Annotated in this window: 215 protein-coding genes, 4 tRNA genes and 4 pseudogenes (2 of these 223 running past the window's edge); 96 read left to right on the top strand and 127 right to left on the bottom strand. The window is 65.0% G+C overall.

The annotated features are described in order from the left end of the window. On the bottom strand, positions 1-442 hold the 5' end (the start) of the coding sequence (locus OK015_RS02465; protein WP_268128993.1) for a hypothetical protein. It extends 1,937 nt beyond the left edge of the window; 442 of the gene's 2,379 nt are visible here — the first part of the coding sequence; its start codon is at positions 440-442; its stop codon lies off the left edge, out of view. 77 nt (positions 443-519) lie between these two features. On the opposite strand from OK015_RS02465, the gene OK015_RS02460 reads away from it, so the two are divergent. Then, entirely contained in the window at positions 520-1,431 is a 912-nt protein-coding gene (locus tag OK015_RS02460; RefSeq protein ID WP_268128992.1) for a LysR family transcriptional regulator, read from the top strand. A gap of 56 nt (positions 1,432-1,487) precedes the next feature. Here the strand turns inward: OK015_RS02460 and OK015_RS02455 are convergent, their stop codons facing one another. The 7 genes from OK015_RS02455 to OK015_RS02425 form a co-directional block, all read right to left on the bottom strand. Next, positions 1,488-2,075, bottom strand: a complete 588-nt coding sequence (locus tag OK015_RS02455) for a class I SAM-dependent methyltransferase (RefSeq protein ID WP_326498539.1) — start codon at positions 2,073-2,075, stop codon at positions 1,488-1,490. A gap of 69 nt (positions 2,076-2,144) precedes the next feature. Further along, positions 2,145-3,695, bottom strand: a complete 1,551-nt coding sequence (locus OK015_RS02450) for a SulP family inorganic anion transporter (protein ID WP_268128989.1) — start codon at positions 3,693-3,695, stop codon at positions 2,145-2,147. 284 nt (positions 3,696-3,979) lie between these two features. Next, the gene (locus tag OK015_RS02445) at positions 3,980-5,308 is read right to left on the bottom strand and encodes a sensor histidine kinase (protein WP_268128987.1); all 1,329 of its coding nucleotides are present in this window, start codon (positions 5,306-5,308) and stop codon (positions 3,980-3,982) included. A gap of 170 nt (positions 5,309-5,478) precedes the next feature. Beyond that, positions 5,479-6,426: an NAD(P)/FAD-dependent oxidoreductase gene (locus tag OK015_RS02440; RefSeq protein ID WP_268128985.1), complete on the bottom strand. Its 948-nt coding sequence runs from the start codon at positions 6,424-6,426 to the stop codon at positions 5,479-5,481. 37 nt (positions 6,427-6,463) lie between these two features. Then, on the bottom strand, positions 6,464-8,260 hold the full coding sequence (gene selB / locus OK015_RS02435; RefSeq protein ID WP_268132381.1) for a selenocysteine-specific translation elongation factor: 1,797 nt from the start codon (positions 8,258-8,260) through the stop codon (positions 6,464-6,466). Further along, positions 8,257-9,576, bottom strand: coding sequence for an L-seryl-tRNA(Sec) selenium transferase (gene selA, locus OK015_RS02430; RefSeq protein WP_268128983.1), 1,320 nt, complete (start codon positions 9,574-9,576; stop codon positions 8,257-8,259). Before selA ends, selB begins: the two co-directional genes overlap by 4 nt. 29 nt (positions 9,577-9,605) lie before the next feature. Next, positions 9,606-9,701, bottom strand: a tRNA-Sec gene (locus OK015_RS02425). Between the two features lie 131 nt (positions 9,702-9,832). On the opposite strand from OK015_RS02425, the gene selD reads away from it, so the two are divergent. Beyond that, positions 9,833-10,816 carry a selenide, water dikinase SelD gene (gene selD / locus OK015_RS02420; protein WP_268128982.1) on the top strand — a complete coding sequence of 328 codons (984 nt, stop codon included), beginning with the start codon at positions 9,833-9,835 and terminating at the stop codon, positions 10,814-10,816. Here the strand turns inward: selD and nrfD are convergent. From nrfD to OK015_RS02400, 4 genes are read right to left on the bottom strand one after another with little or no spacing between them, the layout of a single operon-like run. Beyond that, positions 10,813-11,907, bottom strand: a complete 1,095-nt coding sequence (gene nrfD, locus OK015_RS02415) for an NrfD/PsrC family molybdoenzyme membrane anchor subunit (protein WP_268128981.1) — start codon at positions 11,905-11,907, stop codon at positions 10,813-10,815. The two genes, selD and nrfD, sit on opposite strands and share 4 nt — an antisense overlap. Beyond that, positions 11,904-12,875 (bottom strand): 4Fe-4S dicluster domain-containing protein, encoded by a 972-nt coding sequence (locus OK015_RS02410; RefSeq protein WP_268128979.1) that lies wholly within the window; start codon positions 12,873-12,875, stop codon positions 11,904-11,906. The genes nrfD and OK015_RS02410 overlap by 4 nt, the downstream gene beginning before the upstream one ends. Next, positions 12,850-16,170 carry a formate dehydrogenase gene (fdh, locus tag OK015_RS02405; RefSeq protein ID WP_268128978.1) on the bottom strand — a complete coding sequence of 1,107 codons (3,321 nt, stop codon included), beginning with the start codon at positions 16,168-16,170 and terminating at the stop codon, positions 12,850-12,852. Before fdh ends, OK015_RS02410 begins: the two co-directional genes overlap by 26 nt. Positions 16,171-16,208: 38 nt before the next feature. Further along, positions 16,209-17,072 carry a fructose bisphosphate aldolase gene (locus tag OK015_RS02400; RefSeq protein WP_268132380.1) on the bottom strand — a complete coding sequence of 288 codons (864 nt, stop codon included), beginning with the start codon at positions 17,070-17,072 and terminating at the stop codon, positions 16,209-16,211. 249 nt (positions 17,073-17,321) lie between these two features. Here OK015_RS02400 and OK015_RS02395 point away from each other — a divergent pair, with 249 nt between their 5' ends. The 4 genes from OK015_RS02395 to OK015_RS02380 all read left to right on the top strand — a co-directional run bounded on the left by OK015_RS02395 (position 17,322) and on the right by OK015_RS02380 (position 20,896). Then, entirely contained in the window at positions 17,322-18,512 is a 1,191-nt protein-coding gene (locus OK015_RS02395) for a cytochrome P450 (RefSeq protein WP_268128976.1), read from the top strand. A 113-nt stretch (positions 18,513-18,625) separates the two neighbouring features. Further along, complete coding sequence (locus OK015_RS02390; protein ID WP_268128974.1) at positions 18,626-19,237, top strand: TetR/AcrR family transcriptional regulator; 612 nt, start codon at positions 18,626-18,628, stop codon at positions 19,235-19,237. A 23-nt stretch (positions 19,238-19,260) separates the two neighbouring features. Continuing rightward, the gene (locus OK015_RS02385; RefSeq protein ID WP_268128973.1) at positions 19,261-20,472 is read left to right on the top strand and encodes an acyl-CoA dehydrogenase family protein; all 1,212 of its coding nucleotides are present in this window, start codon (positions 19,261-19,263) and stop codon (positions 20,470-20,472) included. Between the two features lie 10 nt (positions 20,473-20,482). Further along, positions 20,483-20,896, top strand: coding sequence for a hypothetical protein (locus tag OK015_RS02380; protein ID WP_268128971.1), 414 nt, complete (start codon positions 20,483-20,485; stop codon positions 20,894-20,896). A gap of 24 nt (positions 20,897-20,920) precedes the next feature. On the opposite strand, the gene OK015_RS02375 is transcribed toward OK015_RS02380, so the two are convergent. Continuing rightward, the gene (locus tag OK015_RS02375; RefSeq protein WP_268128970.1) at positions 20,921-21,316 is read right to left on the bottom strand and encodes a VOC family protein; all 396 of its coding nucleotides are present in this window, start codon (positions 21,314-21,316) and stop codon (positions 20,921-20,923) included. Positions 21,317-21,431: 115 nt separating this feature from the next. Here OK015_RS02375 and OK015_RS02370 point away from each other — a divergent pair, with 115 nt between their 5' ends. Next, a complete protein-coding gene (locus tag OK015_RS02370) occupies positions 21,432-22,643 on the top strand; it encodes an MFS transporter (protein WP_268128969.1) in 1,212 nt (403 codons plus the stop codon). Here OK015_RS02370 and OK015_RS02365 read toward each other — a convergent pair. The 4 genes from OK015_RS02365 to OK015_RS02350 form a co-directional block, all read right to left on the bottom strand. Next, positions 22,576-23,691 (bottom strand): LLM class flavin-dependent oxidoreductase, encoded by a 1,116-nt coding sequence (locus OK015_RS02365; RefSeq protein ID WP_268128968.1) that lies wholly within the window; start codon positions 23,689-23,691, stop codon positions 22,576-22,578. The genes OK015_RS02370 and OK015_RS02365 overlap by 68 nt on opposite strands. A gap of 16 nt (positions 23,692-23,707) precedes the next feature. Next, positions 23,708-25,102 carry an NtaA/DmoA family FMN-dependent monooxygenase gene (locus OK015_RS02360; RefSeq protein ID WP_268128966.1) on the bottom strand — a complete coding sequence of 465 codons (1,395 nt, stop codon included), beginning with the start codon at positions 25,100-25,102 and terminating at the stop codon, positions 23,708-23,710. Positions 25,103-25,117: 15 nt separating this feature from the next. Then, on the bottom strand, positions 25,118-26,329 hold the full coding sequence (locus tag OK015_RS02355; RefSeq protein ID WP_268128965.1) for an LLM class flavin-dependent oxidoreductase: 1,212 nt from the start codon (positions 26,327-26,329) through the stop codon (positions 25,118-25,120). A 289-nt stretch (positions 26,330-26,618) separates the two neighbouring features. Beyond that, a complete protein-coding gene (locus OK015_RS02350; RefSeq protein WP_268128964.1) occupies positions 26,619-27,716 on the bottom strand; it encodes an LLM class flavin-dependent oxidoreductase in 1,098 nt (365 codons plus the stop codon). Positions 27,717-27,815: 99 nt separating this feature from the next. Here OK015_RS02350 and OK015_RS02345 point away from each other — a divergent pair, with 99 nt between their 5' ends. The 3 genes from OK015_RS02345 to OK015_RS02335 are packed head-to-tail and all read left to right on the top strand — an operon-like array spanning position 27,816 to position 31,623. Then, complete coding sequence (locus tag OK015_RS02345; protein ID WP_268128962.1) at positions 27,816-29,123, top strand: NtaA/DmoA family FMN-dependent monooxygenase; 1,308 nt, start codon at positions 27,816-27,818, stop codon at positions 29,121-29,123. Continuing rightward, positions 29,123-30,364 carry an acyl-CoA dehydrogenase family protein gene (locus OK015_RS02340; protein WP_268128961.1) on the top strand — a complete coding sequence of 414 codons (1,242 nt, stop codon included), beginning with the start codon at positions 29,123-29,125 and terminating at the stop codon, positions 30,362-30,364. Before OK015_RS02345 ends, OK015_RS02340 begins: the two co-directional genes overlap by 1 nt. 41 nt (positions 30,365-30,405) lie before the next feature. Continuing rightward, complete coding sequence (locus tag OK015_RS02335; protein WP_268128959.1) at positions 30,406-31,623, top strand: GNAT family N-acetyltransferase; 1,218 nt, start codon at positions 30,406-30,408, stop codon at positions 31,621-31,623. A 7-nt stretch (positions 31,624-31,630) separates the two neighbouring features. Here the strand turns inward: OK015_RS02335 and OK015_RS02330 are convergent, their stop codons facing one another. Beyond that, positions 31,631-32,488, bottom strand: a complete 858-nt coding sequence (locus tag OK015_RS02330) for an alpha/beta fold hydrolase (protein WP_268128957.1) — start codon at positions 32,486-32,488, stop codon at positions 31,631-31,633. A 59-nt stretch (positions 32,489-32,547) separates the two neighbouring features. Here OK015_RS02330 and OK015_RS02325 point away from each other — a divergent pair, with 59 nt between their 5' ends. Continuing rightward, on the top strand, positions 32,548-33,516 hold the full coding sequence (locus OK015_RS02325) for a 2-hydroxyacid dehydrogenase (protein ID WP_268128955.1): 969 nt from the start codon (positions 32,548-32,550) through the stop codon (positions 33,514-33,516). A 218-nt stretch (positions 33,517-33,734) separates the two neighbouring features. Here OK015_RS02325 and OK015_RS02320 read toward each other — a convergent pair whose 3' ends face one another. Then, a complete protein-coding gene (locus OK015_RS02320) occupies positions 33,735-34,667 on the bottom strand; it encodes an alpha/beta fold hydrolase (RefSeq protein ID WP_268128953.1) in 933 nt (310 codons plus the stop codon). Between the two features lie 126 nt (positions 34,668-34,793). Here OK015_RS02320 and OK015_RS02315 point away from each other — a divergent pair, with 126 nt between their 5' ends. Next, positions 34,794-35,426 (top strand): DUF998 domain-containing protein, encoded by a 633-nt coding sequence (locus OK015_RS02315; RefSeq protein WP_268128951.1) that lies wholly within the window; start codon positions 34,794-34,796, stop codon positions 35,424-35,426. Here the strand turns inward: OK015_RS02315 and OK015_RS02310 are convergent. The 3 genes from OK015_RS02310 to OK015_RS02300 are packed head-to-tail and all read right to left on the bottom strand — an operon-like array spanning position 35,371 to position 37,876. Then, entirely contained in the window at positions 35,371-36,102 is a 732-nt protein-coding gene (locus OK015_RS02310) for an ABC transporter permease (protein ID WP_268128949.1), read from the bottom strand. The genes OK015_RS02315 and OK015_RS02310 overlap by 56 nt on opposite strands. A gap of 41 nt (positions 36,103-36,143) precedes the next feature. Continuing rightward, positions 36,144-37,109 (bottom strand): aliphatic sulfonate ABC transporter substrate-binding protein, encoded by a 966-nt coding sequence (locus OK015_RS02305; protein WP_268132378.1) that lies wholly within the window; start codon positions 37,107-37,109, stop codon positions 36,144-36,146. Beyond that, complete coding sequence (locus OK015_RS02300) at positions 37,106-37,876, bottom strand: ABC transporter ATP-binding protein (RefSeq protein WP_268132377.1); 771 nt, start codon at positions 37,874-37,876, stop codon at positions 37,106-37,108. The genes OK015_RS02305 and OK015_RS02300 overlap by 4 nt, the downstream gene beginning before the upstream one ends. Before the next feature lie 349 nt (positions 37,877-38,225). Here OK015_RS02300 and OK015_RS02295 point away from each other — a divergent pair, with 349 nt between their 5' ends. After that, positions 38,226-39,437, top strand: a complete 1,212-nt coding sequence (locus OK015_RS02295; RefSeq protein WP_268128948.1) for an MFS transporter — start codon at positions 38,226-38,228, stop codon at positions 39,435-39,437. 11 nt (positions 39,438-39,448) lie between these two features. On the opposite strand, the gene OK015_RS02290 is transcribed toward OK015_RS02295, so the two are convergent. Continuing rightward, entirely contained in the window at positions 39,449-39,838 is a 390-nt protein-coding gene (locus tag OK015_RS02290; RefSeq protein WP_268128947.1) for an alpha/beta hydrolase fold domain-containing protein, read from the bottom strand. On the opposite strand from OK015_RS02290, the gene OK015_RS02285 reads away from it, so the two are divergent. Next, complete coding sequence (locus OK015_RS02285; protein WP_268133184.1) at positions 39,789-40,133, top strand: hypothetical protein; 345 nt, start codon at positions 39,789-39,791, stop codon at positions 40,131-40,133. The genes OK015_RS02290 and OK015_RS02285 overlap by 50 nt on opposite strands. Here OK015_RS02285 and OK015_RS02280 read toward each other — a convergent pair. Beyond that, the gene (locus tag OK015_RS02280) at positions 40,111-41,001 is read right to left on the bottom strand and encodes an SAM-dependent methyltransferase (RefSeq protein ID WP_268128945.1); all 891 of its coding nucleotides are present in this window, start codon (positions 40,999-41,001) and stop codon (positions 40,111-40,113) included. The two genes, OK015_RS02285 and OK015_RS02280, sit on opposite strands and share 23 nt — an antisense overlap. 101 nt (positions 41,002-41,102) lie before the next feature. Beyond that, on the bottom strand, positions 41,103-41,891 hold the full coding sequence (locus tag OK015_RS02275; RefSeq protein WP_268128943.1) for a TauD/TfdA dioxygenase family protein: 789 nt from the start codon (positions 41,889-41,891) through the stop codon (positions 41,103-41,105). 251 nt (positions 41,892-42,142) lie between these two features. On the opposite strand from OK015_RS02275, the gene OK015_RS02270 reads away from it, so the two are divergent. The 5 genes from OK015_RS02270 (at position 42,143) to OK015_RS02250 (ending at position 47,132) form a co-directional block, all read left to right on the top strand. Then, complete coding sequence (locus OK015_RS02270; protein ID WP_268128942.1) at positions 42,143-43,084, top strand: catalase family peroxidase; 942 nt, start codon at positions 42,143-42,145, stop codon at positions 43,082-43,084. 129 nt (positions 43,085-43,213) lie between these two features. After that, positions 43,214-43,729, top strand: coding sequence for a GNAT family N-acetyltransferase (locus tag OK015_RS02265; protein ID WP_268128941.1), 516 nt, complete (start codon positions 43,214-43,216; stop codon positions 43,727-43,729). After that, complete coding sequence (locus tag OK015_RS02260) at positions 43,726-44,811, top strand: LLM class flavin-dependent oxidoreductase (RefSeq protein ID WP_268128940.1); 1,086 nt, start codon at positions 43,726-43,728, stop codon at positions 44,809-44,811. The genes OK015_RS02265 and OK015_RS02260 overlap by 4 nt, the downstream gene beginning before the upstream one ends. A gap of 13 nt (positions 44,812-44,824) precedes the next feature. After that, entirely contained in the window at positions 44,825-45,592 is a 768-nt protein-coding gene (locus OK015_RS02255; protein WP_268128939.1) for a DUF1684 domain-containing protein, read from the top strand. Between the two features lie 115 nt (positions 45,593-45,707). Then, a complete protein-coding gene (locus OK015_RS02250) occupies positions 45,708-47,132 on the top strand; it encodes an MFS transporter (protein ID WP_268128937.1) in 1,425 nt (474 codons plus the stop codon). 12 nt (positions 47,133-47,144) lie between these two features. Here the strand turns inward: OK015_RS02250 and OK015_RS02245 are convergent, their stop codons facing one another. Beyond that, the gene (locus tag OK015_RS02245) at positions 47,145-47,861 is read right to left on the bottom strand and encodes an NUDIX hydrolase (protein WP_268128936.1); all 717 of its coding nucleotides are present in this window, start codon (positions 47,859-47,861) and stop codon (positions 47,145-47,147) included. A 132-nt stretch (positions 47,862-47,993) separates the two neighbouring features. Between OK015_RS02245 and OK015_RS02240 the strand changes: the two genes are divergently transcribed. Further along, on the top strand, positions 47,994-48,563 hold the full coding sequence (locus OK015_RS02240) for a hemerythrin domain-containing protein (protein WP_268128934.1): 570 nt from the start codon (positions 47,994-47,996) through the stop codon (positions 48,561-48,563). Positions 48,564-48,573: 10 nt separating this feature from the next. Here OK015_RS02240 and OK015_RS02235 read toward each other — a convergent pair whose 3' ends face one another. Next, positions 48,574-49,455, bottom strand: a complete 882-nt coding sequence (locus OK015_RS02235; RefSeq protein ID WP_268128933.1) for a TIGR03854 family LLM class F420-dependent oxidoreductase — start codon at positions 49,453-49,455, stop codon at positions 48,574-48,576. A 98-nt stretch (positions 49,456-49,553) separates the two neighbouring features. On the opposite strand from OK015_RS02235, the gene OK015_RS02230 reads away from it, so the two are divergent. Next, the gene (locus OK015_RS02230; protein WP_268128932.1) at positions 49,554-49,805 is read left to right on the top strand and encodes a nuclear transport factor 2 family protein; all 252 of its coding nucleotides are present in this window, start codon (positions 49,554-49,556) and stop codon (positions 49,803-49,805) included. 88 nt (positions 49,806-49,893) lie between these two features. Here the strand turns inward: OK015_RS02230 and OK015_RS02225 are convergent, their stop codons facing one another. Next, on the bottom strand, positions 49,894-50,316 hold the full coding sequence (locus OK015_RS02225) for a nuclear transport factor 2 family protein (RefSeq protein ID WP_268128931.1): 423 nt from the start codon (positions 50,314-50,316) through the stop codon (positions 49,894-49,896). Between the two features lie 4 nt (positions 50,317-50,320). Further along, positions 50,321-50,878 carry a TetR/AcrR family transcriptional regulator gene (locus tag OK015_RS02220; RefSeq protein ID WP_268128929.1) on the bottom strand — a complete coding sequence of 186 codons (558 nt, stop codon included), beginning with the start codon at positions 50,876-50,878 and terminating at the stop codon, positions 50,321-50,323. A 93-nt stretch (positions 50,879-50,971) separates the two neighbouring features. Between OK015_RS02220 and OK015_RS02215 the strand changes: the two genes are divergently transcribed. Continuing rightward, positions 50,972-51,379 carry a hypothetical protein gene (locus OK015_RS02215; protein WP_268128928.1) on the top strand — a complete coding sequence of 136 codons (408 nt, stop codon included), beginning with the start codon at positions 50,972-50,974 and terminating at the stop codon, positions 51,377-51,379. Further along, positions 51,376-52,863: an FAD-dependent oxidoreductase gene (locus OK015_RS02210; protein WP_268128926.1), complete on the top strand. Its 1,488-nt coding sequence runs from the start codon at positions 51,376-51,378 to the stop codon at positions 52,861-52,863. Before OK015_RS02215 ends, OK015_RS02210 begins: the two co-directional genes overlap by 4 nt. On the opposite strand, the gene OK015_RS02205 is transcribed toward OK015_RS02210, so the two are convergent. Beyond that, entirely contained in the window at positions 52,844-53,899 is a 1,056-nt protein-coding gene (locus OK015_RS02205) for a ketopantoate reductase family protein (protein ID WP_268132376.1), read from the bottom strand. The two genes, OK015_RS02210 and OK015_RS02205, sit on opposite strands and share 20 nt — an antisense overlap. A 140-nt stretch (positions 53,900-54,039) precedes the next feature. Between OK015_RS02205 and OK015_RS02200 the strand changes: the two genes are divergently transcribed. Continuing rightward, positions 54,040-54,615, top strand: a complete 576-nt coding sequence (locus OK015_RS02200) for a TetR/AcrR family transcriptional regulator (RefSeq protein ID WP_268128924.1) — start codon at positions 54,040-54,042, stop codon at positions 54,613-54,615. A 108-nt stretch (positions 54,616-54,723) separates the two neighbouring features. Then, entirely contained in the window at positions 54,724-56,055 is a 1,332-nt protein-coding gene (locus OK015_RS02195) for a cytochrome P450 (protein WP_268128923.1), read from the top strand. 5 nt (positions 56,056-56,060) lie between these two features. Here OK015_RS02195 and OK015_RS02190 read toward each other — a convergent pair whose 3' ends face one another. Both OK015_RS02190 and OK015_RS02185 read right to left on the bottom strand, forming a co-directional pair. Then, on the bottom strand, positions 56,061-56,648 hold the full coding sequence (locus OK015_RS02190) for a hypothetical protein (protein WP_268128922.1): 588 nt from the start codon (positions 56,646-56,648) through the stop codon (positions 56,061-56,063). A gap of 175 nt (positions 56,649-56,823) precedes the next feature. Further along, complete coding sequence (locus OK015_RS02185; RefSeq protein ID WP_268128921.1) at positions 56,824-57,249, bottom strand: nitroreductase family deazaflavin-dependent oxidoreductase; 426 nt, start codon at positions 57,247-57,249, stop codon at positions 56,824-56,826. A gap of 717 nt (positions 57,250-57,966) precedes the next feature. Here OK015_RS02185 and OK015_RS02180 point away from each other — a divergent pair. Both OK015_RS02180 and OK015_RS02175 read left to right on the top strand, forming a co-directional pair. Next, on the top strand, positions 57,967-58,794 hold the full coding sequence (locus tag OK015_RS02180; RefSeq protein WP_268128919.1) for a mycofactocin-coupled SDR family oxidoreductase: 828 nt from the start codon (positions 57,967-57,969) through the stop codon (positions 58,792-58,794). 23 nt (positions 58,795-58,817) lie between these two features. Beyond that, positions 58,818-59,186, top strand: a complete 369-nt coding sequence (locus OK015_RS02175; protein WP_268128917.1) for a protease inhibitor I42 family protein — start codon at positions 58,818-58,820, stop codon at positions 59,184-59,186. A gap of 15 nt (positions 59,187-59,201) precedes the next feature. Here the strand turns inward: OK015_RS02175 and OK015_RS02170 are convergent, their stop codons facing one another. Further along, positions 59,202-59,522 carry a DUF1330 domain-containing protein gene (locus tag OK015_RS02170; RefSeq protein ID WP_268128915.1) on the bottom strand — a complete coding sequence of 107 codons (321 nt, stop codon included), beginning with the start codon at positions 59,520-59,522 and terminating at the stop codon, positions 59,202-59,204. Positions 59,523-59,558: 36 nt separating this feature from the next. Next, positions 59,559-60,638 (bottom strand): calcium/proton exchanger, encoded by a 1,080-nt coding sequence (cax, locus tag OK015_RS02165; protein WP_268128914.1) that lies wholly within the window; start codon positions 60,636-60,638, stop codon positions 59,559-59,561. Positions 60,639-60,766: 128 nt separating this feature from the next. On the opposite strand from cax, the gene OK015_RS02160 reads away from it, so the two are divergent. Next, the gene (locus OK015_RS02160; protein ID WP_268128913.1) at positions 60,767-61,798 is read left to right on the top strand and encodes a fused (3R)-hydroxyacyl-ACP dehydratase subunits HadA/HadB; all 1,032 of its coding nucleotides are present in this window, start codon (positions 60,767-60,769) and stop codon (positions 61,796-61,798) included. Between the two features lie 123 nt (positions 61,799-61,921). Here OK015_RS02160 and OK015_RS02155 read toward each other — a convergent pair whose 3' ends face one another. Both OK015_RS02155 and OK015_RS02150 read right to left on the bottom strand, forming a co-directional pair. Then, positions 61,922-63,058 (bottom strand): LLM class flavin-dependent oxidoreductase, encoded by a 1,137-nt coding sequence (locus tag OK015_RS02155; protein ID WP_268128911.1) that lies wholly within the window; start codon positions 63,056-63,058, stop codon positions 61,922-61,924. Between the two features lie 106 nt (positions 63,059-63,164). Further along, positions 63,165-63,770 (bottom strand): TetR/AcrR family transcriptional regulator, encoded by a 606-nt coding sequence (locus tag OK015_RS02150; RefSeq protein ID WP_268128910.1) that lies wholly within the window; start codon positions 63,768-63,770, stop codon positions 63,165-63,167. 96 nt (positions 63,771-63,866) lie between these two features. On the opposite strand from OK015_RS02150, the gene OK015_RS02145 reads away from it, so the two are divergent. Then, a complete protein-coding gene (locus OK015_RS02145; protein WP_268128909.1) occupies positions 63,867-65,018 on the top strand; it encodes an LLM class flavin-dependent oxidoreductase in 1,152 nt (383 codons plus the stop codon). After that, positions 65,015-65,221: an SDR family NAD(P)-dependent oxidoreductase gene (locus OK015_RS29015; RefSeq protein ID WP_326498512.1), complete on the top strand. Its 207-nt coding sequence runs from the start codon at positions 65,015-65,017 to the stop codon at positions 65,219-65,221. The genes OK015_RS02145 and OK015_RS29015 overlap by 4 nt, the downstream gene beginning before the upstream one ends. Here the strand turns inward: OK015_RS29015 and OK015_RS02135 are convergent. From OK015_RS02135 to OK015_RS29190, 3 genes and pseudogenes are all read right to left on the bottom strand, one after another. Continuing rightward, positions 65,143-66,219 (bottom strand): PEP/pyruvate-binding domain-containing protein, encoded by a 1,077-nt coding sequence (locus OK015_RS02135; protein WP_268128907.1) that lies wholly within the window; start codon positions 66,217-66,219, stop codon positions 65,143-65,145. The two genes, OK015_RS29015 and OK015_RS02135, sit on opposite strands and share 79 nt — an antisense overlap. A 293-nt stretch (positions 66,220-66,512) precedes the next feature. Further along, a complete protein-coding gene (locus OK015_RS02130) occupies positions 66,513-66,935 on the bottom strand; it encodes a hypothetical protein (protein ID WP_268128905.1) in 423 nt (140 codons plus the stop codon). Positions 66,936-66,983: 48 nt separating this feature from the next. After that, positions 66,984-67,061: pseudogene (locus OK015_RS29190) on the bottom strand (TetR family transcriptional regulator); the annotation flags it as partial. A gap of 754 nt (positions 67,062-67,815) precedes the next feature. Between OK015_RS29190 and OK015_RS02125 the strand changes: the two are divergent. The 6 genes and pseudogenes from OK015_RS02125 (at position 67,816) to OK015_RS02105 (ending at position 72,040) form a co-directional block, all read left to right on the top strand. Further along, positions 67,816-68,736, top strand: a complete 921-nt coding sequence (locus OK015_RS02125) for a phosphotransferase (protein WP_268128903.1) — start codon at positions 67,816-67,818, stop codon at positions 68,734-68,736. A 296-nt stretch (positions 68,737-69,032) separates the two neighbouring features. Further along, positions 69,033-69,446 carry a nuclear transport factor 2 family protein gene (locus tag OK015_RS02120; RefSeq protein ID WP_268128901.1) on the top strand — a complete coding sequence of 138 codons (414 nt, stop codon included), beginning with the start codon at positions 69,033-69,035 and terminating at the stop codon, positions 69,444-69,446. Positions 69,447-69,467: 21 nt separating this feature from the next. Beyond that, positions 69,468-69,851, top strand: a pseudogene (locus OK015_RS29185) (SDR family NAD(P)-dependent oxidoreductase); the annotation flags it as partial. 55 nt (positions 69,852-69,906) lie between these two features. Continuing rightward, complete coding sequence (locus OK015_RS02115) at positions 69,907-70,338, top strand: SDR family oxidoreductase (protein WP_268128899.1); 432 nt, start codon at positions 69,907-69,909, stop codon at positions 70,336-70,338. A 249-nt stretch (positions 70,339-70,587) separates the two neighbouring features. After that, positions 70,588-71,469: an enoyl-CoA hydratase/isomerase family protein gene (locus tag OK015_RS02110; protein ID WP_268128897.1), complete on the top strand. Its 882-nt coding sequence runs from the start codon at positions 70,588-70,590 to the stop codon at positions 71,467-71,469. Further along, positions 71,462-72,040: an enoyl-CoA hydratase-related protein gene (locus OK015_RS02105; RefSeq protein WP_268128895.1), complete on the top strand. Its 579-nt coding sequence runs from the start codon at positions 71,462-71,464 to the stop codon at positions 72,038-72,040. Before OK015_RS02110 ends, OK015_RS02105 begins: the two co-directional genes overlap by 8 nt. On the opposite strand, the gene OK015_RS02100 is transcribed toward OK015_RS02105, so the two are convergent. From OK015_RS02100 to OK015_RS02060, 9 genes are all read right to left on the bottom strand, one after another. Beyond that, on the bottom strand, positions 72,030-73,625 hold the full coding sequence (locus OK015_RS02100) for an AMP-binding protein (RefSeq protein WP_268128894.1): 1,596 nt from the start codon (positions 73,623-73,625) through the stop codon (positions 72,030-72,032). The two genes, OK015_RS02105 and OK015_RS02100, sit on opposite strands and share 11 nt — an antisense overlap. Positions 73,626-73,639: 14 nt before the next feature. Continuing rightward, positions 73,640-74,494: an acyl-CoA thioesterase gene (locus OK015_RS02095; RefSeq protein ID WP_268128893.1), complete on the bottom strand. Its 855-nt coding sequence runs from the start codon at positions 74,492-74,494 to the stop codon at positions 73,640-73,642. Positions 74,495-74,567: 73 nt separating this feature from the next. Then, on the bottom strand, positions 74,568-75,524 hold the full coding sequence (locus OK015_RS02090) for an acyl-CoA dehydrogenase family protein (RefSeq protein WP_268128891.1): 957 nt from the start codon (positions 75,522-75,524) through the stop codon (positions 74,568-74,570). After that, positions 75,521-76,672, bottom strand: coding sequence for an acyl-CoA dehydrogenase family protein (locus OK015_RS02085; RefSeq protein ID WP_268128889.1), 1,152 nt, complete (start codon positions 76,670-76,672; stop codon positions 75,521-75,523). The genes OK015_RS02090 and OK015_RS02085 overlap by 4 nt, the downstream gene beginning before the upstream one ends. A 174-nt stretch (positions 76,673-76,846) precedes the next feature. After that, positions 76,847-77,038 carry a ferredoxin gene (locus tag OK015_RS02080; protein WP_268128888.1) on the bottom strand — a complete coding sequence of 64 codons (192 nt, stop codon included), beginning with the start codon at positions 77,036-77,038 and terminating at the stop codon, positions 76,847-76,849. Positions 77,039-77,051: 13 nt separating this feature from the next. Beyond that, positions 77,052-77,813, bottom strand: coding sequence for an enoyl-CoA hydratase-related protein (locus tag OK015_RS02075; protein WP_268128886.1), 762 nt, complete (start codon positions 77,811-77,813; stop codon positions 77,052-77,054). Between the two features lie 47 nt (positions 77,814-77,860). Further along, a complete protein-coding gene (locus OK015_RS02070; RefSeq protein WP_268128885.1) occupies positions 77,861-78,976 on the bottom strand; it encodes an NDMA-dependent alcohol dehydrogenase in 1,116 nt (371 codons plus the stop codon). 35 nt (positions 78,977-79,011) lie between these two features. Further along, a complete protein-coding gene (locus tag OK015_RS02065; protein WP_268128884.1) occupies positions 79,012-80,112 on the bottom strand; it encodes a Rieske 2Fe-2S domain-containing protein in 1,101 nt (366 codons plus the stop codon). A gap of 136 nt (positions 80,113-80,248) precedes the next feature. Then, entirely contained in the window at positions 80,249-81,820 is a 1,572-nt protein-coding gene (locus tag OK015_RS02060) for an aldehyde dehydrogenase family protein (protein ID WP_268128882.1), read from the bottom strand. A gap of 450 nt (positions 81,821-82,270) precedes the next feature. Here OK015_RS02060 and OK015_RS02055 point away from each other — a divergent pair, with 450 nt between their 5' ends. The 4 genes from OK015_RS02055 (at position 82,271) to OK015_RS02040 (ending at position 86,745) form a co-directional block, all read left to right on the top strand. Then, positions 82,271-83,341 (top strand): hypothetical protein, encoded by a 1,071-nt coding sequence (locus tag OK015_RS02055; RefSeq protein WP_268128880.1) that lies wholly within the window; start codon positions 82,271-82,273, stop codon positions 83,339-83,341. A gap of 127 nt (positions 83,342-83,468) precedes the next feature. Next, on the top strand, positions 83,469-84,206 hold the full coding sequence (locus OK015_RS02050) for a hypothetical protein (protein ID WP_268128878.1): 738 nt from the start codon (positions 83,469-83,471) through the stop codon (positions 84,204-84,206). A gap of 601 nt (positions 84,207-84,807) precedes the next feature. Continuing rightward, entirely contained in the window at positions 84,808-85,146 is a 339-nt protein-coding gene (locus tag OK015_RS02045; protein WP_268128877.1) for a hypothetical protein, read from the top strand. 354 nt (positions 85,147-85,500) lie between these two features. Continuing rightward, positions 85,501-86,745 (top strand): cytochrome P450, encoded by a 1,245-nt coding sequence (locus OK015_RS02040; RefSeq protein WP_268128875.1) that lies wholly within the window; start codon positions 85,501-85,503, stop codon positions 86,743-86,745. 193 nt (positions 86,746-86,938) lie between these two features. On the opposite strand, the gene OK015_RS02035 is transcribed toward OK015_RS02040, so the two are convergent. Then, on the bottom strand, positions 86,939-88,612 hold the full coding sequence (locus OK015_RS02035; protein ID WP_268128873.1) for an AMP-binding protein: 1,674 nt from the start codon (positions 88,610-88,612) through the stop codon (positions 86,939-86,941). Positions 88,613-89,089: 477 nt separating this feature from the next. Between OK015_RS02035 and OK015_RS02030 the strand changes: the two genes are divergently transcribed. The 3 genes from OK015_RS02030 (at position 89,090) to OK015_RS02020 (ending at position 92,095) form a co-directional block, all read left to right on the top strand. Continuing rightward, on the top strand, positions 89,090-90,184 hold the full coding sequence (locus OK015_RS02030; RefSeq protein WP_268128871.1) for a CaiB/BaiF CoA transferase family protein: 1,095 nt from the start codon (positions 89,090-89,092) through the stop codon (positions 90,182-90,184). A 67-nt stretch (positions 90,185-90,251) separates the two neighbouring features. Next, complete coding sequence (locus tag OK015_RS02025; RefSeq protein ID WP_268128869.1) at positions 90,252-91,145, top strand: NAD(P)H-dependent flavin oxidoreductase; 894 nt, start codon at positions 90,252-90,254, stop codon at positions 91,143-91,145. Further along, positions 91,127-92,095: a zinc-binding dehydrogenase gene (locus OK015_RS02020; protein WP_442791190.1), complete on the top strand. Its 969-nt coding sequence runs from the start codon at positions 91,127-91,129 to the stop codon at positions 92,093-92,095. Before OK015_RS02025 ends, OK015_RS02020 begins: the two co-directional genes overlap by 19 nt. Before the next feature lie 69 nt (positions 92,096-92,164). Here OK015_RS02020 and OK015_RS02015 read toward each other — a convergent pair whose 3' ends face one another. From OK015_RS02015 to OK015_RS01995, 5 genes are all read right to left on the bottom strand, one after another. Beyond that, positions 92,165-92,932, bottom strand: a complete 768-nt coding sequence (locus OK015_RS02015) for a crotonase/enoyl-CoA hydratase family protein (RefSeq protein ID WP_268128867.1) — start codon at positions 92,930-92,932, stop codon at positions 92,165-92,167. Continuing rightward, positions 92,929-93,699 (bottom strand): SDR family NAD(P)-dependent oxidoreductase, encoded by a 771-nt coding sequence (locus tag OK015_RS02010; protein WP_268128866.1) that lies wholly within the window; start codon positions 93,697-93,699, stop codon positions 92,929-92,931. Before OK015_RS02010 ends, OK015_RS02015 begins: the two co-directional genes overlap by 4 nt. Positions 93,700-93,825: 126 nt before the next feature. After that, on the bottom strand, positions 93,826-95,004 hold the full coding sequence (locus OK015_RS02005; protein WP_268128865.1) for an acetyl-CoA C-acyltransferase: 1,179 nt from the start codon (positions 95,002-95,004) through the stop codon (positions 93,826-93,828). A gap of 262 nt (positions 95,005-95,266) precedes the next feature. Beyond that, complete coding sequence (locus OK015_RS02000) at positions 95,267-96,454, bottom strand: acyl-CoA dehydrogenase family protein (protein WP_326498538.1); 1,188 nt, start codon at positions 96,452-96,454, stop codon at positions 95,267-95,269. Positions 96,455-96,777: 323 nt separating this feature from the next. Beyond that, the gene (locus OK015_RS01995) at positions 96,778-97,389 is read right to left on the bottom strand and encodes a TetR/AcrR family transcriptional regulator (protein WP_268128862.1); all 612 of its coding nucleotides are present in this window, start codon (positions 97,387-97,389) and stop codon (positions 96,778-96,780) included. Positions 97,390-98,046: 657 nt separating this feature from the next. Here OK015_RS01995 and OK015_RS01990 point away from each other — a divergent pair. After that, positions 98,047-99,567 carry an AMP-binding protein gene (locus tag OK015_RS01990; protein WP_268128860.1) on the top strand — a complete coding sequence of 507 codons (1,521 nt, stop codon included), beginning with the start codon at positions 98,047-98,049 and terminating at the stop codon, positions 99,565-99,567. Between the two features lie 91 nt (positions 99,568-99,658). Here the strand turns inward: OK015_RS01990 and OK015_RS01985 are convergent, their stop codons facing one another. Next, entirely contained in the window at positions 99,659-100,120 is a 462-nt protein-coding gene (locus OK015_RS01985) for a MarR family winged helix-turn-helix transcriptional regulator (protein ID WP_268128859.1), read from the bottom strand. A 584-nt stretch (positions 100,121-100,704) separates the two neighbouring features. Between OK015_RS01985 and OK015_RS01980 the strand changes: the two genes are divergently transcribed. Next, positions 100,705-101,829, top strand: a complete 1,125-nt coding sequence (locus OK015_RS01980; RefSeq protein ID WP_268128857.1) for an acyl-CoA dehydrogenase family protein — start codon at positions 100,705-100,707, stop codon at positions 101,827-101,829. Between the two features lie 99 nt (positions 101,830-101,928). Here OK015_RS01980 and OK015_RS01975 read toward each other — a convergent pair whose 3' ends face one another. Next, positions 101,929-102,696, bottom strand: coding sequence for an enoyl-CoA hydratase (locus tag OK015_RS01975; protein ID WP_268128855.1), 768 nt, complete (start codon positions 102,694-102,696; stop codon positions 101,929-101,931). Positions 102,697-103,005: 309 nt separating this feature from the next. Next, positions 103,006-104,622, bottom strand: a complete 1,617-nt coding sequence (locus tag OK015_RS01970; RefSeq protein ID WP_268128853.1) for an AMP-binding protein — start codon at positions 104,620-104,622, stop codon at positions 103,006-103,008. A 200-nt stretch (positions 104,623-104,822) separates the two neighbouring features. On the opposite strand from OK015_RS01970, the gene OK015_RS01965 reads away from it, so the two are divergent. Together OK015_RS01965 and OK015_RS01960 are read left to right on the top strand one after the other, a co-directional pair. After that, positions 104,823-105,890 carry a hypothetical protein gene (locus OK015_RS01965; protein ID WP_268128852.1) on the top strand — a complete coding sequence of 356 codons (1,068 nt, stop codon included), beginning with the start codon at positions 104,823-104,825 and terminating at the stop codon, positions 105,888-105,890. 110 nt (positions 105,891-106,000) lie between these two features. Next, positions 106,001-107,548 carry a PEP-utilizing enzyme gene (locus OK015_RS01960; RefSeq protein ID WP_268128850.1) on the top strand — a complete coding sequence of 516 codons (1,548 nt, stop codon included), beginning with the start codon at positions 106,001-106,003 and terminating at the stop codon, positions 107,546-107,548. A 461-nt stretch (positions 107,549-108,009) separates the two neighbouring features. Here OK015_RS01960 and OK015_RS01955 read toward each other — a convergent pair whose 3' ends face one another. Continuing rightward, on the bottom strand, positions 108,010-108,738 hold the full coding sequence (locus tag OK015_RS01955) for an alpha/beta hydrolase (protein ID WP_268128848.1): 729 nt from the start codon (positions 108,736-108,738) through the stop codon (positions 108,010-108,012). Positions 108,739-108,921: 183 nt separating this feature from the next. On the opposite strand from OK015_RS01955, the gene OK015_RS01950 reads away from it, so the two are divergent. Then, the gene (locus OK015_RS01950) at positions 108,922-109,554 is read left to right on the top strand and encodes a TetR/AcrR family transcriptional regulator (RefSeq protein WP_268128846.1); all 633 of its coding nucleotides are present in this window, start codon (positions 108,922-108,924) and stop codon (positions 109,552-109,554) included. 252 nt (positions 109,555-109,806) lie between these two features. Here the strand turns inward: OK015_RS01950 and OK015_RS01945 are convergent, their stop codons facing one another. After that, on the bottom strand, positions 109,807-110,406 hold the full coding sequence (locus OK015_RS01945; protein ID WP_268128845.1) for a TetR/AcrR family transcriptional regulator: 600 nt from the start codon (positions 110,404-110,406) through the stop codon (positions 109,807-109,809). A 94-nt stretch (positions 110,407-110,500) separates the two neighbouring features. Between OK015_RS01945 and OK015_RS01940 the strand changes: the two genes are divergently transcribed. The 5 genes from OK015_RS01940 to OK015_RS01920 all read left to right on the top strand — a co-directional run bounded on the left by OK015_RS01940 (position 110,501) and on the right by OK015_RS01920 (position 115,100). Beyond that, entirely contained in the window at positions 110,501-111,760 is a 1,260-nt protein-coding gene (locus OK015_RS01940) for an alpha/beta hydrolase family protein (protein WP_268128843.1), read from the top strand. After that, entirely contained in the window at positions 111,760-112,287 is a 528-nt protein-coding gene (locus OK015_RS01935) for a PPOX class F420-dependent oxidoreductase (RefSeq protein ID WP_268128841.1), read from the top strand. Before OK015_RS01940 ends, OK015_RS01935 begins: the two co-directional genes overlap by 1 nt. Beyond that, the gene (locus OK015_RS01930; RefSeq protein WP_268128840.1) at positions 112,284-113,474 is read left to right on the top strand and encodes an FAD binding domain-containing protein; all 1,191 of its coding nucleotides are present in this window, start codon (positions 112,284-112,286) and stop codon (positions 113,472-113,474) included. Before OK015_RS01935 ends, OK015_RS01930 begins: the two co-directional genes overlap by 4 nt. A 25-nt stretch (positions 113,475-113,499) precedes the next feature. Further along, positions 113,500-113,943 (top strand): hypothetical protein, encoded by a 444-nt coding sequence (locus OK015_RS01925; protein WP_268128838.1) that lies wholly within the window; start codon positions 113,500-113,502, stop codon positions 113,941-113,943. A 113-nt stretch (positions 113,944-114,056) separates the two neighbouring features. After that, positions 114,057-115,100: an MDR family NADP-dependent oxidoreductase gene (locus OK015_RS01920; RefSeq protein WP_268128837.1), complete on the top strand. Its 1,044-nt coding sequence runs from the start codon at positions 114,057-114,059 to the stop codon at positions 115,098-115,100. 635 nt (positions 115,101-115,735) lie between these two features. Here OK015_RS01920 and OK015_RS01915 read toward each other — a convergent pair. The 10 genes from OK015_RS01915 to OK015_RS01870 form a co-directional block, all read right to left on the bottom strand. After that, the gene (locus OK015_RS01915) at positions 115,736-116,197 is read right to left on the bottom strand and encodes a nitroreductase/quinone reductase family protein (RefSeq protein WP_268128836.1); all 462 of its coding nucleotides are present in this window, start codon (positions 116,195-116,197) and stop codon (positions 115,736-115,738) included. Positions 116,198-116,496: 299 nt separating this feature from the next. Further along, positions 116,497-117,408: an SDR family NAD(P)-dependent oxidoreductase gene (locus OK015_RS01910; protein ID WP_268128834.1), complete on the bottom strand. Its 912-nt coding sequence runs from the start codon at positions 117,406-117,408 to the stop codon at positions 116,497-116,499. A 216-nt stretch (positions 117,409-117,624) separates the two neighbouring features. Continuing rightward, positions 117,625-119,115 carry a dihydrolipoyl dehydrogenase family protein gene (locus OK015_RS01905; RefSeq protein WP_268128832.1) on the bottom strand — a complete coding sequence of 497 codons (1,491 nt, stop codon included), beginning with the start codon at positions 119,113-119,115 and terminating at the stop codon, positions 117,625-117,627. A 243-nt stretch (positions 119,116-119,358) separates the two neighbouring features. Then, positions 119,359-119,754 (bottom strand): glycine cleavage system protein GcvH, encoded by a 396-nt coding sequence (gcvH, locus tag OK015_RS01900; protein WP_268128830.1) that lies wholly within the window; start codon positions 119,752-119,754, stop codon positions 119,359-119,361. Positions 119,755-119,965: 211 nt separating this feature from the next. After that, positions 119,966-120,550: a redoxin domain-containing protein gene (locus OK015_RS01895; RefSeq protein WP_268128829.1), complete on the bottom strand. Its 585-nt coding sequence runs from the start codon at positions 120,548-120,550 to the stop codon at positions 119,966-119,968. A gap of 72 nt (positions 120,551-120,622) precedes the next feature. Continuing rightward, positions 120,623-121,747, bottom strand: a complete 1,125-nt coding sequence (locus tag OK015_RS01890; protein ID WP_442791189.1) for an NADH:flavin oxidoreductase — start codon at positions 121,745-121,747, stop codon at positions 120,623-120,625. A gap of 305 nt (positions 121,748-122,052) precedes the next feature. Beyond that, positions 122,053-122,472 (bottom strand): peroxiredoxin family protein, encoded by a 420-nt coding sequence (locus tag OK015_RS01885; RefSeq protein WP_268128826.1) that lies wholly within the window; start codon positions 122,470-122,472, stop codon positions 122,053-122,055. Between the two features lie 1,623 nt (positions 122,473-124,095). Further along, the gene (locus tag OK015_RS01880; protein WP_268128824.1) at positions 124,096-124,518 is read right to left on the bottom strand and encodes a PPOX class F420-dependent oxidoreductase; all 423 of its coding nucleotides are present in this window, start codon (positions 124,516-124,518) and stop codon (positions 124,096-124,098) included. A gap of 1 nt (position 124,519) precedes the next feature. After that, positions 124,520-125,545, bottom strand: coding sequence for a nuclear transport factor 2 family protein (locus OK015_RS01875; protein ID WP_268128822.1), 1,026 nt, complete (start codon positions 125,543-125,545; stop codon positions 124,520-124,522). Then, positions 125,542-126,705, bottom strand: a complete 1,164-nt coding sequence (locus tag OK015_RS01870; protein ID WP_268128821.1) for an alpha/beta hydrolase family protein — start codon at positions 126,703-126,705, stop codon at positions 125,542-125,544. The genes OK015_RS01875 and OK015_RS01870 overlap by 4 nt, the downstream gene beginning before the upstream one ends. Before the next feature lie 77 nt (positions 126,706-126,782). Here OK015_RS01870 and OK015_RS01865 point away from each other — a divergent pair, with 77 nt between their 5' ends. Both OK015_RS01865 and OK015_RS01860 read left to right on the top strand, forming a co-directional pair. Continuing rightward, entirely contained in the window at positions 126,783-127,595 is an 813-nt protein-coding gene (locus tag OK015_RS01865; protein WP_268128819.1) for an IclR family transcriptional regulator, read from the top strand. Continuing rightward, a complete protein-coding gene (locus OK015_RS01860) occupies positions 127,592-128,569 on the top strand; it encodes a cyclase family protein (protein ID WP_268128817.1) in 978 nt (325 codons plus the stop codon). Before OK015_RS01865 ends, OK015_RS01860 begins: the two co-directional genes overlap by 4 nt. Before the next feature lie 474 nt (positions 128,570-129,043). Here OK015_RS01860 and OK015_RS01855 read toward each other — a convergent pair whose 3' ends face one another. The 21 genes from OK015_RS01855 to OK015_RS01755 form a co-directional block, all read right to left on the bottom strand. Next, positions 129,044-129,640, bottom strand: a complete 597-nt coding sequence (locus OK015_RS01855; RefSeq protein WP_268128816.1) for an SDR family NAD(P)-dependent oxidoreductase — start codon at positions 129,638-129,640, stop codon at positions 129,044-129,046. Positions 129,641-129,973: 333 nt separating this feature from the next. After that, positions 129,974-131,350, bottom strand: a complete 1,377-nt coding sequence (gene dnaB / locus OK015_RS01850) for a replicative DNA helicase (protein ID WP_268128814.1) — start codon at positions 131,348-131,350, stop codon at positions 129,974-129,976. 534 nt (positions 131,351-131,884) lie between these two features. Further along, positions 131,885-132,343 carry a 50S ribosomal protein L9 gene (gene rplI / locus OK015_RS01845; protein ID WP_268128813.1) on the bottom strand — a complete coding sequence of 153 codons (459 nt, stop codon included), beginning with the start codon at positions 132,341-132,343 and terminating at the stop codon, positions 131,885-131,887. Between the two features lie 32 nt (positions 132,344-132,375). Beyond that, the gene (gene rpsR, locus OK015_RS01840) at positions 132,376-132,630 is read right to left on the bottom strand and encodes a 30S ribosomal protein S18 (protein WP_066819628.1); all 255 of its coding nucleotides are present in this window, start codon (positions 132,628-132,630) and stop codon (positions 132,376-132,378) included. 55 nt (positions 132,631-132,685) lie between these two features. Then, positions 132,686-133,201 carry a single-stranded DNA-binding protein gene (locus OK015_RS01835; protein ID WP_268128804.1) on the bottom strand — a complete coding sequence of 172 codons (516 nt, stop codon included), beginning with the start codon at positions 133,199-133,201 and terminating at the stop codon, positions 132,686-132,688. Positions 133,202-133,316: 115 nt separating this feature from the next. Then, positions 133,317-133,607 carry a 30S ribosomal protein S6 gene (rpsF, locus tag OK015_RS01830; RefSeq protein WP_085222192.1) on the bottom strand — a complete coding sequence of 97 codons (291 nt, stop codon included), beginning with the start codon at positions 133,605-133,607 and terminating at the stop codon, positions 133,317-133,319. Positions 133,608-133,768: 161 nt separating this feature from the next. Further along, entirely contained in the window at positions 133,769-134,299 is a 531-nt protein-coding gene (locus OK015_RS01825; RefSeq protein ID WP_268128800.1) for an HD domain-containing protein, read from the bottom strand. Beyond that, positions 134,296-135,546, bottom strand: coding sequence for an alpha-D-ribose 1-methylphosphonate 5-triphosphate diphosphatase (locus tag OK015_RS01820; protein ID WP_268128799.1), 1,251 nt, complete (start codon positions 135,544-135,546; stop codon positions 134,296-134,298). The genes OK015_RS01825 and OK015_RS01820 overlap by 4 nt, the downstream gene beginning before the upstream one ends. Continuing rightward, positions 135,543-136,283, bottom strand: coding sequence for an ATP-binding cassette domain-containing protein (locus OK015_RS01815; protein ID WP_268128798.1), 741 nt, complete (start codon positions 136,281-136,283; stop codon positions 135,543-135,545). Before OK015_RS01815 ends, OK015_RS01820 begins: the two co-directional genes overlap by 4 nt. 2 nt (positions 136,284-136,285) lie before the next feature. Further along, on the bottom strand, positions 136,286-138,115 hold the full coding sequence (locus tag OK015_RS01810) for an alpha-D-ribose 1-methylphosphonate 5-phosphate C-P-lyase PhnJ (RefSeq protein WP_268128797.1): 1,830 nt from the start codon (positions 138,113-138,115) through the stop codon (positions 136,286-136,288). Beyond that, a complete protein-coding gene (locus OK015_RS01805) occupies positions 138,112-139,221 on the bottom strand; it encodes a carbon-phosphorus lyase complex subunit PhnI (protein WP_268128796.1) in 1,110 nt (369 codons plus the stop codon). The genes OK015_RS01810 and OK015_RS01805 overlap by 4 nt, the downstream gene beginning before the upstream one ends. Next, positions 139,221-139,802 (bottom strand): phosphonate C-P lyase system protein PhnH, encoded by a 582-nt coding sequence (gene phnH / locus OK015_RS01800; protein ID WP_268128794.1) that lies wholly within the window; start codon positions 139,800-139,802, stop codon positions 139,221-139,223. Before phnH ends, OK015_RS01805 begins: the two co-directional genes overlap by 1 nt. Further along, positions 139,799-140,233, bottom strand: coding sequence for a phosphonate C-P lyase system protein PhnG (locus tag OK015_RS01795; RefSeq protein ID WP_268128792.1), 435 nt, complete (start codon positions 140,231-140,233; stop codon positions 139,799-139,801). The genes phnH and OK015_RS01795 overlap by 4 nt, the downstream gene beginning before the upstream one ends. Continuing rightward, a complete protein-coding gene (locus tag OK015_RS01790; protein ID WP_268128790.1) occupies positions 140,226-140,975 on the bottom strand; it encodes a GntR family transcriptional regulator in 750 nt (249 codons plus the stop codon). Before OK015_RS01790 ends, OK015_RS01795 begins: the two co-directional genes overlap by 8 nt. 97 nt (positions 140,976-141,072) lie before the next feature. Continuing rightward, positions 141,073-142,707: a phosphonate ABC transporter, permease protein PhnE gene (gene phnE / locus OK015_RS01785; protein ID WP_268128789.1), complete on the bottom strand. Its 1,635-nt coding sequence runs from the start codon at positions 142,705-142,707 to the stop codon at positions 141,073-141,075. A 7-nt stretch (positions 142,708-142,714) separates the two neighbouring features. Beyond that, positions 142,715-143,506: a phosphonate ABC transporter ATP-binding protein gene (gene phnC / locus OK015_RS01780; protein ID WP_268128787.1), complete on the bottom strand. Its 792-nt coding sequence runs from the start codon at positions 143,504-143,506 to the stop codon at positions 142,715-142,717. After that, positions 143,503-144,471: a phosphate/phosphite/phosphonate ABC transporter substrate-binding protein gene (locus OK015_RS01775; RefSeq protein ID WP_268128786.1), complete on the bottom strand. Its 969-nt coding sequence runs from the start codon at positions 144,469-144,471 to the stop codon at positions 143,503-143,505. Before OK015_RS01775 ends, phnC begins: the two co-directional genes overlap by 4 nt. A 156-nt stretch (positions 144,472-144,627) precedes the next feature. After that, positions 144,628-145,269 (bottom strand): DJ-1/PfpI family protein, encoded by a 642-nt coding sequence (locus tag OK015_RS01770; RefSeq protein ID WP_268128785.1) that lies wholly within the window; start codon positions 145,267-145,269, stop codon positions 144,628-144,630. Next, the gene (locus OK015_RS01765) at positions 145,266-146,918 is read right to left on the bottom strand and encodes a glycosyltransferase family 87 protein (RefSeq protein WP_268128784.1); all 1,653 of its coding nucleotides are present in this window, start codon (positions 146,916-146,918) and stop codon (positions 145,266-145,268) included. The genes OK015_RS01770 and OK015_RS01765 overlap by 4 nt, the downstream gene beginning before the upstream one ends. After that, positions 146,915-149,485 (bottom strand): transglycosylase domain-containing protein, encoded by a 2,571-nt coding sequence (locus OK015_RS01760; RefSeq protein WP_442791188.1) that lies wholly within the window; start codon positions 149,483-149,485, stop codon positions 146,915-146,917. Before OK015_RS01760 ends, OK015_RS01765 begins: the two co-directional genes overlap by 4 nt. After that, the gene (locus tag OK015_RS01755) at positions 149,478-149,912 is read right to left on the bottom strand and encodes a DUF5318 domain-containing protein (RefSeq protein ID WP_268128780.1); all 435 of its coding nucleotides are present in this window, start codon (positions 149,910-149,912) and stop codon (positions 149,478-149,480) included. Before OK015_RS01755 ends, OK015_RS01760 begins: the two co-directional genes overlap by 8 nt. 345 nt (positions 149,913-150,257) lie before the next feature. Between OK015_RS01755 and OK015_RS01750 the strand changes: the two genes are divergently transcribed. From OK015_RS01750 to OK015_RS01705, 10 genes and pseudogenes are all read left to right on the top strand, one after another. After that, positions 150,258-150,800, top strand: coding sequence for a PadR family transcriptional regulator (locus tag OK015_RS01750; protein WP_268128778.1), 543 nt, complete (start codon positions 150,258-150,260; stop codon positions 150,798-150,800). A gap of 63 nt (positions 150,801-150,863) precedes the next feature. Continuing rightward, on the top strand, positions 150,864-151,961 hold the full coding sequence (locus tag OK015_RS01745; protein ID WP_268128776.1) for an inositol-3-phosphate synthase: 1,098 nt from the start codon (positions 150,864-150,866) through the stop codon (positions 151,959-151,961). Between the two features lie 178 nt (positions 151,962-152,139). Beyond that, positions 152,140-152,405: pseudogene (locus tag OK015_RS29180) on the top strand (DUF1214 domain-containing protein); the annotation flags it as partial. A gap of 11 nt (positions 152,406-152,416) precedes the next feature. Then, positions 152,417-153,331, top strand: coding sequence for an alpha/beta fold hydrolase (locus OK015_RS01735; RefSeq protein WP_268128773.1), 915 nt, complete (start codon positions 152,417-152,419; stop codon positions 153,329-153,331). Positions 153,332-153,358: 27 nt separating this feature from the next. After that, positions 153,359-154,162 (top strand): LLM class F420-dependent oxidoreductase, encoded by an 804-nt coding sequence (locus OK015_RS01730; protein ID WP_268128772.1) that lies wholly within the window; start codon positions 153,359-153,361, stop codon positions 154,160-154,162. Positions 154,163-154,283: 121 nt separating this feature from the next. Continuing rightward, on the top strand, positions 154,284-155,024 hold the full coding sequence (locus tag OK015_RS01725; RefSeq protein WP_268128771.1) for a GntR family transcriptional regulator: 741 nt from the start codon (positions 154,284-154,286) through the stop codon (positions 155,022-155,024). 50 nt (positions 155,025-155,074) lie between these two features. After that, complete coding sequence (locus OK015_RS01720; RefSeq protein ID WP_268128769.1) at positions 155,075-156,883, top strand: ABC transporter substrate-binding protein/permease; 1,809 nt, start codon at positions 155,075-155,077, stop codon at positions 156,881-156,883. After that, a complete protein-coding gene (locus tag OK015_RS01715; RefSeq protein WP_268128768.1) occupies positions 156,880-157,629 on the top strand; it encodes an amino acid ABC transporter ATP-binding protein in 750 nt (249 codons plus the stop codon). The genes OK015_RS01720 and OK015_RS01715 overlap by 4 nt, the downstream gene beginning before the upstream one ends. 64 nt (positions 157,630-157,693) lie before the next feature. Next, on the top strand, positions 157,694-158,200 hold the full coding sequence (locus OK015_RS01710) for a MarR family winged helix-turn-helix transcriptional regulator (protein ID WP_268128766.1): 507 nt from the start codon (positions 157,694-157,696) through the stop codon (positions 158,198-158,200). A gap of 48 nt (positions 158,201-158,248) precedes the next feature. Further along, positions 158,249-158,920 (top strand): SDR family oxidoreductase, encoded by a 672-nt coding sequence (locus OK015_RS01705; protein ID WP_268128764.1) that lies wholly within the window; start codon positions 158,249-158,251, stop codon positions 158,918-158,920. A gap of 6 nt (positions 158,921-158,926) precedes the next feature. Here the strand turns inward: OK015_RS01705 and leuS are convergent, their stop codons facing one another. Next, positions 158,927-161,842: a leucine--tRNA ligase gene (gene leuS, locus OK015_RS01700; RefSeq protein WP_268128762.1), complete on the bottom strand. Its 2,916-nt coding sequence runs from the start codon at positions 161,840-161,842 to the stop codon at positions 158,927-158,929. Positions 161,843-162,030: 188 nt separating this feature from the next. Between leuS and OK015_RS01695 the strand changes: the two genes are divergently transcribed. The 3 genes from OK015_RS01695 to OK015_RS01685 all read left to right on the top strand — a co-directional run bounded on the left by OK015_RS01695 (position 162,031) and on the right by OK015_RS01685 (position 164,707). Further along, positions 162,031-163,245, top strand: a complete 1,215-nt coding sequence (locus tag OK015_RS01695) for an LpqN/LpqT family lipoprotein (RefSeq protein WP_268128760.1) — start codon at positions 162,031-162,033, stop codon at positions 163,243-163,245. Positions 163,246-163,313: 68 nt separating this feature from the next. Continuing rightward, positions 163,314-163,655 (top strand): hypothetical protein, encoded by a 342-nt coding sequence (locus OK015_RS01690; protein ID WP_268128758.1) that lies wholly within the window; start codon positions 163,314-163,316, stop codon positions 163,653-163,655. A 38-nt stretch (positions 163,656-163,693) separates the two neighbouring features. Continuing rightward, a complete protein-coding gene (locus OK015_RS01685; protein WP_442791187.1) occupies positions 163,694-164,707 on the top strand; it encodes a bile acid:sodium symporter family protein in 1,014 nt (337 codons plus the stop codon). On the opposite strand, the gene OK015_RS01680 is transcribed toward OK015_RS01685, so the two are convergent. Beyond that, positions 164,704-165,309, bottom strand: a complete 606-nt coding sequence (locus OK015_RS01680) for a YqgE/AlgH family protein (protein ID WP_268128756.1) — start codon at positions 165,307-165,309, stop codon at positions 164,704-164,706. The two genes, OK015_RS01685 and OK015_RS01680, sit on opposite strands and share 4 nt — an antisense overlap. Positions 165,310-165,453: 144 nt before the next feature. Here OK015_RS01680 and OK015_RS01675 point away from each other — a divergent pair, with 144 nt between their 5' ends. Both OK015_RS01675 and OK015_RS01670 read left to right on the top strand, forming a co-directional pair. Further along, a complete protein-coding gene (locus OK015_RS01675) occupies positions 165,454-166,740 on the top strand; it encodes an MFS transporter (RefSeq protein ID WP_268128754.1) in 1,287 nt (428 codons plus the stop codon). Between the two features lie 10 nt (positions 166,741-166,750). After that, positions 166,751-167,524 carry a TIGR03084 family metal-binding protein gene (locus tag OK015_RS01670; protein ID WP_268128752.1) on the top strand — a complete coding sequence of 258 codons (774 nt, stop codon included), beginning with the start codon at positions 166,751-166,753 and terminating at the stop codon, positions 167,522-167,524. A 171-nt stretch (positions 167,525-167,695) separates the two neighbouring features. Here the strand turns inward: OK015_RS01670 and OK015_RS01665 are convergent, their stop codons facing one another. The 7 genes and pseudogenes from OK015_RS01665 to OK015_RS29010 form a co-directional block, all read right to left on the bottom strand. Beyond that, a complete protein-coding gene (locus tag OK015_RS01665) occupies positions 167,696-168,904 on the bottom strand; it encodes a PPE domain-containing protein (protein ID WP_268128750.1) in 1,209 nt (402 codons plus the stop codon). A gap of 6 nt (positions 168,905-168,910) precedes the next feature. Next, the gene (locus OK015_RS01660) at positions 168,911-169,216 is read right to left on the bottom strand and encodes a PE family protein (RefSeq protein ID WP_268128748.1); all 306 of its coding nucleotides are present in this window, start codon (positions 169,214-169,216) and stop codon (positions 168,911-168,913) included. A gap of 180 nt (positions 169,217-169,396) precedes the next feature. Continuing rightward, entirely contained in the window at positions 169,397-173,476 is a 4,080-nt protein-coding gene (eccCa, locus tag OK015_RS01655) for a type VII secretion protein EccCa (protein ID WP_268128746.1), read from the bottom strand. Positions 173,477-173,482: 6 nt separating this feature from the next. Further along, complete coding sequence (gene eccB / locus OK015_RS01650; RefSeq protein ID WP_268128744.1) at positions 173,483-174,979, bottom strand: type VII secretion protein EccB; 1,497 nt, start codon at positions 174,977-174,979, stop codon at positions 173,483-173,485. Between the two features lie 51 nt (positions 174,980-175,030). Further along, positions 175,031-175,357, bottom strand: a complete 327-nt coding sequence (locus tag OK015_RS01645; RefSeq protein ID WP_268128743.1) for a DUF2710 family protein — start codon at positions 175,355-175,357, stop codon at positions 175,031-175,033. Positions 175,358-175,716: 359 nt separating this feature from the next. Beyond that, entirely contained in the window at positions 175,717-176,976 is a 1,260-nt protein-coding gene (locus OK015_RS01640; RefSeq protein WP_326498537.1) for a DUF5631 domain-containing protein, read from the bottom strand. A gap of 17 nt (positions 176,977-176,993) precedes the next feature. After that, positions 176,994-177,333, bottom strand: a pseudogene (locus tag OK015_RS29010) (hypothetical protein); the annotation flags it as partial. Between the two features lie 82 nt (positions 177,334-177,415). Between OK015_RS29010 and OK015_RS01635 the strand changes: the two are divergent. Next, positions 177,416-177,559 (top strand): hypothetical protein, encoded by a 144-nt coding sequence (locus OK015_RS01635; protein ID WP_268128740.1) that lies wholly within the window; start codon positions 177,416-177,418, stop codon positions 177,557-177,559. Between the two features lie 10 nt (positions 177,560-177,569). Here OK015_RS01635 and OK015_RS01630 read toward each other — a convergent pair whose 3' ends face one another. The 6 genes from OK015_RS01630 to OK015_RS01605 form a co-directional block, all read right to left on the bottom strand. After that, on the bottom strand, positions 177,570-177,881 hold the full coding sequence (locus tag OK015_RS01630; RefSeq protein ID WP_268128739.1) for a DUF2694 family protein: 312 nt from the start codon (positions 177,879-177,881) through the stop codon (positions 177,570-177,572). After that, positions 177,878-178,195 carry an ESX-1 secretion-associated protein gene (locus OK015_RS01625; RefSeq protein WP_268128738.1) on the bottom strand — a complete coding sequence of 106 codons (318 nt, stop codon included), beginning with the start codon at positions 178,193-178,195 and terminating at the stop codon, positions 177,878-177,880. Before OK015_RS01625 ends, OK015_RS01630 begins: the two co-directional genes overlap by 4 nt. Before the next feature lie 45 nt (positions 178,196-178,240). Then, a complete protein-coding gene (locus OK015_RS01620) occupies positions 178,241-179,656 on the bottom strand; it encodes a DUF4226 domain-containing protein (protein WP_268128737.1) in 1,416 nt (471 codons plus the stop codon). A 135-nt stretch (positions 179,657-179,791) separates the two neighbouring features. Then, a complete protein-coding gene (locus OK015_RS01615) occupies positions 179,792-180,154 on the bottom strand; it encodes a DUF4226 domain-containing protein (protein WP_268128735.1) in 363 nt (120 codons plus the stop codon). A gap of 4 nt (positions 180,155-180,158) precedes the next feature. Continuing rightward, entirely contained in the window at positions 180,159-180,989 is an 831-nt protein-coding gene (locus OK015_RS01610; protein WP_268128733.1) for a C40 family peptidase, read from the bottom strand. Then, positions 180,986-181,774, bottom strand: a complete 789-nt coding sequence (locus OK015_RS01605; RefSeq protein ID WP_268128732.1) for a helix-turn-helix domain-containing protein — start codon at positions 181,772-181,774, stop codon at positions 180,986-180,988. The genes OK015_RS01610 and OK015_RS01605 overlap by 4 nt, the downstream gene beginning before the upstream one ends. A gap of 143 nt (positions 181,775-181,917) precedes the next feature. Here OK015_RS01605 and OK015_RS01600 point away from each other — a divergent pair, with 143 nt between their 5' ends. The 5 genes from OK015_RS01600 to OK015_RS01580 all read left to right on the top strand — a co-directional run bounded on the left by OK015_RS01600 (position 181,918) and on the right by OK015_RS01580 (position 186,885). Further along, positions 181,918-182,334: a WhiB family transcriptional regulator gene (locus OK015_RS01600; RefSeq protein WP_268128730.1), complete on the top strand. Its 417-nt coding sequence runs from the start codon at positions 181,918-181,920 to the stop codon at positions 182,332-182,334. Between the two features lie 94 nt (positions 182,335-182,428). Further along, entirely contained in the window at positions 182,429-183,811 is a 1,383-nt protein-coding gene (locus OK015_RS01595; RefSeq protein WP_268128729.1) for an acyl-CoA dehydrogenase family protein, read from the top strand. Positions 183,812-183,863: 52 nt separating this feature from the next. Then, positions 183,864-184,844 carry a pirin family protein gene (locus OK015_RS01590; protein ID WP_268128727.1) on the top strand — a complete coding sequence of 327 codons (981 nt, stop codon included), beginning with the start codon at positions 183,864-183,866 and terminating at the stop codon, positions 184,842-184,844. Beyond that, positions 184,841-185,182 (top strand): GNAT family N-acetyltransferase, encoded by a 342-nt coding sequence (locus OK015_RS01585; RefSeq protein ID WP_268128725.1) that lies wholly within the window; start codon positions 184,841-184,843, stop codon positions 185,180-185,182. The genes OK015_RS01590 and OK015_RS01585 overlap by 4 nt, the downstream gene beginning before the upstream one ends. Positions 185,183-185,526: 344 nt before the next feature. After that, positions 185,527-186,885, top strand: a complete 1,359-nt coding sequence (locus tag OK015_RS01580) for a PPE family protein, SVP subgroup (protein WP_268128723.1) — start codon at positions 185,527-185,529, stop codon at positions 186,883-186,885. 11 nt (positions 186,886-186,896) lie between these two features. Here OK015_RS01580 and OK015_RS01575 read toward each other — a convergent pair whose 3' ends face one another. Further along, positions 186,897-187,790, bottom strand: a complete 894-nt coding sequence (locus tag OK015_RS01575; RefSeq protein WP_268128721.1) for an SCO6745 family protein — start codon at positions 187,788-187,790, stop codon at positions 186,897-186,899. Positions 187,791-187,912: 122 nt separating this feature from the next. Continuing rightward, positions 187,913-187,998, bottom strand: a tRNA-Leu gene (locus OK015_RS01570). A gap of 256 nt (positions 187,999-188,254) precedes the next feature. Between OK015_RS01570 and OK015_RS01565 the strand changes: the two genes are divergently transcribed. From OK015_RS01565 to pknB, 7 genes are all read left to right on the top strand, one after another. Next, positions 188,255-189,892, top strand: coding sequence for an FhaA domain-containing protein (locus OK015_RS01565; RefSeq protein WP_268128719.1), 1,638 nt, complete (start codon positions 188,255-188,257; stop codon positions 189,890-189,892). A 108-nt stretch (positions 189,893-190,000) separates the two neighbouring features. Then, the gene (locus OK015_RS01560) at positions 190,001-190,468 is read left to right on the top strand and encodes an FHA domain-containing protein FhaB/FipA (RefSeq protein ID WP_268128717.1); all 468 of its coding nucleotides are present in this window, start codon (positions 190,001-190,003) and stop codon (positions 190,466-190,468) included. Further along, a complete protein-coding gene (locus OK015_RS01555) occupies positions 190,465-191,982 on the top strand; it encodes a PP2C family protein-serine/threonine phosphatase (RefSeq protein WP_268128715.1) in 1,518 nt (505 codons plus the stop codon). Before OK015_RS01560 ends, OK015_RS01555 begins: the two co-directional genes overlap by 4 nt. After that, positions 191,979-193,388, top strand: coding sequence for an FtsW/RodA/SpoVE family cell cycle protein (locus tag OK015_RS01550; protein WP_268128713.1), 1,410 nt, complete (start codon positions 191,979-191,981; stop codon positions 193,386-193,388). Before OK015_RS01555 ends, OK015_RS01550 begins: the two co-directional genes overlap by 4 nt. Further along, entirely contained in the window at positions 193,385-194,860 is a 1,476-nt protein-coding gene (pbpA, locus tag OK015_RS01545) for a D,D-transpeptidase PbpA (RefSeq protein WP_268128711.1), read from the top strand. The genes OK015_RS01550 and pbpA overlap by 4 nt, the downstream gene beginning before the upstream one ends. Beyond that, positions 194,857-196,191 carry a serine/threonine-protein kinase gene (locus OK015_RS01540; RefSeq protein WP_268128709.1) on the top strand — a complete coding sequence of 445 codons (1,335 nt, stop codon included), beginning with the start codon at positions 194,857-194,859 and terminating at the stop codon, positions 196,189-196,191. The genes pbpA and OK015_RS01540 overlap by 4 nt, the downstream gene beginning before the upstream one ends. Continuing rightward, a complete protein-coding gene (gene pknB / locus OK015_RS01535) occupies positions 196,188-198,068 on the top strand; it encodes a Stk1 family PASTA domain-containing Ser/Thr kinase (RefSeq protein WP_268128707.1) in 1,881 nt (626 codons plus the stop codon). The genes OK015_RS01540 and pknB overlap by 4 nt, the downstream gene beginning before the upstream one ends. Here the strand turns inward: pknB and OK015_RS01530 are convergent. Both OK015_RS01530 and OK015_RS01525 read right to left on the bottom strand, forming a co-directional pair. Continuing rightward, positions 198,046-198,729, bottom strand: a complete 684-nt coding sequence (locus OK015_RS01530) for an aminodeoxychorismate/anthranilate synthase component II (protein ID WP_268128706.1) — start codon at positions 198,727-198,729, stop codon at positions 198,046-198,048. The genes pknB and OK015_RS01530 overlap by 23 nt on opposite strands. 48 nt (positions 198,730-198,777) lie before the next feature. Then, on the bottom strand, positions 198,778-199,521 hold the full coding sequence (locus OK015_RS01525) for a DUF881 domain-containing protein (protein WP_268128705.1): 744 nt from the start codon (positions 199,519-199,521) through the stop codon (positions 198,778-198,780). A 118-nt stretch (positions 199,522-199,639) separates the two neighbouring features. Between OK015_RS01525 and crgA the strand changes: the two genes are divergently transcribed. Further along, entirely contained in the window at positions 199,640-199,921 is a 282-nt protein-coding gene (gene crgA, locus OK015_RS01520) for a cell division protein CrgA (protein WP_268128704.1), read from the top strand. Between the two features lie 155 nt (positions 199,922-200,076). Beyond that, positions 200,077-200,511 (top strand): PH domain-containing protein, encoded by a 435-nt coding sequence (locus OK015_RS01515; protein ID WP_268128702.1) that lies wholly within the window; start codon positions 200,077-200,079, stop codon positions 200,509-200,511. Positions 200,512-200,523: 12 nt separating this feature from the next. Here OK015_RS01515 and OK015_RS01510 read toward each other — a convergent pair whose 3' ends face one another. Next, on the bottom strand, positions 200,524-201,072 hold the full coding sequence (locus tag OK015_RS01510) for a peptidylprolyl isomerase (protein ID WP_268128701.1): 549 nt from the start codon (positions 201,070-201,072) through the stop codon (positions 200,524-200,526). Positions 201,073-201,199: 127 nt separating this feature from the next. Here OK015_RS01510 and cwsA point away from each other — a divergent pair, with 127 nt between their 5' ends. After that, entirely contained in the window at positions 201,200-201,637 is a 438-nt protein-coding gene (gene cwsA / locus OK015_RS01505) for a cell wall synthesis protein CwsA (protein ID WP_268128700.1), read from the top strand. Positions 201,638-201,909: 272 nt separating this feature from the next. Further along, a complete protein-coding gene (locus tag OK015_RS29175; protein WP_442791258.1) occupies positions 201,910-202,131 on the top strand; it encodes an excalibur calcium-binding domain-containing protein in 222 nt (73 codons plus the stop codon). Here OK015_RS29175 and OK015_RS01495 read toward each other — a convergent pair. The 10 genes from OK015_RS01495 to dnaA all read right to left on the bottom strand — a co-directional run bounded on the left by OK015_RS01495 (position 202,049) and on the right by dnaA (position 213,697). Then, positions 202,049-202,363, bottom strand: coding sequence for a CDGP domain-containing protein (locus OK015_RS01495; protein WP_268128699.1), 315 nt, complete (start codon positions 202,361-202,363; stop codon positions 202,049-202,051). The genes OK015_RS29175 and OK015_RS01495 overlap by 83 nt on opposite strands. Positions 202,364-202,515: 152 nt before the next feature. Then, a tRNA-Ala gene (locus OK015_RS01490) sits at positions 202,516-202,588 on the bottom strand. 145 nt (positions 202,589-202,733) lie between these two features. Beyond that, positions 202,734-202,807 (bottom strand) — tRNA-Ile (locus OK015_RS01485). Between the two features lie 61 nt (positions 202,808-202,868). Then, positions 202,869-203,738, bottom strand: a complete 870-nt coding sequence (locus OK015_RS01480) for a DUF3566 domain-containing protein (protein WP_268128697.1) — start codon at positions 203,736-203,738, stop codon at positions 202,869-202,871. A gap of 124 nt (positions 203,739-203,862) precedes the next feature. Then, a complete protein-coding gene (gene gyrA, locus OK015_RS01475) occupies positions 203,863-206,382 on the bottom strand; it encodes a DNA gyrase subunit A (RefSeq protein ID WP_268128695.1) in 2,520 nt (839 codons plus the stop codon). Positions 206,383-206,420: 38 nt separating this feature from the next. Next, a complete protein-coding gene (gene gyrB, locus OK015_RS01470) occupies positions 206,421-208,454 on the bottom strand; it encodes a DNA topoisomerase (ATP-hydrolyzing) subunit B (RefSeq protein ID WP_268128693.1) in 2,034 nt (677 codons plus the stop codon). Positions 208,455-208,721: 267 nt separating this feature from the next. Then, positions 208,722-209,285, bottom strand: a complete 564-nt coding sequence (locus tag OK015_RS01465; RefSeq protein WP_268128691.1) for a DUF721 family protein — start codon at positions 209,283-209,285, stop codon at positions 208,722-208,724. Then, positions 209,282-210,445, bottom strand: coding sequence for a DNA replication/repair protein RecF (recF, locus tag OK015_RS01460; protein WP_268128689.1), 1,164 nt, complete (start codon positions 210,443-210,445; stop codon positions 209,282-209,284). The genes OK015_RS01465 and recF overlap by 4 nt, the downstream gene beginning before the upstream one ends. Further along, entirely contained in the window at positions 210,446-211,645 is a 1,200-nt protein-coding gene (gene dnaN / locus OK015_RS01455) for a DNA polymerase III subunit beta (protein ID WP_268128687.1), read from the bottom strand. A gap of 528 nt (positions 211,646-212,173) precedes the next feature. After that, a complete protein-coding gene (gene dnaA, locus OK015_RS01450) occupies positions 212,174-213,697 on the bottom strand; it encodes a chromosomal replication initiator protein DnaA (RefSeq protein ID WP_268128685.1) in 1,524 nt (507 codons plus the stop codon). Positions 213,698-214,301: 604 nt separating this feature from the next. Here dnaA and rpmH point away from each other — a divergent pair. The 9 genes from rpmH to OK015_RS01405 all read left to right on the top strand — a co-directional run bounded on the left by rpmH (position 214,302) and on the right by OK015_RS01405 (position 220,825). Continuing rightward, complete coding sequence (gene rpmH, locus OK015_RS01445) at positions 214,302-214,445, top strand: 50S ribosomal protein L34 (RefSeq protein WP_003874369.1); 144 nt, start codon at positions 214,302-214,304, stop codon at positions 214,443-214,445. A gap of 23 nt (positions 214,446-214,468) precedes the next feature. After that, positions 214,469-214,831, top strand: a complete 363-nt coding sequence (gene rnpA / locus OK015_RS01440; RefSeq protein ID WP_268132373.1) for a ribonuclease P protein component — start codon at positions 214,469-214,471, stop codon at positions 214,829-214,831. Next, positions 214,828-215,187: a membrane protein insertion efficiency factor YidD gene (gene yidD, locus OK015_RS01435; protein ID WP_268128683.1), complete on the top strand. Its 360-nt coding sequence runs from the start codon at positions 214,828-214,830 to the stop codon at positions 215,185-215,187. The genes rnpA and yidD overlap by 4 nt, the downstream gene beginning before the upstream one ends. Then, positions 215,171-216,283: a membrane protein insertase YidC gene (gene yidC, locus OK015_RS01430; protein WP_268128681.1), complete on the top strand. Its 1,113-nt coding sequence runs from the start codon at positions 215,171-215,173 to the stop codon at positions 216,281-216,283. The genes yidD and yidC overlap by 17 nt, the downstream gene beginning before the upstream one ends. Positions 216,284-216,366: 83 nt before the next feature. Then, the gene (locus OK015_RS01425; protein ID WP_268128680.1) at positions 216,367-216,939 is read left to right on the top strand and encodes a Jag family protein; all 573 of its coding nucleotides are present in this window, start codon (positions 216,367-216,369) and stop codon (positions 216,937-216,939) included. A gap of 68 nt (positions 216,940-217,007) precedes the next feature. Then, entirely contained in the window at positions 217,008-217,754 is a 747-nt protein-coding gene (rsmG, locus tag OK015_RS01420; protein ID WP_268128679.1) for a 16S rRNA (guanine(527)-N(7))-methyltransferase RsmG, read from the top strand. Continuing rightward, positions 217,751-218,767, top strand: a complete 1,017-nt coding sequence (locus tag OK015_RS01415; protein ID WP_442791186.1) for a ParA family protein — start codon at positions 217,751-217,753, stop codon at positions 218,765-218,767. Before rsmG ends, OK015_RS01415 begins: the two co-directional genes overlap by 4 nt. Positions 218,768-218,790: 23 nt before the next feature. Further along, a complete protein-coding gene (locus OK015_RS01410) occupies positions 218,791-219,774 on the top strand; it encodes a ParB/RepB/Spo0J family partition protein (protein ID WP_268128677.1) in 984 nt (327 codons plus the stop codon). A gap of 286 nt (positions 219,775-220,060) precedes the next feature. Beyond that, on the top strand, positions 220,061-220,825 hold the full coding sequence (locus OK015_RS01405; RefSeq protein WP_268128676.1) for an acetyltransferase: 765 nt from the start codon (positions 220,061-220,063) through the stop codon (positions 220,823-220,825). Here OK015_RS01405 and OK015_RS01400 read toward each other — a convergent pair. The 7 genes from OK015_RS01400 to OK015_RS01370 all read right to left on the bottom strand — a co-directional run. Further along, positions 220,822-222,042: an N-acetylmuramoyl-L-alanine amidase gene (locus OK015_RS01400; RefSeq protein ID WP_268128675.1), complete on the bottom strand. Its 1,221-nt coding sequence runs from the start codon at positions 222,040-222,042 to the stop codon at positions 220,822-220,824. The two genes, OK015_RS01405 and OK015_RS01400, sit on opposite strands and share 4 nt — an antisense overlap. Positions 222,043-222,173: 131 nt before the next feature. Further along, on the bottom strand, positions 222,174-222,527 hold the full coding sequence (gene trxA, locus OK015_RS01395; protein ID WP_268128674.1) for a thioredoxin: 354 nt from the start codon (positions 222,525-222,527) through the stop codon (positions 222,174-222,176). Continuing rightward, entirely contained in the window at positions 222,524-223,540 is a 1,017-nt protein-coding gene (gene trxB, locus OK015_RS01390) for a thioredoxin-disulfide reductase (RefSeq protein WP_268128672.1), read from the bottom strand. The genes trxA and trxB overlap by 4 nt, the downstream gene beginning before the upstream one ends. 93 nt (positions 223,541-223,633) lie before the next feature. After that, positions 223,634-224,410: a hypothetical protein gene (locus OK015_RS01385; RefSeq protein WP_268128671.1), complete on the bottom strand. Its 777-nt coding sequence runs from the start codon at positions 224,408-224,410 to the stop codon at positions 223,634-223,636. Positions 224,411-224,456: 46 nt separating this feature from the next. After that, positions 224,457-225,044, bottom strand: a complete 588-nt coding sequence (sigM, locus tag OK015_RS01380) for an RNA polymerase sigma factor SigM (protein ID WP_268128669.1) — start codon at positions 225,042-225,044, stop codon at positions 224,457-224,459. 61 nt (positions 225,045-225,105) lie between these two features. Beyond that, positions 225,106-228,750, bottom strand: a complete 3,645-nt coding sequence (locus tag OK015_RS01375; RefSeq protein ID WP_268128668.1) for a lipid II flippase MurJ — start codon at positions 228,748-228,750, stop codon at positions 225,106-225,108. Next, a protein-coding gene (locus OK015_RS01370) for a DUF6049 family protein (protein ID WP_268128667.1) crosses the window boundary here: on the bottom strand, positions 228,747-230,686 show its 3' portion. 460 nt of this gene lie beyond the right edge of the window; the window shows 1,940 of its 2,400 coding nt (coding positions 461-2,400); its start codon lies off the right edge, out of view; its stop codon occupies positions 228,747-228,749. Before OK015_RS01370 ends, OK015_RS01375 begins: the two co-directional genes overlap by 4 nt.

Genomic DNA, 230,686 nt, shown 5'->3' with positions numbered 1-230,686 from the left:
TCTGGAACGGCCGCTCGCCCCCCTTCACGTCGTAGCGGAGAGTGAGGCGTTGGGCGGTGGCGACGCCTTCTTGCGACGCTCCGCCGATCAGCGATCGTTTGACCAGTGTTGCGGTCGCGAAATCACGACCGGCGGGCTCGGTGGTTTGTAAATCCCAGTCCGAGTAGTAGCGGAAGCACAACTTCAGCCATCCGCTGTCGGCTATGCCGGATCGCCCGACCGTGTAGGTGAAGCTGAGTTCCTCGACGGCGCCGGCCGTGGCCGTCGGCGTCTGACACGTCAACGATCCGAGGAAGGGCAGCGCCTCGAATTCCGCGTTGACACGCTTGCGTACCTGCACGGACGAGCAGTCATTGGTGCGCAACCCGGCTTGGGCACGCAGGGTCGCGACGGGGGCAACGGCCGCGGCCGGCCGTTCGTCGTGCCAGGCGCCTGCAGGCATGCGCCAATTCTCGGGTTCTCGCACTTAGACGTCCAGCGCATAGATATGATTCGATAAATCACTGAGAGTGATCAATAGTGAATCTCCAACAACTCCGCTACGTGCTGGCCGTCGCCGAAACGCGCAGTTTCACTCGCGCGGCGGCCAGCCTCTATGTCGTCCAATCCGCGTTGAGTCAGCAGGTGCGCAAACTCGAGGACGAATTGGGCGTCCAGATCTTCAACCGCACCACGCGGACGGTGTCGCTTACGCACGCGGGTGACGCCTTGATGCCGTTGTTCCGGCAGGTCATCGCCGGGGTCGACCAGATCACCGTCGACGCGCAAGCGTTGCGCGGCGCGGTGACCGGCCGGCTCACCGTCGGGATGATGGAGATTCCTTCGGAGAGCCTGGATGTCGCCGCGCTCATGGCGACCTTCCACACGCGTTACCCGGATGTCACGGTGACGCTGCGCAGCGGGGGTAGCGACCTTCTCGTCCAAGCAACGCGTGATCGCAAACTCGACGTGGCGATCGTGGGCTCCAACGTCGCGCGGTCGGGCGACCGACTTTCGTTCGAGCACTTATTCGCCGAGTCGCTCGTCGCCGTGCTACCGATCCAGAACGGGCTTGCCGCCAGTCCGGCCGTCGCCCTGAGCGATTTGGCCGAGTTTCCGTTCATCGACTTCCCGCCGGGGTACGGCTTGCGCCACGAGACCGACCGCGGATTCGCCGGCGTCCAGCGTCGCGTCGCCTTCGAAGTCACCCGCGTCGACGAGGTCATTCATTTCGTGTGCGAGGGCCTGGGTGTGGCACTGCTACCCGAATCGGTGGCGCGCAACCGCGCCGAAGCCAATCCCGAGCTCGTACTGCGCCCCGTGCGGGGAGCGTTGTTGCAACGGGAAGTTCACCTCGTCGCGCCACACGCCGAGCTGCGCTCCGCCGCGACACACGCCTTCATCCGCTGCGTACACGAACACATCGCCCAACGGGCGCACTCCACGGCCTAGTTGGTCCGGGATCACTCACCAACACGAAACTGCATGAGAACAACCATGTTTGGCAATCACCAACCGGCCCTGCGAAAGCGCACGATGTCGTGCCATCGATTTCCGCTCGCTTCGACGAAGTCGAAATCCTCGGGCTCGGCGAGATCGCGCAATTCCCGGACGCTCATCCGGTCCGGGTCGGGGAACGCCTCAGCGAAGACGAGTTGGCCCCCCGGCTTCAGCACCTGCCCCAGCGAACGGATGCATGCTGGTTTGTCGGGGACCTCGCCGATCACCGCCGCGAGGAAGGCGACGTCGAAAGTGTCTTCGGGGTAGGGAAACCCGTCACTTGCCTCGCCTGACGTAAACCCGACATCGTGGAAACCGGCCAGCTCGAGTCGTCGCCGCGCCTTGTCCAGCATCTCGGGCTGAAGGTCGAATAAGTCGAGTCGCCCGTAGGTGAGCCGGCGAGCGATCTGCACGCTGTAGAAGCCCGGGCCAGGCCCGACTTCCAGCACGTGTTCAGATCCGGTGAGGCCTACGCTGTCGATCTTGCGCGCCGGATTCGACAACACCCGGCGAACCGGGTTGTTCAGCAGGAACGCCGCCTGATGCGGGTAAGGCGCGGCGCCTTTGTGGCGCCTCTTGTGCAGCAGGGCATCCATCCAGGTCGTCGACATTGTGTCTCCTAACTCATCGTCTGAGTTAGGGTAGCCTAAGTAAACCGGGTTGCGCTAGGGCTGCTCAGGAGCAGCCTGGCCCGGCATCGAGTGGCCCACCGCCACCGCACCACGGATCACGACCGTTCCACCCGTCGCGTGATGCTGCCGCTGCCAGTCGCTAATCGCCTGGTGCGCAGCGTGATCCAAATAGCTGGTCAGCAGATGGACGGTGACCGTAGTGCGCTCCGGGACGGACGCCAACACGCGGGTAAGCCTGGGCAGGGCAAGGAACGTGCACGCTCCCTCGACGACTACCCGCCATTCGTCGCCCGCCGGCGACGCCTCGATCTTGGTCCGGATCACCCGCCATCCGGTCAGCGCGATAGCCAGGGCGAATCCGATCATCACGCCGTGCAGCAGATTCATGAAAACGACGGCGACGACGGTCACCAGATAGACGGTCAAATCGCCCGTCTTCATGGCGGTTTCGATGTGCGCCGGCTGCAGCAACTGCATTCCGATGACAATCAGCAGACCGGCGAGAGCCGCGGCCGGGATCTGCTCCACCAATTCCGCGAACGGAATCGCGAACAGCAGGATCCAGAAGCCGTGCATGATCGTCGAGGCGCGGGTTTTCGCACCCGCGTGGACGTTCGCCGCGCTGCGCACGATGACACCGGCGATGGGAAGGCCACCGATCGCCCCGGACACGATGTTCGAGACGCCCTGTCCGATCAACTCGCGATTGAAGTCTGTGCGCGGTCCGTGGTGCATTCTGTCGATCGACACCGCCGTCAGCAGGCTCTGCACGCTGGTGATGAGCGTTACCGTGATGATGCCGACAACGACGGCACCCCAATTTCCTTGTGGAATGGTGGGCAGTTGCAGCGCTTCCAGCACCGACCCGTCCAGCTCAATCCTGGATACGTGGAACGGAAAGACCAGCGAGACAACCGTCACCACCACGATCGCGATCAGCGGGCCGGGAACGGCGGCCACCTTGGCGGGAGCCCATCGCCAGGCGATCATGATGCCGATCACAAGCAGGCCCAGCAGGACTCCGGGCCGATGTGCGTTCACAATTTGCTGAGGCAGCTCAATGACGTTGCGCCAGGCCGTGCTTTTGGACTCCCCACCCAGCAATACATGCGCCTGCTGAAGTGCGATGGTGATGCCGATCCCGGCCAGCATCGCGTGCACGACGACGGGCGAGATCGCCAGGGCGGCCCGCGCAACCCGGCTGAACCCCAACAAAACCTGCATGACACCGGCGCAGGCGGTAATGAAACACGCTATTCCCCAGCCGAATTCACCGATCAGATCGGCTACCACGACAGTCAGGCCGGCTGCGGGACCACTCACCTGCAGCGGCGAACCCCCGATGGCTCCACCCACGATTCCGCCGACGATCGCGGCGATCAGACCGGCAAGCACTGGCGCGTCGGAAGCGATCGCGATCCCCAGCGACAGCGGAAGCGCGACTAAGAAGACGACAAGCGACGAGGACAGGTCGTGCCGGAAAACCGGGCGCAGCCGCTCCCGCAGTGACCTGGATCGATCCCCGACAGTTCGCCCTTCGGGCTGTTCGATGAGTTGCACCGGTACCTCCCTCGTTGGGTTCATCTGGGAGACGTACGGAGTATCGCCCCGCCCAGCGATAGCTAACGTCGACGTAACAAGCTGGTACACAGACGATTACGCGATTTCACCAACTCCGTTGTTCGGCTGGGATCGCCTGGCTTCTGTTCGAAGGTATGTGCGCCACCAGCGCGGGTCAACCGGACAAGCCGGGCGCATATGGAATGCAAATTTTTTGGTCACACCGTTACGAATTCGCAATGGGCGGTGACATAAGTCTCTATTGGCACTAAATCGTTTGGCTTGCTGGATATTTCACATTGTTTGGTTCAGGCAGGGCCGCGACCGTCACCCGCGAGCTTCAGGAGAAGTCGTGATCCGCCCAGCGGACTGCCGTGCAGAGACGCTTTCCCGCCATGCAATTCGGCCTGTTGGGCGACCAGTGCCAAGCCCAGCCCGGAACCCGATCGCGATGCCGTCGACCCGCGGGAGAAGCGTTCGAATACCGCGGTGCGTTCCTCTTCGGGCACGCCGGTGCCGTTGTCGTCGACCGCGATTTCCACACCTTCGCCAGAGCTGCTCACGGTGAGTTGAATCTTGGAAGCACCTCCGTGTTTGACTGCGTTGGCGATGGCATTGTCGATCACCAGCCGCAGGCCCGTGGGCAATCCCACCATCAATACGGTGGGCGACGGTACCAGCGACACCTCCACATCGGGGTAACTGCGAGGGGCGTCGTGCGCGGCGCGATCCAGGAGTTCGGTGATGTCAAACGGGACGAAGTCGTCGACGGTGGTCAGCTCGCCCTGCGCCAGTCTCTCCAGCGCGGTGAGCGTTGCTTCGATGCGGCTCTGAGTGCGGATAACGTCGCCGATGACCTCCTCGCGCTGCTCGGCGGCCAGCTCCAAAGTAGACAGCACCTCCAGGTTGGTGCGCATGGCAGTCAGCGGGGTGCGTAGCTCGTGCGAGGCAACAGCGGCGAAGTCGCGGGCCGACTCGAGGGCGGCCCTGGTGCGTTGCTGCTCGTTGCCGATGCGGTCCAACATCTGTTCGACCGCTTCGGCTATCTCGACGGCCTCACGCACGCCGCGCACCTGCACCTCGTCGGGACTGGATTGGGCATTGATGGCACGCGCTTGCCGGGCCAGCAGCACGAAGGGATTGACCATGATCAGCGAGATCACCCAGCCGACCACGATCGTGCCGCCGATGACGCCGGCGCAGATCAACAACACCCGCAGGTGCAGTTCGTTGATCCGGTGTTGAGCCTCGGCCAGCGGTGCGGCGAGCGCAATCGAAACCGGGCCCGCGGTAAAGGTGCGGACGCGGTATTGCACGCCGTTGATGGTGGTGTTCGCATACCCGTTCGCGAGTTTGGGCAGCACGATGTTGCTGGGCACCGACACCGTCAACTCCCCGATGCGTGCGGTGCGTACCAGGTTGCCGTCCGGCGTCGGCCGATCGGGAATGCTCTGGTGCGGGCTGTTGAGCAATGTGTTGATGTCGCCCAGGCTGCTAACGGAATCCAGTCGCCGGTCGAGCTGGCTGTATTGATCGTTGGTGACGCCCACCCACACCCACACGCCCAGCGTGAAGACCAGGGCGATCACTCCCAATTGGGCAACGATGACGATCGTGCGCAAAGACAACACACGCATCGGCAGTCGAATTTTTCTCAACGCGAGAATGTTGGGCTCCCTTACTGAGCTACTGCTGCTTCGCGACCATCATGGCTCATTTACCGTCTACCGGATCGCTCCACCGCATGACGCCGAAGGCGTGTTGAGATCGCAGATCTGAAGTAGTTTGTGGTGCAACAGCTTTCGACTCACGCGAGAGTCAACTCGCTGGGCAGGCCGCCGCCGCACGCGGCCTGTGCGAGTAGTTCGCCGAGTAATGGCCCGAACTTCATCAGGTTGCTGCCGACGAATGCGACCGCTGAGCCCCGGCGCACCGCCATCCACCCATCCCCTCCCGCGTCGAGCCACGGAGCGCGCACCGAGACGCAGTCCACCTGGCCCACCGGCGATAGCGACGGGAAGAGCGCGCGCACGCCGGCGGGCTCCGGTATCTGCTGACCAAACGCCCAGCGGCCGGTGCTGCCGAGAGGTAGTCCGTACCCCTCGGGCGCCGACAGGCAGGCCGCACCGGTGGCGTCCGCGCCCTGGTAGGTGAAGCGGGTATGGGGGACGAATTCGACATCGAGCGGGCCGAACAGTTCCGGTGTCTGGGCTCCCACGCAGACCAGGACTTGGTCGCCCCGCAGCACGGTGCCATCCGCCAGACGGACCGAGCCGTCGTCGGCGAGCGAAACGACCCGGCCACGCCGTATCTCCACCCGGGCCGCCAAGGCGGCCAGCGCACGGCGGATACGCAGGCTGCCACCGAGGGGATCGAAGATCCCGGCCTCCCACGGAGCGGCGACGAAGGGGATCCGCATCTCGATCTCGTCGCGGTCAAGCCAGGAGAACTCGGCGCCGGCCGCCGTCATCGCCGCCGCGGTCTCCTCCGCGGGAGCCGCCGCGATGAACCCCTCGGAACCGAGCAGCCGCCCGACGTCAAACTCGGTCTCCCAGCGCTGCCAGCCGGCGCGGGCCTGGATCGCGAGCCCGCACAGCGCCGAACGCTGATGTGCGATGCGAAAGATGCGCGCCAGACCCGCGGACTGTTCGGCGAACGGCTCGCCGCGTTCGTACACGACCACTTGCTGTCCGCGCCGTGACAACTCGTAGGCGGCGGCAAGCCCGCATATTCCCGCGCCAACCACGATGATCACGTAAATACCTCCACGACAAAGGAATTCGGCTCGGACATCAATGGACCACTTCTCGATGACCGGCGTCCAGTCGCCGGGTCCAGCCCCGCGAGTCCAGGTGCTCCAGCAACGGAATCGCCACCCGTCGCGTGGTGCCGAGGGCTTGGCGCGCCTGGCTCGTGGTGAACGGCTGATCGAGCCGGGCCAACTCGCGCATCGCCAGGGCGGGTGCGGTGGGCAACAGCACCACGCCGTCGCGCAGCCGCAACACCCGCCCGGCGCGCTCTGCCGCGGCCAGTTCGCGGGCGGACAGCCGCAGCGCCGATAAGTCGTCAGCTTCCGGTGCATGGAACGGGTCGGCCCGCAGCCGCGCTTCCAACTCGCCTACCGCGGCTTCGGCGCGGCCAAGGTCATCGCCGGCGCCGGCCGCCCGAAGGTGGCCGCCGCGCTGCTCGAGTCCCGCGTCGCGGGTCACGGCGTCGAGCAGCGACTCGTCCGGCAACGCCAGCAGGTCACCCGCAGCGCCGCGAGATAGACCTTCTGCCAACGGGTCTCGTGCGTGCAGCTCCTCGACCGCGGTCCGCAGGCGCTCCCGCCAGGCGTCGTACGTCGCGCCGTGCACCCACCAGCCGTCGAGCACCCGCACCTCCGCGGGGATCGCGTTCGGTGACGGCAGCAGCCCCAGCCGGCGAAGATGGCTCTCGCGCACCACACCGCGACGGGCCACCTCGGCGCCGACGTCGCCGGCGGCCTCCATTCCACTCAGGGCTGCGGCGCGGCGGGTTCCATCACCGCGTCGCCGCAGCACCGGGGGATCGGCATCGAGCACCACAGCACCGCCGAGCACCCGCTGGCCGCCGGGGTCACGCAGCACCAATCGGTCGCCGAGGACGAGCGGCAGCCGCCGGTCAAGCGTGAGCCGGCCATGGTCGTCGTCGAATGGTCGCAGCCGCGCGGGCACGGCCGCGGTGCCGACATGCACGACAAGCTGGGGCGAAGCCTCGGTCAACGGGCCACCGGTGGTACGGCGGATGTCGAGCGTGCCGGTGCTCGGCCACGCATCGGGGGTGACCAGCGTGTGCCCGCGGTGGACGGCATCGCGCGAGACGCCGCGCAGGTTGAGCGCCACCCGGGCCACCGGTCCCAGCGCGGGATAGGACTCGCCCCGGCTTTGCAGACCGCGGATCACCACCGACCGCAGCTGATCCGCGCCGAGCAGGTCCAGCCGGTCGCCGCGAGCCACCGTGCCGGCCGCGAGCGTCCCGGTCACGACGGTGCCCGCGCCGGTGATCGTGAAGGAGCGATCGACCCACAGCCGCACCCGGGCGGTGGTCTCGGGTGCGGGCAGTTGCTCGAGAACGCGATCGAGGGTGGCCCGCAGCTCGGTCAGGCCCGTCCCGGCCACCGTCGACACGATGACGCCCGGCGCGTCCCGCAGCCCGGTACCGGCCAGCTCATCGCGTGCCTCGGACAGCGCATCCGCGGCACGGTCCGGCGCGCGGTCGGCGCGGGTGATCGCGATCAGACCGTGCCGGATTCCCAGCGCCGCGAGCGCGTCGCGGTGGTCGCTGGACTGTGCCTGCCACCCCTCGTCCGCGGCGACGACGAAGCAAATCACCGGCGCCGGGCCGAGGCCGGCCAGGGTGTTGGCCAGGAAGCGCTGGTGTCCGGGCACGTCGACGAACGCCACCTCGCGGCCCGACGGCAATGTGGTCCACGCGAACCCGAGGTCGATGGTCAGGCCGCGGCGGCGTTCCTCCGCCCACCGGTCGGGCTCCATGCCGGTGAGGGAGCGGATAAGAGTGCTCTTGCCGTGGTCGACGTGGCCGGCGGTGGCGACGACGTGTGTGCTCAGTGGTCCGCCTCGGGCGGCTCCGCCAGCGCGGCGCGTACCGCCGCCAGCAAGCGATCGTCGTCGGACTCGGGGATGCAGCGCAGGTCCAGCAGGCAGGCACCGTCGTGTACCCGCGGCAGCACGGCGGGCTCACCCGCGCGAAGGGCGGCCGCCGCGGGCTCGGGAAGGCGGACCGCCCACCCGGGCAACGGGACGCCCGGGGCTCCACCGCCACCGACCCGGCCGTCGTGTTCGACGACGGCCGCGCCAACCGCGTCGGCGAGACGTACTGCCCGCGCCCGCAGCCGTTCGGGATCGGCGTGCAGGGCCTCGGTCACCGGTGAGGTGCCCGCCCGGACCGTCGCCTCGAGCGCGGCGAGAGTGAGCTTGTCGGCGCGAACCGCACGCGCCAGCGGATGCCGTGCCATCCGCGTGACCACCTGCGTGCGACCGAACACGATGCCCGCCTGCGGGCCGCCGAGTAGTTTGTCGCCGCTGGCGGTCACCACGTCGGCACCCTCGGCCAGCGTGGTGGCGGCGTCGGGCTCGTCGGGCAGCAGCGAGTCGGGAGCAAGCAGCCCGCTGCCGAGGTCGACGACCAGGGGCACCCCCTTCTCGGTCGTCAGCGCCCGCAGCTCGGACACCGCGACGGCGGAGGTGAATCCTTCCACCCGGAAGTTGCTCTGATGCACCTTCAGCACGCATCCGGTCTGCGGCCCGATCGCGTCGGCATAGTCCTTCAAATGGGTGCGGTTGGTCGTTCCGACCTCGCGCAGGCGGGCACCGGTGGAGGCGATCAGGTCGGGCAGCCGGAAGCCGGCACCGATCTCGATCAGCTCCCCGCGGCTCACCACGACTTCACCACCCGACGCCAGCGCGGTCGTCGCCAACACCAGCGCGGCGGCGCCGTTGTTGACCACCAACGCGTCCTCGGCCGCGGGACAGGCCTCCAGCAATGCCTGGCGAAGGGCCACCGCGCGCTTCGACCGGGCGCCGGTGGCGAGGTCGAGCTCCACGTCGACGTAGCCGCTCGCGGAAACCAGTGCGTCGACCGCGCTCGCGGCCAACGGCGCACGCCCCAGGTTGGTGTGCACGACGACACCGGTGGCGTTGAGCACGGGGCGCAACCGTGTGTTCCGGTGCGTGGCCAGGGCCGTCAGCACCGCGTCCTGCACCTGTTCCGGCGGCAGTTCGCCGCGGCGGGCCCGGTCCTGGATTTCGCGCACCAAGGCTCCGACCGCGTGCTCGCCCAGCCGGCTCCGTGCCTGCCGCACCGCCGGCAGCGAGAGCAACTGATCCGTGCGCGGAATCAGGCGGCGCGGGTCGACCTGTGTCACTTGCCTCCTCGCCCTCCTCGGTCCGCGACTGGCGGAGGCGGACGGGAATCGAACCCGCCAGACCGAGATACTCGATCTCACCGGTTTTGAAGACCGGGGGGACCACCAGGAACCCAAACGCCTCCATGCACAAACTAGCGTGGTCAGCGCCAATGGTCGTTGTGTCCACTTCCGAGCGACCACTGTGACTACGTTCGCCGTGGTCGCCGCGAGGCGGATCCGGCGTGAGCCCGCGGGCTGCTCGTACGCTCGTGGCATGACCCAGACGCAGACTCGGCTGACTGGCTACGCGCACGGTGGTGGCTGTGCCTGCAAGATCCCGCCCGGCGAGCTCGAACAGGCGGTCCGCGGCCTGACCGGACAGACGAACGGGAACGTTCTGGTCGGCCTCGACGACGGCGACGACGCGGCCGCGGTGTTGGTCGGCGATATCGCGGTGCTCTCCACGGCGGACTTCTTCACGCCCGTCGTCGACGACGCCTACGACTGGGGCCGGATCGCGGCGGCCAACGCGCTTTCCGATGTCTACGCGATGGGCGGACGCCCGGTGGTCGCGATCAACCTGGTGGGCTGGCCGCGCGATGTTTTGCCCCTCGAGCTGATGACCGAGGTGCTGCGCGGTGGATTGGCGGTGGCAGCGGGGGCGGGCTGCCCGGTGATCGGGGGCCACTCCATCGACGACCCGGAGCCGAAGTACGGCATGGCGGTGACCGGCGTGGCGGACCCGGACCGATTGCTGCGCAACGATGCCGCCCAACCGGGTCTGCCGCTGACCCTGACCAAGCCGCTCGGTGTCGGGCTGCTCAACAATCGACACAAACAGACCGGTGAGGTCTTCGCGGAAGCGATCGCGACGATGACCCGGCTCAACCGCGACGCCGCCGAGGCCGCGGTGACCGGCGGTGTGCGCGCGGCCACCGACGTGACCGGCTTCGGGTTGCTCGGGCACCTGTACAAGATGTGCCGGGCCTCGAAGGTGGGGGCCGTCATTGACCGTGCCGCGGTTCCGGTGATCGGTGCGGCACGCCAGGCGCTGCGCGACGGGTTCGTCTCCGGCGGGACCCGGCGCAACCTCGATTGGGTCCGACCGCATCTGCGTCCCGGGGCCGGCGTGACCGAGGATGACCTGCTGCTGCTCGCCGACGCGCAAACCTCGGGCGGCCTGCTCGTCGTCGGCGAGCTACCCGGTCACCCGGTGATCGGCCACACCGTCGCGGGCGCGGGCATCGAGGTTCGCTAGCCGGCGGTCGTTATCGAGTCGTCCGTGATTCCCGCGGCGCGGCGTGCGGCCAGCCGGCGTTTCTGCGGCTCCATCGTGTAGCGAGGATCGCGGGCCGATTCCTTGCCCGCCTCGAAGAAACCGAACCGCAGCATTGCCGACGCCGTCAGCAGCGCCAAGCCGGACAGCGCGGCGACATCGCGGCGGTGCCCGCCGAGTAACGCGCCCAAACCGCCTGCGGCGGCGAGCCGTTCGCTCCAGGACAGTAACCGGCCAGGCGTGCCGTGGTGCAGCGGCTCCCTGGTCACCGGGTCCATCCGGTGCTCGGTGAACCTGGCCCAAATCAGGTCGCTGACCGCGCCGACGATGGCCAGCCTGCGAGCGGGGCCGGCCTCGGCGACCGGGGTGGTGATCATCGCCAATCCCGATGCGGCCAGGCTCGCCGAGCTGGCAAACACGAACGGCAGGTCTCGATACGCGGCGTTCCACGTCGGGGTCGCGGTGTCGGTGAGCAGCACCGCGGTGTAGACGGCCAGCGGCGGTGAAAGCACCGCCGCGCCCAAGCCGGCCGGTGCCTCCACGGCGCGCAGCACAGGCCGCAACGGGCCCAACGGGATTCGCTCGCCGGTCATCCGATCGATCTCGCAGATCGCGGCGACTCCGATGCCGGCACTGAACAGGCTCAGAATCCACGAACCAACGCTCATCGGCGAGGTCAGCTTGATCGTCCGCAGCATGTTGACGAACCGCTCGGGCCGGCCCAGGTCCTTCACCAGCGCGACCGCGCCCAGCGACACCGCGACCAGAGCAGACAACCTTGTGTTGCGGCGCAATGTTTTTCGACCGGTGAGCTGGGCGCCGGCCGCCAGCAGACCGGACCCACCGGCGACGCCACCCAGGAACAGGTACGCCGCGACCTCGTGTCCCCACGGCGGGGGCTTGACCACCGGGCGCCCGTAATACGAGGTGAACTCGGCGTCGGGGACCATCGGCATCTCGCGGGAACCATCGGAGCCACTGCCGCCGCCCCGACGCCCCGCACGCCTTCCCTTCCGGCGCCTGCCGCCCTTGGGTTCCGGTGGGCGGAAGCTGTCGAATTCCGAGGTGCTCATCGGCTCCCCCAGAACGCCAGTACGGCCGCCCCGACCATTCCGGCCGCGGCCATGCCGGCGCGCTTGAACATGGTCGGCAGGTCGGCCGTGCACACCCGCGGATCGGGTGGCAGACCGTAGACCTCAGGTTCGTCGAGCAACAGGAAGATCGACCCCGTGCCGCCGACGCCGTCGTGCTCGTTGGCGCCGTAAAGCCTTGCCTCCGTGCGCCCCTCGGCGTGCAGCTGGGCGACACGCCGGTGCGCCCGGTCCACCAGCTCGTCGTGGTTGCCGAATTTGATCGACGTGGTCGGGCAGGTCTGGGCGCAAGCGGGTACCTGGTCTTCGACCAGGCGGTCGTAGCACAGGGTGCACTTCTGGGCGACGCCGGTGACGTAGTCATGAGCCAGCTGATCCGACTGTCGCGCCGGCGTGGCATACGTGCCGTCGCTGCGGCGCTCGACCACGCCGAACGGGCATCCCGCCACGCACGTGCCGCAGCCGTTACACACGTCGTGCTGCACCACCACGGTGCCGAACTCGGTGCGAAACAGCGCTCCCGTCGGGCAGACGTCGAGACAGCCGGCGTGCGTGCAGTGCTTGCACACGTCTGACGACATCAGCCAACGAAACTCCGGGGTGTCGGGCGGCTTGGTGTCGGTGTTGTCTTGGGTGCCAGGGAAAGCCGGCATACCCAAACCGATCAACGCACGGCCGGATTCGCGGGCCTCGTCGATGCGGTCCCGGCTCTGCTCGATGAACGCCACGTGCCGCCACGTGCTGGCGCCCAGCGCACCGGTGTTGTCGTAGGACGAACCCAGCAGTTCGAGGTCGCCGTCGCGCGGGTTGCGATTCCACTCCTTGCACGCGACTTCGCAGGCCTTGCAACCGATGCAGATCGAGGTATCGGTGAAAAAACCCTTGCGCGGCTTGGCATCTCCCCAACCGGCGTCTGCGGCGGGGTCAGTCGGTCCGGTCAGCTGCCCCATCGGCGCCCCTCCAGTTCTGCCCGTGCTCCGGGTCGATGACCTCCCAGACGGCTTCGGTGACTCGTACATTGTCCGTCTCGACCGTGGCGCCCGCGCGCGACTGGTACTCGGCGATCAGCCGCAGCAGGTCGGCACCCTGCGGACGGCGGCCCGGTTGGATGTCGCAGGAGCCGGCTTTGGACTCCTGGATCTGCACGTTCGGGTCCAGCGTCACACCCAGGAGGTCGTTGGCGGCGTCCCCACTCACCACCGCGTCGCTGCCCACACCCCAGTGGTAGGGCAGCCCGATCTGGTGCACCGTGTGGTCGCCGATCCGCAGCGGCGTCATCCGTTCGGTGACCAGCACCCGGGCCTCGATCGCCGAGCGCGGTGAGATGAGGGTGGCCCATCCGTAGGGCTCGAGCCCGCGTTCGGCGGCCAACTCCGGGGAGACCTCGCAGAACATCTCCGGTTGTAACTCGGAGAGGTAGGGCAGCCACCGGCTCATGCCGCCGGCAGTGTGGTGCTCGGTGAGGCGGTAGGTGGTGAACACGTACGGGTACACGTCGGCGCCGGGCTCACCAGCACTCGGCGCACTCAGATTGTCCTTGCGCGGGAAAATGATTCGCGAAGGGTTCTGCTGTTGCGGGTACAGCGCGTTGGCGACCGGCGACTCCTGCGGCTCGTAGTGCGTGGGCAGCGGCCCGTCGACCACACCCTTGGGGGCGAACAGCCAACCCTTGCCGTCGGCCTGCATGATGAACGCGTCGTCACCGGCCAGCGCGGCCGGGCCGCCGAGGCCGGGGTCGGGGCGGCTGCCCGGCGCCCGGTCGACCACGAAGTCCGGCACGTCATGGCCGACCCACCGCTGCTGCTGGGTGTCCCACCATATGTAGCGCTTGCGCTCACTCCACGGGTTGCCGTCCGGGTCGGCCGACGCACGGTTGTACAGAATCCGGCGGTCGGCCGGCCAGGCCCATCCCCACTCCGACTGACTCGGCGAAGGACCGCCGTGCGGCACCCGGCGGGCGGCCTGATTGACGCCGTTCGCGTACACCCCGGCGTAGATCCAGCAGCCAGCCGCGGTCGAACCGTCGGCGCGCAGCTCGGTGAACGACGACACCGGCCGCCCCGCATCAGGACCGGCGAGGTGGCGGCCGTTGTATTCGGCCAGCACCGCCTCGCCATCGATGTCGCCGTGCTCATCGGTCGGGTAATCCCACGTCAGGTCGAGTAGCGGCCGGTCGCGTTCGTCGGTCGAACCCGCCAACCGCTCCCTGATCCGCTTGCCCAGCTCGTAGAAGAACTCGCATTCGCTTTGGCACTGGCCGGGCGGCTCGAGTGCCTTGTGCCGCCACTGGATCAGCCGCTGGGTCTGGGTGAAGGTTCCCGCCTTCTCCACGTGCGTGGCCGCCGGGAAGAAGAACACCTCGGTCTCGATCTTCTCGGTCTCCAGCTCCCCGGACGCGATCTCCGGACCGTCCTTCCACCAAGTGGCCGACTCGATCAGATTGAGGTCGCGCACCACAAGCCATTTCAGGTGCGCCATGCCGAGTCGCTGCATCCGGCCATGCGCCGACCCGACCGCGGGATTCTGGCCCAGCAGGAAGTAGCCCTCCACCTCGTCGTCGAGCATGCCCATCACGGTCTGGTAGGTCCCGTGCGGCCCGGACAGCCTCGGCAGGTAGTCGTAGGCCCAGTCGTTGTCCTCTCGCGCGGCGTCACCCCACCACGCCTTGAGCAGGCTGACCATATAGGTATCGGCGTTGGCCCAGAAGCCTTTCTGCTCCTTGGACCCGACCGCGTCGAGGTAATCGGCGAGAGTGTCGTGCGTACCCGCCTTGGGCATCGGCAGATAACCGGGCAGCAGATTGAACAGCGTGGGGATGTCGGTGGAGCCCTGGATGCTGGCGTGGCCGCGCAACGCCATGATGCCGCTGCCGGGGCGTCCGACGTTACCCATCAGCAGTTGCAAAATTGTTGCGGTGCGGATGAATTGGGCGCCAAGGGTGTGTTGTGTCCATCCGACGGCGTACGCGAAACAGGTGGTGCGCTCACGCCCGGAGTTCTCGACGATGGAACGGGCCAGGTAGTCGAAATCCGCGAGACTGATGCCGCAGAGGTCGCGCACCATCTCCGGTGTGTAACGCGCGTAATGCCGCTTGAGGATCTGGAATACCGTCCGCGGATGCTGCAGGGTCTCGTCGCGCAGCACCTCAGCGTGTGGCAATGGTGCACCGCCGCTGCCTAATTCGTCGCCGACTCCGGACTCAGGGTGGTCGTCCGCCTGTTGGGCGTATGCCCAGGTGGACTGGTCGTACTGGCCGGTTTCGGGATCGAAACCGGAGAAGAGACCGCCGAGTTCTTCGGCGTCCCTGAAGTTTTCGTTGATCAGCGTGGCAGCGTTGGTGTACGCGACGACGTACTCCTTGAACCACAGGTCGTTGCTGATGACGTGGTTGATCAGCGCGCCGAGCAGCACCACATCCGAGCCCGCCCTGATCGGGATGTGCTTGTCCGACACGGCCGAGGTACGGGTGAAGCGCGGATCGACGTGGATCAGCCGCGCCCCACGGGCTTTGGCCTCCTCAACCCACTGGAATCCCACCGGATGACACTCGGCCATGTTGGAGCCCTGGATGATGATGCAATCCGCGTTGGCCATGTCTTGCAGTGATTGGGTGGCGCCGCCGCGCCCGAAGGAGGCTCCCAGACCGGGAACCGTGGAGGAGTGTCAAATACGAGCTTGGTTCTCGATCTGGATGGCGCCCGCGGCGGTGAACAGCTTCTTGATGAGGTAGTTCTCTTCGTTGTCCAGCGTCGCACCGCCGAGCGCGGCGATCCCCATGGTGCGGCGCAGCAGGTTGCCCTTCTTGTCGATGTCCTGCCAGGTGTGGCGACGGGACTCGAGGAAACGGTCGGCCACCATGTCGATCGCGGTGTTCAGGTCAAGGCGCTGCCATTCGGTTGCCCGCGGGGCGCGATAGAGCACCTCGAGCTGCCGGCCGGGCGAGTTGACCAGCTGCTCGCTCGCCGACCCCTTGGGGCACAGCCGCCCGCGTGAGATCGGCGAGTCGGGGTCGCCTTCGATCTGGACGACCCTCTCGTCCTTGACGAACACCCGCTGGCCGCAGCCGACCGCGCAGTACGGGCACACGCTTTGCACGACCCGGTCGGCAGTCGTGGTGCGCGAAGTGATGGCACGGGTCTGCTTGGAGGTCACCGCCGGCCCGCGGCCGAAGGCGTCTCCGGATCGCAGCTGACGGATAACGGGCCATTCGAGCAGAATCTTCGGCGAGGGCAGCTTCGGAGCCATGGCTTGAACATTAGTGCGCCGCGCGTCGTAGGCAGCGGTTATGTGACCGATGCCGCGTATATCCGGTCGATATTCGATCCCAGTTTCGCGTCGAATTCGGCATCGGTCTGCTGGGCCGTCAGCCCCTCGGTCAGGGCGCGCGAGAAGCTGGCGATCAGGCCATGATTGCGGTCCAGGATTGCGCAACTCTCGTCCAGGCTGTACCCGCCGGATAACGCGACCACCCGCAACACCCGCGGATGACCGATCAGCGGCGTGTAGAGGTTTTCTTCGTCCGGCAAGGTCAGCTTGAGCATGACCTGCCGGTCGCCGGGCAGTTGATCGAGCCTGGCGCTGATCGCCGACACCAGCAGACCGTCCGCCTTGGCTTTGTCGGGGCTCTTGATGCTGACCTCCGGCTCGATGATCGGCATCAGTCCGGCCGCGGCGATTTTGTCCGCGTAGTCGAATTGCTGGTCGACGACGGCCTTGATGCCCGCGCCGTCGGGTTCTTGGATGAACGAACGCATCTTGGTACCGAAAATGCCCTTGTCGACGGCGCGCTGCAACAAGGCGTCGAGCTTGGTCATCGGCTTCATCAGCTGGACGCCGTGTTCGACGTCGGCCAGCCCCTGGTCGACCTTCACGAACGGCACGATGTGCTTTTGCTTCCACAAAAACGCCGCGGAATCCTCGCCGTTGATGGCGCGGTCCATGGTCTGCTCGAACAGGATGGTCGCGATCAACTTGTCGCCGGTGAAGCTCGGGCTCGTTATCAGCCGCGCGCGCATCTGGTGGATAAGGTCGAACATCTGCTCGTCGCCGTCGTATGCGTCCTGCTCAATCCCATAGAGCTGCAAGGCTTTTGGAGTGCTTCCGCCGCTTTGATCCAGCGCGGCGATAAAGCCGTGGCCCGTCGCCATGACGTCGCGTTGTTCTTCGTTCACTGCGTTCCCTCCGTCGTCGCTCGAGCTGGGCGCGCGGGCCCGATGCCGGGAACCTGCGACCCCCGGGTCCCAGCATGGCGCACCGCTCGCCACACCCGATAGGCCCCCCGATTGACGACTTCGTCAGAACCTATTGACTGAGGTTATCGGCATATGTGACGATTTCGTCAGAATCAGTTCAGCCATCCGGATCAAAGGCTCGGCAGGGCAGCTAGGAGATCCCCAATGAGCAAGGGGCCCAAGGGTCCGGCTACCTACTGGCAAAACATCTACAGCCGCGCCGCCGTGCTCGACCCCTACCCGCACTATCGGCGACTGCGCGACGCCGGCCCGGTGGTCCGACTGCCCAGGCACCGGGTCTTTGCACTGCCGCGCTACGCCGAGTGCAAAGCCACGCTGCGCAACGACGGAGAATTCGTCTCCGGACGCGGTGTCGCACTCAACCCGCTCAGTAACCGACTCTCTCGCGGCACCACCCTCAATAGTGACGGCGCAGAACACGATCAACGCCGGAAACTGCTTGCCCACCGGCTGCTGCCCAGAGCGCTGCGCTCCGTCCATGAAGCCATCGAAAAGCAGGCCGATACCGTCGTCGACGCCGCCGTGCGACGCGGCACCGTCGACGCCGTCGCCGATCTGGCGACCGCCCTGCCGCTGGCCATCGTCCCCGATCTCGTCGGCTGGCCGCGCGATCAACGTAAGCATCTGATCGGATGGGGCGGCGCCACGTTCGACATCCTCGGCCCGCTCAATTGGCAAGCCGTCAAAGCGACCCCGCGCAGCCTGCAGATGCTGCTGTTCACCCGTCGTCTGGTGCGGCAACGGACCGTCCTGGACGGAAGCATGGCGCACGAACTGCTCTGCGCCGTCGACGCCGGCAAGCTCACCCACGACGATTGCTCAGCACTGATGATCGATTACATCGCCCCATCCCTGGACACGACGATCAGTGCCATCTCCAACGCCCTGTATCTGCTGGGGACACACCCCGAACAATGGCGCGTACTCAAAGAAGACCCCGGGTTGATCCCCAATGCCGTCAACGAAGTTATCCGCTACGAATCGCCGCTGCGCGCGTTCGCCCGCCAGGTACGCCGCGACACCGAGATCGCCGGCACGCCGATACCCGCCGGGTCGCGGGTTCTGGTCATGTACGCCTCGGCCAACCGCGACGAAAACGAGTGGGACAAACCCGATATCTTCGACATCCGCCGCGACGCCGGTCGCCACATCGGTTTCGGCCACGGGACCCACGCCTGCGCCGGTCAGGGACTCTCCCGGATGGAAACCGCTGCCATTTTGCGTGCGCTGCTGGAACGGGTGGACCGTATCGAAGTTGTCGGGCGACCCGTCTGGGCGGTGAACAACATCATCCGCCGACATCGATACCTTCCGCTCACGCTGATACCGGCCTGACGACCGTCGGATCGATACCTTCACCGGGTAGCGGTCGCGGACCGCGTCGCGACTCGTGGCGATGCGTGGGCCAACGGTTTGCCATCCCAACGGTGAGTGAGTACTCTCTCACCATGTCCGACTCGGGACGCGATCGATTGCTGGCTGAAGCGCTGAGGCTTTTCGCGGCCAAGGGCTACGCGGCGACCTCGGTGGCCGACATCCAGCGAGCGTCGGGCCTCGCCCCGGGTTCGGGCGCGTTGTACAAGCACTTCGCTTCCAAGCGCGAATTGCTGGAGGCAGCGGTTACCCACCGGATCGATAGCATCGTGGCCGCACGCGAGCAGTTCGACGCCGGGCAACCGGACAGCGTCGAGCAGGCCGTGCGTACCGCCGGGCAACTGATCTGGAGCAACCTGAACCAGAGCGAGGATTTGCTCAAGGTCATGCTGCGCGAACCCGAAGAGCTCGGTGACCTCGACGAGAAGACGTGGCAGGTCATCACCGACAACGCCTATCAGCGGTTCGCCGACGAGCTGACCGCGTCCAATCGCTCCGGCCGCACCAGCATTCCCGATCCCGAGGCCGCCGCGGCGGTGGCGATCGCTTCCCTGTCCTACGCGGCGACGCTGCAGGCGCTGTCCGGGCGGTTACCGGGCAACGTCGACGAGGGCCGTTACTTCGAGGCCTGGGTCAGCCAGGCCGTGAGCGTCCTCGCCCAGCACACCAACCCCAGAAAATCCTAAAAACCCATTACAGGAGCGAAACCATGACTTTTTCCCTGCAACTGAGCGACGACGTCATCGAGGTGCGCGATTGGGTGCACCAGTTCGCGGCGGAGACCATCCGCCCCGCCGCGGCCGAATGGGATGAACGAGAAGAAACCCCATGGCCGGTGATCCAGGAGGCCGCGAAGGTGGGCCTGTACTCCCCCGACTTCTTCGCCCAGCAGGCCGCCGAGCCGACGGGCCTCGGCTTTCTCACCGCATTCGAGGAGATGTTCTGGGGTGACGCCGGCATAGCGCTGTCCATCATGGGGACCGGGCTGGCCGCAGCGGCGTTGGCGGGCAACGGGACTCCCGAGCAGCTGGGCCGCTGGCTGCCGGAAATGTTCGGGACGCCCGGCGACCCCAAGCTGGGCGCGTTCTGTTCCTCGGAGCCCGACGCGGGTTCTGACGTCGGCGCCATCCGCACCCGGGCCCGCTACGACGAGGCGACACGTGAGTGGGTTCTCAACGGCACCAAGACCTGGGCAACCAACGGCGGCATCGCCAATGTGCACATCATCGTGGCGTCGGTCTATCCCGAACTGGGCACCCGTGGCCAGGTCTCGTTCGTCATCCCGCCCGACACCAAGGGTCTGGCACAGGGGCAGAAATTCAAGAAACACGGGATACGCGCTTCACACACCGCCGAGGTGGTCCTCGACAATGTCCGGCTGCCCGAGGACTGCATTCTCGGCGGCCGGGAGAAGTTCGAAGCCCGGATCGCCCGAGTCAAATCCGGCACCTCCGCGGGTGGCCAGGCGGCCATGAAGACCTTCGAGCGGACTCGGCCCACCGTCGGTGCGATGGCCGTTGGCGTGGCACGCGCCGCTTACGAGTACGCGCTCGAATATGCCTGCCAGCGCGAGCAATTCGGCCGCAAGATCGGTGAGTTCCAGGCAGTGGCGTTCAAGCTGGCCGACATGAAGAGCCGGGTCGACGCCGCTCGTCTGCTGGTGTGGCGCGCCGGCTGGATGGCCCGCAACGACAAAAGCTTCGACTCCGCCGAGGGCTCGATGGCCAAGCTGGTGGCGAGCGAGGCCGCGGTCTATGTCACCGACGAGGCCATCCAGATCCTCGGCGGCAACGGCTACACCCGCGACTACCCCGTCGAGCGCATGCACCGCGACGCGAAGATCTTCACGATCTTCGAGGGCACCAGCGAGATCCAGCGCCTGGTGATATCTCGGGCCCTGACCGGCTTACCCATCCGTTAGGTTTGACGCCATGAAGCGTGCGGTCGTCGCGACAATCCTCTTCGTTGGCTGGTGCGTCGGAATGCCGGTGGCCACCGCGGATAACCCGGCCTGCACGGCGTCGGTGTGCGCGTTCTTGTCGCCGTCACGCAACATCAGCTGCGAGGTCAACTACAAGCGCGACCCCGGCATATCCGACGAGGCCTATTGCCAGACCAACGAGCCGCCGCAATCCGCGCACCTGTCCGCCGGCGGAGTCGTCACCAGCTGCAAGGGTGTCTCCTGCGTGGGCAACGCCGGAGAAGGCACACCCGTCCTTGGTTACGACCAGACCGTCGGCATCGGTCCCTTCAGCTGCACATCGAAGCCCGACGGCGTGACCTGCACCGTGTCCTCGGGTAACGGGTTCACGATCTCCAATGCCGGGATTACCTCCATCGGATAGCGTTGCGCGCCAAGCGAACCGGCGCTAATCGCGGTCGTGGTGGCAGACGGCCTCCAGCTTGATGCCGAAGGGGTCGTACCAAAACGTGGCGTAGTAATGGCCGGGGTACTGCGGGAAGTGCTGCGGCGGGTGAATGACGCTGCCCCCGGCCGAGACGACGTGGTCGTGCACGGCGTGCACCGCGGATCGGCCCCGCACCATGAACGCCAGGTGTTGCAGGCCGCCGCGCTGCGCGGAGTACTCACCGGGCTCGGCCGGATAGAAGAACAGGAAGGTGCCGGGCTTATTGCCGGCAGGCTGGTAGGAAAACTCCTCCTCGGTGTGGAAGTACGACTCGAAACCCAACAGGGGCATCAACGCGTCGTAATAGCGCTTTGCCGCCAGGAGATCGGGCACATTGACGCCCAGGTGACCCAGCATGTGTTGTCCCTTCGCTTTCCGTCCACTTCCCGCACAAAACCGTACTGGCCTGAACACCGTGCCTCGCCTGCTACGTAGCCTTTCCAGAAGGTGATTGCGTCGGAAGGGCCACGTCATGCCCCGTGCGGTCTCGACCAGAGTCGGGCTTTATTTCGGGTTGCTGCAACTCGTCTTCGGGCTGACGTGGGTGGGCTACGTCATCTATCTGCCGCAACTCGCGGCACAAGCAGGCATCAGCACCGGCGTGGTCGGCTGGCTTCTGGTGTGCGATCAAATCATCTTCGCGGTCTGCGACTGGGCGACCGGCGTCGCCGTCGACCGGGTGGCGCGGGTGGTCGGCCAGGTGGGGAAGGCCGTCGCGGCGGTGACGGCGGTATCGACACTCGCGTTCCTGTTCCTGCCGTTGATATCACGTTCTGGCGCTTATGTATTGGTCGCGCTGATCGTCGTGTGGGCGGTTACCTCCTCCGCCCTGCGGGCGCCGCCACTCGCGCTGCTCGGCCGCTACACGCCCGTCGGTCGGCAACCATGGGTCTCCGCACTGTTCGTCGTCGGAAGCGGCATGGCCACCGCGTCGACACCTTTTCTTGCCGGACGGATCACGGCGTACGACCCACGGATCTTCTTTGGCGCATCGGCTGTTTCCGTCCTCGCGGTGACCTTGGCGATCGTGTGGGCCGAGAAGACGCTCACCCGGGCCGCCCCGCCCGAGAAAAGGGCACCCACCGAAATCCGGATGAGCATCTTCCTGGTATTCCTCGCGGCAGTTCTATTGGCGCAAATGGGATTCCAGGTGCACTCGTCGGTCAACTCGCAGCGACTCTTCGCCAAATACGCTGATCCGAGCGCGCTTCCGGCGCTGTTGTCGCTGTTCTGGATCGGATTCGCGCTGTTGACGCCGCTGGCGTCATTGCTGGCGATGCGGCTCGGGGGCGTCGTCGCAATGGCATTGGGGGCGGTGGTCGCCGCCGGATCGGCCGCGGCCGCGGCATGGGCCACCGACGTGGTCTCGCTCGGCATTGCCCAATTCGTCTGCGGCGCCGCCTGGGGCACTGTGATGGTGAGCGCGGTTGCCGCGGCCTTCTCGATCGGGCGTCACGGCCGCGAGGGCACCGCGGTCGGCGCCGTGTTCTCGGTGACCGCGGTGGCGACGATGGCACGAATCGCCCTGGTGACCGCGCACGGCGATCGGGTTCCGGTGGTGGCCTCCACCCTGCCCTGGCTCCCGACCGTGTCATGGCTGGCGGCGGGATTGCTCCTTATCGGCGTGCCCACTCTTCGGCGAGCAGCTGATAGGAACGCACTCGGTCCTGGTGGTCGTGGGTAATCGTGGTCACGATCAGTTCGTCGGCCTCGGTGGCGTCGCGCAGTCGCTCCAGCTGGTCGGCGACTTGGACCGCGGAGCCCACGAACTGGGTTTCGACCCGATCCGCGACCAGGTCGCGATCGGCATCGGTCCAGCTGTGCGCGCGCGCTTCGTCGGGAGTCGGAAACGCAATGGCGCCTTCGCCGGTCCGGATGCTGCGCACCCAGAGCCCGTAACCCGCAGCCAACTCACGGGCGGTGGCCTCGTCGTCGGCGACGACGACATCGGCCGACACCGCAACATAGGGCCGGTCGAGTTCGGCGGAGGGCCGAAACGCGGCGCGGTACCCGTCCACTGCCTCGAGGACCGTGGCCGGGGAGACGTGGTAATTACCCGCGAACCGCAGGCCCCTGCGCCCGGCGACGACCGCGCTCTCCCCACCGCTGCTGCCCAGAATCCAGACCTGCAGATCGGCTCCACCTCCCGGCACGACGTGTGCCGCTTGACCGTCGGCGGAATAGGTGTCGGCGATCAGTGCGAGGACATCCTCGACCTGCTCGGTGTAATTCTGCGACTCCGCGCCCGGCAGTTGCAGCAGCGCTTTATGCAACGCGAAGCGCGGCGACTTCAACAGCGGGATGAAGTCGAACGCCGCCGGTATGCGCAACCCATTGGGCGTGTATCCGTCGATCAACGTCCGTGATGTCGCCGCCGGGGTCGCCGGCTCCCGGGGCTTCCCGCCGGAGCGCCCCAAGCCGAGGTCAAATCGCCCGGGATGCAACGCATCCAGCAGGCCGAACTCCTCCACCGTGGCCAATGCGGTGCGATGTCCCATCTGCACCGCGCCCGAACCGAGCCGGATCGTCGTGGTTTCGGCCGCGGTCAGAGCGAGCAGCACCGCCGGCGCGGTACCGGCGACTCCGGGATTGAGATGGTGTTCGGCAAACCAGTACCGCGTGTAGCCGAGACTCTCGGCTCGCCGGGCGAGATCGATGCTGTTGCGCAAAGCCTGCGTCGCGGTCGAGCCCGAGGAGATCGGCACCAGATCGAGCACCCCTAACCGAGTCATCGTTGCGCGCAACGCTTCACGATGCCACCCCAGTCGAGGCGTCTGGGGTGCTGGAGTGCCGCGGGGTCGGTAGCGGCGCGAGGCCCAGGTGGTCGCGCAGCGTGGTGCCGGTGTATTCCGCGCGGAAGACTCCGCGCTCCTGAAGCAGCGGCACGACCTTATCGACGAAGGGATCGAGCCCGCCGGGCGTGATGTGTGGAACCAGGATGAATCCGTCGCTGGCGTCGGCCTGCACGAAATCGTTGATCGTGGCGGCGACGGTCTGCGGCGATCCGATGAAGGACTGGCGCCCGGTGACCTCGACGATCAGTTCGCGGGTGGTCAGGTTCTCCGCCTCGGCCTTGGCGCGCCACTCGTTGGCGATCGCGATCGAGTCGCGGAACATGCGCACGCTGGCCCGGCCGCGCGAGATGCTGTTCTCCCCGACGACCGGGTCCACGCTGGGCAGCGGCCCATCGGGGTCGTGGTCGGACAGGTCCCGATTCCACAGCTGCTCGAGAAACTTGATCGCAGTTTGCGGAGACACCTGCGCCAGCCGCACCTCATAGGCGATGTCGGCGGCCTCCGCGTCGGTATCGCCGATCACGAAGGTCGCCGCCGGCAGGATCAGCAGCTCGTCGCGGCGGCGCCCGTAGCGGGGCAGGCGGCCCTTGACGTCCTCGTAGAACGCTTGGCCGGCCCCCAGGGTGCTGTGCCTGGAAAATATCGCGTCAGCGGCCGCGGCCGCGAAGTCGCGTCCCTCGTCGGAATCGCCGGCCTGGAAGATCACCGGCCGGCCCTGCGGGCTTCGCGGCACATTGAACCGGCCGTGAATGCCGAAATGGGCGTCGTTGTGGCTGAATGTGCCCGCGCCCGGATCCGACAAGAAGACGCCGCTCGCCTTGTCCGCCACGATCTCGTCGCCGCGCCACGAGTCGAAAAGCTCCTGTGTCGTCTGCAGGAACGTCTTTGCCCGCTCGTAGCGCTGGTCCTCCGCCAGGAACCCACCCCGCCGAAAGTTCTCGCCGGTGAACGCATCCCACGAGGTGACGACGTTCCAGGCGGCACGACCACCGGAAAGGTGATCCAGCGAAGCGAATTGCCGTGCGACTTCGTAGGGTTCGTTGAAGGTCGAGTTGATCGTGCCGGTGAGGCCGATGTGGTCGGTGACCGCAGCGAGTGCGGCCAGGACGGTGAAGGTGTCGGGGCGGCCGACGACATCGAGGTCGTAGATCTGACCGCCTTGCTCCCGCAGCCGCAGCCCCTCGGCCAGGAACAAGAAGTCGAACTTGCCGCGCTCGGCCGCCTGGGCAAACTGTGCGAACGAACCGAACTCGATGTGGCTGCCAGCCGCCGGGTCGCTCCAGACGGTGGTGTTGTTGACGCCGGGGAAGTGCGCCGCTAGGTGAATTTGCTTGATCGGCTTACTCATTGGAACCCTCGATATCTATGCGTTAGCGATGGCGTAACGGTTGGCGGGGCGGGGCAGTCCGAGCAGCCCGCGCAACGTGTCCGCCTCGTAGGCGGTGCGGAACAGTCCCCGGCGACGCAACTCGGCCACCAGTGCCTCGGTGATCTGAGTGAGGTCGTGCGGAATGGTCGCGGGCCGCAGGCGGAAACCCGACAGGCCGGCCGCGTGCCACTCCTGTAGCACGTCGGCGAGCTGCGTCGGCGTACCGACGAAAATGTGTGCATCGCTGCGGTATTCGTACCCAAGAACATCGTCGAGCCGACGGCGCCGCGACTCTGCCGCCTGGGCGGTGTCATCCAAAAACACCACCAAATCACCGAAGAGGTGCAAGGTTTCGTGGCCGCGCCCGACGGCTTGGCGAAGTGTCCCGATCTCGATGGCGGCATCGCTAGCCCGCGTCGCGTCGTGCGGAGTGACGAATCCGACGTCGGCCGCCTCGGCGATGAGCTGGTAGGACACACCGCCGTGGCCCAATGCCGCGACGATCGGCTGGCCCTGCGGCGGGCGAGGCGTAATCGAGGGTCCCTTGACGGAGAACCAACGCCCCTCGAAATCGATGTAATGCAACTTGTGTCGGTCGATGAACCGTCCGGTGCGGGCGTCACGGATCTCAGCGTCGTCCTCCCAGCTGTCCCAAAGACGACGCAGGACTTCAGCGTAATCCGCGGCCTCTGCGAAATAGTCGGCTATCTGCCGCTGGCTCTCCTGGTCGTTGATGGTGTCCGCGGACAGACTCGGCAACTCGCGACGCCCGAAATGAGCTGCCGCATCGGCTCGCGCCGAGATCTGGAGCCGAACACCCGCTCGACCCGTACTGACGTAATCGAGCGTGGCGATCGACTTCGACAGGTGAAACGGCTCGGTGTGCGTGACATTCGCCGTAGGTATGAAGCCAATACCCTTGGTGCGCGGAGCAATTCGGGCTGCGATGAGCACCGCATCCAACCGGCCGCGAACGCGGTCGGTTCGATCGTCAGGAGTGAAAGGGTTGTCCGACTGCACCGTCAGCGAATCCTCGATCGTGACGAAGTCCAACGACCCCCGTTCGGCTTCACCGACCAGGTCTGCCCAGTAGCGCGCATCGAACAACTCGTCCGGGCGAGCGTCCGCCTCGCGCCACGCGGCGGGGTGCCAGCCGGCGCCGTCCAGTGCCACGGCGAGGTACAACGGGTTCGACGAATCAGGCATCGAATCTGCCTCCCTAACAAAAGAGCGGTGCGTCGGCGGCAAACGCCACCGAATAGGTCTAACGCGAAGAGTCGCCGGTGGATTCCGGGCCGGCCGCCGCACACGAGCGAGGTGGCGGCGGCTGAGGACACGCGCCCTGCCATGGAGACGGTGTCGATTTCATGGTGTCTCCCGCCGTGGCGCTCAAGCCGTTCGACGTCAAAGTCTAGCTGCGCTAATCGGATTGCGCCGGGGCGTGCCACCAGTGCCGAGGCGTCTTACCGCCCGATGCGCGGCGGGGCTTTTGAAATCATGTCGATTGCAAATCCGCCTTGGCCAACAGCGGTCGTACCCCTTCGGCGAACCAGTAAGCCTCTTCCAGGTGCGGATATCCCGACAAGATGAACTCGTCGAAACCCACCGAGTGGTACTCGGAGATGAGGTTGGCCACTTCCTGGTGACTGCCCACCAGGGCGGTCCCGGCCCCACCGCGCACCAGACCCACTCCGGCCCAGAGGTTCGGGTAGATCTCCAGCTTGTCGACCTGCCCGCCGTGCAGCGCGGTCATCCGACGTTGTCCCTCGGATTCCGAACTGCTGTGCAGCGCAGTGGCTTTGCTGATTTGCTCGTCGGTGAGCTCGGCGAGCATGTCGTTGGCGACCGCCCAGGCCGCGGCCGAGGTGTCACGGCTGATGGTGTGCAGCCGAATACCGAATCGCACCTTCCTGCCACGCGCGGCCGCTTCGGCCCGCACCTTCTCGATCTTGGCGGCTGCCGCCTGTGGCGGCTCACCCCAGGTCAGGTAGACGTCGGCGTACTCGGCCGCGATCGGCAGCGCCGGCCCCGAGGAGCCGCCGAAGTAGATTTCTGGCAACGGATTCGGCGGCGCCGAGACCCGGGCGTCTTCGACCGTGTAGTACTTGCCGGTGAAATTCACCGACTCCTGGGTCCACGCCGATGTGACGATTTGCAGAAACTCGGCGGTGCGGCCGTAGCGCTCGTCGTGACCGAGAAAATCTCCGAAGCGACGCTGCTCGGCATCGTCGCTGCCACTGACCACATTCAGTAGCACCCTGCCTTCGGAAAAGCGTTGCAAAGTCGCGGTCTGCTGTGCGGCCAGGGTCGGTGGAACCAGACCGGGACGAAACGCGACCAGAAACTTCAGCTTTTCGGTCTCGGCCAGCAACGCGGCCGAGGTCAGCCACGCGTCTTCACACCAGGTCCCGGTCGGCGTCAGCACGCCCTCAAAGCCCAGCCGGTCGGCGGCGCGAGCCACTTCGGCCAGGTAACGGCGGGTTGGTGCGCGATACCCGGTCGGGATGTCGCGGTTCGACGATGCGTGCGACCCGCCGACGATCGAGCGGCTGTCGCCGGTCGTGGGCAGAAACCAGAAAAATCTCGGAGCCATCTGCGCCGACGGTAGGTTCTCGGCGGGCGGCATGCAAGTTCCGTTCCGCGCGGATTTAACTAGCGCGGCGGCGCCCAGCACGGAGTACTTTGCCCTGGCGTGCCACGCGAACTACACCTATTGGCCTTCGGGAACACTCGATCGGCCGGACCGTGGCGTCATCCCGATATCGACAACACCCCCGCCGGTGTTCGGCGACGGCTGATCGATCGGGCCCAGACTGCCGAAGCGGGTTGCCTGGACGCGTTGTTCTTTGCCGACGGGCTGAATTACGGGCCGCCGGCGACGTGGGCCTATAAGACGACGGAAGATTTCGAGCCCCTCACCACGACGGCGGCACTGTCGTCGGTGACCGAGGCGATCGGGCTGGTGGTCACCGGCTCGGCAACCCTGGTCCCCCCGTTCCAGCTGGCGCGCCAGTTGCTGTCACTAGATCACCTCAGCGGGGGCCGGGCCGGCTGGAACTTGGTCACCAGTTTTGCGCACGCGGCCGCCGAAAATTTCAGCGACCGTGGCGTTGTCGACCACGACGAGCGTTATCAGATCGCCGAAGAAGCCCTCTCTATCGTTCAGAAGTTGTGGGACGGCTGGGCTGACGACACAATCGTCGAGGACCGCGCGGCCGGGATCTTCAATGATGTCACCAAGATTCGGTCCGCTGATCACCATGGCCGCTATTTCGACGTGCGTGGGCCGATCGGCTCGGCGCGGTCGCCGCAAGGCCAGCCGGTGCTCTTCCAGGCCGGCTCGTCACCGACAGGCCGGCGTTTCGCCGCCCGACATGCCGAGGTGATCTTCACCGGTCAGGGCACCCAGGCCCGAGCGCAGGAGTTCTACCGGCAGATCCACGACGAGGCGCGCCGCCAAGCGCGTCGTATTCCGCCGCTGATCACCCCGTCACTGCGGTTCATCGTTGGGTCGACCGACCAGGAGGTCGAGCGCCTGGAACGTAGTGCGTACGAGTACTTCAGTCCCGAATACCAGGCCGGCTGGCTGCTGGAGGTCGACGTCGATGTAACCGGCGCAGACCTCGACGGACCGGTCCCCGATACGGCTTTCCCTGATAGCACTCAGACTCACCAGACCGCGTTGGCCGGGTATCGCGCGCTGGCCACTGAAGGGCGCCCCACGGTGCGAGAGTTCTTGTACCGCACGGTAAACGGCTGGGGAGCAAGTGTCTCCGGCACCCCCGAGCAGATCGCCGACGAAATCGGAGAATGGTTCGCATCACACGCTTGCGATGGCTTCGTGATCGGCGACTCGGGATTGCCGGGTCAGCTCGATGACTTCGTCGGTCAAGTGGTGCCGCTACTGCGAAAGCGGGGCCTGTTCCGCCACGAATACACCGGCGCGACATTGCGAACCCACCTGGGTCTGCAGCCGCCACCCAATCGGTATGAGGTGTGATGACCGTTGTCGCAACGTATCTGAGAGCGCCGACGGCGGACACCGGCGAGCTGCGCGCTAAGTTCGGCCCACTCTTCCAGCGCGTCGCCGAGGGCAACGTGGAACGCGAGCGCTCCCGCGTCTTTCCACACGAGCAGGTCCGCTGGCTCAATGACGCCGGGTTGGGCACGCTGCGAATTCCCGAAGAGTACGGCGGGCAGGGGGCCTCGCTCGAGCAGACCTTCGCGCTGCTGGCCGACCTCGGTGAAGCCGACGCCAACGTGTCACACATCTGGCGTAACCATCTGGCGTTCGTCGAGGACCGCCTGAACGCGCCGGTGTCAGATGCCAACGACAGATGGATCAAACGGTTTCAGGCGGGGGCGTTCGTCGGCGGGGGCTGGACCGAAGCCAACAATGGCACGCTGGCCAACATCGCCACCACCATTTCTGCCGAAGACGACCACTGGGTGGTCTCGGGGGCAAAGTTCTATGCCACCGGAAGCCTGTACGCCGATTGGCTCGACGTGATCGGCCGCGGCGACGATGGTGGACTGTGGACGGCGCTGGTGCGCGCGGATGCCAAAGGTGTGACCCTCGTCGATGATTGGAAGGGCTTCGGGCAACGCACTACCGCCAGTGGTTCGGCCCGCTACGACCGGGTGCACGCCGAGCGCGCCGACGTCTTTCCGGTCGCCGACCGATTCAGCTATCAGCCGCACTTCTACCAATTCGCGATGCTGGCAGTGCTGACCGGGATTACCCGGGCGGCGTTACGGGACGGCGGCACCGCGCTGAAGCGGCGCGGCCGCAACTATCCGCAGGGGCTGGCCGAAACACCGTCCGAAGATCCGCAGCTGCTGCAGGTCATCGGGCAGGTCTCCGCCGATGCGTTCGCCGCACAGGCAGCGCTGGAAAAGGCGGCCCGCAGTTTGGACCATGTCGTGGCCGGCAAGCTCGACGGCACGCTCGATGCCCGGAACGGCCGGCAGCGGCTGATCGATGCCGACGTCGCGGTCACCCAATCGCAGTTGGTGATCATCGCGGCCGCATTGCAAGCCACCACCACCGTCTTCGACGCGCTGGGCGCATCCGGGGTCTCCGAAGACTTGTCCTTGGACCGGCATTGGCGCAATGCCCGGACCCTGGCGTCCCACAACCCGCGGGTGTACAAGGCGCGGATCGTCGGCGACTGGCTGATCAACGGCAAAGACCCGCTGCCCGACCTCACGAAGCTCGGCCGCGGCGGGCAGGGCAACTAGCCGCCTGGGCTGACCCTGAGCGCACCAGACATGATGGCCGTATGACCACCGAGATCCGGGTTCTCGACAGCGAGGACGACCTCCTCGCCGCGGCCAACGTGTTTCGCGCGGCGATGGTCGGTTTCCCGCCCATGTCGGATCTGCCGCCCGGGCAGATCACCAAACTGCTCGAACCCGGCCGCACCATCGGAGCATTCGTCAAGGACCAACTCGTTGGCACCGCGGACGCCGCGACAAGCACATTGACCCTGCCCGGTGGAGCCGTCGTGAGCCACGCCGCGGTGACGCACATCGGCGTGCTGCCGTCGTTCACCCGAAAAGGTATCGCCACCGCCCTGGTGGGTCACCAACTGCACGACGTCGCGGCCCGCGGTGAAGTGGTCGCCTCGTTGCGAGCGTCGGAGGCCACGATCTATGAGCGCTACGGCTACGGCGTGGCGAGTTCGGCGCAGAGTGTGGAGATTGCGACCGCGCGGGCCGCGTTTCGGCCCGGTGTCGGGTCCGGTGGTCCGGTGCGACTGGCCGGCGCCGGCGAGGCCTGGGAAATACTGCCCCGCATCTATGACGCCAACCGTCCGTCCCGGCCGGGAACCATCGACCGTCCCGGGGTGTGGTGGGAGGGTGTTCGACTTCGCACCGAAGCATCGTCGGGCGCTTGGTATGTCGCGGTGCACGGTGAGCCCGGTGCCGAGTCGGGTTTCGCGCGCTACCGCCCCATCGACACCGATAGATGGTTCGTCAGCGACCACCGCACCATCGTGGTCGAGGACTTCTTCGCGCCGACCACCGACGCCTATCTCGGGCTGCTGCGTTTCCTGGTTGGACTGGACCTCATTGACCGAGTGACGTTTTGGATGCTGCCCCTTGACGATCCGTTGCCCTCGCTGCTTGTCGATCGCCGGTCGGTCAAAGTCACCGCCGTGCATGACGAAACCTGGCTGCGCGTCGTCGACGCCGAGCGCGCGCTGACAGCGCGGTCATATGCCGGGGACGGCGCGATCACTGTCGCCGTCAATGATCCACTGCTGCCGAAGAATTCGGCCAGCTTCGCGATCAGCGCAGGAGGAGCCGAACCGACGACGCGGGCCGCCGACCTGCACGTCGGGATCGAGGGGCTGGGTGCCGTGCTGCTGGGCGGCACCAGCTGGCGCAGTCTCGCCGTGGCCGGGCTGGTCCGGGCCGACGACCCGGCGGCGCTGGCGGCGGCCGATCAGCTTTTCGCGGTGCCCGCAGCACCCCACGCCGGAACGTTCTTCTAGTTAGAGATCAAGCTCCGCGCACCGCACCCGAAACTGCTTGTGGTGCTTCGGATTGCGGGTAATGGCCCACGCCATCGAGTTCCGTCACCTCGGCGCGCGGTAGCACCTCTGCAGCCGCCTGGAGAACATGTCGCCCCGACACCGGATCATCGAGTCCCCAAACCAGCCGCAGCGGACCACTCCAGTCGGCCAGCGCCTTCTCCCATCGACGGTGGTGCTCAGCACGTTCAGCGTTATAACGGATGAGCAGATGTGCGATCTTGTGGCCATCGTCTCGCGAAACGCCGTACCAGAGTTCGTCCAGCTCGGCATCGGTGAGCCGGGACCCGCGGACCGCGTCCAGCCCGGAGCGCAGGCGGCCGGCACTGACCCGGCCGGCAATCAGCTTTCCGATCACCGGCAGAATCAAGAGCTTCTGCAGGCGCGTCGGCCGGTAGGCGCTGTAGACGATCCCGGAATTCAACATGACGAGGCTGGAGATGCTGAATCCGAGCGTGCCGGCCAAAACACGATCGAGAAGCTCCTGGGCGACGATGCCGCCGTAGTCATGGGCGACCAGGCGGACCGAGTCCAGCTGCAGATGTGCCGCCAAATCCTCCACAATATCGGCTGATTCGGCGACCGAGTACTCATAGGGGTTTGGTTTGTCGGAGGCGCCATAGCCCAGAAAGTCCAGTGTGACCACATCGTGGTCATCAGCAAGGTCGGTAGCGACTTCGGCGTAGTCGTAGGACCAGGTGGGAAATCCGTGCAGCAGGAGTACCGTCGGCCCGTGCCCGCGGCGCCGGTAAGCGATGCGGTGACCCCGGCGGCTGATCAACGTCTCGCATTGCTCGATCCATTCACGCGCCCGCGGTATATCCATGGAGCCATTGTCCGCTATCAGACGCAGCCTTCCGGCGTGACTTGGGAGATGATGCATGCGTGACGGTCAAGAAGACGAACGACGTGCTACGGGTCGGCAGCAGGTTCGAGCCGACATTCCAAGCCGAGCTGGCTGCGCGCTACGACATCCCCGAACTCCCCGACGGTCCGCTGCGTGCCGAGTTCCTGGCCGAGCGCGGGGCTGAATTTCGCGTGGTGGTGACGTCGGGCCTGGCGGGCGTTGATGCCGATACCATTGCGGCCCTGCCCAATCTGGAGGCGATTGTGAACAACGGGGCGGGAGTGGACTCGATCGATCTGGAGGCGGCCAAGCGCCGGGGTATCGGCGTGAGCAACACTCCAGATGTGCTGTCGGACACGGTTGCCGACACGGCACTGGGGCTGATCCTGATGACGCTGCGACGCTTCGGCGCGGCCGACCGCTACGTCCGCGCGGGCCGGTGGGCGTCCGAGGGCGCGTTCCCGTATGCCCGGGATGTCAGTGGCCTTCAGGTGGGCATCGTGGGTTTAGGACGAATCGGTTCGGCCATCGCGACGCGACTCCTCGGATTCGATTGCGCCATCGCCTATCACAACCGCCACCGGATCGACGGGTCACCATACCGGTACGCGGAATCGCCCGTGGAGTTGGCGGAGTCGGTCGACGTGCTGGTGGTCGCCACCACCGGTGACCGCCAGACTCGCCACCTGGTCGACCGGACCGTCCTCGAGGCACTGGGCCCCGAGGGCTATCTGATCAACATCGCCCGCGGCAGTGTCGTCGACCAGGACGCACTGGTGGAACTGGTGGCCGGCGGCGGGCTGGCCGGAGCGGGGCTGGACGTGTTCGTCGACGAGCCCAACGTGCCTGCCGCACTGTTCAATCTGGACAATGTGGTGCTGTTCCCGCACATCGGCAGCGCCACGGCCCGGACCCGCCGGGCGATGGCACTCCTGACGATCCGCAACCTCGAAAGTTACCTGGCCAGCGGTGAACTGGTCACCCCCGTATTGCGCCCGCGTAGCTGACGTCGGCGGTCAGTCGGGCACTTGACCGGACACAAGCTGCGCCAGCCTTCAAAGCCTTTGAGCTCGACATCGCTCGGTGTGCAGGACTCGATATCAGCTCGGCCGTCGGCCGCGTCGCGCACCGATTCACTGATGCGGATCTCGCCGCCACCGGCTTGCGGGTGCCCGCGTTAGCCGAGCATGACGGGCGCGCCGCGAGACGGTCGATGGACGGCCGGTCAGCGCTGCGCGGCGGACCTCTGCGTCGCCAGAGCCACGGCGGCCACCACCAGGTCGGGTTGGCGGATCTGGATGAAGTGATCGCTGCCTGTCGCGACGATATGCGGCGTTTGCGGCCGCAGCGCGGCAAGATCCGCGGCGGCCTCCCGCCACGCCTGCTCCAACCTCGCGCCCTGCTCGACCGGCACCGTCGGAGGAATCACAAAGGGCTCGGTCCTCGTCAGCACCACGGTGGGGATCGGCGGGAACGCCGGGGCCGCGCCGACCTGCGCGACACTCTGTTCGATATCGACCACCTCGAACGCGGACGAATCGGCGAACTGCGGCAGCGGTTCGTCCAACGCCTGCCGGTATGCGGGCCAGTCGGCTCCCAGCAGGCTGGGGATCTCAACACCGAAGGCGTCGACGAAGACCACCGCGCACACCTGGTCGGGGTAGGTCTGGGCGTACAGGCGGGCGAAGAGCCCACCCAGCGAGTGCCCGACGAGAAGGTAGGGGCCGCGAAGTTGCGCCGCGGCAAGTAGCGCGTGTAGGTCGCCGACGGCGTCCTGCGCGGTGCGTGGCATCACGACCGGTGAACTGCGGTCGCTGAGAGTGGGCGGGTCGGTATTGCGCAACGTGCCGGGCCGGTCGTAGGCGCAAACGCGATGCGAGCCGGACAACGCAGGTAGCACGCCGGGACCTACCGCCGGGGCAGTGGTATCCGACTGGTTCCACGGATCCGACGAGTTATGGTAACCAGACTCCAAAATGACTGTCGGACTGCCCTTTCCGCGGCATTCGAGGTAGAGGTGGCGTCCGTGGCCGATCTCGATCGGCCCGTGAAAATCGCCCGAAGAACCCGATCCCCGCGCTGGATCGCCGGGTGAGCAGCTCACCAGCGCGAGCACCAACGCGGTGGTCGACAGGAAGACTTTGCGAACGGCGGCCATCGCGCCATTGTGCGGGCACGCGCGGCGGCTGCGCCGCACTGGCTGCGACGTTGCGCGAACGTGTTGGCCTATCTTGGCCGTCGACCGGTTCCGTAGGGTCGGCTCAACAACGGGAGGTTGACCAGCTTGGCTACCAGATGCGGCGCCGTGCTCTGGGTGGTGGCAGCCCTCGGGTACCTCGCGCTCGAAGCGATCACCGCCGCGGGTTTCGGGTCCGCTTACAGCTACACGCGTAACTACATCAGCGATCTCGGGGTGGACGCCGACTCCCCGCAGTCTTATTTGATCCACATCGCGTTCTATCTGCAGGGTGCTCTGTTCTTTCTTGGCGCAGTGTTCATCGTGCGCATTCCCGATAGCCCCCGGGCCCAAATCTTTTTGGGCTTAATCGCCACGAATGCGATCGGCAACCTCGTGATCGGAACCGTGCACAGCGGCGACGCGCATCGCGCCGGCGCCGCGCTGGCAATTGTCGGAGGCACCACCGCGATTCTGGCGGGCGCCGCGGTCATCCCCACGGTCGGCGACCGGCGGTGCTACCGTCACATCTCCGAACTCCTCGCGGCCGTTGGCCTGCTGAGTCTGCTGATGTTGCTGGTTAACTCGGTCACGTCCAATGACAATCTGCTGCCGAGCGGGGCGTGGGAGCGCGGCAGCGTGTACTCGATCATCGTGTGGCAGCTGCTGACCGGCGTCTGCGTGATTAGCTGCGCTGCTGCACCATCCGATGCTCGACGGCGCCCAAGATCGCGTCGCTGAGTTTGCCCAATGCGGCCAGCAGGACGATTGCCAGCAGCATCACGTCGGTGCGGCCGGTGTTTTGGCTGTCGAGGAGGAGAAAGCCCAGACCCTTCGACGAGGCGATCAGCTCGGCTGCGACGACGAACAGCCACGCGTTGGCCAGTCCTAATCGGAGCCCATTCACCAATTCGGGTGCCGCGGCGGGCAACATCACCGTCGTCAACAGCGAGACGCCGCGCCGGCCGTAGGCCCGTCCGACTTCCAACAGCTGCGGGTCGACGTGCGACAGCGCCGACGCCGTCGTCGTGTAGACGGGGAAAAACGCACCGATGGCAACCATCAGAATCTTCGGCGTCTCGTCAATGCCGAACCATAGGAGCAGCAACGGCACCCACGCCAAGGAAGGCACAGTCCGAAAGGCTGCGACGGTCGGCCCCAGCAATCGGCGCACTTCCACCGATAGCCCGATGAGTGAACCAAGCGTCAGCCCCGCGACGGTGCCGGCCAGGTAGCCGACCAGAACTCGAGAACCGCTGGCCTGCAGGTGAGTCCACAGTTCACCGCGCCGGAGCAGGTCGCCCAGCGCGGACACCACATCGGCCGGAGGTGGAAGCTGGCTGGGCGAGAAGTACCCCGTGCCGGCGGTGGCAAGCTGCCAGATCCCCAGCAGCAGCACCGGCACAATCAAGCCCACGAGGAGGCGCGGCAACTTCGCCAGCCGCCCGGACCGGGACGTCAGTGAGCTTGCTGAATGTACTTCGGCTCGATCAGCGTGCTCAGTGCGTTGCGGCCGGCGTCGTCGGATTTGATATCGGAGTCGGCGACCGCGATCGGCTCCACTCGAGTCAGCACCGCCCGCTGCGCGTCCCCCGGCACCGGATCGATGTCCACCAGTGTCCGGCTCAGTTCCTCCTGCGCCACGCTCAGCGCTATGTTCGCCTGCGAGGCCAGCAATGCTGCCAGTTGATCTGGGTGCGCCTTCGCCCACTTCCGGGCCTCCTCATAGCTGTCGACCACCGCCTGGACGGCCTCCGGGTGGGCGGCGATGTAATCCTCCCGAACGTTCAAGAAGCCGTAAGAATTGAAACTCGGATTGCGGTAGATGAAACGGGAGCCTGATTGCTGGATCGTCTCCGCGATGAAAGGGTCCAGCCCGGACCATGCGTCGACGTTTCCGCGTTCCAGGGCGGTCTTGCCGTCGGCATGCTGCAAATTGACGATCTCGATGTCGCTTGGCGAAAGCCCGGCTGTGGCAAGCGATTGCAACAGGAAGAAGTACGGATCGGTGCCCTTGGTGACGGCGACCTTCTTGCCCTTCAGGTCGGCCACCGAGTTGATCGGCGAGTCCTTGGCGACAAGCAATGCCGTCCACTCCCCTCCGGCGTAGAGGTCGACAGCCTTGATCGGCGATCCGTTGGCCCGGGCGACCAATGCGGCGGAACCGGCGGTAGATCCGACGTCCAACGCCTTGGACCGCAGGCCCTCGTTGGCCTTGTTACTTCCCGCCGATAGCACCCACGTCACGTTGTAGCCGCGATTCTCCAGCAGGTGCTGGTCGCGCACCACCAGACTCAACGGACTGTAGTAGGCGTAATCCAGATGGATATCCTTTGACGCCGTGTTCCCGGCGTTCGAGCCACAGCCGGCTACGGCGATGATACTCGCGATAGCCGAAATCGCGGTCAGATAGCGACCTTTCACCATGCTTTTGCCTCACTGCTACGTCGGGGTACCCCGAGTTCGTCCAACAACTGACCTCGTAACGCGGCGATACGCGGATCACCGCGGTCGCGTGGTTTGGCGATGGCGACTTCGTGGGTCGCAGCAATACGGGCGCCGCCGGTCGCTGCACCGGTTTCGAAGGCACGCAGGATCAACACCCGGTCGGCGAGGATCGCGGCCTCGTCCACGTCATGCGTCACTAAAACCGTTGTGGTGCCTGCCTCTTGCTGCACGGCATCGAGCAAGTCCTGCATCCGCAGTCGGGTCAGTGCATCGAGGGCAGCGAGCGGTTCGTCGAGCAACAGAACGCGGGGACGGCGCGCCAGGGCACGCGCGAGGCCCGCGCGCTGCGCCATACCGCCAGACACTTGCCGCGGATAGTGCTCACCGAAATCTCGCAGCCCGACGACGTCGAGCCAATGCTGCACTACACCAGTGCCTTTCGCCCGCGCCGTGCCGGGTGGCAGGCCATACTCCACGTTTGCGGCCAAAGACCGCCAGGGCAATAGCCGGGGCTCCTGGAAAACCACCGCGCAGCGTGGGTCGATTCCGTGGACGGCTTCGCCGTCGATCTCGATCCGCCCACCGGTCGGACTGTCCAGGCCGGCGATGAGCCGCAACAGTGTCGACTTGCCGCTGCCCGACGACCCGAGCAACGCGACCACCTCACCCGGCTCGATTTCGATGTCGACCTCGTGTAACACGGTATGCGTTCCGAACGTGCGGTCGACGCCACGAAGAGACACCCCGGCCGGCGCCGGATTGGTCGACATCACCCGCGCAGCCTAGGAATCTCGGTGGCAGACCGCCAGGTTTGCGTCGAGCATGATTCAAACCCGGCCCGGTCGGGCAGACTCCGGACTGACAACGGCCGTTGTACCGAGATTCGGAATAAGTGCTGGAGCGGCGTCGGCTGTGAACGGGGTGCAGCGCTATTTTTCGCAGCGCTCTTCGAAACACGACGATGTGGCCGCGCTCTTCGAGACACAACGCTGTGGCCGATATCACCACCACACATAACCGCGTGCAGAGATCGGGAGGACATCAGTGTGCAGGTCGAATGTGGCAGTGCCGCGCCGGGAGCGACCGACGCCGGTGAAACCGCATGGACATGACGAACGCGGTGAACCTGATGGCTCACGACTGCTATTCGCCGCGGTGTTGGCCGTCCTGCTGGCTACCGGTTGGGCCGCCAACCACTTCGCCGGGTTGATCCCCGCGATCTATGATCGCCAGCACCTCGGCAGGAGCATGCTCGACGCGATCTTCGCGATCTACGCGGTGGGACTGCTGCCCGGCCTGCTCATCGGCGGTCGCTTGTCGGACGTGCTGGGACGCCAGCCGGTGGCCTGGGCGGGGTCGACCACCGCGCTGGCGGGCACGGTCGCAATGTTGCTGTCGCAGCATTCCGCCGTGTTGTTGGGCGGCCGTTTGGTGGTCGGGGCCGGTGTCGGGCTGGTCGTAAGCTCGTGCACCGCGTGGGCTTCGGACATGAAGGGGCCGGCAGGCGCGGCGGTCGCCGGGGCGGTCCTGACGGCGGGTTTCGCGGTCGGCCCGTTCGCATCCGGCGTGATCGCGTCGGTGGGACATGCCGGTTTATGGGAGTCGTTCGGAATCGCCGCCGTGCTCGTCGCGCTGGCGACCGTCGTCGCGGTGGTGGCGGCCCAGCGCGCGGCCGCGACCGCCCCGGTAGCCGTGGCCAGCGGCGAACAGCCGGCACCGGCGCGACGGGACATCGCGCGGGCGTTGAGTTGGGCGCTGCCACTGTCGCCGTTTGTGTATTCCTCGGCAACTCTCGCCTTCGTGACAATCCCCACCCATGTGCACACCGGGCTCGCGGCCCCGATGGCCGCAGGGACCGCCGCGCTCATTGCCAACGGCGTCAGCGGCATTACCCAACTGATCGCCCGCGCGCGTCGGTGGGGCCCGCACGCCGGCACGTTCGGAGCCGTACTGGCCGCGCTCGGCTACGCGGTGACCGCTGCGGCGCCATCGACAATGCCGCTGGGCGTCGGATTGTCACTGCTGGTGGTTCTTGGCTGCGCGTCGGGCCTGCTGCTCCGTGAGGGCTTGATTGATCTGGAAGCCACTGCGCCGCAACGCCTACGCGGTGCCCTGACCGGAACGTTTTACACGGTGAGTTACTTCGGTTTCGGATTGCCAATGCTGTTGAGCTCCCTCGGGTCCGGCAACGCCGCGGCGATGGTCCTTGCGGTGATGGCGGCGCTGGCGTTGACGGCCGCCGCAGCCCGGGCAATCCGGTTGCGACGAGTTAGCCACCGCCAGAGCGCATTCGGCACTAGGTGATCGCCCGCGAGCTACAGCGCCAGTGCTTGGCGCAGCACCGCGATCTTCTCTGCCCCCTCACGCTTGGAGATCGCCGCATCCTGGATCAGCATCGAGCCGTGGAAAGTCCCTGGGAATAAATGTAATTCGACACTCACGCCTGCGGCAAGCATGGCCAACGCGTAGGCGACACCTTCGTCGCGAAGTGGATCGAAGTGCATCACCGAGACGTACGCGGGCGGCAGACCCGCCAACTCGGTGGCACGAGCCGGCGCCGCGTAGATCGGTACGTCAGCGGTGCCGGCGCGACCGGAACCCAGGTAACAGTCCCAGCTGACGATTGCTCGGGGACGACTCCAAAGTGGGGTATCGATGAAGTCCGTCATGCTCGCCGTGATGAGTCGACCGTCGAGCTCGGGCACGGACAGAAACTGGAAAGCGATCTGCGTTGAAGGCGTGCTCCGTCTCGAGATCGCCGGCGATGAACCCTCCCCCGTGCACGTTGTATACCGCGGCCGGGGCGTTGCGCTGTTCGGGCCGGTAAATCCGGATGCGTACCGCAGGATCAGCGTCGCGGCCGGGGATTTGACGATCCTCGATCTGCACTCCAGTGATGTCCGGCGGCGGAAACTGGGCGATCATCTCGGACATCGCCGCCCGGACGGCCAACGGCGCCTTTTATCCCGCTGTCCGCTCAACGATTGCGCAGGGCGGTGAAGAATTTGTCCCGCAACAGTCGTTCGAATATCGGCGGCAGTCCGTGGAACGGTCGGCCGTATTCGTGTGCGGCCTTATCCATCAAGTCGATGCCGGTGATCGTCCAACCGCGTTCGGCCAGCCAATCTTTGGTGTTCGCGCGCGGGTCGTCATACCACAGGTCGGCGACCGGGTGCTGTGCCGAGAGTTGGCTGATCGCCGCCATTTCCTCGGCGAATTCCCGCAGCTCCCCGGGCACCGGCCCCAATTCCGCGGCTATCTGGCTGCCCTCCGCCGACAGTTCGTGCAGCTTGTCAAACAGTGCGTCCTGGGCGGCGCCAGGAAGGTAAGGCAGCAAGCCTTCGAGCGCCCACGCCGTCGGTTGTTCGGGGTCGAATCCCGCCGCGGTCAGGGCCCCCGCCCAATCGTCGCGCAGGTCGACGGCGACGGTGACACGTCGCGCCCGAGGCACAGCGCCCCGGTCTTCCAGAACCTGCTGCTTGAACTCCAGCACCCGCCGCTGGTCGACTTCGAAAACGACGTAATCGGCCGGCCATGCCAACCGGTACGCACGGGAATCCAGGCCGGCCGCCAAGATGACCGCCTGACGTGTCCCGGATTGCCCGGCCTGCGTGAAGAAGTCGTCGAAGAACCGCGTACGGACCCCTACCCACTGGGCGTTGAACGCCGCCGCGCTGTCCATGTCGGTGTTCGCCACCGCGGCACTGAGATTCGGCTCACCGGCGGCGGCGACAAAGCCGGCGGCGTAATCGTCATTCGCCAGGGGAGGATCCAGAGCGGCATCGAGGGCACGCCCGGCACAGACACCCAACGCGGTCAGCCCGACACTCGACACGATGTCCCAGGTGTCGCCGGCTGATCGGGACATTGCACCCTCCCATACGAACTCGCCCGCCACCGTTTGTTCGGGCAACTAACGAAAACTGTACACGCGAACTCGAGGTGACTTACGGTGGCGAGAACCGAGTATCAGCCGCCGATGACCTTGCGATAGGCGCGCGGTCCCTGGTAATCGTTAACAGCGAAATGCCAGGTGGCTTGGTTGTCCCAAATCACGAAATCACCAGGCTTCCAACCGAATCCGACGGCATAGTTGGGTGAAGATGCATGCGCCAGCAGGAATGGCAGCAATGCCTGGCCTTCGGCCGGTTCGATGCCCGTGAGGCGGATCGCCGAAGAGCTGAGGAACAGACCCTTGCGACCGGTGTGGCGGTGCGTGCGCACCACCGGGTGCTCGACTGTCTCGGTCACCGGGAGCCGGTGGTAGGTGCCGTCGCCCGGGTAGGCGCTGTACTCGGCGCTCACCGAGTCCAGCAGTTGTCTGAATGGCTCGGAAAGCGCATCGTACGCCGCCTGGAGATCGGCCCACAGTGTACGGCCGCCGATTTCGGGCACGACCTGATAAGTCAACGACTCGATGTTGAACGGTGGGTTACGCCAGGTGCCGCCCACGTGCCAGCTCGACGCGGCGCCCGCCTTTTCCAGGTCGAAGACGTAGACCAGCCGGTTGTTCTGGTCGCGGTGCAGCCACAGCGGATGGTCAAACGGCTCGTCGAAGATCCGCACCGCTTCGACGTGTGCGTCGGGGGACAAGTTCTGGTTGCGGAACACGAGGACCTTGTACCGCCAGAAGTCATTCCGCAGTGCCTCGGCAGTCGCCTCGTCGACGCCGTTAGCAAGGTCGACGCCGACGATTTCAGCCCCCAGAAGCGGGCTGGCCGGTGCGACCCGATACGGGGCGGTTTGGGTTACCGTCATTTCCATCCCCTCCGCACGAACTGCGTGGATCCTTCCAGAGTTCCCGCGCGGTACCCGAAAAGGAATGGTTTGAATCCGGCTGCGCCGATGCGATTTTCACCGGCCTGGTCTCGCACACTCGAACTGGCGCTTGGCGTTTGCCGCTACCTGCTTGCGATGCGCGGCAGCGCGGTCGAGCCGACTGCCCCGCTTGCCGCGGCCACCCGGTTAGATGGACTCAGCCACAGCCCGGCGTCCAACAGGAGAGCACCATGCCATTAGCGACAGATGAAAAGCTACTGCGACTCAGCGATGAGATACTGGCGACATTCACTCAAATCTTCGGTGAGCATCCCGGGATCCGTCCGGCACACGGCAAAGGCGTCCTGCTGAATGGAACGTTTGCGCCTGCGGCCGCCGCGGCCGACCTGTCCATCGCCCAACATTTCCAGCAGGCCTCGACGCCCGTCCTGGTGCGTTTCTCCGACTCGACCGGACTCCCGGACATTCCGGACACCGATCCGAACACTCTCCCCAAAGGAATCGCGGTCCGATTCGTCCTGGGCGAACACCTGCACACCGACGTCATCGCCCATTCCGTCGATGGCTTCCCGGCACGCACTGGCGACGAATTCCTGGAATTCTTGCGGGCGCTGGCTACCAGTGACCCGGCTAACCTGGCCGGGTCGCCGCTGGAAGCCTTCCTCGGTTCGCACCCCGCGGCGTTGCGTTTCGTGCAGGCGCCCAAGCCCTTCCCGGCCAGCTTCGCACAGGAGGCGTACTTCGGCGTGAGCGCGCTCAAATTCGTCAATGCCGCGGGAGAGCGCAGATTCGGCCGCTACCACGTGATCCCGGAGGCGGGAACCGAATACCTCGATGAGTCCGTCGTGCCGTCCAAGGATGCTAACTATTTATTCAGCGAAATCCGCGAGCGCATCGCGGCCGCTCCGGTGCGCTTCACACTGGCGGTGCAGCTCGCCGAAGACGGTGATGCCGTCGACGACGCCACCGTCAGTTGGCCGTCGGACCGGGAGGTCAGGAAGCTCGGCATTCTCGAGCTGACTAGCCCCGCCATCGACGACGCCGCGCAGCAGAAACACATCATCTTTGACCCGATCCCCCGGCTGCCGGGAATCGAACCGTCCGACGATCCGCTGCTCGAGCTGCGCGCCGCGCTCTACCTGATCAGCGGGCGCAGGCGCCGGGCCGCGTAGCCGCCGGGCACTCATCCGCGACCGGCCGGGAATGAGGCAGGCAGTAACTTCGTTCGTGTAGACCGAAGCTTCCCGGTGACCGTCACTGGTGCGCCGCTGCTTCCTGCGGAAAAGTGATGGAGACGCTGCGTGACGACAACCGACCGAGCCCTCGATGTGTTGGACTTTGTTGCCGTCCACCAGACCGATCTCCTCGTAGCGCCTCAACTCGAGGGACTTGCCGTCGAGTACAGCGCCCGCTACGGCGGCGACTCCACACGAAAGCACGGCGAGCTACTCGCCTATCCGGCCGAAGAATTCGAACCCCCGGGCGGCGTACTCACCGTGGCGCTGTGCGACGGGGCGCCCGTCGCGGGCGGCGCGTTTCGTCGCTATGACTCGACGACGGCAGAGCTCAAACGCATCTGGACCGCATCGGCCTATCGGCGGCGCGGTTATGGCAAGCGCGTGGTCGCCGAGCTGGAGCGAATCGCGTTGCAGCGCGGGTACACTCGCGTCTACCTGACGACGGGGTGGCGGCAGCCCGAGGCGGTGGCCCTCTACCGATCGATGGGGTACACCCCGCTTTACGATCAATCGCTGCGCTCGGCGGAAATTGGCCGACATCCGTTCGAAAAGTCGCTGCTTGGTGAGGATTTCGGATGAAGTTCCTGCTGATAACGCTGATTACACATGTTCCCGATCCCGTTTCGGGTGCGAAGAAAAGCACGGCCGATCGGTTGCGCGAGGTCCTCGACAAGGCAGTGCTCGCCGAGGAACTGGGTTTCGACGGGTTCGCGGTGGGCGAGCGGCACGAGGATCCGTTCATCTCATCCTCCCCGCCGGTAGTGCTGAGCAACATCGCGGCGCGCACCTCGAAAATCGCTCTGTTCACCGGGGTTACGACGTTGAGCCTGCTCGATCCGGTCCGCGCCTTCGAGGACTACTCGACGCTGGACAACCTGTCGGACGGGCGGCTCGAGCTGATCATCGGCAAAGGCAACGGTGCCGCGCAGGCCGAGTTGTTCCACGTGACCGCCGAAGACCAGTGGGACCGCAACCGCGAGGGATACGAGTTGTTCCGGTTGCTGTGGGAGGGCGACAATGTGACCTGGTCCGGGCGATTCCGGCCGCCGCTCGTCAACGCCAAGGCACTCCCCCGGCCACTGCAGAGCAGGATTCGGGTCTGGCATGGCAGCGCGACGAGTAAGGACTCAGTCGACCTCGCGGCCCGGCACGGCGATCCGATTTTCTCCGCCAACGTCGTCAACCCCATCGAGCCGTATGCGGAGCTGGTTCGTCACTACCGGCGGCGCTGGGAGTTCTACGGCCACCGCCCCGGGGACGCCCTGGTGGGTGCGGGGACCGCCGGCTTTTACGTCACCCGGAAGTCGCAGGACGCCGTAGCCACCTATCGGCCGATGTTCGAGGCGCGCCTGGCGTTCGCGCGCCGCGCCGGGATGCCGGTGGTGTTCGAGTCGATCGACGATTTCGTCGAGCGCAGCTCGGCGTTGGTGGGCAGCCCCGAGCAGGTGATCGACAAGGTGGGTCGCTATCACGAGCAGCTCGGTCACGAGGTGATGCATCTGTCCGCCGATGCGGACGGTGTGACGCCTGCCCAACAGCGTCGCAGCCTCGAATTGTTTCAGTCCGAGGTCGCCCCCATCCTGCGCGCACGCATTCCGAGTCGCCCGCTCAGCGCGCAGTCGGGTCGCAATGATGTTGTGTCCGTTCGACAGAGTGAGTAAGTAAGCGAGGATCATGACTACTAGCGCAGATACCACCGTAGGAACGTTCGAGGCAGCGTGGAACAAATGGCACTCTGAGCGTGAACGCTCTTACGCTGATCCATTCGGCTGGGTCAGCCTCACCGGCTTGTACTGGATCACCGAAGAATTCGATGCCGTCGCCGACCTTCCGGGACGATGGCGCGCCGACCGTGAGGCGGTGTACATCCAGGGAATCGACGGAACCGACCGGCTCGAACCAGTCGAGGGCGCACGGGGATTGCTGGTGCAGTCCGGTGACCGCCGCATCGAGGTGATCCGCCGAACAGGGTCGGTCGCGTTACGCGTGCACGATCCGAAGTCGCCGCACCTTAAGGCGTACAACGGTATTCCCGCGTATCCACCGAGCGAACGGTGGCGGGTGGTCGGCAATTTCACACCGTATGAGGAGCCGAGGATCGTCACCACGGGCGCTGTCGTAGAAGGACTCGAACATCACCTGCGCGCCGTCGGCGTCATCGACTTCGTACTGGCGGGCACCGCGTCTGCGCTGGTCGCATTCGGAGACACCTCGAGCGGGTTGCGCGTGCTATTCACCGACGCGACAAGCGGAGTGACGACATACCCTGGCGCCAGGGTGCTTTCGATCGACGCGCCGGACGCCGACGGAACGGTGACGCTCGACTTCAACCGAGCATCCAACCTGCCGTGCGCATTCACCGACTACGCGACCTGCCCGGTAGCTCCCGCCGAGAACAGGCTTGCCGTTGCCGTGGAGGCCGGCGAGAAGAATCCGCGATGAGCCGGGCCCCACGGTAGCGACCCCAGCCATCTGAGTATAGTTGACTATATTCAGTGGGCTCGACGGACGATGCGGTCTCGTCGATCGGTGGGTGGGCTCAATGTGAGGCGGACCAGTGACGGCGACGCAGTTATCCGCGACACGCTCGGCGATGACCGTACTGCTGGGGTCCGCCGCGGCATTTCTTGCCAGCCTGGACCTGTTCATCGTGAATATCGCCTTCCCGGACATCCGCAGAGCCTTCGGTAGCGCCGATCTCGGGGCGATGTCGTGGATTCTCAACGGCTACACCCTGGTTTTCGCGGCATTCATGGCCCCGGCCGGTCGGCTCGGAGACAGATACGGGCATCGCCGCGTATTCCTCTGGGGCTTGGCCGTGTTCACGCTGGGATCGGCCGCGTGCGGGCTGTCTGGATCATTCGTTATGTTGGTGGCGTTCCGCGTCGTGCAGGCGTTCGGCGCCGCGATGCTCATGCCGAGCTCGCTGGCGCTGCTGCTGGCCGCCGTTCCCGCATCGCATCGCGCCGTTGCGGTCAGCACCTGGTCGGCGGTGGGCGCCGTGGCCGCCGCCCTCGGGCCGCCGGTCGGCGGGATGCTGGTCGAGTTGTCCTGGCGGTGGATCTTTTTCGTCAATGTCCCGCTGGGATTGCTAGCCCTTGCCGCTGGCCCCTGGGTGCTGGCCAAAACCATCCCGACCGGTGCCGGGATTCCCGATCTGTTCGGTGCGCTGTGCCTGGTGCTGGGTGTGGGCGCCTTGGTGTGGGCCCTGATCGAACTGCCCGAGGCTTCCAGTGGCGCGAAGGTCGTGGTCGCCACCGTGAGTGCCGGATGTGCGATGGCGGTGGCGGTATGGCGTTCGTTGCGCCATCCATCGCCGGCCCTGGATCTCGCCGCGGTGCGGGTGCTGCCGATGTGGTCAAGTTGCCTCGCCCTGCTGCTGTTTGCCGCGGCGTTCGGTGCGATGCTGCTGAGCAGCGTCATGCTGCTGACCGCCGTGTGGGGCAAAGCGCCCGACGTCGCCGGGCTGTGCCTGTCGCCGGGTCCCGTTGTCGTAGTCATCGTCTCGCTCACGCTGGCCGGTCGACTGATCGGCAGGATCGGCGTCGGCGCTGTCGCCGCGACCGGGGCCACCCTCTACGTGGTCGGGATCGTGATCTGGCTGTGCCGGGTGGGTCCACACCCCGACTACGTCGCCGATTTCCTTCCCGGCCAGCTGTTCACCGGAGCCGGAGTGGGGCTGGTGTTTCCCAGCCTTTCCGCGGTTACCGGCCTGGCGCTACCCGCACACCGGTGGGGTGCCGGATCGGCGCTGATCAATACCGCCCGCCAATTGGGCACCGTGCTGGGCACCGCGGTGTTGACGATGATCTACCAACCGGGTATCGACCTGAGCACTATCCGGCGAGGTTGGGGATTCATCGCCGCGGCCGCGGGTGCCGCGGCATTTATCGGTGCGGCACTGGCACTTTGGCGAATGACCACAACCGAGAAGCCGCCGCGCGATGACGAGATCCCGAGCGAACGGGTTTGCGCGACTTGATGTTCCCGAATTTCACTTCCAGGCGAACACCGGCTGTTCCAGCTCGTCGACCGGATCGTGGCGGCCCTCCAGGCACAGCCAGCGCAGTTGCAACAGCACGGCACCCGTCGGCGCGTGGATGAGATCGTTCCCCAACGGAATCTGGACGACCGGATGCGGGCTCTCCGGAATGGAGATGAAGCGCGGCGAATCGTCGCGCTGCAACTGGTGTAACCCCACCCGGTAGACGGCCACCACCTCGTCGGGTGCCGGACGGGGATCGAGCTTGCCGCCGCCCCAGATCACTACCGGCGTGATGACGTACCCCGACCGGGTCGGGTAGTCGTCGAGCATCCCCAACACCATCGCGCCAGGCAGCCTGATACCCACCTCTTCGTCCAGCTCCCGCAGCGCGGCGTCGACAGGGGTCTCACCCGGGTCGAGGCGACCGCCCGGCAGCGCCCACTGCGCAGCATGTGATGAGAGACGGGATGCCCTGCGGCACAGAAGGAAAGCGGCACCTCCCGAAACGTCGACCATACGCCCGTCGAGACCGGCTTCCATCGGCCGCCCGGCAATCCAGTCATCCACCGGCGCTGGATCCACCCTGTCCTCACCGACCTTCGAGTCGACCACTACCACCGCGACTGCGGCATGCCGCTTCGTCGGGTCGATCACGGTGCGACGATCGTGACTCGCCAGATTTACCCGGAACTGTTCCCGCAGCGTCTCGTCATAGGTGATCGTCACCGCTCGACCATAGGCCGCGACTCGGCGCATACGTCTATCGGGCTTTTCGACGGTGTAGCGAGTTGACGGCGCGTCTGGCATCGTCGGTCGAGACGGACGAAGGACTAGCGGACAGGAAGGCTGGGAGTCGCAATGGCTGACATCACCATGCTGATCCTCGCCGACCACGAGTGGTTCCGCGAACAATTTGCCAAGCTGGACGATCTGCAGGCGCAGGCACCGGCCAACCGGGCCGCACTCGAGCGGGTTTGGCGTCCACTCGCCGACAAGCTTGATGTGCACGCCTACATCGAGGAGAAGATCTTCTACCCGCAACTGCTCCGGCGCGGCGCCGACAATCCCGAGGGCGAGACGCTCGATGCGATCGGCGATCACAACGACATTCGCGACGGAGTACGCGACGCCGGCGCCGCCGGGGTCGGTTCCGAGTCGTGGTGGGCGGCGGTGGGCCGCACCCGGCTGGCGAATGACGACCACATGGGCGAAGAGGAGCGCGAAGGGCTGGCGGACTTCCGTCACCACGCCCCGATCGGTCTTCGGGAAGCTCTCGGTCGGCAGTACAGCGAATTCATGGCCGAGCATCCCACCACCAGGGGACTTCAAATCGTCGATCGCGACCCCGAGGAGTACGTCGAGAGCATTGAAAACCCGTCGAAGCCCACGGATTACTCGCTTCGCATCGGCAGCCTGAAAGGCAAGTGAGGAGTCGAGCTCAGTTCTGCCTGCCGGCCAGCTCGGCGACGAAACGATCGATGAACCCGTCCAGTGGTCCGCTGCCGGCGGGCCGGATGACGAATTTCGTCAATCCCGCATCCACGTAGGCGTCGAGTTGGCGCTGCAGCTGATCCCAGCCCGCGGCTATCAGGTCGCCGGGATCGATATCTGGACGACGACGGCGAGCCGCAGCGACCAGCTCTGCCGGCAATTCGCCGTCCGCGACAGCCAGCGAGATACCAAAATGATCCGGCTCGATCTGTCGGCCGGCGTCTTGCGCGGCCCGCTCGATCGCCTCACGCCCGGCTCGCGCCTCATCCGGGGTAAGGAAGCTACCCAACCAGCCATCCGCCAACGCACCGATACGCCGATACGCCGCCGGGGCCGAGCCGCCCAGCCAAATGTCCAGCGGGGGAGACGGTTTCGGCGTGATCACCGCTCCGCTGACGGTGAAGTAGCGGCCACGATAGCTGGCCGCTTGGTCGGTCAACGCCAGGCGCAGCACCCGCAGCGATTCGTCGAACACCGCTGCCCGCTCGCCGTCGGGCACCGCGAACAGCTCGCGTTCTGCCGGAATCGCCGAGCGTAACCCGAAGGCCGGCAGGACCCGCTTCGGTGCGAGGGCCGCCAGCGATGCCAGTTGTTTGGCCACCAGCACCGGATGGCGCCCGGGCAGCACCGCCACCGACGTGCCCACCTTCAGGCGGGTTGTTCGGGCGAGCGCATAGGCCATGCCGACCATCGGATCCACCGTGGGGGCGTACACCAGCTCGGAGAACCACAGCGAGTCCACCCCGCTGCGCTCCAGGTGGTCGACAATGTCGGCCAGGCGATCGGGAGCGCTGTCCGCGCCCAGCCCGACTCCTATGCGAATCTTCATCCGCGTCTCCCTTCGTGCTTCGCCCACATGCGTACCGCAACATGGCGGCACCGCCGTTTGTGCCCGCGTCGCGCTCGGCTGGCCCGACAATGGGGAAGATGAGCGACGTCCTGGAGATCACCCAGCTGGTGAACCTCTACGGGCTGGCGGTCGATTCCCAGCGATGGCAACTGTTCGGCCGGATCTTCGCCGCGGATGTGGCCGCCGACGGCAACCCGCTCTGGGACGGCACCGGTTGGTACGACGACGCGTTGGTGCGTACCCCGGTGGCTGGCGGATCACTCACCGGGTATGCCGCATCACCCGGTGGACCGGCAACCCGTTCGGCAACGAGACGACTGCCGGCGTGAAGTTCGACCTGGCTACCACGGTGCTGCGACGCGAAGCCGACACCGGACGCGTCGGAATTTTGACTGCCGTAACCGAATGGCCGGCCCGCTAAGCGGTGGCGAACTTCTCGGCCAGTTCCAGGGCCTCCTGCTGGATCCGTTCGAACTGGGCACCCATCGCTTCGGATAATGCCGTCGCCCCCGACAGCGGCCGCACCATGACCATGAACTCGTCGATCAGTCCGTCCTCGTCGAAATGCAGGAAGTCACAACCGGTGATCTTCACGCCGGGCGCCCCCGAGATCCCGGTCTCGAAGACGAGCGCGTGGTCGCGTCCGTCGTTGCCGGCGATCTCACGGACGTAACGGAAGTCCTCGAAAATCCGGAGTACGCCACGCAGGATCGCCGCGGTGATCGGCTTGCCGACATACGGCTTGAACGCCACCGGGCTAGTGAACACCACGGCGTCGGCCAGCATTGCCTGGATGGCTGCCTCGTCGCGGTCCTCGACCGCCTTCCGGAAGGGGTGCATCAGATCATGGTGCCGGATCGGTGAGGTAGTGCGCGAGCACCGGTCGCATCCACTCGATGAGACGCGCATCGTCCATGCCGGCCAGCGACGGGATGCCCAAGAAGTAACGGGCCACCGCGAGGCCGAGCAGTTGCGATCCGACCAAAGCGGCTCGCTCGGGCGCGCGATCGGGGACGACCGCGGCCAGCGCCGGGGCTACCTGGTCGACGAACACGGCAAGCAGCGCATCCGCGGCAGTCCGGTTGGTCGCGGCCGAGCGCAGTAGCGGCAGCAAGGGCCCCTGCGGTCCCCACACGCCGATGAACATCGGCAGCAGCACATCGGCAATGCGGTCGGCGGCAATGCCGGAGAGATCGGGAAACTGGACATCGAATCGAGAGGCCGCGGCGAAAAGCTCTGCCTTGCTGCCGAAGTAGTGCATCACGAGCGCCGGGTCGACGCCGACTTCCGACGCCACCGAACGGATAGTGGTGCGTTCGAAGCCGTTGGTCCCGAATTGCGAACGCGCGGCGGCCAGAATCGTCGATCGCGTGGCCTCTCCATCACGGGTTTTCACGGGCATGCGGCCAGTATATTTCAACAACTGTTGACATAGCCTGCGGCCCAGCCTAGCGTTTGAGTTCAACAGTTGTTGAACTCAACAGGGGGTGCGGCCATGACCGTGACAGCCATCCAGATCGGACTCGATCCCGACGTGATCGATTTCTCCTCGCCCGACTTCGCGCAATTTCCTGGCCTATCGAAGGAAAAACTGCGGACCGCCAACGACGACAATGTCGCTGCGCTGCGGTCCGCGGGCTACGAGGTCGACAACTGCCTGATCGATTTCGGCGATACGGGTGCCGACAAGGCCCGCCAGTCGCTGGAGGCCAAGCGATACGACGCGGTACTCATCGGTGCCGGCGTGCGCCTAGTGGCGACAAACACGCTGCTGTTCGAGTCGATCGTCAACGCCGCGCACACCACACAGCCCGGCTGCCGCTTCGTGTTCAATCGCGACGCCGTGGCAACCCCCGACGACATCCGTCGCTGGTACCCGCACCCGGAGGCGGTGGCACGATGACGACCCACCATGTCGACGTCCTCGTGGTCGGCGCCGGGCCGACGGGGCTGACCGCCGCCGGCGACCTGGCCCGCGTAGGCCGCTCGGTCGCCGTGCTGGAGCGCTGGCCCGCGATCAATCCGTCCAGCCGCGCCTTTGCCACCATGGCCCGCACGCTGGAGGTCCTCGACGCCCGGGGGGCCGCCGAGGACCTGCTGGCGCGTTCACATCAGGCACCGGGAGTCACGATTTTCGGCGGTGCGCGCATCGACCTCACTCACCTCGACTCGCCGTATCAATTCGCGATGATCACCCCGCAGACCAACGTCGATCGGGCGCTGGGCGATTACGCCGTCCGCCACGGCGCCGACATCCGGCGTGGTGTCGAGGTCATCGGCCTCGACCAGGACGCCGACGGTGTGACCGTGACCATCCGACCGCACGGCAACGATGCGGGTAGTCACACCCGTTGGCGGGCAAAGTATTTGATCGGTGCCGACGGGGCGCATAGCACGGTTCGCGCATTGGTGGGTGCAAACTTCCCCGGCCGGACGATCCTGTCGTCGATCGTGCTAGCCGATGTCAAACTCGCGCACGGGCCTTCGGACGCCGGCCTGACGTTGCACAGCACTCGCAACGAGTTCGCGTTCCTTGTCCCCTACGATCGACACGACGCCGACGGCTCGTGGTATCGCACGATGGTCTGGGACCGCAACAATCAGCTGCCCGACACCGAACCCGTCGATCGGGACGAGATCGCTGGCGTCTTCGGGCGGGCAATGGACGCCGACCCGGGCCTGATCGAGGTGGGCTGGAAGTCCCGGTTCCATTGCGACGAACGCCAAGTCGCGCAATACCGGCACGGTCGCGTGTTTCTGGCCGGGGACGCCGCACACGTCCACTCCCCGATGGGTGGTCAGGGCATGAACACCGGCATCCAGGATGCGGCGAACCTCGCGTGGAAGATCGACGCGGTGCTCGCCGGCGCCGACGACGCCGTGCTCGACACCTACCACGACGAACGTCATCCGATCGGCAAGCGGGTGCTGGTGCAATCCGGTCTGATGGCCCGTGGCATCACACTTCGGCCGCCGGTAGCGCGTCGGCTACGAAACCTATTGGCGCCCAAGATACTTAGCATTCCGCGCGTGCGTGACGCGATTGCCGGGAGTTTCGCCGGGACAACGTTGCGGTATGCCCGCAGCCGAGGGGAGAGCCGCGTGGTGGGTACCCGCGCGACGCAAATTCCGTTGCGGCATGGGCGGATCACCGAGCTGCAACGCCTGCCTGGTTTCGTTTTCGTCCGTGAGCGGGGGGCGCCCGTCGTCGACGCGGCCTGGCTTCCCCAAGCGGTGCGGACCGACGACGGCCCCGCGGTGTTGGTACGTCCCGACGGCTACATCGCCTGGGCGGGCGATTCGGCCGACCGGTCCGCGTGGACCGGGGCGCTTGCGCGGTGGCAGGGCCGAACCCGAGTCGATTGGGTCAGCTATGCGCGGAGGTAATCCCATCGACTCCCACGAGTTCCGCCAGCTGCTCGGCCGAAAAGCGTCCCGGGCCGAGACCGCTGCGCACCGTCGAGCGTGCGGCGCGGGCCAATGCGGTGTTCAGCGGCGCCTCGATGCCACACCGATGAGCGATCCGCACGATCTCACCGTTGAGAAAGTCGGTTTCCACGTTGCCGGTCTGGCGACTCAACGATTGCCAGGTGGAATTGTTCGGTCCGGTATCCGATCCGGGCACCGGTCGAATCGTGGGTCCGTCCGCCCGGGTGGCCGTCGAAACCTCGAATGAGATGAATTCGATTCCCGCTCGCCGCAACACATCTTCACCTTCACGGCGCAGCGCGGCCACCACGTCGCCCGCATCGGCCGCGCCGGCGGTCAGGGCACCGACCGCGTTGCCCAGATTGCTCAGCAACTTGTTGTACTTCCACGGGGCGACGTCATCGGGGGTACGCACCCGAACCCCGGCCGCAGTCCACGCCTGCGCAAGCCCCGCCAACAGGTCGGCATCGTCCTGGGTGCGCAGCGCCGCCGGCCACCGCGAGATGTGGAACTGCCCGACCACCGGCCACGCCCGCACGACAACCTCGCCCGGTTCGAGGTGCACGGCCGGCAACCAGACGCAGATCCCGAATACTCGGCGGAAATAGCGCAGCGCCTTCTCTTCTGCGGCAACGCCGTTGAGTGCGGTCATCGCCGGCAGCTGCTCACCCGCGGTTCCGACGACACCGTCGGGGCCATGGACGGGTTGGTCCACCCATTCCTGCAGGGCCGCGTCGAGTTGTTGGGTCTTGGTCGCGAAAACCAGAACGTCGCGATCGGTCAACTCAAAATCGTCGGCCCGCGACGCGGTCGTGACCGCGGTGCGGAAAGTACCGTCGGGCGTTTTCAGCGTTAAGCCCTCGGCCGCCAAGACCTCGGCATGCCGCCCGCGGGCGATCAACACCGTCGGGATGCCGGCGCGGGCCAGCACCCCGCCCACGGTGCCGCCGATAGCGCCGGCGCCGATGATCACGTATCGATGGTCGTCTCCCACAGACAATGCGCCCACCTTCCCTCGGCTTGGAAGCTTCTCCTGCGCGAGGTTACGGATGCTCCCTGGGAAGCACGTGGGTGCACGAAAGCGACTTTGCGATGCAGCTATGTAGTCGTTTGACTACAATGTAGTGTAGACATATGACTACACACACCGCAAGCCCCGGCCCGGTGCAGAAATCTGTTCCGACTGGCCGCGACGAGGTGACCGCCGCGATCCTGGACAGCGCCGCGGAGATGTTCGCCGAACGCGGGCCGGCGGCAGCGTCCATTCGCGATATCGCGGCTACGGCCCACGTCAACCACGGCCTGGTGTTTCGCCATTTCGGGACGAAGGAGCAGCTCGTCGCCGCCGTACTCGATCACTTGGCCGCCAAGCTGGCCATGTTGACCGACGGCGAGGCGTCCGCGGACGAGATCGAGGCGGCCACTTCCCGTCATTTGCGGGTGATCGCGCGGGCGCTGCTCGACGGGTTTCCGGCGGGCAAACTGCAGTCCAGTTTCCCCGCCGCCGCCAGGCTGCTCGACGGCATCCGGCCCGAGCACGAGACCGAAGAGAGCGCCCGGCTGGGAGCGGCGAATGCGATCGCCCTGCTGCTGGGCTGGCAACTGTTCGAACCATTCGTGCGCTCGGCGACCGGACTCGACGATGTGCCTCGGGAGAAGCTGCGTGAATCGATGTTCGCCGAGATGGCCAGGCTTGCCGAACCGCATTGATCTGCGGCGGGCGGTCTCGAAGTTCGCAAGTGGCCGATCCTCGATAGTCTGGTTGGGCGTCGAAGCCCCGAGGAGGCGCTGATGTCCCACACCGTTTGGGCGAGCTGAATGAACCAGCCGACGCCAGCCGTGATCGATCGTCTGGCCCAACTGCCGTTGCCGCCCGGCCCGCGGGTGCCCCGCATCGTGCACACCGCGCTGTTCCCGTACCGCCACCGCGTTACTCCGTTGATGCGCAAGCGCTACGGCGACATCATCACGGTTTCGGTGCTGGGCCGGCCCGCTGTCCTGCTGTGCAGTCCTGAACTCAATCGGCGCGTGTTCTTCGGCGAGTCGACGACGTTCCACGCCGGCGAAGGACGGCTCCCGGGAATACGCCGCGTGATGGGCGACCACTCCGTGGTGACCACTGATGAGGCTGCCCATCAACGGCTTCGCAAACTGCTGATGCCGCCCTTCCATGGCCCGGCGTTGCGCGGGTACCGCGACATGATGAGCGAACTCGCCACCGAAGAAGTGGCCCAGTGGCCGATCGACACCGCATTCGCGGCTCAGCCGCGGATGAACGCGGTCACGCTGGAGATGATTTTGCGGGTGGTCCTGGGTGTCAGCGAGGGGCCCCGGTTCGAGGAGATCCGTCGTACATTCTCCGGGCTCGTCTCCGCCCCCGCGGTGGTGTACCTAGCCGAATTAGTCACGCCGCTACAGAGTTTCGGGCCCTGGAAACGATTCAGTCAACTGCTGGCGCGCATCGACGAGTTGCTCTACGCCGAGATCCGAGAGCGTCGCGGTGCGTCAGACACCGGCACTCGCGGCGACGTGTTATCTCAGCTGATCGCCGCGCCGGTCGAACAGGACCACCTCTCCGATGTAGAGCTGCGCGACCAGATGGTCACCCTGTTGCTGGCCGGCCACGAGACCACCGCCACCACGCTGGCCTGGACGCTGCATGAGCTGGCGCATGATCCCGTGTTGCAGGACAAGGCCGCCGCGGCCGCCGACACCGACGACGACAAATACCTCGACGCCGTTTTGAAGGAGTCGATGCGGATGCATCCGGTGTTCTACGCCGTCGCGAGAGTTCTCACCGAGGACGTCGAACTGGGCGGCTACCGTATCCCCGCCGGCTACACCGTGTTTCCGGGCATCGGCCCGATACAATCCGATTCCGGTCAGCACGCCGATCCTGAAATCTTCCGGCCTGAACGGTTTTTCGACGGATCTGCCACGGCGTCGAACTGGCTGCCATTCGGCGCCGGCGTCCGCCGCTGCCTCGGCACAGGATTCGCGATGATGGAAGCGACCATCATCCTTCGGGAGATCCTGCGTACCCACCGCCTGGCGCCGGGCCGCCCCCGTCCGGAGAAGCCCCGTGCGCGCCAGGTCGTCTACGCGCCCTCCCATGGCGCACGCATCATCGCCCACCGACGCACTGGATAACTCGGTCAGAGCAGGGAGCGGACCATCGCTCCGCCGTCGTCGGCGGCTTGGATGGTCGCGTTGTTGTTCTGCCGGAAGTCGATGAAGGCTGTCCGGTCCGTCGACGTGTTCAGCAGTTCACTGAAGGTTCCCAGGACGGGAACCAGCCCCTGGGGCGCCGACACGTCCGCGGTGTAGTTGATGAAGGCTTCCTGCTGAAAGTTGTTGCCGGACAACGTCTCCGTCGTCGGTGTGGTCAAGGTCTTCACGTTGATGAAGCCTGCCGACGGTGTGGCGGTCAGCTGGTTGACGTCGGCCTGCAGCATAGCCGCGAGGTCGGTTCCGCCAGCGGGTTTGACGGCGACTTGCAACTGCGCGCTGGAGTCGGCATTGGACAGTGCCACCCAGTTGGCGCCGTGGTCGGTGGCTGTCCAGCCCGGCGCCGGGGTGATCGAGACGCCCGGCACGATGTCGACCGAGCCGGCCGAGGCGAGCGCGCGTGGCGGCCGGTTGACGTTGGCGATCAGGACGATCGCGATGGCCGCGCCACCAGCGATGGCGATCAACTGCAGTCGGTGCCCGAACCGGGCTCCGGTTGTCGACCAAGTGGTCATGGTCTTACTCCAGACGTTCAGTGGGCTAGCGATTACTTTGCCCATCGGCTTCCAGAGTCGCCCGACGTGGAAAGACTTGTCCAAGACGGAGTTGCGATGGCTCGATACATTCCGTTTATCAATGCTCGCCAGCGGCAAGCGCCAGCGTTACCCGGTCCGGTCGTCGAGCACCGGTTCATCCCTGGTGGGGTCCGGTCGCGCGCAGCGAAATGACAGGGATGGTGCGGTTCGTCTTGCGTTCGTATTCAGCGAAGCCGGGATACCGCTTGGCTTGCTCGGCGTACTTCTCGTCGCGATCGGCGCCCTTGAGTTCGTCGGCGTGCACGTTCAAGTGCTCGTCGCCGACTTCGATACTCGCGTCGGGGTTGCTGATGAGATTCCAATACCACGCAGGGTTGCGGTCGGCACCAGCTGCCGAGGCGAAGACCAAGTAGCGGTCGCCGTCGGCGAGGTACATCATCGGGCTTACCCGTTCCTCACCGCTGCGAGCGCCGGTGCTGTGTAACAACAGAACCGGTGCACCCTCGAACTGCCCACCGATCCGGCCATGGTTGGCCCGGAATTCCTCGATATTGCGGCGGTTGAATTCGTCATCGGTCATGAGGCCTCCTCGGCAGGTTCGGGTACGCATCGGACAGCCGATATCACCAGGCGTCGACGCGCCGAATCGGTTGTGGCCGAATTCGTTACCCGAGCGGCGGGTCTAGGCAGCCGCCGCCGGGTTCGCCGATACGGGCGTCACCTCGGAGTGAACGTGGCCGCAGGTATCGCAGCGCACCTCGTACTCGAGCCTGTCGCCGCCGATTTCCAGGAACCGGTACTCAGCAAATGCCGCGCATCGCGGGCACCGTGCACGACCCTGCTCAATTGCCGCCATCTCAGGCCCCCTACTCGAACTGTGCGGTGAAGATACCCGCTCGACGCCTGGTCAAACCACCGATTTCCAAGTTCAGTACGGGCGGTATGCCTGACGCGACAAATCGAATCCGTGCTGCGTGTTCGTGTTCGTGTTCCGGCATTGAATGGCCGCCGGTGTATTGGTGCACGACATCGGGCCGACAGTGTGGTGTTGCGGAGGTCAAGCAGCGGGCCGTCACCGAAAGCGCTGTCGATGTGGCAGGCGAACTGACCCGGTTGGCCTCCCGTGACGACCAACGCATTGCCCCAATTCAGCGGGCAGTCCCCGGCGGTCCGGTACTTGCGCGGCTATCATCGCATCGCGTCGATTCGGCCGGCGATCGCCGTTGACGGACTACGATTTTCGCATCCGACCGGTTGCTTCGCTAGAGCCGGCGCCGCAAGCAAAGGAGCTATCGGCATGACCGACACCGCCACCCCGTTGGCCGGGAGGGTCGCCTACGTGACGGGAGCGGCCCGAGGACAGGGCCGCTCGCACTGCATCCGGTTGGCCCGGGCCGGCGCCGACATCGTCGCGATCGACGCGTGCGCGCCGGTTGCCGCGCACAACGGCTATCCCCCGGCATCACCCGAAGACCTCGCCGAGACGATCAGCCTGGTCGAGGGCGAGGGACGCAAGATCGTCGCCGACGAGGTCGACGTCCGTGACCTGCCCGGCCAGCAGCGGGTGGTGGCGAACGCGATCGAGCAGTTCGGCCGGCTCGACATCGTGGTGGCCAATGCCGGCGTGCTGAATTGGGGTCGGGTGTGGGAGATTTCGGCTCAGCAGTGGCAGGAGACCCTTGATACGAACCTGACCGGGCTGTGGAACACCATCAAATCCGCGGTGCCGCCGATGATCGCCGCCGGCAATGGCGGGTCGATCATCAACATCAGCTCCGCGGCGGGGATCAAAGCCGTTCCGGGCTGCGGCCATTACTGCGCCACCAAATTCGGGGTGGTCGGCCTCACCAACTCGTTGGCGGTCGAGCTCGGCGAGTTCGGCATTCGCGTCAATTCCGTGCACCCGTACGGCACCGACACCCCGATGGGCAACGACCTGTCGATGTACCAGGTCTTTCAAGACCACCCGCATTACATCCACAGCTTCTCACCGGGAGCGCTGCCCACCGATTCGTTGGCCGCCCCAGACCTGATTTCCGATATCGTGGTGTGGCTGGCCAGCGATGCGTCCTCGTTGGTCACCGCGGCTCAAATCCCTGCCGACAAGGGCTATCTCAAGATCTAGGCGGGGACGTGCGCTGGAAGTCGATGCTGTCATTGGCCTGCCTGCTGTTGGCGGTGGGGTGTTCGGCGGACCCCGACGCGACGGCGCATGATTCCGACAACGGCGGGCATGTCACGATCGACGAGGGTGACATTTTCGACATCGACTTGGCCGACGACTACGCCAAGTCGAACTGCCAATGGCACGACGAGGAGAAGCACGACTTCGCGATCCTCAAATATCTGGGCTCTCGCTATCAACCCAATCAGCCGCCTCCCGGCGCCGCCAGCGGTGGCACCTTTACAAGCAGATACCAAGCCGTAGCTGCGGGCACCGTGCATGTGACACTCGTGCAGGAGGACAACGCCAATCACATCGCGAGGCGATATTCACTGGATGTGACTGTGCGGTAATCGATTTGGCCGACGTTAGCGATTCAGTATCGGCCTGAGGTCATCGAGGCGGTCGAACAGGTGCCAGATGTATCCCGACGATCCGTCTTCGCGATGCGGATGCAGATCCGCGAGTTCCGGGTCGTTGCAATAGCTGTCAAAGGCCTTCCGGGATTCCCACTCCACGAGGATCAGCACCTGACGCGGCTCGATGGCGCCGATGACCGCATGCTGGAAACTCCCGAGTGCAACGACGCGGCCGCCGCGCTTGGCCACCTCGGCGGGTGAACGTCGGGAGTAGGTGCGGTACTCGTCGGCATCGGCGATGTCGAACAGGTTCAGGGCATACACGGTCATGGCTATCGAAGTTAGCCGCCGCGGTACTGGTGCTGCTCAGCCCCACCAGAAGGCGGTGGCGATGATCCCGTAGAGGACGACGAGGGTGGCTCCTTCGAGCCACGTCGATTCGCCGTCGAATGAAATGAATGCGGCGAGCACCACCGCGAGCAGCAGCGCCACCACCAACATCGGGCTGAAGACCAGCGTCAGCCCGGCCGTCCCGGTGGCCTGCGAGATGAGCACCAGCGCCGGCCCCAGCACCAGCGAGATCTGCAGTGGCGAATTGAGGACGACGGAGAATGCGTACGCGGACTGTCCCTTCGCGGCGAGCTGGATGCCGACGAAGTTCTCCACCGCGTTGCCGGCGATCGCCACCACGACCAGGCCCGCGAACACCTCGGAGATATTGAGCGCGTGCATGGCCGGTTGCAGCGCATCGACGAACCACTCCGACACGAAGGCGGCGAGGACACCGGCGGCGGCGAGCATGCCGACTGCGAGCCAGACCGGCCAGCGCGGCTGCTCGTGGAACCCGGCCGACTGGGCGTCGTCGTCGTCCCGGCGCAGCGAGGCCGGCAAGGACAGGGCGAACAGGCCGAGCAGCAGCACCGAAACGATGATCGAAAGTGCGTCCTCGTGCTTGGCGGCCGGGGTGTGGATCCAGTAGGCCACCGAGGGGATCGACATCGCCGTGACCGACAGCAGCATCAGCACCGTCACGGTGCGGGCGCGGTTCGACCCGAGTTGCTGGGGCCCGTGACGTAGTCCGCCGGCTAGGAACGCGAGCCCCAGCACCAGCAGGAGGTTCGCCAGGATCGACCCGACCAACGCGGCGCGGACCACGTCAACCAGGCCGTGCCGGAGGCTGAACAGGCAGATGAAAAGCTCGGGGAGGTTACCGAGCGCTGACTGGAGCACGCCGGTGGCGCCGGCTCCGAAGCGGTCGCCGAGCTGGTCCACGCTGTGGCCGACCACCGCCGCGAGAACGCCGACCGCCGCAGCGGCGATGAGGAACGTCAGCACCGAGTTCCAGCCACCGAAATGAGCGAACCCGGCGACCAGCACCAAAATCACCGAGAGCAGCAACAAGATGCGATCGGACCGGACCAGGACGGGCTTGGCGGCGACCGGCATGGATCGACCTTATGCGAGCCGACCTGAGAGGCGCGACATGGCAATACCCGTCCAGCGGGCCGACGTCGGCGCGTTAGTGTGCGTAGGTCGGCCTCCGTGAACAGGCCGGTAGAAAAGTTGGACACTTCATGACCGCAGCAGCGGAAACGTCGGCGCTCGAATCGCGGGTCGGCCACTACTACCAGATCGACGACACTTACCAGGTCGGCCGCGAGAAGTTGCGCGAGTTCGCCCGCGCCGTGCAGGACTATCACCCCGCGCACTGGAATGTCGGCGCCGCCGCTGAGCTGGGATATTCAGATCTGGTGGCGCCGCTGACGTTCACGTCGGCCCCGGCTATGGCAGCCAACCGGCATCTGTTCGAATCGGTGGTCATCGGTTACGAGATGTACTTGCAGACCGAAGAGGTCTTTGAGCAGCACCGCCCCATCGTGGCCGGCGACGAACTGCACATCGACGTGGAACTGTCGTCGGTACGCAGGTTCGCCGGCAGAGACTTGATCACCGTGACCAACACATTCACCGACACTGCCGGCGAGCGGGTACACACCCTGCACACCACCGTCGTCGGCGTCACCGCCGAGGATGTAGATCCGTCGATCAGGGCGACCGCGCAGAAAGTGATGATGCACGACGTGAACCTCGCCGGAATCGACTACTCCGATGCGGACTACCAGAAGGCGGTGCGCCCGGCGGACGAGGTTCGGATCTCCGACGGAGGCGCGACCCGGACCCCGGGGACACCGTCCTTCGATGACGTGCAGGTCGGCGATGAGTTACCGGTGCACCACGCCCGACTCTCCCGCGGCGACCTGGTGAACTACTCCGGGGTGGCCTGCGACGCCAATCCGCTTCATTGGGACGAGAACCTCGCCAAAATGGCGGGGCAGCCCGATGTGATCGCCCACGGAATGCTCACCATGGGTTTGGGTGCCGGATTCGCCTCCGCATGGGCGGGCGACCCCGGTGCGATTACCCGCTTCGCGGTCCGGCTGTCCCAGCCCGTGATCGTGTCGGCCGCCGAAGGTGCAGACATCGAGTACAGCGGCCGGATCAAGTCGCTGGACCCGGCAACCCGCGCCGGCGTCGTCCTCGTCGGCGCGAAGTCCGGTGGTCGAAAGATCTTCGGCCTGGCGACCTCGAACATCCGCTTCCGCTGACGCAGCGGGCCCACGCACGCCGACGGCGGAAAAGCCGCACCAGCAGTCCCTGTCACGTCAGGATCCGATCACTATGGGAGCGCGCCGCTTAGGCATCGAACTACCCCACGGAACGGCGTGTTGTCACCCCTTGAGCAGCCTGCAGAGTTCCAGCGCGCGCGCCATCGTCGCCGGCGCCTCTTCGACAGGCCGAACCATTGGCCCGAAGTCCCAGACCGCGATGTGAGTCGCACCCGCTTCGACGTACTCCCCGATCGTCTTGGCAACATCGGCGGGCGGACCGGTAAACACGCTCTTTTCTGCCATCGGGCGGGTCACCTTGGAGACAATGTCGTCGCACTCTTCCCGCGCCCACTGCGTGGGAATGGCCTTGAGCGCGTAGTGGAAACCCTTCGGCATGATCGGATCGATGCCTTCGTCAGCCCAGACATCGTGATGGAACCGGCCGAAGACTGCCGCCCAAGCCTTGACGAGTTTGTTGTCCAGCGCCTGGTCGATGATCGCTGGATCATCATGCAGAAACGTCGGGATCCACAAGCTGAATTCGAAGGCGTCGGGATCACGGCCGACTTCCTCGACCTTCTTCTTGACATCGACGACGATCTTGGCCAGGTCCTCCGGGGTGACGATCGCGCACGGCGATGACGCCGAGATCCCGTCGGCGTACTTGGCCGCCATCTCGATCAACTTGGGCCCACCGCCCATCGCCCACACCTTTGGTTTGTGCGGATGAATGCCGCCAATCCACGCGCCCTTGTAGTTCCAATGGTTGCCCTCAAAGTCGATCGGGCCTTCGGCGTTGAACAACTGGGGAAGCAGTCTTAGGTGGTCCTCGAGCCGGGCCAGCCCCTCCAACCGCTTGTACCCGTAGGGACGGCATTGCTTGAGCTCGCCGGCGCCGAGCATCAGCACCATCTTGCTCGTGGCATTGGCCAGCGTCAGGGTGCTCTGTGCGAGTTCCGCGGGGCCGCGTCGAACAGCGTCAGTGGTCCAGGAAAGCCCCAACGTGCCTTCGGTGGCAGCCATACCGAAAGCGGCCAGCAACAGCCCATCCGCGAAACTGTCACAATCGGGCGATAACTCGGCGAGCGGAGTAACGTCCGGCGTCCACAATGCGTTGGGCAACAAGTTGGTCAACTGATCGTAGGTCTGGAAATAGTCGACCGCGCCCGAGGCCTCCATGGCGCGAGCGATCTCACCCACCAGCTTGGGCGACTGACTCCGGTCGAAGTGCACAGGGACTGACGTGGTAACGGTCACCACCACGAGACTATTAAGCGGTCACTAAATATTCAATAGTCGCTAAGCAATTTTCAACCGAGCGGCCGAATCATCGCCGCCCGGATCCAGCGGGCGGCAGGGCGCCTCAACGCGGCGCCAGCCAGTCGTCCGTCCGGCGCGCCCAGTCGGTCAACGCGGCATCGAAATCGATGGCCCCGGAGCGCAAGATCCAGGTGAAACAGATGCCGGTTCCGACGTCGAGAAAGTGCTGCGCCTCGGCGCGTGCATCGACATCGGAGCGAATCGACCCATCCCGGACGCCATCCTCGATGATTGCGGCAAGGTTCGCGACGTAGCGGTCGAACCAGTCTTCGACCCAGGGCCTCAGACTGGCGATCGGACCAATCGTCTCGAAGCACAGCATCAGGAATGCGCGAAAGGTCTCGCGGTTCTCCAGCGCCTCCTCACGAAGGCGCTCTACCTGGGCGAGCACGCGTTCGCGCGCCGAGCCCGAAACCGCCCGTTCGGGGACGAATCGCGACTCGTAAGACCGTTGCAACGCCTCGAGCAGAGCTTCCTTCGAGCCGTAGCGGACGTTCACCATGCTGGCGCTGAATCCGGCGCGGCGGCTGATCGCGGAACTCGAGGTGCGCTCCCAGCCAAATTCAGCGATCAGTTCAATCGCTGCGGTCAGCAGCCGTCGGGCCGAATCCGCACTGCGCTCTTGTTGTGTTCGTCGCGACGTCGTCATCGTTGCTCATTCTGCCTCAGCAATACTTGACTTACTAAATCAATATTTAGTATGTTCTGATCTATCAAACGCTCGTTTTAGGGCAGGGAGTATGCGGTGTCAGATGTCAAACTCGGCGCAGCGGGCGTCTACTTCCCCCCGTTCTCGAATGTGGTGGAAGGCGCTCGTCGTTACGAGGCCGAAGGCCTCGACTTCATACTCCAGTGCGATCAGCTCAACCTCAGTATCCCGCGCTCCATCTGGACTCCGGATCTCGTGAAAGCTGCTGAGACCTTCGACGTTGACTGCTGGATGGACCCCTGGGTCTGCGTGAGTGCAGCCGCTTCCTGCACCGACCGGATCGAGTTCAGTGCAATCTCGGATGCGATGCGGCGCTCCCCTCCGAATCTGGCCCAGATGGCGCTCTCGATGGACCACGCCAGCAGCGGCCGGTTCACGCTTGTCCTGGGCGCCGGGGAACACAAGCAGTTCGGCCCCTACGGCCTAGTCCGTCGCAAGCCGTTCGCCCATCTCGAAGAGGCGACCAAGATCATCAAGCTGCTGATGGACGCGGAGGACACCGTCGATTACGACGGCCCGATCTGGTCGTTGAAGGACGCGGTGCTGCCGCTGGGCCCCTACGGCGACCGCCCGCCACCGATCATCATCGCGGGGGGTCCCGGCCGATCGATGGAAATCGCAGGTCGCTATGCGGATGGGTGGCTATCGTATTATCCCGCCGCCGGTGACGCCAGGTGGTTCGCCCAAGGGCGAGACACCGTCCGCAACTACGCAATTGAAGCTGGCCAAGACCCCGACGCCCTCGAGTTCTATGGCACCTTCCTCTGCCTGATCGGCGACACCGAGGACGAAGCGACCGCTCTCACGCACAACTTGGCACTGCGCTGGGACGCGGCGATCATGTGCCCAGGCGGTCGATCCTGGCAGCAGTGGAACCCGAACAACCCTCCGCACCCGTTGGGCGACGACTTCCATTACACGACCGACTTTGTTCCGATGGAATGGAGCCGCGAAGACGCGTTGAAAATTTGCGAGCAAGTTCCGCCGTCGGTGGTGCGTGACTCGAAGTTCACCGGCACGCCGGAGCAGATCGCCGACATGGTGGTGCCATACATCCGCGCGGGCATGACTCACGTGCTCATTGCCAACTACGGGCAGACCGTCACGACGGGTGACTTCGGCGATATCGTCGCCAACGCCGACCTCCTTAACCGGACGTTCAAGGCCTTGCGAGATCGGCTCGAATGAGCCTCACCGGCAAAGTCGTCATCGTCACGGCGGGGCGCGCCGGGATCGGCGAGGGCATCGCCCGGCGGTTCACAGATGCGGGCGCTCGCGTCGTGATCGTCGACGCCATCGATGCGCGGGAGCGTCAGCGCCGTTCGGCGCATAGTTGGTCAGCCGCGGTCGTCTTCACTCCGCCGGCGCCTCGTTCCACCTCGACCGTGTAGATAACGCCGGTGAACGGGTTGCCTCCCCCGCGTCGATACTCCGACGTGATAGGTGTACCGCGATCGATCCCGATATTGAGCTTTCCATTGCCCGACGGGGTGAACGGGGTGGTGCGTGCGATCCGCGCTCGCACCACTTCGGTGCCATCGAGACGCATCGACAGTCTGCCGGCTCGGCCAAAGCCACCACTGTCACAATCGAATTCAGCAATGATGCTGTGCGTTCCCGGCATCACGATCGCGGTACCGCTCCGAATCGTCGTCAGCTCCGGGCCGCCGAGAATGCAACTGTAGACGAGGTGTCCGGCGTCGACCCACAACGACCATCCGCCGAATCGGTCACCTTCGCTGACAATGACGCCGTCGACAGGACGGCCGCCGGCAGTGAAACAGGCAGCGATCCTGAACGACGTGTTCTCACCCCTGAGTGATCCGTGCTCATCGCCGGTCACCACTTCCCCGACGCGTGCGGCCGTCTGCTGCACGACGACGCCCACCGCGACTTCGGTGGCTGGGACCTCGAACCGTCGGCAATAGCCGATGGCTTGTGGGGTGAACAGGCTGGCCCAACAGTCGATGACGCCCGATACGACAGCGTCCGCACCTCTAACCCACAGGAAGCCGTCTTGCCGGCCTGCGAACGGTGCGGCCGCGGTGTCCTCGGCGGCGTTGGAACGCAGCGCAACGGGCACGTCTTGGCCGAGGGCGGTGTATGCCGTCCGAATTTCGGCCGCGACAGCGACTGGCATCGTCGTCGAACCGAACAATCCCCGGAGTCGATCCGAAGTCTGATGGTCGTCGAGACCCGCTGCGAGATAAGCATCGATCTGCGCACCGAGGCCACTTGCCTCGATCGCGTGGCGGTAAGCCTGCACTGACACGCAAAATCCGGGTTGAACAGGCAGCCCACGGCGGACGCGGCTGTGCAGACTGACGGCTTTGCCAGTTAGATCGGACTCGCGCGCGATAGGCCCACCAAGCCCGACGACCCATGCCATTCGTTCCTCGTTTCCAGCTTTTCGCTCGCGACACGCTCGCGTACGTGCCGCCCCGATTCCAAACATAACCAAACGTACGACCGGCACATCAGGAAGATGAAATCTGCACTCAAATCGTGATTATTCATGGATCGCAAGTCTGTGTCTCAATACGATTTCAACCGTACGGTCGGTGATGCATAAGCATAGCGCTGTTAGACGTGAGCGACGCGGTCAGCCTTCGACGATCCTGCAGAGCCGACGGTCACGACCGCAAGGTTATTGAGCGTTCGAAACTTGCCGCTCGCAACGCCCTAACCCAGAACCCCCAGCAGACGTTCGGTCCTCCCACGCAGTCCGACAAGCACGGAGTCGACATGCGGGCCGGGATGCAGAAGCCAGGAGTAACAGATGCCGATACCAGCATCGAAGAAGGACCGCGCCTCATCGCGAGCATCGATGTCTTTACGAATGGACCCGTCGTCCTGTCCGCGTTCGACGATATTCGTCAGGTCCTCGAGATAGCGGACGAACCACGCTTCGATCCACGAGCGGTGCTCGGCGGTTGGGCCGACCGCCTCAAACCACAGCATTAGAAATGCGCGGAGTGTTGCCGCGTCCGAGCGCACTTGCTCACGCAGAATCTCGACTCGGTCCAGTAGCTCCGCGAGTCCGTTGTCCCGCGGCGGGCCTCCGGCCTCAAAACGCTCTTCGTAGGTGAGCAGCAGCGCCCTCAACAGTCCATCCCGAGACCCGTACCGCGCATTTACCATCGTGCTGCTGTAGCCGGCACGCCGGGCGATGTCAGCGCTCGATGAACGCTCCCAACCTCGTTCGGCTATGAGCTCCACCGCCGCACGCATTAACTCGCGTGCTGAGACAGCTTTGCGTTCAGCATGTGTCCTGGACTGACGGCGCTCTTCCATGGTCACATCCCGAAGGATGGCATAACGTGGCCCAGTTGGCGCGAGGGTTATCGTGGCGGCATCGCGACCGGTGTCCATCGGCATGTCGTTGGCGAAGAGCAGTCTGAACCGTTGCGACATTACCGGCTTTCGCCATCAGTTCCGCGCGGAAGCAGTCGACGGCGCAGTGGCCCTGCGCGACCCGGCGACCAACAGCTCGCCAGTCGACACGAGCAGCGTTGGGCCTCAATTTCGTCGATGCGTGCGAGACTACCAACCGATCGTACGAATAATTCGTTCGATTATTGGATAAGTCAATCTCCGCATCAGCATGCTCCGCGTTTCTGAGGTTGTGCCGGAGCCTAACTGCACGCCCAGCCTTCCTGGCCCGCTGTCTCAATCGTTCGTATGATGCGGTGGTGCGGCTGGCCGGATACCGCGTTACCCAAGGAGCCCCATGGGACCCAGGCTCGACCTGCTCAGCAAGATCGTCCAAGTCGGCGGGCATGTCCTGTGCGAACGCATCACCTCTCCGGTCGCGACCGGACGCGCAGACGTCCCGCGAGACGGCACGGCGGTCTCCGTCGAGTGGCTCACCGCCGTGTTGTGCCGACAACATCCAGGGACGCGAGTACTGGGCTTTACGGCGACCCCTGACAGTTCGGGAACGTCCAGCCGCGTTCGCCTACGTATCAGGTACAACCATGACGGCGTGGACGCCGGACTCCCCGAATGGATATTCGTCAAAGCCAGCAAGACACTTGCGCAACGCATAATCATTGGTGGCTCGGGCGCGCTAGCCGGCGAAACGCGTTTCTTCATGGATCTGTTGCCCCGACTGAACGTTGAAGCACCAGTTGGGTACTGGGCTGCATACAACGAAGCCTCGTGGCGATCCGTCGTCCTGCTCGAAGACATCGCCTATTCGAAAGCAGCACAATTCATCGAGCCGGTCACGTCCCTGACCCGCGGACAAGTCGAGGACATCGTCGGCCTGATGGCCGCCTACCACGGGACCTTTTGGAACAGCCCGGATCTTCGCGCCATGAAGACGCCGCGGGACTTCCTCCGCAGGCTGTCGACGTTTGTCAACATGCGTGCCCGCGCCGCCGTCGGGCATCAACGCGCCCAAGACGTCATCCCCTCCTCTCTGCACGGTCAGACCGACCGGATATGGCAGGGGACGGTTCGGTGCTTGGACATCGCCACCGATAACTTGCCGCCCACACTGCTGCACGGTGACAGCCATGCTGGCCAGACTTACCTCACCGGTGACGGGCGGATGGGTCTCACAGATTGGCAAACCTGTATGCGCGGCGGATGGGCATTCGATTTCACCTACTTCGTCACCACGGCTTGTGAGCCGCAGGATCGCAGGGACTGGGAAAAAGACCTGCTGAGGTTCTACCTCGACCGCCTAGCTCAGGAGGGTGTCGTCGAAGTCCCGCGCTTTGAGGAAGCCTGGCGCAGTTACCGACAGATGGTGTTCTATCCGCTGACAGCATGGACATTCACTATCGGCCGTGCGGCATATCAGCCGCGGATGCAGCCCGATAGCACCTGCCGCGCTCTCATCCACCGGCTGTCCACGGCGGTACAGGATCTCGATTCCTTCGCTGCGGTCGGCGTCTGAACACGCCGAACGGCCAGGCGCGCAAGGGCAGTTGGAGTCAGGGCCGCCGGGGCCGACGCTGCCATCTCTACTGATCGGCTGAATTCTTCTTGTGCCACGTGCCCGTCAAGGGAATCGAGGGCCAAGACCATCGCCGCGAAGACTCGGCACAGCCGCGGTTAAAGACAGAGATGATCCGCGCTTTGGTATGCACTACAGTCCGATTAGCGCGGACCAAGTCGGACTTCGAGAAGTATCAACCGTACGGTTGAGATTGGTGCTACGCTCTACTGGACCTCGAGAAAGGGACGCCGAAGATGTCTGATCTGCTATCAGAAGACCAAAGACAGGTCACCGAGGCGACCCGCGGTGTGATCACCGCGGCCTACACAGCCGCCAAAGCCTCAGACATGGCGAGAATCACCGAAATCCTGGATCCCGACGTCGTGTTGCACGAGGCAGCAAGCCTAGGCAATGGCGGTGTCCACCGGGGCATTCAAAACGTGCTGCAGGCAATGGCTTATGTTTTTGAAACCTTCGACATGGCCAAGTTGACCGTTGATGACATCGTCGTCGACCGTGAGCTGGCCGTGGGCCTGGTGAACCTGGTGTTTCGGGATCGCGAGGGGGGCTGCTCGGTTGCCGAGGTGTGGCGTGTGCACGATGGCCGCATCGTCGAGGTCCGCCCGTTCTACTGGGACACCGCCGCAATCATCGGCGCGGCAAGCTGACCCGCCACATCGAGGATCACCATGGCCCCTAGGCGTCTTGCGGGGAAGGTCGCCGTCATCACCGGTGGCGTCAGCGGAATCGGTCTCGCCGCATCCGAGCTCTTTGCGTCGGAAGGCGCCTCGGTCGTCGTCGCCGATGTCAATGACGCCGCGGGCGCAGCCCTCGAGCAAGGGTGGGGCGAAGCACTGGTTTATCACCACACCGATGTCACTGATGAGAATCAGATTGAATCCGCGATCAGTCGTGCCGTCAGCGAGTTCGGCCGGCTTGACATCATGGTCAACAATGCGGGCACCCGGGGCGACACTGCGTCGCTGACCGATTTGACCGTCGACGGGTTCGATTCGTCGTTGGCACTGCTTACTCGATCGGTCGTGATGGGACACAAGCACGCCGCACGCCAATTCATCACACAGCAATCCGGCGGATCGATCGTTCAGCACCGCCAGCGCGGCCGGTATGCAAGGTGGTTGGGGGCCGGCCGCATACTCGATCGCCAAAAGCGCCATCGTGGGCGTCGTCCAGGTGGCTGCGGCAGAACTCGCGCCACACAAGATTCGTTCGAATGCCATTGCGGCGGGACTCATTACCACCGCCGGTCTGCTGGCATATCTTGGTGCGCCCGCAGATCAGCTGTCGGAGTTCCGGCATTATCTGAACGAGCGCATCGGTTGGACACAGCCGCTGGGGCGGCTCGGCGTACCGGCCGACGTCGCCGAAGCCGCCTTGTGGCTGGGCAGCGACGCTTCCTCATGGGTCACGGGCGCGGTCATTCCGGTCGACGGTGGTTCGACCACCGTGTACACGGGTGCATTCGCTACCGAGGCCGCCAAGATTGGCGCGGAATTCCGCGACCACGCAGCGCGGGTCTTGGCTGGGCGTGGCGTTTAGCCCACCGCGTTCGCCGTGGCGTTGATGTTCAAATCGTCGCCGCCGGTTGAGGACTCAGGGTGGCGATGCGCAAAGACGCGTGTCAAGGTATCCGTTTATCAACCGATCGGCGGATCGCGGAACGAGCTCCGTGATCTGTCTAAAGTGTTTAGTTATCTGTACCGTTACGCGTTTTCGCGGCACAATAGTCGTCATGTTGACCATGGAATTCGTACGATCGTTCAACGCCGAGGTGGGCGAGGCGGTGCGATGAGCGATCTCGAGGTCTTGCGCCGCGGGAGTGTCGCCGTACTGAGATTGAATCGTCCGGAACGCCACAACGCATTCGGAGGCCGGCTCTTCGCTGATCTACTCGAGGCGGCCGAGGCGGCCGACCAGAACGACGAGGTCCGATCGCTCGTGACGACGGGTGCTGGCGATACGTATGGCGTGGGCGCCGATCTGTCGGAGTTGAAAGACCTCGCGGGTCGCGGCCCCATCGATCTTGGCGAACTCGGCGTCGACGGCATCGGCGGCGAGAAGGGGTTGCCCGCGCAGTCTGCCGCGCAAAAAAGTGTCGACCATCTCGGTATCGGCCGCTGGTCACTACGTTTTCGCGAACTCGGCCTGCCGACCGTAGCGGCGATCAACGGTGCGGCTGCCGGTGGCGCTATGGGGTTGGCATTGCTGCACGACGTCCGAATTGCGTCGACCACGGCGAAGTTCGCTACCGGCTGGATCCGCATCGGTCTGGGCCCCGAGATGGGCGTGAGTTGGCTGCTGCCTCGACTTCTCGGCGAGGCGCGGGCATTCGATCTGCTCACCCGGACCCAGCCCGTCGAGGCCGAAGAGGCTCTCGAACTTGGACTCGTCGAAGCGGTTGTCCAACCAAGGGATCTCATCGAAGCGGCGACCGCGCGTGCCGCGGCGTTCGCCACCTTACCAGCGGGTGCCTGCCGCGCGACGAAGCGGATCCTGCATTCTGCGTCAGAGTCGACCTTTGGCGACCAACTCGAGCGCGAATGGATGGCACAACGACTGTTGTTCTCCAGCAACGAGAGTCGGAAGTTATTGGTCGACGCACTCTCATCGGATGCACACCGCGCGGCGGTCGGGAATCCCTCGCACCCATCGCGAGCCACTGATGTCTGATGTCGCACTGGTCGAAGTAACCAATGGCGTCGCCGATGTCCGGCTCAATCGCCCGCACGTGATGAACGCCTTCAACGACGACATGTTCGAGGTGCCGGTCATCGCTGCTATCCATGGCGCAGCAGTGGGTGCGGGTTTGCAATTGGCGCTGGGAGCGGACTTGCGCTACGCGACCCCAACCGCGAAGTTCGCAGTGGGCGAAATCAATTGGGGACTCATCCCAGACATGGGTGGCACACAGCTATTGCCACCGCTTATCGGCCTTGATCATGCGCGAGACCTGATCTATTCGGGCAGGACGATCACGGGAGCCGTCGCGGCGCAGTTGGGCCTTGTCACCGCGCTGTTCGAGGATCCGCTCTCCGCCGCGCGTGATTGGGCACGCATGGTCGCATCGCGAAATCCGCACGCCATCCGCGACGCCAAGGCGCTGACCGCCCTGACGCAACCGGTGAGCGCGGAGGGATTGCTCGCTGAGCGCAAGGCCATGCGACAGACGATGGGCAGCGAAAACCAGATCGAGGCTGTCCGTGCGAACCTCGAAGGTCGTGGCCCCCGGTTCACTCAGTGACAAGGCCCGCACGTGTTAGCCGGTAGCCGGCCTGCTGTCGATCCCAGGTCGCGTCCGAATTCCCCGCCGCCCTCAGCACATGCTTCTGAACCCTCTGTGTAGGAGTCTTCGGTAACTGATCGATCAGTTGATAGAAGCGCGGAACCATGTGATAGGGCATGCGTTCGGTGAGGTACATCAACATCGCATGGAAATCGACGCCGACATCGGATGCGGCGACGACGAAGACCTTGACCTCGTCGTCGCCGCCGAACTCCGCGGGATATGCGACACAGGCCGCCTCGAGGACTCCGGGGAAGCTAGTGACCTCACGTTCGACCTCGTAGCTCGAGATGTTCTCACCTCGGCGACGTATCGCGTCCTTGTAACGGTCGACGAAGTAGCAGTACCCGTCGCTGTCAACGCGGACTGCGTCGCCAGTGTGCAGCCAGCCGTTACGCCACAACGCGGCCGATTCTTCCGGACGCTTGAAATACCCTTGAGACTGCAGCCACGGCCGGTGACAGCGGGTGGTCAACTCTCCGACCGCCCCGGGAGGAACAGGGTAGTCGTGCTCGTCAACGATGCGGATCTCGTATCCCGGGCGAACCCTGCCGCCACTCCCTGCCCGCCACGGCGTCCGAAGCGTGCTGCAGGCCACCAGGTTTGTCTCCGTCAGGCCGTACGCAGTCACCAACCCGTCCAGTCCAAATCGGTCCATGTAGTGCTGAGGGTCGTCAGGAAGCGGCGCACAAAACATGAATCGCAAGTAGTGGTCACGGTCGGCCCGAGTCGGCGGTTGCGAAGAGAGAAACTGTGACACCGTGCCGGGCGCGATGCTGAAGGTCGAGCCGAGTTCCTTTGCGGTGGACCAATATGAACTCATCGCCGGTGCCGACCTCACCACGATCGTGCCACCGACTCGCATCATCTGTAGAGCGGGCGCCATCCCCGAGAGATGGAACCAGGGCATGTCGCCCTGAAACACGTCGTCGGCTCCCAGGCCGCATTCGTCCACCAAGAAGTCGACGAAACTGCAAACGTAGGCATGGGTAGTGATCGAGGCCTTCGACGGGCCGGTGGTACCCGAGGTCATCAGGAGACAACAGGGATCCCACGGCTTGGGGGGTGACTCGAGTGGGTCGACTTCTTCTGAGCCCTCGCTCAATTCCGCCGGGGTCACCACAAGCTGCTGCGCCGCGTCGTCGAGCTGCGTGGCGACGTCCGCCAGCGCCACGATTGCCGTCGGGTCCACCAAGTCGCACGCTTCTGTGAGCAGCCGGCCCCGAAGGTTCGGATTCACCGCTACGAACATCGCCCCGAGCAGGGTCGCTCCCCACCATGCCCGCAGCCAGGTTTCGCCGTTGGGCAAGGGCATCATCACCCGATCCCGCGGACCTACTCCCCTGCTCGCCAGCACGTTCGCCGCGCGGGCCCCCTCCTGAAGCGCGCGCGCCCACGTCCACGTCTCGCCACTCTCCAACTGCACCAAGACACGATCCGGCCAGCGTGCGGCCCCGTCGCGAAGCAACTCGTAGGTCGTAGTCTCGTGACTGGTTTTCACCTGCCACGCTGGGGTTTTGGCATCCACCGCAGACGCGGTCACTGGACGATGACGGGTCAGTGTCTTTCGGCGCTGTCGACGACCCATGTCACCGCCTCCTGAATAACGGTGGCAACGGGTTGTTGGTCCGTTGAACGTATTTCGCCGCGCACCAAACCACGTCCGCCGGACTGTACGGGTGAGAGTGACTCGATCAGCAACCAGTGGTCGACTTTCGGGGCGCGATGGAACCACACGGAGTGCTGCGTAGTGGCGTAGCGCAACGTACGGTCACTGCCGGAGTGGCCGTGTTCGAGACAAAGCGGCTCGAAAAAGTAGATGTCACTGACGAAGAGCAAGGCAGCTTCGTGGACGCCGATGTCCGACGGTTGTTGAGAAACGGTTCGAAACCACAACTGGCGAACCAATCTTCCGTCCGTGCGGTCGTCGACGAATCGGATGTCGAAGTCTTCGTCGGTGACGGCACGAGATCGGTGTGGGGTGCCGGTCGGCGGCATCGAGTCGGGATGCACCGCTGTTGGCCAGGTACCGTGCGTCCAGCCGACGCGGGGTCTATGGAAGCCGACGGTGCCGACCGCGACGGTGAGGTCATCCTGCGTCACGCTGATGCGCCGTAGGGCCGACGAAGCTCCGTCGTGCACCGTCTCTACCTGATAGTCGACGGGACGGCCGCCATCCGCCGGTCGCAGGAACCGTACGTCGAGGCTGTTGGTGCGCACGGTCGACGTGAGGGTTGCGCGGGCGGCCGTGAGTAGCTGAGCCAACAGGGTACCGCCGTACATCCGACCACCTTTGGGGTCGCAGCGTCGACTTCGCCAGGTCGCATCGCCGATATGGTCGACGGCGAAGAGCTCGGCAACGCCGCCGTAGGCCGCCTCTTCTTCGGATGCCGATGCAACGCGCGGGTCCATCACTTGCACAGTCACTTTCGCTCAGGTGTGCGCCAGGGCCATCCACCATCGTGCGCGCTGGTCACGTCGCCCATTACCCATGCACCGTGAGATCGCGGTGCAGCAGTTGTGCTGCGTGTGCACCCGCTCCGAGCAGATCGTCTTGGAGCTGCAAAGCTCGTTTGTAGTACAGGTGTGGCACCGCCTCGGTGGTAAATCCCATGCCTCCATGCACCTGGATCGCCGTTTGGGCAGCCTGAATTGCTCCTCGGGCTGCCACGACGGCCGCGGCGATCGCTTGATCTGGTGCGGCGGGGTTGCGCTCCGACCAGCAGAGTGCGGCGGTCAGCACTTGGCTTCGTGACATCTCGAGGTTGGTGTAGGTGTCGGCCAACATGTGTTTGATGGCTTGGAAAGAGCCGATCGGGCGACCGAACTGCTGGCGTTTCTTCGCGTAGTCCACCGCGGCATCCAGTGCGCCGACGCCTACACCGACAAGATGGGCTGCCACCAGAACAGCGAATTGCCAACGCCAACATTCGATCTCGTCAGCACCGGCCACGGCGACACCGGTGGTGGGAATCGCGCCGCGTACGACGGCGCGAGGCAAGGTCGGATCGATGTGCGGCACGCTCGCCCAGGTGACGGCCTCGGAGTCCAAGACGTATGCACCACTGGAGCTGACGAATACGACTTGGTCCGTTCGACCGCCGTAACTAATACCGCGATCTTGGTCGAACGAACCCGTGATCGTCGTCGAACCGGAGAGTAGACCGGGCGTCACAGACCCCAGGAGGTCAGCCCACACCAGCAGTGGGGTGGGCGCCAGTGCGGCACCGCACACGAATGCCGACAGCACTGCTTCCACGGCACTCAACCCGCTACCTTGCGGCTCGGGATGGCGAACGCCAAGGATGCCGATATCGGCAAGAGCTTTGACACTTCCGCCTTGATCCGCATTGCTCGTGTGCCATTTCCCGGCGAACGTGTCGCACACCTCGGTAGTCACCGCCACCAGTTGGTGCTGAATGTCGTCGAGTTCCAGGTTCATCGGGGACTCCTGGGCAGGCCGAGTAATCGCTCGGCGATGATGTCGCGCTGTATTTGTGAAGTGCCACCTGCGATCTCAGATGCGAACATCCAAAGTCGTTGCCGTAAAGCCTCTTCGGCCCATTCGCGGTCCTTGCCGGGAAGCGCGGCCGTGGCGATGGGCGCCACGAGCGCTCCCAGCCGATTGGCCAGCGCGGAGAAACCCAGTTTGAATGTCGACACTTCGAACCGCGGCGCCGCACCGTAGGCAGAGGCGGACACGTTGCGGCGAAGCAATGCCCACGCAGACGCGAGTTCGGCTTTTAGCTGAGCGAGTTCGGTTGCAACGGTGTGATCGCCGGAGACCCGTTCTGCCAGTTGGTCGGCAAGTCGTACCGCCGCGACGAGATCACCCGTGAAAGCGAGCAAGCGCTCATGCGTAAGTGTCGCCATCGCGACCTGCCAACCACCGCCTTCTTCGCCCACTCGATGTGATACCGGGCACCGCACCTCGTCCAGGAACATCTCGCAAAAGTCTGCACCGCCATCGATGGTGTGAATGGGCCGTACATCGATCCCCGGCGTGTCCATCGGAACGGCAAGCCATGCCAGGCCTTGATGGCCAACGGAGTCGGGCTCAACACGCACGACCATCTCGCACCAGTCGGCAACGTGGGCGTTCGTGCTCCAGATCTTCTGCCCGCTGATGACGTAATCGTCACCGTCGCGTTCGGCGCGTGTTCTGATCGCGGCAAGATCTGATCCGGCACCGGGCTCACTGAACCCTTGGCACCAGACGCATTCTCCGCGGAGGATAGGGGGGACCAGCCGGGCCTGGATCTCGTCCGGCGCCATGGCGATCAACGTCGGCCCAGCATGCATCAACCCGACAAGGTTCATCCCGACCCCGGGGGCCCGCGCGCGTGCAGTTTCCTCCAGGAAGATCAGTTGTTCGGCGGCGCTACCACCTTGGCCGCCAAACTCCACTGGCCAGTCGATGCCGGCAAAGCCCGCGTCGAACAAACGGCGTTGCCAGTCGAGGTCGTATCTGCGCCGACCCTGACCGTCACCCTGGCTCGGGCGAGGAGGCAGATCGGGAACCGTGGCGGCAAGCCAGTCCCGCAGCCGAGCCCGCAACTCGCCTTGCTTTTCATCATCGTGAAGCTGCATGACGCTCCACCGCCGCTTCATGCGTGTTGGCTCGCATGATCCCTTTCTGTGCGCGTCACGCGCCGGTCGAATGGCATTGGGTTCCTATCGGTGCGACACCTGGTCCCGGTGGATTTTTGGCGTAACCGTCTTGTCCATTGATCCCGGAGATGCCGATTCCCTCAGGGCGGCGGACTACTCGATAAGTGTGATCGCTCGCTCGGGGCACGCTTCGGCACCGCGCTTCGCTTGGTCGATCAGATGCTCCGGAACTTGTCCGTCCGGCTGCTCCGCGTATCCGAAATCGTCGAGGGTGAACAGGTCGGGACCGAGCGCCGCGCATTGGCCATGCCCGGCACAGAGGGTCGAATCAACGAGTACTTTCATCGGGTAACTTCCCTCAGCGCCAACGCCATTGCGGTTCACGCTTTTCCAGGAATGCGGCGCGCGCCTCGCTGCTGTCCTCGAACGTCAAGAGCCGGTTCGTGTAGTCCTGCTCCGTGCGGTAGGCGTCCTTGAGCGGCAGGAACTCCACCCGATTCATCGACTCCTTGGCCAATCGCAGCGCTATCGGACTCTTCTCGGCGAGGCGCGCGGCGAGGTCGTGAGCCGTGTGCATCAGTTGGTCGGGTGGCACGACCGCGCGGATTGCACCGAGGCGATGGAGCTCGGCAGCTGGAACCTTTTCACCCAGGAAGAACATCTCACGGGCCTTATGCCTGCCGACCATCAGAGACAGCTGCGAACTGGCACCGAGCAGACCGACATTGATTTCCAAAGTGCCAAACGTCGCGTGGTCGGCGGCGACGATCATGTCGCAGCATGCGGCGAATGCCACCCCTCCGCCAATCGCGGGTCCGTTCACCGCAGCTATCACCGGGACGGCGCAGTCCGTGACAGCCCATTGAGCCTCGCGCGCGATGAGTCCGAGATCGACCGTCTCCGTTGGTGGCTCGTCCGCGCAACGGCTCCCGTAGCTGGTTAGGTCCGCACCGCCGATGAACGCGCGAGTCCCCGCACCGGTGAAGATCGCCACGCGCACGTCGCGACGATCGTTGAGCCCCCGGAAGGCGTCGCGAAGTGCTAGCAGAGTGGATCTGTCGAGCGCGTTTACCGGTGGCCGGTCGAGAGTGACCGTCGCGACGTAATCTGTCACCGTCACGCGGACCGAGCCGTCGGCTTCAGTCGGCGTCGCTGTCCGGGCCTCCATCAGAAGGTAACGATTCCGCGGATGTTCTTGCCGGCGTGCATGTCGCGATAGCCCTGGGCAACTTGGTCGAGGGTGTAGCGAGCGGTGATCAACTCGTCGAGCTTGAGTGTGCCCGACCGGTACAGCTCGAGTTGCCGGGGAATGTCTCGCGACGGATTGCACTGTCCGTACAGGGAGCCCTGGATTCTCTTCTGCGATAGTACGAGATCCATCAGCGGGATGTTGGCGGCCATTTCGGCGTAGTTGCCGATTCCGGTGATCACGCACGTCCCGGCTTTGCGAATGGTGGAATAGGCTTGCGTCACGTGGTCGGCGGTGGTGACGCCGACGGTCACGATGGCAGCATCTGCGCCTTGGCCATTGGTGACGCTGCGAGCAAATTCCCCCGCAGTTTCGATATCCGGGAATGTTTCGGTAGCGCCCAGCTTCTCGGCCAGTTCCCGCTTGAAGGGCACCGGATCCACAGCGATGACATGAGCGGCCCCGGCATGCGCGGCGCCCTGCACGGCGTTGATACCGATGCCCCCGATACCCATAACGATCACCGTGTCGTTGATCTGCACATTTGCGGAGTACACCGACGAGCCCCACCCGGTTCCCACGCCGCAGCCCAATAGGCAAAGCGGCTCCAAGGGCACTTCCTTGGGCATCTTGATGGCGCTGTTGACATCGATGGTGGTGTATTCGGAAAAGGTTGACAATCCAGCCATTTGGCCCACGGGCTGCCCGTCGAGGTGCAACCGGAAGCTGGTCGGGTCGTCGAATCGAGACCCCAGCAGCAGATTGGCTCCCAGGTCGCAGAGATTCTGCATCCCGGACGCGCACCAGCGACAATGCCCGCACGCGGGCAGGAATGAGAACACGACATGGTCGCCCTCGGCGAATCCCTTGACACCAGAACCGATATCGACCACAACGCCGGCACCCTCGTGGCCGCCGGCGAAGGGAAGGCTTGCCATTGGCATGTCACCGGTGGCCAAATGATCGTCAGAATGGCACAAGCCGGCCGACACCATCTTGACCGTGAGCTCACCGACTCCGGCCTCTTCGAGTTCTAGTTCCGCTACCTCATACTCGCCCGGTAACTGCCGGACGATCGCTGTACGGGTCTTCATCTCAACTCCTGTGTTGTGACGGTCGGCTCGGATGCCTAGTTGTCGTTACCCGTTGAATAGACCGGGTTGGGATAGAACTGGTCGAAGTGACGCCGAATGAATGCGTACCGAGTTTGTTCCTCGGTCCCAGTGAAAATCGGCTTGACGATGTACTTCTGGTTCTGCCAGATGTGAAAGTCATTGCGAATCTGCCAATGTTGCGCCGCCATCATCTGGCCGCTCCGCCCATGAGGCGTATCACCGTCGTCACCAGGCTCACGCGTTGCGGTGACAGTGCTGAAGAAGATTGCATTGTTGTCATCGACGGGTGTGAGAGTGGGGAGATGGATACATACGAAGTCATCGATCCGGAACCGGGCGACGCCGAGTGACGCACCCCAAAAGAAGTTGTCGACATAACCCAAAACGGGGCCGTCAGGCGTGAGCCAGGTCTTGTCCTTACCCCCTCCGAACATCAGCCGCATGACGTTTTCGGCATAGGGTCCGTCGACGTTGTAGTCGGAAAACTCCGCATCCAGGTAGGAGCCGTGAACGTACTTGAAGTGGTGTGGGTCGGCGCTATTCTCGAACGGGAACTGCGGTTTCGCCAGGTACGGTCCGTCGACCGTGGTGTCGATGGGGTAGTAGTTGGACTTGTCGCCGAACCACGGCAGCCCAGGCCACTCGTAGGTCGGCTCAGCTTGATCGTGGTCGTACCACATCACGATGATGTCGTCGATCTCGCGCACGTGCCGTTTGCGGATCTTTGCCTTGGTCGGCCTGCCGGGACGGTAAGGGATGTCCACGTTCCTGCCTTCGGTGTCCCACAGCCACCCGTGGAAGGGGCAAGAGATGGTCTCGCCGCACACCCCTCCACCGAACTCCGACGGAGAGGGCTTGCCGAGGTGAGCGCCCATGTGGGGGCAGTAGGCGTCGAGCACTGACAGGGCGCCCGATTCGGTCCGGAACGCGACGAGGTCCTCGTTGAACCACTTTGCTGGCTTGACTTCGCCGGGTTTGATCTCGTTGGAATAGCCGATCACGTACCAGCCAGTCGCAAAATCGGTGTAGGGCCAACCGTGCATCTGGACGGTCCCTACGCCGAGGCCCATCTCCAAACCGCTGCGTTCCGCGGTCCGCCTATCGAAGCTGGTCATCGTGGTCCTTCCGCCGTGAGCCTGGCGCCGCCTGTCTGGATGTTCCGCGCATAAAGCCGTTCAACATCCTCAACCTATCGGTTGATATTTCTCGGCTAGCTGGGCTATGCAATGCTAAATTGCTGTAATTTAGTTGTCAAACGTTCGGTCGAGATCTGTCTCGTTGTGATGGGAGGCCTAGCCGCCTCCGCCAATCGCGCATGCCCAGAAGCCGGATCGCTCCACTGACCATGCGGGCCTTCGTCGGCGTGTACGGATACCACTGCGGTTCCTTGCTCCCGATGGTGACGCGATCGGCGACGAAGGCTTGTGTCCTGCAGTACTTCTGCACTGAGTGCGCCCCGCCCAACCGCGCCCCCAAGCCCGATTCCTTCCAGCCACCAAATGGCAGCGGCGACTGAAACAGCGTCGCCAACGCGGCGTTGGCCGACACCCCACCGGTCTCGAGCCGTTTGGCGACGCGCACCGCTCGGTCGGGATCGGAGGTCCACACACTTCCGGAGAGCCCATAGGGCGAATCGTTGGCCAGCGAGATCGCCTCGTCCTCGGAGCGCACCTTCATCACCGGCAGCGTGGGTCCGAACGTCTCCTCTGTCATGCAGTCCATCGAGTGGTCGACATCGACGAGAACGGTGGGCAGGAAGTAGTTGCCCGGTGGGCGCCGCTCACCCCCGGTCAGAACGCGCGCCCCCCTGGCCACCGCGTCATTGACGTGGCGTTCCACGATGTCGACCTGCGCCGGGGTCACCAGCGCGCCAACGTCCTTGGTGAACGAATGGTCGGTGTCCACGCCGACCCTCAGGGCTGCGGTTTGCTCGGCAAGCTTGGTGACGAACTCGTCGTAGACCTTTTCGTGGACGTAGACACGTTCGATCGAGATGCAAGCCTGCCCGCAGTTGTAGAAGCCGCCCCAGACCGCCGCCGCGACAGCCCGATCCACCGGCGCATCGTCGAGGACGATCATTGCGTCCTTGCCGCCCAGTTCCAGGCCGCACGGAATGAGCCGCTCCGCAGCACGAATTGCGATCGCCCGCCCGGTTCGGGTCGATCCGGTGAATTGGATCATGTCGACCTGATCGACGACGGCCGCCCCGGTGGCACCCAGGCCGGTCGCGCACCCCAACACGGGCGGCGCGCCGATCTCCTCGCGCCAGCCGCGCACCACCTCGACCCAGGTCAACGGCGTCGCCTCAGAGGGCTTCGTCAACACGGCTGCTCCCGCGGCGAGTGCGAACGGCACGTCGAGCATCGGCATCCCCAACGGTGCATTCCAGGGAGTGATGACGCCGACTAACTGGTGCGGTCGAAAGTGCACCCGCAACCTCTTGGCCACGTTGGCCGGCCCGTAGGTGGAAACCTTCTGATCCGCCAACCACCTATCGAGGTTTTTGGTGATGTAGTTGATGATCTCGACCGCAATCGACGTCTCCATGGCGACGTCGCCCCACGACTTGCCGCTCTCAGCCTGATCGAGGTCCAGCAGTCGACGCTCGTTGTCCATGATCCAGTCCAGCCAGTCGAGCAGATGTCGAGCCCTGCCACGCGGGCCGATGGCCTCCCACTCCGGTTGAGCGGCACGAAGGCCTGCCGCCATGACCGCGACCTGCTCGGCCGCGTGCACGGGCACTGTCGCGATCACCCGGCCATTGGCGGGATTGTGTACCTCGAATCGTTCGTCCGTTATCAACGAATCAGCCGTAGCGGTCATGACACCTCCATCCGTCTCCACCTCAGATCCCTGAGGAGCTCTATCCGGCCGGCCAATCCCTAGGCTATACCAGCAAATCGGTCGACCGGATGACGACTACAGAACGCGGCGGTAAGGGCGTTAAAATGCACTGTAACTGCTGTATTGATCAGACATACGTGCTGGCGGGATTCGGTCTGGCGTCAGTTATTCAACCTATCGATTGAGCTGTCGCCGGGCTTCGAGCTGCCACCAGAGCCGAGCGCGACCCAGGCCGGTAGCCGATGAGGCCACCGCGACCCAACGTGCGGTCGACGGATTCCGGTCCGCCCGGCCTCCACTGCCCTCAGCCACGAGGACCTTATCAACCGATCGGTTGACATCGAGATGTGTCGGTCTTAGATTTCCCGCAACGCGGTCTTCCAGCGCGTCACCCTCAACGTGGGACGGAGCAGAATTGTTCATCGACCCATGAGAAGCTTCGCGCGCGAGAAGTACCGCGTGGTGCAATGGGCAACCGGCAACCAGGGGCGATTTTCGCTCGACATGCTTACTAATGGCTCGCATCCCCATCTCGACCTGATCGGCTGTTGGGTTCATTCCGCGTCGAAGGTCGGATTAGACGCCGGCGAGGCGGCCGGGCTCCACCGTGAGACCGGCGTCCTGGCCACCCACGACACCGACGCATTGATCGCGCTGCGCCCCGATGCCGTCATATATTCGGGGTTCTGGTCGGATGCCGATCTATTCTGCCGGCTGCTCGAATCGGGCATCAATGTCGTGACCCAGGTGGGTCCGGTTTACATGCGCATTGGCGGGCGTCGACGGGCACGGATCGAAAAAGCTTGCGCCCAAGGGGGATCCACCTTCTTTGCTGGTGGTATCAACACCGGCTTCTTCTCCGATCGCCTCGCCGCCAGCCTTACCAGCTTGAACGGCGAGGTCAGTCACATCGAAGTTGTCGAGTACTCCCCCGGTTCGCTGACCGGACTCAGCGAGTACATGATCTTCGATGCCATGGGCTTCGGATGGACGCGAGCGGACCTAGACCGCGAACAACCCAAGCTGTACTCGACTCTCAATGACAGTGCGATGTTCGCGGGTGGCGACTTCCTCGGTGCAGCTTTGGGTTTCGAGGTCGACGAACGCCATTCGGCTCATGAGTTCATCATGGCCGACCAGGATTATTCGTTCGCGGGACGCGCGATCGCGGAGGGCACCGTCGCGGGCGTGCGCACCACCTACACCATGCTCACCCGAGGAGTCGAACGCGTCCGCTACAGCCAAGCGTGGACCATCGATGGCCGCGTCAAAACGGAATGGCCGTATGCCGCGCACCCCAATGCCTTCTACCAAATCAGAGTGACGGGCACACCGTCGTACAACGTGTTCTGGGAGCCTGACGGCGACGGAATGTACGACGCCCTTTACTCCACGGCCGCAACGGTGGTGAATGCTGTGCCATTTGCGTGCGACGCTTCAGTCGGAGTGCATACCCAAATCGACCTGCCCATGCTCTCGTTCAGCGGAACTGTCCGGTGACACACCTTGACAGCGAACGTCCGCACGGCCAGCCACATGTTCTCGAGACCGGCTACGAATCAATGGGTTTCAGACACACTCGTCGTCGGACTGGATGACACAGGTCGCAAACAGTGACGGAGGCATCATGCGAAAGCGTGCTCAGGAATACCTCATCTGGATGGGGCTCATCGGCGCACTGGTGTATGCCCTTGCGTTTATCGTGCTGATGGGGATGGTTCCACCGATGTCCCCGAAGCTACCTCCCGCAGCAGTCGCCGCGATCTACTCTGAGCACAACAAGACGTTGTTGGTGGGCGCAATCATCATGATGGGTACCGCTGGGTTCTGGCTCCCGATTGCCGCCGTGATCTCCATGCAAATGCGGCGGCACGAGACCGGCTTTCCGATTTGGACACTGCTGCAGGCAATGGCAAGCACACTGGGCGCCCTTTTCTTCGCTCTCCCGGTGTTGTTCTGGTACGTCACCGGATTCACCGCTGAACGCAATCCGGAGATCACGGCGACATTCAATGAATTGTCCTGGCTGACCTTCCTGACTCCGATCGCGGCCTTCACCCTCCAACTGCTTCCGATGATCGTGATCGGATTCACCTCCGACGTGGACGGACGCTACACCGCCTTTCCGCGGTGGATGTCCTACCTCACGATCTGGATGATCGGGATGGGTGATATCCCCGTCCTGGCGATTCTCTTCAAGTCCGGTCCATTCGCCTGGAACGGCGTGGTGGGATTCTGGTGTCCAGCGCTCGGATATTCCGTCTGGATAACCGCTCTGGCACTGGTGCTGTTGCGCGCGATCCGGCATCAAGCGGACGAGCTCGGCGCACAGTCGCCGACAGTGGAGTCGACCGCGAGATGTTAGTCACGCGGATTCATCAGTCACCGTTTGCGTAGCAACCAGCGACATGTTCCGGGGGGGTGCAGCCGAAGTTGGAAATGAACCTCCATCTGAACACTTGCGACTTGGGTATGAGAAATCGGGCAAACAGATCTCGGAAACGTCGCGTGCGATGTCCGACGGTTCCGGATATAACCCTTTGCCTAGCAGGCAATCTGGGGCCGCCGAGACACGTCGATGGGGTGGGCGCGCGGCTCGACGACGCGATGCTGGGCACGCAACGCTCGACCCGCGTAGGTCAGCAGTAAGCAAACGTCCAACGGGGCAGCCCCTGATCGTCTCGATCTGCGCTCCTCGGTCGTGTCGCGCAGAGCAAGGGCTCGGCGACAGATCATGCGGGTGGGAGTTGCAGCGCGGCAACGGGTTACCGTTTTGGCATGACGCGATTAGGGTGCCGATCGGTCGGTCGAACATCGGCTCCTCCATTGCCCAACGTCCGAGTTGTTTATGGCATCATCCGTAGTAACGTCTCGGTCGTCGGCACTCTTGTCTCTCGCTTAATCGACTGGGCCGCCTGGGGATTGAGATGTCCGGCCGATGACTGCTGAGAGAAGAAGGAATGGGTGTGAATCCGACTTCCGTAACCGACCCGAACTGGCGAGTCGAAAGCACGTCCGAGGTTCATTCCTATCGCTTCGTCAACCTTCAGGATCACACGGCCTGGCGTGTGATCATTCACGGCGAAAACGGGTTCGGTGTCGAGATCTCGGGCCATGTCAGCTATGGTCGCGGATCGTTCTGCCAACATTTGGAACCCGGATCGTACTGGCTGACCTGGGATAACACCTTGTCCATGCTGACTCCACGCGTCGGCGAAGCCCCGCGACCGAAACTGGAGTCGCCAGTCTTTTCCGTGCCATTGGCGGGTCCGGCGGCGATCGAGCTCGCCGCTGTGGCGGGCTAGGGCGCACACGGGGCCGGCCAGGCCGCTCACGTCCACTGAACGGCTTACGTCACCGGCGCAGGTTATCTGCATCTCACAAAAGCGTGGTTCACAAGAGCGGCCGCAGTGGTATCGCCGACCATTCGGTCGACAGCACTCTGGCCGTAGCCGAAGCCGGTCCTCCTACGCCTGATTATGCGTTCGGAGTAGGTAGATGTGCACGTCATTGCTGTTAGCGCGCGAAGCCCGAGAGTGGCGAAACTTGGCAGCGGGATCTGGCTTGGGTATGGTGAGAATCACTAATTCAACCGATCGTCTGAACCTGGGCCGAATCATGGCCCGGGCTCGGAGTCATTCGCTTAAAGGTGGAATACGGTGCCAGTCCCAACACACGTTCCCGAGGACCTCGTCGTCGATTTCGACGTGCACGACCCTACGCTGGTGGCCACGCCCACTGCCTGGCAGGAACGGGCGGCCGAGCTCCGGCACAAGGCGCCCGTTGTGTACAGCCAGTCCAAAAAGGGCTACTGGGTCGTTACGCGGTACGACCTGGTCTGCGAAGTCCTCAGGGACGCTACGACTTTCTCCAGTTTCCCCAACGACCTTGCCAATGTCTCGCAAGGTCGGCTCATGCCTATCGAGCTTGACCCTCCCGAACACACTGTGATGCGTAAGGTGCTGCTCCCGCTGTTCACCCCGAAACGGCTTCAAGAGATCGAGCCCCGCGTGCGCGCGACGATCAACGATCTCATCGACCAGTTCTGTGAGAAAGGTGAGTGCGAATTCGTCGAGGCTTTCGCTCACGCGCTACCGACACGCGTGTTCCTAGAGCTCATGGGCTGGCCGCTCGAGGACGCTGAAATGTTTAGTGAGACAACCGACATCGCACTGCAAGGGCTGCCCGGCAAGTCCGCTGAAGAATCCCAGCAGGCGCAGGCCGAAGCGGCATTTAAGGTCTACGGTTACTTCGCGGACGTGATTGAGCGCGTCAAGCGCGGCGACTATGACATGGGCAGCCTCACCGCCCAGATCATCTTGGCGCCGATCGAGCAGCCGGACGGGAGTACCCGAGAGCTCACGGTCGCTGAACTCGGTCAGATGTTCTTCTTGCTGGCGATCGCCGGCCTCCATACCACTCAAGGCTCGCTGGCCTGGTCGATCATCAATCTCGCCAGCAATCCCGATCAACGAGCTGATCTCGTTGCCAACCCTGATCACATCCCCGCGGCAGTAGAGGAAATCCTTCGGTACGAGGCAGCTGCCAGCCTCGGCCGTCGCGCAACGCGCAACACCATGCTTGGTGACGTGCAAATCGCTGAAGGCGACCAGATTCTGCTGTTGCTCTCGTCGGCCAACCGGGACGCCGATCACTTCAGCAATGCCGGCGAGCTTCACATCGACCGCACCCCCAACCATCACGTCTCGTTCGGCATGGGCGTGCACCGCTGCCTCGGTTCACACCTGGCCCGGCAAGAACTACGACTGGCACTCGAGGAGCTGCACAAGCGCATCCCAGACTACGAGCTCGTGGATGGTGACCCGCCCCGCATGACTGGTACCCAAGTCCGCAGTTGCGCTTACCTGCCCATTCAATTCACGCCAACTCCCAGGCTGGGCTAACCACCGGCGACACCCGCCGCGACGATCGCACAGTTGGTCGTCATGTCTGTTTCGTGGGAGCACGCGGCATTTCGTGCAGGAGAATGCTCCCCTGGATTACCCACGCCTCCAACGACACGGTTGGTCCTTGTTGCTGTTCTGGTTTGTACCGCTGACCGCGACCCGGTCGACCCTCAGCGCGGTTGGGCTATGGCTACGTCGACTGTGCCTTGGTCGCGACATCGACCGCCCACCGGTAGTCCGGCTTGCCTGCCGGACTACGTTCAATGCGCTCGACGACGACGACGGCCTTGGGTAGCTTGTAGCGCGCAATCTTCTGGCTGGCCGCCTCGGTTATCTCCTGCGCGATGTGCGGGCGATCGGCGCGCAAAGTAACGATGGCCACAACCTCTGCGCCCCAACGCTCGCTGGGCCTCCCGCAGACCACGGCGTCGATCACGTCGGGGTGTGCACGCACCGCGTATTCGACTTCCTCGACGAAGATCTTCTCGCCTCCGCTGTTCACGGTGATTGAGTCACGGCCGAGCAATTCGATCGCGCCAGCAGCCGAAAGTCGAGCCCGATCGCCCGGCACACTCACGCGCACACCGTTGACCACCGGATAGGACTTTGCCGTTTTGGCTTCATCGCGCAGGTATCCCAGCGGGATTCGGCCAGCCGACGCCAGCCAGCCCGTGCCGTCGTGGCCAGGTTCGAGGAAATGTGTGAAATCCTCGGCCACCACTCGCGTGCGGGAGTCGGGGGTGAACTCGCGCTTGCTCTGTTGTGACGACGCTGACACCAACGAACTGCCCTGGATCCCAGTCTCGGAGGAGCCAATAGTCTCCAGCACGGACATATTCGGGGCTACGGCAATGAGTCGCGCCTTTGTCTCCGGCCTCAATGCCGCACCGCCACTGACGAGATAGCGCAATGACGACACGTCGCGGGGCTGGTGTTCGAGTTCTTCGACCAACGGGCCGGCGAATGCCTCTCCGACGATGGACATCTGCGTCACGCCGTGCCTCGCGACGGTGTCCCACGCATCGGCGGCCCGGAATGACTTCACGTCGTCGGGAAAGACGACCGTGGTGCCTCGACCAAGGGCTTGCATCGCGCCCCACTGCGACGCGCCATGAATCAGTGGTGCGCACAGCAAGCTTCGTCCTGAAGACCGTTGACGAGCTGCTACAACGGCGTCGTCGAGCGACGACCACTCCCGCGCGTTGCGCCGGTCGATCAGGCCCATGGTGGTAACCGCGACGTCTGCCTGCCGCCAGAGCACGGCCTTCGGCATTCCTGTGGTGCCGCCGGTGTACAGCACGTAGAGATCGTCTGCCGATGAGCCGGGGAGAGAAATCGGGTCCGTCGATGCGAGGGCGTCGTGATAGTCCAGCGCCCCGGGAAGCAATTCATGGCCTGAATCGTCGGCGACCTGGAGCAGAAGGGGCTGCAGATCAGTCATCGCCAGAGCGTCACGCAGGGTCGGCGCGAATTGTGCGTGGTACTGCAGGATTTGGGGACGCGCGTCGTTGAGAAGGTACGCAAGCTCCCCCGCAACGTATCGATAGTTCACGTTGAAAGGCGCGACCCTAGCGCGGTAGGCGCCGATCATCCCCTCGAGATATTCGGGACCGTTGTACAGATACTGCCCCATGAGCGACTGCCCAATTTCGTGACCAAGTAACTGATTACGCTCGAGATAGCATCCGAAGCCGCGGCCCGCCAGGAGCGACGCGAGGCGGCGAGATCGGTCAATGAACTGCTCGAAAGTCACCGTAACCCGGCGATGAATGATAGCCGGTCGCTCGGGTATGGCTTCTCCGATGGCTTCGACAAGAGAGCCGAGATTCAGCTCGACCGGAAGCACACCAGGTTGCTCGGGCATGACGAAGGTTCCTTTCATCAACGGGCACCGTGAATCGCCGGATCGGGACAGGTCCCGCCGCGGCCGCACCGCTTGCGCTTCGCCGTTGGCCTGACCCATCTTTCTCGCCTTGAGATCCACCTGCCGCCCGCCGGCGTCATAGCAGACATCGTATTCAACCGCTCGTATGATAACAGCCGCTGCCCCGTGGCACCTCGCGGCCCGCCCCCGAACTCCCATCATCCCGATATCGATGGATCATCCGTCCCCGTAAACTACTCCCGCCACACCGCAATCTCAGGAGGTAAATCCAGCCGTCCGCAGGACCATGTTGACCGATCGGTTGAAACCTGATCAAATCTGTGTGACGCGCATCCGGGCGCGAACCAGCCAGCCGCGTGTCGGCCAACAAGCAGCGTCCAACGATTGAACCCCCGGCTGATGCGTCGCCTCAATCGGGCGGGTTTGACCTACCCATACTGCGAAAGGGTTGTCGCTGTGGCCGGACCACTTAATGGGCTTCGCGTCGTTGAACTGGCGAGCATCGGCCCCGGCCCGCACGCCGCCATGATTTTGGGCGACCTCGGAGCCGATGTGGTGCGCATCGATCGGCCCCAGGCCAAACCGGCCAACGGGCGACCGGCTCGGGTCGACTACACCCTACGCAACCGGAGATCGGTGACCGCCGACCTGAAGGCTGACGAGGGTCGTGCGCTAGTACTCCGCCTCATCGCCAAGGCCGACGTGTTGATCGAGGGCCTCCGACCGGGTGTCACCGAGCGACTTGGTCTTGGACCCCGCGAGTGCGAAAACATCAACCCTGAACTAATTTATGCGCGAATGACTGGGTGGGGACAGACGGGACCTCGCGCACACCAGGCCGGACACGACATCAACTACATATCGCTGAATGGCGTATTGAACGCCATTGGACGTGCCGGTGAAAAGCCGCTGCCTCCGATGAACCTGGTCGGTGACTTCGGAGGTGGCTCGATGCTGCTTCTGGTGGGAATCCTTGCGGCACTTTGGGAGCGCCGAAACTCTGGCAGGGGTCAGACCGTGGACGCAGCGATGATCGATGGCTCCAGCTTGCTCGCCGAGATTATCTGGTCGATGAGAGCCAATCAGTTGTGGTCTGACGAACGCGGCACGAATCTGCTCGATACCGGAGCACCCTTCTACGACACCTACGTGTGCGCCGACGGCAGACACGTCGCCGTTGGAGCCATCGAACCCCAGTTCTACGCGTTGATGATCGACGGGTTGGGTTTGATGACCGAAAACCTGCCTGCTCAACATGATCGGACGAGGTGGCCGGAGCTTCGCGCCCGCATCGGTGCGGCCTTTGCGGCGCACGACAGAGACCATTGGGCCGCCGTCTTCGCCGACTGCGATGCCTGCGTGACACCGATTCTGTCGTTCGAGGAAGCCCCCGAGGAAACACACGTTGCCCAGCGCGGCACCCTCGTCAACATCGACGACGGTTGGCATGCCGCGCCTGCGCCGCGGTTTTCGCGAACCCCGTCCGCACCGATCGTCCCGCCTGGTGAGGCTGGAGCGGATACCGAATCTGTTCTGCGCGAATGGACTTGAGTCTGCGGGCGACAGCCGGGCTCGCAGAACACGAAACGCGTCGGCGCACAAAGGAGGGGTACCCGAGATGGGATTGTCGACAAAGTTCACCGAGGTCTTCGGTATTGAACACCCCGTCGTGCAGGGCGGAATGCAGTGGGTGGGTCGCGCCGAACTGGTCGCCGCGGTCGCCAATGCCGGCGCCCTGGGCTTTCTGACTGCATTGACCCAGCCCACCCCCGTCGAACTGGCCAACGAAATCGCCAAAACACGTGCGCTGACGGACAAGCCGTTCGACGTGAACCTCACAATCCTACCCACCATCAATCCCCCTCCCTATGACGAATATCGACAGACGATCGTCGACGCTGGAGTCAAGATCGTCGAGACGGCCGGTTCCAATCCCGGACCGCACCTCCCGATGCTCCACGACAACGGAGTCAAGGTTCTTCACAAGTGCACCTCGGTGCGGCACGCCGAGAAGGCGCAGAGCCTTGGCGCCGAGGGCATCAACATGGGATCGCGATTCATGTGCACAGTCGAATCGTTCATCCATCAGAACGTCAAGGAAGCTATCGTCAGCGGCACTGAGCTCGATACCGAGCTGATCTTCCGGCCGCTGCGCAACACCGCTCAGGTTGCCAGCAACGCAGTCTCCCGAGAGGTCGTGGAAATCCTGGACCGCGGAGGGCAATTCGTCGACGTCAAAGAACTGGTTGCCGGTGCTCGCGGCCGCACCGTCTACCGCGAAGGCGATCTCGACGCCGGAATCTGGTCGGTGGGGACGTCGATGGGGCTTATCAACGACATCCCCACGGTGGGGAACCTCGTCTCGCGGATCATTGCCGAAGCCGAAGATCTGATCAGGTATCGACTGCTCGCAACGATCAATGACTCACCGAATTCCACACCAAACCAACCAAAGTCAAACCTGAGCCCAACGACCAACCAATCGGAGGCGCCGTGCTCGCCGCGTACATAGATTCGTTCGAGCCCACCGATCCGGCAAAGGCAATCAGGGTTGGTGAGCGACCCGATCCCCCACCCCCGGACAACGATTGGGCAGTCGTCCATGTCCGCGCCAGCAGTGTCAACCGGCACGACGTCTTTACCGCAGCCGGTGGCGTCATTGGTGCGAAGTCGCTTCCGCGCATCCTGGGAATGGATGCTGCCGGTGTCGACGGGGATGGCCGCGAAGTACTGATCTACAACTTGATCAACTCACCCGATTGGTCCGGTGATCCGCTGGTCGACCCGGCACTGGACGGACTGTCCGAGGGCGTCGACGGTTGCTTCGCCGAGATGGTCCGCGTGCCGCGCAGAAATCTCATCGACAAACCCGCCGGGATGAGTTTCGAGGCAGCGGCCTGCCTGCCGACCGCATGGTTAACGGCATACCGGATGCTGTTCGTCACGGCCGACCTCCGACCGGGCGATCTGGTGCTGGTCCAGGGGGCCGCCGGCGGCGTGGCGGCGGCCCTGATCATGCTCGGAAAAGCTGCAGGCCTGCGGATGTGGGCGACCAGCCGCGAAGATGATCGCCGCATCCTTGCCTTGGACTACGGCGCCGAGCAGGTGTTCGCGACCGGCACGAGGTTGCCGGAGCGCGTCGACGCCGTCATGGATACGGTCGGCCAGCCGACGTGGGACCACTCGATTAAGAGCGTGCGAAGGGGCGGGACCATCGTGGTCGGCGGCGGGACGGCCGGCTACAAGGCGGAAACTGATCTCGCTCGCGTATTCGTCAACAATCTTCGAATTCTAGGATCCACGATGGGGACTCACCAAGAACTGGAGCGTCTCGTAAAGTTCGTCTCCGACAGTGGTTTACAACCACCCGTTTCGGATTCGGTGCCGTTGGCTGACGCGGTTGAGGCAATTCGTATCGTTCAGGAGGGCAGGGCCAAGGGAAAAGTGATTCTCGTCCCTTAGCGTTGGCGGCCACTGCGCACGGATGTGGGCAATCGAGGGATCAACCGGCGATCACCGGCGGCCGGGGTATCAGACACCCTGCCACACGGGGGCGCGCTTCTCGGCGAATGAACGTGGGCCCTCCTTGGCGTCCTGCGACTTGAAGACCTGCTTGATGAGAGGTAGCTGCATGGTCCACAGGTCGTCTTCGGTGAGCCCGCCTGCGGCCGCCTGCAGCACGGCCTTCGACGCCGCCAGTGCCAGCGGCGCGTTACGGGCAATGTTGTCAGCAAGTTTCAACGCTTCGGCGACGACTTCGCCGTCCGCGACGAGCTGGGTTACCAATCCTATTCGAGCGGCTTCCTCCGCTCCGATGGGTTGTGCGGAGAAGGCCATTCGTGCCGCCGCGCCATAGGGCATTCGGCGGGGCAGCCTGATCACACCACCGCCCGCTGCGAACAATCCCACCTGGGTCTCGGGAATCCCGAACCGCGATCGCTCGGAGGCTACGACGATGTCGCAGATAAGCGCCAATTCCAGGCCGCCCGCAAGGCAAAAGCCGTCCACCGCTGCGATCAGCGGCTTTCGGGCCCCTTCCCTGAGCAACATGTCCAGGCCCTTTGGCGTGCCTTGGGACGCGAACTCCTTCAGGTCCATGCCCGAGCAGAAACCCTTGCCCGAGCCCGTGATAACGCCCACCGACAGACCGGCATCGCTGTCTAGCGCCCGGATAGCGTCGATGAGGATCGTCGTCATCGCACTGTTGATGGCGTTGCGCGCATCGGGCCGATTGAGTGCAATGACCAGAACACGATCCCGGCGTTCGACGAGCACGGGAGGAGCTTCGATAGCGTTCATCGCGGCCCTAGCCTAGTGGCTGCATCGATCCGTATCGTCTCACCGTTGATGTAGCTATTCGTGAGCAGCTCCGTTGCTAGCGAGGCGAATTCAGCGGCCTGCCCCAAGCGGTCAGGGAAGACGACATCCTTGGTCAGGTTCTTCTTCATGTCCTCCGCCGCCTCGCCCTGCCCATAGATGGGGGTGTCGAAAAGACCGGGAGCAATGGTGTTAATTCGAATGCCCAGCGCAGCAAGATCTCTGGCGATCGGCAACGTCATACCGACGATACCGCCTTTGGAGGCCGAGTAGGCTGCCTGTCCGACTTGACCGTCGAATGCCGCTACCGAAGCGGTGTTTACGATTGCTCCACGTTCTCCATCTGCAAGCGGCTCCTGCTTGGCCATCTCGGCGGCGGCGAGACGTATGCAATTGAATGTGCCGAGCAGATTCACCCGGATCACGAATTCAAACCGCTTGAAATCGAACGGAACTCCTTTACGATCGACCGTTCGCATTGCCCTGCTGAGCCCCGCGCAGTTGACCAACGCGCGCAGCGGCGCCGCCTCGGTCGCGACCGCGACCGCAGCTTCGACGGCCTCCGTATCTGCGACATCTGCCGCACAGAAGGAGCCCGCCAACTCAGTGGCGAGCTCCTTACCCGCTTGCTCATTGCGGTCGAGAATGACCACGTGCGCACCAAGCTCAGCCAGCCGGCGCGCGGTCGCTTCGCCGAGTCCAGAGGCCCCACCGGTGACGATGGCCGAAGCCGTCTCAAGGTCTAACATTTATCCTCCATATCGACGCGGTAGCGGTGTTGCCTTGCTGGAAAGCACTGATCATGCCGGCCCCAGTTGCTCTGGCGAGTTTGTCTGTGCCGCAACGGGTGTGAAGGTCCATAGGCTGGACCCGCCTCATAACCGTCGGATCAACGTCCCGGTGCCGAGCCCTCCGCCGCAGCACATCGTCACGAGCGCCTGCTCGCCGTCTCCGTTGACTAGGCCGTGAACGGCCTTGGCGATGAGCGCAGCTCCGGTCGCTCCCAGCGGATGTCCCAGCGCGATCGCTCCACCGTTGGGATTGACCAGCGCCATGTCCGCCTTGGTTTCACGCTCCCATGCGAGGACCACTGACGCGAATGCCTCGTTGATCTCCACCAGGTTGATGTCATTCATCGTGATGTGGTTGCGCTCTAGGATTCGTCGTGTCGCGTCGATGGGTCCCGTCAGCATCAATACGGGATCCGTACCGACGATCACCGCATCCACGACCTCCGCGAGCGGCCGCACGCCTAGTTCCATGGCACGCTGCTCGGACATCATCAGCACCGCAGACGCACCATCGGAGATCTGCGACGACGTTGCGGCGGTGTGGACGCCGTCCTTGCGGCCCGTCGGCTTGAGCGTTGCCAGCTTTTCGAGCGTGGTCTCGCGAACGCCCTCGTCCCGAGTGATCGTGGCCGTTTCTTCGGTCGGCTCACCGTCGGCCCCCAGCACTGGAGCGGTGACGGCAACCAGTTGGCTCCCAAAGGCATTGGATTTCAGGGCCGCCGCGGCCCGATCTTGTGACTGCTTGCCGAATTCATCGGCGGCTTGCCGGGTGACTCCCCACTTCTCGGCCATCCGTTCGGCGCCTTCGAACTGACTGGTGTATTCATGATGGGCCCAGTAGCTCCTGTTGATTGGCTTGCCAACGTCGGGCTCCTTGGGAACCGTCGAACCCATTTTGATCTTGCTCATCACCTCGACACCACACGCGAGAACGACTTCTGCGGTGCCGGAGGCGATCGCGGAGTAGCCCAACGTCGTCGCCTGTTGCGACGAACCACATTGGGCATCGAGTGTTATCGCGGGCACCTGGATCGGGAGGCCCGCTGCGAGCCAGGCATTTCGGCCGACGTTGAGAGCCTGCATGCCCACCTGAGCGACACATCCCGTGAAGACCTGGTCGACGACCGCAGGATCTACGCCGGAACGCTCAAATATCGCCCGTTGCACGGCGCCCAGCAGGTCTATGGAATGGATTCCAGCGAAGCCGCCGTTGCGCTTCCCGAACGGGGTTCTAACTGCGTCGACTACTACTACCTTCACCATCAATCACCCCAAGGTCGAGAGTTTGAATTATAGTATGGAACCATACTGTATAGATTGGTTCAATGTCTAATCGCTTGCGCATCTGTCAACCGATTAGATGGCGATCCAGTGGGATCTAAAAGGGTTGTTAAACACCACAATCTCACGCACCTTGGTCTTCTTGGTCATACGTATTGACTCGATTTTCGTCCGATCGGTCGGTCAAGCTCGTGGCTAGACCGATCGCTCGATTAGCGCATGGCGCAGCGGCGGGAACCGTCGATCACCCGCCGCGCACAATCAAATCTCGCGCAATCGTGCGCACCTGAATCTCATCGGTGCCCCCGTAGATCTGGAGGACCTTTGCATCGCGACATAGTTGCTCGACGTGATTCTCCGCCATGTACCCGTTGCCGCCGAAGACCTGCACAGCCTCGAGACTGACTTCCATCGCCGCCTGAGCCGCGTACAGCTTCACCGCCGACGCTTCAGCAAGGGAGGGCTTGACGCCGGCGTCGGCCATGGACATGTACTGCAGCAGCAGGTTCTCGACGTTCAACCGAGCCACTTCCATCTTGGCCAGTTTCAACTGAATCAGCTGATAATCGCCGATCGGGTGACCAAATTGAACGCGCGTGCGCGCGTAATCTACCGAGAGCTCTTGGCACCGTTCGATGATTCCCAGCGCGGTCGCCGCAATACTCGCACGCTCCATCGCGAACGTGGCATTTGCGCCGGAGCTGCCCTTGTCCTTCTTCTCCGTCTTCTTTCCGCTGTCCGCCGGTCCCGCCAGTAGCCGATCCTCTGCGACGAAAACGTCCTCGAGCTGCAACTCGCCCGTGGGCGACGAGTGTTGACCCATCTTGCGCAGCGGTTTGCTCTGCGACAAGCCCGACATACCGCGGTCGAGAACGAAAGTCACAATCTGGCGTCTGCGTTGGTCGGCGTCTGTGCCGTCGTCAAGCTTGCAGATAAAGACCAGCGTGTCTGCGTAAGGCCCATTGCTGATGAACGTCTTACTACCGTTCAACAGCCATCCGCCCGCGATAGGCCGCGCGGTGGAACGCATTGCGCCATACGCGTCGGAGCCCGATTCCGGCTCGGTAATAGCCCAAGCACCAATCTTTTTGAGCGTCAGCAGATCTGGCACCCACCGTCGCTTCTGTTCGGGCGATCCAGCACGCAATATGGCTCCGGCGGTGAGGTCGATGCTGGTTCCCAGTGCCACCGCCAAGCCCGGACTACACCGCGCGAACTCGACGAGTGGAATCAGCTTCTCGGCCGCGTGTCGCGGGGGCCGCGGACCACCCGACATGGATGCCTCGAAACGTTCGAGCGCCGATTCGCCGACCCCGAATTCCTTGTAGAACTGCCGAAGGACGTCGTAGGGCGGGAGTCCCTCGAACTCCAGGGCCTCCCGTTGGGGCGCCACTACCGTCTCAACGAACCGGCGAACCGCTTGCCGGTACATAACCTGTTCTTCGCTCCAACGGAGCATCGCAGCCCTCCTTGTATTTTCGGCCGCGCCGTCCCCACTTGGTCGATCGCGTCCAGGAATGCCGTAGCGTAATAGTATGCGGGAAGATCATATGGCACCATACCATATGGGGTAGCACCAGTGATTGCTTCGCGATCGATTTCGATGCCCCACGTGTCACGCCCGGTCGACCACACGTTGTAGGTCCGGCCCGCCGGTGGCGCCTGCTCCGAAAAGCATTGCCACTCATGTCTGTTAGCTTCTGGTGGACCCGACCGTTACGTGCGGGAAAGCTGACCGGCTGATTCGGCAGTCTCCTAGCGCTGCGGAAGAATGCCCTCGTACAGATAGCTGATAATCATGTCGGTGACCAGTTCGGCGGACGCTTCGCTCTCCGCGAGATGCCAGCGGTGCAGCGAGGAGATCATCCCCATCAACTGGACCGCGAGGAGTTGGTCGTTCACCCGACGAAAAGCATTGGTGCGCACACCGCGTTTGATGATTGCGCGGAGGCCATCGGTAAACTCGGACTCCTTGGCTCGGACGATTTGAGCCTGTTCCTCGGTGAGCGCTGTCTCCAGCCAGGGGTGTTCCTGGAAGTAGACCGCAATGACGTCCGGAATCGCGCCGACCGTGCGCATAATCGCCTTCAGGTACGCGACGAGTTCTTCCTCCGGGGTCAGGTCTTTGGGTACATCCGCAATGTTTGCGTCGAGCCGTTCGTACGCTTCCTGATAGATGGCGTAGAGCATGTCGGACTTGGAGGGAAAGTAGTAGTAGAGCGTGCCCTTATTGAGGCCGACATGCTCGCCAATGTCGCTCATCGCCGATCCGTGGTAACCGCGCCGTCGGAACAAACGCGCGATCTCCAGCATCAGTGATGCCCGCCGCTTGGCGTTTGCTCGCTCCTCATTCGCCGCAGCTGGCACGCACCCATCTCCCATCACGGTCGCCGCGCTAGACGCGTGTTAGCAAGCACCCTCGGCATGGTGCGGTGTTTGACCGGCCACTCGAGCACATCTCCGCACTTTCTCAAAGCATTGTACGAGATAGAGCCTCCCTTATGTGGCCTCCGAGAGTGATCATCCTGACGTCCGACTGACTCCGACGAACCGCTCGTCCGGCCGGGGAGGGGCTGCCGGCCGGACGGAGGTCCAAGGCGCGGCCCGAAATGTAACGACAGCTAATATCAACCAATGGTATGGGGCCCGCTACGTATCCCAGGCCGCGCTGGCGTCCTGCCTCGCGGGTTTCTCATCTTAGCTGCTCATTGGCAGTATATTCGGCATGGCAAAGGATCGGACTTGACGGAAGGCAGGGGCAAGTCTCTAGAATTCACTGGCGTCAATTCATTCGATCGGTTGACCCAGCGTGGGCAGACCAAGCGCGTGCAGAACAATTAAGCCCAGGCACCGTCTCCTCAGCGTGAGCAGGAGCTCATCACCGACCGATCCCAGCCGACCGGTTTGTGAGGGTTACCCGTGACACTGCGAGACGAGTGGAGAGCCTGGCGCACGGTGCCATCGCGCCTCGAGTTTTGGGCGGAGAAGGACCCGGATCGGCCTTTCTTGCAGTGCGGGCAGGAGGTGGGTGACTCGACCTGGCTTAGCTACGGGGATGTCCACCTGAAGTCCGCCGCCCTGGCCGGGGCCTTGGCCGAGCTGGGCATCGCGAAGAACGACCGGGTAGCCATCGTGCTGCCCAATCGAACTGAGTACTTGCTCGCGTTCTTTGCGCTCGGCCAGCTGGGAGCGATCCACATCCCCGTCAACCCGTACCTCAAGGGCGACTTCTTGTTCCATCAACTCTCCGATTCGGGCGCCAAGGCCCTGATCGGTGACGCCCCCGCGCTGGACCACGTCAACGGGATGCTCGACCGCTTGCCCGGCCTGGGCATCCTCATATCGGTCGACGAGGGCTCTGCGTCGACCGGTTCGATGTTGTCCTTCCGGGATCTTCTCTCGGGAGAACGTCGCGCACCAGCAGTACCGATCAGCCAATCCGACCTTCTCGCAGTGATGTACACCTCGGGAACAACTGGAATGCCGAAGGGATGTTGCCTCAGTCACGGGTACTACACCGCCATGCTGTGGCCCTGGTATCAAAATGGTTGGCTGCGAGAGGGCGATCGCACTCTGACTGCGATGCCGCTCTTCCATATCGGAGGGCAGGGCATCGCCCTGATGCCGGTGCTGATGGCAGGCAATTCGATCGCCTACCTCGAGCACTTTAGTGCTAGCGGCTTCGTCCAGGCTGCACGAAAGACCAACGCTTCGGTGGTGTTTGGAGTCGGACCGATGGGCATGGCGGTCTTGGCAACGCCTGAGTCCGAAGCCGACCACAACCATTCGCTGCGGTTGGGAGTGTTCGTTCCGATGCCGCCGGACGCCCAGCGACAGCTGTCGACTCGCTTTGGAATCGAGGTCATCAGCGAAACCTACGGCCAAACCGAATGCCAACCCATAACTAGCTCACCGATTTCTCGCCCGGCCTCCAAGCTCGCCAGCATGGGCAAACCGGTCAGTGCCCTCGACGTCGAACTTCACGACGAGGACGGTAGTCGAGTACCCATGGGCAGCGTCGGAGAGATCGTCATCCGCCCGCGCGAGCGCGACGTGATGTTTCAGGGCTACTGGAACAACCCCAAGGCGACCGTAGAGGCATCCCGGGACTTGTGGCATCACACCGGCGACCTTGCACGGGCCGATGAGGACGGATACCTGTATTTCGTCGACCGCAAAAAGGACGCTATGCGTCGCAGAGGAGAAAACATCTCCTCTGCCGAGGTCGAGGCGGCGCTACTGCGCCATCCAAAGATCGCCGCTATCGCCGTGCATGCCGTCCCATCACCATTGGGGGAAGATGACGTCAAGGCGGTTATCGTGTGCGAAGCTGCTGCAACGTTCGAACCCGAAGAGCTCCACGAGTTTTTCCGATCGGCCCTTCCTTACTTCGCCGTTCCACGCTACGTCGATTTCGTCGAAGCACTTCCCGTAACGCCAACGGGCAGAGTCCAAAAGCACGTCCTTCGCGCCAAAGATAACTCGGCCGCATGGGATTTCGAACGCCTAGGCCTCGCTATCGACAAAGTTGACCGGCGGCGATGAGGCCCGCTCGATCAAGAGACGCCCAAATACACATGGCGCCATTCGTAAGTGCGCTAGACCCTGACGGCTGTCGCCCACGACTGGTCAGACGTCACGACTCCAGCATCGCCACAAGATTCGACTGCAGTCGCGTCAAGGTCTGAGCTAGCTGCTGCCGCTCCTCACGGCTGATTCCGCGCCGCAGTTGTTCCCTCAGCCGTCGATCTATCTCGTTGATGGCGTTGACATACTCGTTGCCTTTGTCGGTGAGGTGAATGAGCCACACTCGACGATCGGTGTCATGGGGCCGCCGTTGAATGGCGCCCAAGGTCTCCAAACGATCTACCCGGCTCCCCAGCGCGGCCTTGCCCCCGCCGAGACGTTCGGCGAGTTGTGTCTGAGTCGGGGGCTCACTCTCGGCAAGGTAAGCGAGCAGGCTGGCTTCCGGCAGGGTCAACCCAAGATCTCCAAGCGCGCGGTCATACGCCTTCCGAACCGCACGTGCCGTCGACATGATCGTTCCATCGACCCGTCGCCACGGCGGCGCATCGAGTTCGTGGTCCGATGCCGTCATACCTCGTCACCTCACTTGGTCAATGATTGCTATGCGAGCCGGCACCCGGCGCATCCCACTGGGGGATTGGCTTCCACGCCGTGCCATCCAATGCAAAGCCTCCACATGCCGTGTCCTATGCGCGTCGGCGCCCACCAGCGTCCTCACAGGAAGTGGCGATGCAGGAGCGATGCCGCGCGTACAAGTCCACTTTCGTATTGCTCCAAATCATATGGCACCACACGGCTCCTTGATGCGGACCATCGTCGTCGCCGAAGCCCACACCGCCAATGCTGATATCACACGCGAGGAGCAGTCGCTCGCACGCTCGCCACTGCTTTCAACCGTTAGTTTGACACGGCATATAATATGTCGGACACCCCGGAGAAGGAGGTTCGCATGCATTAGTAAAGAGGATATGAACTGGCCTTTTAATGCAACAAGGGCAATAGCACGGACGAACACTATTCGCGTCGCGACGGACTGTTAGACTCTCACGGGTGAGAATAGCCGACCGATCGACTGAGAACCCTCACGCGCACAGGTCCAACCCTGGGTCACACCAAGGCCGAGGCGGTCAGACAAACCTCCCCGAAGAGGAGGCCATGCTGGTCGCGACGGTCCAGTCCTTCGTCAACCGGGTGGTAAAACCGACGGTGCGTGAGGTCGAGCACGCCAATGCGTACCCGTCGGCGTGGATTGACCAGATGAAGCAGATCGGCATCTTCGGGCTGGCCATCCCCGAGTCCTACGGCGGGTCGCCGGTGTCGACGCCGTGCTATGTCGAGGTCACCCAGGAGCTGTCCCGCGGCTGGATGAGTCTGGCGGGCGCGATGGGCGGACACACCGTGGTCGCCAAGCTGATCTCGCTGTTCGGGACCGAAGAACAGAAGCAGAATTACCTCCCGCGTATGGCGACCGGCGAGGTTCGGGCGACGATGGCGCTGACCGAGCCCGGGGGTGGGTCGGATCTTCAGAACATGAAGACTGTCGCGGTGATCAGCGGTGAGGAGCTGGTCATCAATGGTTCGAAGACATGGATCAGCAACGCCAGACGCTCGGAGCTGATCGCACTGCTGTGCAAGACGGACCCGCACGCCGCACCCCGCCACAAGGGCATATCGGTAGCTTTGGTGGAGCACGGACCGGGCCTCACGGTTTCCCGAGACCTGCCCAAGCTGGGTTACAAAGGTGTGGAATCGTGCGAGCTGAGTTTCGACGACTATCGGGTGCCCGTAACGGCAATCCTGGGTGGAGAACCCGGCAAGGGTTTCGGTCAAATGATGAAAGGCCTTGAGACCGGGCGCATTCAGGTTGCTTCGCGGGCACTAGGGGTAGCCACAGCCGCCTTCGAGGACGCATTAACCTATGCCCAGGAGCGAGAAAGCTTCGGCCTGCCAATCTGGAAACACCAATCCGTAGGAAACTATCTTGCCGACATGGCGACGAAGCTGGCGGCTGCTCGGCAGTTAACCCGTTACGCGGCCGAACGCTACGACAGCGGCCAGCGAGCAGACATGGAGGCCGGCATGGCCAAGCTGTTTGCTTCCGAAGTCGCGATGGAGATCGCGCTCAACGCGGTGCGGATTCACGGCGGCTACGGCTACTCGACTGAGTTCGACGTGGAACGCTATTTCCGCGATGCGCCCCTGATGATTGTCGGGGAGGGAACGAACGAGATTCAGCGCAATGTCATTGCCCAACAACTGATCGCCCGCGGTGGAATCTAGACGATCTTGAAGGAAGAAATGGCGACGACGGCTGAGACGGTGGCATGCGCACCGGGCGCGCGCTGACCTACACCCGAAACTCACACCGAGTTCATCAGCTCATTCACCTTGGAAAGTCGCCGACCTTTTCTCGCGAAATGCACGCACACCTTCGCGAAAGTCCTGACTGTGTTGCAGCTTGGTTTGTCCCGCAGTTTCCCGTTCTATAGCCGCTGCTAGCTGGTCGAGCGTGGCGTCGTTTATCGCTCGTTTGGTTGCGGCGTAGGCCAGCGTAGGTCCACCGGCGAGTTTGCGGCATAGTCGACCGACCTCTTCATCGAACCGGGCACTGTCGACGACGTGGCTGACGAGACCCCATGCTTCCGCCGTCCTCGCGTGAATCTTTTCGGCAAGTAGGGCCATTCTCATTGCCTTTGCGCGGCCAATCGCTGCGGGAATGAGCGCGGTCGCGCCGCCGTCGGGCATCAGCCCAATGTTGGTGAACGCGAGTAAGAAGTACGCTGATTCCGCCACCACCGCCACGTCACACGCGAGCGCGATCGAGGCCCCGACACCAACGGCCGGGCCGTTGACTGCAGCGATGACAGGCTTCGCAAGTGTACGGATCGTTACCACAAGGCGGTTAGCAGCGGCAAGCACTTCGCCGGTTTCTCCCTTACCACCGATGTCGGCGCCGGCGCAGAAGGCACGGCCCGCTCCGGTGATCAGGATTGCCCTGACGCTGGCGTCGGCTGACGCGGCATCCAACGCCTCGTATGCCGCCCGGAGCATCTGTGCACCAGCCGAATTCAGAGATTTCGGTCTGTTCAGCGTTAGTCGCAGGATGGCGTCGTCCTGCGTGACCAAAAGATCAGAAGCAACGTCCATGGGTATCCCCAACCTTTCATCGAGAGAATTAGTCCGTCGCGCCCGGGAGTGACCTGGGCCCAACTGGGCGGGACGGAGCTGTGATTCGGCCGCGTCGAGGGCAACCAGCCCGACTCAAGTGCCGCGACTCTGACGACCCTTCAGCGCTTGCTTAAGCGGCTCAAACGGTCGTACGGTTTAGGGCCGATGTGAGTCTAAGTCGGCGAAGGACAGTGGGTCAACACATCCACGAAGCACGATCCCCCAGCCCCGCGGTCGGGGTCGGATGCATACCTGTCGGTGATCCACACAGGCAGGATTTTCCTCCGTTCAACTCGACGAGGATCGCCGATCCTCCTTGCTGACAGCCAGATTCAACATCTCGAAATCCCACGCCGTTGAGTTGTCCTTCTCACGGAGCTCGAACTTGGTAACTCGCCCAAGCGCGTTGACCGGAAGCTCGTCGATGAATTCCACGTATCGGGGGATCACGAAGTAGGGCAGATTTGCCACGAAAAATTCGTGCAGTTCGTCCGGCGTGAACGACGCCCCCGGCACCGTGACGATCCAGGCCTTCACGTCGTCTTCGCCAAGGACCGACGGCACTCCATGAGTGGCTACGGCCGCAATCTTGTGGTGTTCGACAATAGCCCTCTCCAGTTCCATCGACGAGATGTTCTCGCCACGGCGGCGCATGGAGTCGGAATTTCTGTCAACGAATGTCAACCGTCCGTCCGCACCGAGTCGGGCCCGATCGCCGGTGTGATGCCATAGATTTCGGCTACTCTGCACGGTCGCGGCGGCGTTATCCCAGTAGCCGTCGAAAATAACCATGGGCTCACGAGGACGCACGACAATCTCGCCGACTTCTCCGGTCGGAACCGGTACGTCGTTCTCGTCGACGAGGGCGACGTCCAAATAAGGCACGGGCTTTCCCAGAGACCCCGGAAGTTCGCCTTGCTCCGCCAACGGACTCATGGTGAGCGGATTGCACTCCGTCTGACCATAACCGTCACTGACGACCGTTGTGCCGAAGCGCCTTCCGAACTTCCTGCGATCCGATGGCGCCATGGGCGGAAAGATGGCAGCTCGCAGATCGTTGTCCCGGTCGGCGGGCCCCTCGGGTGTCGCCAGTATCGCCATCCCCATCGCGCCTACACCGAATGCCGTCGTTGCCTGGACCCGTCGGCATTCATCCAGAAAGCCACTCGCGCTGAATGTAGTCGTGACGGTGAGCTCAGCGCCGGCGAGAATTGCGGGCACCAATGCGAAACCCTGACCAGCGGTATGAAACAACGGCATCATCGACAGCATTCGGTCGTCGGTGCGGATCCAGTCGTTCTCGAACCAGCCCCAGGGAAAGTACGAGTAGTAGCCGTGGCTGATGACGCAACCCTTAGCGGGTCCGGTGGTCCCCGAGGTATAGAAGATCGCCGCGGTGTCGCGCGGAGCGATGTGCACCGCAGGGCAGCGCGAATCGGCGTCTCGGATGTCTGCGAACGGAATCGCACCGGTCGCGGCGCGTTCGCCGTCTTTGACGACGGCCACAGTAAATCGCAAGTCCGGCAGAGTATCTCGTCGCTTAGCTACCTCGGCAAGGCCGGACGAGTCGGCTATCAGCACGGAGCTGCCAGAGTCCACCAACTGGTGGCGCAAGAACTCACCTTTGAGATAGATGTTCAGCGGGACTTGAATGGCACCCAACTTCGCCACCGCCAGGATCGACAGGACATATTCCTCGCAGTTCGGCAAGAGGATCGCCACGCGGTCGCTCTTCGCAACACCCTGGGCGTCCAATGCCCCCGCGATGGCGTCCGTGATCTGGTCTACCTGGCCGAACGAAAGCCAATCGCCACCACACCGGAAAAGCCTTCTGTCCGGCGCTGATTGCGCCCAGTAGCGAAGCCGGTCCGACACGACCCGCCACTGTCGGATCTCGTTCAGCATGAACCCGTTAGCTTCTCCTCTAGTCGAGCTCGGTCGTCCGAAAAGACAGTTCGAGCTAGCCCGAACTGATTTCAACCGTACGGTTGAAACTTGTCCGAGTCAACGTGTAATTTTATCGCCAGGATGATTCCCCGAATCGATTTCCGGCCGCGGCGGCGGCCTCAGTTGATGTGTCCCGGACGTCGGACACGGATTAAGAAATGACCGGAGGGCAAACGAAATTGGGGTGCTACGAGGGTATTGACGAATCAACGGCGCAGGACTCCAACGCCACACCCGATCTGACTATCCCGCGCTGGGGTGAGACGCGTTGGCATTGCTGCTGGAGCCCGAAATCCGGTGCCGGCGTGTACATACACACTGGTCGCTTCCGCAAAGACTTGGAGATGTGGTGGGCCCACATTGCCGCGTTTCTACCGGATGGAGTGCTGGCCGTCGATCGTTTCTGGTTCCGCAATCGGTCGGCGGTGGGCGCCAAGTCGGAAGGCCTCGAGCTCAGGATGACCGCGGATGGTTGGCAGTCGACATTCGACGGAGTTGGCGAACTGTCCAGCACAGCCGCCTTGAGCCGCGCATCCCGCGGCTGTGCCGGTCCGTCGGTGCCTCTTGGCTGGGATATCAGGGCGACTGCCGCCGCGCCAATCTGGGACATCAATGCGATCTCAGACCATGGGCGCCAAGCGTCCTCGACCGATCACGTCCGTCAAGTTGCCGCGAATCACATCCAGCAGGCGGCCAGCACCGTCGGCAGCCTATGGGTCGACGGTGAAGAGCTGTCCCTCGAAGGCGTTGGTTTCAAGGACCACTCGAGTGGGTCGCGAAGTTTCTCGGCCTGGGCGGGTCACCGTTTCATGGTCGCGGTCATGCCGGACTGGATTGTTCATGCTTTCGCAGTACTGCACGACAGCCGAACAGCCGCGCAACCGATCGGAGTCGTCATGTCCAACGGAATCGTCAACCCCGTGACGCAATTTGACGTCCCAACGCTCACAGACGCAACGGGCAAACCGACTGAGCACACTCTCGTCGTCAGCGGGCCAGCGGGGCCGGTGAGCGCGCGCGTCGAGGTCGTCCATGCGTTGCCGATCAGCATCACCGAAGACAACGACAACTACAACGGCGTCGATTGGACCACTGCCACCGACCCGATCGTCATGGTCGAGGCGATCATTCGACTTACCGGGCCCGGCGGCATTTGCGGCTACGGTTTCCTCGAGCGAAGCGCACGACAATCGGCGCTTCCGCGTCCGGTCGGCGTGCTGGCGTGAACCCGCGGCAGCCCTCTGAGGCCGCGGCTCGTGCCGGTTGTCGGCATCACGGCCTGACATGCTCGTCCAGCGACGACGTGCTATGGACGCGTGTCAACACTGGCGAGCTGATGCCAGGGGTGATGAAGCCGTTGGCGTGGAGCTACTACGCCTACGGAGTGGAGATCGGGCTGCGGCGGGGTTTTCATCATCTGGGAATGATCGGTGCGGCTCAGTCCGTATTCCCGCTGGCGTCCGACCAACGCATCGTTGCATCATTCCACGGGCGCTTGACCGGTAACGTCAACGTTGCCCGGCAGATATTTAGTGCCCTGCCGGGAGTCACCGGCGACGACGTTGAACGCGACCTACTGGGTTCGGCGCGTGACGGCGTTACAGATCGGCACAGTTGGGGGCGACTTCCGGTCCTGCTTGTGAAACTGCCGCTGGCGATGGCGACGGGCCAGCGTCACGTGAAATCCCACCAGCACAGAATCAGGGCACGATGGCGTGATGCCGTGGACGGCGACCACCTGCGTCGGGGGTCCGACCCCCTTCGGGTGGCAAGCGAGGCAATCGAAGAATTTGTTTCGACACTTCGCCTTCAGATCTGGATGCGTGTGTTTGGCCAGGCGATTTCCGCTCAGCTTGCCAACATTGCACACCGCGTCGACCAGCCGCACGCCCTTGGCGCACTCTTGGCCGGACCGGCACAGACCGAGGAAGCACGAGTCGCTGACGACTTGTTCGGGGTCGCGACCGGCGCACTGACGATCGAGCAATTTCTGGCGGACCACGGCTATCAGGGGCCAAATTCGGGTGATCCATCGGCCCGGGTCTGGCGCGAAGACCGCCGTCCCATCGAACGACTGCTTGACGCATTGGCCGATGCCGAGCCGCCCGCAGAGCGCCGGGCGCGCGCGGTGGCCGAGCGGGAGCGAGCCGTAAGGAGCATCCTTGCTGCCTTGCCCGCACGCGACCGACCCCTGGCAAGCCTGGCGATCCGGCTGGCTCCGTTAGCTGCTCGCGGCATCGAGCTGACGAAGACGGCGATGCTCCAATCGGTTGACATTGGTCGGGCGGCGGCTCGCGACATTGGTGAGCGCATGGTGACGGCCGGCGTTGCCGACGATATTGACGATGTATTCCACCTTTACTGCGATGAGCTGACCGGCGCGACCGAGACCACTACCGTTGACATCGTCGCGGCACGCAAAGAGCTGCATGCGCGGCTGTTAGCCGAAGACTTCCCCGAGACCTGGCAGGGCCTACCAATAGTCAGTGCGACGCTTGAGCGACCGACCCTCGCCAGCGAATCAATCGTGCGAGGAGTCGGTGCAAGTCCCGGCGTGGTGCAGGGTCGCGTGCGCGTCGTGCGAGACGCGGCCGACGACGTGACGATAGCCGACGGCGACATTCTGGTATGCCCGACCACCGACCCAAGCTGGGTATCCTTGATGACGGTGTCTGCGGCTCTGGTCATAGACCTCGGTGCCACCGCATCCCACGGTGCCATCGTCGCCCGCGAACTCGGAGTGCCTTGCGTGATCGGCACTCGATCCGGTACGCGACAGTTGCGCGACGGTGACCTGGTGCGAGTTGACGGCTCCACAGGAATCGTCGAAGTGCTACAACGCCAACTAGCTACGTCGAATACCGATGGCAACCCGGCAAAGTGACGCTGACGGGCGCGATCTCTGTTTAGAGATCCGTGGCCCAGTACCTCTCGATACCATTCGGCTGAGCGCTGAGGAATTTCGGCGGCGGCATCATCGACAGCGGCCGCGGTGACCATCACTGTGAAATGTCATGGTAGCGGTCGTTATTCACGCGGGCGCCTTGTGCTACAGTCTCGAGCCTGCCCAGCGCGTGGCGCCAGGTGTCTGCGCTGTCGGTTTAGCTGTGTTGCAACATGATTGGCGTTCCGTCCCCGGGCACGGTCAACGTCCGGGCGGTTGTAGGTTCTCATCCAACGTGGCGGACGGCGAGGCTTCTAGCTGCTCCTTTGCGGATTCTCAACGAAATGGCGGCCGCATCTTTCTCATCTTCGTGGCAGATCCTAGTAAGCACGCGGTTACGCAGACCTTGAACTCGCCTACGCGGGCGGCGCTGGCCCTTTGACCTCAGGAATGGTGCGCGGTTATTGCGCGGTTTCTCGGGCGGCCTGTTTGATCACGTCGGCCACGACGTCTGGATTCGAGACGGTGACGGCATGCGACGAGTTCACCTCGGTGACGTGTGTCTGGGCGCGGTCGGCTTCGAACTTTTGCTCTTCCAAAGGAAGAGCAAAATCTTGCAGGGTCCTAATTTGCCAGCTGGGCTTACTCGTCCAGGCAGCGGCCGTCACCGTCTCGTTCAGCACTGCCACGTCCATGGGGCGCTGGGTGGCGACCATCAGGGCGGCCTCGCCTGCAGACACATCGGCGGCGACCTGGCTCCGGAACTTGTCGGTCTGGTAAAGGAGATAGGTGCCGCTAGTCCCGTCGGGCAGGGTGTAGTCGACCCCCTCGACGGACGTGAGAAAGGAGCTGCCGGGGAAGCGGCTGAGCAGTTGGCTTGCAGTCTCACCTGCCGCGGGCATGATTGCGGCCGCGTAGACAAGGGCCTTGACTTTGGGGTCCTCCGCGCCGGCTTGGGTAATGACGGCTCCGCCGTAAGAATGGGCCGCCAATATCAACGGGCCCTGGATCCGATCCATCAGGCTACGCAAGTGCGCAGCGTCGACGGCCACGCCGCGCAGAGGGTTGGCGAAGGCGACGACCGGGTAGCCGTCGCGCTGGAGTCGCTGGATCACTTCATTCCAGACTGACCCGTCTTCGAAGGCGCCGTGGACGAGCACAGTTGTGGGCGTGGGTGATTCGCGCGTCACTATGGTTTCCCTCTCAATGGGATAAGCACCTAAAACTTGACACCGGAATGACTAACGACCAGTTGAATCGCGGCACGGCGTCTTACCACGTGCTTCTTTGACGACCCGGCCATCGTGCTGCGACTCGGCAATTATGCTGCGGCAAAACTGGACTGACAATTCCAATCTGGATATCGTGTGGCCGTGGTGTCGAAGGAGGGTCGATCTAGCGCGGGGCTGACGGCTCGGGGCGCGGCGACCAAGGCCCGAATTGTGGCTGGAGCGGCGTCACTCGTCCAGGAGCATGGCGTGGCGGGGACAAGCCTGGACGCCGTAATGGCTGCAACCGGCACCAGTAGGTCGCAGATGTATCACTATTTCGAGAACAAAGACGCGCTCATCGGCGAAGTGATCAAGACCCAGTTCAGCCGAGTCATCGCCGCGCAGGAACCGTTGCTGCGCGAACTCGCCTCCTGGGAGGGGCTGCAGCGATGGTGTAATCACCTTGTGAGGATGGTCCGTGAGACGCAAGGCGTCGGCGGTTGTCCACTCGGCTCACTTGTGAGCGAGCTCGCCGACCGCTCAGAGTCGGCGCGGGAGGAACTCGCGCGGTCATTTGCCCAATGGCAGTCCTACCTGTCCACGGGCTTCACGACCATGCGCGACAACGGCGAACTCGCTGCAGAGGCCGACGTTGACGATCTCGCACTAACCATGATGACCGCGCTGCAAGGCGGACTACTCATGGCCCAGACCACACGCAGCGCCCGTCCGCTCGAACTCGCCCTCAACATGGCCCAAGGCCACATCGACGGATACCGGCGCAGCCGAGCGTGAGAATCACCTCGCTGATCGTTGCTCGCGACGAATCCGGCGAACGCCGAGCGCCGCAGTTCCTAATGGTTGGCCCCGATGCTGGAACCGCTGAGGTTCACTAGTACTCAGTTGTTCTGCCACGCAGAGGCATTGGACGCCTTTATTGACATGAGCAGGACGTGGGCGACGCGCACAGCCTCTACGGGTCTGTGGGCCGGATCCGGAATGAGTTGCCCAACTTGACACTTCGAACCTTGATCGGTGAATCGAGACTTAACCTCTCATGGCGGCGAGGATCTTGGTAGCGAGTCGGTCCAGGTAAGTGCCATCGATGTCGCCCCGGAGCACGATCAGTCGCCAATAAAGAGGACCGGCGAGAAAGTCCAGGCACAATCCGATGTCGGTGTCGGCGGGCAGTTCGCCGCGCTTTATCGCTCGATGGATGAGCTGAGCGGCCTTGATGCGCCGGGGATCTCGTACCCCCTCGAGGAGCGCGGAGGTCAAGTCAGGATTGCGCGACCCCTCAGCGAGAAGATCCGGAATAATTTTGCCGGCCAGCCGCTGTGTCACCGCCTCGCGACCACGGTTCAGGTATTCGCGAACGTCGCCGTGCAGTGTGCCGGTGTCCGGAACGTCGATAGCCCCGACGGCGACCTCCGAGATCAACGCGATGGTCATGTCGAGCTTGGACTTCCAGCGCCGATAGATCGCGGCCTTGCCCACGCCCGCGCGGCGCGCCACCGCGTCGATCGACAGCCGCCCGAAGCCGACGTCGGCTAACTCTTCGAAGAATGCGTTCCTGATGGCCTCGGTCACTTCGAGCTGAAGCGTGGGACCAGCCGGCACCCGGGCGGGAAGCGCGTTCTTCGGCATCGTCCAATCCTAACAAGACGGAACGGTTGCGTATCGCGGACTCCGACGCTAGCGTGGGTTGATACGGATCGGTTCCGTCTCGACACTGGAGTTTATGGTGAAGTTCTTGTTCGACAACGCGTCGTTCTCATTCGAGGCATTGCGCACGGCCGGTTTCGCTAATTACGGCGGAGCAGACCTGGGTGAGGTCGTGGCGACTGCGCAGGCCATTCCTGAAGGCGATGAGACAAGCTGGCATCGTGAGTGGAAGGCGGTCGCTGAGCGCGCCGAAGAACTGGGACGAAAGTCGTTGGCCGACGGTCACCGCGTCAGCGCCCGGGAAGCGTTATTGCGCGCGTCGAATTACTACCGCACCGCCGAGTTCTTCCTGCGCGATGACCCAGGCCGTGACCCGGAGGTGGCCCTGCTGTCCGGGCGGAGCAGCGACGCCTTCGTAACCGCTATGTCCCTGTTCGGGTTTGGCTTTGAGCGCGATGTGTCGATCCCTTATCAGGAGACCAGCCTTCCCGGCTACTTCTTTCTGGTGGATGACTCGGGTCGGCCTCGCCCAACGATCATTTACAACAGCGGCTTTGACTCCACATTAGAAGAGTCGTACTTCGCGATCGCCGCCGCCGCGTTGGCCCGCGGGTACAACGTGTTGGCCTTCGACGGGCCCGGTCAGGGAGCAGCACTGCGGGAACAGGGCCTGGTGTTCCGCCCGGACTGGGAAGCGGTGATCCGTCCGGTCATCGACTACGCCCTCACTCGCCCTGAGATTGCTGAGCACCAGATCACGTTGTTCGGATACAGCCTGGGAGGCTACCTGGTGGCACGCGCGGCGGCCTTCGACTCCCGTGTCGCGGCCCTGATCCTCAATGGCGGCATCTACGATTTTTATGCCGCGATCACCAACGCGATGCCGCCCTTCCTGTGTGAGTGGATCGAGCAGGGCAAAGACGACGTGGCGATGCCGGTGATTCAGCTTCTGATGGCCCTCGACACCCAAATACGCTGGGCCCTGCGCAACGGCATGTGGGCGATGGGCGTGGACTCCGTCCTCGACGTGCCGCGCGCCTTCAAGGACTACACGCTCGCCGGTGTCGCCGACCGAATCACCGCACCCACACTGGTTCTCGATGCCGACAACGACCAGTTCCTCAAAGGCGAACCACACCGGGCCGCACAATCCTTGACCACCGCTGAGACGACCCTGATCACCCTCAACGCGGTCCACGGCGCAGGTGAACACTGCCACATGGGCGCGATGTCGCGGCTGCATCAAGTCGTATTCGATTGGCTAGCCCAGGCCTTGTCATATCACCAGCAAGGGAACGAAACCCACGCGAAGACAGCCGATCTGGAGGTCTCCTGATGAGGATCAGCATCACCGTTCCCGCCGGCGAACGCGGCGCGTTCACCATCGGTCATCGCGAGCAACAAGCGACCCTCGCCGACTTGCCCACCGCCGCGAAAGCTCTGGTTGACGAACCCGTCACCGCCACGCTGGCCTGCCTCAACGCGAATGGCACCATCCACCAAAGTCCGGTCTGGGTCGATACCGACGGCGAGTACCTCCTGCTCAACACTGTGCGTGGCCGACTCAAAGACCGCAACCTACGGGCACGACCGCAAATGTCGCTGATGTTCACCGATCCGGCCGACCCGTATCGCTGGATGTCGATCCAAGGCCAAGTCGCCGGTGTCATTGACGAGGACGACCCCCAGGACGGACACGCGGCCACCGAATCCCTCAACGCGATGAGCGCCCAATACCTCGGGGAAGACACCTACCCGCTGCGCGATACGACCACCGAGGAAGTACGTGCCCTGTTCCGCGTCGAGCCAATCAACGTCGTGCTCTACAACCTCCCGCAGGACAACGAGAGCACCACTCGGTGAACGACTACAACGGTTTACGCGCGGTCGTGGTCGGCGGCTCGATCGGCGGCCTGACTGCCGCCCTGCTGCTACGCGACCTCGGATTCACCGTCGAGATCTACGAGAGATCAGCGCGCCCGCTCAGCGGTCGCGGCAGCGGAATCGTCCTACAACCTGATACGGCGCGCTGGTTCACCGAGCGCAGCAGCCACTCACTGACCGACCTGCGCACCTCGACTCGCTACGTGCAGTACCTCAACCGCGGCCGCGGCGTCGACCATCGAGAAAAACGACACCACGACTACACCGCCTGGGGAACGTTCTACCGAGCGTTGTTGGCCGACTTCGGTTCCCAGCACTACCACCTCGGTAAGCAGGCTTGCGGATTTAGCCAATCGGAACGAGCAGTCACAGTCCGATTCGACAGCGGCGGCAGCGTCACGGCCGACCTTGCGGTCTTCGCCGACGGCATCAGCTCGACGGCACGTCGCCAATTCGATCCTGACGCCGCGGTGCACTACTCCGGCTACGTCGGCTGGCGTGGCACCCACCCCTGGACAGCCCTGTCTGATTCGACCCGAGAAACGCTGGATGATGCGATCACGTTCGACGTTCCGCGCAATTCCCACGTCACCATGTATCCGATACCCGGCGAGGACGGTATCTCACCCAAACACCGGCTAATGAACTACGTCTGGTACCGCAACGTAGACAACGACCACCAACTCGCCGCGCTGCTGTTGGACACACACGGCAGATCGTCTCCGGTGTCGGTGCCCCCCGGGCTGGTCCAGCAACGCCACATCGACGAGCTTAAACACGCTGCAGCAGAGGAACTGTCACCGGGGGTCGCCGAAGTGATTGTCGCCACCAAACATCCTTATCTGCAAGTCGTCTCCGACGTCAGATCAAAGCGCATGGCCCAGGGACGTGTCGCACTGATCGGCGATGCAGCGGCCGCTGCACGCCCGCACGCAGCGGCGGGCACCGCGAAAGCCGCCGCCGACGCCTGGGCCCTGGCCAACGCCCTCGGCGATGCCGGCGGCGACGTGGCCGCCGCCTTGGAGAAGTGGGAACCGGCACAGCTCGACCTCAGCGCCTCCCTCACACGGCGGGCCATCGCCATGGGCCAACGCTTCCAAGTCAGCAACACCGCAACACCCGGCGACCCCAGCCTGCGGTTCGGCCTGTACGGACCAGGCCACTAGATACCTTCCCCATGAAAGAAAAACCATGACTGATAACGACCTGCCCAATTCGCCGTTGGCCGGCGAGCTAGTCGCCGAGCACTTCGACGGCTGGCCAGAGTGGCTCAAGACCGAATTCGACGAGCACGCGCACGACGGGCACGTCGGGTCGCGGCTACTCAGCCAGAACGCGAGAGTCCGGGTGTGGGAGGTCCGACTTGCGCCCGGACAACGCTGGCACGCCCACCGCCACGTGCTCGACTACTTCTGGACAGCCGTTACCGCCGGACGCAGCCGCCAACACACATTCGACGGGGCCACACGCGAGGTCACCTATCTCGCCGGCGAAACCAGGCACTTCCACTTCGGGCCTGGCGACTATCTGCTTCATGACATCGAGAACATCGGCGATTCCCACTTGGTCTTCACCACAGTGGAACATCTAGACAGCGCCAACACGCCGCTGCCCATCGACTCGATACCAGTTTGACAAGAGCAGCGGGGCGTTTCTGCTCGAAGTCGTTCCCCCCGCGCACGACTCTGCAATACACCGCCGCCGGACCAAACCGCTGGAACTCCTACAGCCTCCGGGAAAGGACGTGCATGAACCCGCTGCTCAGCCGACGCGTGGTACTCGCAAAGCGGCCGGAGGGACCAATTCAGCACCACGACTTCAAATTCGTGAGCACAACGATCACTGACGTTCCCGACGATCACGTCGTCTTGAAGGTCATCTACATTCAGATTGCTCCTGCCGCGCGAGCAGTGATGACGAGCACTACCGGGTTCGACCAAACTAACGTCGGTGACGGCATCCTATGCGCGGTCGTCGGTGACGTGGTCGTGACCTGCGCCGGAGGACCCGCACTAGGTTCGTCGGTGATGAGTTACGGTTTCTGGGAGGAGTACTCCGTCGTCCCAATGGCCCAAGCGCTACCGGTCGTCGCTGGCCATCCCCTCATCCACAATCTCGGTGTACTCGGGCTCAATGGCCTCACCGCGTACTACGGAATGATCCGCATCGGCGGGCCGCAACCAGGTGAGACCGTCGTGATCTCGGCAGCCGCTGGCGGTGTAGGTCACTTAGCCGGACAGATCGCTCACCATGCCGGTGCCCGCGTCGTAGGTATTACTGGTTCAGATGATAAGAATCGCAGGCTGGAAAACGAATTCAACTTCACCCACACGGTCAACCACCGCCACCCGAACTTTCACGAAGACCTCCGCGCAGCCTGCGGACCATCCGGTGTAGCCGTGTACTTCGACAACATCGCAGGAGATGTTCTCACTAGTATGTTGCCACTGATGAGACCACACGGTCGCATCGTATGTTGCGGCGCCACAGCACAATACGACCAGAAAGACGATAATCTCGTCCAACCCGGCCCCCGCGGCATCCCCCAGTACCTAATCAACAAGAGCCTTCGACTCGAGGGGTTTCTGACCGCCGACTACGCACACGAGTGGGCGCAGGGTCGCAACCAGCTCAGCGATTGGCTCACCGATGGCACAATCAGAAGCGCCACACAGACTTGGCATGGACTCGAGAGTGCTCCAGATGCCCTTCTGGCCGTACTCGCCGGCGAGAATTTCGGCCAAGCCGTCGTTCAGTTGCCACACTCAGGACCTTCAGGAATTACGCTGTAACCGAACGCATTCGGCATCGCTGCTACAGCCGTCGACACCTGAGGACGGCCAAGTCGCGGCCAAGACGTCACACGACTGGAGTACATTCCTCCGCCGCGCCGTTAGGTCCCGGGCACAAACATGACGTTGCGCAACGCGATGGCGCGAGATATCGACCCATTGGACTGGAAGTTTTGCACCCGCAACCGGACAAGCTTCATCGGCGCAGAACCTGCCCATCACCCCAGCAGCGTGAAACACGCTTGTCCTGCTGCCGTTGACTGCCCGTGACTCAACGACCCAAGCCGGCAGCGTCCCTGGGGCGGCATCGCGAGCCAAACGAGGCGGCCCTGGGCCTTGACAAACACGCGAACCTAGCTTTGCTATTCTCTGTTAAAGGTGTTGCAGGTGATGGTATTTAAACTCCAGCCACTCCGCGGCGGCATCTGTTTGTACTCCAGCGGTTGCCGGATTTCAGGCCCTGCTGCGGGGCCGGCTGGTCGAGTTGCCAGACCGGCGCGGAGGTTCTCGAGGTCGCGTAGCGCCAATCACTGGAACGCGTACGGCTATCGTGTGCCAACGTTCTGAATCGACAAAGCCGGCGCCCTTCTTCGCTGCGGGTGCCACTGCCGCAGCGCTTGTGGCTTCCGACTGATTCAGGCCGGCGCCAAGCGCACGATCGGAATAGGCCGCGTCGTGCGCTGCTGGTAGATGTCGTAACGGTTTGCGTAGTTATCATTTACGATCCGCCACAACCGATCGTAGTCGGACTGTCCGGGAAGTATTGCCTGTGCTATCACAGGGATTCGTTGTCTGCCGACGTTGATGTGTGCCACCGGATTCCTAATTAAATTGTGATACCAGCCAGGTGCGACCGGCGAGCCTGCCCAGGAAGCCACCACTAGAAAGTCCACGCCGTCGCGCGCATAGGTGAGGGCTACAGTGCGAGGAATTCCCGTTTTTGCACCCGATGTGTGCAATAGCAGACTGGGTGGCATGCCGGGCATGTGGTGCCCGAAGTGGCCGCGTGTCTTTTGGTAGAGGAGGTTATGCACCCAGACGATACGTGAAATCACAACTCGCTCAACGAATGTGAGATGGTCGACGCGCTTACTCATGCCTCCTAGTGTCCCATACCGAACCTGCCGAAGACGACCGCCAATGACAAGTCCGTTTTGCTTTACCCGGTTAGAGTTGGGTCGGTTTGACCTGTCGTTCACTATTTGTAATAACTGTGCTGCAGCACAACCCAGTTGGTGGCAAGGCATCCTTAAGCACCCGCGTACCGACCATCGCCGCCGCAGCGCCCATTGGATCAGGAGTTCATCTCGTCGACCGGCTGCCTAGCTTGGGCGGATTCTGACCAAATCCTCGCCAGCACCGGCAATTACGGCGACCGAATTAATGGTTCACGACACTAGCTGATCGGATAGACCACGCCGGTGAGCTGCTCGGAGACCGTCCACAACCGGCGCTGCACGTCCAGGTCGTGCGACTTGTCGCTGGATGCCACGACCTTGGGGTAGCCCTGCTGTTCGCCGAAGCCATCGGGGCCGAAGTACTGGCCGCCCAACACGCCTGGGTCGGTTGCGGCGCGCAGCGTGGGAAGCGCGCCCATGTCGGCTCCCTGGAAGAGCGGTTCGATCAGGGATGACGCACGCGCAATCAGCGGCGGCAGGTTGCGGGTCAGCTCGGTTCGGGAGCCGCCGGGGTGGGCGGCCGCGGCGATCGTCGTCCCATGCGGCGCGAGCCGTCGCTGCAGTTCGTAGGTGAACAGCAGGTTGGCGAGTTTGGACTGACCGTAGGCTCCGACCCGGCTGTAGCTGCGCTCCCACTGCAGGTCGTCGAAGTGAATGTCGGCGCGGATGCGGTGGCCGATGCTGCTGACCGTCACGATCCGGGAACCGGGAACCGGCAGCAGCCGGTCCAGCAGCAGGCCGGTCAACGCGAAGTGGCCCAGGTGGTTGGTGCCGAATTGCAGCTCGAAGCCGTCCTTGGTGGTCGACTTCGGCGTCCACATCACCCCGGCGTTGTTGATCAGCAGGTCGATGCGGTCGTGCGCGGACCGCAGCTGGTCTGCGGCGCCGCGGATGGCCTCCAGCGACGTCAGGTCGAGCTCCTGCAGCGCGACGTCGGCGTGTGGGCTTTGGGCGGTGATGCGTGCGGCCGCGTCCTTGCCCTTGTCGAGGTTGCGTACCGCCAGCACCACATGGGCGCCGCGTTCGGCGAGCGCGGCGGCGGTTTCGTAGCCCAGGCCGGTGTTGGCTCCGGTGATGACGGCGACCCGGCCGGACTGGTCGGGAATGTCCGAGGTGGTCCACTTGTCCATAAATACCTCAGCCTTTCCAAATTGAATGGGGCGATCCCTCCGGGTATGTATAACTACGCGGAACCGGATCACGAATTCGCTTAAGACACAGACAATTTCACTATAACATCGGCGGCAAACGGCTCTGAGGGCGCTCACCACGGCAAGCACTCACCAGCTGAATGATGTCGCGATGCGTAGCCACGCCGCCCATAGAAGACAGTTGTCTCCGAGCTGCTATGTCGTCGCACCAGGACTATCCCGATAAGCCTCGACGAGACGCAACCACACCTCACTGAGGGTGGGAAAGCACGGTACCGCATGCCACAACCGGTCAATCGTTAGCTGTCCGGCAACGGCGATGGTGGCCGAATGCAGTAACTCGGTGACTCCTGGGCCGACCATGGTCACACCGAGGATGTAACCCTGATCTAGGTCGACGAGCATGCGCGCCCACCCGACGTATCCATCGGCGAAGAGGTTAGCTCCCGGCACCGATTGACCCATATCCACGTCAACCGTGGTGAACCGATAACCGCCTTCGTGAGCCTGTGCCACAGTCAGTCCCACTGAGCCGGCTTCAGGATCGGTGAAAAATGCCTGAGGGACAGCGAGATTGTCAGCGGTTGCGACATGCTGACCCCAGGGTGCTGTATCTACCGCTTTGCCGTGGGCCCGGGCACCGAGTCCTGCAGCAGCAATGCGTGCCTGGTACATACCCTGGTGGGTCAACAGCGCTCTGTGGTTGGCATCTCCGAGTGCGTAGAGCCATTCACCGTCGACACCGCGCACGAGGCATGTGTCGTCGACATCGATCCAAACGCTTGGTTGGAGGCCCACGGTCTCCAATCCGATGTCGGCGGTGTTAGGTACTCGACCTGTGGCGCAAAGGATTTCGTCGACTTCGATCTCATCACCGTTGTCGAGCACCACCCGGACAGGACCGGCATCGTGGGACCGGTGCAGTGCGGCGACCGACACTCTGGTGCGGATGTCCACACCGGCCTCGGTGAGTCCCCGCGCGACGTACTCACCGACGAAGGGTTCCATGCGCGGGAGCAGGCTGGCACCGCGCGACAGCAGAGTAACCGCCGACCCCAGGCCCTGCCATGCGGTCGCCATCTCCGTAGCGACCCCACCGGAACCTACGATAGCTAGCCGACGCGGCACCGAACTGCTGTCAGTTGCCCTGCGGTTCGTCCACGGTTTCGCTTCAGCTACACCGGGCACATCGGGCACCATCGCACTGCTGCCGGTGCAGATCATCACGCCGTGTCGAGCGGTGAGCCCGAGCACCGCTCCGTCGAAGGTTGTGACCCCAACTCGGCAAGGTCCGTCGAGTCGACCGTGTCCGCGGAAGAGGTCGACCCCCATACCGGCAACCGCATCAGCCATGGGAGTGTCGTCCCAATTGGTCACATAGCGGTCGCGTCTAGCAAAAACTCCTGACGCTGAGACTGATCCGGTGACTGCCTCGCGTGAGCCCTCGACACGGCGGGCATCGGCCAATGCCAGCACCGGCCGCAACAATGCCTTGCTCGGGATGCACCCCCAGTGTCGGCATTCACCGCCGACAAGTTCACGCTCGATTAAGGCCACAGACAGACCCCCTGCTCGGACTCGGCCAGCTGCATTGATGCCAACCGGGCCCGCGCCTACGACGACGACATCGTAGATGCGATCCCGGTCGGTGGCTTCTGCCGCCTGGGCGGCTGCCGATGCGTTCATTGGTGTTATCTCCTGTGTCCACTGGGTGGGTTCGCTTCATGGTCGTGTGGTGTGGACGCGCCCTCGAAGGTTTACTGGCCATCGGCGGGATGCGCGCGGCGCAAACACCATCGGTAGGGAGTGCTGGGTTGGTGAGCGGGGTACCGGCGCGGAAACGTGCGCTCTTGCCGATGGCGCTGCGCGCCAGTCGATCTGGATGCCGCATGCCCTTCCCCGAGTCCGCTCTGCCGCCCTTGGGACTGTTCAGTCCGCGACGTGTGCGCGATAGGCATCCACATTCCACAGCTCGCCAAGGGCCGCGTCGAGCGTTATGGCGTCGGTCTGCAGCTCGATCAGCCAGCCCGCTCCGTAGGGATCTGAGTTCATAAGGCTTGGATTCGTCTCCAGATTGCCGTTGACAGCACTGACTTTCGCGGTGACGGGGGAGTAGAGATCGGACACGGACTTGGTGGACTCCACCTCGCCGAAGGACTCACCCGTCGTCACATCGGAGCCGACATCGGGCAGCTGGACAAATACGACATCGCCGAGCGCAGACTGCGCATAGTCAGTGATGCCAACCCGTACGGCGTCATTGCCGATGCGTTGCACCCACTCGTGCTCCTCGGTGTAGCTCAGCTCTGCTGGGAATGTGGTCATTACCCTCCTCGGCCCCGGCTGGTAACCCGGGGTTGAATTGATTTGAACGGCCGGGATCATTGCTCTTTGGGTCCACGCGGCTACATCGGATCGGATCGCTTTACAACCTTGGCGCTGCCGATGTGCGCATTCGATAGCGCGATCTAGAGTGCGAGTGATCGCTAAACCCGAGTTTGTGTCGATCCCTAAGTCGTCAGTCGCACAGGATGACTCACCCCCCTGAATTCGCAGACGGGTAATACGGGTAGTGCCTTGACCGATCCCCGGCGTCCCAGGCCTCACGAAGCCCGGGGGCAAAAGGGTCCCAGTCGGGGCGAAGTTCTCGCATCACGTCGCGAAGATCGCGGCGCAGGTCCTCGAACGACGGCCGGCCCCAAAACCAGTAGCCGTTATAGATTCTGTGGATCACCAAGCCGGGCTTCAGGACGAACGTGTGCGGGACCATGGGGTCGTGATGGGGGTCGGTGTACTCCTGGATCTGGAGGTCCTTTTGAATCTTACGTCCGGCGTCGGAAAGGAAAGTCCATTGCGCCCCAACGGATGCGCGGAACTCCGCGGTCTCCACGATGCTGTCTGTTGAAATCGTGACGATTGCCGTGTACGCCACCGCGATTTTGGAGAAGTTGGCTGACAACTCGAGGTGCTGCTGGTGGTCCTTGGGACAGAAGTGCCCGCGCGAGAGTAACAGGACCATCGGGTCAATTCTTTGCAGTTCACTCAGGCGTCGCCGGACTTTATTGTGATCGGTCAGCTCGTAGTCCGGGAACACCGCACCCGGAACAATGTCGTCTCGCACAGACGCGCTCCTTCGATCTATTCGACTAACAGGTGGGCCCAAGCTCGGCGCCATTACCGTTGCAGCGCTGCCTCAATTTCGCAGTTTCCCTGCATGTTTGGGTTCCTCGTGACTGATTTGGTGATCTTGGGGGCCGATTACGCCCGGCGGTCCGGCGACCTCCCAGTCTTTTAGGTTCGCTATGGGACCGAACAGATCAGCGGGCAGGTCAGGTGATAGCGGTTGGCCCGTTCGTACGCGGTGCGGCCAATCCCGAGTGGCCAGAGCGGGCTTGGCCAGGGCGATGACATCGGCAGTGCCGGAGTCGATGATCGTTGCTGCGTCGCGAGGGTCGTCGAGGTGGCCGTTGGCGATGATCGTTAGCCCGCTGTAGTGCTTGGCGAACTCCGCCAGCGACGTTTCAGTGCCCTCGAAAGCCGGTGCCAGGGCATGGTATTCGGTGGTATGGATGTAGTCGATACCGGTGGCGGCCAGCGCAGTGAATATCGTGGCTGCGTCATCCTCGCGGCCCGCCCACCGATAATGGTTGTCTGAAACTTTTCCCTGGGAAATTCGGATACCGACGGCGATGTCCGCGCCTACTGCAGCCGCCACATCACCACAGACTTCGGTGGCCAACCGAATTCGGTTGGCGACGTTCCCCCCGTAGCGGTCGGTGCGGGCGTTCATATAGTCGGTGAGAAATGCGTCTAGCAAGTATCCGTTGGCGCCGTGGATCTCAACACCGTCGAACCCCGCATCCCGTGCTAACCGCGCCGCGTTGACGAACGCGGCGCGGACCTGCCCGATCTGCTCAGCGGTCATCGCTTCGGGCATCTGGAACGGGCCCGACCCGCGGTACATAGCCAGTTGCTCGCCTTTGGGACGTACAGCCGAGGGCCCCCAAGTGGTGGAGGTGTACGAATTGCCTTGCGACTGGCTGCCCGCGTGCATTAGTTGGGCAAAGAACTTCGACCCGGAGGCGTGGACACCCTCGACTACGCGCCTCCACGCCACGGCGTGAGCGGAATTTGCGATGCCAGGCTGGAAGAAATAACCCTGGCTGGTCTGGTCATCGATATAAAGACCTTCGGTGAGCAACAAGGCAAATCCACCGTCGGCGAAAGCGCGGTAGTAGTGCCCAATCCGCTCGGTGGGAAGCCCGTCGGCTGTAGCGCTTACCCGTGTCATCGGCGCCAGGGCGATACGGTTCGTCATCTCAACATTCCCGATGGACGTCGAGCCGAAAAGAGAGTCGTGCCGCGTACACGGTCTGTCAGACATGGACCTTTTGCCTTCGTAGTCGAATTACGTTGGACCCGAATGGGTTACAGGGATCTTGTGTGGGTGTTCGGGAATACATCCAAGACCTGCCGCGCGCCCGGGAGTGGAATCGAGACCCCGACCACCCCCGTATCAGGATCGGGAAGCCTATGGCTGGGGCTGCTCTGCAACGTCCTTCCTGTTTGCTTTCGTTGTGCTGCAACGTTGACGGCGCGAACCGCGGCGCTGTTCGGCGCCACTCATCGCGTTTCCGAATGCTCGGTCAGATACCGGACGAAGCCGACGACGTCGTCGGCGACCAAGCGTCCAATGGCTCCGCTCGAGTACACGGCGAGGCGAACCTTTCCGTCAGGTGCCAGGATGAAGCCGGTCGATTGCAGATAGACCGGATCGTCGTTGACGTAAGCACCTGTCGCCGCGGCGACCTTTTCGGCGTCGACGCTATGGCCGATGGGAAAGCGCAACCTACGCTTGGCGACGAGCTCGGCAGACGTGTCCTCATCATCGACAGAAAACGCGACGACCTTGACGTTGAGTTCACTCAGTGCGTCAAGTGCACGCGAGAAGGCGGAGAGCTGGGCATTGCAGTATGGGCACCAGGACCCACGGTAGATCAAGATGACGCCGTACGAGCCGCCTAGGTCGCCGGGCAGAGACATCGTAGAGCCGCCGACGGCCTGAACGACGAGCGCGGGGAATGGCTGATCATAGTTGAGTCGCGACAACAGCGGCCTTCCAAAGAGTTTCGTTGACTATTGGGCATCATGCTGCGACAAAACTGGACTGACAATGCCAATTGGACTAGCGGCAGCCACGGCGTCAAGAGGACGTCGTCGTGTAAACGGCCACCCACCCGGGCGGTCCGCCACCAAACCCGCCGGCCGCCACGCCCCAGGTACCCCCAAGCCCCAGCCAGGTCGCCAGGGCGCGCCCACGTTAGGCACACCCGCAATCGCACGATCAGCGACCGCGGACGGGGCGCGGCGGCTCCATTTGCAATTCCGAATGCTCGGCCGCTGCCATCGTCGTTGAGGCGAAGCAGAAGAACCGACCCATTCGGGCGTCGTTGCGACACGATGAACGGGCTGTTTCATGGAGGACCTCCGCTATCCATGATTCGCCGTCTTGAGATGTGTGACTGCAGCCATCCCAGCTTGGGGATGGACCATCAATACCCCTAGCGCACAACATGTTCGCGAGTCCTGTACCTCGCAGCGCGGGGCGAGCCGTGTCAAACCAGCGCGTCGTTCAAGCTTAGTCCTGCTAACCGGATTCCGAACTTCATGGCGGATCCGCCACTTAGAACTGGAACCTGCCCAGCGCCGCCGCTGTAGGTTCTCAATGTGCGTGGCGGAAGACGGTCCGTCTACCTCATGCTTTGCAGAATTCTCATCAAAATGGCGGCCGCGTTTTTCTCATCTTCATGGCGGATCCTATAATGATGCGGTTGTGCATGTCTTTATCGGTCGTTCCGGCTCGCGCTCGCGCTCACGCCTCGCCGTATTTTTCTTACCCGACTCCGCGAGTACCTGTCGATGCCGTCAGACATGTTGCCCGGCAGTAGGTTTCATGCCAGGGTGATGCACTTCATTTTACCAGTGAAATGTCGACAACTGAACGACGCGTCGCCTCAACCAATCCTTGGTTTCATCAATGAACTTTCGGTTGCCTGTAGCCGTGCTGGGGATCCCGGTGGACCGAGGCTCGACAACGCCTTTGGCGACTTGGTTGTCTTCAGTCATCAGTGAGTCGATCGCGGTGCACAATGCGCGGTCGGCGGACGCAGTGTTCTTGCCAGAGGTCGGCGACTCCGATGGCGCAAGTGATCCTGCGCACGCGAACTCGCTGTCGTAGTACGCTATTGATGAAGCGCGATTGTCGCTACCACGAGAGCTGTCACTGCGAGGACCGTTGCCCCCAAGGCATATCCATGAAAACCTCAGCTGGCGGGGTATCGAATGCTGCGGCAGCATCCACGGCGGCGCAACACTTAAGTGTTCGCCCTGCTGCGGGTTCATCGTCCCGACTTAAATCCGTTCACAGGCATGCGCGTGCCGAGTTTGTGTAGCCGTGGTCGAAGATCCAGTTCATCGAGGTTGCCGAGTCACCCCGCTGTCGCAAAATTCGCACGCGCGCGGTCCATGGTTCGCTGACCCACATGCGGACCGGAGGCTGCTGGCGTATCGCGCAGGTGCAGAAGGCTTTTGGGACTCCCTCGCGGACTGAGACCGGTTCGATCGCCCAGACGGCCGCGACCAGTTACTGTTCATCAGGCGTGGCCGTTAGCCGTGTCCCCAAGGACCGACGCCGCCGGTCTTTTCGATGCGGATGTGGGTGACGAATCCGGGTGGGGCGCCCTCGGGGACGAAGTCCACATCGGGGCAGAGGGTATGGGCGAGTTCGTTGAGGAGCTCGGGCGCGCCGCCTTCGACGATCCGGGCGGTCCCGGTGATCGAGAGCCAGAGGGACGGCTGGCTGGAATTTCCGGGTGACACGATGGTTGCCGCGACGCGTGGATTGGTGCGGACGTTGCGAACCTTCTTGTTGTCCGAAAGGTGCGCAACGACGAGTTCGTCTCCGTCCGGCGTCGACTGCAGGGCGACCCAAACGAGGGTCGCATGGGGGCTGCCGTCGGGGTTCAAGGTGACGAGGGTGGCGTCGGCGCCCTTTCCGATGAGGTTCCGGGCGGACTCGTTAAGTTCCATGTCAGGACCCCCACGCATCGCGTGCGGGGTCGGGCGAGCCGAATCCGTTCGTCCAGGTTTCGAGATCGCCGACGGCGTCGATGGTGACCAGTGGATTCCAATACTCGCGATAGCGCCAGATCTTGCCCTTCTTGGTCTCAAAGAAGATCACGAAGCTCTGGTTGTAGGGTGCGCCGGTAGCCGGGGCGTGGCCCGTGACGGTAAATTCGACCACCGCGACGTTCGGCTCCTGCGCCGGGAACAGCCGGGCGGTATCGAGAGAGTCGACCACGACTCGCCCCACGGCGCTCATGTAGCCCAAGATCTCTGCCCTGCCCCGATAGACGGATTTGCGGCCCAGCGGAGCGAACGGAAAACTGAGTTCAGCGTCCTCGGCCCATAAATCGATCCACTCGTCCCAGCGTTTCTCGGCCAGCAGGGTCTGATAGGCGCCGACGAGCTTCAGGGTCGCGGCCCGTACGTCGTCGTCCGCCGACGGCCGGTCGAGTGCGTCCCAGTTCGCGGGCGCTTCGTCGAGGTCGATCTCGAGCGTCTCCACGAACCGCGCGGTCTGCATCTGGCTGCCGATGATGAGAATGATCACGACGAGGTCGCTGTCGCTGACTTGGCTGCGCGCCGCTGCCAGCACAGGCTCGGAAACCTTTGTGCGGTAATAGCAGTCGTCGACAAAGCGTAGGGTGGTCGCCTTGCGCGGGTCGAGCTGTGTCTGATCACCCGCCTCGATGGCGCTCAGTTCGGCGTCCGTCAGCCCCGTCGCGATGGCCTTGTGCCGGTGCTGCAGCCGTTCGTAGTCGCTGTCGCAGAGCGCGGCCACCCGCATCATGACCAGTTCTCGCAGTTGCGGATCCAGACCGGAGGCGGCGTAGGTACTGGCGAGCCGGAACTTCGCGGCGACGACCCGTGGGTCGGTGTTGACCAGTCCGCGCGCGAGGTTGGACGGCAGCAAGTCGAAGGCTGCCCGCTGGTCGCGTGTCATGGTGTTTTCGTCGATGAGGTTGATGCGCGCCATCTTTGCGTTCCTTGTCATGAAAGTAGTTTGTCGTCGAGCCAGTCACAGATGTCGCGCTGGGCGACTCCGAGCGAGTCCAGCTGGCAGTGGGCGCACCCGGGCGTTCCCGCGGGGTAGACCACGAGCGTCTTGTCGGGGTAGTCGATGTCGTCGTACACGGCCTGCGCGTGCGTCACCGGGGCGAGCACGTCACTGCCGCCGTGCAGGATGAGGACCGGCGCCGACACGTTTCCCATGACTGCCGGGCCGAGCCGGAACTTGCTGCCGTGCTCCAGGAGGGCGTCGAGTCCCCCGACGCCCAGGAACCTCTCGACCTGGCGGACCCTGCTGCCGGCGCGGCCGCTGTCGGTGTCGTCAATCAGGGAAGGGTCGAATCCGATTGCGGCGCCCCAGATCACGGTTGCCTTGAGGCGAGGTTCGAACGCGGCTGCCCGGGCGGCGTAATAACCGCCGAGGCTAGACCCGATCAAGGCGATGCGCTCCGGGTCCACGCCGGGCTGCGCTTGCAGGTAGTCCACGGCGGCGGCCGCGGCGGTCTCGAAGTCGTACCGGCCGAACACGCCCCGCTGCCGTGCGGCGCCCTGGCCGGGGCCGTTGAGCAACAGCACCCCGTAGTTGCGCTCAACGAGGGCGGAGCCGATCTTGAAATACTGCTCCTCTGCCCAGGCGTCGATGCCACCGAAATCGATCACGGTCGGGACCGGTTGAGCCGACACATTGTCCTTCAGGCACAGGTATCCCGGCAGTGTGGCGCCTTCGTAAGGCACCTCGACCGGCGCGAACGTCGGCTTCATACGGGCCGAGGCTTCGCGGAAACAGCGCACCGACTCGAGCAGCCCCGGCGGCACGTCCGTCTCACCGGCGATGTCGGCCATCTGCCCCGAGATCCGGTGATAGATGGTGGCTCTCAGGAAAAGGTCGCGGGCGGTGATGTCATGCCCTCCGGCCGCCGAGGCGTGCGCCGCCGCCTCGATGCGATCGGCCAGCTCCGAGAATCCCCGCTGCCATGCGGCGTCGTCGCCGACCGGCAGGCCGCGCGCCACCGCGTGCACTTCGCTGAAATCGGCGCCCCGGACGTAGCAGTACGAGAACAGCCGCAGCATCTGCGTCGACCATTCCAGATTGGTCGGGAAGTACTCGAAAGCTCCGAAGGGGGTCGTCTCCACGTGATCGTCCACCCCCCGAAGGCACAAATGAGACAGTGTCTTGTTGAGCTAGTATGGTGTCGACCATCCCAGCTGTCAAACGATCGGGAGTGACCGTGCGCGAAAAGATCCGCAGCGACCCGGAGCCGGCCGAGGGGCCGGCATCGTCGCCGACCGTTGCGCACCGTGTGGTCACGCTGCTGGGACTTGTCGGCCGTCACGAGGGCGGCATTGGCGTCCGCGACGCGGAGCGTGCCACCGGTATCGACCGCTCCGCGGTCAGCCGGATATTCCGTCAGCTCGAGAGCCTTGGGTGGGTAGAGCAGGTCGACGACCGCGGTACCTACGTAGTGGGGCGGGAAATGTTCTCGGTCGCAGCCGCAGTGCGACAACGTGATTCGCTCTGGCTCGCCGCCGAGCCCTTGCTGCGCGCACTCACCGATCGCTTCGACGAGACCACCTACTTGGCCGGTCGGCGCGACCACCGGGTGGTGTTCCAGGACAAGGTCGACTGCATCCAGCCGATCCGTTACGTGATCGAACTCAACAAGCCGTTTCCGTTGACGACCGGCGCCGCCGGCCGCGCGATCCTGTCCGCGCTGCCCCGCGAGGAGATCGACGAGGTGATCGCCGACGGCCTTTTCGCGTACACCCCGACGAGCATCACCGAACCGGACAAGTACCGGGTGCAGCTCGAACGAGACCGCCGCCTCGGGTACGCCTACTCTAAGAGCGGGTGGATCCAGCGCGGCGCTGGCGTCGCGTCGCCCTTCTTCGACGCATCCGGCGCCTGCACCGGAGCCATCACCTTGAGCGCCCCGATTGATCGGCTGACGCCAGCGGCGGTCCGGGACATCGGACCCGCCGTCTGCGACGCGGCCCAGCAGCTTTCACGCCGGCTCGGCTACAGCGGCGGCTCATGAGCACGCCACCCACGATCGCCACCGTCAGAGAGCTCGGCCGCAGGTACAGCAACTGGGGCCGGTGGGGCGAGAACGACGAGTTGGGCACCCTCAACTACGTCACGCCGCAACACGTCATCGCCGCCGCAAGATTGGTCCAGACCGGCAGGGTCGTGTCGATGACGCTGCCTATCGACGAGGCCGGACCACAGTCAGGCGGCGGCGCGCTCGGACGGTTCAACCCGATTCACTTAATGATTCGAGACGGGGCGGACGTGGCGGCGGGCACGATGACCCGCGATTTCTACGGCGGCCAAGACAGACACCTGCGCGGCACCGACGACGTCCTGATCATGCCGCTGCAGAGCGGAACACAGTGGGATGCCCTCGCGCACATCTTCTTCGAAGGCAAGATGTACAACGGCTACGACCCCGACCAGGTAAGCAGCAAGGGTGCGCTGAAGAACGACATCACCGGTGGGTGCGACCGGATGATCGGCCGCGGTGTGCTGCTCGACATCCCCGCCGCGCGCGGCGTGCCCTGGCTCGAGCCCGGTTACGCGATCACCTCTGCGGATCTAGAAGCCTGCGAACGCCGCCAAGGAGTGACCGTGCACCGCGGCGACTTCGTGCTGGTGCGCACCGGCCAGATGGCACAGGTGCGAAGCCGCGGTGCCTGGGCCGATTATGCGGGCGGCTCGGCGCCGGGGCTTGGCCTGGACGCGGTTCCGTGGGTGGGTGACCACGAAATCGCGGCCCTGGCCACCGACACGTGGGGAATGGAGGTGCGCCCGAACGAGACGCCCGACACCAACCAGCCGCTGCACATCATTTTCCTTGTCCACATGGGACTTTGGGTGGGGGAGATCTTCGATCTCGAATCCCTTGCGCTGGCCTGTGCCGAGGAGAGGCGCTGGGAGTTCCTGTTCTCGGGGCCGCCCCTGAGGATTACGCGCGCCGTAGGGTCCCCTCTGACTCCGGTGGCGGTGTTTTGAGCTCCCCGTCACCATAAGCCGACCCGGACAGCGATCGCCTGAGGTACGGCTCACGCTGGTCACGCCACCGTCGACCCCCACGCTACCGAATACGCCACCGCCTCATTGGAAATGCCAATACATCCAGATCAGAGGCCGATACAGGTCCCGGCCCTTGCCGGGTACCAACGGCCGACGGGTCACTGCCGACCTTCGCCAACCCGGACGCAGCGGCAATGCTCACCGCTGACTGGAAGCCAGCCAAGAACCGGTCCGCAAAACCGTGGGTAACTTGTAGGACCTCGAATTGAGCAAGCGAGTCGGCGCATGGCCCGCGTAGTGCGTATTGCGTCGAATAATTCCAACGCCGTCTCCTCGAGTATGTTTACCTGTCGTGAGATCTACGGAGTAGCCGGAGCCGCAAACCTCAGTTAATCGGCCCGAAATTCTTCGCGCAGAAGGATTGTCAACACTTCAGACCGCCGTGGGGAACACCTAACTTGCATTGCGCGCCACTGCATCAATCATGAGTCGGAGCTCCCCTTCGAGACTCTCCAGAGTGGAGCAGCCCGTCGTTCGCTCGATTTGCTCGATATTGTCCCTGATCGATTCCGGCGAGAGCTGCTTGTCGAAGTAGCCCTCGGTGACCTGGAGGAAGTATCGAGCCACCCGGCCTGCTCCGACGCTGTAGATGTGTCCGCTGACCTCTATGGAGTCATGGGCCAGATAGGCGACGAGCGGTGAGACCAGTGCGGGATCGAGGTTCAGTCGCGTCCCCAAGCTAGCGAACTCGTCGACCCCTTGCGCAGCGGAGCGACCAGCTTTGGCGCGCGCAGCATCCGCCTGGTGTGTCATGGGGGTTCTGGCCCATGGCGCAATCGCGTTCACTTTGATGTTGTGACGCGCACCCTCCAAAGCCAGCCCACGAGTGAATCCCCACAGTCCGGACTTCGCCACACCGTAATTGACATCGCCTGGACCGTCGACCATTCCAACCGTGGATATGGTGTTTATGATGCGCCCGAACTCGCTGTCCGTTTCGGCAAGACCTGGCCGACAGGTCAGATCGAGCCGGAATCTCGGCGCGGCCACACTTCGCGACCCGGCCCATTTGAGTTATTAATGGATGAGATTGATTATCGGCCAGCCATCGGCTGAATACACGCTGCTATCCATGTACTTCGCTGTCTCGAGAGGTGTCGCTGCAGCCGTACCAGCTTGGGGATAGACCACCACCATCCCTGGCGCACAACATATCTCGCGAATGCCGTAACTCGTATGCTCGGGCGAGTAGGGACGCACCAACGTGGCGTCCAAGCTTAGCTCTACTAACCGGTTTCCGAACTTCGTGGCGGATCCGCCACTTTCACGCCATGAAATTTGGAATTCCGCCACTTAAAACTGGAACCTACACCAGCCCTCTATCTATCGCGCCATGTTGGCGAAGCGCGACAGGTGCAGCTGGTGTGCGACGGTGACCGTCTTGGTCGGGCCGTTACGGTGCTTGGCCAGAATGAAATCGGCCTCTCCCCCACGGGGGTCGTCGCGCTCGAAGGCATCCGGCCGGTTCAGCAGGATCACCATGTCGGCGTCCTGCTCCAGCGATCCCGACTCACGAAGGTCCGACAGCATCGGCTTCTTGTCGGTGCGCTGCTCGGGACCACGGTTGAGCTGGCTGATCGCCACCACCGGAACCTCGATCTCCTTGGCCAACAACTTGAGTTGACGCGAGAATTCGGAAACCTCCAGCTGCCGCGACTCGACCTTTTTGCCCGACGACATCAGCTGCAGATAATCGACCACGACCAGACGCAGGTCGGCCTTCTGCTTGAGCCGGCGCGCCTTGGCCCGGATCTCCATCATGGTCAGGTTCGGTGAGTCGTCGATATACAGTGGCGCCTCGCTGATTTCGCTCATCCGCCGCGCCAGCCGGGTCCAGTCGTCGTCGTTCATCCGGCCCGAACGCATGTCGGCGAGCTTGATCTTCGCCTCGGCCGACAGCAACCGCATCACGATCTCGGACTTGCTCATTTCCAGCGAGAAGATGACGCTCGCCATGCGGTGCTTGATCGAGCACGACCGCATGAAATCCAGTCCCAGAGTCGATTTGCCCACTCCAGGTCGGGCCGCGACGATGATCATCTGTCCCGGGTGCAGCCCGTTGGTCACCTCGTCGAGTTCGGTGAAGCCGGTTGGCACACCGCGGGACATGCCGCCACTGGAGGCGATGGCGTCGATCTCGTCCATCGTCGGCTGCAGCAGATCCTCGAGCGGAACGAAGTCCTCCGACAACCGCCGGTCGGCGACGTCGTAGATCTCGGCCTGCGCGCGGTCGACGATCTCGGCAACGTCAGCACCCTCGGCGCCGGCGTAGCCGTACTGCACGACCCGCGTTCCCGCCTCCACAAGCCGGCGCAGCAGCGCCTTCTCGGCCACGATGCCCGCGTAGTAGCCCGCGTTGGCGGCGGTCGGGACCGTCGAGATCAGCGTGTGCAAATACGGCGCTCCGCCGATCCTGCGCAGCATCCCACGGCGGTCCAGCTCGGCGGCCACCGTCACGGCGTCGGCAGGCTCCCCCCGGCCGTACAGATCCAGGATCGCGTCGTAGACGTTCTGGTGCGCCGGGCGATAGAAGTCCCCGGGCCGCACGCGCTCCAGCACATCGGCGATGGCGTCCTTGCTCAGCAGCATCCCGCCCAGCACCGACTGCTCCGCGGCCAGATCCTGCGGTGGCTGACGGCTGAACTCCTCGCTGGGCGGCGAAGCGTCCATGCCGGCCGCTAGATCGTCAACGACCGCCACGGGCTCTCGCCTCCCTCTGCAACATGATGCGAACATACATTCGATAGCCGACACTTAACAACGTCGGTCGGGGCAGCGCCGCTCCAGACCCAAGCGCCGGCAAAGCCTCGCGCCTGGAAGACCGTAAGCGTTGCTGGCCAGCACGTGAAAGGGCCGCTGTTCATAAGGCTGTGCATCGTGTGTGCATATCCATCGACACCTGTGTTGAGTGGGGTGTGGAGAACCTGTGGATTAAAACGCGGCGCTGCGGCATCCCTGCTGATAAGGGTCGTACAAGACCGGTGCATCGGTGTGGAGAAGAATCTCTTCGGCGTGTCGTCGCAGGTTACTGCCCCGGGCGTGTTGGCTTTCAGCCATATTTTCGCTGAGTTACGAGGGGGTTAAGGGGCCCAGTCGGCGGCCTCACGCAAATAGTTCGCCAGCCCGATCCACGGCGTCCATCCACAGCGGAACCTCTCGGCACGCTGATGGCACGACAAAATCCGGCGGCCGCCGATTTACGGCAGCCGCCGGACGAGAACAAGCGGTGCTGAGTTAGCTGTCCGCGACGACGTTGAGCGCAACGTCGACATTGATCTCCGGGTGCAGATGCACCGAGACCGAATGGGTGCCGACCGCCTTGATATGCGTCTTGGGCAACCGGATAATGCGCTTGTCGAGATTCGGGCCGCCGGCCTTCTTGATTGCCGCGGCCACATCACCGGCGGTCACCGAGCCGAACAGCTTCCCGGAATCGGCCGCCGTCTTCACCGGCAGCGCCACCGGGCCGAGCGCCTCAATGGCCGTCTTGATCTCGTTGGCGTGCCCGAGATCGCGGACGGCCTTGGTGTCGCGGGCCCGTCGAATCTCGTCGGCCTGCTTCTGGGCGCCGCGTGAGGCGACGATCGCCAGGCCGCGCGGAAGGAGGAAGTTCCGGCCGTACCCGTCCTTGACCTCGACAGTCTCGCCGACGGCGCCGAGATGGTCGACGTCGGCCGTCAGAATCAGCTTCATCGTTTTCGTACTTTCGGTTGGGCGTCCGGCGACTATCGCGCCGACGAAGTGAAGGGCAGCAGGGCCACCTCGCGGGCGTTCTTCACCGCGATCGCAATGTCGCGCTGGTGCTGCACGCAGTTTCCGGTGACGCGCCGCGCCCGGATCTTGCCGCGCTCACTGATGTAGGTGCGCAGCAACGTGGTGTCCTTGTAGTCGATCGATTGGCCCTTCTTCGAGCAAAAGACGCATTTGCGTGTCTTGATCGGCTTTTCCGGAGCCGGGCGCCGTTTCGTGGACTTGGGCATGTGTTTCTTTCTTTCCGTTTGCTACTGGTCTTGTGTGGTGTGACGGCGTTTCACGTCAGAAGGGCGGTTCTTCGTCGCCGCCGGCGAAGGAGCCCGATGCCGGAGCACTCCCCCACGGATCGTCCGCCGGTGCGCTGCTCGCCTGCGCCGCGGGCGCCTGGCGAGATCCGCCGCCGCTGCCGAAGCCGCCGCCCCCGCCGCCACTGCGGCTTGCCTTGTTCACCTTGGCGGTGGCGTACCGCAGCGAGGGCCCGATCTCATCGACCTCGACCTCGAAAACGGTGCGCTTCTCACCTTCGCGGGTCTCGAACGAGCGCTGCTTGAGCCGTCCGGTGACGATCACCCGCGACCCGCGGGTCAGGCTTTCCGCGACGTTCTCGGCGGCTTCCCGCCAGATGTTGCACCGCAGGAACAGCGCCTCACCGTCTTTCCATTCCGAACTCTGGCGGTCAAAGATCCGGGGGGTCGACGCCACGGTGAAATTCGCGACGGCGGCACCCGACGGCGTGAACCGCAGTTCAGGGTCGGCAGTCAGGTTTCCGACAACGGTGATAGTGGTGTCACCAGCCACTGTTTCCTCCTGGGTCCATCCCGGCTCTCGCCTGGGGACGGTTAACGGTCATGAGCGTGTTTTCGCTGAGCCTACGCACACCCGCTGACGCCGGGGAGCGCGTGCGCTACCCGACTCAGTGCTTGTCGGTGCGCATCACCTTGGTGCGCAAGACCGACTCGTTGAGGCTCAGCTGACGGTCGAGCTCGGACACCGTGGCCGGTGCCGCCTTGAGGTCGACAACTACGTAGATGCCTTCGGCGTGCTTGGCGATCTCGTAGGCCAGCCGGCGCTTACCCCAGATGTCCACCTTGTCGACGGACCCGCCGTCTTTGCGGACAACGTTGAGGAACGTCTCCAAGGATGGAGCAACGGTGCGCTCGTCAAGTGTGGGGTCAAGAATGACCATGATTTCGTATGGACGCATGGAAACCTCACCACCTCCTCTGGTCTGTACGGCCACGGGCGTTCCGTGACAGGAGAGTCGCCTGCGTCGGCAACCGCCCCAGGGTACCGGACGAGCGGCTGACCAGAGAAATTCACGCAGACCGGGACGCGCTCAGTGCCGGACGATCCGTCCGGTCACGCTCAGGCGGTCAGCCGATCGTAGGCGTCCAGCACCTCGGCGATGGCGATCATCGGGCCGTACGGATCCTTCGCGTCGTCGTCCCATCGCCGCACCATGACCGCCTCTTCGGCGACGGGACTCGCACGGAAGTCGGCCACCTCTTCGTCGCTCATCCCGCCGCCCTGCACTTTGAGCGATGCGACCGACGCGAGGCTGAGATGAGCGTGGTACCCGGGGTCGGTGGCGACCAGGTAGCGCTTGGCCGGCACGTGGGCACCGATGATCCGGGCAGCACGCTCACCGAGGTACGCGTGCGCGAACTCGGCGCCGCACAGCTCGTGCGGAAGATCCGGCCATTGGGCAGCCACCTCGCTGGCCCGCCCGATGTCGTGCAATGTCGCTGCGACCAACAACTCGTCATCGGCGCCGGCCTGCTTGGCGTACCACCCGGTCTGTAGTGCATGCGCCCGCTGGTCCACCACCTCCCGGCCGTAGGGCAGGCCGGCCAGCCCAGCGATGAGCATGCCCAGCGATTCACGGGAGAGGGTCATGGCACCTCCTCTAGGTCCTGGCCGTCGTGCGAAGTGGCGAGATGATCTTCGGCGCGTGTCCCGCTCACCAGCACCGCATGCACGACCGGCCAGTGCCCGGGTGCGACGAGCGCCAGATCCGCCCGCAGGCCCGACAGTAGCCGGCCGCGGTCGGCCAGCCCTGCGGCATCCGCCGGACCCGACGTCACCAACGCGACGGCGGCGGCCAGACCGATCCGGGCATCGTCGGCAACGGCGAACGCCGCGGCCAGCAGGCTCGACGGCAGGTAATCCGAGGCGATTGAGGTCACCAGACCGCGCTCGATGAGCTCGCGGCCCGACGCGTTGCCGTTATGTGAGCTACCGCGCAGCACGTTCGGCGCGCCCATCACCACCGGCAGTCCATGGTCACGCGCCGCTTGCGCGGCGGCCAGCGTGGTCGGGAATTCGGCGACCGCACCGCCTCGGGCCACCAATTCGTCAACCTCGGCCCGCGACGTGGGGTCATGGCCGAGCAGCCGGATGCGCCCGGCCCGCGCCTGCTCGCCGAGCCAACCCATCGCCTCTTCGCGGATGCCGAGGCGCCCGCTGCGCTCGGCAATGAGGTGATCGACGTGGCGGATCGCTTCTTCGGGGGTCATCCCACGCGCGCCAATCATGTAGCGCTCGTAATAGGTACGTTCGGCGTACTGGCCCTGCCCGGGAGTGTGGTCCTCGTGCGAGACGAGCGGCATCCCTGCCCTCTTGGCGAGCCGTTCCTTAAGCGCCACAAGGCCTTCCGCGCAACGGACATCGAGCCGATACAGGATCCGGTGATCCACCAGGCCCTCGGTCCGCGCCTCGATGGCGTCACAGCACAGCTCGGCGCCTTCGACGGTACGCGGCGCGCGACGGCCCATGCTGTGTTCGAACCCGGCGCCGTGGAACACGGTTGTCACCCCAGCGGCCCGTAGCCTGCCCTCGAATGACAGCAGCGCGAACTCCATCGGTAGCTCCGCACCCGGCCGCGGCAACCGCTCGCTCTCCAGCCCGTCACTGTGCGTGTCCACCAAACCGGGAATGCACAGCAGGCCTTGACCGTCGACATCGGCCGACAGCCCGGGCGGGTGCGGTTCGACCGCCGCGATGACACCGTGGCGTACGGCCACCAACGCGTCGTTGATCACGCGGTCGGGCAGCACCGCGCAGACGTGGCCGAGCACGTAGTCCGCCGGCGGCGTCGCCAACGGCCAGTGCCGCACTGTCCGCTCGAACACCTCGATCGTCATGCCACTCCTTCGAAGATCTCGGTCGGCGCACCGTCTTTCACGATGCGGCCGTCGCGCATCAGCACAACCCGAGATGCCAACCGCCGCATGGCATCCAGATCGTGATAGACCCCGAGCACCGCGACGTTCCGTGTCGTCAGCGTCGCGATCAGTTCGAGCGACGCTTCCCGGTTGGCGGGGTCGAGCGCCGACACCGGCTCGTCGAGCAGGAGCAGCCGCGGCGGCCGGACCGTGCCGGCGGCCAGGTTCACCCGCTGACGCTCGCCGCCTGACAGCACCGAGCAGTCCACCTGCCACAGCACTTCGTCGAGGTTGAGCCGGCGCAGTGCGTCCGCGGCCGCCTCGCGCGCCTCGGCGCGGTCAACACCGCGGCGCCGGGCTCCGGCCGCCACGAACTCCAGCGGGCTGGTGCGCGGCGGAGCATTCAAAAACTGTGACACATAACCGAATTCGCGGCTCCTCACGCGTGCCATCGCCCGGTCCGACAGGTTGGTCAGCTCGATCTCTTCGTTCGCCGCGGTGCGCAGCAGCACCGAGCCTGAGTCCGGCAAATAGGTGCGATGGACACAACGAAGGAGCGAGGATTTACCCGCCCCGCTCGGTCCGGCCAGCGCGACATGCTCGCCGGCGTACACATCGAGGTCGACGCCACGCAGTGAGTGCACGACGCGCCCGTCGATCGTGTGCAGTGTGAAAGATTTGTGCAACGCCCGCACAGTGAGCACCGCCGGCACCACGATCACCTCCTTGTTGCGGCAACGAGCCGCTGTGTGTAGGGCTGATGCGGGTCACAGAACAGCTGATCGGTCAGGCCGCGCTCGATCACCCTGCCCAGCTGCATGACGACGGCGCGATCGGTCAGCGTCTCGATCACCGAGAAGTCATGGCTGACAACGACCGCCGCGACGTTGCGTTCGAACAGCAATCCGCGCAGCAGGTCGAGCACGCCCGCGGACACCGACGCGTCCAGCCCCGTGGTCGGCTCGTCCAGCAGCAACACCGGCGGTTCTGTCGCCAGCGCCTTGGCGATCTGCACGCGTTGCCGCATGCCGCCGGAGAACGTCCCCACCGGATCATCCATCCGGGATAACGGAACCTCTACTCGCTCAAGGAGTTCAGCGGCACGGCTGCGGATATCGTGGTAGCCGCGCCATCCCGCCGCGGTGAGCCGCTCGGCAATGTTGCCGCCGGCGCTGATTCGCAGGTCGAGGCCATCGGCGGGGTTCTGGTGTACCGCTGCCATTGCATCGACGCGCAGCCGCCGACGCATAGCGTCGGGCAACGACAGCAGGTCGGTAGCGCCATCGTCGACAGTCGCCAGGTGTACCGAACCCGTTGTCGCTCTTTCATTCCCGATGACACACGACAGCACGGTCGACTTACCCGACCCGGATTCTCCGATCACACCCAGCGCCTCGCCCGGTGCGACATCGAAGGACACATCCCACATCGCCACGACTGCGCCGGTGTTCGGGCTGATCGCGGTGCCGTGGTCGGGCCCGGTGCCCTCGACCGCATACACGCCGCCGGTGCCGTGCACCTTGCCGATCGAATCGACCCGCAGCATCCATTCGGGGCTGCCGGTCCGCGTCTCGCGCCTGGGCATCGGGCTTGGGTAGGTAGGCCGCCGGGCCGGCGTGCCGGCGCCGGCACGCCGCCGTGGGTCAGGCAGCAGATGCAGCGGCGCCCGCTCGCGATGCGCAGCGCGGTCGGTGTCACCGGCACGCACCCGGGCGCACCACTCGGTGTCACTGCACATGAAACCGCCTGCGGGCCCGGCCTCGACGAGGAACACGTCATCGCTGCCGCACAGTTTGCACACCGCACCACCCGAGTACTCCACCTCGAACGGCACGTCGTCGAATGTCATTGGGACCGCGTCGGTGTGCGGCGGAACCGCGTAGATCCGCTTCTCCCGCCCGGCGCCGAACAAGTTGATGTGCTCACAATGATGAAGCCGCGGCACGTCCCAGCGCGGAATCGGAGTGCTCGCCATGACGTAGCGCCCGGCGACCAGCACCGGATAGCCCGTGCTGCGGGTGATCATGCCGTTGCGAACGATGTCCTCGTACAACCCGACCCACATTGCTGCGTAATCGTTTTCGGCATGCATGCGGGCGCACTCGGTGACCGATTTCTGCACCTTGCGCAGCGGCTCGGGCACCGGCACCTGATACACCAGGATGTCGCCCGCCGACAGGGCTTCCTCCGGGATGCGATGGCGGGTCTGGACGACGGTCGACTCGCGGGTGTCGGCCGACTCCGCGCATCCGCTGGTGGCCGCGATCAGCCTACGCAAGTTGGTGGCGTTGACACCGGCGTCATCGCCCTGGTCGATGACCTTCACTGTGTCGCCGGCGCCGATCACCGCCAACGTCACCTGCAGGCCACCCGAGCCCCAACCGCGCGCCACCGGCATCTCCCGAGATCCGAATGGCACCTGGTAGCCCGGCACACACACCGCAGTCAGTGCGGCGCGTCGGATCTCTCGTTTGGCGCTTTCGTCCAGGATTCCCGGCGGCGTCTGCTGCTCGGCGATTTCGGCGAGCAACGCGGCGGTCGTGGTCATTCGCAGTCCCTTCCGGCGGGTTCAGGAACACGCACCGCGCAGGTGGTCCCGGCCGACTGCAGCGCCTGTTTGCGTTCCACCATGGAGCGGAATGTCACGTAGTGCGGGAGTTTGAGGTGCTCGAGGAATCCGGCGGAGTCCAGCCCGTCGGTAGTCATAAGCAGCAGCTGTTCCAGCGGGCCGGACCGGCCGAAGCGGCGGTTGGCGATGTCCAGGTTCGCCATCGCGATGGCCTTACGTTCGTTGTGCCCGAAGCACATTCCGTACCCGACGTCGAACCGGCTGCGATCCTCATCGGCACCGTCGAGATCCTCGATGGCCTCAGCCTCGGTGACCCGGAACTCACCGATCGTCACCGGCTCGCCGGTGTGCGGATGCTCGACCTCCAGCGGCAACCGCCCGTGCCGCACCTCGCCGAGGGTGATTTCGTGAATGTCACCGTCGGGGCCGAGGATCGACCGGTACCACAATCCCAACAGCGCGCCGGTATCCGCGCGGGCCATCGTCGCCAGCGCGGCCGACCGTGGCGCCGGGGGCCGCGGCGGAATCCGGCTGATGTCAAAGGGTTCCGGGTCGTCGACAGTGCGGTGATCGACGGCCAGACCGGCCTCGCGCAGCAGGTCGAGGAACCGACGCGGGCTGCGCTGCTGCGCGGTGGCCGGCGGCGTCGGGCCCACGTGCTCATCGGCCGGCGGCGCGGGAGCCGTGACCGGCTGGTCCAGCAGCCTGCGGGTGTAGTCGGTGGTGCGGCCCAGCAGCTGGGGGCCGTCCGGCTCGCGGAAGGCCGGCACGACGCGGCGCATGATCGTCATCCGGTTCGGGTCGATCGGCTCGCTGACCGCCAGGCGCGGCAACGTGGAGCGGTGCGCCCGCAGCAGGTGCGCGGCCTCCAGCAGGTCACCTTCGGCTTGGCGCAGCGCGGCCGCCGCGGCGGCCTCATCGAACAGACCGCCCTCGCCCATCACCCGGTCGACCGCGAGCCGGAAACGCGCGACGATCTGCTCGGTGCTCGCCCACGGGACCGGCGCGAAATCGCGTGCCCGGCGCACCAGATCCTCCGCGGCAAGAATGGCTTCCAGCCCGCCGCGCGCTCCTGCGTACCCCATCAGTTCTCCTCGTTGATCGTCGTGGTGCGCGGCAGGCCGACGACGCGCCCGTCGTCGGTCACCAGCAGGATGTCGATGCCGGCCGGGTAGGCCGCGACCACGTCGGCGCGCGCGGCGACGAATCCGGCGGGCACGCCCCGTGGCGCGACGGTCGTGGTACCACAAACACCCGGACCCGACAGCGTCCACCGGCGCGGACCGCCGTGCACATCGCGGACACCAAGCGCTACCAGTGCGGCGTCCTCCGGTGCCCGGGCCGAGCCGCGGGTGAAGCCGCGGACCTCGTCGTCGCTGACCGGTCTGAGCCCAACTACCAAGCGCGCCATCTCGGCCGGCCAGATGGGTGCCGCGGTTGCGGTGGCGATCGCATCGGCCCAACGGCCACCGGGGTTGTCCAGGACGCACACCCCGGTGGTCGAGTCGGCCAGAGCGACGATCGGGGTGACGGCCGGCGCCAGCACGCTCAGCAGTTCGGCGGGCAACGCCATCGGGGTTCCGGGCCGGGCCAGCGCCTCCAGCACCGCCCGGAAGACCTGCTGCGCATCGGCGGGGCGCAGCGCACTCACCCTCGACGCGATCACGCCAACTCCTCGAATTCGACGATGGTGGGGGCGAGTTCCGCCCACTCGCGGTCCTGCCGCTCGGCTTGACGGGCGGCGACCACGTGGCACAGCCGGTCTACTTCGGCGGCGCGCGGCCGACCCGCCTCGACCTCGGCGTCGAGCACGGCGGCAGACAGGACGGCGACCCGGTCGTCCCCGAGCCGCATCGCCCAGCCACGATGGCCCGCGAGTTCAACCTCGGCGCGACAGGCCAGCACGTCGCCCAGCAGAAACCTCTCGCCGGCAACGGGCTCACGAATCTGGGTCGACACCAAACCGACCTCCGGGGCGACCAGCACCCGCACGTCGGCGCCGTCGGCCAGGCAGGCATCGGCCAGCAAGCGCAGCTCCTCCGTCTCGGCGTGGGCCAGCAACCCGCAGCGCCGGGCGCGGTTCAAGGAATCACTCACCCTGTTCTCCCGACGTAGCGCCCCCGGCGGTGGAGTCTTCGAGTTCGACCACCACCCGCACCGCGTCGGCCCGGGTCCACGCGCTGCTACTCAGCAGCACACAACCGTTTTCGGCGTCACGACTAATGCTCTCGATCCGCCACACCGGGTCGCTAGCCTCGATGCCCAGGCACTGCAGCACACCGCGGGGCGGGATCTCCAAGCTCGCCCGACACCACGCCCGCACCGGCCGCAAACCGCCGAGCTGGCACAGCGCCATGTTCACCGACTCCACGCTCTGTAGCGCAATGTCCAGGTTCGGCACGGCCTCCATCGGGATCAGCTCCTGAGTGACCGATGCCAGCAGGTCGTCGATGAAGAAGTGCCGGACGATCCGGTACATCGGGGTGCCCGCCGGCCAGCCGAGCTGTTCCGACTCCTCGGCGGCAAGTGCGATCCGCTGCACCTCCTTGGTCTGCGAGCGCGGAGTGCCGCCGCTCGCGATCACCGTGGCGTGCCAGGACGGCGGCCTGGTCCGTGAGATCACGTAATCGATGCGCCGATTGACGAAGGTGCCTGCGCCCTGAATGCGGCGAACCAAGAGCCGGCGCTCCAATTCCTGCAGAGCCGAGCGGGCCGCGGCGCGGCCGACGCCGAACCGATTGGCGAGTTCGGGCTCGCTGGCCACCCGGGTGCCGGGCGCGCATGCGGCCAGCTCACCGGCCAGCTGATCGGCGATGTCCATATACCGCGCTGATGTCACGCCTCCACGCTGGTTGGCAAGGTTGTCCGGACAACCTCGCCATGGCCAACGTCGACGCCACTGCAGGTGAACATCCCGAACAGTTGTTTCCCACCGTTCAGCTCACCTCGTGGCGCAGCCACACCGCGAGCGCCTCCACCGCCAGCACGGTTATGAACACCATCAGCAAGATCGTTGTGACCAAACCGAATTCGAGTATTTGCGCGCCACTGAGCAGATCGAAGCCGATGCCACCGGCCCCCACGATGCCGAGCAGAGTAGCTGCCCGGATGTTCACATCGAGCTGGTAGAGCACGTGCCCGGCAAAACCCGGCGCGGCCTGCGGCAATGTTCCGGTGAAAAAGACCTGCCAGCGCCCGGCGCCGGTCGCGTGGATGGCCCGCTCCGGACCCGGATCGACTTCTTCCAGCGAGTCGGCGACGAGTTTGCCCAACAGCCCGATGCTGCCCACGCTCAGCGCCAGCGTGCCCGCCACCGCACCGAGTCCGGTAATCACCACAAATACCACTGCCAGCACCAACTCCGGGATGCCGCGGACCACCACCACCAAGATCCGGAACATCTGGGCAACAAGCGGATTCGGGGCTACATTGCGAGCGGCCAGGCAGCCGATGGGTAACGCCAGCACCGCGCCGATCAGCGTGGCACCCAGTGCGATCTTGATCGTCAGCCACAGGTCAGACCACAGCTGACCGAAGATGCCCGCGGTGTCGGGCGGCCAGAATAGTCCGGCATTCTTGGCGATCCCCCGCAATGAGTCCACGAAATGGATCGGGTCGAGGTCCGCGCCCCACGCCGATATCAACACCGCCAGCACGGTCAGCACTGAATAGCCGGCGCGCCGCAACCGCACAGCAGTCCACGGCGGGCGGATCTGACCCCCGGTGTGCAGCGGTGGGCTGTGCGTCGACTGCCCACCGACGTTGCGTAGCAAAGCCCGCCGAATCGACCCGGACATCAGTTCGACCAATACGCACAGCGCGAGAACCACGGCGGCCAAGGCCATCCCGCGCCGATAGTCCAGCTGCTTGAATGCGGTCGCGATCGCATAGCCCAGACCGTTGATGCCAACGAAACCGAGCAGCACCGAGATTCGCAGGTTGATGTCGATTCGGTGCAGTGCGGTCGCGACGAATGCCGGCATCACCTGTGGGAGCACGCCGGCGGTCAGCTCCTGCCCCGCGCCGGCGCCGCTCGCGCGAATCGCCGCGCGCGGTCCCTCGTCGATGTGCTCGATCGCGTCGGCGTAGAGCTTTGCGACCATGCCTGCCGAATGCAGGCCCATCGCCAGCACGCCGGTCATCGCGCCGAGTCCGAAGATCCGGAAGAATACGATGGCCATCACCACGTCGGGGACGGAACGAAGCATCACAATCAGAGTCCGGGCACCGAACCGAGCCCCGGTGCCGGGTGTGGTGTTGGCCGCCGCCAGGATCGCCAACGGAATGCTGATAATCACTGACAACACCGTTGCGGACACGACGATCGCCAGCGTCTGCCCAGACAGCCGCAGCAACTCCCCGACGGGCGGAAAGTCCAGCGGCAACATGCGCCCCGCGAAACCCACCGCATTGCGGCCGCCATCGACGAACGTCGCGGCATTGATCCGCAGATCGGCGACGGCCCAGCAACCCACCACTACCAGAGCGCCGATGACCAACCCGGCCGCGGCGCTCCCTACCCGCGGAGCCGCCAGTGTGCGCTGCGCGGGTGGGGCTGTTTCAGTGGTCACGCACGAGTCACGCAGGAGCGCCGGCGACTAATGAAGGGGCGCCATTCACGGTCGCGGCGTACAAGGTCATCGCGTCGTCGTGGTCGAGCCCCGCGACCGGCCGGTCGAGAACCACCTGCCCGGCCCGCAACCCAATCACCCGGTCGCCCCAGTTCAGTGCGAGCGCAACCTGATGCAGACTGCACAGGACCGTGAGCCGCTGCTCGGTGCTGATCTCCCGAATCAGCTGCATCACCTGGGCCGCCGATTCCGGGTCGAGCGAAGCGACCGGCTCGTCGGCGAGCAAGATCTCCGGACGCTGCATGAGCGCCCGGGCCACCCCGACCCGCTGCTGCTGGCCACCGGAGAGAGTGTCCGCACGTTGAAAAGCGCGGTCCAGCAAGCCAACCCGATCCAGGTGACCCAGCGCCTCGTGGCGCACGTTGCGCGGGTAGCTGAAAAGCCCGAGCCGGGGCCAGCGCAGCCGGCCCAGCGCGCCGGTGCACACATTCTCCAGGACGCTGAGGCTGCCAACGAGGTGGAAGTGCTGAAACACGAAGCCGACCCGGCGCCGCAGGCGGCGAAGATCACCGGTCGTCGCGCGGCCCACATCCGTGCCCAGCACGGTGACGGCGCCGGCGGTCGGCCGCTGCAGGCCGTCGACGTGGTGCAGCAGGGTGGATTTGCCCGAGCCGGACAGCCCTAGCAGGACGGCGATCTCGCCGGGTGCTACCGAAACCGAAATGTTGTCGAGTGCGCGGATCTCGGGACCGAAAAGCTTGGTCACGCCCTGGAATCGGACGGCCGCCTCACTGGTCATGACTGCCCCGCACACTGTTTGGCGTGCGTGGTGCGGCACACATTGCGGACGCTGTCGTAGAACGAGTTGTCAACCGCCGCATAGCCCCAACCGTTGGCTTCGCCGAGATGGGCGCACGCCGGGGTGCAGATGCCGTTGGCGTTCATGTAGTCGACATTGGCGTTCGGGAACGCGCCGATGATCTTTGCCTTCAGGTCGGGCGCGAGGTTATCGCTGATCCCGATCGGCGAGCCGGGGATCAGATCCGACTTCCACACCACGGTCAGCTGACCCGGCTTGAGCTGCCCCTTACCCGGCAGCGTCGTGTCGATCATGCTTTCCTGAGCGAAACCGGCGTCACACTGGCCGTTGAGCACTGAGAGTGCCGACGCGTCATGCCCACCGGAAATCACCTGGGTGACATCCTTGTTCGGGTCGATGCCCGCGTTGATCAACGCCGCCGACGGGTACAGAAAGCCCGACGTCGAGTTCGGGTCGACAAAGCAGATTTTCTTGCCCCTGAAGTCGGCGATGCTGTTGATGCCGGTACCGGGCCGGGTGATGCCGTAGGAGTGATAGCCGGGAGGGGTGCCCTTGGCGACCGTTTCCGCTGCGACGGGGGTGACCTTGACTCCGCTGTTCTGCGCGGTGATTAGCGAGAACGGGCCGTACTGGACGAAGTCGGCCTTGTCGGCGCGCTGAGCCTCGATGGCCGACGAGTAGCTGGTGGCGCTTTGGAACCGGATCGACTTACCGGTTGCCTTCTGCAGCAACGTGATTAGCGGCTGGTAGGCCTGTTGCATGCTCTGCGCGTTCTCCGATGGGATGGCGGCGAAGACCAGCTCGTTGGGGTTGCGGCCGCCGGACCCATTGCCGCCACTACCGGAGGTGGCACTGGCACCACACGCCGCCAGCAACACCGTCATCGCCACCGCCATCACCGCCATCACGGCCGAGCCGAACGGGCGTCGGGGGCGAGCTAACATCCGGATTCTCCTTTTCGCCAGCCGGCGGCAGCGCAGTTGCCCAGATGGTTCTGCGAGACGGTGCAGTCGAGGGGACGGGGTGGTTACCAGAGGGCGAACTTCGGCTGTGAAGTAGCGCCACTCGACCGCACGAGCGCCGATGCCGTGCCGTGCGAATTACTGCCGCGCCTGCAGATACTCGTGTGCTCTGGCTACCGTCGCCGCGTCGGCCTTGGCGAGGGAGCCGGAGTCGAACGGCGGCTGCGGGTCGTATTCGATCAGCAGCTGAGCGGCCTGAGCGGCCTCTCGGTCGACGAGAAGCTCGGTCAACCGCAACGCCATGTCGATGCCGCTGGACACCCCCGCTGCGGTGATGATGCGCTGGGGCAGGTGCTCGACGACGCGGTCGGGAACGTAGCGTGCGCCCAACTCGTTGAGCAGATCCGCGGCCCGCCAATGCGTGGTCGCGGTGAGCCCGTCGAGCAAACCCGCGGCGGCGAGCAACAGCGCACCCGTGCACACCGAGGTGGTGAAGGTCGTCGTCGGGTGTACGGCCTGCAACCAGGCGCGGATGCGCTCGTCGTGAATGAGCTTTCGGGTTCCGATGCCTCCGGGAACCACCACCACGTCGGGAGCGCTGATTTCGTCGAAGCTGGCGTCGCAGGCGACGCCGAGCATCCCGTTCTCGGTGCGCACCTCACCCCGGCGGTGCCCGACGAACGTCACGTCGATCGACGGAATACGTTGTAGCACTTCGTAGGGACCGACGGCGTCGAGGGCGGTGAAGCGGGGGAACAACGGGATGGCGACCAGGGTCATGGTTGTCCTTGAGCGCTCGCGAGCTCTGTGTCGAGCGGAGGCGGCGGTGCGCCCGCCCGTCGCGACCGGGCCGGACGCAGCCAGTCCGGGAGCCAGCCGGGCGGTGTATCGGGGGCACGGTCGAACGGCCCGCCGGCGGGATCGTCCACGCGCCCGTCCCAGCGCACCAGATCTTCGTCGGGCCGGTAGATCTGGCGGATCACCAGCGCGCACAGCGCGACGACGGCGATGTCGCGCAACAACACCGTCGTGGTGAAAAACTGCTCCGGCAGTGAACGATTCGGATTTCCGTACAGGTAGTACATCCGCGGCACCCACACCAGCGCGTCGATCGTCATCCACGCCAGCAGCACCCGTCGATGCGGCAAAGCCAGCACCGCCAATGGGACCAACCACAGCGAGAACTGCGGGCTCCACACCTTGTTGGTCAGCAGGAACGCGGCGACGACCAGAAACAGCAGTTGCGGCACCCGTGGCCGTTGCGGAGCGGTCAACGCGATGTAAGTGATTGCCGCACAACATGCTACGAATGACACCGCGGCCACGGCATTGAGCACTGTGGGTGGCTCCCAGAAGCCCAGCTTCGGGTCGAAACCGCGCCAGCCGGTGAACGATTTCACCACGTTGTACACCGAGTCCATGTCGTCGCCGCGCCGAGCGTTGAGCCGGAAAAACTCCGACCATCCGCGCGGATACTTCAGCAGCACCGGCAGATTGACCAACAGCCAGGTCACCGCCGCCGAGCCGGCGGTGCGTGCCAGCGCACGGTAGCGCCGGGTGCGGATGGCCAGCACCAGCATCGGGCCCAGGAACAGCAATGGATACATTTTGGCGGCGCCGCCCAACCCGATCAGCACACCCGCCAGCACCGGTTTACGCCGTGCCCACGCCAGCAGACCGGCCATCGCGAATCCCGTTGCCAGTGCATCGAAATTGGTGAATATCTGGAAGATCAGCAGCGGCGAGGCGGCCACCAGGGCCGCGTCCCAGATGCGGCGGCCGGACAGGCCCGCGGTCGCCCAGACGGTCGCCAGCCAGGCCAGCGCCAGCCCGAACGCGGCGATGTCGAAGAACACCACCACCTCGGCGATCACCGGCAATGGTGCCAGCTTGCTCACCGCGGTGTAGGTCTTGGCCAGCGCCATCGACGCATACTGATACACCCCGGTCAGCACCGGATACTCCATGTAGCGCACCGCGGGCTTACCGTCGTAACGGGTCTGCGGTGTACCGCTGGAATCGATTTCGGTCCAGCTCGACTTGTAGGGAAACAAGCCCTTGTTCAACAACTCGGCGCTGTACAACGGCACCGTATCCGAATAACACAACTCGTAGTAGGCGCGCTGGTTGTCCCAGTTTGCGACGCGCAGATCTCCGGCCCCCGTGCCGGTGCTCTGCAGGCACGCCGCCTTCGTCGACCAGCCCAGCGCCATGAAGACCAGCGCGATCAAAAACATCACCCGTACCGGTGTCATCAACCGGGCGCGGCCGATCAGCGCGTGCCGGCCCACCGGTCCGCCGATGGCGTCGGCCAGGGCGGCCCCCAAAGAGTCTGTGTGGCTGGGGCAATCGCGGTTATCGGCGCTACGCAGATCCTCCGCCAGCGGCCGCGGTGAAATGGTGGCGCTCTCCTGCTGAGCGCCGGTCACGGTGGCGGTTGCCCGAATGGCGGGCCGACCGGTGCCGGCTGCTGCGGTCCGAATTGCCCCGCGGGAGCCCCGGGCGGGGGTGGCGGTGCCGCGGTGATCGTCGTGGGCGGTCCGACCGGGATCGTGATGCCCGGTGCGACCTCGATCGTGGGCTGGATGACGGTCTCCGACGGCGGCGGGGGCGGCGGCGGAGCGGGTACACCCGCATAGCCACCGATCTCGGTCGGCTTGGGGAATGTCTCGTTGGCGGTACCCTTCAGCGCGCCATCCATCGTCGACTTCCAGATATCCGACGGCAGCCCCGAGCCGTAAACCTCTGCGCCCGAAGCGGTTACCAGCGGCACGTTGTCCTGGACGGTCCCCACCCACACCGCCGTCGACAACGAGGGGGTGTATCCGACCATCCACGCGTCCTTGTTGGCCTGGGTGTCGCCCAGCTGCACTGTGCCGGTCTTGGCCGCCGAAGCCCGGCCTCCCGATAGGGCGTGGCCCCGCGAATAGGACGCGATCGGCTGCATGGCCGCGGTGGTGTTGTCGGCCACGGCCTTGTCGATGCGTTGGTCGGCGCCCTTGTCCGAGTTTCCGGCGTCGAAAAGCACTTGGCCATCGGCATTGACCACTTTTTGTACCAGGTGCGGCGGGTGGTATACACCGGAAGCGGCCAACGTGGCATACGCTGAGGCCATATCTACCGGCCGAGTTTGATACTGGCCCAGCACAATTCCGTTGTTTGGCGGTCCGCCCTTGCCGTCCTCGGACAGCGTGTGCGCGACACCGGGGAAACTGTTGGCGATACCGGCCTGATGCGCGGCGTCGGCGACCGCCGCCGGTCCATTCTTGAGTTTGAGCATCAACCGGTAGTAGGCCGTGTTCAGCGACATCTTGAGCGCTTCGGCGATATTGCACGTGCCGCAGTTTTCGCCGTCGACGTTGGTGATCTTGATGCCGTCGACGGTAAGCGGCGAGCTGTCGACCTGGTAGCCCAACCCGATGCCCTGCTGGAGCGCGGCTACCAACGCGAACACCTTGAACGACGATCCGGTCTGCAGCCCGGCCTGGGCGAAGTCGAAGCCGTTGGCGTCCGCGCCGCCGTAGTACGCACGGATCGCGCCGTTGTGCGGGTCGATGGACACCACGGCCGAGCGCATGTCGGGGTCTTGCCCGTCAAGGTATTTCGACACGGCCTTCTCGGCGGACTGCTGGGCCTTCGGATCGATCGTGGTGGTCACCTGCAGGCCCTGAGTGTTCAGGGTCTGCTCGTCGATGTTGAACAGTTCCATCAGCTCTTTGGTGACCTGGCGTTCGATCAGGCCATTGGGGCCGGTGGTCTGGTTCTCCGCGCGAGCCTGATCGGGCGGGACGGTCTGGGGAAATTGCTGCGCCGCACGATCGCTCGCCGACAACGCCTTGGTTTCCACCATGCCGTCCAGCACCCAGTTCCAGCGGGCCTCGGCGCCCTTGGGATCCACGGCCGGGTCCAGCGAAGACGGCCGGCGGATCAGCGCCGCCAACAGGGCCCCCTCGGAGACGGTCAACTGGTCGGTGGGCTTGTCGAAGTAGGCCTTGGACGCCGCCGAAATGCCGTACGCGCCGCGGCCGAAGTAGATGATGTTCAGATAGGCCTGCAGCACTTCGTCTTTGGACCACTCCCCCGACATCTTGGTGGCGATGACGAGTTCCTTGGCCTTGCGCATCAGGCCGGCGAACCCGTGCTGCGCGGAGCCCACGAGCGCGTTCTTCACGTATTGCTGCGTGATCGTCGAGCCGCCCTGCAGATCGCCGTTGCCGAAGAGGTTGTTGCTCACGGCCCGCGCGAAGCCGCTGAAGTCGAACCCCGGATTCGAATAGAAGTTGCGGTCTTCGGCGGCGATAACGGCCTGGCGGACGTGCACCGGCACCTGGTTGATGTTGACATCGACCCGATTGCCTTCGGGCGGAACAATTTTCGCGATCTCCGAGCCGTCGCTGGCCAGGATGGTGGAGACCTGATTGGTGCGGATATTGCCCGGCTTGGGAATGTCTACGATGAAATACGCCATCGCGAACGTCACGATCGGCAACAGCACCAGGACTGCCGCGCTGAGGTAGGCCGCGCGCCGCACCCACCGCCAGTTGATCTGCTCGATCCAGCTCCAGTCCAGCCCCGACCCGGGAGCCCGGTGGCCTGGCCCTTCGGGGCCGCCGGGTCGTCGCGGTGGCGGCGGCGGGCCTTCCGGTGGGCGACCGGACAGCGGGCGGTCACGACGCGACGCGGGTGTCGACCGGCCGTCGAGGGCGGCCTTCACCTCCTCGAGCGCATCCCGGGGCGTTGTCGAAGTGCCGCCCAACGCGGCCTTGACTTCGTCGATCGGGTCGGACCGCCGCGGCGACCGGTCGTCGATCACCGGCGGGAGGATCGTCGTCTGCCGATCGTCAGGAGGAACCCGGCGACGGGTCCCGCCGTCGGAGCGGTGCGCCGGATGGCCGGAATCGTCCGTACGGTCCGCGTGGGGTTCCTTGCTCATACGCTCAGTCGCGGACCCGTTCGGGTCATCGGGCGACTGATCGTGGCGCCCTTCGTTATTCAATGGCCGTGCGGGCGCCGTTGCGTGCCGTCCGCGTGGACCGGGTCCCCTTAGGAGAAGGCGCCGGGCGTTCCGCGCCGAGCACATACGACTTGACTAGGTGATTCCAGCTGCAGGTCCGGCACACCTCGACGACGTGGACCGAAAATTCGTCGAACTTAGTCGCCAGCATGACCAGCTCTTCTGCCGTGCGGGCCGAACCCGATACCGCGCCCAAATGATCGCCGAACACCCACGACACCAGCGTGAGCTGTTCCTTACGGCAGATCGGGCACATCACCTGGCTGCTTTTGCCGTGAAACTTAGCGGCGCGCAGCAAATAGGGGTTTGCATCGCATACCTCGGACACGCCCGTGCGGCCGGAGTACACCTCGGCCAGCAGTGAGCGCCGCCGGAGCGCGTAATCCACCACCTGTCGCTGCAGTCGCACGTTGACCAGAGTACGTCGCCGCCGGCACCGCCGATACGCAACCGAGGCTGTCGGCACCGTCGTGCCGCGCTGACAACCCGCGGTGACAACTGCTGACTCCTACGATCATCCCCATGGCGAAATGTGTAATCCGGGCCTGATCACGGCCATTTTCCCGCCGTCGACGCACCGTTAACGCCGCCTTCGCACACTCGACCCAGCCGGGGCGCCCACATCGCCGGGTCATCAGATCTTGGTGCCTAAACACCATGCCAACACGCGGTAGTGTTGTGGCTAATATATCGAGACGATACTATTTCGCGAGGCGTCGGCCCGTCGTAACTAGCTATGCAAGGAGGTGACTCGATGCTGGAACTCGCCATCCTCGGCCTCCTGATCGAATCGCCGATGCATGGCTACGAGTTGCGCAAGCGGCTGACCGGCCTACTCGGTGCGTTCCGCGCGTTTTCGTACGGTTCGCTCTACCCAGCGCTGCGACGCATGCAGGCCGATGGGTTGATCGCCGAGAACGCCGCGCCGGCCGGTACCCCGGTCCGGCGGGCCCGTCGGGTCTACGAGCTGACCGAGAAGGGTCGCCAGCGTTTCGGTGAGCTGGTGGCCGACACCGGTCCGCACAACTACACCGACGACGGTTTCGGAGTACATCTGGCGTTCTTCAATCGCACTCCCGCGGAAGCGCGGATGCGGATTCTTGAGGGTCGCCGCCGTCAGGTCGAGGAACGCCGTGAAGGACTGCGTGACGCCATCGCGCGGGCCAGCAGCTCACTCGACCGTTACACGCGGCAGCTGCACCAACTCGGGCTCGAGTCCAGTGAGCGTGAAGTCAAGTGGCTCAACGAGCTCATCGCCGCGGAGCGGGCGGCGCCCGGACTCACCGAACAGATATAGACCCCCTGCACGACCCCGCCCGGACATCGAGACATAGGTAATTGAGGTAAGGAGAACGCCCTAATGAGTCAGCACAACGCGCCCGACGCGTCGACCGAGGTACGAGTCGCCATTGTCGGCGTCGGTAACTGCGCGTCCTCACTGGTTCAGGGCGTCCAGTATTACTACGACGCCGACGCGAACAGCACCGTGCCCGGCTTGATGCACGTCAAGTTCGGCCAGTACCACGTCCGCGACGTGAAGTTCGTCGCCGCGTTCGACGTGGACGCCAAGAAGGTCGGCTTCGACCTCTCGGAGGCGATCTTCGCGTCGGAGAACAACACGATCAAGATCGCCGACGTGCCGCCGACCAACGTGACCGTGCAGCGCGGCCCGACCCTCGACGGTATCGGCAAGTACTACGCCGAGACGATCGAGATCTCCGACACCGAGGCCGTCGACGTGGTCAAGGTGCTGCGCGAAGCCAAGGTCGACGTGATGGTGTCCTACCTGCCGGTGGGCTCCGAAGAGGCCGACAAGTTCTACGCGCAGTGCGCGATCGACGCCGGCGTGGCGTTTGTCAACGCCCTGCCGGTGTTCATCGCTTCCGACCCGGTGTGGGCCAAGAAGTTCACCGACGCCGGTGTGCCGATTGTCGGTGACGACATCAAGAGCCAGGTCGGTGCGACGATCACGCACCGCGTGATGGCCAAGCTGTTCGAGGACCGCGGCGTGCAGCTCGACCGCACCATGCAGCTCAACGTCGGCGGCAACATGGACTTCCTGAACATGCTCGAGCGCGAGCGGTTGGAGTCCAAGAAGATCTCGAAGACGCAAGCCGTGACGTCCAACGTCCAGCGCGAGTTCAAGACCAAGGACGTCCACATCGGCCCGTCCGACCACGTGGGCTGGCTCGATGACCGCAAGTGGGCCTACGTCCGCCTGGAGGGTCGCGCCTTCGGGGACGTGCCGCTGAACCTGGAGTACAAGCTCGAGGTGTGGGACTCGCCGAACTCGGCGGGTGTCATCATCGACGCGGTGCGGGCGGCCAAGATCGCCAAGGACCGCGGCATCGGCGGTCCGGTGATCCCGGCGTCGGCGTACCTGATGAAGAGCCCGCCCAAGCAGCTGCCCGACGACATCGCCCGTACCCAGCTCGAAGCGTTCATCATCGGGGGTTAAGTCGATCTAGCGCGCCGTTACGCGGCGCGCTGCGGAATCGAATGCACCGGGCAGTTCGAATTCACTCCTCGAGTGTGCGGTGACGGTGGCGGGTGTGCGCTGACGCTGACCTGGCCGCGCACGCGAATCCTGTTCGGCCGTCAGCTCGGCGTCGACGACTGCGGTCGAGGCGCTGATCGTCGAATTCGACGGGTGCATCCGGCTCGTCACGGCGCATCGTGATCCGAATGTCCACAACCCGGCCGGACACCACGGCTTCGAACGCGAGAACTCGACCTACCGCCACATGCTGGACGGCGAACCCGCCGCGCTGGACACCACATTGGTCATCACCAGGACATCGCGCGCCTGCTTCCGCCGGGATACGGCCTGGTGAGTACCGCGGAGCGCAGCGCCGCGTTGTGGGAGCGATTCCGCGGTATTCGCCGCCGCCATGTCCTCTAGTGTCGAAGATCGTGACCGAGATCTCCGAAGACGAACTGGACGGACTCTCCGAATTCTCGCTGCTGTCCGAGAACGCCGAGCAAGCCGGCGTCACAGGTCCGCTGCCCGACGTCGAGCGCATCGAGGCCGATACGCCGAACGGCCGAGTCAGCGCACTGCGCTGGGGCGGCACTCCGCCGCGGATCGTCTTTCTGCACGGCGGCGGACAGAACGCCCACACCTGGGACACCGTCATCGTCGGCCTCGGTGTGCCGGCCTTGGCGGTCGACCTTCCGGGCCACGGACATTCAGGCTGGCGGGAGGATGGCGACTACTCCCCGCGGAACAACGCCGACGCCGTGGCACCGGTGCTCCGCGACTTCGCACCCGATGCCGATCTCATCGTCGGCATGTCGTTGGGCGGGTTGACGGCGATCCGCATCGGCGCAATAGCCCCCGACCTGGTACGCGAACTCGTCCTGGTCGACGTCACCCCGTCGGCGTTGCACCGGTACGCCGAGCTGACCACCGAGCAACAGGGCACCGTCGCGCTGGTGCAGGGCGAACGTGAGTTCCCCAGCTTCCAGGCCATTCTGGACGCGACCGTCGCCGCGGCCCCGCACCGCGAAGTCAAGGCGCTGCGCCGCGGCGTCTTCCACAACTCGCGGCGGCTCGACAACGGCAACTGGGCGTGGCGCTACGACGCCATCCGCGCCGTCCCCAACTTCGGTGACTTGTGGGACGACGTCGACGCATTGACCGCACCCGTCACCCTGGTGCGCGGCGGCTCGTCGCCCTTCGTCACCGACGACGACGCGATCGAACTCACCAATCGCGCAACGCATTTCCGCCAGGTCCACGTCGTCGAGAATTCCGGACACTCCGTGCAAAGCGATCAGCCGCGCGCGCTGATCGAGCTGTTGAGCGGGGTCCTCGGCGCACGCTGAGAGTCGGCGGCTCCTACGGTGGCATACATGACTTCAGCCGACCATCCCGTTCGAATCGGCGTGCAAGTGCAGCCCCAGCACGCGCCCGAGTACCGCCACATCCGCGATGCCGTCCGCCGCTGCGAGGACATCGGAGTCGACATCGCGTTCACCTGGGATCACTTCTTCCCGCTTTACGGTGATCCCGACGGAGCGCACTTCGAATGCTGGACGGTTCTGGCGGCCTGGGCCGAGCAGACATCGCATATCGAGTTCGGCGCCCTGGTGACGTGCAATTCCTATCGAAACCCGGAGCTCCTCGCCGACATGGCCCGCACCGTCGACCATATTTCCGACGGCCGGCTGATCCTGGGAATCGGATCGGGTTGGAAAGAAAAGGACTACGACGAGTACGGCTACGAATTCGGCACCAAGGGCAGCCGCCTCGACGACTTGGCGGCCGCATTCCCCCGGATCACGTCGCGGCTGGCCAAGCTCAATCCCGCGCCGACCCGGGACATCCCGATACTGATCGGCGGCAAGGGTCCGCGCAAGACCCTGCGACTGGTCGCCGAATACGGCGACATCTGGCACGGCTTCACCACCGTCGACACCTACCCGGCCGCGGCAGCCGTGCTCGAGGAGCATTGCGCCGTCGTCGGCCGCGACCCGTCCACCATCGAGAGGTCAGCCGGCGTGGAAAACAACAGCGGCGAAGGCATCGATGGGTTGATCGCCAACGCCGAAGGCCTGACCGCATTGGGGGTGACGCTGCTGACGGTTGGCGTCAACGGCCCCGACTACGACCTTGGCGCGGCCGAGGCATTGTGCCGTTGGCGTGACAAGCGGTAAGCCATCAATTCGGGTTCGCCTTCAATTCATCTGCCAAACATCTTTTCGAGGGCGCGAAGTCATGAGAAACTTTCCTCCGCTGTTTGCTGGAGCGCGGTCGAAACAGACTTGAAAGAGGCTCATGCCGAAGAAATACGGGGTCAAGGAAAAGGACCAGGTTGTTAACCACATCCTGAACCTGGTGCTGACGGGGAAACTACGCAGCGGCGACCGGGTCGACCGCAACGAGATTGCGCTCGGCTTGGGAGTCAGCCGCGTCCCGATCCAAGAGGCCCTCATCCAGCTCGAGCACGACGGCATCGTGTCGACCCGCTATCACCGCGGCGCGTTCGTCGAGCGGTTCGACGAAGCCACCGTCCTCGAGCATCACGAACTTGACGGCTTACTCAACGGCATCGCCTCCGCGCGGGCCGCGACCAACCCGACGCCGCGGATCCGGGGGGAGCTCGATGCGCTGATGCGCGCGCTGCGCACCGCGAAAGACGCCCGGGCCTTCTCCGACATCACGGTGGAATACCGGCGCACCATCAACGACGAGTACGCGGGGCCGCGGTTGCACGCCACGATCCGTGCCTCGCAGAGCATCATCCCGCACGCGTTCTGGTTGAGCTACCAGAGCAATCGCGACGACCTGCTGCCCTACTACGAGGACGAAACGTCGGCGATCCAGCGACGTGACCCGGACGCCGCGCGGGCGGCGTGCGTCGGCCGTGCCTACCTGATGGCGCAGACCATGCTGGCCGAATTGTTCCGGCGCAGGGTTTTCGCCGCGCCCGACGATGCTCGCCAGGTTGTCGCCAGCCCGCTTCGCGTACTGACAGAGTCCGAGGCGGTCTGTGGCGAGCCGTCGATGGCGCTCTAAATAGGGCTCTCATCGCGCCGAGTCACCGCCCGCTCGATACGGTGGCGGTGATGAACTCGTGCGAAGGCCCGCGCGCGAAGCACGGCGCCAAGCTGTTCGGACTGGCCACGACAATCTTGATCGTGTGCGGCCTGGTGCTGGCCGGACCCGCGCTCGCCGATAGAAACCAATGCGCCCCGGGCGGATCCGAGAGCGCGACCTCCCTGCCGAAAGACCTGACCACCATCAGCGGGGTGGGCCAGGACGACGACCACACGACGGCAACCGTCGAGCCACTCAGCGCGGTGCACGTCGACACGCTGGGCCTGAGGTCACCGGGCGTTCTGACCGTCGGCACCCTCTCGGACGCCCCGCCATCCATCTGTGTTGACGCGACCGGTACCTTCAGCGGTTTCGACAATCAGCTGCTGACCGCCATGGCGAAAAAGCTGGGCCTGCAAGTACGTTTCGCCAGTACGGATTTCTCCGCGCTGCTCGCCGAAGTGGACTCCCGGCGCTTCGACGTCGGCTCGGCATCGGTGAAAGCCACCGACGCCCGGCGGCGCACCGTCGGGTTCACCAACGGCTACGACTTCGGTTACTACGCGTTGATCGTGCCGCCCGGGTCGCCGATCAAGAACTTCGGCGATCTCGCTGAGGGGCAACGCATCGGAGTCGTTCAGGGCACCGTCGAGGAGTCCTACGTCGTCGACGACCTGCACCTGCAGCCGGTGAAATATCCCGGCTTCGCCACCGTGTACGCCAACCTCAAGATGCGCCAGCTCGACGCCTGGGTGGCGCCGGCAGCGTTGGCGGCCAACGTGATGCATCCTGGCGATCCAGCGGTGGTCGTCGCGAATGCCTTCAGCCCCGGCGATTTCGTCGCCTACGCCGTTACGGACGACAACCCGCCGCTGATCGCTGCGCTGAACTCCGCGCTGGATGCCGTCATCGCTGACGGCACCTGGGCGACGCTGTACTCCGCGTGGGTCCCCCGACCGCTGCCGCCGGGCTGGAAACCCGGATCCAGAGCCGCCCCGACTCCACACCTACCGGACTTCGCCGCGATCGCGGCCGCCAACCACCACAAGTCGGTCGGCCCGGCCCCGCCCAAATCGACGCTCGCGCAACTGCGCGACCAGTTTCTGGACTGGGATCTCTACAAGCAGGCCATCCCCGCTCTGCTCGTGACGGGGCTGCCCAACACGCTGATCCTGGCCAACAGCGCCCTGGTCATCGGGCTGGTGCTGGGGATGGTTCTGGCAATGGCCGGCATGTCTCATTCACGCTGGCTGCGCTGGCCGGCGCGGATCTACACCGACATCTTCCGCGGTCTTCCTGAAGTGGTGATCATCCTGATCATCGGGATGGGCGTCGGACCCCTCGTGGGCGGCCTGACGAACAACAATCCCTTTCCCTTGGGCATCGCCGCGCTGGGTTTGATGGCCGCGGCCTACATCGGCGAGATCCTGCGTTCGGGAATCCAGAGCGTCGACCCCGGACAGCTGGAGGCCTCGCGCGCACTCGGATTCAGTTATCCGGCCGCGATGCGACTGGTGGTGGTGCCACAGGGCATACGGCGCGTGTTGCCCGCTCTGGTCAATCAGGCCATCGCCTTGTTGAAGGGCTCCGCGCTGGTGTACTTCCTTGGTCTGGTCGCCCAGCAACGAGAACTGTTCCAGGTCGGCCGCGACCTCAACGCCCAGACCGGCAACCTGTCTCCGTTGGTGGCCGCGGGTCTGTTCTACCTGCTATTGACTGTTCCATTAACGCATTTGGTGAACTACATCGACACCCGACTGCGCCGCGGCAGCCCCGCCGACGAATCGGACGACCCGGCCACGATGCTCACCTCCACCCTCGGGCAGGAGATGATATGACCATCGCCACCGCGGCGCGGGCGTCAGTCTCGTTGGAAGCCAGGGATATTCATAAGACTCTCGGCGGGACAAAGGTACTGCGCGGCGTCAGCTTCGAAGCCCCCGCGGGCACCACCGTGGCCGTCATCGGACCTTCTGGCTCAGGCAAGTCAACGCTGCTGCGCGCCCTGAATCGGCTCCACGAACCCGATACAGGCGACATTTTGCTGGACGGGCAGTCGGTGCTGGACGACGATCCCGACGCGCTCCGCCAACGGATCGGCATGGTGTTTCAGCATTACAACCTGTTCCCGCATCTGAGCATCCTCAAGAACGTCGCGCTGGGCCCACGCAAGTTGCGCGGCCTCTCCGCCGACGAGGCCCGAGACCTCGCGCTGACTCAGCTGGAGCGAGTTGGCCTGAAGCACAAGGCCGCTGCCCGTCCGGGCATGCTGTCCGGTGGCCAACAGCAACGGGTCGGGATCGCCCGCGCGCTGGCGATGGCGCCGCAGGTGATGTTTTTCGACGAGGCGACTTCCGCTCTGGACCCCGAAATGGTCAAGGGAGCTTTGCAGCTCATCGCCGATCTCGGCGCCGGCGGAATGACGATGATCGTGGTCACGCACGAGATGGATTTCGCCCGGTCGACGTCGGACACCGTCGTATTCATGGATCATGGCAAGGTCGTGGAATCCGGCCCACCAGAGCAGATATTCGAGGCCGCTAAGACCGAGCGCCTACAGCGATTCCTGTCCCAAGTGCTTTGACGGGCTAAAAATAGTCGCCGTAGCTACCTTGTACGCCCCCCATATCGGGTTAGACTGCCGACTTATGGCGGACAGCGAATCCACCGCGGCCGAGGTGACCGAGCTTGCGGAAGGCTTGCACCGCGCGCTGTCCAAACTGTTTTCGATACTGCGCCGCGGCGACCCCAGCGGTGTGGTGGCGGGCGAACTGACCTTGGCACAGCTATCGATCTTGGTCACTCTGCTCGATCAAGGCCCGATCCGGATGACGGACCTGGCGGCGCACGAACGGGTGCGGACCCCGACCACGACCGTCGCGATCCGGCGGCTGGAGAAGATCGGGCTGGTGAAGCGCTCTCGCGATCCGTCCGACCTGCGGGCGGTGCTCGTCGACATCACTCCGCGCGGGCGGGCCGTTCATGCCGAATCGCTCGCCAACCGCCACGCCGCCCTGGCCGCGATGCTCGGCCAACTCCCCGAAACGGACCTGAACCTGCTGACGAAAGCACTGGCGCCGCTGGAACGCCTGGCCCTGGGCGAACCGACGTTGGGCCCCGCGGGAGGAGAATCCCCCGCACGCAAGCGCGCGTGAAAGTACCTGTTTTCCAACGGCATTGGTACTGTCCGTAAACTGAGATCCATGCCAACCGCACTCATCACCGGTGCCGGCGGCGGTATCGGTTCCGCCATCGCGACAGCGCTGTCCCCCACGCATACGCTGCTGTTGGCCGGTCGGCCCTCCGACCGGCTCGACGCCGTCGCGGAGCGCCTCGGCGCCACCACCTTCCCACTGGACTTGACCGATATCGACGAGATCGAGGCCGCCTGCGAAATCGTGGACGAGCTCGATGTGCTGGTCCACAACGCGGGGTTGTCCGTCCCGGGCCGCGTCGCCGAGTCGCACGTCGACGAATGGCGCGCCACCTTCAACGTGAATGTCTTTGGGGCGGTGGCCCTTACGCTGGAGCTGTTACCGGCCCTGCGAAGCGCTCGCGGCCAGGTCGTGTTCATCAACTCCGGGGCGGGACGGACGGTTTCACCGGGCATGGCGTCCTATTCGGCCAGCAAATTCGCGTTGCGTGCGTTCGCCGACTCGCTGCGGGCCGACGAGCCGGGCCTGCGGGTCACCACGATATTTCCGGGCCGCACCGACACCGAGATGCAGCGCGAACTCGTCGCGGTCGAAGGCGGCGAGTACGACGCCGCCAACTTCTTGCGGCCCGATACCGTCGCCGCCGCCGTTGCCCAGGCGGTGGCGACGCCGCCCGACGGCCATGTCCACGAGGTGGTGCTGCGGCCGGGCCGGCGGTAGTCCCGCTCAGACGACCAGGTTGACCAACCGGCCGGCGACCACGATCACCTTGCGGGGAGTCGCTCCGGCCAGGAACGCCTGAACCTTTTCATCCCCCAGCGCGGCGGCTTTCAGCGTGTCGTCGTCGGCGTTGGCGGCCACCACCACCCGTCCCCGCACCTTGCCGTTGACCTGCACGGGGTACTCGACGGTGTCGTCGACAAGATAAGCGGGGTCGGCTTCCGGGAATGGACCGTGCGCCAATGAGGTGGTGTGTCCCAACCGCGACCACAGCTCCTCGGCCATATGCGGGGCCAGCGGGGCAAGCATCAGAACCAGCGGCTCGACCGCCGCCCGGGGCACCGCGTCGCGATGAGCCTTGGTGAGGTGGTTGGTGTACTCGATCAGCTTAGCCGCGGCGGTGTTATTCCGCAGGGCCGCATAGTCTTCCGCAACACCCTCCGCGGTGCGATGCAACGCGCGCAGAGTCTCGGTGTCCAACTGCTCGTGCCCATCGACGACCCGGGATTCGCCAGTGCTCTCGTCGACCACCAGCCGCCACACTCGCTGCAAAAAGCGGTGCGCGCCGATGACGTCCTTGGTCGCCCAGGGCCGCGAGGCCTCCAGCGGGCCCATCGACATTTCGTACACCCGCAGGGTGTCCGCACCGTAGTCGTCGCAGATCGTCTCGGGTGAGATCGAATTCTTCAGGCTCTTACCGATTTTGCCGAATTCCTGAAAGACCTCGATCTCGCCGTCGGGTCCCGGGTAGAAGAATCCGTTGTCCCGTTCGATCACCTGGTCGGCCGCCACATATGACCCGCGGGCATCGGTATAGGCGAACGCCTGAATGTAGCCCTGATTCACCAGCCTGCGGTACGGCTCCCGCGAACTCACGTGGCCCAGGTCGTAGAGGACCTTGTGCCAAAACCTCGCATACAGCAGGTGCAGTACCGCGTGCTCGGCTCCCCCGACGTAGAGGTCGACGCCACCGGGATCCTGCGGGCCGTGCTCGGCCGGCCGCGGGCCCATCCAGTACGCTTCGTTTTCCTTGGCGCAGAACCGTTCTGAGTTGTGCGGATCGGTGTAGCGCAGCTCATACCACGAGCTGCCGGCCCACTGCGGCATCACATTGGTGTCGCGGCTGTAGGGCTTCAAGCCGTCGCCCAGATCCAGCTCGACGTGCACCCAGTCGGTTGCCTTGCCCAGCGGCGGCGACGGCTCGCTGCCGGCGTCGTCGGGGTCGAACAGCACCGGCGAATAGTCCGGGATGTCGGGGAGTTCGACCGGAAGCGCAGCCTCGTTCAACGCATGTGGGCGGCCGTCGCTGTCGTAGACGATCGGGAACGGCTCGCCCCAATACCGCTGGCGCGCAAAAAGCCAGTCACGCAACTTGAATTCGACGCGCGCCCGGCCGCGGCCCTCAGACTCCAGGCGCGTGGTGATCGCTTCTTTGGCCACCGCCACATCCATGCCGTCGAGGTACCCGGAGTTCACCAGAACGCCGTCACCCGCATACGCCGACTTCGAAATGTCGCCACCAGCGATGACTTCCACGATTGGCAGCTGGAGCGCGTTGGCAAAATCCCAGTCTCGCTGGTCGTGGCCGGGCACCGCCATGATCGCCCCGGTGCCGTACCCGGCCAGCACGTAGTCGGCGATGAAGATCGGCACCGGCTTACCGTTGGCCGGATTGGTCGCGTAGCTACCCAGGAAGACGCCGGTCTTCTCCTTGCTCTCTTGACGCTCGAGGTCTGACTTCGCTCCGATCGCGCGCCGGTAGGCCGCGACGGCTTCCCCGGGTGTGGCGGCTCCGTACGTCCACCGGGAGTCGACGCCGTCGGGCCAGGCCGTGGCGACCAGATCGTCCACCAGGTCGTGCTCGGGAGCCAGCACCAGATAAGTGGCGCCGAACAGGGTGTCGGGGCGTGTCGTGAATACCTCGATATCGACGAGGTCGCCGCGCGTCGTGGTCGCCGAGAACAACGCCTCGGCACCGGTGGACCGGCCAATCCAGTTGCGCTGCATGGCCTTGATCTTGTCCGGCCAGTCCAGCAGGTCGAGGTCGTCGAGCAGCCGGTCAGAGTAGGCGGTGATGCGCATCATCCACTGCCGCAACCGTTTCCGGAATACCGGGAAGTTGCCGCGATCACTGCGCCCGTCGGAGGTCACCTCTTCGTTGGCCAGCACCGTGCCCAGTCCCGGGCACCAGTTCACCATCGAGTCCGCCCGGTATACCAATCGGCGGCTATCGATCACATCGGCGCGCTCCCCCGCCGACAACGTCGCCCAGTCCCGGCCATCGTCGAGATGGCGGGCACCGGAATCGAATTCGGCGATCAGCTCGGCGATTGGTCGGGCCTTGCCGGCCGCGGTGTCAAACCACGCGTTGTAGATCTGCAGGAAAATCCACTGCGTCCACTTGTAGAACTCGACATCGGTGGTCGAGAAGGTTCGCCGACTGTCGTGCCCGAGGCCCAGCCGGCCCAGCTGCCGACGGAAGTTGACGATGTTGGCCTCGGTCCTGGTGCGCGGATGGGTGCCGGTCTGCACCGCGTATTGCTCGGCGGGTAGCCCGAAAGCATCGAAACCTAAGGCGTGCAGGACATTACGGCCGATCATCCGAAAGTAACGGGCGTACACGTCGGTCGCGATGTAGCCCAGGGGATGTCCGACGTGCAGCCCGTCGCCCGACGGATACGGAAACATGTCCTGCACGAACAGCTTGGAGCCGGGCGCCTTCAAGACATCCGTGCCGTCCGTCGGCGCCAATGACCCGACCGGGTTGGGCACATGGAATGTGCCGAGCCTCGCCCAGTTGTCCTGCCAGATGCCCTCGATACGGCCGGCGAGCTCCGCGGTGTAGCGGTACGGCGGCGCGTCGGACTCGGTCTGGGCGCCCGCAGGGTCGCTCCGAGACGAGGCGGTCGGCGATTGGGTCACGTGAACAGCGTATAAGGACGGTCTTGACGGGGCCGCCGGCCACAGGTTGGTAAAGGTTGCGTTGCGCAGAGATCAGGGGTTCATCCCAGCTCTGTTTCGGCCCTGTCCAGTGCGTTTGACCTGTGGTTACAGTCAGCCTCTATACGTGCGGATGCTGGTGGACCAGCCATTCGGAAGGACCGACAGAGATGACTCAGATCGCCGCCCCGTGGCACATAATTGCCGGCGGTTTCACCGCCAGTGTGATCGGGTTCGCCCTATTTTCGGGTGCCACGGCTTCGGCCGATCCTCTGGTTCCGGTGCCACCGGGTCCTATCGTTCCGGTGCCGGCGCAGCAATACATCCCGGCTCCGAGCACGGCGAACAGCAATCGGTTCGTCCCCACGCCGCCGGCCGCGAATCCGTTCGCGCCGCCCAGCCTCGCTTCGGCACCCGCGGCGCCCAACAGCGCTGCGACCGCGCCGATGCCGCAGGCGGTTACTCCGGCAGCACCTGCTGCGGCGCCTAACGCCGCCGCGGTTGCACCGACGGCGACGCCGCAGACCGTTACTCCGGCGGCCTCCGGGACGCTGCGCGATTACTTCCAATCCAAGGGCGTCAAGCTGGAGCCGCAGAAGCCGCAGACCTTCAAGGCGCTCGACATCACGCTGCCGGTGCCCGCACGCTGGACTCAGGTGCCAGACCCCAATGTGCCCGATGCGTTCGCGGTGATCGCCGACCGGCAAGGCAGCAGCGTCTACACATCAAACGCGCAGGTAGTGGTGTACAAGCTGGTCGGTAACTTCGATCCCAAGGAAGCCATCTCGCACGGCTACGTCGACAGCCAGAAGCTGCTGGCCTGGCAGTCCACCAACGCCTCGATGGCCGATTTCGACGGTTTCCCATCGTCGGTGATCGAGGGCACCTACCGCGAAGGCGACATGACGCTGAACACCTCGCGCCGTCACATCCTCGCCATGTCCGGCCACGACACGTACCTGGTGTCGTTCTCGGTGACCACCGATCGTGCAGTGGCGGTCAGCGACGCTCCCGCTACCGACGCCATCATCAACGGGTTCCGGGTGGCCGTACCCGGGGCCCCCGCCCCGGCACCCGCTGCCCCTCCCGCCCCGTCACCGGCTGCCGCGCCCGTCGGGCTGCCGGCGCAGCCGCCGGCTACCGCTCCCGCCCCCGCCGCGGTTCCCGCACAGGCACCCGCTACCGCTCCCGCCGCGGTTCCCGCACAGGCACCCGCTACCGCTCCCGCCGCGGTTCCCGCACCGGCGGCCGCCGGCGCGCCGACCCGACTGCCCGCGCAGATGGCCGTGCCGAACCAGCTCCCCTCCCCGCAACCCGCACCCAACATATTCGCCCTCGTGCCGGGGCTGCCGCCGCTGCCGAACTTCAGTAACCTCGGGCGCTAATTCGGCACCGACACAAGCGCTGTGGAGCCCGGCGCGCGGATCCATAGCCGGGCTCGTATTGTGAGCCCATGTTGATCGCCGGGGTGGTGTGCGTGTTAGCGGCGGTGGCTTCCGCCGGGTTCGGAACGTGGTCACTCACTCACCACCACACCGTCGACGCCACCCAGGTCGCGCTGCGCGCCATGGCGCCCACACAGTTGGCGGCCGCGGTGATGCTGACCGCCGGCGGTGTAGTGGCACTGGCCGCATCCGCGCACACCGCCTTCGTGGTGCTGATCGTCTGCGTGGCCGGTGCCCTCGGCACGCTGGCCGCCGGCTCGTGGCAGAGCGCACGGTTCGCGCTGCTCCGGGAAGCCGCGGCACCCAGCTGCGCAGGCGACTGCGCCGCTTGCACGCGGTCCTGCCACTGAGGCAACCCCACCCACCCGCCGTCGTGCGATAGGCCGCCATGCTGAAGCGCTTCTCGACGATCCTCGATCCATTTTTGCTGGCGCTCGCCGGGACCGTGGCGCTCGCTGCCGTCCTGCCCGCCCACGGCGACGCCGCCGACGCCGCGTCGATCGCCGCGAAGTCCGCGATCGCGCTGCTGTTCTTCCTGTACGGCGCCCGATTGTCGCCACAGCAGGCCTGGCACGGCATCCGGCAATGGCGTTTACACCTGCTCGTGCTGGCCGCGACGTTCGTGCTGTTCCCGCTGCTCGGTCTTGCTGCTCGTGCGTTGGTGCCCTCTGTCCTGACGATCGACCTCTACAACGGCGTGCTGTTCCTGTGCCTTGTCCCGTCGACCGTGCAGTCCTCGATCGCATTTACTTCGATTGCGCGGGGCCATGTTTCGGCCGCCATCGTTAGTGCGTCGCTGTCGAACCTCCTCGGCATAGTGCTGACCCCCGTGCTGGTGGTGCTGCTGATGAACACCAGCGGCGCGGTGCGCGTGGACGGTAGTTCGATCCGCGACATCGTGCTGCAGCTTTTGCTGCCGTTCGCCGCCGGCCAGCTGGCGCGGCCATGGATCGCGGGTTTGGTCGGCCGCTATGCGGCCGTGCTCAAGGTCGTCGATCGAGGATCCATCCTGCTGGTTGTGTACACGGCGTTCTCGATGGGCGTGGTGGAAGGCATCTGGGCCAGTGTCGACGTGTCGAGATTGATCCTGGTCTCGTTGGTTGCGGCGGCGATGCTGGCCGTCGTCCTGGCCGTCACCACGGTGATCGGCCGACTGGCGCGGCTGGACCGCGGCGACGCGATTGTGCTGCTGTTCTGCGGGTCGAAGAAAAGCCTGGCGTCCGGACTGCCGATGGCGCTGGTGTTCTTCCCGGCCGCCACCGTGGGCCTGACCATGTTGCCGCTGATGCTCTTCCACCAGATCCAACTGGTGGTGTGCGCCGTGATCGCCAGCAGGCTCGCACGCGAGGCGGACGAAACGTCGGCGCAGTCGGCGCCGTCGGAGGTGGGGGAGCAGGCCTAGTTTCGGCTGACGTCGATCGGGTGGGTGGCCAGCAACGACAGCGGCAGCGGCTGCCGGCGCAGGACCTGTCCCCACAGGTCTTCCTTCGTCCCGACGAGAACGTCAGATGGCAACGCCGACAAAACAATCCAATCATCGCGCTCGATCTCGCCTTCGAGCTGACCGATGGTCCAGCCCGAATACCCCGCGTAGATTCGGACGCCTTCGATCAGCGGTGCAATCAGATCGGGCTCGGCGTCGAGGTCGACCATCACGATCCGCCCCGACACGTGTCGCAAGCCCGGCACACCCTGCGGATCGGCGCCGATCCGCAGCGCCGCCAGGCACAGGGCCGCGTCGCGCTTCACCGGCCCTCCGATGAACATCGTCTTCGGCTTGGCGGCGAGCTTGGCCCACTGCGGCAACACGTTGTAGACCGCGGTCTCGCTGGACCGGTTGAGCACCACGCCCAGCGTGCCGCCATCGTTGTGCTCGACGATGTAAATGACGCTGCGTCGAAACGTCGGTTCGAGAAGGTCGGTATTGGCCAGCAGCAAAGTACCCGCACGCACCCGCTGAGCAGCGGGTGCTATGTAGTCGTCGGGATCTTCAGGGTGCGGCATCAGTCCATCATCGCATTCCCGTAGCATCGCTCGGCACAAACAAACGCCGCCATCAAACATTTGTACTGTTATTACAGCGGCGTCGCGTGCGACGACCTTTGTCCAGCCCAAATCGTGGAAGTCGGTGCTGTGTTCCAAACCCGGATGCGATCGCGCGCACCCTTCGAACTCTGGCAGGCGGTGCACGCTCTGCCGGATCTACGGCGGGTTATTCAGCTGCGCATGGCGAGCCAGTTCGGTGATGGGCTCTTCCAGGCGACGGTGGCCGGCGCGCTGCTGTTCAATCCGGACCGGGCAGCCGACCCCTTGTCGATCGCGTTCGCATTCGCGGTGCTGTTCTTGCCCTATTCGCTGCTCGGACCGTTCGCCGGTGCGCTGATGGACCGCTGGGACCGGCGGTGGGTCCTGGTCGGCGCCAACCTGTGCCGCCTGGCGCTGATCCTGGTCATCGGCACGATTCTCGCGGTGCGCGCCGGCGAGATGCCGCTGCTGCTGGGGGCGTTGCTCTTTAACGGTTGTTCGCGATTCGTGGCCTCGGGACTGTCGGCGTCACTGCCCCACGTGGTGCCGCGCGAACAGGTGGTGACTATGAATGCGCTCGCCACCGCTTCCGGCGCCATCGCGGCCTTCTTTGGCGCCAACTTCATGCTGATACCCAGGTGGTTCGTCGGCGGTAGCGACCGGGGCGCGTCAGTCATCATCTTCATGGCGCTGATTCCCGTGTCGCTCGCGTTGCTGCTGTCCCTGCGGTTCGGCCCCCGCGTGCTGGGGCCCGACGACACCAAACGCGCGGTCCACGGATCGGTTATCTATGCGGTCATCACCGGGTGGCTGCACGGTGCGCGAACCGTGGTGTCCACGCCGACGGTCGCTGCCGCCCTGTCCGGGTTGGCTTCGCACCGAATGGTGGTGGGCATCAACTCGCTGGTGATCCTGCTGCTGGCGCATCACACGCACAACCCCGCGTTCGGCGGCCTGGGGATCGCGCTGGTGTTCTTCGCCGCCTCGGGGCTCGGGTCCTTCCTGGCCACCCTGCTGACCCCACCCGCGGTGCGCCGTTGGGGCCGCTACGCCGCGGTGAACGGTGCCTTGGCCGCGGCCGCGCTGATCGAGCTGGCGGGTGTGGGGCTGACGCTGCCGGTCATGGTGGCGTGCAGCTTCTTCCTGGGTGTGACCGGCCAGATGATCAAGCTGTGCGCGGACTCGGCGATGCAGCTCGACGTCGACGACGCGCTGCGCGGCCACGTGTTCGCGGTGCAGGATGCGCTGTTCTGGGTGTCGTTCATCGTCGCGATCACGGTGGCCGCGGTGTTGATCCCCGCCGACGGGCACGCACCCATGTTCGTGGTGTTCGGCTCGGCGCTCTACCTGGCCGGGCTCGCCGTGCACGGTGTCGTCGGCCGGCGCGGCCAGCCGGTGACCAGTCGCTAAGGAGGCCAAGATGGCGGATCCCGGACCGATGGTGGCCGACCTGCGCGCCGAAAGCGATGACCTCGACGCACTCGTGGCGCCGCTCGCCGCGGCACGCTGGGCCGACCCGACGCCTTCACCCGGCTGGACGGTCGCACACCAAATCGCGCACCTGCTGTGGACCGATCGGGTCGCCCTGCTGTCGGCCACCGACGAGCCGGGGTTCGCCGAGGTGCTGGGCGAGGCGATGCAAGACCCCACCGGCTTTGTCGACGCGGGCGCAGCGGAGCTGGCGGTCACGGCACCACCCGAACTGCTGGCCGATTGGCGGGCCACCCGGGCGCGGTTGCACGACGCGCTGCGCACGGTGGACGAGGGTCGGAAGTTGCCGTGGTTCGGGCCGCCGATGAGCCCGGCGTCGATGGCCACCGCGCGATTGATGGAGACCTGGGCGCACGGGTTGGACGTCGCCGACGCGCTCGGCGTCAAGCGGGCGCCGACCGAGCGACTGCATTCCATCGCCCATCTGGGCGTCCGCACCCGCGATTACGCGTTCGTGGTCAACGAGTTGGTTCCGCCGGCCGAGCCGTTTCTGGTCGAGCTGCGCGCACCCGGCGGCGACACCTGGTCCTGGGGTCCGGGCGATGCGACCCAGCGGGTCACGGGCGCCGCCGAGGACTTCTGCTTCCTGGTCACGCAGCGACGGCCGTTGAGCGCCCTCGACATCACCGCGCACGGAGCCGACGCGCAGCGCTGGCTGGAGATCGCGCAAGCCTTCGCCGGCCCGCCCGGGCCCGGGCGATGAGCGCGTAGCGCGAAGAGAGCCGGGCCCCTCCTACCCAAGCCCGGGCGATGAGCGCGTAGCGCGAAGAGAGCCGGGCCCCTCCTACCCAAGCCCGGGCGATGAGCGCGTAGCGCGAAGAGAGCCGGGCCCCGCCACCCAAGCCCGGGCGATCAGCGCGGGGAGAACCCGCCGCTACGTCTGGTCGGTCCGATCGCCGCCGACGACGACACGAGCTCGGGTGACGTCCTTGTCGGCCTGGCCTTCTTTGCCTTGCCCCAGCATGCCGGCCGGCGACATGGGCATCGGCGAGCCGCCCGCGCCGGAACTGGTCGCAGAGGTGGGGCCGCGTAGCTCGGCCGCATTGAGCACGCCGGCGCGCAGGCTGGTCGGCCGCCCGCCCGTCTCCGGCTCGAAACTACTGGTGGGGCGCGTGTAGCTGGTCAGGCCGGCGCCCGGGAAGCCACCGCCGCCACCCACGCCGCCGCCGCCACCCACGCCGCTAAGGGGACCGGTCGCCCCGGCCAGCATCGCGGGCTCGGCGGCAGCACCAGCCGCTCCGGCATTGCCGGCGCCGGCCGACGAAAACGCGCTCGTCATCGACTGGAGCAGGCCCTGCGGCATGCTGGCCATCCCCTGGATCGCATCCATCGGCGCCTTAACGACCTGCTGCAGCTGCCCGGTTACGCCGGAAATCATCTGCAGCGGCTGCTCCATGAGGGAACTGAGCTGGCTGCCGCCCTCGGCGGGTGCGGACGCTGCCTGCCCCGCACCTTGCGTCGCCTGGCTACCTACCTGCGCCGCCCCATTCATGCCGGCCTGCGCGGCCGCCTGACCCACCGCCGACGCCGCTGCCGCAGGTGCGGCGGGGGAAGCCCCCATGGGGGCGAGGGGCGGGGGAACAGCCAGCGCGGCGACGAGCGCGGCCAGCGCACTGGAGTACGCCCATCCAATGCTCGAATTAGTCGGCCAGTGGTGGCCGTAGTACTCCCCGTCCCGCTCCCCGATAAAGGGAGTGTTTTGACCGAAGAAGTTGGTGTCGAGCAATGCTTTCCACTCGACGCGGTTAGTCGTCGACACCACCGACGGGACGACCGAGGACCTCGCGATCATGAAGGCCTCGACCGCCGCCGTGGTGACACCGATTTTCGACGCGGTCCAGCCCACCAGTGTCTGCAAACCCGCATTGAGGCCGGTCGACGTCACCATCGAGGCAACCGCACCCACACCCTGCCAGTGCGCGGCCGTGGCCAGCGCGTTGACGCTGGAGAGGCCGGCCGACAGTTCGTTACTCGTGGTCTCGGTGACCCACACCGCGTTATTCGCGAGCACCGATGCCGGATTGCCGGCCTCGAAGATCTGGGCGACGATCTCGGGAGGACCTGTCCACCTGGGATCGGGCATGATCGGTTAGAACGCGCTCGCGGCCGCGTTCAATGCGTCCGTCATGACGCCGGTGGCAGACGCCAGACCCTGTGCACCCGAGAAGGCCGTCCGCTGCCCGGCGTGCTCGGAGGCGGTCGCCAGGTAGGCCCCGCCGGCAGCGTTCAGCGCGGCGGCGAATTCCACCGAATCGGCATCCGGCGCCATCGGCAACACACCGGTCAGCGCCGCCGCGCCGGCCGCGGTGGTAGCCGCCATCTCCTGACTGATCGCCCCTTCGGTTACCGACGACAAATCAACGGCGTCCGGCGCCATTTCAAATAGTCCACTCATTTTGCCCTCCGATAATCTGAATGCCCGGCTCCCACCCGCAGGGGTATACCCCCTTTGGCTGGCTCCCCACCAGGCAAGTTGTGTCCGACGAAAGATCGCGGAATGGCCTGATTCTATGGTGAACGCCCGCAGGTGTCGATTCACCTTTTCTGCAGACCAGCCGACTGCCTCAGATCGGCCTTAGTCCGGGGCTCCTACCAGCACTCCTTCGATCGCCCCGTCGGTGGTCACGAGCAAGCCCCGTCCGGGCGGAAGTTGCTGCGCGCTTACCCTGCCGAAGACCTTCACAGTCGCCGGGTCGTTGTCCATGAATAGGGTGGGCGCCCGCGAACTGGTCATCTTTTGCAGGAACGGATTCGTAATGGAGATCCCCGCCCAGTTTCCGGGCAGGCGCGAGGCAATCACGTGCAGGCCTATCTCGCGACTGCGTTCGATCAATCCCCACAATGGCGCGCTCGCGGCGGCCCTGCCGATCGCACCGTGTTGACGGAGTTCCTGCTCGTCGTCGATCAGCAGAAAATGGTGCGGGCCTTCCCACGTGCTGCGGCTCAGCAACTCTTCTTGGCTCAGGCCCGAGGGCGGAAGACGATCGCGCATGATCGCCGCCAATTCCTCGATCACCGCGTCGATATCGTCGGCGGTATAGGCGTACGCGCGCACGTGCGGTCCGCGAATTTTGCCGATGAGAGAAGTCTTGGGATCGATGATGGTGATCTGCGCCTGCTCGGGACCAAACCGGCTCATGACCGCCTGCCCGAAGGCGGCCAGCGTCGTCGTCTTACCGCACAACTGCCGGCCCAGCACCAGCATGCTGGGCACCGCTCCACTCGGCAAATATGTTGGCTGCAAAGCGCTTTCGCCGATGGCGAAGGGGATGTTGAACGGGTCCGCCGCCACATCGGTGTCCGCGAACGCGGCGATGATCTGGGCGAGCTGAATCCGTTCGGGCAGTCGCGCCAACTTCTCCAACCTGCCGACACCGGTCACCTCGGCAATGACCGCGCCGAGCTGACGCGTCGGCACTCGTTCGCCGGTGGCCGACGTGATCTCCGGCAGACCGATCAACAGCTCGTGACCCTCCCGGGTAACACCGAACCCGGGCCGATCCAAAGTATTGCGGGCGGCCTTTCGGCGCTCCAGGCCTTCTCCCATCTGGGTTTCGTCCGGATTGCTCAGCCGCAGTTGAATCCGCGCGTTGGACACATTGACCAGTGCCTGCTTTTGCCCCACCAGCCATGCCGTGGCAGTGGTGGCGACATGCACCCCGTAAGACAGGCCCTGGCGGGCGACGGTGACCAGCCGGTCGCCCGTCGCGACATCCTTTTCGTACAGGTCGCTGAAGTTGTCGACGACGAGAAAGACATCACCGAACTTGTCGGCGGGATCGGTGCCGCCTTCCCGCTCGGTCCCGAACCGTCGTTCCCGGAATTCGGAGATGTCGATTTGATACTGCTTGAACGACGCCTCTCGGGCCAGGATCAAGCCCTCGATCGACGCGACGGTCCGCGACACGCCCTCGTTGTCGGTTTGGCTGACCACGGATACGACGTGCGGCAGATCTTCGACCGGGTACAGCGAAGCACCGATGCAGAAGAACGTGACCCGCTCGGGCCGGTACATCAACGCCGCCGAGGTGATCAACGACATGAGGGTCGTTGATTTGCCGCGCTGGGCCGTCGCCACCACCATGATGTTGTCCATCTCGGCGTCGATGGCGTGCACACGCTGAGTGTGGTCTTCGGGGATGTCGACGACTCCGACGGGGAAAACCAAGCCCGGGTTGTCGCCGTAGTCGACGTACCAGGGCTTGCGTCGCCAGCTGGCCACCAGCACATCCATCGGCTCGCTGACTTCCAAAGGCGGCAACCAAATTTGGTGGGGCGGACGCGCGCTGTGCGCCATCAGCGACTCGCGGATCACGTCGACCAGCTTCTTCTTCCGGAAACCGTCGGAGTGGAACAGGAACTCGTCGGGCTCTTCGGGTTCATCGGCGACGGCCAGCGCTTCGCTGTCCGCTTCGCTGAGCGGTTGGTAGGCCCAGGTGAATGCCCGCGGCTGCGAAAAGCTCATAGCCACCGTCTTGTTCACGTTGACTACCCGTTTCGGCACCACGAACGGGGCGGACACGTAGAAGCACCGAAACTGCTCTAGGTCGCGTGGCCCCACCTTGAGTAGCGCGTATCCGTTCTCCTTCGACGGAAGATGCAGTGCCGCGTCACTCCCGATCACATCGCGGGAGTCCTCCGCTGTCTCGGCGCGCAGTGCTACCCGAAAAGCGATGTTGCTCTTGACCTTACTGAGCGACGAAAGATCCAGCCGCTGGCCACCGAGGGTAAAGAAGACGTTACAGCCGCGGCCCTCTTGGCCGATGTGGATGACCAGATCGATCCACTCCGGGTGATGGATGAACAACTCGAGGTATTCGTCGATGATCACCAGGAGAATCGGTACCGGTTCCAGGTCTCGCCCGGCGAGTCGCATCTCTTCATACTCGTTCGCGTCACGTGCCCCGGCTGCATTGAAAAGCCGGTAACGCCTTGCAATCTCGCCGTTGACTGCCTTGCGCATCCGCTCGGCCAGATGCCGGTCGTCCTTACCCAAGTTGGACAGCGATCCCGCGACGTGCGGGAATCCCTGCAGGTCCTGAGCCGCCGATTCGAATTTCATGTCGACGAAGATCACGATGAACGTCTCGGGCGAGTGCGTCAGCGCAATACCGGTGCACAACGACAGGAAATACTCCGACTTGCCGGAACCGGATGTTCCGATCACGACCGAGTGAAACCCGAAGCCGCCAAAGTCTTTGGCGCGCAGAATAATCTGCTGCAGCTCACCGCCCTGCTTGACGCCCACGGGCATCATCGCCCATTTGTGGTCGCCGCGGCCGCGGCTCTCGCCCCAGAGTCTGTCGACATCCAGTTCCCGGGGATCGCTGATGCCCAGCGCGCGCAGGAGTTCGCCGCCCTGACTGTCGGTCTCCGAGAGGTCGCCCGCGCTCATCGGAGCCCAGCGGGCGAGCGCTCTCGCGTACCGGTTGGCGGTGCTCTCGGCGAGCATGTCCGCCACGGCGTAGAACGTGCCTCGATGCCTGAGTCTGCCTTCGCGCAGAGTGAAACGCTCACTCTCATCGGCGAATCCGACGCCCAGTCCGGCGCGGGTGGCAAGCCGCAACACCGTGATGCCAGCCATGCCCTTCTGCCCGGTTACACCCTCCCATTGCTCAGGGGTGCCGACGTTGTCGTCGACGATCACCCAGTGTGGTCCCAGCGCCAGGCCGATGCTGGACTCGATCGGCGACGGCATAGACGTCGGGCTCATGCCGACCGGCGGCGTCCATGGCCCCCGACCCTTGCGATGCAGTTCGGCGTCGAGCGCCTCTTCCAGATCGTTGGGGGAGGTGAAAATCAATCTGCGCAGCCCGCATGCGTCGAACATCTCGTCATGCTGGTTGTGCGGCAGCCACACCAGCCACGACCACAACTCGGGATGGCGGGTCACCACCATGACCTTGAGATCGCTGGAGCTGTGGTAGACGGCCAACGAGCACAGGATCGAACGGGCAAGGCTGTGCAATTCGCTCGGATCGTCGCCGATGAAGCTGAAGCCGGGTTTCGACCGCAGGCTCAGGACCTTGCCGATCCCGCGGATTTTGCTCTGCTCGAGGATGAAATCCCTGAGCGCACCCCCGGTTACGGGCTCGAGTTCCTCGCCGATCGGAACGTCGGGCCACTGCAGCGACACCGCGGATTCACTGGCCTGCTGGATGCCGATCCCCAGGCGGACGTCGAGGAAGTCCGGGTCCGCAGGTCGCCGTTCCCACATCCGCGGCCCACCGATGATGGTGTCCAGCTGCTGCGGATCGCCGTGCACGAAAAGCTGGCTGCGTCGCTGTTCCTGGGCCGCGCGTTGCACTTCGTCGCGGTCCTCGTCGAGCTGGCGCAGGTAGGTACGGCGCTGTTTCTCTTGCTCGCCCCAACTGATCCGGCGCCCGCGCCCGAAGCGCCCGCTGAACATCAGCGTGCCGAACCCGACCAGGCCGATCATCGGGAAGAAGCCCGACTGCAGCGATCGAATCCCCGACGCGTACATCACCACCAGGGTGCCGATGATTCCGACGAGCAGCGCGGGCACCGCGATCATCAGCAGGATGTTGCGGGGCTCGCGCTCAGGCAATGCCAGCGGCGCGGCGACCGCGATTCGCACCGGCGGAACGTTCGGCGCCGGCCTGCGGCTGCCGCGGACGAAACCTCGTTTGGACATCGGTGATCAGCCCCCGCCTGCCAGTTCATTGAGATCGGGAATCGGTGCCACGGAGCCGCCTCCGGTGACGGCGTCGCGCGCCACCAGGGCAGCGTCGCGACCGATCGCAGGCCCGGCTGCGAAGGTACGCACGATCGGCCAAGGCGCCTGCACCGCCAGCCGCGGATCCAGACCGAGTGCCTGCAAGGTGGCGTGATCGGATTGCACCCCATATCGAACGCCTTGCGGTGAAATCCAATACAAGCTCTCCCGGCTATCGGCCGTCGCGACGCCGCTGGTTGTCGTCACGAAGTTCGCCGCCCCCGGCAGTACCAATGTCTGTTGCGCCTCAGCTGAATTGGGGTCGCGGTCGTCGCGAACCAGGCGGACCACCCGGGAATCCATCCCGATCGAAACGGGCAAGCCCCGGCCGGAGAAGACCGTGATCCGGGCCTGTGGGTCGCCCGCCTGCTTCTCCCAGCCCACGCAGCTCACGGGATTTGCCGACGTATCAATGAATTCCAGTTTCTCCGATGGGTAGTAGTCGACATCGAGCACGTCGACCACCGGAATTTGAATCAACTTGTCCGGGGCGACCAGAGTGGGAGTAGTCGAGCCCTCCGAATCAGCGGTCCGCAACAGATCCGCGACGAAGCTGGTGATCTTCTGGACGCCGTCCGGTAGCAGCACATAGAAGCCGTTGACCGTGCCGCTTGCGTCGCGGGTTTCCAACACGCTGCCCACAATTGAACCTGGCAGCCACTTCGATGGCGTCCCGCGCCCCGGAATGGCAGGCAGGACAAGGGGTTCCGTTGACGGCATCGCATCGAACAGGGCGTTGGAGATTTCGATCGGGTACGTCACACCGGGGTCGAGGCCAAGATTGAATGTGACCGACCGATCCGCCGGGTCAATTCGGGAACGTTGCCCTCGCCAGATGACGTATGTCGCGCCCTTGTGGGTTGCCAGGATGGCCTGCTTCGGCCGCATCGGCTCCGACCGGCCGATGGGGGAGAGCTGACCCGCGATGGAGGTCACGACCGGCGCGGTTCCACTGCCGCGGGCGGCAGCCGTGTCGCATACCGACCAAGCCGATTCGGAACTCGCCGTGATCGGCAAGCTGTCCGGCGCACCCGGAATTCCGATGATCGGGCCGGTCGGGTACTTGGCGATCTCGCTGGCTCTGACCCAGGTCGGAGCCCCGGCGCTGCCGACCGCCAGCCTCGCCGAGGTCAAGTTGAGCGCGGGGTAGAGCCGCCCGTTGATCTTCGCGTAGACCGCGCCGGTGTCACGGTCCCCGATGATCGACGACTGGCCGACCAACCCTGAGGGCTTCATGAAATGAAGTAGCGCCATCCAACCGATGCCGATGAGAACGAGCACGATCGACAGGGCCACCGCCGCTTGCTGTTTGCGGTCGTCGTGCTTCATCCGGACCGAGAACCGGGTGATCGCGGCCCGCAGCCGCCGGTTGTAGAACAGGTGCCCTGAATTCTGATCCCGGTTGGACAGATTGAGTGGCACGATCATTCTCCTTTCGGCGGTCGACGCAGGCCCGCTGCATCGACACCGACATCAGTGCAGCTCGCCGCCGTACCTGGCCCGGTTGTCGGCTTCTGCCTCTTCGCGAATTGCCGCGATCGCGAGGTTCAACCTGTCAGCCAGCTCTGCGTGGGCGTAGCCGGTCATCACGCCCGGGTGCAGCGTCAACTCGACCAACTTGCCGTCGGAATTTGTCACGGCGCGAATATCTCCCAAGTCCACGCTGTAGGTGACAGTCTCGGCTTGCGCGACAAGGGCTTCCCACTTGTCGGCCGCCTCGCTCAATTCACGGAGAACCGCTTCGACGAGATCTCGGTCTTTCAGGTCGCTCTCTTCGTTGCGACCGCCCGACCTCGACACTCTGTCAGTATCATCGACCCCTCCAACCAGCGTCAATTCACAATTTGGGAAGTGACTGGGGCTGGCTGGACAGCGAGGATTGACCGCGCACTTCTGCCGACAATCCCGATTCATCACGGATGATGGCGACCGCGCCCGGTGGCTATTTTCGGAGTTCGTTGGTACCTGCTGATCCGGTTCAGTAGGCGATTGCCGGGTGAGCGCTGACGCGGTGACCACCACGACAATGCGCTCAGCTACCGATCCGCCGCCAAAGATGTTGCGCTCGAGGGGGAGGTCGGTCAGCGCAATGACGTGTTTTGCCGCGAGGAGCCCCCGCGAGGGCGATCGAGCATCGGCAACGGCGGCCGGTGGTGTCGTCAGGACTCCGCGGTCCATTGGCTGGCCGGCGGCTCGTCGAGTTTCTGGAACCACGCCAGGTGATAGTTCGCCGACGTCGCGTCGCCGGCAACGCTACTTTCGGTCGCGGCCAGCAGCAGGCAATTGAGCAATAGTGCGGGCTCGAGATCCGGATACTGGTTCAGTAGCTGATAGCGGGCGGTTTCGAGATGCACACGCAGCAGGTCGGCCTCCTCTTCCACGACACCCGTTCCCGCGGTGGCGGCTTTCGCCAGGGTGTGCACCAACCGCGGTAGTCCGTCGCGCCAGTGCGTGACTCGACCCAGCTCCCATCCCAGATCTTCGACCGGCGGCAGTTCGCGGGGTGCCGCCGTGGATTCCGTCTCGGCGAAGTCTGCCGGCCGACCGACCGGATCGCCGGGAGTGTAGGTCGCGGTCCGGGTCGCCTCGCCCAACAGCGCCGAGGCCTTGCCTCGGCGGCGTCCGGGCGCCAACAATCGCACGCCCACCGGCAGCATGATGCCCGACGGAATCCAGCCGTGAGCAAGATCGGTGACCAACAACGTCGTGCCGTCCGCGAGGTCACCGACTGCCCAGTTCAACCTGGGTTCTTGGCGTACCACGAACGCCAGCAGCCGGTGCAGTCGTTCGGTAGCGGATTCGACGTCGACGGCGGCCGGCGGAGCCTCGTCGGGTTCGGGTTCGGGTTCGGGTTCGGGCTCTGCCTCAAGCTCCGGCGCTGGCTCCGGTTCTGCCTCGGGCTCAGGCTCGCGTTCTGGCTCGCTAACGGCCTCCACTGCCGCATCGTCACCCTCGGCCCAATGCCGGCCCGGCGACGCTTCGAGCTCGTCGTCGTCCTCGACCGGGACATCGACGACGGGCTCCGCCGCGGTAGCGGCAGGCTCCTCCACCACGGACGGCTTCTGCAATTGTTCGGTCTCTGATTCGGCGTCGACCGCGGCCGTCGGGGCTTCCGATTCGGCGGGAACGGCAACCACGGTGTCCTCCGCGGAGGGGGCCCGATGCCGGCCCTGCGCGTCGTCGGGCTCGTCGACGACGGATTCTGCCGTGACGGCAGGGATGACTTGCGTCTGATCGAGGTCGCGATCACTGCGGTCGGCTTCTACCGGCGCGATGGTGGGAAGGACTTGAGTCTCGTCGCTCGTCGCCTCGACGACATCGGGTTCGGTCGTCGGGACCGCGGGGATGACTTGTGTCTTGTCTAGATCGGCCCTGCTGAAACGGCGGGCGACCTGCGCGGTTTGCCGCCGCGCGTGCATCTGCGCCTTCATCATGTCCAGTTGGCGCATCGTCGATTCGACCCGCCGCGCAGCGCGGGCGCGAGCTTCGCCGATGACTCGGGCCTCCGCCGCGCGCCGGCCCGTATCGGTGAGTCCCGCTCGCTTGATCATCCTCAGCTGGTTGTTGGCACTACTGGCGATTCGCTGCAGGTCTTTCTCGAGATACTCTGCGAGAGTGGCAGTTTCGTCGGTCGCCGTCGACAGCTCGGCAGGCCATAGCCCACCGATCACCCATGGGGTGCAATCGACAGGAGAGCTGAAGGCCGGCATCGTCAATGATTCCCGGGTAGCTCTCCGAAGGCGCTGGCGCGCCGTCTTTCGACCGAAGATCGCCACCGGCACAGACTACCGATAGCGGCGGAACGCTCATTACCAAAGGTGAATTGTGCGGCTCTGGCGGGCTCGGTAGCGTGAGGCCATGGCTGATTCTGCGCTGCAGCAGCAACTTGACGAGGTACGCGCTCTGCTCGGCCGCGCGCGAGAGTTGTTTGGCGCCAATCCCATCGAGCCGCCTACCGATATCGCCCCGGATCCTGACGCCGCCAAGGCCTGGCTGATCTAAACACGGCGCGCTAGTCGGCGCTGTCGCGGCGGCGCAGCTTGTGCGCCAGCAGCTTCTCGATCGCCGCATCGAGGTCGTTGGGAGTCGGGACCTCCGCTGACGGAGTGTGTCCGGCCGCCACGATCTCATCGCGAACTTCTAGCAACGCCTTGAGCCACGACACATCCGCGGTCAACAGGATGCCCTGGGCCAGGATCGCGGCGTCGGTATCCATCGCCTCTTCGCTCAGCGCAACGCTGTGCATGTACCCGCCGCGGCACGAGCGGACCAGGATGTGCCCACTCGGGTGAACGGTGTCGAAAGCGGGGTTGGCGTCGGTCATCGACCGCCATCGACGATGCGGCCGAGTTCGCCGGCGGCCTCTTGTTCATGCTGATCCCAGGTCGTCGCCGACACGGTCAAGTTGTGCGCCATATCGGCGTGGTCGTCTGCCTGTTGCTCGTAGCACTGGCGTCGGAGTTCGAGCAATTCGCGTCCGGCATCGCGAAGCTCACCGAAGATGGGGCCCAGTGAGTCCAGGCTCTCCTGGATGGCGGCATGCGACGACGGAATGGTGCGCAAGTAGTCGGAGGTCTCCTGATGATGCGCAGCGGCTTCACGTAAGTGCCGGGGCACCACATGGATTCGGTCTGCCATCCGCTTACTCCTGTTCCTGCGGCGCCGGCCGAGCCGGCGAGTTCACTATTGTCCGCTGCTCGGCGTGGCCGCCGGCCGGGTCGGTGTCGGTGCGTCGGTCCTGGCTGGCGCGGTCGCGATCGCCGCGGCCGGCGGATGCTCCCAGCCTAGAAAGCTCGGGCCGCTTACGGAGGCGATGTGCTGAATCTGGCCATCGAGAAGAGCCTTGCTGTGGCCGAGGCCCAACGCGTGGCGATCGGTGAAGATCCCGATATCTCCCGGTGCGACCCGGACCGGATCGACCGGATCGGCGACCGCGGTTCCCGGCGCGGGAATGGTGATCCCCTGCTGATGGAACGCATCCGGGATCGACGCGCCGCCGACCGCGGCCTCAACGGCCGCCGCGAGTTGCGGGCTGGCAGCCGTCACGGTTTCACCGTCGGGCAGCGTCACCGTGGTCGGACCCGCCGGCGGCGTTTCGGCCGCTGGCACGTCCTCGCCGTGGTCGTCTTTGTGTTTGTCGGCATCGTCGGATTCATGCTCGGCGGCGTCCGCGGCGCGGGCCTCGTCGTCCAGACGATTGAATGCGGGATCGGGCTCGCTGCCTTCTTGGCGCCCGGGAAGCGGTAGGCCGCCCGGCGGACCCCAACCGGCCATCGAACCCGGACCGGGCATCGGTCCCAGACCGATATTGGGAATGCCCGGTAGCGACGGCGCCGCGGGGGCCGGCGCACTCTCGGCCGGAGTCGGACCCGAGTCCCCGGCCAGCAGGCCGGGATCGTCGGCCAGCAACGAATCCAGCAGTGGATCCGCTCCGGCGTCGGGAGGGTCTGGCTGCCGCGCGGGTGCGGCAACCGGCGCCACCGAGGCCGGCCGATTCTCACCAACAGCACTCGGTCCGCTCTTGGAGGCGTCGTACAGCGATGTCCACGCGGCCATCAACGCCGACTTCGACGTGTCGTCCAGGCTGGCGTTCATGACCACCGCGCGGATGTCTCGGAGCTTGCCGATCAGGAAGCGCTGGAAGTCGCGTGCTCCCGCCGGAGTGTCCAAGTCCGATCGGGTGCGCACCGCGGCCTCGGTCTCGCGTTGCAGCGAGTTCAGTGCTTCTGCGCCTTCGACGGTCTTCAGGTGGGCATTCATGATGGCCGAAATTACCTGCAAGTCTAACTGAGAGCTCGCCGAATTCTGGTGTGCCAGTGCGGCTTCGGCACCCGCGATGGCTTCGGCCGCGGCGCCCTGCTCTCGATCTCCCTGCGGTGGGTCCGTCGCTCGGCGCGGATCGGCCGGCGTAGCGCCGAACAGGTTCGGATGTTGTTGGCGGATCTTGGCCAAGATCACCGCGAGTTGGTCTGGACGTGTTGTGGGGGTGATCACCGCGGCCAGTTCCGTCGGCGTCAGTCCGGTCTGCCACGCGTTCGGATCGCCGGTGCGGTCGCGCACGACCTTCACCGTGGCCAGCAGCTCGTCATACGTCGACATCGGCTAGCCGAACGGCGCTGCGCCCCAATGCGGGCGGTGTCGCGACCCCTCCATGCCGGGTGACAGTACTGAGACCCCCAGCTATCGACAATTCACCACGATGCGGCTGTGGATGAACCCTCCCCAGGCATCGGGCTAGCCCGCCGAAACACCGTACACTCCTCGCAGGCTTTCCAGCACAGCCGTTTTCGCTCGGTCGAGCTCGCGCGCGTCGGCGACGACCGCCGCGATCTCACGCTGTTTGGCAACCAGAAACCTCTGAAACTCCCGCGCGCCCATCGGCGTATCGACGGCAAGGCTGTTGTGACGCGGAACGGCGCGCTCGATCTCGTCGGCGATCGCGTCCAGACGTCTGATGCTCTCCCGCGTCGTGGCATGCGCGCTGGCAAGCAGATCCGTCAGCGCACGGTCGGCCTCGGCGACCCTGTCGTGCCGGGTCGCCAAGGCCGATTGCCGCGCCTGGATGGCGGCTATGGCAGGACCGGTTTGTTCCGACATACGGTCAACCTATCGGCCGGCGAATCGCGACGTTGCTGCCCAGCTGGCTGATCCGCACCGAGGCACCCGAATAGGGCGCCTCGACGACGAGATTGTTGCCGATCGCCATCTGCACATGGCCGGCGTGCGGAAACACGAGGTCGCCGGGCCTGACTTGCGAACGGGGAACCGGGATCCCGTCGTTGATCTGTTGATAGGTGGTGCGGTCCAGGTGGATACCCGCCCGCGCATAGGACCACTGGACCAGCCCGGAACAGTCGAACTGATCCGGGCCTGTAGCGCCCCAGACATAGGGACGGCCCAGTCGGGATAACGCCGCGCGCACCGCGATTCCGGCACGACTGCTCGCCGACGGCAGCCGCAGGCCGGCCAATCGGGGACCGCGATGGTGCAGCATTCGATAGCGCAGTGCCCGCAGCGCCGCCGCATGCCGTCGCGCACGCAACCGGGCGGTCAACACGTGTGCCCGCTGCGCGCGAAGCCTCGCTACCCGACGGCGCATGGCCTCGCGCTGGGCCATCGGCGTGGTCGGGGCGACCGCGGCATCGGCGCGGGCCTCATCGAGGACGTTTTTGGTCAGCTCACGGGCGTCGGCCCGATCCCGGTGAGCGCCGGTCATGATGCCCGCGGCCGCCGCATCGGTGCGCGCAGCGGACAGCAGCACTTGGTGGCTACGGCTTACCAAGGACTGGTAGTTGTCATGACCCGCAACGGTGTTCAGCGTCGGGTTTCGGCTTGGCAGGCCGCGATAGGGCGCGTCGAGCACCGGCTGCCGAGAACTCCCGGCGAATAGCTGATGAGCGCGGTCCAAAGCCTCGAGGTCGCTTTCGGTCATCGGTCCCCCTCGCCGCTGTCCTGATCCGTGCCGTCGCGGCCCGTCGACTCCACCGTGTCGGCGAATGCGCGAACGCGGGGGAGTACCCCCGCGGGGATCACCCCTCGGTTGCGGATGTCCCATATGTCGTCGCTGCTCACACCGAGCAACGACGCGATGATCGCGTCCGGCAGCGATGACTGCGCACACGCCCGGTCGAACCGCGCGCTCAAGCTGGTCGGCATTCTCTTCAGCAGCGCGCTGCGGGTTTCCTCGAGAGCTTTCAGGTGTGCCATCAGCCGGTCGGTCGAGTCGGCGCCGGCGTTCACGGCCACCCGCCATGAGCTGGCGGCCAGCATCTCTGCCTTCACGCACTGCGCGATCACAGACAGAATATACGTCTCATATTCGTTTGATGTCGTCGCCGGCAGTCGATCGATGACGGATTTGAGGGCGTCGAGTTGCGCTTCGGCATAGCCTTCCAGCACTTCGGTGTCGCTGTGGCGGTCGACGACCACCGCCCCGGCCCGTGGCGGTGACATCTTTTCCGGGGGCTGCGCGGCGATCAGTCGGGCTAGCTCGGCATCCGGATCGGCGGCCACCAACAACCGCGAGTAGGTGCCCGGCGGCAGGCCCAGACCGTTTTCGACCTTCTGAACTGTCGTTTTGTGCGGCTTGCGGGCGCCGCGCTCCAGATAGCTCAATCCCATGATGCTGACGCCGGTCACGGCGGCGAGCTCAGCTAGGGACCAGTCACGCGACTCGCGCAATGCACGGATGGCCGCACCTGCGGATTCACGGCTCACCGCGGGCTCCGGCCATGGGCCGGATATTACACAGGCAGGGCCGTATCGCTATGCATATACGTTTCTATCACGTTTCTCTTGCGCTGCACGCGGAGTTGTGTATACGCTTTTGTCTACGTTTCAGCTTAGACAAGGAGACCGGCATGGGACACCCCTGCGCAACAGACCCGGAACTGTGGTTCGGCTACCCCGACGACGACAGCGGTGACGGCGCGGCCAAGGCGCGCGCCTACGAGCGGTCGGCCACCGAGGCGCGAATCCAATGCCTGCGTCGCTGCCCGTTGGCCCAGCAGCGGCGGTGCGCTCAGTACGCCATCGCGCACCGGGAGGAGTACGGAGTGTGGGCCGGCGTGAAACTTCCCGGTGGCCAATACCGCAAGCGCGACCAGCTGGCTCGGGCCCACGACGTGTTGCGTCGCATCGCCGCCGGCGAGATCAGCTCCCGGCAGCTGCCCGAGAATGCGGCCTTGTTGGCGCGCAGCGAACATGAGACCGTACCGAGGCCCGCGGTGGTGTTGCACCTGCCGCTCGCACAGGTTGGTCCGCGCTCGGCCGCCTGACCACGCGTGCCACGCATCGTGAACGTTTGTTCACCCAATCGACGGGGTAGTCGGTCGCGACCGGACATCAGATCGTCGACCCCGAGGTGCATCCATGACGTTCGACCTGACACCGACGGCCGCGCAGCACGACCTGGCTCGGCGCACGCACGAATTCGCCGAGTCGGTGATCCGTCCGGTCGCGCTCGAGTACGACCAGCGGCAGGAGTTTCCCTGGCCGGTGCTCGAGGAGGCTGCCCAGCGCGGCTTCTACAGCCCGTTGTTCTACCGCGACCTGATCGGCGATCCCACCGGGATGTCGCTACCGATGTTCATGGAGGAGCTGTTCTGGGGTTGCGCCGGAATCGGATTGGCGATAGTGATGCCGGCGCTGGCGCTCTCGGCGATCGGGCAGTCCGCATCCCCGGAGCAGATGCTGGAGTGGGCTCCGCAATGTTTCGGTACCCCAGGCGATCTCAAACTTGCCGCGCTGGCGATTTCCGAACCCGAGGGCGGCAGCGACGTTCGGAATCTGCGCACCCGGGCCCGCCGCGACGGCGATGACTGGATCATCGACGGCCACAAGATGTGGATCGGCAACGGCGGCATCGCGAACGTGCATGTGGTCAACGCGGTCGTCGACCAGGAACTCGGCCATCGCGGCCAAGCCCTATTCGTGGTGCCGGGCAACACCCCCGGACTGGAACTGGTGCGCAAGCTTGACAAGCTGGGCTGCCGCGCGTCGCACACCGCCGAGTTACGGTTCAACGGCGTACGGATACCGCACGCCAATTTGCTTGGTGGACAAGACAAGCTCGAACACAAGCTCGCCAAAGCCCGGGAAGTCGTCGCGGGTGGGCAGCGCTCCGGGTCGGCGACGCTGGGCACCTTCGAGCAGACCCGTCCGATGGTCGCCGCGCAGGCAATCGGCATCGCACGTGCCGCATTGGAGTACGCGACCGCATACGCCACGGAGCGCGAAGCATTCGGCGCCCCGATCATCGACAACCAGGGCATCGCATTTCCCTTGGCCGACCTGGCCACGCAGATCGATGCGGCCCGGCTGTTGACCTGGCGCGCTTCCTGGATGGCCGCCAACGAAGTGCCGTTCGAGCGGGGCGAGGGTTCGATGGCCAAGCTCGCCGCCAGCGAGGTCGCCATCAAGGCCACCGAGCGCGCCATCCAGACAATGGGTGGCTGGGGCTACATCACTGACCACCCCGTCGAGAAATGGTATCGAGATGCCAAGCTGTACACCATCTTTGAGGGCACGAGTGAGATCCAGCGAATGGTCATCTCGAATGCGCTGGGCGCCGCGGTAGGCACCCCGCCGCTGCATGTCGTTCTCGAGCCGTCCGGCGGTCCGCTGAACCGGATCTTCGGCCGGGGCGCCCCGCTGCGGTCCCGAGCCGCCGACGCTGCGTTGTCGGTGAAGGATCAAATCCCGGAACCGATCATGCGGGTGGCCATGCAGGTGCTGCGGCCGCCCGGGAGATAGACAACCCGCCCGGGTACGGTCGCCATATCACCCCCGCAACGAAGGGTGCACGGTGAGCAATCTCGAACCGGCGCCGGCCGAAGTCGCCTGCGGCGCTTCACGGGTTGCGGCTACCGAGGTGTTACACGCGCGCGAGGTTCCGCTGGGCGGCCCGCGGGCCATCCGGGTGCAGCGCACCCTGCCGCAACGGCAGCGATCGCTGATCGGAGCCTGGTGCTTCATTGACCACTACGGCCCCGTCCAGGCGCGCATGGACGTGCCGCCGCATCCACATACGGGACTACAAACGGCGAGTTGGCTGTTCAGTGGGGAAGTGGAACACCGCGACAGTGCGGGCGTGCATGCCCTGATCCGGCCCGGCGAGTTGAACCTGATGACCGCCGGCGGGGGTATTTGCCATTCCGAGGTATCGGCCGAGGCGGGCGCCGTCTTGCATGGCGTCCAGCTCTGGGTCGCCCTGCCCGACTCGCGTCGCGACGCCGGGCGCGGCTTCGCTCACTATGTGCCCGAACCGATTTCGCTGCCGGGCGCGGTGGCGCGGGTGTTTCTCGGCGAGCTGGCCGGCAGCCGGTCGCCCGTGCATACGTTCACGCCGCTGCTGGGTGCCCAGATCGACCTCGACGGGAACGCTGAGCTGCACCTCGATGTCGACCCGGCGTTCGAGCACGGTGTGCTGTGCGATGCCGGCGCCGTGGCGATGAGTGGGACAACCCTGGCCGTCGCCGACCTCGGCTACCAGGGCCCCGGCGGCGCCGCAGTCCGGCTGCGCAATGTAGGACATCGACCGGCGCGGGTAGTGCTGTTGGGGGGCGTCCCGTTCACCGAAGAGTTGCTGATGTGGTGGAACTTCGTCGGGCGCACCCACGACGAGATCGTCCGCTATCGCCAGCTATGGGAAGACGGCGACGCGCGCTTCGGCGTTGTCGAGGGCTACCGCGGCTCAGTCGCGCGACTTCCCGCCCCGCCGCTGCCAGCTACCCGGCTGCGGCCACGACCGATACCGCACGGACCGAATCGAAAGGAATCCAGATGACGACCGACAAGACCGGCGCAGAAACCACCGTCACCGAGGGTGACCAGACCTACACGATTGAGGTCGAGGGCAAGACCGTCGGCCACGCCGACTACGCGGACCGCGGCGACCAGCGCGTCTTCTACCACACCGTCGTCGATCCCGAGTTCGGCGGACGCGGCCTGGCGACCATCCTCGTCGAGGAGGCGTTGAACGGCGCGCGCGACGCTGGCAAACGCATCGTGCCGGTGTGCTCGATGGTCGAGACGGTGCTCAAGAAGCATCCCGAATTCGACGAGATCACCGACACCGTCACCGCCGAGGTCAGGGGCTGGGCGCTGACTCAGCCGAGCAAGTAGGGCAGACGCCGGTGGCGCCGACTTCCTATGGGCTTTACTGCGCCGACCGGCGAGGGTTCGCCGGCCTCATCGGGCAGCTAAACCCTCCCCGGGACCCTTAGGTTGCGGATTCGGCGAATATCGCTTAGCCACATGGCATAACGTGTTCTACCAGGATAGCTAGGTAAAACGGGTATCTCCGTACGCGGCATCGGGCCGCATCGCGGAGCTGTGGGGCCTCCCAGCTAATTCACAGGTCTCCGTGAGCAAAATGGTTGACGCAGCCGGGGGGCCCGACAGTCACGTCGTGTTCGTTTGCCGTTCACCGACGCCGCCGGCGCTGGGCTGCTCGACCGGAGGGACACATGGATTACGCAGTTCTGCCGCCGGAGATCAACTCCGCGCGCATCTACGCCGGACCTGGCTCCGGACCGATGCTGGCTGCTGCGTCGGCATGGGAGACGCTCGCCGCCGAACTCCACTCGACAGCAAGCTCGTATCAGTCGGTGGTCGACGAGCTGACCGCCGGACCCTGGTTGGGCCCGGCGGCGGCGACGATGGCGGCTGCGGCCGCTCCCTACGTGGCCTGGATGCGAACCGCGGCGGAGCAGGCCGAGCAGGCAGGCAACCAGGCCATGCTGGCGGCAGCCGCCTACGAAACCGCATTTGCCGAGACGGTGCCGCCGCCGGTGGTCGCGGGCAATCGCAGCCTGCTGGCGGCGCTAGTGGCAACGAACTTCCTCGGGCAGAACACTTCGGCGATCGCGACTACCGAGGCCCAATACGGCGAGATGTGGGCCCAGGACACCGGCGCCATGCAGAGTTACGCGAGCGAGTCGGCGTCGACGACGGCGCTGACACCGTTCGATTCACCTTCACCGAGCACCAGCACCGACGGGCCGGCGGACCAGGCCACCGCGGTCACCCAGGCCACCGGCGTCTCCGCCGGTAATGCGCAGCGGAGCGTCCAGCAGGCCTTCTCCGCTGTCCCCGACGCGCTGACCGACCTCGCGAGCCCGCAAGACGCCTTCGGGTTCGGCGGGCGCGACCTGCTGGGCCTGCTCGCGGACCTGAGCGCGGTCTTTGTCGATCCGGAGCTCGGGAGCGTGGGACTGGCGGCCGATACCACGTTGGGGACGACGGCTCTCCCTTACGACGTGGGCGGTTACTGGACCGGTGTCCACACCGACGACATCGTCAGCGGCTGGGCGGGTGTGCAGCCTTGGCCAGGCAACGCGCCGGCGCCGCCGACCTCATTTCCGGTGATCACCGAGCCGGCCGCGACGATTTCCGGGCAGTTCAGCCATGCGCCATCGGTCGGGCGGTTGTCGGTACCGCCGGCGTGGGTGGCCGCGGCACCCGAGTTGCGCGCGATGACTGCGGCGCTGCCGGCGGCGACCGTCGGCGCCGCCGCCCAGGCCACCGGCTCCAGCGCGGGGAGCCTGTTCAGCCAGATGGCCCTGGCAAGCATGGCCGGGCGCGCGATGGCCGGTACGACCGGCGGCGCTGGCGCAAGGCTCCAGGAGCGGATCGGGCTGCCCGGGCCTAAACCGAAGAACGCGCCGCCGGCCGAGCCGGCCGAAGTGCAACAAATTCCAATGGGCGGCCCCATCACCAGCATCGCCGCCGAGCTGCGTGAGCTGGCCTCCCTGCGCGACGCGGGGATTCTGACCCAAGACGAATTCGTCGAACAGAAGCAGCGCCTGCTGCCGCGAGATCCGTAGGGCCTTCCCCGCTAGGCAGCGTCCAAATGCGCGCTGGCGTCGTGTAATTCGTTCCGGCGCAACGCCATTGGAGTGACGGCCAGAATATCGCCGCCGTCAACAACCGCCCGGGTGATCGGCGTCAGCGCCTGGAACAACGCTTCCACCTCGTCGTCGCGCAGGGCGTCGAGTGCCGAGAGCCCGAGCGCGTCGGTACTGGATTCGACGTGCTCCTTGAGTTCCCGGCCGGCCGCGGTGAGCGACCCGTCGTCGGTGAGCAGTCCGCGCTCGGCGAGCCGTTGTTCGTGGTGACGCCACTCGGTGTCGTCGTAGTCGCGGGCGCGAGCGATGTAGTCGCGCGGGACGCGGTCCGCCGCGGCGTGCAACACATTGGACTCTCGGCCCGAAATGCCGGCGGCGGTCAATACCGCGACGTGAGCGTCGCCGCGCTGCTCGCGCAACAGTGTGGTGGCATGCCACAGTGAGGCCAGCGGAGTGTCTGGCCACGGCAGCGCACGATTGGCCGCGAACAGCGGTCGCCCGTCCAGCGGGGCTTGGCGCGCTGCTTTGCCGGCTAATTCTGCCGCGGCACTGACATTTTCGTCGTCTTTCAAGCCGTAGCGGCGCAGCGCGGCGACCGCCGAGTCCTGTCGGGCCCGCAGCGCGGCCTCCGGTCCGGCGATCTGCCATGCCGCCGACAGGGACTTGGCGACGCGCTGGGGGGCGAAGTTGTGGAAGATCGCGGTCACCAGCTCCGGCGGCGCCATGCCCAGCGGGGCGGATCGGGCCGCGAAATAACCCATCCAGAAACCTCGGTACCCCAGCTCGTCGAGCGCCGCCCGCGCCTCGGGCGCGAAGTATGTCACCGCGTGTACCGGCTCGAATCGATCGTAGAAACGTCGCGCCAGCTCAGGTTGTCTGCGCACGATTGCAGTTAATCACCGTCGCCGACCATGCCCAATCCCGGTCCCGGGGATGGCTATTAGGAAAGGCCACGACCCCTCGTAGAGTTCGTGGCCTTTGCGGCTGCGGTTCACCGAACCGCTCGTGGTGGGCGAAGGGGGACTTGAACCCCCACGTCCCGAAGGACACTGGCACCTGAAGCCAGCGCGTCTGCCATTCCGCCACTCGCCCGGGGAAAACAACCGATGGACCATATCACTGTAGTGGCCGTTCGCCCTAACCGCGCCGGTGACCGCACGAGCCTGTTCGGTACCCGGCCGCTCCGCGTCGGAACCGGCGTTGACCAGCATGGACGCGATTCTCACAATTCTCCTGGTGACGCAGCGTCGCCGGGTCCCGATACCATGCATGAGTGATACGACACGCGGGCGAGTCGTTTGCCTTGCGCCGGCGACATACCGCGACAAGTGCGGGCGAGCGCTGAAGCATGGGTAGCCAAAGGGGGCTCGCTGCGCGGCTCGAACGCAAGCTCGAGTCAACCGTCGGCGATGCGTTTGCGCGAATGTTTGGGGGCTCGATTGTCCCCCAAGAGGTCGAGGCGCTATTGCGCCGCGAAGCCGAGGACGGCCTGCGGCCGCTCCAGGGAAATCACCTTTTGGCGCCCAACGAATACGTCATTACCCTCGGTGTGCACGACTTCGAGAAGGTGGGCACCGATCCGGATCTCACGTCGAGCGCTTTCGGTAGATACCTGGCCGACTATATCCATGAACAGGGGTGGGAAACGTATGGTGATGTCGTTGTTCGGTTCGAGCAGTTGCCGAACCTGCATACCGGACAGTTTCGCGCCCGCGGTGCTGTCAACCCCGATGTCGAGCCCCGCCCGCCGGTCAGCGATCCCGCCCGGCCACAATCAAATCAGGCGTTCAGCGCAGAACCAGGAGCAGCACCAATGACTGACAACTCGAGCTACCGCGGTCAGGGGCAGGGGCGTCCCGGCGACGAGTATTACGACGAGCGGTACGGGCGTCCGCAAGATGACCAGCGCGGCGCCCAGGACCCGCAGGGTGGACCCGACCCTCGCGCGGGACTTCCGCCGGAGCAAGGCGGCTACCCACCCCAGGGCGGCTACCCGCCGCCTCGCCACCCCGAGCATGGCGGGTACCCCGAGCAGGGCGGCTACCCAGACCCGCGCGGCGGCTACCCCGATCAGGCCGGCTATCCCCCGCCGGGCGGGTACCCGGGCCCGGGCGGCTACCCGGATCAGGGTCGCGGCGGCTACCCCGATCAGGGGCAGGGCGGCTACCCGCCGTCGTATGAGCAGCGTCCGCCCGCCGGTGGCGGCTACGGTGGCCAAGGCTACGACCAAGCCGGACAGCCGGGCTACGACCAGGGCGGGCAGGGTTACGACCAGGGCTACCGCCAGGGTGGCGGCTACGGCCAGCCGGGCGGTGGCCCGCAGGGTTACGGCGGCTACGGCGATTACGGTCGCGGGCCGGCTCGTCCCGAGGAGGCCGGCTATGCGCCCCCGGGCGCACCCGAACAGCAACGGCCGTCCTACCCCGAGCAAGGCCCCGGATACGACCAGGGTTACCAGCACGGCGTTCAGGGTTACGGCGCCCAGCAGGAATACGGCGGGGGGGACTACACGCAGTACGCCGAAAACGTCCCGGCCGGTGGGTATGGTCCAGGGCCCGGCGGTGGATACCCCGAGACGGCCCATCGCGACTACGAGTACGGCCAGCAAGGCGAGTACGGCCAGCCGGCCGGGGCCGGCTACGGCGAGCAGGCCGGTGGCGGCTACGGCGGTTACGGGCAGGGCGGTTATGGATCGGCCGGAGCGGCGGTCACGCTGCAGCTCGACGACGGCAGCGGCCGGACCTACCAACTGCGCGAAGGCTCCAACATCGTCGGACGCGGACAAGATGCCCAGTTCCGGTTGCCCGACACCGGTGTGTCACGCCGTCACTTGGAAATCCGCTGGGATGGCCAGGTCGCGCTGCTGTCCGACCTCAACTCCACCAACGGCACGACCGTGAACAACGCGCCGGTACAGGAGTGGCAGTTGGCCGATGGAGACGTCATCCGTTTGGGCCACTCGGAGATCATCGTTCGGATCCACTGAACGCACCGGGCATAAGCTGCCGTGCTTCGCCCCGCGTCGACCGCCCTCCAAGTATCGTGACGTTGCTTGGTTTCATGAGGTGCGGCGCCAGGACGGAAAGGACGCCAGATGCAGGGACTGGTACTGCAGCTGACGCGCGCCGGTTTTTTAATGCTGTTATGGGTGTTCATTTGGTCCGTTCTTCGGATCTTGAAGACTGACATCTACGCACCAACCGGTGCGGTCATGGTGCGCCGCGGTTTGGTGTTGCGCGGCACGTTGCTGCCGTCCCGTCAGCGTCGTCATGCCGCCCGTTATCTGGTGGTAACCGAAGGGGCGTTGGCAGGTGCACGCATCACGCTCAGCGGACAACCAGTGTTGATCGGACGCGCCGACGACTCGACGCTGGTGCTGACCGACGATTACGCCTCGACGCGGCACGCCCGGCTGTCCCAGCGCGGCTCCGAATGGTACGTCGAGGATCTAGGATCGACCAACGGCACTTACCTTGACAGGGCGAAGGTGACGACTGCGGTACGAGTTCCAATCGGAGCGCCGATTCGGATCGGCAAGACGGCAATCGAGTTGCGCCCGTGAGTCTGGTTCTGCGATATGCCGCCCGCAGCGATCGCGGCCTGGTGCGCGCCAACAACGAAGACTCGGTCTATGCCGGCGCTCGACTTCTGGCCCTGGCCGATGGCATGGGCGGTCACGCGGCCGGTGAGGTCGCGTCCCAGTTGGTGATCGCCGCGTTGGCACACCTTGATGATGACGAACCCGGCGGCGACCTTCTTGCCAAGCTCGATGCCGCGGTGCGCTCCGGCAACTCGGCGATCGCCGCTCAAGTGGAGATGGAGCCCGACCTCGAGGGAATGGGCACCACGCTGACCGCAATCCTGTTCGCGGGCAACCGACTTGGGTTGGTGCACATCGGCGACTCACGCGGCTACATGTTGCGCGACGGCGAGCTCACCCAGATCACCAAGGACGACACCTTCGTCCAAACCCTGGTTGACGAAGGACGCATCACCAAGGAAGAGGCACACAGCCATCCGCAGCGATCGCTGATCATGCGGGCGCTGACCGGCCATGAGGTCGAGCCCACGTTGACCATGCGCGAAGCGCGCGCCGGTGATCGCTACCTGCTCTGCTCGGACGGGCTGTCCGATCCGGTCAGTGACGAGACCATTGCCGAGGCCCTGCAGATTCCCGACGTTGCCGAAAGCGCTTATCGCCTCATCGAATTGGCGCTGCGCGGCGGCGGCCCCGACAACGTGACGGTGGTGGTCGCCGATGTCGTCGACTACGACTACGGCCAGACCCAGCCGATTCTTGCCGGCGCGGTATCCGGTGAAGACGACCAGCTGACGACCCTGCCGAACACCTCTGCCGGCCGGGCGTCCGCGATCGGCCCCCGCAAGGGGGCTGCCAAACGCGTTGTGCCACAAGAGGAGCCGGCCAGCAAGCCTAAGTGGGCGTGGCGGCGGATGTTTATCGTCGTCACGCTGGTGGTACTGCTGGCACTCACGGGTCTGGCGATCGGGCGAGCCATCATCCGGAGCAACTACTACGTCACCGAATACGACGGCATGGTGTCGATCATGCGGGGAATTCAAGGGTCACTACTCGGCATGTCCCTGCACGAACCCTATTTGGTGGGCTGTCTCAACGCCCGCAACGACCTATCGATCATCGGCCTCAGTCAATCCGGCGGTCACCTGGACTGCCGGCTGATGCAATTGCAGGACCTACGCCCGGCCGCACGCGCGCAAGTGTTGGCCGGGCTTCCGGCCGGGACCCTCGATGAGGCCGAAGCGCAGTTGAAGGAATTGTCCGCCAACAACCTCCTGCCCCCCTGCCCGCCGCCCCGGGCGACCTCGCCGCCGGGGTCACCGACACCGGTGACCAGCGGGACGACACCGCCGAGTGCCACAGCGCCCCCCGCCCCTTCCAGCGGTACCCCACCCAACAGCACGGCTTTAAGCACCGCCCCCGCAAGCGCCCCTCCTGCGGCGCCCGCGACCACGCCGCCGCCGACCACCACCCAGACGGTGACTGCGCTCCCGCCACCCCCACCCCAGCCGGGCATCGACTGCCGGGCGGCTGCATGACCACGCAGGTCCAACCACCGGTCGCCGTCACGCCGCCGCTGCGTACTCGCCGCAACTCCGAGCTGCTGTTGTTGTGCTTCGCCGCGGTAATCACCGTGGCCGCACTGCTGATCGTCGATGCCAACCAGGAGCGCGGCCTGCGCTGGGGCCTGGCCAGCTACGGGCTGGCCTTTCTGGCTGTCTTCGGCGGCGCGCACCTGGCCATCCGGCGCTTTGCTCCTTACACCGACCCGCTGCTGCTACCAATTGTGGCGCTGCTCAACGGACTTGGCTTGGTGATGATCCACCGGCTCGACCTGGTCGGCAATGAGCTCAGCGGCCGTCGTCACCCCAGCGCAACCCAACAGTTGCTGTGGACTCTGGTCAGCGTCGCCGCGTTCGCGCTCGTGGTCACCTTCCTCAAAGACCACCGGCAGCTCGCGCGCTACGGTTACATCTTTGGACTCACGGGTCTGGTCTTCTTAGCCGTCCCCGCCTTTCTGCCGGCGTCGCTGTCCGAGCAGAACGGCGCCAAGATCTGGATTCGCCTGCCGGGCTTCTCGATTCAGCCCGCCGAATTCTCCAAGATTCTGCTGCTGATCTTCTTCTCCGCCGTGCTGGTCGCCAAGCGCGGTCTGTTCACGAGCGTCGGCAAGCACCTGATGGGGATGACGCTGCCACGACCGCGAGATCTCGCACCGCTGTTGGCGGCGTGGGTGATCTCGATCGGTGTCATGGTCTTCGAAAAAGACCTCGGCACTTCGTTGCTGCTCTACGCGTCGTTCCTGGTGGTCGTCTACCTGGCCACCCAACGCTTCAGTTGGGTGGTCATCGGACTGCTGCTGTTCGCCGCGGGAAGTGTGGCCGCCTACTTCATCTTCGGGCACGTGCGGGTTCGCGTGCAGATGTGGTGGGACCCGTTCTCCGACCCCGACGGCAGCGGCTACCAAATCGTGCAGTCGCTGTTCAGCTTTGCTACCGGGGGGATCTTCGGCACCGGCCTGGGCAACGGCCAGCCCGACACGGTGCCGGCCGCGTCGACCGACTTCATCATCGCCGCCTTCGGCGAAGAGCTTGGATTAGTGGGTCTGGCGGCCCTTCTCATGCTGTACACCATCGTCATCGTTCGGGGCCTTCGGACGGCGATTGCCACCCGTGACAGCTTCGGCAAGCTGCTGGCCGCAGGTCTGGCCTCGACGCTGGCAATCCAACTGTTCATCGTCGTCGGCGGCGTCACCCAGCTCATTCCGCTGACGGGTTTGACCACGCCGTGGATGTCCTACGGCGGATCCTCGCTGCTGGCGAACTACGTGCTGTTGGCGATCCTGGCGCGTATCTCGCATAGCGCCCGACGCCCGTTGCGAACCCGCACCGGCGACACGTCGCCGATCGCGGCGGCCGGCACCGAGGTGATTGAGCGCGTATGAACGCCTCTCTCCGCCGGATCTCGCTGACCGTGATGGCGTTGATCGTCCTGCTGCTACTCAACGCCACCATGACGCAAGTCTTCGCCGCCGACGGGCTGCGGGCCGATCCGCGCAATCAGCGGGTCCTGCTCGACGAGTACTCGCGCCAGCGCGGGCAGATCATCGCGGGCGGTCAGCTGCTGGCCTACTCGGTGGCCACCGACAGCCGGTTCCGCTTTCTGCGGGTGTACCCCAACCCCGCGGTGTACGCGCCGCTCACCGGTTTCTACTCATTGCGGTATTCCAGCTCCGGCCTGGAACGGGCCGAGGATTCGCTGCTGAACGGCTCCGACGAGCGGCTGTTCGGGCGCCGGCTGGCGGACTTCTTCACCGGCCGCGATCCCCGTGGCGGCAATGTCGACACCACGATCAACCCCCATATGCAACAGGCCGCCTGGGATGCGATGCAGCAGGGTTGCGGCGGGCCGTGCAAGGGCGCCGTGGTGGCCCTGGAACCGTCCACCGGCAAAATCCTGGCCATGGTGTCCTCGCCGTCCTATGACCCGAACCTGCTGTCCTCGCACGATCCCGAGGTGCAGGCGCAGGCGTGGCAGCGGCTGCGCGACGACCCGGACAACCCGCTCACCAACCGCGCGATCTCGGAGACCTACCCACCCGGCTCGACATTCAAGGTGATCACCACCGCGGCGGCGCTGCAATCCGGCGCTACCGAGGATGAGCAGCTGACGGCGGCACCCACCATCCCGCTGCCCAACAGCACGGCCACCTTGGAGAACTATGGCGGCACGCCGTGCGGCGACCAACCAACCGTGTCGCTGAGCCAGGCCTTCGCGAAGTCGTGCAACACCGCATTCGTCCAGCTCGGCATCCTCACCGGGGCCGAGGCGCTGCGCAGCATGGCGCATTCATTCGGCCTGGACAGCAGCCCCAGCGTGATTCCGCTGCAGGTGGCCGAATCGACTGTTGGAATAATCGCGGATGCCGCCGCTCTCGGGATGTCTAGCATCGGGCAGAAGGACGTGGCGCTGACTCCGCTGCAGAACGCGGAGATCGCCGCGACCATCGCGAACGACGGCGTAACGATGCAGCCCTACCTGGTCGAGAGCCTCAAAGGGCCCGACTTGGCCAACATCAGCACGACTGCGCCCTATCAGCAGCGGCGCGCGGTATCGCCGCAGATCGCCGCTAAGCTGACAGAGCTCATGGTCGGTGCCGAGAAGGCTGCGCAGCAGAAAGGGGCCATTCCCGGCGTGCAGATCGCATCCAAGACCGGTACCGCAGAGCATGGCGCCGACCCGCGCAACACTCCACCGCACGCGTGGTACATCGCGTTCGCGCCGGCGCAAACGCCGAAGGTTGCCGTGGCGGTGCTCGTGGAGAACGGTGCCGACCGACTTTCTGCCACCGGTGGTGCGCTCGCCGCGCCGATCGGGCGGGCCGTCATCCAGGCCGCATTGCAGGGGGGCCCATGAGCCCGCGCGTTGGAGTGACGCTGTCGGGCAGGTACCGGCTGCAGCGACTCATCGCCACCGGCGGCATGGGCCAAGTGTGGGAGGCGGTGGACAGCCGGCTCGGCCGGCGCGTGGCGGTCAAGGTGCTCAAGGCGGAGTTCTCCCAGGACCCCGAGTTCATTGAGCGGTTCCGCGCCGAGGCGCGTACCACCGCGATGCTCAACCACCCCGGCATCGCGGCCGTGCACGACTACGGCGAGAGCCAGATGGACGGCGAGGGGCGCACCGCCTATCTGGTGATGGAGCTGGTCAACGGCGAGCCGCTGAACTCGGTGCTCAAGCGCACCGGCCGGCTGTCGCTGCGCCACGCGCTGGACATGCTCGAGCAGACGGGCCGCGCGTTGCAGATTGCGCACGCCGCCGGGCTGGTGCACCGCGACGTCAAGCCGGGCAACATCTTGATCACCCCGACGGGTCAGGTGAAGATCACCGACTTCGGTATCGCCAAAGCCGTCGACGCCGCGCCCGTGACCCAGACCGGCATGGTGATGGGCACCGCCCAGTACATCGCGCCCGAACAGGCGCTGGGCCACGACGCCACCCCCTCCAGCGATGTGTACTCCCTGGGAGTTGTTGGCTACGAGGTGGTTTCGGGCAAGCGGCCATTCACCGGGGACGGCGCGTTGACGGTGGCGATGAAGCACATCAAGGAGCCCCCGCCGCCGCTGCCTCCCGAGCTTCCGCCCAATGTGCGCGAACTCATCGAGATCACGCTGGTCAAGAACCCCGGCATGCGCTATCGCAGCGGGGGACCGTTCGCCGACGCCGTGGCCGCGGTGCGGGCGGGCCGGCGTCCCCCCCGTCCCAGTCAGTCACCGCCGCCCGGGCGAGCTTCGCCGGCGGCCATTCCGTCGAGCCCGCAGACCAGGTCGGCCCCCGCGGCCAGTGCCCGCAGCGCTGCCGCGCCCCGCCGATCCCAATCGTCGACGGGCAGCCGCCGTCAGCCGCCGGCTCGTCGCACCTTTTCCTCGGGACAGCGCGCGCTGCTGTGGGCCGCCGGGGTGCTCGGGGCGCTCGCCATCATCATCGCGGTCCTCATCGTCATCAATTCCCGGGGCGACAACCAGCAGCAGCCTCCGCCTCCGACGGTCACCGACACCGGCACACCGCCGGCGAGCGGGCCCCCGCCGCCCAGCAAGACGCCCAGTGGTTCCGCGCCGAGTTTGCGACTGGATTGGACGGATCGCCCGGCGATAAGCAATTCTGGATTCCACAGCAGGCCACCCCAACTGAGCTGGGCCAACCCCTTGACGCCCAGGCTGTCGCCGGCCCGACACGAGACACCGCGATGACCACCCCTCAACACCTGTCCGACCGTTACGAACTCGGCGACATCCTCGGTTTCGGGGGCATGTCCGAGGTTCACTTGGCCCGCGACGTCCGCTTGCACCGCGACGTCGCGGTGAAGGTGCTGCGCGCCGATCTCGCGCGCGACCCCAGTTTCTATTTGCGCTTCCGTCGCGAGGCGCAAAATGCCGCGGCGCTCAATCACCCGGCCATCGTCGCGGTCTACGACACCGGCGAGGCAGACACACCCGCTGGCCCGCTGCCCTACATCGTCATGGAGTATGTCGACGGCGTAACGCTGCGCGACATCGTGCATAACGACGGGCCCCTGCCGCCGCGTCGCGCGATCGAGATCATTGCCGACGCCTGTCAGGCTCTCAACTTCAGCCACCAAGCCGGCATCATCCACCGCGACGTCAAGCCGGCAAACATCATGATCAGCACGACCAATGCGGTCAAGGTGATGGACTTCGGCATCGCGCGGGCGATCGCCGACAGCGGCAACAGCGTCACCCAGACCGCCGCCGTGATCGGGACCGCGCAATATCTTTCGCCGGAGCAGGCCCGCGGCGACTCGGTCGACGCCCGCTCGGATGTCTACTCGCTGGGCTGTGTCCTTTACGAAATCCTCACCGGGGAGCCGCCTTTCACCGGAGATTCGCCGGTTTCGGTTGCCTACCAACATGTCCGCGAAGACCCGGTGCCTCCGTCGAAGCGGCACGCGGGCGTCTCCGCGGACCTCGACGCCGTCGTACTCAAGGCGTTGGCCAAGAATCCGGACAACCGGTATCAGACCGCGGCAGAGATGCGCGCCGACCTGGTTCGCGTGCACAACGGTGAGGCCCCGGAAGCGCCCAAGGTGTTCACCGATGCCGAGCGGACCTCGCTGATGGCGTCCACCGGCCCGAACCACGGGGGTCCGCGCACCGACCCGCTGCCTCGTCAACGCCTCACCGAGGCCGACCCCGATCGCATGGGCGGTCCGGTCGGTCGCTGGGTTGTCGCGGTCGCCGTGCTGGCGGTACTGACGATCGTCGTCGTCATCGCGTTCAACACGTTCGGCGGCTCCACCCGCGACGTTCAAGTGCCCGACGTGCGCGGCCAGGTCTCCGCCGATGCCGTCGCCGCCCTGCAGAATCGCGGCTTCAAGACCCGCACACTGCAAAAGCCCGACTCGTCGATCCAGCCCGACCACGTCATCAGCACCGATCCCGGCGCCAACGCGTCGGTCGCGGCCGGCGACGAGATCACGATCAACGTTTCGACCGGACCCGAACAACGCGAAGTGCCCGACGTGTCCTCGATGAGTTACTCCGACGCGGTGAGCAAGTTGAAGGCCGCCGGGTTCACCAAGTTCAAGCAGACGAACTCGTCGTCGACCCCGGAGCTACTGGGCAAGGTGATCGGGACCAACCCGCCGGCGAACCAGACGTCGGCGATCACCAACGTGATCACGCTGATCGTCGGTTCCGGACCCGATACCAAGCAGGTCCCCGATGTTGCCGGCCAGACTGTCGACGTCGCTACCAAGAACCTCACGGTCTGGGGCTTCACCAAGCTCACCCAGACGCCGGTGGACAGCCCCCGGCCGGCCGGCGAGGTGATCGGCACCAATCCGCCCAAGGGTCAGACGGTTCCGGTGGATTCGATCGTTGAGCTGCAGGTGTCCAAGGGCAATCAATTCCTGATGCCCGACCTGACCGGCATGTTCTGGACCGACGCCGAACCACGGTTACGCGCGCTGGGCTGGACCGGGGTGCTGGACAAGGGCGCCGACGTCGATGCCGGCGGCTCCCAGTCCCACCGGGTGGTCTACCAGAACCCGCCGGCCGGCGCCGGGGTCAACCGGGACGGCATCATCACGCTGAAGTTCGGTCAGTAGCCGCAGGGTCGGGGAAATACGGCCGCACCGCGGAGCGAACCTCGTTCTCCAGCCGGCGAATCAGGGTGTCGTCCCGCGCCCACCCGCAATAGGTCAGCCAGTTGGCCAGCATGCGGTGTCCCCCCTCGGTGAGGATCGACTCCGGGTGGAACTGGACACCGTGGATCGGCAGCTCGCTGTGACGCACGGCCATGATCACTCCGCTGCGCGTGCGGGCCGTCACCTCGAGCTCCGTCGGCAGCGATTCCGGCAGGATGGTCAGCGAGTGGTAGCGGGTCGCGGTGAATGGATCCGGAAGCCCTTGCAGTACACCAACATTGGTGTGATGGACACTACTGGTCTTACCATGCAACAACTCGGGGGCGCGGTCGACGGTGGCACCGAATGCGACGCCGATGGCCTGGTGCCCGAGGCAAACCCCGAGCAGCGGGGTGGCCGCCGCGGCGCACGCGCGGACCAGGGCGATCGATGCACCCGCGCGTTCCGGGGTGCCCGGACCGGGGCTGAGCAACACGCCGCCGAACTGCGCGGCGATCGCAGCTTCGTCGGAGAGCCTGGTGTCGTCGTTGCGCCACACGTCAGCCTCGACTCCGAGTTGCCCCAGGTACTGCACGAGGTTGAACACGAAGCTGTCGTAGTTGTCGACAACCAGGATCCGCATCGTGTCAGGTTACCGCCCGGCCGTGCCGCGGATGCTGCTCAGTGGCCCTCAGTAGCCGACAGGGCCGGCCGGCCGCGCGAAATGCATTCGGACCGGTTCAGTGTGGCCGACGATCTGCACGTCGGGTGTGACGTCCTCGTGGTAGCCGAGCCCGAACCGGACGACGTACTGCTTGTACAGAATCACCAGGGGAGCGGCGCCCAGGGCCGCCTGCATAGTGGTGGCGTTGCCGATCGCGGTGATCGTGTACGGCGGGCTGTAGGTACGGCCATTGAGCAGTAGCGTGTTGCCGACGCAGCGCGGCACCGACGTGGCGATGATCCGCTGATCCTGCATCTGGACCGCCTCCGCGCCGGCACTCCAGAGGGCGTTCAGGACAGCCTGGATGTCTTGCTGGTGCACCACCAGGTCGTCGGGGGAGGCGTCGCGCGGGAAGCGGCCGTTGGCGTCGCGCTGAGCGTCATCGAGCGTCACCACCAGACCCGGGCCGTGGACCGGGTTCATGTCCGCCTCACCGGCCAGCTCCGCCGAACGCCGCAGCATGGCCGCCAACGCGGCGTCGGAAGATCTCAGATGCGTCGAGTCGATCTTGCCGGCCAGTTCTTCGCGTTCGGCCTTGAGGCGATTCACCGAGGCCTGCGTCTCACGCACCAAATCGACCAGCCGCGGTGCGTCGCTGCGGCGGATCTCCGCACCGCCGGACACCCCGTGCGTGGCCGCCAGCAGCAGTCCGGCCAGCAGGCAAACCAAAGGGACACCGAAGCGCCAGGGTGACCGGCGGGTCTGGATCATCGAGTCTCCAATTTCCTGGCCGGGGTGCCAGGTGGGTTAATCTCGTAACCAAGTCCTGCGGGTGGCTACAACAGCTATCGTTGCACCCCGTCCCGCTCACCGTGATCTCGAGGTAATCATGCCCAAGTCCAAGGTCCGCAAGAAGAACGACTTCACCGTCAGCGCGGTCAGCCGGACGCCGGTGAAAGTGAAGGTCGGACCGTCCAGCGTGTGGTTCGTCGCGCTGTTCGTAGGTCTCATGCTGATCGGTCTCGTCTGGCTGATGGTGTTCCAGTTGGCCGCCGTCGGAAGCCAGGCACCGGCCGCTCTCACCTGGATGGCGCAACTGGGTCCCTGGAACTACGCGATCGCGTTCGCTTTCATGATCACCGGCTTGTTGCTCACCATGCGCTGGCACTAACCAAGATCAAATCGCGAATGAATTCATCTCTGGGTGGATCTGCGGCTGAGCCAGCAACCTTGTGAACACCCAATCACACGCGTGTGATTTATCCCCACTGTTGATAGCTGATGTGGATAACTGCATCGGCAGTGGTGGGAGGGGTTAAGGACCGCATGCAGCAAACACAGTGGGAACCGCGTGCTGCGGGAGTCGCTGGTTGTGGCCTTGGCGGGTTCGTCATGGCTATCGCGAGTGTGACCGTGGTCACAGACCCGCCGGGGCGAGTCCTTGCGGGGATTGCCGGGGCGGGTCTGCTCGTGTTTGCGGGCGCGACGTGGCGTGCGCGCCCAAAACTGGCAATTACCCCCGCCGGTTTGGTCATCCGAGGGTGGTTCCGGACGCAGGTATTGCAGCGCTCCGACATCAAGATCATCCGGATCACCGAGTTCCGCCGCCTCGGGCGCAAGGTGCGGTTCCTCGAAGTCGAAACCGCCGACGAGGGCCTGGTGCTGTTCTCCCGCTGGGACCTCGGCACCGAGCCGTTGGAGGTGCTCGACGCGCTTACCGCTGCCGGCTACGCCGGTCGAAACGGCGCTGCGCCGGCTTAGCTAGCAGCCGGTCTACGAGATCGTGATCGACTCGATGACGACCGCGTCGGTCGGACGGTCGTTGCCATCGGTGGACGTCGTGGCGATCGCGTCGACCACCTTCTGCGACTCGGCGTCGGTCACCTCGCCGAAGATCGTGTGGCGCCGGTTGAGGTGCGGCGTCTGGCCGACGGTGATGAAAAATTGCGAGCCGTTGGTGCCCGGACCAGCATTGGCCATCGCCAGCAAGTAGGGCTTGTCGAACTGCAGCTCGGGGTGGAACTCGTCAGCGAACTGGTAGCCGGGGCCGCCGCGTCCGGTACCGGTCGGGTCGCCGCCCTGGATCATGAAGCCCTGGATCACTCTGTGAAAGACCGCGCCGTCGTAGAACGGACCGGAAGGACTCCCCGAAGCGTTCTGGGTCGAGTACTCCTTGGTGCCCTGCGCCAGGCCGACGAAGTTGGCGACCGTCTTGGGCGCGTGGTTTCCGAACAGGGCAATCTTGATGTCGCCGCGGTTGGTGTGCAGTGTGGCAGTGGCAGTCTGATTCGGGCTGTTGGTCACGACACGAGAGTCTGCCATTACCCGCGGGGCCGCCCGCACCCGGTGTCGCTCGGTGCCGAAAATGCCGACGTCGCGCGGTAATAGACCCGCCGATGTTTTTATGGTGGCAGTCTGTAGGTCCACGAGCGGCACAGAAAGGCGGCAGATGAGCGCGAAGGCGGAAGCACAGCTGACCCCCAGGCAGCGACTGTCTCGAGGCCTGACGTACTCGGCGGTGGGACCGGTGGACGTCACCTGCGGTGTCATCGGATTGGGGGCCCACTCCGTGCAGTCGACCGCGTCGCAGTTGCGGCGCCGGTACCGCCAGGGCCAACTATCTCGCGAAATCGCCGCGGCACAGGAAACGATCGCCCAAGAGCTCGCCGCCGCGCAGGAAGTGGTCTCGAACCTGCCGCAGGCACTGCAAGACGCGCGCAAATCCCAACGTCGTCGCGGCAGGCGGCCATTGTTGATCGCGGGAGCCGCCATCGTGGTCCTGGCCGGCGGAGCGGCCGCGTTCAGCATCGTCCGGCGCTCGACGAACCGCGACGACCCCGATCCGTCTCCGCGGCCGCCCAGTGTGGACGTGCAGCCGCGCCCCTGATGCGGCTCCCGAACTAGCGCCCGAAATTTCACCGATTGCACTGCGGCCAATCGCCATCCGTCGCCCCGTACCGTCTGGCTGCGAATCGGCTGTGCGCTCTACCGTTCCGCCCAGAGGGCCGACCTGAACGTAGGCCTCAGTGCCGACCGTCGAACCTCAGTAGGCCGAACGCCTGAAGGCTTGTGCGTCTTACCGAACTCGGCTCGTCACGGAGATGCGCGTTGTGCTGGCCGCACTGGCCACAATTGCCGCTGCGCTCGGTATCTGCCTGACTGTCGCGCCCGCCCTACGCCAATTCCAAGGCGGCTGCAGCAGGCGGGCGTTACAACATCCCGCGCGGTGACCCGGCCTACCAGCAAAAACTAGACCGGGACAACGACGGCATCGCCTGCGAGTCGCACCGAGCGCTGATCAGTCGTCGATGTGATTCGGCGGCTGCCCGAGCGGCACGGGCTGCGCCGGGTCCACCGGGTAGCACTCCGGCGGCGGGGTGATGTCCTCGATCACGCCCTTGCCGCCGTAGACCGGGTAGCTGGCGGCCTGGTGGCACCGCTCCCAAACCCCATTCGGGCCTACGGGTTTGTCGCAATAAGATTCTCCCGGAATGATGGTGCCCTGACAGCCCGCCGACGCGGGAGGAGCCATTCCGATGCCAATTCCGATTCCGCCGATCGTGAGTGCCGCCCCCAGCGTCACGGTGCCGGCAACCCGCGCTGATTTCATCATGAGGCGCACCATACAACTAATCGTGTGGCCGCGCCCGCAAATCGAGTTCATCGCCCAACAGCAAATGAGGCGGCCCCGAGATCCGGCCAACGTCTATGGGAGAGTCTGCAATTCGACGGCGCGCCGGAATTCCGAATGCGCTTTCGATTTTGTGGAGCCTAGGGGAATCGAACCCCTGACACCTGCCTTGCAAAGGCAGTGCTCTACCAACTGAGCTAAGGCCCCTCTTGATGTTCAATGGGTGCGGTATCGACTGCTGCCACGTGCCATACTTCGACGCCACGCCGTGACCGCACCGCCGCCGCCACCAAGACAATCAATGCCAACGGCCATGCAAGTCTCACACAACGTCTTGACGGGCACATGGTTGTGGGCCTAGGAGGACTCGAACCTCCGACCTCTTCGTTATCAGCGAAGCGCTCTAACCGCCTGAGCTATAGGCCCGTATACGCGTACGGCCGAGCGCCGAGATTACCGCACTCGCCGCTCCACCCCAAAACCTGCACTAATCGCGATCCGCCAGCGTGACTTCGACGCCGCCGATCAGGTCGGTCGTCAGGTTGTACACGAACGCGCCGATCGTGGCCATCGCGGTGAGCAAGACGATGTTGACCAACCCGATCAGCACGGCGCCGCCGAAGATCGTCCCACTCGACACCAACTCTCCACTACTGCCGCTGGTGTTGTTCAACAGGTCACCGACGTTGCTGTTGAGCTTGGCCCACACCCCCATGCCGCCGAGCACTAGGTAGAGGAATGCCACGGCGATCATCCAGACGAAGAACGCCGCCACCGAAAGCATCAGGGACACTTTCAACGTGCTCCACGGATCGATCCGGCGGATCTGCATGCTGGCCCGAACGGGGCCCCCTTTGCGCCGCGACACCTGAATGAGGCTGTCGCGATTCTCCCGGGATTCGCCGGTCGTCGAGCGCCCCGAGCCCGTCGTTTGTGTCGTCTCCGGGCCGCGTTCGGGCGTGGTCTTGCGTTGCGTTCCGCGTGGAAGCGGTCCGGACAGATCGGGGAGCTCGCTGGCGTAGGCCTCGTTTGGCGCCGCATCGCCACGGGTGTGCCCTTCGTACTCGTGGCTCTTGGGGTGCCCTTGCCCGCCGGGCCCCTGCGGGTTGCCGCCCGAGATAAAGCGATTCACCCGGGCGTCAACACCAGGAGGCGGGCCGTGCGGTCGCTCGGTCGGCGGCTCGGCCTGGCGATTCGCCGGATTGGCGGCCCGGGCGGCGCCGCGCTGCCACGGTGGCGTATCCCCGCCCCCCTGGCCGGGCGCCCCCCGCTGGTGCGCACCGGTGCGCTCGGCCGAAACGTCGCCGTTCTGGCCATCGCCCTGTTTGGGGGCACCCGGCTCGCTCGGTGAGGTCACCGGAGACTCCTTACCTCTGCTGCCTTGGCCGCCCGGTCGGTGGCACTCGCATTTCTCTGGTCGGGCTGAGTCTAATTGCCCGGGCCCAGCGACAGTCCGTTGGCAGGCCACTGCTCGACCCGGGTTAGCTCTCCGACTCCTCGGCGCCCTCGATTTCCTCGATCTCCTCGTCAGCGCTTTCCTCGGCGTTGCGGGCGATGGCCAACAGGGTGTCGCCCTCACCCAAGTTCATCAACCGAACGCCCTTGGTCTGCCGCCCGGCCTTGCGCACCTGGCGCGCCGCGGTGCGGATGACGCCGCCACCCGAGGTGATCGCATACAACTCGCTGTCGTCGTCGACGATCAAGGCCCCCACCAGACTGCCACGCCGGCGGTCGTACTGGACCGTCAGAACTCCCTTGCCGCCGCGGCCCTGCACCGGGTACTCCTCGATCGCGGTGCGTTTGGCATAACCACCGGCCGTCGCGACCAGCAGGAACATGCCTTCCTGGACCACGTTCAGCGACAGCAGCCGGTCGTCCTCGTTGAATCGCATGCCCTGGACACCCGACGTGGCGCGGCCCATCGGGCGCAGCGCCTCGTCGGTCGCCGAGAACCTGATCGATTGCCCGTTGGCCGAGACCAGGAGCAGATCCTCCTCCGAGGAGCACAGCACGGCACCGACCAGCTCGTCGCCGTCGCGCAGGTTGACCGCGACGATCCCACCCGAGCGGTTCGAGTCGAAGTCGGTCAGCTTGGACTTTTTGACCAGACCGTTCTTGGTGGCCAGCACCAGATAAGGCGCATCCTCGTAGCTCTTGATCTGAATGACCTGCGCGATGCGTTCCTCGGGCTGGAAAGCCAGCAGGTTGGCGACGTGCTGCCCGCGCGCCGTCCGGGACGCCTCCGGCAGCTCGTAGGCCTTGGCCCGATACACCCGCCCCTGTGTGGTGAAGAACAGGATCCAGTCGTGCGTCGAGGACACGAAGAAGTGCGCGACGATGTCGTCCTGCTTGAGCCCGGCGCCCTGCACGCCCTTGCCGCCGCGTTTCTGGCTGCGGTACAGGTCGGTCTTCGTGCGCTTGGCGTATCCGGTTTCGGTGATCGTGACGACGACATCCTCGCGGGCGATCAGGTCCTCGTCGTTGACGTCGCCGTCGGCCGCGATGATGCGGGTGCGACGCGTGTCACCGTGCTTCTCGACGATCTCGGCGAGCTCGTCGTGCACGATCCGGCGCTGTCGTTCCGGCTTGGCCAAAATGTCTTCCAGGTCGGCGATCTCGGCTTCGATCTTGGCCAGGTCGTCGACGATGCGCTGGCGCTCCAGGGCCGCCAGCCGGCGCAGCTGCATGTCCAGGATGGCCTGGGCCTGGATCTCGTCGATATCGAGCAGTTCGATCAAGCCGGTCCGGGCGATGTCGACGGTTTCCGACGCCCGGATCAAGGCGATGACTTCGTCCAGTGCGTCAAGCGCCTTGACCAGACCGCGCAGAATGTGGGCCCGCTCGTTGGCTTTACGCAACCGGTAGGTGGTCCGCCGAATGATCACGTCGAGTTGGTGTGCGACGTAGTAGCGGATCATCTGGTCGAGGCGCAGGGTGCGCGGCACACCATCGACGATGCTCAGCATGTTGGCGCCGAAGCTGGTCTGCAGCTGGGTGTGCTTGTAGAGGTTGTTCAGCACCACCTTGGCGACGGCGTCGCGCTTGACCTCGACGACAATCCGCAAACCGACCCGGTCACTGCTCTGGTCCTCGATGTTGGAGATCCCGGCAAGCTTGCCGTCGCGAACCTGCTCGGCGATCGAGGTGATGAAGTTGTCGTGATTGACCTGGTAGGGCAATTCGGTGATGACGATCGAGGTACGGCCGCGCGAATCTTCTTCTACTTCAACAACTCCGCGCATCCGGATCGAGCCGCGACCGGTCGTGTAGGCGTCGTGAATCCCTTGTGAGCCGACGATCAAACCGTACGTCGGGAAGTCTGGCCCCTTGACCCGCTCGCAGACCGCGGCCAGCGTGGCCTCTTCGTCGGCCTCGTGATTGTCCAGGCACCAGAACACTGCCTCGGCGAGCTCGCCCAGGTTGTGCGGCGGAATGTTGGTGGCCATACCGACGGCGATGCCGCCGGACCCGTTGGCCAACAGGTTCGGGAAGCGGCTGGGCAGAACCGTTGGCTCCTGCACGCGCCCGTCGTAGTTCGGGATGAAATCGACTGTCTCCTCGTCGATTTCGCGCAGCATCTCCATGGCGAGCGGAGTCAGCCGCGCCTCGGTGTACCGCATGGCCGCTGGGGGATCGTTGCCTGGTGAGCCGAAATTGCCCTGCCCGTCGACCAGCGGGTAGCGCAGCGACCACGGCTGCGCCATCCGGACCAGGGTGTCGTAGATCGAAGAGTCGCCGTGCGGGTGGTAGTTACCCATCGTCTCGGCAACGGAGCGTGCGGATTTCGCGTGACCGCGGTCCGGGCGGAACCCGGAGTCGAACATCGCGTAGAGCACGCGGCGGTGCACCGGCTTGAGACCGTCCCGCACCTCCGGCAGTGCGCGGCCTACGATCACGCTCATCGCGTAATCGATGTAGCTACGCTGCATCTCGTGCTGAATGTCCACCGGTTCGATGCGGTCGCCGGCTTCGCCGCTCGGCGGCAAAGTGGTGTCAGTCATGTGTTCCTTCGGTCGTGAGAGCTAGCCGTCTCGACTTCTTAAACGTCCAGGAAGCGAACGTCTTTGGCGTTTCGGGTGATAAAGCTGCGCCGGGCCTCGACGTCCTCACCCATCAGAATGGAGAACAGCTCGTCGGCCGCGGCGGCGTCGTCCAGCGTGATCTGACGCAGCACTCGCACGGACGGGTCCATTGTGGTTTCCCACAACTCCTTGGCATCCATTTCGCCGAGGCCCTTGTAACGCTGGATGCCGTCCTCGGCGTTGATCTTTCGACCCGCCGCCCGGCCGGCCTCCAGCAGCCCGTCACGTTCGCGGTCGGAGTAGGCGAACTCGGGTTCACTGCGCTGCCACTTCAGCTTGTACAGCGGCGGCTGCGCGAGGAAAACGTGGCCGTTCTCGAGGAGTGGCCGCATGAATCGGAATAACAGCGTCAACAACAGCGTCGAGATGTGCTGGCCGTCCACATCGGCGTCGGCCATCAGCACTATCTTGTGATAGCGGAGTTTGGTGATATCGAATTCGTCGTGAATGCCGGTTCCCAGCGCGGTGATAATCGCCTGGACTTCAGTATTTTTCAGAACGCGGTCAATCCGCGCCTTTTCCACGTTGATGATCTTGCCGCGCAGCGGAAGGATGGCCTGGAACATCGAGTCGCGGCCGCTCTTTGCCGAGCCGCCAGCCGAATCACCCTCCACCACATAGAGTTCCGACTTGCGCGGATCGGTAGAGCGGCAGTCGGCCAGCTTGCCCGGCAGCCCACCGAGGTCGGTAGCGCTCTTGCGGCGCACCAACTCTCGCGCCTTACGCGCCGCGATACGGGCTTGCGCCGAGGAGACCGCCTTGTTCACAATAGTCTTCGCCTCGGACGGGTTCGCTTCGAACCAATGGGTGAGTTGTTCGTTGCACACCTTCTGCACAAACGACTTGACTTCGGTGTTGCCCAGCTTGGTCTTGGTCTGGCCCTCGAACTGCGGTTCGCTGACTTTGACCGAGATCACAGCGGCCAGGCCTTCGCGGATGTCGTCGCCGGTGAGGTTGGCGTCTTTATCTTTGAGCAGTTTCTTGTCTTTGGCGTATTTGTTGACCACCGACGTCAGCGCGCTGCGGAAGCCCTCCTCGTGGGTGCCGCCCTCGTGGGTGTTGATCGTGTTGGCGAAGGTGTGCACCGACTCGGAGTATCCGCTGTTCCACTGCATCGCGATTTCGACCTCGTGACCGGTGCCCTTGCCGTCGAAGTCGATGATGCTCTGCTGAATTGGGCTCTTGGTGCGGTTGATGTGCTTGACGAAGTCCACCAACCCGCCCGGATAGTGGAAGGTGCGGCGCTTGACCTTCTGCGGCGCAGACGATTCGGCCGCCTTCTCCTCGGCCGTCTTGGGTGCTTCGGCCGTGTCGCTGACCACGTCATCGACGACCTGTTCCTGGGTCACCCGCTCGTCGGTGAGGTTAATCGTCAATCCCTTGTTCAGGAATGCCATCTCCTGCAGCCGGCGCGCCACCGTCTCGAAGTCGTAGTCGGTGGTTTCGAAGATGTCGGGGTCGGCCCAGAACCTGATCGTGGTTCCCGTCTTCTTGGTGGCCTCACCCTGTTTGAGGGTTCCGGGCACCGCGCGCTCGTAGTACTGCGACCACTCGTGGCCGTCGCGGGAGATGTCGACCTCCAGCCGGCGGGACAGGGCGTTGACCACCGAGACCCCAACACCGTGCAATCCGCCGCTGACCGTGTAGCCGCTGTTTTCGCCTCCGAACTTGCCGCCCGCATGGAGCTGCGTCATCACGACGTCGACAGTGGGGGCACCGGTGGAGTGCATGGCTACCGGGATACCGCGGCCGTCGTCGACGACCTCGACGCCCCCGTCTTCGAGGATCCGCACGTCCACCTGGCTGGCATAGCCGGCCATCGCCTCGTCCACCGAGTTGTCGACCACCTCCCAAATGAGGTGGTGCAGGCCTCGCTCCCCGGTTGACCCGATATACATGCCGGGACGCTTGCGGACGGCCTCGAGCCCTTCGAGCACGGTGATCGCTGAAGCGCCGTATTCGTCTTGCGCCTTCTTCTTCTGGGCAGCCACGGTCGGAATGCTCTCCTCGGGGTTTCATGCGGGCGGTCCAGTCACCGCAGCAGCCGCATGCCGTCCACTCTACCGTGAACGGGGGACGGGACCGATTTTCTGGGAGCGTTTCTGCCTATCTGGACGCGCCGTGTGCCCAATTTCTTTATTGACGGCGCGTCCGGACGTGCGTCGCGGGGGTCCGTATCGTTCTCGCGGATCTGAGGGGGCTATCCTTAACGCCTTGTTGACGGCGTGTCGCCGGCAGCGCCGGACCGGTCGATGGTGTCAGCCGTAGGTGTCACGAGGCCCCCGACCGGAGATGTGTCGAGGACCCTTGCGCCAGGAAGGTGCGGCCGGTCCGGTGATTTTCAACGACGTCACCACACCGTTGCCCACCGCCGCGGCGATCTTCGCCAACAACTGCGCTTGAATCATCCGTAACTGGGTTGCCCAGGCGGTGGACTCGGCTGCCACGCTGAGCACCCCCTCATTGAGGGCCGTCGGAGTTGCGTGGTCGGCGATCTGATGACCTACCACCGATGTCCAGTGGCCCAGGACCGTGCCCTCCGCGACGCGGCCCGACCAGCCGCGCTTTTTCGCAAGGTCACGAGCGACCCGTCCCATCGGTTGCGGATCGCGGACGTCGGGGCCGGGACCCGACCAGCTTCGCCGTTGCCCGGCGACCCGGCGGGCAACGGGATTGCCTCCGCGCCCGCGTCCGGCGTCCTTGCCCTGTGCTCGCGCAGCCGCACGAGCCTCCTCGAGGGTGCGCCGCACCAAGTCAATACCACTTAGCCCACTTGGTTGTTCACGGCGAACGGTATCCGGCTGGTCGTCGGTGCCGGTCATGACTGCATCACCGAGACCCGTCCGATGTCAGCGTCTTGCAAGTCGATGTGCACCCGCCTAGCGTCCCAGCCCGACGGGATATCTTCCAGCACCGCCGCGGTTACCAACACCTGTTCTGCGGATTCCGCCACGGCAGCCAGTGCCCGGCGGCGGGCCGCGTCGAGTTCGGCGAACACATCGTCGAGCAACAACACCGGATCACTGCCCTCCGCGCGCAACAACTCGTAGGCGGCTAGCCTGAGCGCCACCGCGAAAGACCACGATTCTCCATGGCTGGCAAAGCCTTTCGCCGGTTGATCCCCAAGACGCAACTCCAAATCGTCGCGGTGCGGACCCACCAGACACACCCCACGTTCCAATTCGGCGGTACGCCGCGCCGCCAATGCGGCCAGCAGCGCGGCTTCCAAAAATTCCCGGTCGCTGACCGCGTAGCCCGCGCCGTCGGAGCCCAAACCGTCGACGCTGGTCCGGTAGTTGATCGCCGCCGACCTCGATCCCGGTGCCAATAGCTGGTAAGCCTTCTCCACCTCCGGTGCCAACTCGTTCACCAGATCGATACGGGCGGCCATCAATTCGGCCCCATGCTCGGCTAATCTGCTATCCCACACATCGAGGGTGTCCAACGCGCCGTGGTCGCCGCGATGTCGTGCCCCCGCCAACGACTTCAAAAGCGCGGTGCGCTGTCGCAGCACCTTGTCGTAATCCGCGCGCAGCGCGGCGATAACCGGCCGGCGCACGGTCGCCAAATCGTCGAGATAGCGACGCCGATCCGCCGGATCCCCGCGGACCAGGGCCAAATCTTCCGGAGCAAACAACACCGCACGCAATACCCCGACCACCTCGCGAGTGCTGCGCACCGGGGAGCGGTTCAACCGAGCCTTGTTCGCCCGTCCCGCGGCAACCTCCAAATCAATCGCGCATTCGCGCCCTTCGTTGACCACGATCGTTGAAATCACCGCCCGAGTGGCACCCGCCCGAATCAACGGTGCATCCGTTCCCACCCGGTGAGAACCCAAAGTTGTCGAATACCACAGGGCCTCAACTAAATTCGTCTTCCCAAAACCATTGGGACCGACGAAGACCGTCCGGCCCGGTTCGAGCTCGAGGTCGGCGTGTGCCCAGGACCGAAAATCACGGAGTCCCAAATGCCGGACGTACACCTATCCGGGCAACCGAACTGGCATCAGCAGGTAGACGTAGTCCGTGGGCAACGCGGAAAACGGGCCGCTGCCCGTCGGATGGCTGTCCTCGTCGAAAGCCGGCCGCAGCAACGCCGGCTTGCCCGGGGTGGTGAAGCCAAACGACACCCGGTCGGCGTGCACCGAGCTGAGTCCGTCAGTCAGATACGTCGGGTTGAAGGCGATCGTCAACGGCTCACCGGAGAAGTCGACTGCAAGTTCTTCCTCGGCCCGACCGACATCGTCGGCACCGGCCGAAAGCCGCAACGTCCCTTCGGCGAATTCCATCCGCACCTGCGCACCCCGGTCGGCGACCAGCGCAACCAGCTTGATGGCCTCGGTCAACTCGGCCACCTTGATGGTCGCGACCGCCGTGTGCTCGGCGGGCAACAACTGACGGAACTTCGGAAACTCGGCATCCAGTAGTCGCGTGGTACTGCGCTTGCCATTGCCGCTGATACCGAGCAACCCGTCTTTTCCCACTCCCGCGCCGGCGCCCAGCGACAACCGAACATCGGCGCCGTCGGTACCGGTTTTCGCGGCCTCGGCCAGGGTCTTGGCCGGTACCAGCACCGCCGCTTCGATGTCGGGAGACAACGCCGACCACGTCAGCTCACGGACCGCCAGGCGGAACCTGTCGGTGGCGGCCAAAACGACCGTCTCACCCGAGATCTCAACCCGGATGCCGGTCAGCATCGGTAGCGTGTCGTCACGGCCGGCGGCAATCGCGACCTGGCTGATCGCCTCGGCGAACAAATCCGACGGCAACGTTCCGGTTTCTTCCGGCAGTGTCGGCAACGTCGGGTAATCCTCGACCGCCATCGTCGGCAACGAAAATTTGGCGCTACCGCACGTCAGTGCGACCCGATTGCCGTCGACGTAAAAGTCGATCGGCTTGTCCGGCAACGCCCGGGTGATATCGGATAACAGCCTTCCTGACACCAAAACGCTTCCCGGAGAAGCTATTTCGGCTGCCACCTGTGCTTCTGCGGAAACCTCGTAATCGAATCCCGAGATCGTCAGGCCCGCATCCGACCCGGTCAACAGCACACCGGAAAGAACTGGGACCGCCGGCCGGCTCGGCAGATTCTTCGCAACCCACGAGACCGCGTCGGCGAAAGATTCTCGGACCAGGCGAAACTTCAGATCGGTGAGGCCAGCAGTTGTCGTCGCCACGTCCATAGCGTCCCTTCACCTACCAAGTTCAAATCCGGCAGCTAGCCTTTCGCCCCGCTAGCTTGGGGGCCCCGCGACGAACGCCGATGGCGGGGTCATGCGCCACGATGTCCACAACGGGAGTCGAATCACAACCGTAGAGCTTCTGCGCCCATCTTGAAAGCTAATCGCAGTGGCCGACAAACCGAGTGGATGAGAGGTTCCCGGGCGCTGTGTAACGAGGCGTCCCCAAGGCTGTTCTTCAAAGAAGAAACTACGGAGAGATCTCAGTACCAGTATTAAGGCCTGTGCATTCTGGGGACAGGTACGCCTCGGTGCAGCTAGCCGTGCGATCCGCTTGTGGATGACACGGTTGGTAACTGTGCAGCCGATGTTGAGCCGCTGGGGATGGGCCAGGGGTGTGCACTTGGGGGCCGATCGCTGCACGGTTGTTTGGCACGTTTGTACACAACGCTGCCCACATCGTTCGGGTGTGGCTGGAGTTACAGACGCGCGAGAAGTTTTTTGAAAAAGTTTGGCGCGCGGTGGGGGGAATCAGCGCTTGGAGCGCTGACGGATGCGAGTGGTGAGTTCTTTGACGTGATCGAAGACCTCACGCCGCTCGGCCATCTCGGACAAGATCTTTCGCTGCGCGTACATGACCGTGGTGTGGTCACGGCCGAATGCCTGGCCGATCTTGGGTAGTGACAGATCGGTCAGCTCGCGGCATAGATACATCGCGATCTGACGTGACTGGGCGAGTGCTCGGGTCTTCCCTGGCCCCCGCAACTCCTCGACGGTGGTATCGAAGTATTCAGCGGTGGCGGCCATGATGGTCGCGGCACTGATCTGCATGGTGCTGGCATCGGCGATCAGGTCGCGCAACACAATTTCGGCCAGTGACTTGTCGATTGGCGTCTTGTTCAGCGAGGCGAACGCGGTAACCCGGATCAGAGCTCCCTCGAGCTCACGGATGTTGCGCTCGATGCTGCTGGCGATGAGCTCGAGTACGTCGTCGGGCACCGCTAGTCGCTCCATCTGTGCTTTCTTGCGCAGAATCGCGATGCGGGTTTCCAGTTCGGGTGGTTGGACGTCGGTGATCAGGCCCCACTCGAAGCGGGTTCTCAGCCGGTCTTCGAGGGTGGCGAGTTGTTTGGGCGGCCGATCGGACGAGATGACGATCTGCTTGTTGGCGTTGTGCAAGGTGTTGAAGGTGTGGAAGAACTCTTCCTGGATACCCTCTTTGCCCTCGATGAACTGGATGTCATCAACCAGCAGCACGTCGACATCGCGATAGCTGCGCTTGAACGCGACCTTGCGATCGTCGCGAAGCGAGTTGATGAAGTCGTTGGTGAATTCCTCGGTGGACACGTACTTGACGCGCATGCCGGGGAACAGCCGCTGTGCGTAATTGCCTGCGGCGTGCAACAAGTGGGTTTTGCCCAGCCCCGACTCGCCCCAGATGAAGAGGGGGTTGTAGGCGCGCGCCGGTGCTTCGGCGATGGCCAGGGCTGCGGCGTGGGCGAACCGATTGGAGGCCCCGATGACGAAGGTCTCGAAGGTATAGCGCCGGTTGAGGCTGGTTCCGCCGGCGGCCGCGGCCGCGTCGTTGCTGTGTGGACGTTCGGCGAAGTAGTTGGGCCAACTCTGTTCAACGCCGCCCGCCTCACCGTTCTCGTCGGCCTCGTCGGCGTCACCCGACGTCTCTAGCCCGATGTCGTCGGCGAAGGTGTCGCCCGGCTGGAACGGGGTCTCCTCGCCGTCTTCGGAAGGCGGAGCGATGCGGACTCCGAGTTGAATCTGTTGTCCGAGCCGGCGGCTGAGCGCATCGGTGATCGGGGTGCGCAGATGACGTTCAATCTCGTTTTGTACGAAGCTGCTCGGCACCGAGAGGAGGGCGAAGCCCTCGACAATGGTCAGCGGCTGAACGAGATTCAGCCACGCGCGCTGCTGAGGAGTCAGCGGAGTGACGAGGGCTGTGCGGTTAGCGGTTACGCCGTCGGCATCCGAATCGCCGTTGAGTTCAGAAACGACCGCGTTCCACACTGTCGTGAAACCAGAACCGGGGTCATCGGTCAACGATGCATCTCCCTGGTCCGGTACACCCATGCTTGGCGACAAAGCAGCTGTCCACATAGTTATACACAGGTGTGGACAGGATAGGCGTATGCGGGCCGCAACCTATCGGCGAAGGCTCGCGATCTGCGGGCTGGAGACCAGCCCGGCTAGGCCGCCTGCACAGCTAGTAGATCCGCCATCATGCTTCGTTGTCGAGCGCCGTTCCGGTCTGAAACGGCATTGCCCGAAGCTAACAGTTTTCCGTGCGGCTGCCAACAGTTCCGTTGCATTCCAATCGGGTTATTTAGGGTGTGTTGGGGCGTGCTGCGGCTTGTCCATGACGTCATGCCCGTCGGGCAGCGCCGATAGCCGAGATTTCATCTTGGGTGTCCTTGGGTTCGTTGGCGCAGGCCAAGTTTGACCCAGCGAACGCTCCTCAGTACCCTCATACAGTCGCCCGAAAGTCGGCGATACGGCTGCGACCCAGGAGATATGTACCCGGGGACCGCGCCGGCCAGGCAGCACGACCACTTTTCGACCGAATCACGAAGCAATCTAGTTGAGCTAAACGTGAGCGGCCGGATAGCCGGGAAAGCTTCTAGCGAGACAGAACGAGGAGAACGCCGTGGCCAAGGGCAAGCGGACCTTCCAGCCGAACAACCGGCGCCGAGCTCGTGTGCACGGTTTCCGCTTGCGCATGCGTACGCGTGCCGGGCGTGCCATCGTGTCTGGCCGGCGGCGTAAGGGCCGCCGCGCGCTATCTGCCTGATCTGACCGACAGGCTTGGTGGCGGTGCTACCCGCACGCAATCGCATGCGGCGGTCACGGGAATTCGACGCGACAGTGAGATACGGGATGCGCGCGGCGCAGCCCGATCTGGTCGTTCACGTCCGCCGGGCGGATGAGCGCGAGGTGGGGGACGGGCCGCGGGTCGGGCTGATCGTCGCCAAGTCGGTCGGCTCGGCCGTCGATCGCCATCGGGTATCACGACGGCTCCGACACGCCGTTCGAGGCATGCTGGCCGATCTTCATCAGGGCGACCAAGTGGTCATCCGAGCGTTGCCCAGCAGTCGGCAGGTGTCGTCGGCGTGGTTGGAGCAGGAGTTACGCAGAGGTCTGCGGCGCGCGTTCGAACGGGCGGGGACGGGCCGTTGACCGTCGCGGCGCCGGTGCGCGCGGGAGTGGCCAGCGCGAGCAGGACCGTAGTGCGTGGACTGGTTTTTCTGATCCAGCTCTATCGGCACATGGTGTCCCCTTTGCGACCGGCGACGTGTCGCTTCATGCCGACCTGCAGTCAGTACGCCGTCGAGTCGCTCACCGAATACGGCTTGATCCGGGGGAGCTGGTTGGCGGGAGTTCGGCTCGCCAAATGTGGACCATGGCATCGGGGAGGATGGGACCCGATACCGGAGCGTGCTTCAGAACACCGGGGTTGCCCGGTGACCTTCGAAGACACCAGCGCCGTCGGGGTCGCCCCGGCGCCGCGAGGGGAGAGTGAATCTTTTGTTTGATGTGTTCAGCCTCGACTTCGTCTACTACCCGGTGTCGTGGATCATGTGGGTTTGGTACAAGTTCTTCGGGGCGTTGCTGGGGCCGTCGAACTTTTTCGCGTGGGCGCTGTCGGTGATGTTCCTCGTGTTCACGCTGCGGGCACTGCTCTACAAGCCGTTCGTGCGTCAGATCCGCACCACCCGCCAGATGCAAGAACTGCAGCCACAGATCAAGGCGCTGCAAAAGAAGTACGGCAAGGATCGTCAGCGCATGGCGCTCGAGATGCAGAAGCTGCAACGCGAGCACGGGTTCAACCCGATCCTGGGCTGCTTGCCGATGCTCGCCCAGATCCCGGTTTTCCTCGGGCTCTATCACGTGTTGCGTTCGTTCAACCGCACCACGGGCGGCTTTGGACAACCTCAGATGTCGGTGGTCCAGAACCGCATGACGGGCAACTACATGTTCAGCCCGGTCGACGTCGGGCACTTCCTGGACGCGAATCTGTTCGGTGCACCGATCGGTGCATCCATGACACAGCGCACCGGGTTGGATGCCTTCATCGATTTCAGCCGCCCGTCGGTGATCTTGGTCGGCGCCCCGGTGATGATCATGGCGGGCATCGCCACCTACTTCAACAGCCGGGCATCGGTGGCGCGCCAAAGTCCGGAGGCCGCCGCCAATCCGCAGACCGCGATGATGAACAAAATGGCTCTGTACGTGTTTCCGCTGGGGGTGGTGGTCGGTGGACCGTTCCTGCCGTTGGCCATCATCTTGTACTGGTTCGCCAACAACATCTGGACCTTCGGACAGCAGCACTACGTCTTCAACATGATTGAGAAAGAGGACGAGGCCAAGAAGCAAGAAGTGCTGCAGCGTCGAGCCGCCAACGCTCCGCTTCCGGGGGCCAAGCCGAAACGCAAAGCGGCGCCGGCGAACGGTAACGGCCCGTCGACGGCTGGCGACGAAAGCGCGCCGACGACGGATGCCGAGGGCGACGGGCCGGAAGCGAAAACACCGGACGCTGCCCCGGAGAAACCGGATGCGGCCGGGGGCACCAACGGGCCGGGTAGCCGCACACCCAGACCCGGGGCTCGGCCGAAGAGACGGAAGCGCTGACGACAGCGGCACAGCTTTACCGGGCCGTCTCCGGAGAGTGACCGGAATGAGGCAGGGACGGACCCATAGATGAGGGAGAGAAAATGACGGACGCTGACACCACTGAGCGCGAATTGGATACCCAACTCGCGGTCGACGATGAGGCCGAAGACGAGGCGGCGACGGAAGCCGGCGCCGAGGACGGCGACGACCTAGAGGAGCGGTTGGTCGCCGAGGGAGAGATCGCCGGCGACTATTTGGAAGAGCTGCTGGACCTGTTGGACTTCGACGGCGACATCGACCTGGACGTCGAAGGCAACCGGGCAATCGTCAGCATCGACGGGAGCGACGACTTGACCAAGTTGGTCGGCCGTGGCGGCGAAGTGCTGGATGCGCTCCAGGAACTGACCCGCCTCGCGGTGCATCAAAAGACGGGCGTGCGCAGCCGACTGATGCTTGACATCGCGAGTTGGCGTCGGCGGCGCCGCGAGGAATTGGCGGCGTTGGGTGACAAGGTGGCACGGCGGGTGTTGGAAAGCGGCGAGCGAGAAGAGCTCAAACCGATGACCCCGTTCGAGCGGAAGATCGTTCACGATGCCGTCGCGGCAGTCTCTGGTGTGCACAGCGAAAGCGAAGGCGTGGAGCCGAGCCGCCGCGTCGTCGTCCTACACGACTAGTCGACACCGGGTTACAGCGTTGTAGTTCATCCCGCGCGGCGCGGTGTCTAGGTCCGAAGACCGGAGGAATGTTTCACGTGAAACATGTCGGCGGTTTTGACCGGTCGGATGCGGCTGCCGATGCGGGGGACGCGCCGGGCCCGGGCCCTGCACCCGAAGCAGCGCCCGAGATCTTTGGGCAGCGGCTCGATCTTGCGCAGCGGTACGCGGAGACCCTCGCGACGACGGGTGTGGAGCGCGGCCTGCTGGGTCCGCGCGAAGTGGATCGCATCTGGGACCGCCACCTCTTAAATAGTGCGGCGGTTGCCGAGTTGCTTGACCAAGGTGAGCGGGTGGTCGACATCGGCAGCGGGGCGGGGTTGCCCGGCATACCGCTGGCGATCGCGCGGCCCGATTTGGACATCGCGCTCCTGGAGCCGCTGTTGCGCCGGAGCGAGTTTCTCAAAGAGGTCGTCGCCGAACTAGGGTTGACCATCGAAGTGGTGCGCGGCCGCGCCGAAGAGCCTGGGATACGGAAGCAGTTCGGCAACCGGGATGTCGCGATGTCGCGCGCGGTCGCAGCGTTGGACAAGTTGACGAAGTGGAGCATGCCGTTGCTACGGCCGGGCGGACGCATGATCGCGATCAAGGGGGAGCGCGCTCCCGACGAAGTCGAAGAACACCGGCGTGGGATGGCAGCGTTGAATGCAGTTGATGTCAGGGTGGTGACATGTGGCGCGAGCTATTTGCATCCGCCCGCAACCGTGGTGGTAGCGCAACGCGCAGCGCAGTCGCGTCGCGGATTGCCACCAAGGGCGGACAGGAGACAGCGATGAGCTCTCCCCGGGATCGATCCGGAGGCTTGGGTCCGAGCGTGCGAGCGCCGCAACCGGCAGTCGCGCCCGTCCCGCCGGCGGTGTCAGAGGAAGCACCACCCCTCGCGGACGAGCCGCCACGCGAAGTCGCCGCGGATGTTTCACGTGAAACATCGAACGAATTCGACACCCCGATCGGCGCCGCGGCCGAACGCGCGATGCGCGTCCTGCACACCACGTACCCGCCGCTTCGCCGACCAAGCCACCGCCGGGTCTTCACCATCGCCAACCAAAAGGGCGGCGTCGGCAAGACGACCACCGCGGTCAACCTCGCCGCCGCGCTCGCAGTGCAGGGACTCAAGACGCTCGTCATCGATCTCGACCCGCAAGGCAACGCAAGCACGGCGCTCGGCATTACCGATCGGCAAGCCGGCACGCCCTCGTCGTACGAAGTGCTTCTCGGTGAGGAGACGATCGAGACCGCGCTGCGCCGCAGTCCACACTCCGACCGCCTGTTCTGCGTTCCGTCGACGATCGATCTGGCTGGTGCCGAGATCGAATTGGTCAGCATGGTCGCGCGCGAAAATCGGTTGCGCAATGCGCTGGCAGAGCTCGAGCACTTCGACTTCGATTACGTCTTCGTCGACTGCCCGCCGTCACTGGGCCTGCTGACGATCAACGCACTCGTCGCCGCGCCAGAGGTGCTCATCCCGATCCAGTGCGAGTACTACGCACTCGAGGGTGTGTCACAGCTGATGCGGAACATCGAAATGGTGAAGGCGCATCTCAACCCACAGCTCGACGTGACGACGGTAATCCTCACCATGTACGACGGCCGGACGAAGCTCGCCGACCAGGTCGCCGAGGAGGTGCGTCGCTACTTCGGCAACAAGGTGTTACGCACCGTCATCCCGCGCAGCGTCAAGGTGTCGGAGGCGCCCGGCTACAGCATGACCATCATCGATTACGATCCCGGTTCGCGCGGGGCGATGAGCTATCTCGACGCGAGCCGCGAACTCGCGCAGCGTGATTAATTACCATCCGTGAAGGGACGACCATGACGCAGCCACTACGCAAGAAGGGCGGCCTCGGCCGCGGCCTGGCTTCGCTGATCCCGACCGGCCCCGCCGAGGGCGATTCCGGACCGGCGACCCTTGGCCCGCGGATGGGAGATGCGGCCGCCGACGTCCTGATCGGGGGGCCGCCGCCCGCCGCCGCTGAGATGGGTGCGGTGTACCGCGAGATCTCGCCGGCGGACATCGAGCCCAACCCGCGACAGCCGCGGCAGGTGTTCGACGACGAGGCGCTGGCCGAACTGGTGCACTCGATCCGCGAGTTCGGCCTCTTGCAGCCCATCGTGGTGCGGGCGGTAACCCCCTCGCCGGGCGGCGCGCGTTACCAGATCGTGATGGGGGAGCGACGCTGGCGGGCAGCCCAGGCGGCGGGCCTGGCCACCCTCCCGGCGATCGTGCGGGAGACGACCGACGACAACCTGCTGCGCGATGCTTTGCTCGAGAACATCCACCGCGCACAGCTGAACCCGTTGGAAGAAGCGGCGGCCTACCAGCAGCTGCTCGACGAGTTCGGGGTCACCCATGACGAACTGGCTTCGCGAATCGGACGGTCGCGCCCCCTGATCACTAATATGATTCGCTTGCTCAAACTGCCAATCCCGGTGCAGCGCAGAGTGGCGGCAGGCGTGCTGTCCGCCGGCCACGCCCGAGCGCTGCTATCGCTGGAGTCCGGCCCCGAGGCACAGGAAGACCTGGCGAGCCGCATCGTTGCGGAGGGTCTGTCGGTGCGCGCGACCGAAGAGGCCGTGACCCTGGCCAACCGCGGCGACACGGCGGCGCCAACTCCGCAGCGCCGCAAGCCGATCCAGATGCCCGGACTGCAGGATGTCGCCGATCGGCTGTCGAATGCCTTCGATACTCGGGTGACGGTCAGCCTGGGCAAGCGCAAGGGGAGGATCGTGGTCGAATTCGCCTCGGTCGAGGATCTCCAGCGAATTATCGACACCATGGCCCCGCCCAAGGCATAACCGGTTACACCGTGTAATTACGTCACTGTGACAACGCGGGCCTTTCCGGGCGCGCTCCAACCCTCTCGGATGCCGAGTTCCGGTGCGCATCAAGACTTTTGGGAAAGCAGCCGGCGGCGGCAGCGGTTCCCGGAACGTTCCGCCGGCCGCGTCGACGTGGCAGGGTCAACACTGGCCCGAGAACGACAAACTCTCCTATCCTGGAGAGGTTGGGTGCTGCACGTCAGCCGGCGGACAGCCGGGCTTGCGGCATCGCGCTGCGATACGCACGGGAGCCAGGAGGCTAGTGTCTGCTCGAATCACGCCACTGCGGCTCGAAGCCTTCGAGCAGCTTCCCAAGCATGCGCGCCGCTGTGTCTTCTGGGAGGTCGATCCCGCGACCCTCGGCGACCAGGATCACCTCGCCGATCCGGAATTCGAAAAAGAGGCATGGCTGTCCATGGTGATGCTGGAGTGGGGGTCGTGCGGTCAAGTCGCGACCGCGATTCCCGACGAGCAGAGTCACGGCGAACCTCCCTGCCTGGGCTACGTCCTGTATGCCCCGCCGGGCGCGGTTCCGAGGGCGCATCGGTTTCCGACCGCGCCGGTGTCTCCGGACGCGGTGCTGCTGACGTCGATGGGTATCGAACTGGGGCATGCTGCCGACGACTTGCCGCATAGTCTTCTTGCGCGAGTCATCGACGAATTGATGCGACGCGGAGTCCGGGCGCTCGAAGCCTTCGGTCGCACACCGGCGGCTTCAGAGTTGGTGGACCCGCAGCGGGCCGACCCCGACGTGCGCCCGGTGCTGGAATCCCTCGGAGACTGCTCGGTGGAGCGGTGCATCATCGATGCGGAGTTCTTGAAAGACGTGGGTTTCGTTGTGGTGGCCCCACATTCGTACTTCCCGCGGCTACGCCTGGAGCTGGACAAGGGTCTGGGTTGGAAGGCCGAAGTGGAAGCCGCTCTGGAGCGCTTGCTGGCGAACGCTCAGCTACAGGAGCCGGTCGGCGCCGGTTCCAGCAATGTTTTGAAGGCGGGAAATACGTTGCAAAACAAGCAGAACGGCTAAGAACCGCCGAGCCGTGTCGTCCGTTCCACCGACAATTCGTGAGCAAGCAACTCGGCGAAGGTGAACGTGCCGGTGGGCCGGTCGTTCTTGCCGAGCAGATAGAGACGCTTGACCGCGGCGAGGATGCCTTCGGCAATCGCGTCGCGCGTTTGCGTGGCGAGCAACATGTCACGATCACCCAGGTTGGTGAAGTAGCCGATGTCGACCTGGACGGTGGGCATCCGCGTCAGTCGCAGTAGGTCCCAGGTGCGACCATGCGTCCGGCAATCTCGTAGTCCGGTGCGGGCCACCACTTCTCGCTGAATGAAGTCCGCGAGATTGCGACCGATGGTCGACACCGAACCGTGCGAATTGCCGAAGTGGAACGAGGCCACGCCATTGGCCGCGGGGCTGACCTGAGCTTCGCAGCGCAGGCTGATCATCAAGTCCGCGCCGACGTTGTTGGCCGTAGCGGCACGTTCGGCATCCGAAGGGCTGCGGTTGGTGGGCCGGGATAAAAAGGTCTCCATGCCGATCGCTGTCATCCGGCCCTCGAGCCGACTGGCCAAGTCCCACAATATATCTGCTTCGCTGATCGGACCTGCCGGCCCGGGTGCGATCAAACCGTGGTCGCCGCCGCCGCGGCCCGGATCGATGATGATCCGCTTGCCCGATAGCCGGGGGCCGGACCGGCGGACCAGCTCTTCTTCGCGAATCGCGTGGGGCGAGCCACCGCTGACCCGCGAACTCAGAAAGTACAAGGAGCGCAAGGTTTCCGGGCCGCAGATGCCGTCGGCGGCCATCCCGTACTCGCGTTGGTATGACATCAACGCACTGTGGGTCTGCAAGCCGAAATGTCCGTCGACCAGGCCCGTGTAGAAACCCAGGTCTTGTAGCCGGGCCTGCAGCGTCGCGACGTCGTCACCGTAGAGGGGAGCGCCGAATTGGTGGTAGAGCGTGCGGGCCCCGAGCCGATACGAAGCCTCTTTCAGCGCCCGGTAGGTAGCCTCGCCGACGATGCCGTCCACCAGCAGGCCCCGATGTTGCTGGAAGGCACGGACCGCCTGGTCGAGCTCGGCATCGAAGACCTCGAGAGCGACATGCCGGCCCGTGGTCAAGTCTTCGTCGGCGTTGTCCAGTAGCCCTAACGCAGCCAGCGAGGCCCGGATCTCGGTCACAGCTGCGCTGCGGTCACCACAGCGCAGCGCGTCGCCATTTTCGCGGCGCGGACTCGACATACCAAGGGCCCTCCGGGACAAACTGACAGGCACAAACGCACTTCAGCTAAGCGGTATTGTCGCAGATCCTTCTCAATTTCGGGAAAACCCCAGGCTAAACGGCGGGGCATCATCCGAAAGCGCAGATGCGGTCAGGTGAGGTTGGGAACGGCGTCAGACAACTCGCGCAGCAGTGCCGCCTTACCCTTCGCGCCCACAATCCGCTTCACTGGCTGGCCATCCTTGAACAGGATCATCGTGGGGATCGACACCACCTGGAAGTCGCGGGCCGTATCCGGGTTTGCGTCAACGTCGAGCTTGGCGACGGTCAGCTGATCGGATCGCTCGGCCGCGATCTCCTCGAGGACGGGTGCGACCATCTTGCACGGTCCGCACCATGTCGCCCAAAAGTCAACCAGCACAGGCTTATCGCTGGACAACACATCCGTGGAGAAGGACGCGTCAGAGACTTCCTTTGTGGCCCCGGCTTTTTCGGCATCGCTCATCGTGGTGCTCCAATCAAATCGGTATTGTCCGCATTTCCAGCTGCCGACTTTCCGTCGACGGCTTCCGCCTCTTCCTGCTCGGCCAACCAGCGCTCGGCGTCGATAGCCGCCGCACAGCCGCTGCCCGCGGCCGTGACCGCTTGCCGGTAGGTGTGGTCCACCAGATCGCCGGCCGCGAAGACACCCTCGAGCGAGGTGTTTGTGGTGCGCCCCTTGACGAGTACGTAGCCTTCAGCATCTACGTCGACGACGTCGCGCACCAGGGCCGACCGCGGATCGTGTCCGATCGCGACGAACACACCGGTCACCGCAAGGGTGGACTCTTCGCCAGTTACCGTGTCGCGCAACCTCAATCCGGTCACCGTGCCATCGCCGTCGACCGCGACCACGGCGGCGTTGGTGACGAACTCGATCTTGTCGTTGTTGCGAGCACGGTCGAGCATGATTCGCGATGCGCGGAATTCTTCGCGGCGGTGCACCAACGTCACGCTACGGGCGAAGCGCGTCAGGAACGTCGCTTCTTCCATCGCCGAGTCGCCGCCGCCGATCACGGCGATGTCCTGGTCGCGGAAGAAGAATCCGTCGCAGGTGGCGCATGCGCTCACCCCACGGCCCAGCAACTCCTGCTCGCCGGGCACCTGCAGGTAACGCGCGGCGGCGCCCATCGCCAAGATCACGGCCCGAGCCTTGAAGGTCTCTCCCTCGGCCGTGACGACCGACTTCACCGGGCCGTCCAGCGACACCGACTCGACGTCTTCCATCCGCAGGTCTGCCCCGAAACGCAACGCCTGCTCGCGCATCTGGTCCATCAGCTCCGGGCCCATGATGGCGTCGCGGAAACCAGGGTAGTTCTCCACTTCGGTCGTGGTCATCAGCGCACCGCCGAACGAGGTGCCCTCGAAGACCAGCGGGGCCAACTGCGCGCGCGCCGTGTAAAGGGCTGCCGTATACCCAGCCGGACCCGAACCGATGATGATGACGTCGTGAACTGTGTCAGGAGCGGAGTCGGTCATACGAGCCTTTCAGATACAGACTTGTTCAATCGTGTCGAACGCCAGCGTAGGCGCGGGTGTTCCCGGTCGTGTTGCGCAACACGTGGCACCACCTTAAGGGCGGGGAATCTGGGTGCTGGCTAACAGCCCCGTATCGGCGGCGCTGCAGTTCAGCGCCACCGCAAAGACCGCCAGGTCGGCCGGTGTATCGGCGGGGAGCACCAGCAGCACGCCGGGGCGGGCGTTGATCTCGATCGGCCGCGCGCCCAGCACCTGCGTGGACGCGGGATAGCCGAGGCCACCGAGGCAGGATGCGCGCCGGGACGGGTCGCCGAGCGGGCCGTAATCCGGGGTCCGGCCGAGCAGGCCGACGATATCGGCGGCCGACAGCGGGATCGCCATGGGTGGAGTCGACACCGTGATGTGCTCGGCGGTGGCCGGTGTGCTCGGCGTGGGTTCGGGAGCGTTGAGCAGCGCGGCCGTGCCGAAGCCGATCGCGGCGAGCACTGCGCCCACACCAGCGGCACCGGCGGCCATCCGGGTGGGCCGTAGGCGCGGGCGCGCGGAGTGGGTGGCCACGCCCGGCGGGCGGTCCGGACCCGCCGACCGCAGCGACTCGGAGATCCGGGCGGTCACCCCGGCCGGTGGTTCCGGTGCGGATTCCGGGTCGGCGCCGAGGGCCGCGACGTCACGCCGCACTCGGTTCAACGCGCGCAGCACGCCTGCGGCGCCGGGGTCTTCGCGGACGTGTCTACGCAGCCGGGCGGCGGTGTCGTCGTCGAGCAGACCGGCCTGGAGGTCGGCGAGCGACTCGACCGTCGGCGACGGGCCCGCTCCAGCCGCATCGTGATCCGGGTCGTGATCCGCCGGTTCGTTCTTCGGTTCGCCCATCCGCCCCAGTGTCCGTCATGCCCAGACGGATGGTCACGCCCGGCCCTTAGTGCTGACCGGCGGGGCGCTCGGGCGTGGGGTGGGCGCCGGCGTCCAGGTAGCCGAGCAGCTGGGCGAGCCGCACCCGGGCCCGGGCGCATCGGCTCTTGACAGTGCCCTCGGCGACGCCCAGCAGCGCGGCGGTGTCGGCGATCGAGTAGCCCTGCATGTCCACCGCCACGATGGTGGCGCGCTGCTCCACGGGAAGACGCATCAGTGCGCGTTGCACCAGCATGGCCGTTTCGACCTGAGCCGTGCGATCGGGCACCGGGTGGACGTCCTCGAGCGGCGTCGTCGGGTGGCATTTAGTGCGCCGCAACCGGTCCAGGCAGGCGTTGACCACAATCCGGTGCAGCCAGCTGCCGACCGCGGCGTCATACCGAAACGAACCGGCGCCCCGGTGCGCCGACAGCATGGCATCCTGCAGTGCGTCTTCCGCGTCCTCGGGAGAGCGGGTGGTCAGCCGGGCCAGCCGGTGCAGCTGACGTCGGTGGCGCCCGAACAACTCGCCGAAGGCGTCGCGGTCGCCGGCGACGTGGGCGGCCAGCAGTTCGGCATCACTGCGTTCCTGCTGGATGTACCCCCTGAAGCCCACGGCCGGACAGTAACCAATCGGTGGTCCCGCGGCACTTCACTAGAGGGCGTGGTTGTGAGTCTCAGGATGCGGCTTGAACGGTGATCTCCGAGAGACCGGCCTGGCTCCTGCCGTTGGTGGTCCCCAAGGTGGAGATCCACACCAGCAGGTTCGACGTCGGCGCGCCCGCCCTGACCGGGATGACGTTATGACCGGGCCTGAGCGTGAACGCCGGGGCCAGCACGGTGGTGTCCTCGAGTTTTGACGGCGAAGCTGTGGAGGCGGAGCGAATCTCGACCTTCGTGCCGGTACTCGGGGTGTCGATGGTGACCTGGCCGACCACGGTGGGTTGCGGCAGCTGCAATATCAACCCTTCGCCCTGCTTGAAGCTGGGGAACGGCACAGCGTCGGTATACACCTCGGTCGCCCAGGCGGTGGTGGGGTCGCCATCGATGGCCTGGCCGGCGGTACCCGCGTTGTCGGGATCTCCGTCGGGGGAGAAGACCGTGGCCCGCGTGGGTTTGACGACGCTGCCCGACGCTGCGGGACTCGTCGACGACGAGGAGCTCGACGAACTCGGCCCGTTGAGCCCGAGCTCGTCCTTGTTGAGGCCGCCGCCGACATTGCCGAAGATCTTGCTGACGACCGACGCCAGCACCAACAACGCGACCACGATGATCACGAGTGCCGCGGCGCCACCGATCGCCAGGTTGCGGCGCCGGCGCACCAGGGTGGCGTACTCCCGGCCGCTCGGACGAGGGGCCTCAGGGGGCGGCGAGTCGTCGATCGGGCCGAGCACTTCGGTGCGGTCGGCCACCGCGGTGGCCTGTTGCAGGAGGTTCAAAAGCGTTGACGCACTGCGGATTCCGCCATCTTCCTGAACTGCCCGCACGGCGACTGCGGAGATCTGGAAGGGAATGTCGCGATCGATGGCGTTGGGCTCGACCGGAAGGCCCGATCCATCGCGGTCGGCCGGTGCGAGCCCGCTGCGCGCCCCGAATTCCGGCAGCGGCCACCGGTTGACCAACAGCGCGTAGAGCGAGGCGCCGATTCCGCGGATGTCGTCCTCTGGGTTGGCGTCGGGCATCGTCGCCGGGTAGGCGAGCACGACGTCGCCGTCGATGCTGACCCGAACCCGGCTGGGGTGGTCGATCGACAGGGCGACCCCGGCGCGGTGGGCGGCATCGGCGGCCGCGGCCAGCGACTGCATCGCCCGGACGGCACCGACGGCCGACGGCGCGGTGTCCGCCACCTCTTGGAGCGAGCCGCCGCGAATCCACTCCGCGACGACCAGGCCACCATGACTGGAGTGGACCACGTCGAGCACGCGGGCGATGCCGGCCTTGTCGATCCGGCTGAGCCGCAACGTGCGCGACAGGATTTCCTGCAGCACCTCTTCGGGCAGTGCGCCGTCCGGGTCGACGAATGTGAGCGCCACTTGACGGTCCAGCGCGGTGTCGAGGGCCTGCCAGAATTGCAGGGGCGGCGCACCGCCGTGGAAGACCAGCAGCCGATACCGGCCACCGGCGATACGGGCGCCGGGAACCAGGTGCACATCGTCGCCCGACGATTCGGCGCCGCGATCGCGGACCAAGTCGCCGTTGCGATGCTCCGCCAGGGGCGGGACCGACGGTTCGGGCCTGCGCGCGGGGGGAATGTCGGGCTGAAAGTCGTCGGCAGCCGGACGTGGGAACTCGCCGCCGGACCCGGGGCCGGACGCGGGGCGTTCCAAGGGGCGGTCGGTCACCTCCGGTCCTTTCGCTAGCCGGGCATCGCCTGCTCGATCCGGAGGCCTGCGCCGGATCGGCTCCTGGACCACCTCCTGAAGCGCAGGGGCCCCCGGCGGGGACGAATTCCTCTGCTCAGGGTACGTGACGGGGTCCCGTGGGGACGATCCCCGTGGCACAGCCGACGGGCGGGATTCTCGCACCGCGTGTGGGCCGGCGCCGCGGCCGCCGATCCGGCGCCTGACGGCCGCCATCACCGTCGCCGCCTCCGGGACCTGCGCGAGGACCATGACCGCCACCATGATCGGCAGCATGATGCACGCGAGCACCGACAGCCGCAGGAGCGAGCCGGCGGCGCCACCGTGTGCGGTTAACGCGCCCAGTCCCAGTAGCCGGTCGGCGACGTGCGCAATCAGGCCGGCGAGCATCGACGCGACGATCGTCACCAGGACGGTGCGTACCACCCCGACCCCGATGAGTTGGCCGCCGGACGGCAGCAGGGCGCGCCGCAGCAGGTAGTAGCCGACGAGCGCACCGGCCACAAACCCGAGCCCGTTGGCCAGCCCGAGGAACCCGGCCACCAGCTGAGGGTCATCGGTCGCGTGCGGGGCGAGCACCGAGCCGGCGATCTTGACCGCCGTGATGACCAGGATGATCACGATCGGCGTCCAGGGCTGCTCCCGCGCGTAGAAGACGCGCAGCTGCAAGAGCACCAGCCCGTAAGGGATCAACGTGAACGCCGACAACGCGATTGCGGCGCCCAGGTAACCGGCGTCGACCCCGCCGAAGTGGCCGTAGGCGAACAACGCGCTGCCGATCGCGGGCCCGCCGACGGTCATGAACGCCACGATCGGAATCAGCGTGATCAAGGTCAGCCGGGTGGCCAGCGACAGGTCGGCGAGTACGGCCTTCGTGTCGCCGGCCGCGGCGTTGCGGCTCAGTCGCGGCATCACGACGGTCAGCACCGTCACGCCGATCATGCCGAATGGCAGCATCAGCACCAGCCAGGTGTAGTTGTAGATCGCGGGACCGGAAGCCGCTGCGGTACTGGCAATTTGGTTGCCCACCACCAGGCCGAGCTGGCTGATCAGCACGTAGAGCACCATCGCGGCGGCCATCGCGCCGAACCGCTTGAGTCGCGCGTCGATTCCCCACAGCGGGCGCAGGCTGATGCGCTCGCGGCGCAGCGCAATCAGCAGCACCGCGGTCTGGGCGTACACGCCCAGCGTGGTGCCGATGCCGAGCACCAGCAGCTTGGCGTTGCCCATCCGGACGGGGTCGACCGATAGCTCACCGGGCACGGCCAGATACACCACCAGGGTCGCCACCGCGACGACGTTGTTGACGACTGGCGCCCATGCCGTCGGCCCGAAAACGTTGCGGGTGTTCAGGATTGCCATGAATACCGACGTGAGGCCGTAGGCGAGCACCTGCGGCAGCAGCAGGTAGGCGAACGCGGTCGTCAGTGGCTCGTTGACCTGCGGGCTGCGGCCCAGCATCAGCCGGACCAACAGTGGCGCGGCCACCACCGACACCGCGGTGGCGAACACCAGCAGCGTGGTGGTCACCGTGACCAGGCGCCGGACGAACGCCGCACCGCCGTCGGGGTCGCTCTGTTCGGCCCGGGCCAGCACCGGCACGAAAATCGCGGTGAAGGTTGCCTCCAGCACGAGGGCGGCAACCAGGTTCGGCAGCTGATTGGCCACCGAGAAGGAGCTGGACAGCGCCGCGCCCAGGATCGCGGCCAGCACCACGATCCGGGCGAATCCGGTGATCCGGCTGACCAGCGTCGCCAGCGCCATTGCCCACGAGCGCGACACCAGTGCGGCGTCGGACAGCTCCACCCGCCGCGTGGGCAGGGCAGGGCCCGGGGGGCCCAGGGGGATCTGTCCCGTCGGCGGCGGAATCCGGCCCGGTGGCGGCGGCCCGGGTGGTCGCTGTGGCGGTGGTTGCCGCTGCGGCGGCTGCTGTGCATGGGACCGCCGGTAGGCGGGTTTCATACGCGGTGCTCTTCGTCGACGCGACCGCCGACCTCACGTCCCGCGTCGGCGGGTCGGTGGGGCGGGTCGGGGCGGTCCAGGTCGGCGCGGTCGGGCTGGCCGCGGAACCGGTGCCACAGCCGTCGGCCGGCGAGCAGCACCAGCACCGCCGCGGCGGTCAGGGTGATCGCGAACAGCACCTTGCCATAGGCGTTGGAGTGCACCGACATGCGTACCGGTTCGCCCAGCCGCGTGCCGTCCGGAGTTCGCAGCGTCACGTCGATGGCGACGCGTTGGGTGAAGTTCACCTCGATCGGTACCCGCAGCGGCAGGTAGCCGGGCGGCAATTCGATCTGCCCGACGTCGCTCACGGTCATCCCCGGCGGCGCGTCGACCTGCAGGCGGACCTTGATCGGCACGGCGAGGCCGTTGTGCAACGCCACCGGCAGCGGACTGTGCTCGGTGGCCAGCGTGTAGGAGCCGCCCGGGTTGACGATCGTCACCGCGCCGAACAGGTCGTTGATCGTGTTCCCGACGACCGCCAGTCGCTGCTGGGCCAGCCCGTTGCGGGTATCGGGTGACTCCGACTGGCTCAACGAACGCAGCATGTCTTCGCGCAGCGGCGCGGTGTACTGGACGCCGGTCAGCCCGGTGCGCTCGTCGGTACTCAACGCCGAGGTCAGCTTCCACAGCCGGCCAACTTGACCGTTGATGTCGGCGACGACGTTCTCACCGAAGCGGCCGCGCTCCGGGGTGGGGCCGTCCAGCGGCGGCGGGGTGTGGGCCGCGTCCACGGCTTGGGCTTCGGCGATCACCGCCGCAAGAGGTCGCGGCACTCCCAAACCGGATCGGATCGTGGTGGCCAGCGCCGTCAGGATGACCTGCGCGTCATCGGCTTGCAGGTTCCAGGTCGCCGGCGGGACCAGGATTTGGGTGCGCGGCGGGGCGTCTCTGTCCAGGGCATGCCAGAACATGGAGCCCAGGGCGTCCTGGCGCCGCGCGGTGCTCGAGTCGTGCGCGAGCCGGACTGTCAGCGAGGGGTCCAGATAAGTGGGGACGCTGGGGTTGTTGCCCGCTCCGGCCAGCGCCGCCCCGACCGCCGGGTCGAACGGCGCGACCACCACCTGCGGAGACAGCCGCCGGGGCGCGGTGTCGACACTGGGTCCCGACGACCCTTGCGCGTCCGGGGCGACCAAGTCGGCGGCGGCGACGGCGACCGTGCTGTTGTTGGCGCCGAGCAGGTCGACCGCGCCGTCCGTCAACGGGCCCTCGGGCAGCAGCGTGGCGCCCCGGGTGGATTGGACGTCCAGGATGTGGTCGATGATGTCGCCGACGCTGGTGGTGGCGATCGCGCTCAGGCCCGGATCGTTGACGCGTTGCAGGGCGCCGAGATCGGCTTGCGCGTAGGGCAGCGGCGCCACGCAGGTGTGCCTGCCCAGCGCGCGTAACCGGTTCAGCCAGCCGGTCGCGGCGGTCTGCCCGGTGCCCGGGTGCGTCGGGGTGCCCGGTTGTTGCGCGGGGCCGTCGGGGGAGTTGGACACGACATAGCCGGCCGTCATCGCGTTGACGGTGACCAGCAGATCCGGGTCGATGGCCAGGCACAGTGCCCGGCCGACCGCGCCGTCGGGGTCGACGTCGTGGCTGGTCGCGACCTCGGCCGCGGACAGCAGGATGTCCAGGCGACCGCCGGTGGCCAGCGAGGTGGCCAGGTCGTCGTCGACCAGCCGGACCGGGATGGCGCCTCCGGGTTGGCCCGGGGACAACCGCGGCCGGTCGGCCAGCGGCCACAGCATGGTGACCCACAGGGGTTTCGAGGTGTCGGGCGCGACCGCGGATTCCAGGGAGTCGGCGCGGTCGGGCGGCACCCCGATCACGGGCAGCAGGAACCGCGCGTTGTCGAGCCGCGCGGGCGCGCCGTAGTCGGGTGTTCCGTTGGCGTTGACCAGCACGGGGTAGA

This window comes from Mycobacterium sp. Aquia_216, assembly GCF_026723865.1.
Taxonomy (GTDB): domain Bacteria; phylum Actinomycetota; class Actinomycetes; order Mycobacteriales; family Mycobacteriaceae; genus Mycobacterium.
This window is presented reverse-complemented; position numbering and strand designations above follow the sequence as displayed.

What these genes read in the sequence shown, in the direction of transcription:
- OK015_RS02455 (WP_326498539.1), bottom strand. Translation starts at nt 2,075, where the DNA reads ATGGATGCCCTGCTGCACAAGAGGCGCCACAAAGGCGCCGCGCCTTAC.
- OK015_RS02450 (WP_268128989.1), bottom strand. Translation starts at nt 3,695, where the DNA reads ATGAACCCAACGAGGGAGGTACCGGTGCAACTCATCGAACAGCCCGAA.
- OK015_RS02445 (WP_268128987.1), bottom strand. Translation starts at nt 5,308, where the DNA reads ATGCGTGTGTTGTCTTTGCGCACGATCGTCATCGTTGCCCAATTGGGA.
- selD (WP_268128982.1), top strand. Translation starts at nt 9,833, where the DNA reads ATGACCCAGACGCAGACTCGGCTGACTGGCTACGCGCACGGTGGTGGC.
- nrfD (WP_268128981.1), bottom strand. Translation starts at nt 11,907, where the DNA reads ATGAGCACCTCGGAATTCGACAGCTTCCGCCCACCGGAACCCAAGGGC.
- OK015_RS02410 (WP_268128979.1), bottom strand. Translation starts at nt 12,875, where the DNA reads ATGGGGCAGCTGACCGGACCGACTGACCCCGCCGCAGACGCCGGTTGG.
- OK015_RS02400 (WP_268132380.1), bottom strand. Translation starts at nt 17,072, where the DNA reads ATGGCGACGGGCCACGGCTTTATCGCCGCGCTGGATCAAAGCGGCGGA.
- OK015_RS02395 (WP_268128976.1), top strand. Translation starts at nt 17,322, where the DNA reads ATGAGCAAGGGGCCCAAGGGTCCGGCTACCTACTGGCAAAACATCTAC.
- OK015_RS02390 (WP_268128974.1), top strand. Translation starts at nt 18,626, where the DNA reads ATGTCCGACTCGGGACGCGATCGATTGCTGGCTGAAGCGCTGAGGCTT.
- OK015_RS02385 (WP_268128973.1), top strand. Translation starts at nt 19,261, where the DNA reads ATGACTTTTTCCCTGCAACTGAGCGACGACGTCATCGAGGTGCGCGAT.
- OK015_RS02380 (WP_268128971.1), top strand. Translation starts at nt 20,483, where the DNA reads ATGAAGCGTGCGGTCGTCGCGACAATCCTCTTCGTTGGCTGGTGCGTC.
- OK015_RS02375 (WP_268128970.1), bottom strand. Translation starts at nt 21,316, where the DNA reads ATGCTGGGTCACCTGGGCGTCAATGTGCCCGATCTCCTGGCGGCAAAG.
- OK015_RS02370 (WP_268128969.1), top strand. Translation starts at nt 21,432, where the DNA reads ATGCCCCGTGCGGTCTCGACCAGAGTCGGGCTTTATTTCGGGTTGCTG.
- OK015_RS02365 (WP_268128968.1), bottom strand. Translation starts at nt 23,691, where the DNA reads ATGACTCGGTTAGGGGTGCTCGATCTGGTGCCGATCTCCTCGGGCTCG.
- OK015_RS02360 (WP_268128966.1), bottom strand. Translation starts at nt 25,102, where the DNA reads ATGAGTAAGCCGATCAAGCAAATTCACCTAGCGGCGCACTTCCCCGGC.
- OK015_RS02355 (WP_268128965.1), bottom strand. Translation starts at nt 26,329, where the DNA reads ATGCCTGATTCGTCGAACCCGTTGTACCTCGCCGTGGCACTGGACGGC.
- OK015_RS02350 (WP_268128964.1), bottom strand. Translation starts at nt 27,716, where the DNA reads ATGGCTCCGAGATTTTTCTGGTTTCTGCCCACGACCGGCGACAGCCGC.
- OK015_RS02340 (WP_268128961.1), top strand. Translation starts at nt 29,123, where the DNA reads ATGACCGTTGTCGCAACGTATCTGAGAGCGCCGACGGCGGACACCGGC.
- OK015_RS02335 (WP_268128959.1), top strand. Translation starts at nt 30,406, where the DNA reads ATGACCACCGAGATCCGGGTTCTCGACAGCGAGGACGACCTCCTCGCC.
- OK015_RS02330 (WP_268128957.1), bottom strand. Translation starts at nt 32,488, where the DNA reads ATGGATATACCGCGGGCGCGTGAATGGATCGAGCAATGCGAGACGTTG.
- OK015_RS02320 (WP_268128953.1), bottom strand. Translation starts at nt 34,667, where the DNA reads ATGGCCGCCGTTCGCAAAGTCTTCCTGTCGACCACCGCGTTGGTGCTC.
- OK015_RS02285 (WP_268133184.1), top strand. Translation starts at nt 39,789, where the DNA reads ATGAAGTCCGTCATGCTCGCCGTGATGAGTCGACCGTCGAGCTCGGGC.
- OK015_RS02280 (WP_268128945.1), bottom strand. Translation starts at nt 41,001, where the DNA reads ATGTCCCGATCAGCCGGCGACACCTGGGACATCGTGTCGAGTGTCGGG.
- OK015_RS02275 (WP_268128943.1), bottom strand. Translation starts at nt 41,891, where the DNA reads ATGACGGTAACCCAAACCGCCCCGTATCGGGTCGCACCGGCCAGCCCG.
- OK015_RS02270 (WP_268128942.1), top strand. Translation starts at nt 42,143, where the DNA reads ATGCCATTAGCGACAGATGAAAAGCTACTGCGACTCAGCGATGAGATA.
- OK015_RS02260 (WP_268128940.1), top strand. Translation starts at nt 43,726, where the DNA reads ATGAAGTTCCTGCTGATAACGCTGATTACACATGTTCCCGATCCCGTT.
- OK015_RS02255 (WP_268128939.1), top strand. Translation starts at nt 44,825, where the DNA reads ATGACTACTAGCGCAGATACCACCGTAGGAACGTTCGAGGCAGCGTGG.
- OK015_RS02240 (WP_268128934.1), top strand. Translation starts at nt 47,994, where the DNA reads ATGGCTGACATCACCATGCTGATCCTCGCCGACCACGAGTGGTTCCGC.
- OK015_RS02235 (WP_268128933.1), bottom strand. Translation starts at nt 49,455, where the DNA reads ATGAAGATTCGCATAGGAGTCGGGCTGGGCGCGGACAGCGCTCCCGAT.
- OK015_RS02230 (WP_268128932.1), top strand. Translation starts at nt 49,554, where the DNA reads ATGAGCGACGTCCTGGAGATCACCCAGCTGGTGAACCTCTACGGGCTG.
- OK015_RS02225 (WP_268128931.1), bottom strand. Translation starts at nt 50,316, where the DNA reads ATGCACCCCTTCCGGAAGGCGGTCGAGGACCGCGACGAGGCAGCCATC.
- OK015_RS02220 (WP_268128929.1), bottom strand. Translation starts at nt 50,878, where the DNA reads ATGCCCGTGAAAACCCGTGATGGAGAGGCCACGCGATCGACGATTCTG.
- OK015_RS02215 (WP_268128928.1), top strand. Translation starts at nt 50,972, where the DNA reads ATGACCGTGACAGCCATCCAGATCGGACTCGATCCCGACGTGATCGAT.
- OK015_RS02210 (WP_268128926.1), top strand. Translation starts at nt 51,376, where the DNA reads ATGACGACCCACCATGTCGACGTCCTCGTGGTCGGCGCCGGGCCGACG.
- OK015_RS02200 (WP_268128924.1), top strand. Translation starts at nt 54,040, where the DNA reads ATGACTACACACACCGCAAGCCCCGGCCCGGTGCAGAAATCTGTTCCG.
- OK015_RS02195 (WP_268128923.1), top strand. Translation starts at nt 54,724, where the DNA reads ATGAACCAGCCGACGCCAGCCGTGATCGATCGTCTGGCCCAACTGCCG.
- OK015_RS02190 (WP_268128922.1), bottom strand. Translation starts at nt 56,648, where the DNA reads ATGACCACTTGGTCGACAACCGGAGCCCGGTTCGGGCACCGACTGCAG.
- OK015_RS02185 (WP_268128921.1), bottom strand. Translation starts at nt 57,249, where the DNA reads ATGACCGATGACGAATTCAACCGCCGCAATATCGAGGAATTCCGGGCC.
- OK015_RS02180 (WP_268128919.1), top strand. Translation starts at nt 57,967, where the DNA reads ATGACCGACACCGCCACCCCGTTGGCCGGGAGGGTCGCCTACGTGACG.
- OK015_RS02175 (WP_268128917.1), top strand. Translation starts at nt 58,818, where the DNA reads ATGCTGTCATTGGCCTGCCTGCTGTTGGCGGTGGGGTGTTCGGCGGAC.
- OK015_RS02170 (WP_268128915.1), bottom strand. Translation starts at nt 59,522, where the DNA reads ATGACCGTGTATGCCCTGAACCTGTTCGACATCGCCGATGCCGACGAG.
- cax (WP_268128914.1), bottom strand. Translation starts at nt 60,638, where the DNA reads ATGCCGGTCGCCGCCAAGCCCGTCCTGGTCCGGTCCGATCGCATCTTG.
- OK015_RS02160 (WP_268128913.1), top strand. Translation starts at nt 60,767, where the DNA reads ATGACCGCAGCAGCGGAAACGTCGGCGCTCGAATCGCGGGTCGGCCAC.
- OK015_RS02150 (WP_268128910.1), bottom strand. Translation starts at nt 63,770, where the DNA reads ATGACGACGTCGCGACGAACACAACAAGAGCGCAGTGCGGATTCGGCC.
- OK015_RS29015 (WP_326498512.1), top strand. Translation starts at nt 65,015, where the DNA reads ATGAGCCTCACCGGCAAAGTCGTCATCGTCACGGCGGGGCGCGCCGGG.
- OK015_RS02135 (WP_268128907.1), bottom strand. Translation starts at nt 66,219, where the DNA reads ATGGCATGGGTCGTCGGGCTTGGTGGGCCTATCGCGCGCGAGTCCGAT.
- OK015_RS02120 (WP_268128901.1), top strand. Translation starts at nt 69,033, where the DNA reads ATGTCTGATCTGCTATCAGAAGACCAAAGACAGGTCACCGAGGCGACC.
- OK015_RS02115 (WP_268128899.1), top strand. Translation starts at nt 69,907, where the DNA reads ATGCAAGGTGGTTGGGGGCCGGCCGCATACTCGATCGCCAAAAGCGCC.
- OK015_RS02110 (WP_268128897.1), top strand. Translation starts at nt 70,588, where the DNA reads ATGAGCGATCTCGAGGTCTTGCGCCGCGGGAGTGTCGCCGTACTGAGA.
- OK015_RS02105 (WP_268128895.1), top strand. Translation starts at nt 71,462, where the DNA reads ATGTCTGATGTCGCACTGGTCGAAGTAACCAATGGCGTCGCCGATGTC.
- OK015_RS02095 (WP_268128893.1), bottom strand. Translation starts at nt 74,494, where the DNA reads ATGGACCCGCGCGTTGCATCGGCATCCGAAGAAGAGGCGGCCTACGGC.
- OK015_RS02090 (WP_268128891.1), bottom strand. Translation starts at nt 75,524, where the DNA reads ATGAACCTGGAACTCGACGACATTCAGCACCAACTGGTGGCGGTGACT.
- OK015_RS02085 (WP_268128889.1), bottom strand. Translation starts at nt 76,672, where the DNA reads ATGCAGCTTCACGATGATGAAAAGCAAGGCGAGTTGCGGGCTCGGCTG.
- OK015_RS02080 (WP_268128888.1), bottom strand. Translation starts at nt 77,038, where the DNA reads ATGAAAGTACTCGTTGATTCGACCCTCTGTGCCGGGCATGGCCAATGC.
- OK015_RS02070 (WP_268128885.1), bottom strand. Translation starts at nt 78,976, where the DNA reads ATGAAGACCCGTACAGCGATCGTCCGGCAGTTACCGGGCGAGTATGAG.
- OK015_RS02065 (WP_268128884.1), bottom strand. Translation starts at nt 80,112, where the DNA reads ATGACCAGCTTCGATAGGCGGACCGCGGAACGCAGCGGTTTGGAGATG.
- OK015_RS02060 (WP_268128882.1), bottom strand. Translation starts at nt 81,820, where the DNA reads ATGACCGCTACGGCTGATTCGTTGATAACGGACGAACGATTCGAGGTA.
- OK015_RS02055 (WP_268128880.1), top strand. Translation starts at nt 82,271, where the DNA reads ATGAGAAGCTTCGCGCGCGAGAAGTACCGCGTGGTGCAATGGGCAACC.
- OK015_RS02050 (WP_268128878.1), top strand. Translation starts at nt 83,469, where the DNA reads ATGCGAAAGCGTGCTCAGGAATACCTCATCTGGATGGGGCTCATCGGC.
- OK015_RS02035 (WP_268128873.1), bottom strand. Translation starts at nt 88,612, where the DNA reads ATGCCCGAGCAACCTGGTGTGCTTCCGGTCGAGCTGAATCTCGGCTCT.
- OK015_RS02025 (WP_268128869.1), top strand. Translation starts at nt 90,252, where the DNA reads ATGGGATTGTCGACAAAGTTCACCGAGGTCTTCGGTATTGAACACCCC.
- OK015_RS02015 (WP_268128867.1), bottom strand. Translation starts at nt 92,932, where the DNA reads ATGAACGCTATCGAAGCTCCTCCCGTGCTCGTCGAACGCCGGGATCGT.
- OK015_RS02010 (WP_268128866.1), bottom strand. Translation starts at nt 93,699, where the DNA reads ATGTTAGACCTTGAGACGGCTTCGGCCATCGTCACCGGTGGGGCCTCT.
- OK015_RS02005 (WP_268128865.1), bottom strand. Translation starts at nt 95,004, where the DNA reads ATGGTGAAGGTAGTAGTAGTCGACGCAGTTAGAACCCCGTTCGGGAAG.
- OK015_RS02000 (WP_326498538.1), bottom strand. Translation starts at nt 96,454, where the DNA reads ATGTACCGGCAAGCGGTTCGCCGGTTCGTTGAGACGGTAGTGGCGCCC.
- OK015_RS01985 (WP_268128859.1), bottom strand. Translation starts at nt 100,120, where the DNA reads ATGACGGCATCGGACCACGAACTCGATGCGCCGCCGTGGCGACGGGTC.
- OK015_RS01980 (WP_268128857.1), top strand. Translation starts at nt 100,705, where the DNA reads ATGCTGGTCGCGACGGTCCAGTCCTTCGTCAACCGGGTGGTAAAACCG.
- OK015_RS01975 (WP_268128855.1), bottom strand. Translation starts at nt 102,696, where the DNA reads ATGGACGTTGCTTCTGATCTTTTGGTCACGCAGGACGACGCCATCCTG.
- OK015_RS01970 (WP_268128853.1), bottom strand. Translation starts at nt 104,622, where the DNA reads ATGCTGAACGAGATCCGACAGTGGCGGGTCGTGTCGGACCGGCTTCGC.
- OK015_RS01965 (WP_268128852.1), top strand. Translation starts at nt 104,823, where the DNA reads ATGACCGGAGGGCAAACGAAATTGGGGTGCTACGAGGGTATTGACGAA.
- OK015_RS01960 (WP_268128850.1), top strand. Translation starts at nt 106,001, where the DNA reads ATGCCAGGGGTGATGAAGCCGTTGGCGTGGAGCTACTACGCCTACGGA.
- OK015_RS01945 (WP_268128845.1), bottom strand. Translation starts at nt 110,406, where the DNA reads ATGCCGAAGAACGCGCTTCCCGCCCGGGTGCCGGCTGGTCCCACGCTT.
- OK015_RS01940 (WP_268128843.1), top strand. Translation starts at nt 110,501, where the DNA reads ATGGTGAAGTTCTTGTTCGACAACGCGTCGTTCTCATTCGAGGCATTG.
- OK015_RS01935 (WP_268128841.1), top strand. Translation starts at nt 111,760, where the DNA reads ATGAGGATCAGCATCACCGTTCCCGCCGGCGAACGCGGCGCGTTCACC.
- OK015_RS01925 (WP_268128838.1), top strand. Translation starts at nt 113,500, where the DNA reads ATGACTGATAACGACCTGCCCAATTCGCCGTTGGCCGGCGAGCTAGTC.
- OK015_RS01920 (WP_268128837.1), top strand. Translation starts at nt 114,057, where the DNA reads ATGAACCCGCTGCTCAGCCGACGCGTGGTACTCGCAAAGCGGCCGGAG.
- OK015_RS01915 (WP_268128836.1), bottom strand. Translation starts at nt 116,197, where the DNA reads ATGAGTAAGCGCGTCGACCATCTCACATTCGTTGAGCGAGTTGTGATT.
- OK015_RS01910 (WP_268128834.1), bottom strand. Translation starts at nt 117,408, where the DNA reads ATGGACAAGTGGACCACCTCGGACATTCCCGACCAGTCCGGCCGGGTC.
- OK015_RS01905 (WP_268128832.1), bottom strand. Translation starts at nt 119,115, where the DNA reads ATGAACGCATCGGCAGCCGCCCAGGCGGCAGAAGCCACCGACCGGGAT.
- gcvH (WP_268128830.1), bottom strand. Translation starts at nt 119,754, where the DNA reads ATGACCACATTCCCAGCAGAGCTGAGCTACACCGAGGAGCACGAGTGG.
- OK015_RS01890 (WP_442791189.1), bottom strand. Translation starts at nt 121,747, where the DNA reads ATGACGAACCGTATCGCCCTGGCGCCGATGACACGGGTAAGCGCTACA.
- OK015_RS01885 (WP_268128826.1), bottom strand. Translation starts at nt 122,472, where the DNA reads ATGTCTCTGCCCGGCGACCTAGGCGGCTCGTACGGCGTCATCTTGATC.
- OK015_RS01880 (WP_268128824.1), bottom strand. Translation starts at nt 124,518, where the DNA reads ATGGAACTTAACGAGTCCGCCCGGAACCTCATCGGAAAGGGCGCCGAC.
- OK015_RS01875 (WP_268128822.1), bottom strand. Translation starts at nt 125,545, where the DNA reads ATGACAAGGAACGCAAAGATGGCGCGCATCAACCTCATCGACGAAAAC.
- OK015_RS01860 (WP_268128817.1), top strand. Translation starts at nt 127,592, where the DNA reads ATGAGCACGCCACCCACGATCGCCACCGTCAGAGAGCTCGGCCGCAGG.
- rplI (WP_268128813.1), bottom strand. Translation starts at nt 132,343, where the DNA reads ATGAAGCTGATTCTGACGGCCGACGTCGACCATCTCGGCGCCGTCGGC.
- rpsR (WP_066819628.1), bottom strand. Translation starts at nt 132,630, where the DNA reads ATGCCCAAGTCCACGAAACGGCGCCCGGCTCCGGAAAAGCCGATCAAG.
- rpsF (WP_085222192.1), bottom strand. Translation starts at nt 133,607, where the DNA reads ATGCGTCCATACGAAATCATGGTCATTCTTGACCCCACACTTGACGAG.
- OK015_RS01825 (WP_268128800.1), bottom strand. Translation starts at nt 134,299, where the DNA reads ATGACCCTCTCCCGTGAATCGCTGGGCATGCTCATCGCTGGGCTGGCC.
- OK015_RS01820 (WP_268128799.1), bottom strand. Translation starts at nt 135,546, where the DNA reads ATGACGATCGAGGTGTTCGAGCGGACAGTGCGGCACTGGCCGTTGGCG.
- OK015_RS01810 (WP_268128797.1), bottom strand. Translation starts at nt 138,115, where the DNA reads ATGACCACGACCGCCGCGTTGCTCGCCGAAATCGCCGAGCAGCAGACG.
- OK015_RS01805 (WP_268128796.1), bottom strand. Translation starts at nt 139,221, where the DNA reads ATGGGGTACGCAGGAGCGCGCGGCGGGCTGGAAGCCATTCTTGCCGCG.
- phnC (WP_268128787.1), bottom strand. Translation starts at nt 143,506, where the DNA reads ATGACCAGTGAGGCGGCCGTCCGATTCCAGGGCGTGACCAAGCTTTTC.
- OK015_RS01775 (WP_268128786.1), bottom strand. Translation starts at nt 144,471, where the DNA reads ATGTTAGCTCGCCCCCGACGCCCGTTCGGCTCGGCCGTGATGGCGGTG.
- OK015_RS01770 (WP_268128785.1), bottom strand. Translation starts at nt 145,269, where the DNA reads ATGACCCTGGTCGCCATCCCGTTGTTCCCCCGCTTCACCGCCCTCGAC.
- OK015_RS01750 (WP_268128778.1), top strand. Translation starts at nt 150,258, where the DNA reads ATGCTGGAACTCGCCATCCTCGGCCTCCTGATCGAATCGCCGATGCAT.
- OK015_RS01745 (WP_268128776.1), top strand. Translation starts at nt 150,864, where the DNA reads ATGAGTCAGCACAACGCGCCCGACGCGTCGACCGAGGTACGAGTCGCC.
- OK015_RS01730 (WP_268128772.1), top strand. Translation starts at nt 153,359, where the DNA reads ATGACTTCAGCCGACCATCCCGTTCGAATCGGCGTGCAAGTGCAGCCC.
- OK015_RS01725 (WP_268128771.1), top strand. Translation starts at nt 154,284, where the DNA reads ATGCCGAAGAAATACGGGGTCAAGGAAAAGGACCAGGTTGTTAACCAC.
- OK015_RS01720 (WP_268128769.1), top strand. Translation starts at nt 155,075, where the DNA reads ATGAACTCGTGCGAAGGCCCGCGCGCGAAGCACGGCGCCAAGCTGTTC.
- OK015_RS01715 (WP_268128768.1), top strand. Translation starts at nt 156,880, where the DNA reads ATGACCATCGCCACCGCGGCGCGGGCGTCAGTCTCGTTGGAAGCCAGG.
- OK015_RS01710 (WP_268128766.1), top strand. Translation starts at nt 157,694, where the DNA reads ATGGCGGACAGCGAATCCACCGCGGCCGAGGTGACCGAGCTTGCGGAA.
- OK015_RS01705 (WP_268128764.1), top strand. Translation starts at nt 158,249, where the DNA reads ATGCCAACCGCACTCATCACCGGTGCCGGCGGCGGTATCGGTTCCGCC.
- OK015_RS01695 (WP_268128760.1), top strand. Translation starts at nt 162,031, where the DNA reads ATGACTCAGATCGCCGCCCCGTGGCACATAATTGCCGGCGGTTTCACC.
- OK015_RS01690 (WP_268128758.1), top strand. Translation starts at nt 163,314, where the DNA reads ATGTTGATCGCCGGGGTGGTGTGCGTGTTAGCGGCGGTGGCTTCCGCC.
- OK015_RS01685 (WP_442791187.1), top strand. Translation starts at nt 163,694, where the DNA reads ATGCTGAAGCGCTTCTCGACGATCCTCGATCCATTTTTGCTGGCGCTC.
- OK015_RS01680 (WP_268128756.1), bottom strand. Translation starts at nt 165,309, where the DNA reads ATGCCGCACCCTGAAGATCCCGACGACTACATAGCACCCGCTGCTCAG.
- OK015_RS01675 (WP_268128754.1), top strand. Translation starts at nt 165,454, where the DNA reads ATGCGATCGCGCGCACCCTTCGAACTCTGGCAGGCGGTGCACGCTCTG.
- OK015_RS01670 (WP_268128752.1), top strand. Translation starts at nt 166,751, where the DNA reads ATGGCGGATCCCGGACCGATGGTGGCCGACCTGCGCGCCGAAAGCGAT.
- OK015_RS01665 (WP_268128750.1), bottom strand. Translation starts at nt 168,904, where the DNA reads ATGCCCGATCCCAGGTGGACAGGTCCTCCCGAGATCGTCGCCCAGATC.
- OK015_RS01660 (WP_268128748.1), bottom strand. Translation starts at nt 169,216, where the DNA reads ATGAGTGGACTATTTGAAATGGCGCCGGACGCCGTTGATTTGTCGTCG.
- eccCa (WP_268128746.1), bottom strand. Translation starts at nt 173,476, where the DNA reads ATGTCCAAACGAGGTTTCGTCCGCGGCAGCCGCAGGCCGGCGCCGAAC.
- OK015_RS01640 (WP_326498537.1), bottom strand. Translation starts at nt 176,976, where the DNA reads ATGCACGCGCGGCGGCAAACCGCGCAGGTCGCCCGCCGTTTCAGCAGG.
- OK015_RS01635 (WP_268128740.1), top strand. Translation starts at nt 177,416, where the DNA reads ATGGCTGATTCTGCGCTGCAGCAGCAACTTGACGAGGTACGCGCTCTG.
- OK015_RS01630 (WP_268128739.1), bottom strand. Translation starts at nt 177,881, where the DNA reads ATGACCGACGCCAACCCCGCTTTCGACACCGTTCACCCGAGTGGGCAC.
- OK015_RS01625 (WP_268128738.1), bottom strand. Translation starts at nt 178,195, where the DNA reads ATGGCAGACCGAATCCATGTGGTGCCCCGGCACTTACGTGAAGCCGCT.
- OK015_RS01620 (WP_268128737.1), bottom strand. Translation starts at nt 179,656, where the DNA reads ATGTCGACGTATGACGAGCTGCTGGCCACGGTGAAGGTCGTGCGCGAC.
- OK015_RS01615 (WP_268128735.1), bottom strand. Translation starts at nt 180,154, where the DNA reads ATGTCGGAACAAACCGGTCCTGCCATAGCCGCCATCCAGGCGCGGCAA.
- OK015_RS01610 (WP_268128733.1), bottom strand. Translation starts at nt 180,989, where the DNA reads ATGACCGAAAGCGACCTCGAGGCTTTGGACCGCGCTCATCAGCTATTC.
- OK015_RS01600 (WP_268128730.1), top strand. Translation starts at nt 181,918, where the DNA reads ATGGGACACCCCTGCGCAACAGACCCGGAACTGTGGTTCGGCTACCCC.
- OK015_RS01595 (WP_268128729.1), top strand. Translation starts at nt 182,429, where the DNA reads ATGACGTTCGACCTGACACCGACGGCCGCGCAGCACGACCTGGCTCGG.
- OK015_RS01585 (WP_268128725.1), top strand. Translation starts at nt 184,841, where the DNA reads ATGACGACCGACAAGACCGGCGCAGAAACCACCGTCACCGAGGGTGAC.
- OK015_RS01580 (WP_268128723.1), top strand. Translation starts at nt 185,527, where the DNA reads ATGGATTACGCAGTTCTGCCGCCGGAGATCAACTCCGCGCGCATCTAC.
- OK015_RS01565 (WP_268128719.1), top strand. Translation starts at nt 188,255, where the DNA reads ATGGGTAGCCAAAGGGGGCTCGCTGCGCGGCTCGAACGCAAGCTCGAG.
- OK015_RS01560 (WP_268128717.1), top strand. Translation starts at nt 190,001, where the DNA reads ATGCAGGGACTGGTACTGCAGCTGACGCGCGCCGGTTTTTTAATGCTG.
- OK015_RS01550 (WP_268128713.1), top strand. Translation starts at nt 191,979, where the DNA reads ATGACCACGCAGGTCCAACCACCGGTCGCCGTCACGCCGCCGCTGCGT.
- pbpA (WP_268128711.1), top strand. Translation starts at nt 193,385, where the DNA reads ATGAACGCCTCTCTCCGCCGGATCTCGCTGACCGTGATGGCGTTGATC.
- OK015_RS01540 (WP_268128709.1), top strand. Translation starts at nt 194,857, where the DNA reads ATGAGCCCGCGCGTTGGAGTGACGCTGTCGGGCAGGTACCGGCTGCAG.
- pknB (WP_268128707.1), top strand. Translation starts at nt 196,188, where the DNA reads ATGACCACCCCTCAACACCTGTCCGACCGTTACGAACTCGGCGACATC.
- OK015_RS01530 (WP_268128706.1), bottom strand. Translation starts at nt 198,729, where the DNA reads ATGCGGATCCTGGTTGTCGACAACTACGACAGCTTCGTGTTCAACCTC.
- OK015_RS01525 (WP_268128705.1), bottom strand. Translation starts at nt 199,521, where the DNA reads ATGATCCAGACCCGCCGGTCACCCTGGCGCTTCGGTGTCCCTTTGGTT.
- crgA (WP_268128704.1), top strand. Translation starts at nt 199,640, where the DNA reads ATGCCCAAGTCCAAGGTCCGCAAGAAGAACGACTTCACCGTCAGCGCG.
- OK015_RS01515 (WP_268128702.1), top strand. Translation starts at nt 200,077, where the DNA reads ATGCAGCAAACACAGTGGGAACCGCGTGCTGCGGGAGTCGCTGGTTGT.
- OK015_RS01510 (WP_268128701.1), bottom strand. Translation starts at nt 201,072, where the DNA reads ATGGCAGACTCTCGTGTCGTGACCAACAGCCCGAATCAGACTGCCACT.
- cwsA (WP_268128700.1), top strand. Translation starts at nt 201,200, where the DNA reads ATGAGCGCGAAGGCGGAAGCACAGCTGACCCCCAGGCAGCGACTGTCT.
- OK015_RS01495 (WP_268128699.1), bottom strand. Translation starts at nt 202,363, where the DNA reads ATGATGAAATCAGCGCGGGTTGCCGGCACCGTGACGCTGGGGGCGGCA.
- gyrA (WP_268128695.1), bottom strand. Translation starts at nt 206,382, where the DNA reads ATGACTGACACCACTTTGCCGCCGAGCGGCGAAGCCGGCGACCGCATC.
- OK015_RS01465 (WP_268128691.1), bottom strand. Translation starts at nt 209,285, where the DNA reads ATGACCGGCACCGACGACCAGCCGGATACCGTTCGCCGTGAACAACCA.
- dnaN (WP_268128687.1), bottom strand. Translation starts at nt 211,645, where the DNA reads ATGGACGTGGCGACGACAACTGCTGGCCTCACCGATCTGAAGTTTCGC.
- OK015_RS01425 (WP_268128680.1), top strand. Translation starts at nt 216,367, where the DNA reads ATGACGGACGCTGACACCACTGAGCGCGAATTGGATACCCAACTCGCG.
- rsmG (WP_268128679.1), top strand. Translation starts at nt 217,008, where the DNA reads ATGTTTCACGTGAAACATGTCGGCGGTTTTGACCGGTCGGATGCGGCT.
- OK015_RS01415 (WP_442791186.1), top strand. Translation starts at nt 217,751, where the DNA reads ATGAGCTCTCCCCGGGATCGATCCGGAGGCTTGGGTCCGAGCGTGCGA.
- OK015_RS01410 (WP_268128677.1), top strand. Translation starts at nt 218,791, where the DNA reads ATGACGCAGCCACTACGCAAGAAGGGCGGCCTCGGCCGCGGCCTGGCT.
- OK015_RS01400 (WP_268128675.1), bottom strand. Translation starts at nt 222,042, where the DNA reads ATGTCGAGTCCGCGCCGCGAAAATGGCGACGCGCTGCGCTGTGGTGAC.
- trxA (WP_268128674.1), bottom strand. Translation starts at nt 222,527, where the DNA reads ATGAGCGATGCCGAAAAAGCCGGGGCCACAAAGGAAGTCTCTGACGCG.
- trxB (WP_268128672.1), bottom strand. Translation starts at nt 223,540, where the DNA reads ATGACCGACTCCGCTCCTGACACAGTTCACGACGTCATCATCATCGGT.
- OK015_RS01385 (WP_268128671.1), bottom strand. Translation starts at nt 224,410, where the DNA reads ATGGGCGAACCGAAGAACGAACCGGCGGATCACGACCCGGATCACGAT.
- OK015_RS01375 (WP_268128668.1), bottom strand. Translation starts at nt 228,750, where the DNA reads ATGAAACCCGCCTACCGGCGGTCCCATGCACAGCAGCCGCCGCAGCGG.